Origin of the sequence: Clavibacter nebraskensis NCPPB 2581, assembly GCF_000355695.1 — a bacterium.
In the GTDB taxonomy this organism is placed as follows: Bacteria; Actinomycetota; Actinomycetes; order Actinomycetales; family Microbacteriaceae; genus Clavibacter; species Clavibacter nebraskensis.
Map to the genome: position 1 here is coordinate 2,777,199 of NC_020891.1, position 219,646 is coordinate 2,996,844.

The following is a 219,646-nucleotide window of genomic DNA, read 5'->3' on the forward strand; positions in this document are numbered from 1 at the left end:
GGCGTCGGCGAATGCGAGGTGCTCGCGGACTCGTGCGTCCTCCGCGGCGGCGGCGTTCTCTGCGTGCGCCACGACGAGGCCCTTCCGTTCGGTCGGATGAGAGTACCGAGCGGAGCGGGTCGGAGTCCGCGCGCTCCCCGCCGCCTCTGCCAGCATGACCCGCATGATCCCCTCCACGACCTCCCGGTTCCGCAAGTCCGTGCCCAAGGCGAAGGCGGGGGATCGGGTGGCGGTGCTGAGCCCCGCGTTCGCCGCGCCCGGCATGGCGCCCGAGGTGCACGAGCAGGCGATGCGGCGGCTGCAGGAGGCGACCGGGCTGATCCCCGTCGAGTACCCGACCACGCGGCGCCTCGGCGCGAGCGCCCGTGACCGCGCCGCCGACATCACGGCCGCGTTCGCCGACGACTCCATCCGCGCGATCGTCTCGACCATCGGCGGGGACGACCAGGTCACGGTGATCCCGCACGTCGACATCGAGGAGCTGGCCCGCAACCCGAAGCCGTTCCTCGGCTACAGCGACAACACGAACCTGCACAACCTGCTCGCCGGGCTCGGCATCCCCTCCTTCTACGGCGGATCCACGCAGGTGCACCTCGGCGCAGGGCCCGGCATCGACGACGTGCACCTGCGCTCGCTGCGGGCCGCGCTCATCGAGGGCGAGGAGCTCGAGATCACCGAGCCCGGGGAGTCGGAGGACTTCGGGATCGACTGGACGGATCCCCGCGCGCTCACCGAGCACGGCGAGCGTCACGCGACCGAGCCGTGGAAGTGGGCCGGCCCGGCGAAGACGGTGGAGGGGCCGACGTGGGGCGGCTGCATCGAGGTGATCGACCAGATCGCGATGGCCGGGCGCATGCCCGAGGTCGCGAAGCTCGAGGGCGGGATCCTGCTGCTCGAGACGAGCGAGGAGGTGCCGTCGGCCGACAGCGTGCGGCGGTGGGTGCGGGGGCTCGGCGAGCGCGGGATCCTCGACGTGGTCGCGGGCGTGCTCGTCGCCCGTCCGGTGACCATCGTGATGGGCGCGCCCGTGCCGTCGGCCGAGGAGCGCGCCCGGCTGCGCGCGGAGCAGCGCGACACCGTCATCGAGCAGATCGCCCGCTACAACCCGCGCGCCGTGGTGTGCGTGGGCGTGCCGTTCGGGCACACGCGGCCGCAGTGGATCCTGCCGCACGGCGGGACGGTGCGGCTCGACGGGGCGGCGCAGACCGTGCACGCGGACTACAGCTGAGGCAGAGGAACAGAGAAGCCCCCACTCCTGCTGGACTTCACGTCATGCGCGAGTCACCTCGCCGAGCAAGGGGTGAGGACAGCGTGTGGAAGGTCCCCTGACGGAGCTGCGGTCTCCCTTTAGATTTCCCGGGCACGCCACGTGACGCGCGATCCCGCAGAGAGTAGGAGACCCCAGTGCACATCCATGCCAGGATCCTCAGCACCATCGGCGCCAGCATCCTCATCGCAGGTTCGACCATGGCACCCCCAGCGGATGCCACGGAGAAGCACATTGCTCCGACGCACCACCACATCGTCACCACGGCGGCGATGCCCGGGAGCGTGGCCATGGCGGCGGAGGATGGCGATCCCCTCGTCGCTCCCCTCCAGGCCAGCCCTGTAGGTTCCCGATGGCAGGATCATCGGAATCGTCTCGTGGTGCTCAGGATCTCAGCGCAACAGCACATCTACAGCAAGCACGGCCTGAATCGGAAGGTACCTCGAGTGGCGACCGAGTATCCCGACTCTTCCCACGCGGAGCACGGCGACAGCTAGGAGTACTTCACCACATTCATCAAGAGCACGGACGGCAAGATCGAGGCGACGGAGCGCGTGCGTACGGTGGTCGACTTCCGCAACGTGGACGGTGACCCACAGGGGGTGGTCACGGAGTACTGCCTCACGACTCCCGGTCAGATCTGCCCGGCATGGATCAATGAAGTCGTGGGGTGAGTCTAGGTTGCCGACGGCGGTGACGTTCCGCGGCAATCTCCTCTCGAAGCTCACGCTCCTCGAGAGATCGCAGCCAGACGGGGACTTCGTCGTCGACGCCCTCGACTTCCACGACGACTCGACATCGATCCGCACGACCACGGGATCCGCGCTCGAGATCCCTGCCTGGACAGACGTCTCCGAGCTGCACCGGCGCCTCTCCGGGGTCATGGACCTCGCGCCACTGGACCCATGGAGCTGGGACTCGTACCCCGGGACCATGTCCGTGTGGGCAGCATGGCTGACGCTCCACTACGACATGGCGCTCCTCGAGCACCATCTCTCCGACAACGTGCCGCGGCTCCGCTACCTCGCGCTCCACCGGCACGGGGACTTCGCGATCGCCTCTACTGAGCTTGACGGCGAGCGATTCGACCATGAGGTCACGCTGCACGCACAGCCGCTAGGCGTCGCCGTCGACTTCGCTTTCGAGGTGGCTCGCCAGCTCCGTACTCGCTGACACGTTCGAAGCAGTTCAGAGGCGCTCCCGCGAGGGGGCGGATCACGCGGTGGCCGGCGAGCGAACGGGCCGCCTCGAGGACTCGGCCGGGGTGATCGCGACGACCGCTGGGTCGGGATCGCCGAGCCCCTGACTAGGCTCGCAGGGTGACGCTCCAGAACCATCCCGGCGATGTCGAGTTCCCCGTCCAAATGCGGAACCGGCACGCGCGCGCGGCCGACGCCGCCCGGCGCACGGCACCCGCGGCCCTGCGGCGGCGCGCGCTCCTCATCACCGCGTGGTCGGCGCCGTTCGCCATCGTCGCGCTCGTGATCGCGGTGCCCCTCGCCGACCGGCAGGACATGACCGGGCCGCCCGTGGTCGCCGTGCTCGCGTTCATGCTCGGCGTGACGATCGTGAGCGTGGCCTTCCACCTCCGCGACGCCCGCGCGCCGCTCGCCCACCAGCGGGCCTACGTGGCGGCCGCGGGTCGCGCCCCCGTCACGCTCGAGCAGCAGCAGCTCCTGGCGCTGGATGCGGTGAGCGACTTCTCCTACCGGCTCTGGAACTCGTCGCTCGCCTTCCAGCCGACGTTCGCGGAGCTGCCGGCGGGGATCCGCGAGCGCCACGCGGACGGCGCCACGGGCACGGGAGGATGGCCGGCCCTCCCCATCGCGTCCCTCGCCCAGCAGCGCGCGGCCCTCGACTCGCAGTTCCGCATCGCGTCGCGCACGGACCTCGAGCTGTTCGTGGCCGACGCGATGACCGATGGACTCGTCTCGGCCCGCTTCGCCGAGGTGGCGGCGGGCCCGGACGCCGAGCGGATGGTCGCGCGCATGGCCGCGCTCACCGGGCGCAGCGAGTTCGAGGTCATGGAGCGCACCCGGCCCCGGGGCGACCGGCCGCCCGTGCTGCTGCTCGCGGGCGACAGCGAGCGCACGATCGGCGCGATCCGCTACGCCTACGTCGCCGGGTACCTGCCCGCGGACGACGCGTGGGCGCTCATCCGCGAGGTCGGCGCGCGCGTGTTCGCGGCATACGACGGTTGGGACGCGTACTGGGCGGACGTCGCGCTCGCCCTCGCCTTCCGCACCGACAGCCTCGAGACCGTCCAGGCCGCGCAGCGCGTGCAGGAGGGGCTGCGCACGTCGGGCTGGCCCGCGGCGAAGGTGCCGTGGCCGGGAGAGGGCGCGCCTGTCGGCTGACCGGGCCGGATCAGTCGCGCGGCTCGCCCGTGAGGGGCCGGATCACGCGGTGGCCGTCGAGCGAGCGCGCCGCCTCGAGGACGTGGGCCGGCGTGATCGCGAGGAGCGCCGGATCCGGGATCGCCGAGAACGTGTCGCCGAGGCGCTGGGAGGCGTCGGTCAGCACGATGTGCGGGCCGGACGCGGGCGGGCCCCACTCCTCGGGCGGGGCCGGGCCGAAGATCACGACCGAGGGGATGCCGTAGGCGGTCGCGAGGTGGGCGGCACCGGTGTCGGCGGAGATCACGAGGTCGGCGGCGGCGATGATGCCGGCGAACGCGTCGAGGGCCAGCTCGCCCGCGAGCACGGTCTCCGTCGGCATTCCGGCGAGGGCCGCGACCTCGAGGGCGCGCTCGCGCTCCTTGTCGGATCCGGTGAAGACGACCGTGCGGCCCTCGTCGGCGAGCGCGCGGGCGACCTCGGCGAAACGGTCGACGGGCCACTGGCGGGAACCGTAGGCGGCGCCCACGTGGATCACGACGGCGTGCTCGGCGACGGGCGTCTCGGCGGGGACGAGGATGCCGACGTCCTCGGGATCCGCAGGCATGCCGTGCCACGACACGAGCCGGGCCCAGCGGTAGCGCTCGAGGACGTGGTCCTCCCAGGCGGGGCCGTCGGCGGCGGGCATCCCGTCGAGCTCGGGGGCGGCGTGGCCGAGGGTGCGGTGCGCGCGCAGCTCGTGGAGGAGGGTGCGGCTCTCGATCCCGGCGCCGTGCAGGTTGATCGCGAGGTTGACCGTGCCAGGCGCGCGCGCGATGGGGTGGTCGAAGCCCTGCTGCGGGAGGTGCTCGTCGATCATGCCGAGGAGCTCGACGACCGGCGCGAGCCAGCCGGTGGTGGCGAGCGAGATGCGGGCGTCGGGGTGCGCGCGGCGGATGGCGCGGAGCGCGGGGACGGCCACGAGGATGTCGCCGAGCTTGATGGCGCGGAGGACGAGGATCTCGGCGGGGGCGGAAGCGGGCACGGCGTCGGGAGCGGCGCTGGCGCCGGGGATCTGCATGGGTTCCAGCCTGGCAGAGGAGCGCGGCGGCGGTCGGGCCGCAGTGCCTCAGGCCGTCCGCACCCGCCGGATCAGCCGCGACACCACGAACCACACGACGAGCAGCGCGATGACGCCGACGGCCGCGTACGAGATCAGGCCGCTCCACTCCTCCAGCACCGGGCGGATTGCCGGGCCGAACGCGAAGCCGAGGCCCACCCAGATGGCGTTCCAGGCGCCGGATCCGATCACCGTGTAGAGCGAGAAGCGCCCGATCGGCATGCGCTCGATGCCCGCCGGGATGGAGATGAAGGAGCGCACGAGCGGCACGCACCGACCGAGGAGCACGGCGGTGCCGCCCCAGCGCGTGAAGAATGCCTCGGCCTTGTCGAAGTCGGCGTGGTCGAGCAGCGGGATCCGGCCGACGAGCCGGCGCGTGCGATCCCGGCCGAGCGCGGCGCCGATCGCGTACCAGATGAGCGCGCCCACGAGCGCGCCGGCGGTCGCCGCGGCCCACGCGCCCCACGCGCTCATCCGGCCCTCGTAGGCGAGGAAGCCGGCGACGGGGAGGATCGCCTCGGAGGGGATCGGCGGCACGAACGTCTCGATGAGCACGGCGAGGCCGACGCCCACCTCCCCCAGCGTCTCGATGAGCGAGAGGACCCAGCCGACGAAGCCGTCGTACCCCTCGCTCGGATGGATCTCGCCGGGGGTCACTGCCTGGATGGCGCTCATGCGGCCTCTCGTCTTCTCGGGGGGGGTCGGGCGTCGGGGTGGTCTCGCGATACGCGGGGCACAGCGCACGGCGGCGCCCCGATCCGCGAGCCTAGGGAACCCATTTCCACAACTGCTGAATCGGCGTGGTCCGGCCGCGGCGGGCGGCCCGGAGGATCAGCGCCCGCCGTCCTCCGCGAGTAGCGCCACCGCCCGGGACAGGTCGGCGACCGCGCGCTCGGCCGCCGCATCCGCGCCCGCATCCCGGCACGCGAGCCAGGCCCCGATGATCCCCTGCATGCCCGCCACCGCGAGCGCCGCGCACCGCCCGGCGCGCTCCTCGTCGAGGCCGGCCGCGGCGAACCGGCGGCGCGTCTCCTCCACGTAGCGGCCGTGCTCCCACGCGGGCAGGTCGGCGAGCGCCGGGATCCGCTGCACGGCCGAGGCGAGGTCGAGCAGCACGCGCTGGCGGTCGGGCTCGCGGCGCACCCGGTCGAGCTCGGCGCGGAGGGTCAGGGCGACGACCTCGCCGAGCGGTGCGCCCGCGGGATCCTCGGCGGCCGCCAGCTGCGCGACGACCGCCTCGACCTCCTGCCGCAGCAGCGCGCCGAGCAGCTCCTCCCGCACGCCGAAGCAGTAGTGGAAGGCGCCGTGCGCGAGGCCGGCCTCCGCGGTGATCGCCCGCGTGCTCGCCCCGGCGACGCCCGTGACGGCCATCACGCGCACCGCGGCGTCGAGGAGCTCGGCCCGCCGGGCGTCGCGTGATCCATACGCGCGGGTGCTCTCGGAGGCGGCCTTCATGGGAGAAAGCTACCAAGCGCGGCCAATTTGGCCAAGTGGCCGAATATGTCGTCCAGCGTCGGGGCCATGAGCACCGACAGCCCCACCGTCCCGACCATCCGACCCGCGGCCGCCTGGGAGGCGCCCGGCGGCATCCCCGCGCACCGGACCCTCCGGCAGGCGCCGACGTTCCTGCGCGCCCTCGGCGTCGGATCCGCGCTCCTCGCCCATGGGCTCGCCCGCGTCGACGCCGACGGATCCGCGGCCTACCTCGAGTCGTCGACCGCGCGGAACCGCGCGCTCTACCTCCGCGACGGCTTCGCCGAGCTGGGCGAGCTGACGAGCCTCGCCGGCGCGCGTCCGGTGGCGATGTGGCGGGCGGCGCGCGTGGAGGCGCCGACGGCCTGACGCCACGGCGCCCGAGCGCCTCGATCAGACGGGGCAGTGCACCTGCGTGCGCGCTCCCGACCGGTCGATGTCGTGGTCCGGCATGGGCTTGCCACACATGGGGCAGAGGCGCGACTGTGGCTCGGACACCGGGTCGTCGGTGTACGGGCCGAGCGGCGGTGCGCCGAGGTAGGGGCGGAGGCGCTCGTTGAACCGCTCGATGGCCGCCCCGAAGCCGCGCTCGCGCCGCGGGCCGTCCTCCCGATCTTTACCTCGTGTCATAGTATTCAGTGTACGCGGTATTTCGGCGGGCGGCGAGGAGCTGGCATGGCACACGAGGGCGCGATGCGCACGGATCCCCTGGCGCTCGAGAGCCAGCTCTGCTTCGCGACCGTGCTGGCGGCGAGATCCGTCGTCGCGCTGTACCGCCCGATCCTCGAGCCGCTCGGACTCACGCATCCGCAGTACCTCGTGATGCTCGCCCTCTGGGAGCGCGACGGACGCTCGATCTCCGACCTCGGCGGCGCGCTCGCCCTCGAGCCCGCGACCATCACGCCGCTGCTCAAGCGCCTCCAGGCGGCCGGCCTCCTCGAGCGCGCCCGCAGCGCCGAGGACGAGCGCGTGGTGCGCGTCACCCTCACCGACGCCGGCCGCGCGCTCCGCAGCGAAGCCGAGCGGGTGCCGGCCCAGGTGGCCGAGCGCACGGGCATGACCCCGTCGGAGCTCAGCCGGATCCGGGATGACCTGCACGCGTTCCTCGCGCGCATCGACGCGGCGCCGGATCCCGCGGGCGCCTAGCCCTGGCATCGATATCGACCGACGCAGACCAGCGGGCGACCGTTCGGCATCCGACTCCCTCACCGGGCAGAGCTCGCGCGATCCGTGCACCGCGACGCGTGCTGGGCTCTCGACAGGCCGCCGAAGGGCCAGTATCCTCGACTATGTAGCGCCCCAGGACTATTCGACTCCGGTCGGACTCCTGGGGCCATCGTCGTTAAAGGAGCGCGATGATCGATCCCGCCACGCTCACCGCGCTCCCCGCTCTGCTGAGCGCGCCGAGGTTCGCCCGCTACCGAGACCGCTATTCGGGCGACGACGGGCTCGGTCTCCGGCTGTACGCCTGGAACACGGAGCTAACGGCGGCATGCTGGGGTCCTGTCAGCGTGGTCGAGGTCGTGGTCCGGAACAGCATCCATGACGCGATGCGACGAGACAGGCGCGACGACTGGTGGGAGGAGCCGCATGTGCGGCTCCTGGACCGTGAGCGCTTCACCATCTCCGACACGATCGCGAAACTACGTCGACGGGGCATCGATGAACCGACACCGGGACAGGTCGTGGCGGCGACGAGCTTCGGTCTGTGGGTGGGCCTGACCGACGCCGGACTCCCTCGTGACCCGCTGCTCAGCTACGAGACCGCGCTCTGGCAGCCGCGCATCCAGCGGGCGTTCCCCCACCTCGGTCAGGTGAGGCGGAAGGAGCTGTACCGCAAGCTCGACGGCGTCCGCATCTTCCGCAACCGGCTCGCCCATCACGAGCCCGTCTATGCAGCCCCGATCACGCGCATCCTCGCGGACATGATCGACATCGCGGGGTACGTGCACCCGGATGCGGCTGCCCTCATCGTGGGCGCTGGACGCGTCGAGTCGACCATCGCGCGCATGCGGGCAGCCGTCGGCTCGGGTGAGTGCTGCATCTGACCCGCGGGCGTGACGGTTCCCCGCCAGCGGCGGTCGCCGCGGCAGAGCGGGGGGACGATGGATCCATGACCCTCCGCGCCGATGACACCCTCCAGGACGGACGGGCGCTCGTCGGCCCGGTCGACGCCCCCGAGCTGCACGTGATGACGTACAACCTCCGGCGCCTGTTCCGCCGGTACCGGCCGGGCAGCCCCGACCGCTGGGCGGATCGCGAGCCGCTCATCGCCGAGCTGCTCCGGCGCGAGCAGCCGGCGCTCCTCGGCACGCAGGAGGCGATGCCCACGCAGGGCCGCGCGCTGTCGCACGCGCTCGGGCGGCACTACCGGCGGATCGGGCACGGCCGCAACGCCGACGGCCACGGCGAGGGCTGCCCCACCTTCTACGACACGCGCCGCCTCGAGCTCACGAGCTGGCGCCAGGTCGCGCTCTCGGACACGCCCGCGGTCGCCGGCTCCCGCAGCTGGGGCAACATGGTGCCGCGGATCGCCGTGGTCGCCGACTTCACGGATCGCGCCACCGGTCTGCCGCTGCGCCACGTGAACACGCACTTCGACCACCTCTCCCGGCGGTCGCGCGAGGAGTCCGCGCGGATGATGCTCGGGATCGTCGCCGAGGTGCAGGTGCCCACGATCGTCGCGGGCGACACCAACGCGGGCGTCGACACGGAGCCGCACCGGCTGCTGATCGAGTCGGGCGCGCTCGTCGACGCCTGGCCCGCCGCGCGCGAGCGGCTCACGCCCGAGTGGGGCACGTGGTCGAACTACAAGGCGCCAAAGCGCACGACCCGCCGCATCGACTGGATGCTCGTCACGCCCGACGTCGAGGTGGAGCGCGTGGGCATCAACACCACGCGCATCGGCGGCCGCGCGCCGAGCGACCACGAGGCGCTGCAGGCGGTGGTGCGGTGCTGACGGATCCGACCGGGGCGACCCCGCCGGACGCGCCGGCCGCACCCGCGGACGTCGCGGCCTTCGCCGGGCTGGCCGGGCTCACCTTCCTGCAGCCGCCGCGCGGGATCACGGCGGTCCTCGCCGACGTCGTCCGCGTGATCGGGCTCCTCACGTTCCTCTTCTCCGTGTTCGCGTGGACGGGCACGACGTCGGCGATGTTCGCGCTCGCGCTGCTCGGGCTCGTGGCTCCGCGGGGTCTCGGGGCGCGGCCGGGGCTGGATCTCGGGATCGGGATCACCACGCTCGTCTCGGCCGCGAGCAACCGGCTCGACCTCTACGAGACGCTGCCGTGGTGGGACATCCCCGCGCACCTCATCACGACGGCGGCGCTCGCCGCGCTCGTGATCCTGCTCGCCGACCGCGCGGGCGTCGTGGTCGACCGGCGGCCGCTGCCCCTCGGGTTCCTCGCGCTCACGGTGGGCCTCGCGCTCTCGGCGCTGTGGGAGCTCGGCGAGTGGGCGGGGCAGGCGTGGCTGGATCCGGAGATCCTCACCGGGTACTCGGACACCATCGGCGACATGGCGGTCGGCGGGCTGGGGGCGCTGCTCATCGCGCCGCTCATGCCGATGCTGCTGGCGCGGTCGCGGTGGATCTCGGAGGCGCCCCGGCGCTGACGGCGCGCGCGGCGCCACCGCCGCGCCCCCGTGGTCGCGCCCCCGCCCGAGGGCGCTGCTCTCTCCGCGTCGGAGAAGTCTGACGGCCCGAGGAGAAGTGCTCCGGGCGGGGTTTGGCTCGAGGAGCAGCCGGGTACTGGCCGGTCATGCGCTCGCCCGGGAACGACCTCGAGGCCGTCCTGTTCGACCGGGACGGGACGCTCGTCGTCGACGTGCCGTACAACGGCGATCCCGCCCTCGTCGCGCTCATGCCCGGCGCCCGCGAGGCCGTCGACGCCGTGCGCGCCGCGGGCCTCCGCGTCGGGATGGTGACCAACCAGTCCGGCATCGCGCGCGGCCTCATCACGCGCGCGCAGGCCGACGCCGTCAACGCGCGCGTGCAGGAGCTGCTCGGCGCGTTCGACCTCGTGCTGCTGTGCCCGCACGGATCCGACGACGGCTGCGACTGCCGCAAGCCGCGGCCCGGCATGGTGCTCGAGGCCTGCCGGACGTGGGGCGTGGATCCGTCGCGCGTCGCCGTCGTGGGCGACATCGCCGCCGACATGGGCGCCGCCCGGGCCGCGGGCGCGCGCGGCGTGCTCGTGCCGACGCCCGTCACGCGCGAGGAGGAGGTGGCCGAGGCGGAGCTGGTGGCCCCGACGATCCTCGACGCGGTGCACCTCCTCATCCACGACCCGGCGCCCCGCCGCGTGCTCGTCGTGCGACTCGACTCGGTGGGCGACGTGCTGATCTCCGGCCCCGCCGTGCGCGCCGTCGCGGCCTCGTCGGCCGTCGAGGTCCACCTGCTCTGTGGCCCGCGCGGCGCGTCCGCCGGTCGACTGCTGCCCGGCGTCCACGCGGTGCACGTGTGGGAAGCGCCATGGATCTCCTCCCCCGCGCCCGCCGCCGACGCCGCCTCGGTCGACGCCCTGCACGCGATCCTCGCGGAGGTCGACGCGGACGAGGCCGTCATCCTCACGTCCTTCCACCAGTCGCCGCTCCCGCTCGCGCTGCTGCTGCGGCTCGCGGGCGTCGGCCGGATCACGGGCGCCAGCGTCGACTACGCCGGCTCCCTCCTCGACGTGCGCCTCAAGCCCGGCGAGGACCTCGACGAGGACCAGCCCGAGCCCGAGCGCGCCCGCGCGATCGCCGCCGCGGCCGGCCACGCGCTGCCCGCGGACGACGACGGTCGCCTCGCCGTCCTACCGGCCGAGCTGTCGTCCGACGTGGCGGCGCTCCTCCCCGACGGCCCGTTCGCGCTCGTCCACCCGGGCGCCGCGGTCGGCGCGCGCTCCTATCCGGCCGACCAGCACCGCGACGCCGTGGCGCTCCTGGCCGAGCGCGGGATCCCCGTGGTCGTCACGGGCGGCCCCGACGAGCGGGACCTCACGGCGCACGTCGCCGGATCCGCCGGCCTCGACCTCGGCGGCCGCACCGACCTCGCCGGCCTCGGCGCGCTCATGCGCCGCGCGGCCGTGCTCGTGAGCGGCAACACCGGCCCCGCGCACCTCGCCGCCGCCGTGGGGCTGCCCGTCGTCAGCCTGTTCTCGCCCGTCGTGCCGCCGATCCGCTGGGCGCCGTACCGCGTGCCCGTGATCCTCCTCGGCGACCAGGACGCGGCCTGCAAGCTGAGCCGCGCGCGTGACTGCCCGATCCCGGGCCACCCGTGCCTCGCGGGCGTCTCGCCGGCCGAGGTCGCCGACGCGGTGGAACGGCTGATGGCGACGAGCCGCACGGAGGTGCCCGCATGAGGATCCTGATGTGGCACGTCCACGGCGGCTGGACCGACTCGTTCGTGCTCGGATCCCACGAGATCCTGTTCCCCACCACGCCCGCCCGCGACGCGTGGGGCCTCGGCCGCGGCGGCCGCGCGTGGCCCGCGAGCGCCCGCGAGGTGGATCCGTCGTCCCTGCACGAGACGCACGTCGACCTCGTGCTCCTCCAGCGCGTCCCGGAGATCGAGGAGGCGGAGCGACTGCTCGGCCGCCGCCTCGGATCCGACGTGCCCGCCGTCTTCCTCGAGCACAACACCCCGCGCGGCGCCCCGACCGAGACCGTGCACGCGCTCGCCGGCCGTGACGACATCCCCGTGATCCACGTCACGCGCTTCAACGCGCTCATGTGGGACACCGGCATCGCGCCGACCACGGTCGTCGAGCACGGAGTGCCCGACCCGGGCGCGCTCTACACGGGCGAGTCCGCGTCGTTCGGCGCGGTGATCAACGAGCCCGTGCGCCGCGGCCGCATCACCGGCACCGACCTGCTGCCCGCGTTCGCGGAGGTCGCGCCCGTCGAGGTGTTCGGCATGGGCACGGACCTCCTGCCCGGCGCGTTCCCCGACCTCGGCGCGCGCCTCGTGCCGCGCGGCGACCTGCCGACCGCGCGCATGCACCCCGAGCTCGCGATGCTCCGCGCCTACGTCCACCCGCACCGCTGGACCTCGCTCGGCCTGTCGCTGCTCGAGGCGATGCACATGGCGATGCCCGTGCTGGTGCTCGACGCGACCGAGGCGTCGCGCGCGGTGCCGCCGGACGCGGGCGCGATCTCGTCCGACCCCGCCGACCTCGTGCGCGTCGCCCGCCTGCTCCTCGAGGATCCCGACGAGGCCGCCCGCCGCGGCCGCGTCGCCCGCGAGGCCGCGCTCGCCCGCTACTCGCTCGGCCGCTTCCTGCACGACATGGACGCCGTGCTGCACGACGCCGTGGACGCGACCGCCGGGCGTCGCGCCCGACGCGCGCCCGCCGGATCCACCCCCACGCACTCCCCGCACCACCCGCTCGACGAGAGGACGACACGATGAGGATCGCGATGATCTCGGAGCACGCCAGCCCGCTGGCGACGCTCGGCGGCGTGGACGCCGGCGGCCAGAACGTGCACGTCGCGGCGCTGTCCGCGGCGCTCGCGGAGGAGGGCCACACCGTCACCGTCTACACGCGCCGGGACGACGAGGCGCTGCCGGCCCGCGTCGCCTTCGCGCCCGGCGTGGAGGTCGTGCACCTCGACGCCGGACCCGCGCGCGCCGTCCCCAAGGACGAGCTGCTGCCGCACATGGGCGAGCTCGCCGACGGCCTCCTCGCCGACTGGCGCACCGCCCGGCCCGACGTGGTGCACAGCCACTTCTGGATGTCCGGGGTCGCCGCGCTCGACGCCGCCGCGCGCCTCGCGTCCTCCCCCGTGGGCGCCGCCGCGGCCCCGCCGGTGCTGCACACCTTCCACGCGCTCGGATCCGTGAAGCGCCGCCACCTCGGCGCCGAGGACACCAGCCCCGCCGCGCGCGCCGAGCTCGAGCCCGGGGTCGGCCGCCGCGCCGACGCCGTCATCGCCACCTGCTCCGACGAGGCCGCCGAGCTCGTGCGCGCGGGCGTCGACGCGGCCCGCATCACGGTGATCCCGTGCGGCGTCGACATCGAGCACTTCACGCCGCGCGCGGACGACGACGATGCCGCCGGCCCGATGCGCGTCATGGTCGTCGGCCGCCTGGTGCCGCGCAAGGGCGTCGACCTCGCGATCGAGGCCGTCGGGATCCTCGCCCGCCGCGGCCACCGCGACGTCGAGCTGGTCGTCGTCGGCGGATCCGGCGACGCCGCGAGCGGAGCCGACGACCCCGAGGCCCGCCGACTCATGGACGCCGCCCGCGCCGCCGGGGTCGCCGACCGCGTGCGCCTGCACGGCCGCGTCTCCCAGGCCGACATGCCCGCCGTGATGCGCACCGCCGACGTCGTGGTGTGCGCGCCCTGGTACGAGCCGTTCGGCATCGTCCCGCTCGAGGCGATGGCCTCCGGCGTGCCCGTCGTCGCGTCCGCGGTCGGCGGCCTCACCGACAGCGTGGTCGACGGCGTGACGGGGATCCTCGTACCGCCGCGCGACCCCGCCGCCATCGCCGACGCCCTCGGGGAGCTCCGCGCGGATCCCGCCCGCCGCCGCCGCCTCGGCCGCGCCGGCCGCGCCCGCATGGAGCACGGCTACGCGTGGTCGACGGTCGCCGCGCGCACCGCCGAGGCGTACCGGGCCGCGATCCAGGCCGCCGCCCCCGACGACCTCCCCGCCGACCCGACCGTGGTCGACGCCCACCTCGACGCGCTCGCCCCCGTGCTCGCCGACCTCCGCACGCACGCGCCGCGCCTCACCGCGTGGGGCCGCGAGATGGCCGACCGCCTCAGCCACGGCGCGCGCCTCATCGCAGCCGGCAACGGCGGATCCGCGGCCGAGGCCCAGCACCTCACGAGCGAGCTGGTGGGCCGCTTCGATGGCGACCGCCGCCCGTTCTCGGCCATCGCGCTGCACTCGGAGTCGTCCGCGGTCACGGCCATCGGCAACGACTACGGCTTCGACGAGGTCTTCGCCCGGCAGGTGCACGCGCACGCGAGATCCGGCGACATCGTCGTGCTGCTCTCCACGAGCGGCCGCAGCGAGAACCTCCTCCGGGCCGCGGCCGCCGCGCGCGCCGCCGGTGCGACGACCTGGGCGATGACGGGCCCCGGCCCGAACCCGCTCGTGGAGGCGTGCGACGAGTCCCTAGCGCTCGACGGGCCGTCGGCCAACGTGCAGGAGGCGCAGCTCGTCGCCGTGCACGCGATCTGCCGATCGTTCGAGAGCCGGCTGCAGGCGAACGACCGGGCCGCCGCCCGCGCGTCCGCGACGACGGCCGCCGCGACCCTGTCGGCCTCGGCCGCCGCATCCGCGTCCGTCCCCGTGACCGTCGCGCCCGCGTCCACCACGACCGCGCCCGCGGAGGTGCCGGCATGAGGATCGTCGTGGTCGGCGACGTGCTGCTCGACGTCGACATGACCGGTGCCGCGCACCGCCTCAGCCCCGACGCGCCCGTGCCGGTGATCGAGGTCGAGGAGTCGCTGCCCCGCGCGGGCGGCGCCGGCCTCGTCGCGACGATGCTCGCGCGCGACGGGCACGACGTGCGCCTCGTCACCGTGCTGTCCGACGACCGCCACTCCGCGACGCTGCGCGCCTGCCTCGACCGGATCGAGGTGGTCGCCGGCCCGTCCGGCGCGCCCACGCCCGTGAAGACCCGCGTCCGCGCCGACGGCCACGCCATCGCCCGCATCGACGAGGGCTGCGCCCCGCCGCCCATGCCCGCCGCGACCGACGAGATGCTCGACGCGATCGCCACGGCCGACGCCATCGTCGTCGCCGACTACGGCCGCGGCGTCACGCGCGACCCCCGTCTCCGCGCGGCCCTCGACGCGCGCGCCGCCCAGGTGCCGCTCGTGTGGGATCCGCACCCCGCGGGCGAGCCGCCCGTCCCGAACACCGCGCTCGCCACCCCGAACCTCGCCGAGGCGCGCGCGTTCTCCGGGCTAGCCGGGCGCGACGTGTCCGCGGCCGCCGACGCCGCCCGTCTGCTCCAGGAGCGGTGGGGCGTCACCACGGTCGCCGTCACCATGAGCGAGCGCGGCGCCCTGCTCGTCTCGGCGCCCGCGTCGGGCGCGGCCGGCGGATCCATGCCCGTCGTCGTCCCCGCCCCGCTCGTCGCGACCGGCGACCCGTGCGGGGCCGGCGACCGCCTGGCCGCCACGGCCCTCGCGGCGCTGGCCGCGGGATCCCCCGTCGAGGACGCCGTGCGCGACGCCGTCGCCTCCGCGGCCGAGTACGTGGATGCGGGCGGCGTCGCCACCCTCGTCGGCCCGCCCGCGGCGCGCCCCATCGGCGGCCACGCGGCGAGCGCCCTCCAGGTGGTCCGCGCGACCCGCGCCGCCGGCGGCACCGTCGTCGCGACGGGCGGCTGCTTCGACCTCGTGCACGCCGGCCACGCCCGCACGCTCGCCGCTGCCCGCGCGCTCGGCGACTGCCTCGTCGTGCTCCTCAACTCGGACGACTCGGTGCGCCGCCTCAAGGGACCCGAGCGCCCGATCATGACCGAGGAGGACCGCGTGGACCTCCTCATGTCGCTCGGGGTGGTGGATGCGGTCGTGCTCTTCTCCGAGGACACCCCCGAGGAGGCGCTGCGCTCCATCAAGCCCGACCTCTGGGTCAAGGGCGGCGACTACCGCGCCGAGGACCTCCCCGAGTCGGCGGTCATCGCCGAGTGGGGCGGCCAGGCCGTGACCGTGCCCTACCATCCGGGCCGCTCCACCACGAAGCTCGCCGGCGCCCTCGCGCGCGTCGGCTGAGCCCCCTGATCCGCACGACTCCCCCGCACCACCGCGCCCACCCGGCGCGATCCGCTCCACGGAAGGAACACCCATGACCGACTCCCCCCGCCCCAGCACCGGCCGCGTCCTCATCACCGGAGGCGCGTCCGGGCTCGGCGCCGCGGTCGCGCAGGCGGTCCTCGCTGCCGGCGGCGAGCCCATCGTGCTCGACCTCGACACCTCGAGCGTCACCGGCATGGAGGCGCACCGCATCGACGTCTCCGACACCCGCGCCACCGAGGCGCTCGTGACGGAGATCGCGCAGAAGCACGGCGGCCTCGACGCCGTCGTGACCGCCGCGGGCATCGACCGCTGCGGCCGCCTCGTCGACGTCGCCCCCACCGAGTGGGAGAAGGTCATCGGCGTGAACCTCATGGGCACCGTCGCCGTCGTCCGCGCGGCGCTGCCGTTCCTCACCGAGTCGCACGGCCGCGTCGTCACCGTCGCGTCGTCGCTCGCCATCAAGGCCGTCTCCGACGCCACCGCCTACTGCGCCTCGAAGTTCGGCGTGCTCGGCTTCACGCGAGCCCTCGCCGCCGAGACGAAGGGCGAGGTCGGCGTGACCACGCTGATCCCCTCCGGCATGAAGACGCACTTCTTCGACGACCGCAACCCGAAGTACAAGCCCGGCTCCGACGCGAACCTCAACGACCCGGCCGCCGTCGCCGACTCGGTGATGTTCATCCTCGGCCAGCCGCGCGGCTGCGAGATCCGCGAGCTCGTCATCACGCACGAGCTCGAGGACAGCTGGCCGTGAGTCGCGGCTGATCCGCGCCACGCGCGCACGAGACGAGCCCGGCCCCGCATCGCGCGGGGCCGGGCTCGTGTCATGCGCCCCGGGGTCAGCGGGTCGCGATGCCGGTCATGACCTGCACGGCGACGTTGATCACCACGATGAGCGCCATCCCCACGATGAGCGCCATCCCCGTGATCGGCGCCCACGCGGCCGGCACGCGCGGGTGCGGCAGACCACGGCGGCGACGGTCGACAGCACGAGCACCGCGATGGTCCCGACGACCCAGAGTCGTGAAGCCGCCTGATCGAGGGAGAAGTCGCACGCTCCCGAGACCCCGCAGCCGTCCGGCAGCCAGCTCACGAGCACCATGGCGACCAGCCCCGCGAAGCCGAGCACCCTTTCGACGACGATCATGGTGCCCTCCGTCGGGGTCGGGGCCCGCACGTCCGGGGGTGTGCGTGACGGTACCGACCCGCGGCCCGGCGCGGAGGGCCGTGCGGCGCAGGCGCCCCGACGCACCCGACCGTCCCCTGACCGTCCGGCCGTGAGCGGACATCGGCCACGGTGCCCGGGGGAGCGTCGGATAGCTTCCAGGGAGCGGACATCCGCAGAAACCTGGATACAATGCAGCACCACCGTCACCCCATCCGCACCGCGACCACCCTCGTCCTGGGTCTCGCCCTCACCGCCGGGATCCTCACCGCAGCATCCCCCGCCAGCGCCGCCACCACCGGCCCGGCCCCGACCGTCGCGAGCGGCGCTCCGACCGTCTCCGACGCGCGGCTCCGCTTCGGCGTCGCCACCCCCGGCGGCCCGACCGACACCGGCGAGCTCGACGCCGTAGCCCAGCAGGTCGGCGAGGACCCGAGCATCGTGCTCGCGTACGCCGACTTCACGCAGGCGCCGCCCATCGCGGCCCTCGACTCGGTCGCGGCGCGCGGTGCCGAGACGCTCCTCACGTGGGAGCCGTGGACGGCCGGCGCCGGCGTGGATCAGCCCACGTTCACGAACGCGAGCATCGCCGCGGGCGACCACGACGCCTACATCCGCGAGTGGGGCGCCGCCCTGGCGAAGTGGGGCGGACCCGTCTCCCTCCGCTACGCGCACGAGATGAACGGCGACTGGTACCCGTGGGCCGACGGCGTCAACGGCAACGCGCCGGGCTCCTACGCCGCCGCATTCCGGCACGTGCACGACGTCGTCGTGGGCGCCGGCGCGACCAACGTGCGCTGGGTGTGGACGCCGAACGTGCCGTACACCGGATCCACCGCCCTCGCGGGGCTCTACCCGGGCGCCGGCTACGTCGACGTCGTCGGCCTCGACGGCTACAACTGGGGCTCCGTCGCCGGCCAGAGCTGGACCGCGCCGAGCGACCTATTCGGCGCCGGTCTCGAGCAGCTGCGCGCCATCGCGCCGGGGAAGCCGATCGTCATCGCGGAGACCGCATCCTCCGAGGTCGGCGGATCCAAGGCCCAGTGGGACGGCGAGCTCGTCTCCTTCCTGCAGGCCCAGACCGACGTCGTCGCCTTCGTCTGGTTCGACATGGACAAGGAGGCGGACTGGCGCATCGGCAGCTCCGCGTCGTCCGCCACCGCCATCCACGACGCGCTCGCCGCCCGTCGCCTCCAGTAGCCGCTCAGCCCCCTCCATCGGATCCCGTCGCTCGGCGGACATCCGATGGACGGAGGGCCACGAAGAACATACGATCGCATACATCCATCGGGGGAAGGACCCTACAGCCATGCCCACTCGCCGCCGTCTCAAATGCGCCGTCGTCACCGCCGTCGCACCGGCAGTCGTGACAGCCACCGTGCTCGTCGCTCCCGCGGCCGGCGCCCGCGCCGCCTCGGCGCAGGCCGCACCCACGGCCCCCGCCGCGACCGTCCTCTCCGTCGCCTCCGGCCCGGTCGGCACGCCCGTCACCGTCACCGGCACGGGCTTCCCCGCGAAGAAGGCCGCGGTCGTCGCCGTCGGTTCGACCACGAAGCGCATCACGACCACCGCCACGGGCCGCTTCACGACCGCGATCACCATCCCCCGCACCTCGCTCTCCACCATCCGGATCACCGCGACGGCCGGCACCCGCTCGGCCGGGGCCCCCTTCACCGTCACCACGGCCAAGTCGAACGGATCCGCCCGCCTGGGCGCGTCCGCCCCGGCCCCCACCACGACCCCGGCGCCCGCTCCTACGGGCGCGCCCACCTCCACCGCCGCTCCCGCCCCGGCGACCTCCTCGCCCGCGCCCGCCGCATCCGCCGCCCCCGCCATCAGCTCCGCCCGCCTGCGCCTCGGCCTCTCGACCCCCGGCGGGCCGACGGCGAACGGCGAGCTCGACGCGGCGTCGACGACGCTCGGCGAGAGCCCCTCCATCGTGATGAGCCACGTCGACTTCACCCACCCGGCGCCCATCGCCGGGCTCCGGAGCGTGGCCGCGCGCGGCGCCGACAGCCTCATCACGTGGGAGCCGTGGCAGGGCGGCGCGGGCGTCGACCAGCCCGCCTACGCGAACGCGCGCATCGTCGCCGGCGACTACGACTCGTACATCCGCTCGTGGGGCGCCGACCTCGCGAAGTACGGCCAGCCCGTCTACCTGCGCTTCGGCCACGAGATGAACGGCAACTGGTACCCGTGGTCCGACGGCGTCAACGGCAACGCGTCCGGCTCCTACGTGCAGGCGTGGAAGCACGTGCACGACCTCGTCGCCGCGCAGGGGGCCACGAACGTGAAGTGGGTGTGGAGCCCGAACGTGCCGTACCCGGGATCCACCGACCTCGCCTCCCTCTACCCCGGCGCCGACCAGGTCGACGTCGTCGCGCTCGACGGCTACAACTGGGGCGCCGTGCCCGGCCAGCGCTGGACCGCGCCCGCCGACCTCTTCGGCCCCGGAATGGCGCAGCTGCGCGCCGTCGCACCCGGGAAGCCGCTCATCATCGGCGAGGTGGCGTCGGGCGAGACCGGCGGATCCAAGGCCGACTGGGACCGCGACCTCGTCGCGTACCTCCAGTCGCAGCCCGACGTGCTCGGCTTCGTGTGGTTCGACTTCAAGAAGGAGGAGGACTGGCGGATCGACAGCTCGGCCGCCTCCGCCACCGCCCTCCGCGACGCGCTCGCCCTGCGGCGCGGCTGATCCCGCGCGTCGGGGTCGCGCACAGTCGCCGTGTAGCTCGCGCAGGGGCGCCACGTGGAATGCACGACCTACGATCTGAGATGCGCCCTGGAGACCCGACGGCGGCGCGCACGATGAGGAGGCGCTGGTGACCCGAGCCCACCGGCGGCGCGAGACCGCGATCGCCCTCGCCGCCGTGCTCGTCGGCCTCGTGATCCTGCCTGCCCCGCCCGGATCCGGCGTCGAGGGGGGCTTCGCGCAGATCGACCGCTACGCCGCCCTCACCTCGTCGCAGGCCCAGCGGATGATCCAGGCGCACCCGGCCCTCGAGCTGCAGGTGATGGACGCGTCGCCCGAGCGCGTCGTGTCCTGGTGGGCCGCGAAGGACCGGAAGCACCAGCGCGCGCTGATCCGGAATTCGCCGGCGCTCGTCGGCAACCTCGACGGCGTCGACTACGCCTCGCGCGACGCCGCCAACCGGCGCCAGCTGCGCGCCGAGCTGCGGACGGAGCGGGAGGCCGTCGCCGCCCACCCGGACGACGCCGACGCGCGGGACCGCCTCACCGCGCTCACCGCGATCCGCGACGCGCTCAAGCCGGCGGCCCGCGCGGGCGGGCACGCCGAGCCGCGGCGCTGGCTCGTGTCGCTCAGCCACCGGGATCCGCCGCTCGCCGCCATCACGGTCGGCGACCTCGACACCGCCCGCCAGGTCACCTTCACGGTGCCGGGCATGGGCACCTACACCGACGACATGCAGCTCTGGACCGAGACCGCGCAGAACGTGTTCGACGCGCAGGCCGCGGTCGGCGCCCCGGCCGCGCACGCCGTCGTCGCCTGGATCGGCTACCGCACGCCGCCGCCCGGCGTCGACGCGACGCTCGGCGACTACGCGGAGCGCGGCGCCCCGCTGCTGGCGAGCGAGATCCAGGGTCTGCAGGCGGCCCGGCACGGCGGCGACCTCGCGAGCGTGAACGTCATCGCGCACTCGTACGGATCCACCATGGCCGCCGACGCCCTCGCCGCCCGCGACCTCGGCGTCGACTCCTTCGTCATGCTCGGCTCGGCGGGCGTCGAGGACGGCATCGCGAACGCCCGCCAGCTGCACGCCCGCCACGTCTACGCGGGCGAGGCGGCGGACGACGGCGAGGCGGTGTGGGGCCGTCTCTCCCGGCAGGATCCGCGCGCCCCCGGCTTCGGCGCCACGGTCATCTCCGTCGACGGGGATCCGGCGCGCGGCCTCCTGCCCGTCACCACGCACGCGCCCGTCCTGCACTCGAGGTGGAACGACGACCCGGACTCCCGCGCGTGGACCGCCATCCGCGATCCGGCCCAGCGCGCCGCCGAGTTCGCCGCGCACGAGAAGACGTACGGCTACCTCGACGCGGGCACGGAGTCGCTCCGGAACGCGGCCATCGCGACGACGCCGCACGCGACGGCGCGGCTCGACGCGGCGGGCTGACGCGCCGCCGGTACGCGGGCCTACTCCGGCACGCGCTCCGCGAGCGACGCCCGCCGCAGCTGGTCCACGTCCACGTGCACGTCGTCGACGCGCACCTCGGCGACGTGCGACGGGTCGTGCGCGCAGCGCTCGGCGGTCCAGCCGACCTGGGTCACGTCGACTCCGCAGACGGGGCAGCGCGTGGTCCAGCCGATGTGGATCCGGTGCCGCGTGCGTCCGAACGCCGCCGCGTTCACCACGTTGCCGAACCAGAACACCCCGACCGTGCGCGCGCCGACGGCCTGCGCGAGGTGGCGCGGGCCGCTGTCGTTGCCGAGCACGACGTCGGCGTGGGTGAAGAGGCCGGCGAGCTCGCCGAGGGTGAGGGAGTCGGCGAGCGAGGCGATCCGCTCGGCCTGCTCCGCGGGCAGCCCGTCGCGGCCGAGCGCGACGATGCGGTCGGCGTCGACGGCGTCCGTCGCGTCGCCCACGACGACCACCTGCGCGTCGTCCGCGGCGGCCCGCCGCGCCACCTCCGCGAACGACTCCACGGGCCAGCGCCGGCGCGGGTCGGTGGCGCCCGGGTGGATCACGACCAGCCCGCCCGGCGCGCCCGTCACGCGCTCCGCCGCCGCGGCCCGCTCGGCGTCGGTCACCTCGATGACCGGCTCCAGGTCGGCGACGGGCGCGCCCGCGAGCCCCGCGACCTCGAGTCCGCGCAGCACCTCGTGCTGGTAGTAGACGTACGGGATCACGCGCTCGAGCCGCTCGGCGTCGTCCGTCGCGGTGCCCACGGTGTGCCGGGCGCCGAGCCGCAGCAGGAACGGGTTGGAGTTGCGGCCGCCGCCGTGCACCTGCACCGCGAGGTCGAAGCGGCGCGCGCGCATGCGGGCCGCGAACGCCTCGATCTCCTCGGGGTCGGGATCCGCGCCCGGCACGTCCCGCACGCCGTGGGCGACCGGCAGCACCTCGATCTCGTCGGGCCCGCCGGGCCGACCGCCGAGGAGCGCGCGGTGCAGCGGCGTGCCGAGCAGCGTGATCCGCGCTCCCGGGTACGCGGCCCGCAGCGCCGCCATGGCGGGCAGCGCGAAGATCAGGTCGCCGAGCCCGCCGCCGCGCAGCACGGCGATGGAGCGGACGTCGGAGAAGATCTCGTGGAGCGGGGCGACGACGGGCACGGGGCGGCCTCCAGTTCGGGCGGGCGGGTCCCCCGTCCCGTTCCCCGCGACGGCCGCATCGAAACGCGGGCGGCGTGCGGCCCTGTGCGGAGGCAGCCCGACGCTCCCACACCCGCCGCTACGGTGACCCGGCAGACGATCGTCTGACACAGAGGTGGCTCGTCCCACGGGCGCCCGCCTCACGATCTCGCGTCGGCCTCCTCGGACGCCGACGCCCCTTCATGAGAGGCGCCCATGCGCATCCGCCTCCTCCCCGCCGCGCTCGCCGGCGCGCTCCTGCTCGTCGCGCTGACGGGCACCGGCCCGACCGCTCCCGCCAGCGCCGCGACCGCGAGCGGCACCTCCGCCACCGCGAGCGCGTCCGCCGACTCCGGCTCCGGCTCCGCGGCCACGGGCGCCGGCCCCACCGCCCGCGTCGCCAGCGTCGCCGCCCTGCGCGACGCCATCGCGCAGCACGTGCACCACATCGTCATCACCACCTCGCTCTACGGCGGCACCTCGCCCGTCTACGTCGACGTGCTCGACTCGGCATCGAGCGGCACCGTCATCGAGGGCGCCACCCCGACGGTGGAACTCGTGAACATCCAGCTGCGGATCTTCGACCTCACCTACGCGGGCGCCATCCACGACGTGACGGTGCGCGACCTCACCATGCACGGCCGCATCCAGGACCTCGTCGCGCTCACGGGAGCGGCGACGAAGCCCTACGGCGTCGGCGTCAACTACGAGGCCATCAGCGTGCGCGGGGCCGCGCACGTGACGATCGACCACATCGTCGCCTACGACACCACCGACGACCTTATGTCGGTGACGCGCGGGGCCGACGACGTCACCATCTCCAACAGCACGTTCTCGTACTCGCGCGCGTACGCGGACATCGACCCGAGCATCACGTGGGACTGGGGCTTCGGCCTGCAGCCGCTCGCGTCCGAGCGCCTCGGGATCCTCGTGGGCGCCAACGCGAAGGACAGCTACGCCGTCACCGGCCACCTCCACGTGAACCTCGTCGACGACCACATCGGCCCGCTCGTCCGGGGACGGCCGCTGCTGCGCGGCGACGTGGACGTGAAGGGCGTGACGTTCGACAACACGCAGGCAGGATCCGAGCAGTACGCGGCCATCGAGGTCGGCAGCGGCGGCCGGGTCGTCGTCGAGGGCTGCGAGTTCGACCACTCGAACAACCCCATCGCGATCCACCTCGACTCACCCTCGGACACCTACGCGCTGTTCGAGGGCGGCAACACCTTCATCGCGACGACGGGCACCATCGCCAAGGGCCAGCCGCTCCCGCCACGGGCAGGGGCCGCGCGGAGCTGATCCGGGCGCCTCACGCCCGCGGCGCCGCCGCGCTCTCGCGCACCACGAGGCTCGTCGGCACGATGCGGTCGCCGGACGGCTCGCGGCCGTCGAGCATCTCGAGCAGCACCTGCATCGAGCGGCGGCCGATCTCGGTGAAGTCCTGGTGCACGGTGGTGAGCGGCGGCCAGAACGAGCTCGACTCCTCGGTGTCGTCGAAGCCGACCACGCTGATGTCGCCCGGCACGTCGCGGCCGAGCTCGTGCAGCGCGTGCATGATCCCGAGGGCCATCTGGTCGTTCGCCGCGACGATGCCCGTGATGTCGGCGCGCTGCCCGAGCTCCTTGCCGATGCGGTAGCCGGACGCCGTGGTCCAGTCGCCCTGCGCGGGATCCTCGGGATCCAGCCCCGCGTCGAGCATGGTCGCGCGCCACTCGGCCGCGCGCCGGGCCGCCGAGTAGGAGGTGGACGGGCCGGCGACGTGCACGATCGCGGTGTGCCCGAGATCCAGCAGGTGCTGCGTGACGAGCCGCGTGCCCTGCTCCTGGTCGGTGTCGACGACCACGAACGGGTCGCCCGCGTCGGAGTCGATGATCACGACGGGCAGCCCCACGGGGATGATCACGTCGGCCCGGTCGAGCATGTGCGCCTCGATGATGATGACGACCCCGTCGACCGCCTCCTCCTGCAGCCGGCTGAACGCCCCGGCAACCTCGCCCTCGGTGGGGTGCGGCACCGGCATGAGCGTGATCGTGTACCCGGCGCCGGACGCGGCCGTGACGATCGCGTCGAGCGTGCGCATGTTCCCGAGGGTCGAGAGCGTGAACATGATGATGCCGATGCTGCGGAAGCGCCCCGTCTTCAGGGCCCGCGCGGCGCTGTTCGGCCGGTAGCCCAGCTCGGCCATCGCGTCCATCACCCGCTGCCGCGTCGAGGCCTCCACGTTCTGCGCCCCGTTGGACACGCGGGACACCGTCTGGGCGGACACGCCGGCGTGCGCCGCGACGTCCGCCATCGACACGGTGCGGCCGCCGGGCGTGCGCCGGCCACCCGACTTGACGGCCGACGGTGGAGATGTCATGGTTGCGAGCATCACAGATGTTTGCGCAAACACCCAATCCTGCCGAAGGGGGTGATGGCCCTCCCCCGGGGGGCCTGACTGCGCCGCGATCCCCCGACGAAGTGGAAGCACATGACGACGATGTCGACCTCGGCCGCCCGGCCGACGGCGCCCGACGCGGCCCGCCCCAGCGGTCCCCCGATGCGACGCGACCGGCGACGCTGGACCGGGCTGGGCTTCGTCGCCCCGTTCCTCGTGGTCTTCCTCGTCGTCCTCATCGCCCCCGTCGGCTACTCGATCTACCTCAGCCTGTTCCAGGAGCGGATGGTCGGCGGCAACTCGTTCGTCGGCATCGCCAACTACACGCGGGCCTTCCAGGACGCGCAGTTCTGGGAGGCACTCGGCCGCGTCGCCCTGTTCCTCGTCGTGCAGGTGCCGATCATGCTGTTCATCGCCCTGTTCGCGGCCCTCGCGCTCGACTCGGCCCGCCTGCACCTCACGGCGTTCTTCCGCATCTCGATCTTCCTGCCCTACGCCGTCCCCGCGGTCGTCGCGGCGCTCATGTGGGGCTTCATCTACGGCAACCGCTTCGGCCTCGTCGGCAACATCGAGAAGGCCACCGGCTGGGACCTCCCCGACCTGCTCTCGCAGAGCTGGATCCTCGCGTCGATCGGCAACGTCGTCACGTGGGAGTTCGTCGGCTACAACATGCTGCTGTTCTACGCGGCCCTCCGCGTCATCTCGCCCGACCTCTACGAGGCCGCCGAGCTCGACGGCGCCGGTCCCTTCCGCATCATCACCGGCATCAAGCTCCCCGCCATCCGCGGCGCGCTCGTCATCGGCGTGATCTTCTCCATCATCGGCAGCTTCCAGCTCTTCAACGAGCCGAACATCCTGCAGACGCTGGCGCCGAACGGGATCAGCTCGTACTTCACCCCGAACATGTACGCCTACAACCTGTCCTTCGCGGGACAGCAGTTCAACTACTCCGCCGCCATCGCGATCATCATGGGCGTCCTGACGATGGTGGTCGCCTACGTGGTGCAGCTCGTCGGCACCCGGAAGGACAGCTGACCGTGTCGACCCTCACCGGAACCCCCCTCGCCGCGCCCGACGCCGGCACGCCCACTCGCGACGCTCCCGCCGAGCGCACGCCCCAGCGCCGCCGGTCCGCCGGCGCCCCGCGCGAGCGCCGCAGCATCGTGCTCACGCTCGTCATGGCGCTGCTGCTCATCTACTCCGTGCTCCCCCTCTTCTGGCTGCTGGTCAACTCGACCAAGACGCAGGACGCGCTCTTCAGCTCGTTCGGCCTCTGGTTCTCGGGTGACTTCGCCCTGTGGGACAACATCCAGGGCGTGCTGACCTACGGCAACGGCGAGTTCGTCCGCTGGCTCGGCAACACGCTGATCTACGTGGTCGTCGGAGCGGGCGGCGCCACGCTGCTCGCGACCCTCGCGGGCTACGGCCTGGCGAAGTTCGACTTCCCCGGCAAGAAGATCGTGTTCGCGGTGGTGCTCGGCGCCGTCGCGATCCCCGGCACGGCCCTCGCGGTGCCGACCTTCCTGCTGTTCAGCCAGATGGGCCTCACGAACACCCCGTGGGCGATCATCCTGCCGTCGCTCATCAGCCCCTTCGGGCTGTACCTCATCTGGACCTACGCGGTCGACTCGGTGCCCGAGGAGATCCTCGAGGCGGCCCGGATCGACGGCTCGAGCGAGATCCGCACCTTCTTCACGATCAGCCTGCGGCTCCTGTCGCCGGGCCTCATCACGGTGCTGCTGTTCTCGATCGTCGCCACCTGGAACAACTACTTCCTGCCCCTGATCATGCTGAGCGACTCCCGCTGGTACCCCCTCACGGTGGGCCTCAACCAGTGGAACGCGCAGTCCACCACCGTGGGCGGCCAGCCGATCTACAACCTCGTCATCACGGGCTCGTTCCTCGCGATCATCCCGATCGTGATCGCGTTCCTCTTCCTCCAGCGCTACTGGCAGTCCGGCCTCTCGGCCGGCGGCGTCAAGGCGTAGTCCCCACGACCCACCTCCGCACCACCCCTCACCACCACGAAGAAGTGAAAGGCACCACCATGTCCATCTCGTTCCCCCGCAGGGCGAAGCGCGCCATCGCGCTCGGCCTCGGCATCGTCCTCGCGGGCTCCCTCGCGGCGTGCTCGTCCGGATCGGGCGGCGCCAGCGCCGACACCGCCTCCGCCGACGACCTCGCGAAGGCGCTCGACACGCAGTCCTCCATCACCGTCTGGGGCTGGGCCCCCGCGATCAAGCCGATCGCCGAGGCGTTCGAGAAGGAGCACCCGAAGATCACGGTCGACGTGCAGAACGTCGGCACCGGCGCCGACCAGTACACGAAGCTCCAGAACGCCATCAAGGCGGGCAAGGGCGCCCCCGACGTGGCGCAGATCGAGTACTTCGCGATCCCGCAGTTCGCGCTCGGCAAGTCCCTCGCCGACCTCTCGGGCTACGGCTACACGGACCTCAAGGACCAGTTCACGGCGTCCACCTGGAACGCGGTCACCGAGGGCGACGCCCTCTACGCGCTGCCGCAGGACTCGGGCCCCATGGCGATGTTCTACCGCCAGGACGTCTTCGACAAGTACGGCATCGCCGTCCCCACCACCTGGGACGAGTACGTGGCCGCCGCGGAGAAGATGCACGCCGCCGACCCGAACCAGTACATCACCAGCGACTCCGGCGACGCCGGCTTCACCACGAGCATGATCTGGCAGGCCGGCGGCCACCCCTACAAGGTCGACGGCGACAAGGTCACCATCGACATGCAGGACGCAGGCGCCAAGAAGTACACGGCCATGTGGAACCAGCTCGTCGCCAACGGCTCGCTCGCCCAGACCCCCGGCTGGACGGACGAGTGGTTCCGCGGCCTCGGCGACGGATCCATCGCCACGCTGCTCACCGGCGCCTGGATGCCCGGCAACCTCGAGGCGCAGGCCACCGAGGGCTCCGGCCAGTGGCGCGTCGCCCCCATGCCGCAGTACACCGCAGGTGACACCGCGACCGCGGAGAGCGGCGGATCCTCCATCGCCGTCATGCAGCAGTCCGAGAACAAGCTCGTCGCGGCGGAGTTCGCGAAGTTCACCACCGCGAACGAGGAGGGTCGCAAGATCTCCTTCGACGCCGGCGGATTCCCGTCCACCACGGCGGACCTCGACAGCGACGAGTTCCTCAACGAGACGCCGGCGTACTTCGGCGGCCAGAAGATCAACGAGGTGCTCAGCGCGGCCTCGAAGGAGGTCCTCCCGGACTGGCAGTACCTGCCCTTCCAGGTCTACACGAACAGCATCTTCAGCGACTCGGCCTCGGCCGCGTACACCGACGGCACGTCGCTCGACCCCGTCCTCGAGGCGTGGGGCAAGGCGGCCGCCGAGTACGGCCAGCAGCAGGGCTTCACCGTCGACGTGAAGTAGCACCACCGGATCGACCCGAGGGGAGGTGCGACGCGAGTCGCGCCTCCCCTCCCCCATGCCACCCCGTACCCCTGAGGACACGACCATGCCCGGCCTTCCCGCCACCAGCACCCGCTTCCGCATCGGCGCCGACGACTTCGAGCTCGACGGCCAGCCGCACCGCGTCATCGCGGGAGCCCTCCACTACTTCCGCGTGCACCCCGACCAGTGGGCCGACCGGATCCGCAAGGCCCGCCTCATGGGGCTCGACACCATCGAGACGTACGTCGCCTGGAACGCCCACTCGCCCGAGCGCGGCGCCTTCGACACGAGCGCCGGCCTCGACCTCGGCCGCTTCCTCGACCTGGTTCACGCGGAGGGCATGCACGCGATCGTGCGCCCGGGCCCCTACATCTGCGCGGAGTGGGACGGCGGGGGGCTGCCGGGCTGGCTGTTCGAGGATCCCGCCGTGGGCGTGCGCCGCAGCGAGCCGCTGTACCTCGCCGCGGTCGACGAGTTCCTCCGCCGCGTGTACGAGATCGTCGCGCCGCGGCAGATCGACCACGGCGGGCCCGTGATCCTCGTGCAGATCGAGAACGAGTACGGCGCGTACGGCGACGACGCCGACTACCTCCGTCACCTCGTCGACCTCACGCGCGAGAGCGGCATCATCGTGCCGCTGACGACCGTCGACCAGCCCACCGACGAGATGCTCTCGCGCGGCAGCCTCGACGAGCTGCACCGCACGGGATCCTTCGGCTCGCGCGCCACCGAGCGCCTCGCCACCCTGCGCCGCCACCAGCCCACCGGCCCGCTCATGTGCAGCGAGTTCTGGGACGGCTGGTTCGACCACTGGGGCGAGCACCACCACACGACCTCGGCCGCCGACGCCGCCGCAGAGCTCGACGCGCTGCTCGCCGCGGGGGCATCCGTGAACATCTACATGTTCCACGGCGGCACGAACTTCGGCTTCACGAACGGCGCCAACCACAAGGGCACGTACCAGTCGCATGTCACCTCGTACGACTACGACGCCCCGCTGGACGAGACCGGATCCCCCACGCCTAAGTTCTTCGCCTTCCGCGACGTGATCGCCCGCTACCGGTCGGTGCCCGACGAGATGCCCGCCGGCCGCGGGGACGCGCCCGCGTTCGAGGTCGCCTTCGACGCGGTCGCACCGCTCGCGGACCTCGTGACGGACCCCGCCGGGTGGCGCGCGACCTCGGCCGTGCCGTCGATGGACGCGCTCGGCGTCTTCCGCGGGTTCGCGCTGCACCGCGTGCAGCTGCCCGCGTCCGACCAGACGCGCGTGCTCGCGTTCGGCGAGGTGCGCGACCGGGCCGTCGTGTCGGTCGACGGCGTGCGGATCGGCGTGATCCAGCGCGACCAGCACGAGACCGCGATCGCCGTGCCGCCCGGCCGGACCCTCGAGGTGCTCGTGGAGGACCAGGGGCGCGTCAACTACGGCGTGCGGATCGGCGAGGCGAAGGGGCTCATCGGGCCGGCGACGCTCGACGGCGCCGAGCTCGCCGGCTGGGAGAGCCTGCCGCTCGACCTCGGCGCGATGGCGGCGTCGGTCGCCTCGGCGGCCGCGTTCGCCGCAGAGACCTCGCCGGTCGCGTTCCTCGACGGGCCGGTGCTCGCGCACGCGTCCTTCGAGATGGACGCGCCCGCCGACCTCTTCCTCGACACGCGCTCGTGGGGCAAGGGCGTCGCCTTCGTCAACGGCTTCGCGCTCGGCCGCTACTGGACCCGCGGGCCGCAGCACACGCTCTACGTGCCGGGCGCGCAGCTCCGCGCGGGCCGGAACGACCTCGTCGTGTTCGAGACCGGCGCGGCGGCGGATCCGGTCGTGGCGTTCCTGGCGCAGCCGGAGCTGGGGCACCTGGAGTCGTGATCCGCGCCTCCGTGTGAGCAGCGGGAGAAGTGGGTACGGGCCGGGTGGCGCGCGAGCGCCCCCGCCCGCGCACCCCCGCGGGCCGCCGACCCCGCGAGGAGACCCGTGACCACCGACACCGCACTCGACATCGACGGCCTGATCGACCCCGATGGCACCGAGGCAGGACCCGGGACGCTGCGGATCACGGATCCGCGCAACGGCTCGCTCGTGGGCGACATCGACGCGTCGACGCCCGACGAGGTCGACGCCGCCGTGCGCCGGTCGGTCGAGGCGTCCGCCGCGTGGGCCGCGATGCCGCCCGCCCAGCGCGGCCAGGCCGTGCGCCGCGCCGCCCACGCCCTCGCCGAGCGCGCGGAGGAGCTCGCCGAGCTCAACGAGCGCGAGACCGGCAAGCCGCGCGGCGACGCGCTCGGCGGCGTCGGCGCGGGCGTCGACACGCTGCTGCAGTACTCCGAGCTCGGGCCGGTCCACCGCGGCACGTCGCTGCTCGGCACGCTCCCCAACGTCGACTTCTCGGTGCCCCGGCCCCGCGGTGTCACGGTCGCGCTCACGCCGTGGAACGACCCGGTGGCCGTCGCCGCGGGGATCATCGGCGCGGCGCTCGTGATGGGCAACACCGTGATCCACAAGCCGAGCGAGCGCTGCCCGCACACCGGCGAGCTGCTCGGCCGGATCCTCGCCGAGGCCCTCCCCGACTTCGTGCTCGTCTCCGTGGTCGGCGGCGGCGACGTCGGCGACCAGCTCGTCGCGCACGAGGAGACGCGCGTGGTCGCGCACGTCGGATCCACCGCCGCCGGCGAGGCCATCGCCCGCCGCGCCGCCGGCACGCCCACCCACGTGATCCGCGAGAACGGCGGCAACGACCCGCTCCTCGTCGACGCCGGCGTCGATCCCGCGTGGGCCGCCGCGCAGGCCGCCCTCGGGTCCTTCGCCAACGCCGGCCAGATCTGCACCTCGGTCGAGCGGATCTACGTGCACCGCGACATCGCCGACCGGTTCACCGCCGCCCTCGTCGCGGAGGCCGAGCGCTGGAACTCCTCCGGCGACCTCGGCCCGCTGGTCGACGAGCGCATGCGCGACGCCGTGCACGAGCAGGTGTCCGAGGCGCTCACCGAGGGCGCCCGCGCGCTCGTCGGCGGCCACGTGCCCGACGGACCCGGATCCCGCTACCCCGCCACGGTGCTCGTCGACTGCACCGGCGACATGACCGTGATGACCGCCGAGACCTTCGGGCCGGTCGCGGCCGTGCAGGTCGTCGCGGACTTCGACGAGGCGCTCGCCCGCGCCGCCGACGACCGCTACGGGCTCGCCGCGAGCGTGCTCACGGCGTCGATGCAGCACGCGCAGCGCGCGGCCGCCGAGCTGCCCGTCGGCACGATCAAGGTCAACGGCGTCTTCGGCGGCGCGCCCGGCGGCGCCGCGCAGCCCCGCGGCCGCAGCGGATCCGGCTTCGGCTACGGCCCCGAGCTCCTCGACGAGATGAGCACGACGACGGTCGTGCACCTCGGGCTGCCGGTGCTCGATGCGGGCGACGCGCGATGACCAGCGAGCTGCGCGGGATCATCGGCCTCCTCGCGGAGCGCCGGCCCACGGTCACGGTCATCGGCGACGTCATCCTCGACGAGTGGTGGCGCGGCCACAGCGACCGGATGACCCGCGAGGCGCCGGCGCCCGTGGTGGACGTGACCGAGCGGATCCAGTCGCTCGGCGGCGCCGCCAACACCGCCGTGAACCTCGCGAGCCTCGGTGGCACCGTGCGCATGGTCGGCCTCGTCGGCCAGGACGCCGCGGGCGACCGCGTGCGCGACCTGCTCCTCGCGGCCGGCGTCAACGTCTCCGGGCTCGTGCACTCGCCGCGCCTGCGCACCACCACCAAGACGCGCATCGTGGGCGACGACCAGGTGATCGTGCGGGTCGACGACGTGCACCGCGGATCCGTCCACCGGGACGACGCGCGCGCCCTCGCCCGCGCCGCCCTCGAGGCGACCGCGGGCGTGGACGCCGAGATCGTCTCCGACTACGGCACCGGCACGCTGCACGGCGTGGTGCTCGAGTCGCTCGCCGCACGCGCGAGCCGCCCCGGCCTCACGGTCGTGGACGCGCACGATCCCGCCATCTGGGCTCCGCTCCGCCCCGACCTCATCACCCCGAACGCGGGCGAGGCCGGCCGCCTCGTCGACCGGCCGCTCGCGCGCGACGAGGACCGCGCGGCCGTGGTCGCGGGGCTCGCCGACGCCGTGCTCGCCGCCGCCGGATCCGCGACCGCCGTCGTCACGCTCGACCGCGACGGCACCGTCGTGCTCGGCGCGGGCGAGCCGTACCGGACGCGGGCGCATCCGGTGCCCGAGAAGCAGGCGTCCGGCGCCGGGGACACGTTCGTGGCCGCGCTCACGCTCGCGCGCGCCGTCGGCCTCCCGCTCGCGGTCGCCGCCGACTTCGCGCAGGCCGCCGCCGACGTGGTCGTGCGCCTCCCCGGCACGTCCGTGTGCTCGGCCGCGACCCTCGCGGACCACCTCGGCGAGACGCGCTCGCGCACCGTCTCGCAGGCCGAGCTCGTGGACCTCGTCGCGGGCGAGCGCGCCGCCGGCCGCCGGATCGTCTTCACCAACGGCTGCTTCGACGTGCTGCACCGCGGCCACACCACCTACCTCCGCCAGGCCAAGCGGCTCGGCGACGTACTCGTGGTGGCGCTCAACAGCGACGACTCGGTGCGGCGGCTGAAGGGATCCGACCGGCCGGTGAACACCGCCGAGGACCGCGCGGGCGTGCTCGCCGAGCTCTCCTGCGTCGACGTGATCACCGTGTTCGACACCGACACCCCCATCCCGCTGCTCGAGGCGGTGCAGCCCGACGTCTACGCGAAGGGCGGCGACTACACGCCCGAGATGCTCGACGAGACCGAGGTGGTGCGCGCGTACGGCGGCGAGGTGTCGATCCTCGGGTACGTGCCGTCGCAGTCGACGAGCTCGATGGTCGACCGGATCCGCGCCTCGGCGCCCGACCCCGGCTTCACCCGGCCGGCGGGGACGGCCACGTCGACGCCCGCGCAGCCCGCGGCCCCGGCGGCGACCGCGGATCCTGACGGCTCCCCGTAGATCGCCGTCCTCCCCATGGCCATCAACCCCATCGAGCTCCAGAAGCACCTCAGCGGCCTCGACTACCCGGCGACCAAGGACGCGATCGTGAAGAAGGCGGAGGACGCCGGCGCCGACTCCGACACCCTCGACGCGCTCCGCGGCATCGCCGACAAGGAGTACGACGCGCCCACCGCGATCAACTCCGCGGTCTCCGACGCGAGCTGATCCGGCTCCCACCAAGCGAACGGCCCCGGCCCTCCTCGGAGGGCCGGGGCCGTTCGGCTGTCTGCGGCCGCTACTTCTCGGTCCTGATGCCCTTGAAGCTCCCGCCGGTCTTCTTGGCCTCCAGGAACCTGCCGGTGGAGGTGTCGCGCTTGATCCAGGTCCCGGTCGCGCCCTTGACCTGGGAACGTCCCGTCACGGCTCCCTGGCGGGATCCCCGTCCGGTGTTCTTCGCCATCATGACTCCTTCGACATCGGTGCGTTCATCCTACGCACGCGGCAGCAGCCCGAGGTAGAGACCCACGGCGACTCCCAGTTGGGAAAGGAGCGCCAGGAACAGCAGCCCAGAGGACACGAACCTCAGCCGCGAACCCAGCGTCGAGGGCTCGCGTGCCAGGAGCACGGAGGCTGCCAAGGCTGACGGACCGACGATCAGCGCGAGGTCCTTGAGCTGCGTCGGCGCCTCGTGGATGAGAGCGAGGGTCAGAAGTGCGAGCAGGACGAAAGCGAGGTACGGAATGACCTGCAACCTCCGGAGGAACGCGAGACGGAACGTCAGTCGGATCCTGTAGTCCCGGTCAGGGTCATGCGCGTACACCGCTCGGCTCTGCCCGTCCTCGCGGGATTGGAATGCCCCGTATGCGTACGCGTTCGACGCGACCTGTCGTGCCGCGAAGTGGGAGATCCTCACGTTCGGGTCCGTGACCTTGAAGGTGAAGTGGTTCGTCTGGGCGTCCGCGATGACCAACTTCTGCGAACCCGATCCCCGCAGGAGGGAGAGGCGGAGATCGCGGCGCTCGGAGTACTTGATCAGGAAGGGCTCGTCGAGCGGGACGCGCATGCCGACGATCAAGTCGAAGTCATTCCCATAGTCGGCGAGGCTCACCAGGAGGTCGACTGCTTCGTCGGGCGTTTCGTCATCAGCGCGCTCCTCGGCATGCTCCAGCATCGCCCGGTACTCGCCGAGCACGGCCGTCGCGCCCGCCTCCGTGCTCACGACGCCATTCGCGAACAGCTCCGGGAGGACGATCGCCGGATTCTCCGGGGCCGAGTACCTGTCGAAGGCATCCAGGCGGGGGCGGAGGATCTCACGACAGGCGTCGCCGATGGCGCGCCACTGCGCGACGGACTCGCGCGAAGGACGGTTGTCCAGACCCACGTCGAGGTACTCCTCGAGGTCGGCGACCCGTCCCTCCGCGAACCATTCCCCGGTGAAGCCCAAGATGGCGGTGATCAATTCCAGGAGTCCGTCGGAGACCTCGTGGCCGCATGCCTGCGAGAGCGTCGCGATGTAGAGAGCCTGCCGGCGGCCGATCTCCACGCGCGGCAGCAGCCACGCCTCTCCGAGAGGCCCTTCGATGTCGAAGTCCACGAGGGGGCCGCGAGGGACAGGCGCGACGTTGATCGCCACGAGCGCGTGCGTGTCTCCCCCGTCGACGAATCCACCCAGCAGCGACCGTAGAGGCGCCACCTGCAGCGACCTGCGCCGCAGACAGGAGGTCGCCGAATCGACGACGATCTCCTCGACGACCCTCGTACGCCATTCCAACGGCCGCGAGAGGAGCACGACCGTGGCCTCCGGAACGTCGATGAGGTTTCGATCGACTGTCATCAGAGGCTCCACGTCGTCTCGTCGCGATGAATGTCCGTGAGGCTGGCCCGGATCTGCATGAGGTCGAGAAGTCACGCGATGAGCACGCGCTCCCGCGGCAGCTCGGCCGCGACCGCGTCGTCGAGGCTGCCGAACCAGTCGCAGAGGCCCGGCACCGGCCGCATCCGCATGAGCTCGACCCGGCCGCCCCTCCGCTGCGCGTACGCGATGATCCGGGTGGCGTCGGAGGCGGCGATGCGCGCGTCGCACACCCGCCACTCGGTCGGGCTGAGCGCGACCACCTCGAGCCGTGCGTCGATTCCTGCCATGGATCCCCCGTCCTCGCGGGGAGACCTCCCCCGCCCACACGACGCTAGGGGCGACCTCCGACAGGGCCGCGCGCCGGGGCGGCGACCGTGCAGAGTCCGACGGCAGCGCATCTCGGGAGGAGGGGCGTGGCCCGCGGCGGCGTCAGGGCCGGTACTGCTGCGGCTTCTCGAATCCCATCGGGTCGCCGTTCGCGGGGTTCTGCCCGTCGCCGACCATGCGGACCTTGCCGAGCACGTAGATGACCCGCATGAGGACGCGGCCGAGGAAGCGGAGGACCGTCATCTCCCGACCGTACCGGCGCCGGTCGGCGAGGCGGAGGGCGCCGGGCAGGATGGGGGCATGGGCCACATCGACCCGCGCCGCCTCGCCGCCGTGCTCGCCGACGCGGAGATGCGGGCCGCATACGCCCGCGTCGTGCTCGGATCCGGCCTCGACGACGCCCTCGCCCACCTCTCCCCGGCCCGCCGGACGTAGGCGCGCACGTCGCTCGTCGGGTCGGGCCTCGTCGCGGTGGAGGCCGACGGCACCGCGTCCGCGACCGACGACGTCTTCCGCGCGATCCTCGCCCAGCAGCCCGCGACGCCGCGCGCCCAGGGCGTCGAGCGCTTCCTCCGCGACGGCCGCATCGCGCAGTGGCCGGCCGGCCCCGCCGACCTCGACGTGCTGCTGCGGCACGTCGTCACTCAGGTGCTGGAGCCCGACGAGGTGCTCGACGAGAAGGCCCTCACCGAGCGCCTCCTCCGGCTCACCGACGACCACGCGCTCCTCCGCCGCCACCTCGTGGATGCGGGCCTCGTGCTGCGGACGCGCTCGGGATCCGAGTACGCGCGGGCGGCGACCGAGCCGGCCTAGCGCCCGCGGTCGACGCGCGCTGGTCCGACTCGCCCTGGCGTCGTCCGCCCCGCCCGCGTGACCCCCGGCAGCGCCCGCGCCTGCGGCACCTCGGCCGCCGACCCCGACCGCGTCGGCACCAGCGGCCCACCCCGCGTCGCCCGCGACATGTCCGTCTCCAGGACCGCCGGCGCACGAGGATCCGCCTGCTCCTGCTCCGCCGTCTTCCGATACACCCGATACCGCGACACCGCCGGCGACTCCTCCGCCACCATCCGCGCATTCACCTCCGACCGTGAACCGCCGTCGGGCTCCCCGTACACCCACGCCCCGAACTCGCTCGGCACCCACCGGCCGCCCAGGCCCTCGCCCTTCTCGGCGCGCGCATTGCCCTCGCGCCACCGCTTCTGGATCCGCTCCTCCGACACCTCCCGCGGCACCTCCACATCCACCACCTGCACGTCGTACCCGGTCCGCTCCAGCTCGCCCATGATCTGCCGCGCCTTCGTGTCCGAGCTCAAGACCGTGTCGATCACGATGTTCTTCCTCGCTGCGATCGCATCCTGCCGCAGCGCGTCCGCGAGATCCGAGGACTCCGCGTGGACCAAGGACGACAGCTCCATCGGATGGAAGCGCTCGCCCGCCGCCTCGCGCTCCCGCACGGCGGCGGGTTTTATCCACGACTCGTAGCTGCCATCCGTGATCGCCTCCCTCAGCAACCGCGCCTTGAACTCGTCCGCGTCGACGACCAGGAAGTCCTTGGAGACATCCCCCAGCGCACGCTCCCGCGTCGACGTCTTCCCCGCACCCGGAGGCCCCGCCAGCACGACCGCACGACGCTCAGCGCCCAGCTCCGGTACCTCCTGGACCGCATCGCTCAGCAGACGGTCGTGGAGGAGCTTGCGCGCTTCGGTGCGCTCGCCATCCACGTACCAGGCGGGGTTGCTCTTCGTGGCGGTCTCGGCGTCCAACCCCAGAGGCCCTCCGGCGACCGAAAGCCGACGGAGACTCTCGAGGTGTTCGGACGACGCTCTCTCAGACACGAGACTCGGGTTGCCCGTGACGCCGGTCGAACACCTCGCGATAGACGTCCATGTCGATGAGCTCGTTCCGACTCGCGCGCTCGACCTCCATCCACGTCCCCGGCGGATTCACCACGAGGTTGTCGTAGCCATCGGGCTCGTCCATGGGTACGTACGGGAACCGCACCAGCTCATCCACCAGCCGATCCCGATCCAGCATCCCCACCGAATACCGCTCGCAGATCTCGTAGGGCGTCACCCCGGAGAAGCCCTCTACCGGGACCGGCACCTCCCGGGCCGCGGCGATGCGATCCAGATCAGCAGGCTGGAACACCGCCAGATCCTGGGTCAACTTCGTCTCGTCGTACCCGGAATCCAGGAGCCGACGCACCTCCCGCAGGTAATCCAGCTCCACCAACCGCAGCACGCGCAACGCGCGCTCCGCGGAGCGCACCTCCGCCGGCACATCGAACAGACCCATCACGACCTCCTTGACCACATCACCGAAAAACCGTCATCACTGCCTGACCCGCCTCGCGAATCCGCTCGGCACCCGGAGGCGAAGCACGTGCGTGCGTACGACCGCGTCGTCGTCCGCCAGTCATCCATGGAGCCCGAACGGCGAAGGCTCCCGCAGCACGGGCGAGCGGCCGTCGGGCGGACCCGGATGCGGGAAGCAGCCAGGCTAGGGCAGGCGGCGACCCCTCGGCCGTTCCCGCGCACCCCGCGCGTCAGCTCGCGGCGCGGGCGCCCTTCGGCACGAAGTCCGCGCGCTGGTTGCTCGTCTCCTCGAGGAGCCGTCGGACGGCCGCCTTCTCGATCAGCCAGCGGCCGCCGGGGCGCATGGCCGGGATCACGCCGTCGCGCAGCCAGCCGAGGACCGCGGGCCGGCTCTTCTGGAACAGCTCCATGAGGTCGCGGTGCGTGAGGTCCGCGGGCCTGCCGCTCGGCCTGGTGCTGCCGCGGCACCTGGCGATCCCGCACGACATCCGGGACCAGCTGTGATCCGCCGCGCCGATGCCCGCCCGGCCACCGCCGCCCGCCACGAGAGGAGCGCCCGTGCCCGCGCTTGACCAGGGATCCCGCAAGGTCGCCACCCGCCGCACCCGGAAGCTGGCCGCCGAGGCGGCCCGCGCGGCATCCGAGGCCGAGGCACGTCCCGAGGCGCCGCGGCCCACCCGCGAGGAGCGCCGCGCCCTCCGCACCGCCGCCCGCTCCCACCGCCGCCCCTCCCCGCGCGGCTGGCTCGGCCGGGCCCGCGGCGAGACCGTGCTCGTGCAGCCCGCCCCGGAGTGGCGCGGCACCACCGTGCAGGTGTGCGGGCTGTGGCCCTACGCCGTGGGATCCAGCAGCCCCATCAGCGGCGTGCCGCTCGGCTTGCACCTCGACACGGGCGCCACCGTGTGCGCCGACCCGATCTCGTGGTTCCAGTCCGGGATCATCTCGAACCCGTCGATCTTCGCCCTCGGCCTCCCCGGCCTCGGCAAGTCGACGCTCATCCGCCGCATGTGCGTGGGCGGCGACGGCATGGGCTACCTGCCGCTCGTGCTCGGCGACCTCAAGCCCGACTACGTCGACATGGTGCACGCGCTCGACGGCCAGGTGATCACGCTCGGGCGCGGCCGCGGGCACCTCAACGTGCTGGATCCCGGCGGCGCGATCGAGGCCGCCGAGCAGCTGCGCGCCGCGGGCTTCGAGCAGGAGCGGCAGCGCCTCATCGCCGACGCGCACGGGCGCCGCAACACGATGGTCTCGTCGCTGCTCACGATCCTCCGCAAGCAGGCCCCCGACGACGTGGAGGAGTCGATCATCGACGCGGCCCTGCGCGTGCTCGACGACGAGTTCCCGGGCGTGCCCGTGCTCGCGGACCTGCTGCGCGTGATCCAGGACGCCCACCCCGCCGTGCGCGACGTGGCGGTCGACCGCGGCGACCTCGGGCGCTACCAGGAGATCACCCGCGGGCTCGAGGCCAGCCTCATCAGCCTCACGCGCGGCGGCCGGCTCGGCGAGATCTTCGCGCAGCAGACCGACGTGGCGATGCGGCACGACCGGCCGGTGGTCTACGACGTGTCGTCCATCGACGAGTCGGACACCGACCTCCAGGCCGCCGTGCTCCTCGCCTGCTGGTCGCAGGGCTTCGGCACGGTGAACGTCGCGACCGCCCTCGCCGACGCGGGCCTCCAGCCGCGTCGGCACTACCTGATCGTGATGGACGAGCTGTGGCGCGCGCTCCGCGTGGGCAAGGGCATCGTCGACCGCATCGACTCGCTCACGCGCCTCAACCGGCAGCGGGGCGTGGGGCTCGCGATGATCACGCACACCATGTCCGACCTGCTCGCGCTCGCCGACGAGCAGGACCGGATGAAGGCGCGCGGCTTCGTCGAGCGCGCCGGCATGGTCGTCGCGGGCGGCCTGCCGCGGGCGGAGATGTCGATGCTCACGCAGGCCGTCGCCCTGTCGTGCTCGGAGCAGGACCTCGTGATGTCGTGGCAGAACCCGCCCGGCTGGTCGCCCGACCAGGAGCCGCCGGGCCGCGGGCGGTTCCTCATCAAGGTCGGCGGGCACCCCGGGATCCCCGTGCACGTCGAGCTCACGGAGGAGGAGCGGCACATCAACGACACGAACAAGGCCTGGCACGCGACCGAGTCGTTCCCGGAGCCGGACGAGACGACGGGGCGGCCGCCGGAGCTGCCGCTGTCGGCCCTCGACGCCGCGGAGTCCGAGACCGTCGAGGTCGGCGCCGCATGAGCTCGACCCGGCCGCCGCGCCGAGCCGGGGCGCGCGAACCCGGGCACGATCATCGCGACGTGGGCGATCGGCATCGCCGCCGGCCTGCTCGCGTCCGCGTGGGCGGGGCTCGCCGCGGCGCACGCGCTCACGGGTGCGGGGGCGGCGCTGCCCGCGGATCCGCTCGCCGTCGCCATCGCGCTGAAGAAGGGCGAGGTCGCGTGGAAACCGCTCGCCGTCGTGCTCGCCGTCGCCGTCGCCGCCCTGCTCACGGCGCTCGTGGTCGCCGTCGCGCGCGCCCTCCGTCGGCTCGGCCGCGGCCGCACGCGCGTCGACCGCAGCGCGCGCTACCTCGCCTCGGTGTCCGACCTCGACGAGCTGCGCGAGCGCACGTCGCTCGCGAAGGCCGCGCGCCTCGGCGTGCCCGGACGGCCCGGGCTGCCGCTCGGCCGCGACCTCCGCTCCGGCGGCATGCTCTACGCCTCATGGGAGGACGTGGTCGTCGGCATCGCCGGGCCGCGCGTCGGCAAGACCACCTCGCTCGTGGTGCCCGCGATCCTCGCGGCGCCCGGCGCGCTCGTCACGACGTCGAACAAGCCCGACGTCGTGCGCGCCACGCGCGACCTGCGCGCCGGCGTCGGCACCGCGTGGGTGTTCGACCCGCAGCAGGTCGTCGATGAGGAGCCGACGTGGTGGTGGGATCCGCTCTCCTCCGTCACCGACGACACCTCCGCCGCCAAGCTCGCCGGGCACTTCGCCGCCGGATCCCGGGAGGCCGACGACCGCGGCGACGCCTTCTTCGACGCGGCCGGCAAGGACCTGCTCACCGGCCTCCTCCTCGCGGCGGCGCTCGACCGCCGGCCCATCACGGACGTGCTCGGCTGGCTCACGGATCCGGACGAGCGCGAGATGGTGGCGATCCTCCGCCGCGGCGGCTACCCGCTCATCGCGGACGACGTCGAGAGCGCGTCGCGCACCTCTCCCCGCCAGCGCGACGGCGTGTACGCGACGGCCCGCAAGATGGCGGCGTGCGTGCGCAGCAGCCGCATCAACCGGTGGATCACGCCGGCCGGCGGCGACGCGGCCGCGGATCCCCGCCCCCGGCTCGACCCCGACGCCTTCGTGCGCTCCACCGACACCCTCTATTCGCTGTCGGTGGAGGGCGAGGGCACGGCCGCCCCGCTCGTCACCGCGCTCACGGTCGCGATCGTCGAGGCCGCGAACGTGTGCCGGTGGAAGGAGCTGCCCGACCTGTACTCGCACCTGGGGTCGCGCGGGATCCCCGTCCTGTCGATCTTCCAGTCCTACGCGCAGGGCGTCGACGTGTTCGGCCACGAGGGCATGCGCAAGCTCTTCAGCGCCGCCAACGAGGTCGTGTACCTCGGCGGCGTGAAGGAGGCGGAGTGGCTGCGGGAGCTGTCCGAGCTCATCGGCGACTACGACCACGAGACGGTCTCCAGCTCGACGACGCGCGGCGTGCGGTCCGCGAGCGTGCAGAACGACCGGCGCCGGATCCTCGACACCTCCGAGCTCGCCGAGCTGCCCCGCGGCCGCGCCGTGCTGCTCGCGTCGGGCGTGCGCGCCTCGATGATCGCGACCGTGCCGTGGATGGACGGACCCGAGGCCGCCGTGATCCGCGCCTCGCTCGCGGCCGCCGACGCCCGGGCGGTCTCCGGCCCGGCGACGGCAACCGCACCGGCATCGGGGGCCGCATCGTGACGGACGCGTTCGGCTGGGGTGACGCGCCCGCCGCATCCGCCGCCGCGCAGGTCTTCCCCGACGTCGACGCGTTCGTGCGCGGGTTCCTCGCACCCGCTTACCGCCGCGAGGTGAGCCCACGCGGCGAGAGCCGGTGGGATCCCGAGTGGTGGCACCACCCCGAGGCCGTCGCGCGGCTCGAGGCGCTGCACCTCGCCTGGGAGGCGCTGCGCCTCGAGGGCGCGACCGGCATGAGCGTCTGGTGGCGGGATCACGCCGACTACCACCTGGCCGTCCTCATGGGCCCGACCGGCCCCTTCGCGCGCACCTCCGCCACCACCGAGTCCGGGGAGCCGCTGCCGTGCGCGCCGCGGCCGGCGACGACGACGACGACCGGAGCGGCCTCGTGAGGCGCGAGGTTCCCGGCTGGTTCCGCCTGCTGCTCTGCTGGCCGGCGCTGCTCGTGCTCGGGATGGGCCTGCTCGGGCTCCTCACCGCGATCGCGGACCCGTCGGTGCTCACGCGACCCGCGACGCTCATCCCCGGGATCGTGCTCCTCCTCCTGTGCGTCGCGGCGGTGCGGACCCTGATCCGCGGCGCGCGCGTGCTCACGGGCATGATCCGCGGCGCCCGGCACGAGCTCGCCCGACCGGCCCGCGAGGCGGCCGCCGCGCAGGACCTGGCGGCCCGGAGCGCCGCGGGCTGGGCGGAGGCGTGCCGTCTCCGCGCGTCGCTGCTGCGCGGGGAGCGCCCGCCCGGCTTCCCCGTCTGGGACGTCGTCGCCGAGCCCGGCGAGGTGTTCCTCTACGACGTGCAGGCGGACTACGAGCGGTACTACGGGCAGGACGTCACGTACACGCGATCCAGCGGGTTCCTCGTCGGGAGCCCCGCGTTCGTGCTCGGCGGGATGGCGGTCGCCGCCCTCGGCAACGCCTCCCGGCGGAACGCGGCCGAGGCGCAGGCCGCCGAGCAGTGGCGCGAGCTGCAGCCCGTCCGGCTCGTGATCTCCGACCGCCGCCTCCTCTGCCAGGTCGGCGGCCGGTGGCTCGCGTTCTGGTACGCGGGCATGACGGCGGTCTACCCCGAGGTGGCCGAGTGGGCGCTCGTCTGCCAGTTCCCGGACGTCGAGCCGCTGCGCCTCCGCGGCGTCGACGCGCCCATCGCCGCCGTGCTCACCGTGCTCGGCACCCAGGGCCTCGACGCGCTGCGCGACCACCCGAGCCTGCAGGCGCTGGGGGCGGCGGGATCCTGACGGCCGGGCCGCGGTCTGGTCAGGACGCGGCGCCGCCCGCGTAGCGGACGCACACCGCCGACACGTCGTCGCCGACCGTGCCGCGCGCGGCAGCCGCGGCCGCCGCGTCCGCGATGCGGCCGACCGTCTCGGCGGCGTCCGTCGCGGTGCGCACCAGGTCGACGAGCGGCGCGACCGAGTCGAGGGATCCGTCGAAGAGGTCGAGCGCGCCGTCGGTGAAGGCGAGGAGCCGGTCGCCGGGCCGCAGCGCGGCGGATCCCGCCGACCACTCGGCACCCGGCACGACGCCCAGCGGCAGGCCGAGCGCCGGCAGCATCTCGTGGGAGCCGTCCGCGCGGATCAGCACCGTGAGGCCGTGGCCGCCGTCGGCGTAGGAGAGGCGGCCGGTGGATCCGTCGACGCGGCAGTGCAGGAACGTCGCGAACGTCTCGGTCGCGTCGAGGTCGGCCTGGAGCTGCGCCTGCACCGCGGTCACGGTGCGCGCGGCGTCCGGCCCCCGGTGCGCCTGGAAGCCCGAGCGCACGGCCGACGCGAGGATCGCCGCGCCCGCGCCCTTGCCCATCACGTCGGCGATGGTCACGTGCAGCCCGTCGGGGTCCTCGCCCCAGGAGTAGAAGTCGCCGCCCACGCCGCGGGCCGGGCGGCTGATGCCGGCGAGGTCGAAGTCGGGCCAGAGCGGCCGGTCGACGGGCAGCAGCCGGCGCTGGACGTCGCCCGCGATCTCCTCGTCCCGGCTGTCGCGGAGCTCGCGCTCGACCCACGCGCCCATCTCGTCGAGCAGCTTCTCCTGCGCGGGCGCGAGGTCGCGCGGCTCGGTGTCGACGAGGCAGAGCGTGCCGACGGTCTGGCCGCCGGAGAGGAGCGGGCGGCCGGCGTAGAAGCGGATGTGGCGGGGTCCGGTGACCGTGGTGCGCTCGGCGAAGCGCGCGTCCGCGGTCGCGTCCGGCACCACGAGGATCTCCGTGCTCTGGATGGCGACGTCGCAGAACGACTGCGTGCGGTCCGACAGCAGCGAGACGCCCGCGGGCTGCGGCGACTTCGTGAACTGCTCGGCGTCGCCCACCAGGTTGATCTCGGCCACGGGCACGCCGAAGACCTCGCGCGCGACGCGGGTCACGCGGTCGAAGCGCTCCTCCGCGGTGGATCCGACGAGCCGCAGGTCCTGCACGGCCCGGAGGCGCGCCTCCTCGTCGGCGCCGTGCACGGAGGAGGCGTCGCGGCTGGCGCGACCCGCGGGATCCGAGCCGCCCGAGCGCGCGACGGTGTGCGGCATGGACATGAGCTCCCCCTGGTGGATCGGGCGCCGATCGCGCCGGACGGAGATCCGCCCGCCGCACGATCCCCCCGGATCGCGGCGCCTTCGTCGAGTGTATGCCGGGTTCTTCGGAGCCCTCCCCGATCAGGAGGGGGTCATTTCCCCGCCCGAGGCGACCGTCATGCCTCGCGGCGCAGCACCACCACGGTCACGTCGTCCGGGTTCGCCTGCCCGGCGGCGAGCGCCGTGATCCGCCGCACCAGCTCGTCCGCCGACGCGGACGCGCGCGCGAGCTCGGCCACCTGGTCGACCGCGCGGAGGGTGCCGTCGTAGAGGTCGAGCACGCCGTCGCTGAACGTGACGATGAGGTCGCCGGGGCCGAGCGCGACCTCGTGCGACCGCCAGCCGGCCGCCCCCGGCACGCCGACGGGCAGGTCCGTGGACTCCAGCCGCACGTGCGTGCCGTCCGCGCGCACGAGCGCGGACAGGCCGTGGCCCGCGTCGGCGTAGAGGACGGTGTTGTCCTCGGCGCGCACCCGGGCGTGGAACACGGTGGCGAAGGAGGCCGCCGCGCTCATCTCCGCGGTGAAGCAGTCGGCGGTGCGCTCGATGGCGGCGACGGGATCCGGCACGTTCTTGGCGCTGCGCACGACGGCGCGCGCGGTGGCCGCGATGATCCCCGCGCCCACGCCCTTGCCCATCACGTCGCCGAGCGTGAACGCGAGGCCCTCCTTCACCGGGTACCAGTCGAAGAAGTCGCCGCCCACGGCCTTGGACGGCAGGCACGCGCCCGCGACCTGGTAGCCGGCGAGCGGCGCGCTCGTCTTCGGCAGGAGCGCCCGCTGCACGATCGACGCCCGGGTCAGCTCCTCCTCGCTCAGCCGCTCCCGGGCGCGCGACTCCTCGAGGCTGACCCGCGTGCGGCGCGACAGCTCGTTGACCACGAGCGCCGCGACGGCGAAGGCGAGGGCGCTGAAGAACCCGCGCCACAGCTCGTTCGCGTTCTGCCCGCCGAGCCGGAGGAGGAGCGGCAGGCCGAGCGACACGTAGGTGCCGACGAACGCGACGAGCACGTTCCAGCGGCTCGGGTTCAGGCTGAACCAGACGACCGGGAGGATCACCAGGGATCCGAACACGGACGCGCTCTCGCCCGTCCCGATCCGCAGCAGGCCGACGGCGAGGAAGTCGAGGGCGGGCACGACGACGGCGAAGCGCGCGAGGTCGTAGCGCAGGGTGACGACGACGGCGAGCAGGGTGCCGACCACGAGGATCGCGCAGGACACGAGGAGCGCGCGCGGCGCCGTGATCCCGAGCGTGGGCACGGCCAGGCTGGTGAGCACCGCGAGCGCGAAGAGCACCAGCATCGGCAGCTGCTTGAGCGCGGGGGTGGGGCCGGACGTGCCGGCGGATCCCGACCGGGCGGCGGACTCGGGGATCCAGGCCGCGCGGCCGACCCACGCGGGCAGCGAGAGCGCGGCGAGCCGGGGGGCGCGCGCGGGCGAGACCATCAGGACGCCTCGGGCTCGATCCGGATCCGGCGCACGCTCCACACGTTCTCGCCGCCGACCCGCTCGTAGGTCAGCTCGTCGCAGAGCATCTGCACCATCGCGAGGCCGCGGCCCGACTCGGCGTCGGCGCCCGGCATCTCGCGCCTGGTGAGGCGGAAGTCCCCCGGCTCGGATCCGTCGCGCAGCCGCGCGCTCATCACGCCGTCGTCGACCGTGACGCTCACCACGCACGTGACGCCGTGGCCGTCGTCGGCGTGCTCGATCACGTTGGAGGCCAGCTCGATGAGCGCGGTCTCGAAGGCCATGCGGTCGAGCGCGCCCACGTCGGGGCGGTCGTCCCAGAGGCCGGCGACGAACTCGTGGACGGCGTCGACGTCGTCGGGCGGGGACTGGAGGGTGAGGCTGCGGGTGGTCTCAGTCACGGTAGGCCGCCTCGGCCGTCGGGGTGGAGATCAGCACCCGGTCGAGGTTGGAGAGCTGCAGCACCATCGCGACCTGCGGGCCCGGCGCCGAGATGCGGAGGTCGCCGCCGGCGTCGCGCGCGGCGCGGAGGCCCGCGATGAGGGCGCCGAGGCCGGAGGAGTCGATGAAGTCGACGCCCGCCAGGTCGACGACGATGCGCGCGGGCGAGGGATCCAACGCGTCGTGGATCGCCTGCCGGAGCTCGGGGGCCGCGGCCATGTTGAGCATCCCTGCTGCGGTGACGACGGTGACGTCGTCCTCGCGTCGTGCGGTGGCGGTCGTGAGCGCCATGTCTCCCCCTCGGATGGTGCGGTGCATCTGTGCCGTCATCCCCCGATGCGGCCGACGGGCGGTGCCGGTCCCGCGCGGTCCCCCGCCCGGATCCCCTGCCTCCGCCGCGATCATCCTCTCATCCATCGCGCGAGGAAATATGATGGGCCATCCGGCGTCCCGTCGCATGTCCGCGCGGCGCATCCGACTGGCGAGGTCGTCTGCTCCCCGTTACGGTGCGGCTGACCCCCCGCACGAGCACGGCCGCACCGGCCGCACGAGGAGAGACCGTGTCGACCGCACCCGAGCACCTCCCCGCCGAGCGCCGCATCACGCGGCTGGCGATCGAGACCTCCATCGGCCTGGCCTGGAACGCCGAGGGCGCCATCCGCGGTCTGCCGCCGCTGGCCTGGCAGCTCGGGAGCCCGTGGGAGGGCGTGCACTTCTCGGGTGACGCCGACGCGTACGCGCCCGAGGTGCGGCGCGAGGTCATCGAGTCGTGGATCGCGGGGCTCGGCCTCGCCGACGCCATCGACCTCACCGACGGCCCGCTCGCGCGCCGCGGCGACGACATGGTCTGGACGGGCGTGATCGACGAGGTCGTGTTCGAGCTCCGCTACCCGGCGGAGAGCGCGGATCCCGCGGGCGACGAGGGCTAGCCGGCCGCTCCCGCACCGCGCTCGCGCCACCCGGATCCGTCGCGCTCCAGCTCGATGAGCTGCCCGTTGGCCCACACCAGCGACCGCGTGAGCGCGGGCGACCGGCCGAGCGCCGAGAGGTAGAGCACGCGCAGCAGGTAGCCGTGCGCGACCACGAGGGTGGTGCGCGGATCCGCCGCCACGTCGTCGAGGACCGCCCGCGCCCGCACCGCCGCCGCCGCCCAGGTCTCGCCGCCGCCGGGCGCCGCGGGCTCGCCGTCGTCGCCCGTGAGCCAGGCCGCGAACGCCGCGCCGTGCACGGTCCCGCGCAGCTCGTCGCGCGTGATCCCCTCGAAGCCGCCGAAGCCGAGCTCCACCAGCTCCGCGCGCGGCTCGGGCACGACGCCCGGCGCGACGCCCTGCTCCTGCAGGATGCGCGCGGTGCTACGGGCGCGCGCGAGCGTGCTCACGAGGATCCGCTCCACGCCCTCCCCGCGCAGCCGCGCCGCGAGGGGCGCGAGCTGCTCGGCGGCGTCGTCGCCGACGTCCACGTCGGTGCGCGAGTTGTAGCGGTACTCCCGGTTCCAGGGCGTCTGCGCGTGCCGGGTGAGGAGCAGGCGCGCGGGTGCCGCCGGGGGTGTCTGCATGGGTCCATCCAACCCGGATCCCGTCGGCGGCGACGCGCTCCCGCCGCGGCCCGACCGACCCGTGCGTCGCCGGACTAGCGTCGAAGGGGATGACCGAGAGCCGGACCCGCGCCGCGACACCCGTGGTCCGCGCCGCCTTCGCCGCGGCGAGCGCCGCCTACCTCGTGAACTGCGCCATCGGGATCGCCGCGGCCACGCGGATCCTGCCGCCGCGCCCCGAGCTCCGCCTCCACCACCGCGCGTACGTGCTGACGAGCGCGCTCACCGCGGTCGCGCTCGCGTCGCCGCTCTGGTCGGGAGGCGCCGCCCGCCCCGCCGCGCTCCGCGCCGCCCGCGCGCTCGCGCCCGCCGTGATCCCGCTCGCCGCGCTCCCCCGCGTCGGCACCCGCACCCGCCGGCACCCCGCCGTCGCCCTGACCGCCGCCCCCTGGTTCGCCCGGGGCATCCTCGCCACCTGGAGTTGACCGTGGAGTTCCTCGACGTCCTGCGCGCCCGGAGGACCACCAACGGCGCCTTCCTGCCGGATCCCGTGACGGAGGAGCACCAGCGCCTCCTCATGGAGGTGGCCGGCCGCGCGCCCTCGCAGCTCAACAGCCAGCCGTGGCGGTTCGTGCTCGTGGAGGAGCGGGACACCATCGAGCGGATCGCCGACATCAGCGGCGAGAGCATGACCGAGACGATGTCGAACGGCACCTTCTTCGAGCGCTACAAGCACCACTTCCGCTTCACGCAGGAGGAGATGGACCGGCGCGGCGACGGCATGCTGTTCGACAAGCTGCCCGCGCCGCTGCGCCCCTTCACGAAGCAGGCGTTCACGAAGCGGGGCCAGCGGCTCATGAACTCGCTGCGGGTCCCGCAGACGCTCGGCCGCGAGAACCGCAAGCTCGTCGCGGGCAGCCCGCTGCTCATCGGCGTGATGCTCGACCGCGCCGAGGAGCGCCCCGAGTCGCTCGCGTCCTTCTACTCCACGTTCTCCATGGGCGCCGCGATGGAGAACGTGTGGCTGACCACGGGCGCCATCGGCATGGGGATCCAGTTCATCTCGTTCCCGATGGAGATCCGGGAGCAGTGGACCCGGGTCGAGGAGCTGCTGCGCGTGCCGCCGGAGCTCGAGCTCATGGCCGTGTACCGCCTCGGCTACCTGCCGCCGGAGGCGCGCCGCCCCGCGATCGACTGGTCGAGCCGCGAGCGCAAGCGCCCGTCGCAGTACGTGTTCCGCGGGACGTGCGACACCCCGCAGGAGGGGTGGGACGAGCCCGCGACGAGCTGATCGCGCGGCCTGCGCGCCGCGTTCTGGGGGCGCTGGCGCGCGCGATCGGGCCGGCGACGCGGATCCGCGCCCGTAGGGTCGGAGCATGGCCAGCGGCGCGTGGGTGCGCATCCCGTCCCCGAGCATGCGGCAGCGATGGCTCCTCACCGCGGCCTCGCTCGCGTTCGCCGGGGTCCTGCTCTGGTCGCCCGTCGGCGCCGTGAGCCGACTCGTCGACATCGCGATCGGACCGTCGCCGCTCATCCGGGTCGGCCTGCCGATCCTGCTGATCGTCGCCGTCGTCGGCATCGCGTACCTCGTCGTCGCCAAGCGCACCACGCCGCCGGCGATCGACGTCGCGCGTCAGCTCCTCCGCATCGGCCGGAAGGAGTGGGGCTTCTCCGAGATCACCGGCGCGCGCATCGAGCTGGCGGGCGGCCCGGGCGACGACACCCTGATCCTCCGCCTCACGACGACCGGCGACGGCAGCTGCACCGTCGTCGTCTCCACGCGCGCGGGCGTGCGCGTCGACGACGCGCAGCGCGACGCGCTCCTGGCCCTCGTCGCCGGATCCCGCATCGCGCCGCCCCGCTCGAAGGACGACCCGCACGGCAGGTTCGCGCACGTCGAGTTCCCCGGGCACCTCACGCTCGAGGACACCACGGCGCTCGTCGACGGCAGCGGGGTCGCGGAGCCGACGGCCGCGCGCGGGCAGCGCGGGCAGGGATCGGGCGGGCGGAACGTCCGCCCCGCGGGCACACCCAGCCGGAACCCCGTCTCGATGCGGACCCAGTACGTCATCGCTGGCATCGTCACGGCCATGGGCGCCTTCTTCGCGGTGGTCGCGGTGCGGAACCCGGCGGCGGTGTTCGGGCGCACGGAGATCCCGGTGATCGCGCTCGCCGTCTTCTTCCTCGCCGGCGGCATCGGCGTGATCCTCGTCACGCGCCGCGACTCGCGCCGCGCGGCCGAGCAGCGCGCCGCCGTCGACGCGGCCCGGGCAGAGGCCGAGCGCGACGCATCCGCCGAGGACGCCGAGCCGCGCGAGCCCGCCCGCCCCACCGACGGGCACTGACGCGTGGCCGACGACGGCTGGGTGCGGATCCCGCCGCCCACGTACCGGCAGCGGCTGCTGATCGGCGGCGTCCTCCGCCTGCGCGGGAGGGAGCGCCCCTTCACCGACCTGGTGGGAGCGCTCGTCGAGCTGGCGGTCGAGACGCCTCCGTCGCGCTACGACAAGCCCCGTAGGCGCCCCCTCCACTACCCCGTGACCCTCCACCTCGACCTCGCGGGCGGCGGGCGCTTCCGCGTCGTGCTCGCGATCGGCCCCACCACGACCATCACACCCGAACGCGCCGAGGCCCTCGTCGCGGCCGTCCGCGGCTCGCGCATCGAGGCCCCCACCGCCTCCTACGACCCCGACGGCCGCTTCACGCACCTCAACTTCCCGGGGTGCCTCGACATCCCGGACACGATCCGCCTCATCGAGCACCCGCAGCGCGCTCGCACGCAGCTCCGCTGACCCGGGCGACGCCCCCTTACACCCGCAGCGAGAACGCAGCGAGCCCCTGCTCCGCGTGCGGGGCGAAGCCGAGCGCGCGGTAGAAGGGGTGCGAGCGGTCGCCGTCCTCGGTGCCGCCCGCGTCGGTGGTGAGCACGAGGAGGACGCCCGGCGCCTGGCTCGCGCGCACGTGCTCGAGGAGGGCGCGGCCGACGCCCCCGCGCTGCCGGTCGGGCCGGACGAGGAGGTCCTGGACGTAGCAGATCGTCGCCCCGTCGCCCACGGTGCGGACGAGGCCGAGGAGCCGGCCGTCGGCGTCGCGCGCGATGGCCACGAGGTCGGATCCGGCGAGCGCCCGCTCGAGCCGCTCGGGGTCGCGCGTGTAGACGGTCCAGCCGACGGATCCGTAGAGGTCGAGCAGCTCGTCGCGGGCGGGGACCTCGTCGACGATGGTCATCACCCCGACACCGTACCGGCCTGTGGAATCAGCGCACGGCGGATCGCCGTCTCTCGATACGGTTGCGGTTCCGCCCGCCAACCCTTCCGACGAGAGCCGTCCATGCACCAGTCGCGCCATGCCGGCACGTCTTCCTCCCGTCGGAGCCGATCCGGATCCCTCGCCGTCGCTTCCCTGGCCGTCGCCGCCATCGCCGCGGGCGGCCTCGGCGCCGCCCTCCTCGCCCCGGCCAGCGCGTTCGCCGCCACGGCCACCGTCGGCCTCGGCACGGCCGCGTCCTACTCGGTGCTCGCCGGCCAGGGCGTCACCAACACCGGCCCCAGCACGCTGGCGGCGGATCTCGGCACCAGCCCGAACGCGGCTATCTCGGGCTTCCCGCCGGGCGTCGTCGGCGGCGCCACGCACGCGGCCGACGCCGCGGCGGGCCAGGCGCAGTCCGACCTCACCACCGCGTACGACGACGCTGCCGGTCGCCCCACCACGGCCGCCGTGCCCGCCGACCTCGTCGGATCCACCCTCACGCCCGGCGTCTACACGGCGGGCGGCCCGCTCGCCAACACCGGCACCGTCACGCTCGACGCGCAGGGCGACCCGTCTGCCGTCTTCGTCATCCAGGCCCCGTCGACGCTCACCACGGGCTCGAGCAGCCGGGTGTCGCTCGTCAACGGCGCCCAGGCCTGCAACGTCTTCTGGCAGGTGTCGAGCTCCGCCACCCTCGGCACGAACTCGGGCTTCGCCGGCACGATCCTCGCGCTCACCTCCATCTCCGTCGGCACGGGCGCCACGGTCGACGGCCGCGCGCTCGCCCGCAACGGCGCCGTCACCCTCGACGACGACGCGTTCGTCGCCTCCACCTGCGGCACCACCACCTCGCCCATCGGCTCAGGCAGCACGCCCGTGGTCACCCCGACGCCGGCGCCCTCGCCCACGCCGGCTCCGTCGCCCACCCCGGGCGGCGGATCCGCCGGCGGCGGCACGGGGGGCGGCACGGGCGGCTCGACCGGCGGATCCACCCCCACGCCGTCGCCCACGCCCACCCCCGGCGTGCCGACGTCCACCACCCCGCCCGGCGACGTGCCGCCCCCGTCCGGCCACCTCCCCCGCACCGGTGGCGACGGGGCGCGCCTCGCCCTCGAGCTCGGGCTCGGCGCCGCGGCCCTCACGGCCGGCGTCGTCGCGGTGATCGCGGTCCGCGCGCGCCGCCGCCGGCACTAGCCGCCGCACCACCGCACCACCGGACGCCCGTCCCCGCCTCGCGGGGGCGGGCGTCCGTCATGCGCACGGCCCGGACGCGGAGGAGGAGCCGGGCTAGGGTCGGCAGCAGGAGCGACGACGCTCCGATCCACCAGTCGACGAGGACCCCCATGACGACGACGAGCCGCCCCGCGCGACGAGCCCCCGCCGACCGGCCGCCCCGTCCCCGCCGCTCCCGCATGGCCCGCCGCGAGGCCGTCGTCGGCTACCTCTTCATCAGCCCGTGGATCATCGGCTTCCTCGTCTTCACTCTCGGCGCGATGGTCTACAGCCTCGTGGTGTCGTTCAGCGACTACAACCTCGCCACCGACATCGCGACCCCGGTCGGCACGGCGAACTACGAGCGCCTGTTCTCCGATCCGCGCGTCGCCCTGAGCCTCGGCAACACGCTCTTCTTCTGCGTCCTCGCGGTGCCGTTCGAGGTCTGCCTGGCGCTCCTGCTCGCGATCCTCCTCGCGCGCCTCGGCCGCGGCGCCGGCATCTTCCGCACCCTCTACTACCTGCCCAAGATGACCCCGACGGTCGCCACCGCGAGCGTCTTCCTGCTGCTGCTCAACGGCAACACGGGCGCGGTCAACAAGGGGCTCGAGGCGATCGGCATCGACGGACCGCAGTGGCTCATCGACCCCGCCTGGGTGAAGCCGTCGATCGTCCTCATGACGCTGTGGGGCGTGAGCGGCACCATGGTGATTTTCCTCGCCGCCCTCAAGGACGTGCCGCGCGAGCTCTACGAGGTCTCCGCCCTCGACGGCGCCGGTCCCGTGCGGCAGTTCTTCGCCATCACCGTGCCCATGATCTCCGGCGCCATCTTCTTCAACGTCGTCGTGCTCACCATCGCCGCGCTGCAGGTCTTCGATCAGGCCTACCTGCTGTTCTGGCGGGACCAGACGAACGCTTCCCCCGACTCGTCGCTGTTCTACGGCGTCTACCTGTTCCAGCAGGCGTTCCGCTCGTTCGACTTCGGCTTCGCGGCCGCGATGGCCTGGCTGCTGTTCGTGATCGTGCTGGTCATCACGCTGATCCAGGTGAAGCTGAGCAACCGGTTCGTCTACTACGAGGGGGACCGCTGATGGCCGTCACCGACCGCACGCCCGATGCGGCGGCGACGCCCGCCGCCGCCACCGGCGACCCGCGCCTCGCCGCAGCCCTCACGCCGCTGCCGTCGCGGGATACGCTCCCCCGCCGCGCCGACCCCGACCGCGGCCGCCGCGTTCGCTCCCGCATCGGCCGCGCCCTCATCACGACGCTGCTCGTGGCCTTCGCGCTCCTGTTCCTCTACCCGTTCGCGTGGCTGCTCGCCGCGAGCCTCAAGCCGCGCGGCGAGGTCTTCGACAACTCGCTCTGGCCGCGCACGTTCACGCCCGAGAACTACGTCGAGGTGTGGCAGCAGCTGCCGCTCCTCGGCTGGATGGGCAACAGCCTCGCCATCGCGCTGCTCTCCGCGGCGCTCGTGTCGATCTCGAGCGCGCTCGTGGCGTTCGGCTTCGCGTACTTCCGGTTCCCGGGGCGGAGGATCCTCTTCGGCCTGGTGCTCGCGACGATGATGCTGCCCGGCGCCGTCACGATGGTGCCGCAGTTCCTCATCTGGAAGAACCTCGGGCTCATCGGCACGTGGATCCCGCTGTTCGGCATGAACCTGTTCGGCTCGGCCTTCTACATCTTCCTGCAGCGCCAGTTCTTCCTCGGCCTGCCGCGGGAGCTGTTCGAGGCGGCGCGGCTCGACGGCGCCAGCTACTTCGGGATGTTCCGGCGGATCGCGCTGCCGCTGTCGATCCCGTCGTTCGTCATCATCTTCATCTTCGAGTTCCAGGCCAGCTGGAACAACCTGCAGGCGTCGCTCATCTACCTCAACGCCGGCAGCGTCGAGGGCTTCACGGTGCCGCTCGGCCTCTCCTACGCGATGACCGCGTTCAGCCCCACGAACGGCGGCCAGGGCGACTACCAGCTCGTCATGGTCGCGGCGCTCCTCGTCACCCTGCCGATGCTCCTGCTGTTCGCGTTCGGGCAGCGCTACTTCGTGGAGGGCATCGCGACGCAGGGGCGGAAGGGCTGATCCGCCGGGCCGTGCCGCGGGTCAGCTCCCGGTGTCGACGAGCTTGAGGCCGACGACGCAGCCGACGAGGCCGAGCAGCAGGAGGACCTTCACGATGCTCGCGGGCTCGGATCCCGTGACGATGGCGTAGGCGACGGTGAGCGAGGCGCCGATGCCGACCCACACGGCGTACGCGGTGCCCGTGCTGATCTCGCGCATCGCGTAGGCGAGCCCGACCATGCTCAGCACCACGGCGACGCCGAAGACGATCGACGGTCCGAGCTTCGTGAACCCGGCGGACTTCCCGAGGGCGGTGGCCCAGACGGCCTCGAGCACCCCGGAGACGATGAGGACGATCCACGACATGGCACTCCTCCTGGCCAGTCCTGTCGCGTTCCGGGTACTGATCCCTCGTCCGGGAGCGCGGAAGGGCGCCCGGTCCTCACGGTACCCGGGCGCCCTGGTCACGGCATGTGCAGGTCAGCGGCGGATCAGCGCGCCGCCTGCTCGTAGGCCCGCATGGCCGCGGTCTGCGCGTCGGCGAGCGCCTGCTCCGGCGTCTTGTCGCCGAGGAGCGTCGAGGCGACGGCGTTCTGCAGCTCGCCCTGGATCTGCTGCCCCGCCGGCGACCCGCCGATCGACCGGCCCTCCGCCACCACGTCGTAGAACGTCGCGATGGCCTGGTCGATCCCGTCGTCGCCGCTCGGCACCACGTGGGCGTCGCGGATGGCCTGGTCGGCGGCCGGGGATCCCGTGAAGAGGCCGGTGTTGATGCCGCCCTTCTCGGTCACGGTCGCGGCGCGCACGTCGCCCGCGGCCTCCCACGACTCCTGGCTGGTGAGGTCGAGCATCCACGCGCACGCGGCGTCCTTGTTCTCCGCCCCCGCGGGGATCACGAACGCGGATCCGCCGGCCACCGCGAACGGCTCGCCGTCGCTGTCGCGGAAGGGCACGGCCGAGATGTCGATGGCGTCCCGGTACGGCGCGACCACGTTGAGGTACCACTGGGCGTCGATCTGCGCGCCCACCTGGTCCTTCACGAACTGGTTGCCGTCGCCGAAGGTGTCGAACGCGTCGCTGAAGCTCTTCCCCTCGGCGTACCCGCCCTGCGCGTCGGACAGCCGCTTGAGGAACTCGAGGCCGGGGAGGTTCGCGTCGTCGTCGAGCGTGGGCTTCCCCTCGGCGTCGACGAGCTGGCCGCCGAAGCCGAGCATCCAGAGCGCGGCCTGGCTGGTGGGCACGGCGTCGAGGCCGAGCACGGCCGGATCCCCGCCGGACTCCCGGTAGACCTTGCCGACCGCGTCGAGCAGCTGGTCGGGCTTCGAGGTGTCGAACTGCTCGGCCGTGACGCCGGCCGCGGAGAGCACGCGCTCGTTGAGCAGGATCGCCGGCGGCTGGAAGAACTGCGGCACGGCCCAGATCTTGTCGTCGTAGCGGATGTCGTTCGTGACGGACTCGTAGAAGCGCTCCGCGGGATCCACGTCGTTCGCGGAGTAGCACTCGTCGAGCGGGAGGATGAGGTCCTGCGCCGCGTAGGTCGCCACGAACTGGCGGTCCATCTGCACGACGTCGGGGGTCTGACCGCTCGCGACGCGGGTCGTGAACTTCTGGGCGTCGAACGCGGTGGAGTCGAGGTCGATCGTCACGTCGGAGAGCGCGTCGGCCGCGTGCTGCAGGCGGGCCTTCCCCACGTCGTCCGCGCCGTCGAAGGCCCAGGCCTTGAGCGTCCCCGTGGCGTCCGTCGTGAAGGTGGCGTCGGCCGCGCCGGAGCCGCCGGATCCGCATCCCGCCAGCAGCGTGGCCGTGGCGGCCGCCGCGACGACCGCGAGCGTCCTGTGTGTCCTGGTCATGTGGATCCCTCCGAGAGCACCGGGCCTCGTCGCCCGCTCCTCGAACGTACGCCGCTTCTCCCGCGGCGATCCGGGCGGCCGGGGGCGGCGGCGGGCGGCCGCGGGCGGCCGCGCGCGTCAGGCGAGCAGCAGGTCGACCATCGCGTCACGCGCGCGGGCGCCCTCGGGGATGGGCATGAGCGCGTACACGTGCAGGAGGTTCGGCTCCACGTGGATCCGCACGGGGTGCCCCGCCGCGGCCGCCTTCCGCTCGAGGGCGCGCGCATCGGCGAAGAGGATGTCGTGCGTGCCCGTGAACACCGTGATGCGGCCGAGGCCGGCGAGCGATCCGCGCAGCGGGCTCACCCGCGGATCCTCCACCGGCAGGTCGCCGCGCCACGACTCCACGGCGGCGCGCATGCCGTCGACCGCGAGCCACGGGTCGGTCGGCTGGATGCGGGCGATGAGCGCATCCGTGAACGACAGGTCGAGCGCGGGCGAGAGGAGCACGACGTCGCGCGGCGCCGGCACGCCGCGGTCGCGGAGCGCCATGGCCGTCGACAGCGCGATCTGGCCGCCCGCCGAGTCGCCCATCAGCGTCACGTTCGCGGCGCCGACCTCCGTGACGAGCGCGGCCGCGAGGTCCGCCGTGCGCGCGACGACGTCGGCCGCCGTGCCGCTCGGGACCAGCGGGTAGATGGGCACCGTGAACCGCGTGCCGGTGCGGCGCGCGAGGCCGGCGACCAGCCACCAGTGGAACGGCGAGATCTCGTGGGTCCACCCGCCGCCGTGCGCGTACAGGGCGCGGCGGCGGGTGGCGGGGCCCGACGGCGCGACCTCGTAGACGTGCCAGCCGCCCTCCACCCGGGCGGTGACCCGCACCCCGCGGAGCAGCGGCGGCGGCGCGAATGCGCCCGGCCGGACCACGCGCCGGTGGGCGGCGCCCATGGTGCGCGCGGGCGACGCGAACTCGCCCTGCCCGCCGACGACCGCGATCACGGGCGGGGCGAGGCGGGACAGCAGGCTGCGGCGGGTGCGGGTGCGGGTCATGTCGGGGTCGGCACGGGTCGGCTCAGCTGGCGTCGCTGTACCACTTGGAGACCAGGTGGTCGGCCTCCACGCGGCGGATGGTGCCCGAATGGGAGCGGAGCACGATGCTCGAGGTGCGGATCATGCCGCGGTGCCGGGTGACGCCCGCGACGAGCGCGCCGTCGGTGACGCCCGTGGCGACGAAGTACGCATTGTCGCCCGTGACGAGGTCGTCCTGGTCGAGGATCCGGTTGAGGTCGTGGCCCGCGTCGACCGCGCGCTGCCGCTCGGCGTCGTCCTTGGGCGCGAGGCGCGAGAGGAGCACGCCGCCGAGCGCCTTGATCGCGCACGCCGTGATGATGCCCTCGGGGGTGCCGCCGATGCCGACGCACATGTCGATGCGCGAGTCGGGGCGTGCCGCGTTGATGCCGCCGGCGACGTCGCCGTCGAGCAGGAGTCGGGTGGAGGCGCCGGCCGCGCGGATCTGCGCGATGAGGTCCGCGTGCCGGGGCCGGTCGAGCACGGCGACCTGCATGTCCTCGACCGCGAGGCCCTTCGCATCGGCCAGCGCGCGGATGTTGTCGCCGATGGGGCGGTCGAGGTCGACGACGCCGCGACCCTCGGGGCCGGTGACGAGCTTGTCCATGTAGAAGACGGCCGACGGGTCGAACATGCTGCCGCGGTCGCTCACCGCGATGACGGAGAGGGCGTTCATGCGGCCGGCGGCGGTGAGGCTCGTGCCGTCGATGGGATCCACCGCGATGTCGCACGCGGGGCCGAAGCCGTTGCCGACGTGCTCGCCGTTGAAGAGCATCGGCGCCTCGTCCTTCTCGCCCTCGCCGATGACGACGAGGCCGTCGAAGGCGACGGTGCCGAGGAACTTGCGCATCGCGTCGACCGCGGCGCCGTCGGCGGCGTTCTTGTCGCCCTTGCCGATGAAGGGAGCGGAGCGGATGGCGGCGGCCTCGGTGGCTCGGACGAGCTCCATCCCGAGGTTGCGATCCGGATTCGAGTAGTTCTCCTCGGTCATGTGAGTTCCTCCCGTAGAGACGTGCGCGGGCGGCTCCGTCGACTCCGCAGGTGCGTCCCTACGATCCTACGGCGGGGGTGCGGTCCTTCCCGCTGCCGCCCGCGATGTACCGGACCATCACGTTGAGCGTCGCGACGAACGGCACCGCGAAGAGGGCGCCCGCGACGCCGCCGACGTAGGATCCCGCGGCCACGGCCAGCACGACGGCGAGCGGGTGCACGTGCACGGCCCCGCCCATCACGAGCGGCTGGAGCACGTGCGACTCGAGCAGGTGCACGCCGATGACGGCGGCCAGCATGATCACGGCCTGGAGCGGGCCCACGAACACGAGCGCGATGACCACCGCGAACGCGCCCGACACGATGGCGCCCACGACCGGGATGAACGAGGCGAGGAACACGAGCACCGCGATGGGGATCGCGAGCGGGAGGCCGAGCAGCCACGCGGCGATGCCGATGCCGACCGCGTTGCCGGCCGCCACGAAGATCTGCACGCGCGTGAACGCGGAGAGCGTGCCCCAGCCCGCGCGGCCCGCGCCGTCGATGGCGGAGCGGGCGCGACGGGGGAAGACGGAGACGACGAAGCGCCAGATCCCGCGGCCGTCGATGAGCACGATGACGATGGTGAAGAACGCGAGGAGCGCGCCCGTGACGAGGTGGCCGACGCCCAGCCCCGCGTCGAGCGCGCCGGTGAGGAGGGCCTCGCGGCTGTTCTCGAGGGCCTTGCCCGCGGACGCGAGCAGCGCGTCGTAGTCGGACGGCACCACGTTGAAGGGCGGCTGCGCGAGGAGGTCGCGGACGGACTCGAACCGGTCCATCGCCTCGCGCTGCAGGGTGGGGATGCCCGTGCGGATCTGCGTGACGAGCAGGAGCACGAGCCCGGAGATGACGACCGCGGTGCCGAGCAGCGTCGACGTGATGGCGAGCCAGGCGGGCCAGCGGCGCTTCCTCAGCGCGCCCACGAGCGGCTCCAGCAGCGCGCAGATGAGGAGGCCGACGAGGAACGGGATCACCACCTCCTTGACCGCGACGAGGATCCACACGGCGGCCGCCACCGCGATGCCGATGACGAGCAGGCGCCACGACCACTCGGCCGCGAGCAGGACGCCCGGGGTGACGCCGCGCTCGGCGGCGCGGCCGGCGTGCGGGGCGGCGGGCGCGGCGGGGTCGGGCGCGCCCGGCGAGGGCTCGACGTCGTGGGACATGGCGGTGCTCCGATCTCGATGCGCAGGAGGCGGGCCCTCGCTCGGAGGAGTGCCCGGCGCCCATCATGGCGGGGCGCGCGGGTCGGCGACCCGCGATGTCCCGCATGCGTGCGCATGAGGATCCTCCGCGCCGCTGTGCGGGATCCGAGCGTGGCGCCGGGAGCCGCCGTGCCGGTCAGCGCGCCCCGGCCGCCGCGCGGGTCAGCGCGTCGCCGCGACCCGCCCCGCCGGCGGCGCGCCGGCGGCATCATCGACACCCGCGATCCGCCCGTCCACCACCGTGACGAGCCGGTCGAGCGCCCCGCGGTGCACGAGGTCGTGGGTCACGAGCAGGGTCGCGGTGCCCTGGCCGTGGGTCAGCTGCGCGATGAGGTCCATGATCTCGGCGCCGCGCTCCTGGTCGAGCGCGCTCGTGGGCTCGTCGACGAGGAGCACGGACGGGTCGTTCACGAGCGCGCGGGCGATGGCGACGCGCTGCCGCTGCCCGCCGGAGAGCTGCGCGGGGCGCTTGCCGGCGTGCGCCATCAGGCCCACCGCGTCGAGCAGGGCGTCGGCGCGGCGGCGGACGGCGGCGCGCCGACCGCGCCCGCCGCCGCCGAGCTCCGCCATCACGAGCAGCTGCTCGCGCGCCGTGAGCGACGGCACGAGGTTCGACTGCTGGAACACGATCCCGATGCCTTCCCGGCGCAGCGCCGTCGCCTCCTTCCTGCTGAGGGTCGCGGCGTCGACGTCGCCGATCAGCACGCGGCCGGAGTCGGGCCGGATCAGGGTGGCGGCGACCGCGAGGATCGAGGACTTGCCGGATCCGGACGGCCCGGTGATCCCGGTGACGACGCCCGCGGGCGCCGTGAGCGAGACGTGGTCGACCGCGGTGATGCGGGAGTCCCCGTCGGGGAAGGTGAGGGTGACGTCGTCGAGGTGGATCATCGGTTGCTCCCGAGTGCGGTGAGGGGGTCGGCGTGGGTGACGGTGCGGAGCGCGACGGCGGCGCCGGCGAGCCCGAGGACGGCCATGGCGGCCGCCGGGAGGAGGGTGGTGAGCGGGCTCAGCAGGAACGGGAGGGCGCCGCCGGCGAGCGATCCGAGGCCGACGACCGCGGCCATCCCGACGCCGATGCCCAGCACCAGGACGACGAGCGCCTGTCCGAGCGCGTCGCGTATCAGCGACGCGTCGGACGCGCCGAGCGCCTTCAGCACGGCGACGTCGCCCGCCCGCTGCATGGTCCACACGGTGAAGAACGCGCCGACGACGAGGGCGGAGACGCCGAACAGCATCGCGATCATGAGGGCGAGGGATCCGATCTCCGACTTGAAGGTCTCGAGCGCGCCGAGGCTCGCGAGGGCCGGCGAGGCGGAGGTGCGGGTGGCGCTCGCGGCGGCGGCCCAGTCCGGGGATCCGGAGACGGCGAGCACGGTCGCGTCGCCGTCGCCGCCGAGCCGCCGGTCGGCGTCTGCCCAGGCGGCCGGCGTCAGCGCGACGACGGGGGTGTGGCTGTAGGAGGCGTCGCCGCCGACCGACGCGACGTCGTAGGCGGCGCCCGCGATCGTGATCCGGTCGCCGACCGCCGCGTGCAGCGCGTGCGCCGCCTCCGACGACAGGCCGACCTCGTCGTCCGCGGTGGGAGCCAGGGCCGTGACCGTGGAGGCGGGCGCGCCGTGCGGGACCCCGAACAGGGCGACGGCGACCGCATCCGCATCCGCTCCCGACACGGTCGCCCGACCCTGCGCGATGCCGACGGGCGTGACGGCCGTGACGCCCGCGGTGCCGCGCCACGCGGCGACCGTGGCGTCGTCGAGCGAGGACTGCGCGAACGACGGCTGGCCGGAATCCGGCTGCGCGAGCACGAGGCGGTCGCCGGGGAGAGCGAGCACGGCCGACACGTCCTGCGCGGCGAGCCCGCCGGTGAGGCCCGCGAGGAACCCCACGAGCAGGGTGATGAGGGCGACGACCGCGCCGATGAGCACGAACCTGCCCCGGGCGAATCGGAGATCACGCCAGGCGACGAACACGATGGATCCTTCCGGCGCCGGGGTCCCTCCCCGCCGCCGTCATCAGCCTCACCGTCGGGCTCCGCGCATCCATCGGGGAGAGGTCTGCTCCCTCCTTCCCACTTTCGATTGATCCGCTCCCGCGCTCGCCGCCGTACGCTCCAGGGGACATGGCCCACAGCACCCTCTCCCCCGTGTTCGTGGGGCTCCGCACCGGACTGCACGTGCTCGTCGCGGCGCTCGTCGCGCTCGTGGTGGTGCGCGTGCTCGTCGCGGATTCGCCGCGCACCGGGCCCGCGCTCGCGCTGACGTCCGCGTTCGCCGTGCTCTACCTGCTCGGCGCGCGGGTGCGGCTCGTGCGCGCGTCGCGCCGGGCGGCCGTCGGCGCCGTGTGGATCACCGCGCTCACCGTGGCGTGGATCGCGCTCCTCGTGCTCGTGCCGGACGCGGCCTACCTCGTCTTCCCGCTCTTCTTCCTCTACCTGCACACGCTGCCGCGCGCCGCCGGGCCGATCGCCGTGGTCGTCGCGACGCTCGTCGCGGTCGTGGCGCTCGGGCTGCACGGCGGCTTCACCATCGGCGGCGTGATCGGCCCGCTCGTCGGCGCGGGCGTCGCGCTGCTCATCGGCCTCGGCTACCGGGCGCTCGCGCGGGAGTCGGCCGAGCGGGAGGCGCTCCTCGCGGAGCTCATCGCCACGCGCGACCTGCTCGCCGCGACGGAGCGGGAGCAGGGGGTGCTGACGGAGCGCGCGCGGCTCGCACGGGAGATCCACGACACCGTCGCGCAGGGCCTCAGCAGCATCCAGATGCTGCTGCACGCGGCCGAGGCGGCCGACGGCGACCGGCCGGGCCTCGACCACATCCGCCTGGCCCGCGCGACCGCGGCCGACGGGCTCGCCGACACGCGCCGCTTCATCCGGGAGCTCGCACCGCCTTCGCTCGACGCGGGGCTCGGCGCGGCGCTCGTCCGGCTGAGCGCGCAGTGGCGCCGGGAGGGGCTCCGCATCGACGTCGCCGTCCCGCCGCTCGAGCAGCCGCTGCCGATGGACGTGCAGACGGCCCTGCTGCGGATCGCCCAGGGCGCCGTGGCCAACGTCGCGCAGCACGCCGACGCGAGCGTCGTGGAGATCGGCCTCGCGGTCACGGCGACGCACGCGACCCTCACGGTGCGCGACGACGGCGCGGGCTTCGACCCGGCCCGGGCGGCCGCGGACGCCGGCGCCTCCGACTCGTTCGGCCTCCGCGCGATGGCGCAGCGCGTGGAGCAGCTCGGCGGCGCGCTCGACGTCGACAGCGCTCCCGGCCGGGGCACCACCATCACCGCGATCCTGGAGGTCGGGCAGTCGTGATCCGCATCGTCATCGCCGACGACCACCCCGTCGTCCGCGCCGGGCTCCACGCCGTGCTCGACGCCGCGGCCGACATCGACGTCATCGGGGAGGCGGCGACGCCCGAGGAGGCCGTCGCGCTCGCCGCGTCCGAGGATCCGGACCTCGTGCTGATGGACCTCCAGTTCGGCCAGGAGCGCACGGGCGCCGACGCGACCCGGCAGATCCGGGCGGCCGAGGCGGCGCCGTACGTGCTGATCCTCACCAACTACGACAGCGACGGCGACATCCTCAGCGCGGTCGAGGCGGGCGCCAGCGGCTACCTCCTCAAGGACGCGCCGCCCGCGGAGCTGCTCGCGGCGGTGCGCGCGGCCGCCGCCGGCGAGAGCGCGCTGGCGCCCGCGGTCGCGAGCCGCCTCCTCGCCCGGATGCGCGCCCCGCGCGTGAGCCTGTCGTCGCGCGAGATCGAGGTGCTCCGGCTCGTCGCCGACGGCGCGTCGAACACCGACGTGGCCGCGCGCCTCCACATCACCGACGCGACCGTGAAGTCGCACCTCGTGCACGTCTTCTCGAAGCTCGGCGTGAGCTCGCGCACTGCTGCGGTCGCGGCGGCGCGGGAGCTGGGGGTGCTGCGCTGACGCGCAATTTCGGCCGATCTACCGTACGCCGGTCAAGGAGAGGTGCACTCACGTACAAGCACCGAGTGGATTCGCCACCCCAGAGCAGGGCCGTTTACTTCGTCAGCCGTTTCGGCCCCATCGAAGCGCACTGGCACAAGGGAGCACATCGAGGCAGTGAGAGCGGTTGCCGGAGCCAGATGGCATCACCAGCACCATCTGCGCTTCTTCTCTTTCGTCCCAGCTGGAATCGCCTGCGGAAGGGCCTTCAGCCAAGTCGCCGCTCTCGCGCGCATCCGATCTTCGCCGGTTGCACGTTCGTTCTGCCGACGCCAGAACGTGATCAGGATGGCCGCTGAGGCGGCCACGCCGACCAGAGCGATGACCGCCCGCAAGTCCGCCCAGATGTTGTCGCCCATCGCGGAGTAGTAATCCTTGCCTGCCGCAGAAGCAGACTCATAGAGCTCCCTCAGCTGCTGTTCTGAGACCGCGAACTTCGGATTCGCCTGTCGTTCCAATTGCGCCGTCCTCGCAAATTCCGTCAGCTGCCGATCCGTGGCATCCATTTCGCGTTCTAGCTGGAGGATCCTCGCCGAGCTCACGCCGGGATCAATGAGCATCTCGAGCGCCGGCGGTACCAAAAGTGCAGAAATCGCGACGAGGACCGATATCAACGTGATCAACGTAGATCGAAACGCCGCCACCTGCTTGCTTTCATGCACTTCCGCGATCTCCTGAAGAGTGAACAAGAGAAGCGTTCGATGGGCCGGGGGCGCTGCTTCATACTTGCCGATCTCGACAAGTACCTCGTCGGCCGAGAAGGCCTTCGAACACAGCCGCTTTGCCTCCGCGCTACCTGTCCCAGCCGCTGAGAGTGGAACAGCAGTCGTGAGACTCGGGCTACTTTTCATCTTCTTTGGTCGCGCCATTTGCCCGGATCTCCCAGTCCTTCATCACGCTCGCACGCATAGTGCGAGTCGACGAATGGTAAACGCGACAGCGACCACAGACAAGGGTCGCGAGAACCCCCCAAAAGGGAATTGCTGTTTGACAGACGAGAAGCGTGGCGCGCGTCGGGCATGAGACCAGTCCAGACCGGTCAGCGCACGACGAAGGGCCCCGGTCTCCCGGGGCCCTTCACGCGGATGCCGGGCTGCGCGCGAGGCGCGGTGCCGGATCCATCTGGCGGTGGCGGTGGGATTTGAACCCACGGTGGAGTCTCCCCCACACACGCTTTCGAGGCGTGCTCCTTAGGCCGCTCGGACACGCCACCGGGATCGAGTGTAGTACAGGGCGGCGCCGCGGCCGCACGGGGCGGGCGGCGACGGATCAGCGCGCGGGCGCCAAGGCGCGCACGCGGACGGGCGCCTCGACGCGCACCGGGACGGACGCGATGCGGGCCGCGCGCGGGAGCGTCACCGGCGTCGCCGCGTCGACCACGCGGATCCCCCGCACCTCGACCGCGGCCGGCACGGGCACCGCGATGAGGTCGCCGGCCGCGAGGTCGGCGGGGAGCCGCACGGCCTGGCCGCCGACCTCCGCGGGGCGGGCCGCGGCGGTGGACGCGCGGCCGATGAGCCGCGCCTCGGCCCACGCGCAGGCGAGGCCGGCGACGTCCGCGTCGACGAGGAGGGCGCGCGGGGAGACATCGGTCGCGGGGGCGACGGCGAGGACCCGCAGCACGACCGCCGAGGCCGATGCCGTCCGCGACGCACGCGCGCCGCTGCCCCGCTCGACGGCGGCGGCCGTGGTCGTGCACGGCGTGCCGCGCTCCGCGACGAGCGCGACGAGGGACACGTCGCCGACGCGCAGGTCGGTCGTGGTGGCGACGGTGCCCGACGGCCAGAGGGCGGCGGCGAGCGGATCCGGGATGCTGCGGCGGAGCGACGGGAGGATCGCGGTGAGGGTCATGGCAGCAGGTCTACCGCCGCGGACCTCGACGGGAGCCGACCCTGACGGAAGCCATGCGCCGGGCACGGCGACCCTCACGGGATCCGCACGGCCGGGGACGACGCGGGCGCCCCGCCGCCGGAGCGGGCATGCTCGAGGGATCCCATCCGCTCGCCCCGAAGGAGACCCGTGCCCGAGAACCGCGACCCCTCTCTGCCCTGGCTCCTCTTCGACATCGGCGGGGTCCTCATCACGCGGCCCGACGACATTGGGGCGATCAGCCGCGCGCTCGATCCCGATGCCCCCGGTGGCGAGGACGCCGAGTCCCGCGTCCGCGACGCGTTCGACGCGCACCGCGAGCCGTACGACCGCGGCGGCAGCGCGCGGGAGTTCTGGGAGGCCGTCGCCCGCGACCTCGACCTGCCCGCGCCCGGCGAGGACGACCTGGCGGAGCTCGTCGCGATCGAGCAGCGCCGCTGGGGAGCGCCGGACGACGAGACGCTCGCCGCCCTGGATCGCGCCGTCGCCGCGGGGTACCCGCTCGCCATCCTCTCCAACGCGCCGCACGAGCTCGCCGACGTGCTCGAGGATCCCGCGGGCTGGGGCGCCCGGTTCGAGGTCGTGCTGGTCAGCGCGCGCATCGGCATGGCCAAGCCCGACGCCGACGTCTGGCCGCACGCCGTGGAGCGCCTCGGCAGCCCGGCCGAGCGGATCGTGTTCGTGGACGACAAGCCGGCGAACGTCGACGCCGCCCGCGCGGCCGGCATCCACGCCCACGTCTGGGAGGGGCTCGGCACGCTCGACCGGATCCTCGACGGCACGCTCGCCTGACGCCCGCGCGCCGCGCGCCGCGCGCCGGGCGCCGGGCGCCGGGCGGAACGCTAGCGCGCGCTCGCCCGGAGCGTCACGCGCCCCTCCACGATCTCCGCCGCGACCGCCGGCATCGCGGTGCTCGTGCTGCGGGCCTCGCGGCGGATCAGCCGGAACGCCTCGTCCATGTCGACGCCGAGGGTGTGCGAGATGACGCCCTTGGCCTGCTCGATGAGCACCCGGCTGTCGAGCGCGTGGCGGAGCTGGTCGTGCACGACGCTGCTGTCGCGGATCGTCCGCTCCTGGAGCACGCTGATGGTCGCGACGTCGGCGAGCGCCTGCGCGGCCGTCGCGTCGGCTTCGTTGAGCGCGCCCTCGTGCTCCCGGAAGAGGTTGAGCGAGCCGATGATCTGCCCGCGCAGCCGCAGCGGGATCGCGTGCACCGACACGTACCCGGCGCCCTGGGCCTCCGCCGCGAAGGCCGGCCAGCGGTCGGCGATCTCGCGCACGTCGGATACGGACACGACACGGCCCGTGCTCACGGCCTCGACGCACGGGCCCTCGCCGGCCTCGAGCTGCATCAGCCCGACGAGCCGGCTCTTCTCGCTCGTGGACGCGACGACCTCGAGGTGCTGGGCGTCGGGCCCGATGATGATGCCGGACGCGCTCGCGTCGAACAGCAGCGTCGCCTGGTCGACGAGCGTCTGCAGCAGGTCGAGCACGTCGTATCCGCTCACGAGCGAGTCGGCGAGGGTCACGAAGGTGTGGACGAGCAGCGCTTCCCGGGTCTCCGGCATCGTCGTGGTTCCTCTGGGTCGATCGGGCGGTGGTGGTGGTGCGGGTCAGCGGTCGGGGCTGAAGTCGAGCGTGCGGCCCACGACGTCCTCGGCGACGTCGCGCAGGGGGCGGCCGGTGGCGAAGGCGTGCCCGCGGAGGACGAGGAGCGCGTCGGTCGGCGGGATCCCCATCTGCGCGACCACCATCCCGGTGGCCTGGTGCACCTCGCGGCGCGAGTACCGGCCTCCCCAGGCTCCAGTGTCCTCCTGCGGGCCCTCGGCGGCCAGGAGGGCGCGGCGGAGGACCTGGCGCGCGACGATCCGGCTCAGGGTCGTGGCGTCGGCCATCTCCCGGTCGGAGATGTCGCGCGCGGTGCGGGAGTAGAGGTCCACCGCGCCGAGGTCGAGCCCCGCGACGACGAGCGGGAAGGCGAAGACGGCGCCGAGGCCCGTCGCGTGCATGGCCTGGCGGGCGAGCGGCCAGGTCGTGTCGGCGGATCCCTGCACGTCGGGCTCGAGCACGGGACGGCGCGTGGCGATCGCCTCCCAGCACGGGCCCTCGCCGAGGTCGAGCTGGATCTCGTCGAGCCGGGCCGCCCGCTCGTCCGACGCGCAGACGGTCTCGCTGCCGAGCGGTTCCCCGAGGGTGGAGACCGCGGCGCCGTCCACGCCGAGCGCCGCGACGAGGGGGCCGCACAGGTCGGATCCGGTCGCCGTCGCGTGCTCGAGGGCGAGGACGGCGCCGGAGTAGCGGGCGCGGTCAGGCACGGGGATCAGCGCCGAGCGGGATCGTGCGCATGTCGCTCCCTCGGACCGACGGGCCGCATCGGGGTGCGAGCCGCGTGTCGACGGGCGTCGACGCATGGCCACCCTAGCGTCGCCCCGCGCCCGTCGACCGGGCCCGGGCGTGCGACGCCGCGTCCGGCATCGCCCCGTTCGGCGAGGATGATGGAGGCATGACGCAGTCCCCCGACGCCCCCGCCCGCCGCGACGCCGCCGAGGGGGCGCCGGCCACCGTCGGGATCCTCGGCGCCGGCAAGGTCGGCACCGTGCTCGCCCGCCGCGCGATCGCCGCCGGGCACCCGGTGCTCATCTCGGGATCCGGGGATCCGTCGCGCATCGCCCTCATCGTCGACGTGCTCGCGCCGGGCGCCGTCGCCACCACCTCGGCGGATGCGGCGGCCCGCGCCGACGTCGTGATCCTCGCGCTCCCCCTCGGCAAGCTGCCCTCCGTGCCCGTGGCGGAGCTCGCCGGGAAGCTCGTGGTCGACTCCATGAACTACTGGTGGGAGGTGGACGGCCACCGCGACGACCTCGCGAACCCCGCCTCCTCCACGAGCGAGCTCGTGCAGGACTTCCTCCCGGACTCGACGGTCGTCAAGGCCTTCAACCACATGGGGTACCACGACCTCGACGAGGGACCCCGCCCCGCGGGCGAGCCCGGACGCAAGGGCATCGCGGTCGCGGGCGACGACGACGCCGCCCGCGCTACGGTCGCGGCGCTCGTGGACGCGTTCGGCTTCGACCCCGTCGACATCGGCCCGCTCGCGGCCGGCCGCGTGCTCAAGCCGGGCCGCTCGCTCTTCGGCGTGAACGTCGACGCGGACGAGATCCGCCGCCTGGTGGCGCTCGAGTCGGCGGACGCGTCGCGCTCCGCCTCCCGCTCCACCGAGTAGCGCGCGCATGGACATCGGCGGCTCCCTCGGCGAGATCACCGTCACGGTCGCGCTGCTCATGATCCTGGCGGCGCTCGCGGCCGGCTGGATCGACGCGGTCGTGGGCGGCGGAGGCCTCCTGCAGCTGCCGGCGCTGCTGCTCGTGCCGGGGATCACGCCGGTGGAGGCGCTCGCGACCAACAAGCTCGCGTCGCTGTTCGGCACGTCGACGAGCGCGGTCACCTGGTACCGGCGCACGCACCCGGACCTCCGCACAGCGCTGCCCATGGCCGCCGTCGCGCTCGCCGGGAGCTACGGCGGGGCGAGCCTCGCGGCGCTGCTGCCGGCGGCGGTGTTCAAGCCGCTCGTGGTGGTCGCGCTGATCATCGTGGCCGTCGTCACGATCGCCCGGCCGCAGCTCGGCGACGTCGCCGCCCTCCGCCACACCGGCCGGAAGCACCACGGGATCGCGGCGCTGCTCGGCGTGGTGATCGGCTTCTACGACGGGCTCATCGGGCCCGGCACGGGCACGTTCCTGATCATCGCGCTCATCACCGCCCTCGGCTACGACTTCGTGCTCGCGAGCGCCAAGGCGAAGATCGTCAACGTCGCGACGAACCTCGGCGCGCTCGCCTTCTTCATCCCGCAGGGCCACGTGCTCTGGGCGCTCGCGCTCGGCATGGGCGTCGCGAACATGGTCGGCGGCTACGCGGGATCCCGCATGGCCGTCGCCCGCGGCAGCCGCTTCATCCGCGTCGCGTTCATCGTGGTGGTCGCGGTGCTCATCGTGAAGGTGGGGTCGGACGTGGTGACGGAGTGGGGCGCGTGATCGATCGATCACCCTTGACTCGGTGATCGATCGATCACATACTCGAAGGTGATCGATCGATCACCCGAGGAGGCGGCATGGCCAGGACCACGCGGACGCTCGCCGCGGAGCTGCGCCATCGGCGTGAGGAGCTGGGCCTCACCCAGGCGGGCGTCGCGGAGCTGGCTGGGGTCTCGCGGGAGTACATCGTGCGACTCGAGAGCGGGAAGCCCGGGTCGGAGATCGGATCGATGATGCGCGTCGTCCGCGCGCTGAGCTGCGAGCTGAGCCTCACGATCGACCCGCGAGCCGCGGATCCCGACATGCCCTCGCCGTTCGACCAGCCATGGGAGGACGACGATGAGTGAGGCCCTGAGCGTCTACCTCGACGGCCGGTTCGCCGGACGATACGAACGGACGACCTCCGGTCGCGTCGGCTTCACCTACGACGCCGCCTACGCCGAGAGGCACGGAGCGACGCCGCTGTCCATGTCCCTCCCCTTCGGCGCGCGCCTGCCGGCGCGGGCGGTGGATGCCTACTTCTCGGGGCTCATCCCCGAGGGCGCCGATGCGCTGGAGCAGATCCGACGGACGCACGGGCTGCGGACGACCGCCGACGCGTTCTCCGTCCTCCGCCACATCGGGCGCGACGCCCCGGGGGCCGTGCAGATCCTGCCCGAGTCGGAGGAGGCCGACGACGATGCCCGCGCGCAGGGCGACGTGACGGAGCTCTCGCCCGATGAGCTCCGCGGCCTCATGTCCGATCTCGCATCCGGCACCGGCACCACGCCCGCGACCCTGCAGGGGAGGTGGTCGCTGCCGGGCGCGCAGCGGAAGGTGGCGCTGCACCGGCTCGCCTCCGGCGCCTGGGGGATCCCGCGCGACTCCACGCCCACGACGCACATCCTGAAGCCGGCCATCCCCGGCTTCGCGCACCACGACGTGAACGAGTTCCTGACGATGCGGGCGGCCGCAGGGCTGGGGCTCGACACGGCGCGGACCGACGTGCTCGATCTGGGCGACGGGCTCTCCGTGCTCGTGTCGCACCGCTACGACCGGATCGAGGTCGACGGCCGATGGCGCCGGCTCCACCAGGAGGACCTCTGCCAGGCGCTCTCCGTGATGCCCGGTCGCAAGTACCAGGACCAGGGCGGTCCGGGGATCGCGCAGGCCGCCGACCTCTTCAGCGAGTTCGAGTACCCGGCCGAGGCCGCATCCGCTCGAGCGCGCTTCTTCGACGCCGTCGTCTTCAACGTGGCGGCATGGGCGACGGACGCGCACGCCAAGAACTTCTCCGTCATGCTGCGCGGGAACGGCCAGCAGCTCGCGCCGCTCTACGACCTCGCCTCCTACGCGCCCTACGACGGAGGGCCCCAGGCGGAGCGCTCCGCGATGAAGGTCGGGGACGAGTACCGGCTGGCGGCCATCGGGCGGCATCATCTGCAGAAGGCGGCGCGGCGGCTGCAGGTCGACGCGGATCTCGCGGATGCCCGGATCGACGCCATCCGCGACGGCATCACGGACGCGTACGCGGAGGCGGTCTCCGCGCTCGCGGACCACCCGACGCTCCTCGCACCGGCGCGCGCGATCGTGGACGCGGTGCACACCAAGGCGGTCGAGCGGGGGTGGGCGTCCGCGAGGACGTCGATCGACCTCGGCGAGGCGGGCGACGGGCCGACCTGACGCCGGGCCTCAGCGCACGGGCGTCAGATGCCCTCGCGGGCGTGCACCCGGTAGCTGGCGTAGTGGGCGACGGCGAGCACCGCGAAGGCGACCGCGGCGAGCGCCTCGCAGATGCGGCCGATGACCGGGATGTCGACGAGCACGACCGCGATCACGGCGGCGAGCAGGGCGAGCACGCCCCACACCGCGGCCAGCCGCGCGCAGCGCTTCGCGGGGCCGGGTTGGAGCCAGGGGGATCGGTTTGTCATTTCTCGAACCCAGGGGCGACCGGCGGCAAGGTGGATTTCGGATGCAGCGCCGCGTAGAGCACGACCCAAACGCGCCTCAGTCGCAGCGCTGAATCCACAGACGGCAATCTTATGTCACCTCTCGTAACGAGCCGGCTACGGCATCTCATCGAGGATGCGTGCCCACATTGCCAGATGGTGATAAATGTCTTCTGCGCGCTTGCGAATCTTTGTTGGTGCGGATAAACGCTCGACACCCTCACGAAATGCAATAAAGTCCTCGCGCAGACGCGCTACCGCCGAAGAGGTCGGCATCGTAGACCACTCACCAATTTCCACACCACGCACGCGCACCGAATGACGCATTAGCGAGTGGTAGTCGAGAGTCAGCGGCGACGCACCATCGCATTCCTCACATTCGCAGGCCACGAGGGGCCTATTTTGGGTCCATAGCACGTTTGCGAGTTCTACCGATATATACTTATGCAAGCGCGGCACATAATATCGCGCCTGCGGCGCGCCCGAAGAAGGCAACTCTATGTAGTCACGATGCTCCCCAAAGCCAATTCCATGCGAGGAACCCACGAGTCCATATCGAGCAAGTAAGACGGAGAAGAATCCACCATATAGCGCGAATACACGTTGCCCGCGCTCCCTTGCGCTTTTAATAGCTCGCGCATACGCCGCGAGCTCGGATACCGACTCCGGCCGAAACTCCTCCAAATCATTAACCCACGCAACGATGTCAATAGTGTTTACGCTATTCGCTAACGCACCCCACTTGTCCGCTGTAGTCGCAGCAAGGACCCGACGCAAAGGAATGCCCACCCGGCGCGACGTCGCATATTGCACGGAAGCCTCCCACAGTCGGTTCGATACCTCGAACCAACCGTCGTCGGCACTCTCCACCATCATATATGGGGGCAGAATAGCATTTGGGCCTTGGCGATTTTCGGGGAAGACTGCCTCTTGAAGTCTTGAGGCATACTTGTCGAAGGTCTTCGTGGTTACATTGTCGAAACCAACATTAAAGTCAATCCAGCGCGCTGCAACCTCGTTGACCACTTCGTCCGTAAAGTCTTCTGGCGTCGGCTGCCGATCCGTTTGAATTAGACCAGGTTGCCCCAAAACCTCAGCAAGCATCGCGTGAGACTTCTTGGCGCTCGTAAGACGATTCTGAAACAATGGAAATCGGGAGTCAATGATGTACGGTTTTGCTGATCGCGCCGAGAGACTTAGTACAAAGCCCTTGGTGCCCTCAGCCTGGAAGGCAGCAATCGTTCCTGGCACAAGGAGACCGTCAAACACTCCTGAGAGATCGCGAACCGTTTGCTGATCGGTAGATCCGTAGCTTAAGTAATGCTCAAACATACCAAGCCTCGCATTTCTTTAGGTTCGTAACGATACGAAGTCGAGCGGATTTATTTGCGACCGAAGCTTGGGGTCGGCGTACGACTTCGCCCCCCTGAGGGCCTATAACAATTATGCCGACTCCAAAAGATTCAGCTTCTTCTATATTCCGCTGACGCGGCGTGGCAGGTAAAACCATCCATGACCTGTCAAATCCCGTACGGTTGTAGGTAGCCTGCTCAAGTGCACGTCCGAATCCGTTGAGTTTCAGTTCAAAGGCCGAGAGGACGCCACTTCGAGTGTGGGTAACTAGGTCGACACGCCTGCCGTGCACGGGAAGCTCTCGGACTATCGTTGTGTCTGTACGAATCCAGTTAAGGCGTCGGAGGTACTCCACGAGAGGCGGCATCATTCTCGCCTCTCCGGTCGTATTGAAAGCGTCGTCCATTTCCGCGTAAGCAATCATGAGCTGACTCCTTGCGATGTTGAGCCGGAGTGTTCGTACGACTGCTGTAAGCGTGATTGGAAAAAGATGTATATAGCAAACACTACGACACCGAAAGCAAGCAGGACTGCCACACAATAAAGCGCCCCGTGCCACAAAGTTGTCATGCTAAAGGTAAAAGTGTAGAGCAATATTGCTACGAGCACCCCTACGGCAAATGCAACGGATGCCCACTTTGCGACAGAACACGTTATCAAGAACGCTTGGAATTGACGCCGAATGCGCATACGCTCGCGCAATACCCGGACAGCGCGCTTGGCGATGCGTCCTACTGGAGCGGGATCCTCGACTACCGACCCAGGGTCAAATGGCGCTCCGGGTGGAGGTATGACCGCGTCAATGGCTGCACGCAATTCTTGGAACAAGTCCGTGGCCTTGCCATGCAGGCCCGCGTATGCAAAATTGACTTTCAATACCCAATCATCGTGCGCTTTTTGCCGTAAGTGCACAGTTTGCCACACCATGCCTATTGCGGCGATGAGCACCACCACGCCCACGCCAGTGATCCAGTCAATATTTGGGGCACTGGCCGGGACCGCCGACATCACGCGTCGGGCCCGAGTATGTCCTCACGAATTACAGACTTCGTCGTAAAGGAGTCGTACCTCTGATATACGTATCGAACGAGTTGCCTAAGCGGAATCGAGGCGAATCTCGACTTAAATTCTTCAAGCTCTCGGATGGCGTTCTGAGGCAACTCTTTTGACAGAGCATCGAAGTACTTCCATCCGCGCTCTGTTAATTTAAAGTCACGTGAGACGTAGGAATTGGTGGCAACGTCGTCAATGCCGTGTCGCTTTTCCCATGAATCGGATTCGTCTTGAGACAGAAGCGCCGAATCTGTCACCAAGCCCGCGGCGCTCAGCGTGTCAACTGCTTGGTAAACTCTTTGTGAGAACGGCCCGAAGTTATAGGGTTCAAATTTGGCATCCTCGTCGAGCCAGTCTTTGCTATTTGTCTCTCGCTCTATCAAAAAAATCAACTTCTCGAGGCGAGTCACCCCTTGAATTTCTCCAGGTTGACTGTTTGCCGCTTTGACGCCTAGCAGCAGCACCACTAGGTCGTCAATCTCAACCGGGTTGCTCATAATTTTTCCTCACATGCACTGCCCCTTGGGGCCTGACGGCACAAAGCGCCGTGCAGCTAGGGGCTCAGAGGTACTTGGTTCGCCGACTTGGGGTGTCTAACAGCGTACGAGGTTGCAAGCATGCACCCCACCCCCACGTTAGGGCGCATGACCCTCGCTCACCTGTCCGAGTCCATGCCCCCTTGCGTAGGAGTGTCGTGAGGTTCCCCCCGCCCCCGTGAGGGAACCGTATGGATGCGTGAGGACGCCCGCGGGCGAGGTGTCTACTCGTCCTCCGTGCCCCCGACGGGCACCCGCGTCCGACCGGCCGCGGCATCCCTCAACGGAGGATCCCCCAGTGCTCGACCTCGTGTACATCGCAGGCGCCATCGTCCTGTTCGCCCTCGTCGCCGTCGTCGGCCGAGGAGTGGAGAAGCTGTGATCACCTCGTTCGCCGACGCCGCCGGCCTCGCCGCCGCCGCGCTCGGCATCGCCTCCGTGGTGTACCTCGTGTACGCCCTCGTCCGGCCCGAGAAGTTCTGATGGACACGCTCGCCGGCATCCTCCAGGTCGCGTCCGTCGTCCTGGTCCTCGTCCTCGTCCACCGCCCCCTCGGCGACCTCATGGCGCGCATGTACGAGTCGCGCCACGACTCCCGCGTGGAGCGCTTCCTCTACCGTCTCATCGGCGTGGATCCCCGCTCCGAGCAGACCTGGCCCGCCTACCTCCGCGCGGTGCTCGCGTTCTCGCTCGTCGGCGTCCTCGTCGTCTACGGGATGCAGCGCCTCCAGGGCTTCCTCCCGTACGCGCTCGGCCTCCCCGCCGTGCCCGAGGGCCTCTCCTTCAACACGGCCGTCTCGTTCGTCACCAACACGAACTGGCAGTCGTACTCGCCCGAGGCGACCATGGGCTACACGGTCCAGCTCGCCGGGCTCGCCGTGCAGAACTTCGTCTCGGCGGCGGTCGGCATGGCGGTCGCCATCGCGCTCGTCCGCGGCTTCGCCCGCACGCGCAGCGGCACCATCGGCAACATGTGGGTCGACCTGCTGCGCGGATCGCTCCGCCTGCTCCTCCCGCTCTCGCTCGTCACCGCGGTGGTCCTCATCGCGGGCGGCGTGATCCAGAACTTCGCGGGCTTCCAGGACGTGGCGACGCTCGCGGGCGGCTCGCAGACCATCCCGGGCGGGCCGGTGGCCTCGCAGGAGGCCATCAAGATGCTCGGCACGAACGGCGGCGGGTTCTTCAACGCGAACTCGGCCCACCCGTTCGAGGACCCGACCGCGTGGACCAGCGCGTTCCAGGTGCTGCTGATGCTCGTGATCCCGTTCTCGCTCCCCCGCACCTTCGGGAAGATGGTCGGCGACACCCGCCAGGGCACCGCGATCGCGGCCGTGATGGCGACGATCTTCCTGGTCTCCCTCACCGCCCTCACGCTCTTCGAGCTGAACGGCGCAGGCTCCGCCCCGATGGCGGCCGGCGGCGCGATGGAGGGCAAGGAGCAGCGCTTCGGCATCATCGGCTCGACGCTGTTCGGCACCGCATCCACGCTCACCTCGACGGGCGCGGTCAACTCGATGCACGACTCGTACACGGCGCTCGGCGGCATGATGCCGATGCTCAACATGATGCTCGGCGAGGTCGCCCCCGGCGGCGTCGGATCCGGCCTCTACGGCATGCTCATCCTCGCCGTGATCTCGGTGTTCGTCGCGGGCCTGCTCGTCGGCCGGACGCCCGAGTACCTCGGCAAGAAGATCGGGCCGCGCGAGATCAAGCTCGCGAGCCTCTACATCCTCATCACGCCGACGCTCGTGCTCGTCGGCACCGCGCTGAGCTTCGCGATCCCCGCCGTCCGGGAGGACGTCGAGGGCACCTCGATCCTCAACAGCGGGCTGCACGGCCTCTCCGAGGTGGTCTACGCGTTCACCTCGGCGGCCAACAACAACGGATCCGCGTTCGCCGGCCTCACCGCCTCGACGCCGTGGTTCAACACGGCGCTCGGCGTCGCGATGCTGCTCGGGCGGTTCCTCCCGATCGTGTTCGTGCTGGCGCTCGCCGGATCCCTCGCGGCGCAGGACCGCATCCCCACCACCTCGGGGACCCTGCCCACCCACCGGCCGCAGTTCGTCGGCCTCCTCATCGGGGTGACGGTCATCGTGACCGCTCTCACCTACTTCCCCGTTCTCGCGCTGGGTCCCCTGGCGGAAGGGCTCGCATCATGACCGCCATGACCACCCCCGAGGCGCCGGCCGCTCCGGCTCCCGCGTCGCGCGCCCGGGCCATCGACGCCCGGCAGCTCGCCGAGGCGCTCCCCGGCGCGTTCCGGAAGCTGGATCCGCGCCTCATGTGGCGGAACCCGGTGATGCTGATCGTCGAGGTCGGCGCCGCGTTCACCACCGTCCTCGCCATCGCCGAGCCCTTCACGGGCGGCGCGGGATCCTCCGGCGGCAGCGCCGTGCCCGCGACCTTCACGGCCGGCATCGCCCTGTGGCTCTGGCTCACGGTCGTCTTCGCGAACCTCGCGGAGTCGGTGGCCGAGGGCCGCGGCAAGGCGCAGGCCGACAGCCTCCGCAAGACCCGCACGAGCACGATGGCGCACGTCGTCGCCTCCTACGACCAGGCTCGGGATCCCGGCGCCGAGCGCGCCGAGCTCCGTGAGGTCTCGAGCGCCGACCTCACGCTCGGTGACACGGTCGTCGTGGTCGCCGGGGAGTTGATCCCGGGCGACGGCGACGTCGTGTGGGGCATCGCCTCCATCGACGAGTCGGCCATCACGGGCGAGTCCGCGCCCGTGGTCCGCGAGTCCGGCGGCGACCGCAGCGCCGTCACCGGCGGCACGCGGGTGCTGAGCGACCGGATCGTCGTGCGCATCACCTCGAAGCCCGGCGAGACCTTCGTCGACCGCATGATCGGCCTCGTCGAGGGCGCGTCGCGCCAGCGCACGCCGAACGAGATCGCGCTGAACATCCTGCTGGCGAGCCTCACGATCGTCTTCGTGGTCGTGGCGCTCACGCTCAACCCGATCGCCTCCTACTCCGCAGCGACCGTGAGCGTGCCCGTGCTGATCGCGCTGCTCGTCTGCCTGATCCCCACCACCATCGGGGCGCTGCTCTCCGCCATCGGCATCGCCGGCATGGACCGGCTCGTGCAGCGCAACGTGCTCGCGATGTCGGGCCGCGCGGTCGAGGCGGCCGGCGACGTCACCACGCTGCTCCTCGACAAGACCGGCACCATCACCTACGGCAACCGCCGCGCCAGCGAGCTCGTGGCCGTCGACGGCACGGGCGCCGAGGAGCTCGCCCGTGCCGCGGCCATGTCGTCGCTCGCGGACCCGACGCCGGAGGGATCCAGCGTCGTCGACCTCGCGGTCGCCCAGGGCCTCGACACCTCGACGCTGCCCCGCGGCGTCGACGTGCCGTTCACCGCGCAGACCCGCATGTCGGGCGTCGACCTGCCCGACGGCACGGTCGTCCGCAAGGGCGCGTCGTCCGCGGTCATCGCGTGGCTCGAGGAGGGCGGGCGCCCGCTGCCCTCGACGCTGCACGCCGAGCTGACCGCGGCCGTCGAGGCCATCTCGAACGGCGGCGGCACCCCGCTCGTCGTCGCGATGAAGGACCCGGCGGGCGCCGGCCGCGTGCTCGGCGTCGTGCACCTCAAGGACGTCGTGAAGGACGGCCTGAAGGAGCGCTTCGCGGAGCTGCGGGCCATGGGGATCCGCACGGTGATGATCACGGGCGACAACCCGCTCACCGCCCGCGCCATCGCCGCCGAGGCCGGGGTGGACGACCACCTCGCCGAGGCCACGCCCGAGGACAAGCTCGCGCTCATCCGCAAGGAGCAGGAGGGCGGCCGCCTGGTCGCCATGACCGGCGACGGCACCAACGACGCGCCCGCGCTCGCGCAGGCCGACGTCGGCGTCGCGATGAACACGGGCACGTCGGCCGCGAAGGAGGCCGGCAACATGGTCGACCTCGACTCGGACCCGACGAAGCTCATCGACATCGTGCGGATCGGCAAGCAGCTGCTCATCACCCGCGGCGCGCTCACCACGTTCTCCATCGCGAACGACGTGGCGAAGTACTTCGCGATCATCCCCGCGATGTTCACGGGCGTCTTCCCGCAGCTCGCGGTGATCAACGTGATGCAGCTGCACTCGCCGGCGTCCGCGATCCTCTCGGCGATCATCTTCAACGCGCTGATCATCGTGGCGCTCATCCCGCTGGCCCTGAAGGGCGTCGCGTACCGGCCCCTCAGCGCCTCCAAGGTGCTCAGCCGGAACCTGCTCGTCTACGGGGTCGGCGGCGTGATCGCGCCGTTCATCGGCATCAAGCTCGTCGACCTCGTCGTCAGCCTGATCCCCGGCTTCTGATCCCCTCTTCACCGAACAGCAGATAGAAGGAAGCGCATGTCCTCCCCCCGCCAGTCCCTCCGCACCGCCGGCGTCGCCGTCCGCGCGATGGCCGTCCTCACCGTCGTCCTCGGCGTCGGCTACACGGCCGTCGTCACGGGCATCGGCCAGCTCGCGCTCCCCGCGCAGGCGGACGGCTCGCTCGTCTCCGCCGACGGGCAGGTCGTCGGCTCGTCGCTGATCGGCCAGTCCTTCCAGGACTCCGACGGCGCCGCCCTCCCGGAGTGGTTCCAGTCCCGGCCCTCGGCCGCGGGCGACGGCTACGACGCGTCCGCGTCCAGCGGCAGCAACCTCGGCCCCGAGAACGACGACCTGGTCTCCTCCATCGAGGACCGCAAGGCCGCCATCGCGGAGTCCGACGGCGTGGATCCCGCCACCATCCCGGCCGATGCGCTCACCGCATCCGCGTCGGGGCTCGATCCTCACATCAGCCCGGAATACGCTCGGGAGCAGGTGGCGCGCGTCGCCGAGGCCCGGGGCATCCCCGAGCAGCAGGTCGAGCGCCTCGTCGACGAGCACGTGCAGGGCCGCGACCTCGGCTACCTCGGGGAGCCGACCGTGAACGTGCTCGAGCTGAACATCGCGCTCGCCGGCCTCGGCGGCTGACGCCCGCACCACGCGGGCAAGGAAGAGAACACCATGAAGCGCGGTCGACTGCGGGTGCTGCTGGGAGCGGCACCGGGCGTGGGCAAGACCTACGCGATGCTCGAGGAGGGCAAGCGGCTGCGCGACGAGGGCGCCGACGTGGTGGTCGCGGTCGTGGAGACCCACGGCCGCGCCGCCACGGCCGCGATGCTCGAGGGGCTGGAGATCCTGCCGCGGCGCGAGGTCTCGCACCGCGGCGTGGAGATCACCGACCTCGACGTGGACGCGGTCATCGCCCGCCGGCCCACCATCGCGCTGGTCGACGAGCTCGCCCACACGAACGCACCGGGCGGCCGATCCGAGAAGCGCTGGCAGGACGTGGACCTCATCCGCGACGCCGGCATCGACGTGATCTCCACCGTCAACATCCAGCACATCGCCTCGCTCAACGACGTGGTCGAGAAGATCACCGGGGTGCCGCAGCGCGAGACGATCCCCGACCGCGTGCTCCGCGAGGCGCACCAGATCGAGGTCATCGACCTGGCGCCCGAGGCCCTGCGCGACCGGCTCGCCGGCGGACGCGTGTACCCGGCCGAGCGGATCGACGCGGCCCTCTCCCACTACTTCCGGCTCGGCAACCTCACCGCCCTCCGCGAGCTCGCGCTCCTCTGGCTCGCCGACGAGGTCGACACGGCGCTCGCCGCCTACCGCGACGAGAAGGGGATCGACGCCCGGTGGGAGGCCCGCGAGCGCGTGGTCGTGGCGCTCACCGGCGGCCCTGAGGGCGAGACGCTGCTCCGCCGCGGCGCCCGCATCGCCGCCCGCTCGGCCGGCGGCGAGCTGATGGCCGTCCACGTCTCCAGCCAGGACGGCCTCCGCTCCGGCAGCCCCGAGGCGCTCGCCAGCCAGCGCGCGCTCGTCGACTCGCTCGGCGGCAGCTACCACCAGGTCGTCGGCGACGACATCCCGCGCGCGCTCGTCGAGTTCGCCCGCGCCTCCAACGCCACGCAGCTCGTGCTCGGCGTCAGCCGCCGGAGCCGCCTGGCCGCCGCGGCGACCGGGCCCGGCATCGGCGCCACGGTGATCCGCGAGTCCGGCGACATCGACGTGCACATCGTCACGCACGCGGCCGCGGGCGGGCGGTTCCGGCTGCCGCGCATCCGGGGCGGCGCGCTCAGCATGCGGCGCCGGATCCTCGGCGGGCTGCTCGCGCTCGGCGGCGGCCCCCTGCTCACCTGGCTGCTCTCCGCCACGCGCTCGGACGACTCCATCACGAGCGACGTGCTCTCGTACCAGCTGCTCGTGGTGCTCGTCGCGCTCGTCGGCGGGATCTGGCCGGCCTTGTTCGCGGCCGTGCTCTCCGGGTTCACGCTCGACTACTTCTTCATCGACCCGCTCTACACGATCACCGTCGACGAGCCGCTGCACATGCTCGCGCTCATCCTCTACGTGGTCATCGCGCTGCTCGTCAGCTGGATCGTCGACCAGGCCGCCCGCCGCACCCGCCTCGCCCGCCGCGCGGTCGCCGAGGCCGAGCTGCTGGCGACCGTGTCGGGATCCGTGCTCCGCGGCGAGGGCGCCGTGCACGCGCTCGTGAGCCGCACCCGCGAGGCGTTCGGCCTGCAGGGCGTGAAGCTCACGGATCGCGACGAGACCATCGCGTGGGACGGCGTCGTCACCGGCGCCGCCGCGACCGACGTGCCCGTGGGATCCCGCGGCGTGCTCACCCTCTACGGCGACGACCTCGAGGCGTCCGGCCGCCGGCTGCTCCGGGTCATCGCCGCGCAGCTCGACGCCGCGCTCGAGCACCGCGACCTCTCCGACACCGCCCGCGAGGTCGGCCCGCTCGCCCAGACCGACCGCGTGCGCACGGCCCTCCTCTCGGCCGTCAGCCACGATCTGCGCCGCCCGCTGAGCGCCGCGACCGCCGCCGTCTCCGCGCTCCGCTCCCCCGGCATGACCTGGGCCGACGGCGACCGCGAGGAGCTGCTCGCGACCGCCGAGGAGAGCCTCGGCACGCTCGCCGACCTCGTCACCGACCTCCTCGACGTCAGCCGCGTGCAGGCCGGCGTGCTCGGCGTGCGGCTCATGGACGTCGACCTCGACGACGTCGTGCTCGCGGCCCTCGACGAGCTCGACCTCGGCCCCGCCGACGCCGTGCTCGACCTCGCGCCCGACCTGCCCGGCGCGGTCGCGGATCCGGGCCTCCTCCAGCGCGTCGTCGTCAACCTGCTGAGCAACGCCGTGCGGCACGCGCCCGACGGCGTGCCCGTGCGCCTCAGCACGAGCGCGTTCGCCGAGTCCGTCGAGATCCGCGTGGTGGACCACGGCCCCGGCGTCGCCCCCGAGCGCCGCGACGACATGTTCGTGCCGTTCCAGCGCCTCGGCGACACCGACAACGCGTCCGGCCTCGGCCTCGGGCTCGCGCTCTCGAAGGGCTTCACCGAGGGGATGGGCGGCACGCTCACCGCCGAGGACACCCCGGGCGGCGGCCTCACGATGGTGGTCGCGCTGCCCGTGTGCCGGGCGGGCGCCGAGCCCGTCGCGGATCAGCCGCCTCCCGCCGACCTCCCCACGACCGCCTCGGAGGTGTCCGCATGAAGATCCTCATCGCCGACGACGACCAGCAGATCCTGCGCGCCCTCCGCATCACCCTCACGAGCCTCGGCTACGACATCGTCACCGCGGAGGACGGCGCGGCCGCCATCCGCGCGGCCGTCGCCGAGAAGCCCGACCTCTACATGATCGACCTCGGCATGCCGCGGCTCGACGGCGTCGAGGTGATCCAGGCGCTCCGGCTCTGGTCGACCGCGCCGATCCTCGTGGTCTCCGGCCGCTCGGGCGCGGCCGACAAGGTCGAGGCGCTCGACGCGGGCGCCGACGACTACGTGACCAAGCCGTTCTCCATCGACGAGCTGCTCGCCCGGATCCGCGCCCTCGGCCGCCGCGCCGCCGCCGACGAGGACCGCTCGGCCACCGTCTCCTTCGCCGACGTGACGGTCGACCTCGCCGCCCGCGTCGTCACGCGTGGCGACCAGCGCGTGCGCCTCACCCCCACCGAGTGGCAGGTGCTCGAGCTGCTCGTGCGGAACCCCGACCGGCTCGTCTCCCGCCAGACGCTCCTCACCGAGATCTGGGGCCCGACCCACGTGAACGACAGCGGCTACCTCCGCCTCTACGTGGCGCAGCTGCGCAAGAAGCTCGAGCCGGATCCGTCCCACCCGCGGCACCTGCTCACCGACCCCGGGATGGGGTACCGATTCGTGCCGGCGGGGGCGGGGCGGGCGCCGGAGGACGCATAGCGCGCGGCCAGCCGGCACCCGGATCCACGAGCGTAGGCTCCCGTGGTGCCCCAGAGATCCACCCGCTCCGCCCGTCCCGCCGCCCTCCTCGCCTCCGCCGCCGCCGCGCTCGGCGGCCTCGCCGCCGCCGCCCTCGTGGTGCCGCGCCGGTTCGAGGCCGGTCGCCGCGAGCGGGCCGCCGTCCTCAACGAGACGCTGCCCGTGAACTCCGCCTGGTGGCGCGAGCACGCGCAGCTCGAGGGCGACCTCCTCTACGTGGCGCTCGGCGACTCGACCGCGCAGGGCATCGGCGCGAGCCGGCCCGTCAACGGGTACGTCGGGATCCTCGCCGACCGGATCCGCGCCCTCAGCGGCCGCTCGGTCCGCACCGTCAACCTCAGCGTCTCGGGCGCCCGCGTGTCCGACCTGGTGGAGTACCAGCTCCCCCGCCTCGCGAAGCTGCAGCCGGATGTGGTGACCCTCGCGATCGGCGCCAACGACATCGCCGCGTTCGAGCCGGTCGCGTTCGAGGACGCCCTCGGCCGGATCCTCGACGCCGTCCCGCCGACCACCGTCGTCGCCGACCTGCCGTGCTTCCACTTCCCGACGAGCGAGCGCAAGGTGCGGGTCGCCAACGAGATCGTCCGCCGCCTCGCCACCGACCGCGGCCTCCGCCTCGCGCCTCTGCACCGCATCACGCGCCGCCAGACCGCCGTGCTCGCGATCACCCAGGCCGCCGGCGACCTCTTCCACCCGAACGACCGCGGCTACCGCGTCTGGGCGAGCGCGTTCCTGCCGTTCCTCCCGGCGACGGTGCGGGCGCTGGAGGTCTCGGGGCGCTGACGCGCTCGCGTCCGGGCTGGCGTCCCGGGCGGGCGCGGCGCGGTCGATAGGGTCGCGACCATGACCCGGCACCCCGGCGACCGCGTCCTCGCCGTCCTCATCGACTGGCTCTTCATGTGCGTGTGGTTCGCGCTGATCGCGGCCGTCGCGCTGCCCCTGTTCGTCGTCGGTGCCAGCGCATCGCTCCCGCCCGTCGCGCAGAACGCGCTGGCCGCGTTGGTGACGGTGGTGCCGATCACGATCGCACTGGCCGTGCTGGAGTCCGGGCCGCGCCAGGCGACCCCCGGCAAGCGCGCGCGGCGGCTGGTCGTGCAGGATGCGCGCACCGGCGACGCGCTCCCCTTCCGCCGCGCGCTCCTCCGCAACGCCCTGAAGATCGCGCCGCCCTGGATCGTCGGGCACGCGGCCGTGTACGCGATCGTCGGCGCGAGCGGCGCGGTCGTGGGCGCGAACGGCGCAGCCAGCGGTACGCGCGCCTCCGTCCCGCCCGGTGTGGAGGCCCTCACGGCTGTCGCCTACGTGCTCCCGGCCGTGTGGCTCGTGACGCTCCTCCTCGGCTCGGGTCGCACACCGTACGACAGGATCGCGGGGGCGGTCGTCGCCCGAGCGGCCCCTCGCGTCTGACCGGACCCCGTCCGTAGGGTGAATCCATGGCCGACGAGACCCCCGACGCCCGCCCCACCGGCACGCTCTGGCTGGTGATCGGGCTCGTCTCGGGCGCACTGCTCGTCACCGGCGCAGGACTCTCGCCCTGGATCTCCGCGGCCGTCTTCGCCATGTCCGTCTTCATGTACGTGCGCGTCCGCGGCCGGGACCGGGCCCTCGCGCCCCCGCCGACCGGCACGCTGTGGTTCATGGTCGCGCTGGTTATCGGCGCCCTGCTCGTGACGGGCCGCTTCGAGCCGCCGTGGGTCGGCGCCGCGGCGCTCGCGGCCGCCGTGCTCCTCTACATCCGGGCGATGATCCGCCTCACGGCCCGCCGCGCATCGGACACGATGCGCGGCGATTGATTGAGCGCGCCTGCGGACGCACCGCCCCAGCTCGATGCATCCGTGGTATTCATTGGACCGTCGTAGCAGATACACAAATGGCATATATCGGAAAGGTAGGACAGTTCAAACTTGGCGCTCACTGGTCATCAATGAGAATGGTGCTCATCGTCGCATTTTTGAGCATCACGTATAGGCCAGAAGACCTTAAAACCCTTGGCGCTTGGGTCGCCTGCTGAGGTAGTGAGAGAGCTGCTGTTCCGTCAGTGGAAGAAAAGCGATCTGCTTGCTACTCCTATATGCACCTAGAACATCTACACCCCTATCTCTGAAGATTCGCTCTGTCTCCACTGTGTTTGTTTTACGGCCGCGCGCATACTTAGAGATGGTTTTTAGCTGCTTTTTTGAGTAACGAGGGCGTACGACGTTCTCTTTTCCGCGTTTGACGACAATTTTATCTTCAGATTGAATCTCACTGAGCAGTGGAACTTGAAGATACTGACCAAAAGACATCTCTATCTTGAAATTGACAAAATCTTTTGGCACGAGAAGCAGAGGCTTTCCGTCCGCCTCAGGCAAGTCGACCTCAGTACTGACCCAAGCGGCTCTCGAAGTGTCCCATCGGTCGGTACGCAGTTTCGCAACTGGCCTCTTCGCCTCTAGCTCCGGGTGGGCGCGCATCATGTCTTGGGTGAAGTTAACGAGTGTGTCAAATACGATGCGGGCTGTAATGTCGGATGTGATGTCCTTGTCAATGTCATCTACAAATACAGGAATGTCTTCTACGAATTTGAGGACGGCGACCGCCTGCTGGCACAGGGGATTACTAAAAAGTTCTGCCCAAATGACAGTTCCTAGCTTCTCTGCGGCACCGTGACCGTCGGTACCCGCTGCAGACATACCGAGTCTTGTGTTACCAATTTCATGAAAGTGCTGCAGGGATTCTTCTCCGACTGCGTGGTCGGCAGCGTGAGGCGACCGCAGTTTCGCTAGAATAAAGTCAAAGAACGTAATGAGTTCAGCAGATGCCTGTCTCCCGTAGCGACTGCCAGCACTTTCGGCGGCGCGGATTGCACTCGGGTCAATGAAGAGCAGATTGTCGCGTTCCACATGCACATCTACGAAAGAAACGGGAGCACTTATACCAAAATCTGCCGTGATTTGTGTCATTGAGCGTGACTCCTAATATCCGAGCAACACTGCGCGCGCCGCCATATGATTTTTCCCGAGAATCAACATCGCATGCGATCCCGACCGTCTCAGCAATAAACTTTTACAAATCGCTGTAATTTACTGCCGTAAGGAAGCTCCCGCGTAGCCCTCGTTGTAGGCACACGCTTCCACCCACGTCGGTGCCCGCCGGTAGAGTCCCCCGCATGGCCCGCATCCACTCCACGTACCGTTGCTCGGAGTGCGGGTGGACCACCCCGAAGTGGGTCGGGCGCTGCGCCGAGTGCCAGAGCTGGAACACCGTCGCCGAGGTGTCGCAGACGCCCGCGGCGGCCGGCCGGGTCACCACGCTCACGCCCGCGGGATCCAGCCAGGCGCGCTCGATCATGCACGTCGGCACCGCGTCCGCCAGCCACATGCCGAGCGGCGTGGGCGAGCTCGATCGCGTGCTCGGCGGCGGCATCGTGCCGGGAGCCGCCATCCTCATGAGCGGCGAGCCCGGCGTCGGCAAGTCCACGCTGCTGCTCGAGGTCGCGGCGCGCGCCGCCGCGAAGGGCGCGAAGGTTCTCTACGTCACCGCCGAGGAGTCGGTCGCGCAGGTGCGCATGCGCGCCGAGCGCACGGGCGGGCTGCAGGAGTCGCTCATGATCGCGGCCGAGACCGACCTCGGCACGATCCTCGGCCACATCGAGCAGGTCGCGCCCGACCTCCTCATCGTCGACTCCGTGCAGACCGTCTCCAGCAGCACCTCCGACGGCCTGCCCGGCCACCCGGGCCAGGTGCGCGAGGTCGCCGTCACGCTCATCCGGGTCTGCAAGGAGCGCGACCTGCCGCTCCTGCTCGTCGGCCACGTCACGAAGGACGGATCCATCGCCGGCCCGCGGCTCCTCGAGCACCTGGTCGACGTGGTGTGCCAGTTCGAGGGCGACCGGCAGACCTCGCTGCGCTTCATCCGCGCGCTCAAGAACCGATTCGGCCCCACCGACGAGGTCGGCTGCTTCGAGATGGCGGGCGACGGCATCGTCGAGGTGCCGGATCCGAGCGGCATGTTCCTCTCGCGCGGCGTCCACTCGGTGAGCGGCACGTGCGTCACCGTCGCGATGGAGGGCCGCCGCGCGCTCCCCGTGGAGGTGCAGGCGCTCGTCGTCGACACGAAGGCGCCGCAGCCGCGCCGGGTCGTCAACGGCGTGGACGCGTCGCGCGTCGCCATGCTGCTGGCCGTGCTCGAGAAGCGCGCCAACGTGCGGCTCTCGGATCGCGACGTCTACGTCTCCACGGTGGGCGGCGTGCGCCTCACCGAGCCCGCGGCGGATCTCGCCATCGCCGTCGCGCTCGTCTCCGCCGTGAACGGCAAGGCCATGCCGCACGACCTCGCGGCGTTCGGCGAGATCAGCCTCGCGGGCGAGATCCGCGGCGTCACGTCGGCGCCGCAGCGCGCGGCGGAGGCCCGGCGGCTCGGCTTCACGCAGATCGTCGACGCCGAGTGGGGACCGCTGTTCTCCGCGCTCGGCCGCGCGTTCTCCCTCGCGAAGAGCGAGCGGGAGAAGGAGCTCGACGAGGCGTTCTGATCCGCGGGCCGCGGGCCGCGGGCCACGAGCCGGGCCGCCTCGCAGCGCGGGCTACGGGCTCAGCCCGCGTCGACGGATCCGACCGTGTGCTCCCGCACGTGCGCCACGGCGTCGTCCACCACGTGGGTCACGTGCGTGTCCGCCACCTCGTAGCGGGCGATGCGGCCGTCGCGCTCCACGCTCACGAGCCCGGACGACCGCAGCACGCGCAGGTGCTGCGAGACGAGCGGCTGCGAGAGCCCCGACTCCTCGACGAGCTCCGACACGCTCATCTTCCGCGATGCCAGCAGGCCGATGAGGCCGAGGCGCGACGGCGAGGACAGCGCCTTGAAGAGGTCGGCTGCCTGCTCGAAGCCGGCGGGTGGGTAGGTCATCAGGTCGATCCTATGGGGACGGGGACGGACGCCCCGGCGGGAGACGACGACGGGGACCGGGCCTCATGGCCCGGTCCCCGTCTCGATCCTCGCGCGTCGTCGCGCGTGGGATCAGTGCTCGTCGTAGTGGTCGCCGTGCTCGGCGTGCTTGTGTCCGTCGTGGACGTAGTCGACGTGGTCCTCGTGCGTGACGGTCTCGTGGCCGCAGTCGGTGCCGTGCTGGTGCTCGGCGACGGTGTGCTCGGCGTGGGTCTCGGTGGTGTCGGTCATGATGCGTCCTTCGGTCGGTGGAAGATCAGGATGACAGACACATGCATGGATTGCAATGGATGCATCCAATCAGGAATCGTCCTCATGTACGCACCTGGCAGGGCAACGCTCCGGCGCCGATCAGTAGAGCAGGAACGACTTCGGCGCGGCGCTCTTCACCCCGGCCACCTCGACCGACAGCGTGTAGGTCGCGCCGCCCGCGGGCACGGTCGGGCGCTGCTTCTCCTGGCACGTGGTGGTGGACGACCGCTGGCGCGACCACTCGAACGGCGACGACGTCTGCGGCGTGCGGGCGGCGAGCTCGACCTCGGCGTCCTCCGCGCCCGTCTGGCAGTCGGTCGACTTCCAGTACACGTCGGATCCGCTCGAGATCGTGAACACCTGCGTGGTCGTCCCGAGGTTCGCGGTGCAGGGCTCCATCCCTGTGTTCGTCACGGTGAACGACAGCTTGGGCAGGACGCCCGCCTTGTAGGAGGCGGCGTCGGTGACGGGCGTGACGGTCAGCTGGCCCGCGGCGCAGGATCCGTCGGCGTTCGTCTCCGTGCCGGCGCTCGCGGTCGCGCTCGGGGTGGGATCGGGGGTGGTCTCCGCGGCGGCGTCGCCCGAGTCGCCGTCGGGGGCAGCATCGGAGCTGGGCGTCGCACCGGGAGCCGCGGTATCGGCCGAGCCGCGACCGAGGTTCGAGACGATGATCACGACGACGGCGATCACGGCCACCACGACGAGCAGCGCGAGCAGGCGGCGACGGCGGTACACGGCCGCGGACGGGCGGCCTCCGGGCGAGGTCGAGGACATGACCACAGGCTATTCGCGGGCCCGGCGCGCACCCGGTCGGCGCGCCCGGGCGTGCGGCGGCGCGTCAGGTGGATCCGGCGGATCCGGTCAGAGCGCCTTGAGCATGCGCGTGTTGCCGAGGGTGTTCGGCTTCACGCGCGAGAGGTCGAGGAACTCGGCGATGCCCTCGTCGTGCGAGCGGAGCATCTCGTAGTAGATCTCCTGCGCGATGATCGACTCCGCGACCTCGTGGTACCCGTGGCGGGAGAAGAAGCCGACCTCGAAGGTCAGGCAGAACAGGCGGCTGAGGCCGAGCTCGCGGGCGTCGTCCTCGAGGCGCTCGAGGATCGCGTGGCCGACGCCGGTGCCGCGCGTGTGCGGGGCAGCCGCCAGGGTGCGGACCTCGCCGAGGTCCTCCCACATCACGTGCAGAGCGCCGCAGCCGACGACCTCGCCGGACGCGTCGACCGCGACCCGGAACTCCTGCACGTTCTCGTAGAGCACCACGAGGTCCTTGCCGAGGAGGATCCCCTCCATCACGAGCGGCTCGACGAGCTGCTGGATGCGCGGCACGTCGCCGGTGCGCGCGCGTCGCACGGTGACGCCGCCTGCGGGCTCCGCGGACTCGACGACGACTGGCTCTGCGCTCACGGTGATGACCCTCTCGATCCGCGGCACGGGCGCCCGGATCAGGTGTCCAGCCTAGCGACGGGCGTCCCCCGCGTCCGGGGCGGTCGGCTCGGCGCCGGGGCTGAGCCGCGCGATCATCCGCGGCGCGATCCACACGATCGCGACCACGCCCACCACCGCGCGCAGCCCGGCGAACACGAGCACCCACCAGCCGACCCCATCGCCGCCGACGAGGAGCGCGATCCCGATGACGACGAGCGCCGCGTCCGCGACGAACGGCACGCGCAGCCAGAACGTGAGGCGGCGGACGGGATCCATGGGTCAGCCGGCCGCGGGCGGACCCGGACGGTCCGCGACGGGCGCGCCCGAGGGCGGCGCCCAGCGGTCGGATGCGGGGCCGGCCGGGGCATGCGCCTCCGCGCCGCGCCGCGCCACCGGCAGCCGCACCCCGAAGACCGTGCGGCCCGGCTCCGACTCCACCCACACGGCGCCGTGGTGCGCCGACACGATGGCCTGCGCGATGGCGAGGCCGAGGCCCGTGCCGCCGGTGGAGCGTGCGCGGGATCCGTCGCCGCGCACGAAGCGCTCGAACAGGGACTCCTGCAAGGCGGCCGGGATGCCGGGTCCGTCGTCGGTCACGCGGATGACGGCGTGCGCATCCGACCCCGCGCCCTCCACCGCGAGCGACGCGACGACGCGCGTCCCCGCCGGCGTGTGCGTGCGGGCGTTCGCGAGCAGGTTGACGACCACCTGGCGGAGCCGCGCGTCGTCGCCGGGGACGCTCACGGAGTCCTCGGGCAGGTCGAGGTCCCAGTCGTGGTCCGGGCCCGCGGCGCTCGCGTCGCCGACCGTGTCGAGGAGGATGCGCGTGAGGTCGACCGGATCCGACTCCAGCTCGCGCCCCTCGTCGAGGCGCGCGAGGAGGAGCAGGTCCTCGACGATCGTGGTCATGCGCACCGACTCCGACTCGATGCGCGACAGCGAGTGCGTCACGTCCTCGGGCAGCTGGTGCGGACCACGACGGGTGAGCTCGGCGTAGCCGCGGATGGAGGCGAGCGGCGTGCGCAGCTCGTGGCTCGCGTCCGACACGAACCGCCGCACCTTCGCCTCGCTCGCCTGCCGCGACGACAGCGCGGCGGAGACGTGCCCGAGCAGGCCGTTGAGCGCGGCACCCACGCGGCCGACCTCGGTGCGCTCGTCGGTGTCGGATGCGGGCACGCGCGCCTCGAGCGCGACGTCGCCGCGGTCGAGCTCCAGCGCCGCCACGTGGGTCGCCGTGTCGACGACGCGGTCGAGCGGCCGCAGCGCGCGCCGCACGATGACGGTGCCGAGGATCGCGGCGAGCGCCAGCGTGATGGCGGCGACCACCGTGATCACGAGGATGAGCTGCTCGACCACGTCGTCGGCGGGCTTCGTCGGCAGTCCGGTGACGATGGTCGCGCCCGACGACGAGGTCTCGCCGATGAGCCGGTAGCTGCCGAGCGCGCCGCCGAGGTCGACCGTGCGCGGGACGCCGTCCGTGGGCACGCTCTGCAGCTTCTGGCTCTGCACCTGCGTGAGCTCCACGGTGCCAGCGCCACCCGGCTCGCCCTCGGCGGCGTCGCGGTCGGCGATGTACCCGCCCGAGACGACGACGCCGTCGACGATGGTCGCGCTGATCGTGCCGACCTGCTGCCCGAACGCGCCGAGCCCACCGGGCGCCCCGGGGAAGCTGCCGTAGCCGCCCGGGTCGCGGTCGACGAAGTCCTGCGAGCGTGCCGCCGTGGCCTGCAGCTGCTGGTCGACCTGCTGCATCAGCGACGTCCGCAGCGCCAGGATGCTGACGCTGCCGATGAGGATGCTCGCGAGCGCCAGCAGCCCCACGACGCTGAGGACGAGGCGGCGACGCAGGGTCATGCCGCGCGCCGCGCTAGCGAGCCGATCGCGCAGCGGCGGAGTGCTCCGCGTCGGGGCGCCCGGCTGGGTCACTCCGCGGCCTTGAGCATGTAGCCGCTGCCGCGCACCGTGTGGATCATCGGATTCCGCCCGGCGTCGATCTTGCGGCGCAGGTAGGAGATGTAGATCTCGACCACGCTCGACTTGCCGCCGAAGTCGTAGCTCCACACCCGGTCGAGGATCTGCAGCTTGCTCAGCACGCGGCGCGGGTTCCGCATCAGGTAGCGCAGCAGCTCGAACTCGGTGGCGGTGAGCTCGATGGGGTCGCCGGCGCGGGCCACCTCGTGGCTGTCCTCGTCGAGGGTGAGGTCGCCGACGCGGATCACGGGGTCGACGGTATCGCTGACCACCAGCGTCGAGCGGCGGATGAGTCCGCGCAGCCGGGCCACGACCTCCTCGAGGCTGAACGGCTTGGTGACGTAGTCGTCGCCGCCCGCGGTGAGGCCGGCGAGCCGGTCGTCGAGCGAGTCCTTGGCCGTGAGGAACAGCACGGGGATGTCCTCGGCGTCGGCGCGCAGGCGCGACAGCACCTGGAGGCCGTCGAGGTCGGGCAGCATGATGTCGAGCACCACGGCGTCCGGCTTGAACTCGCGCGCGGCGGCGAGCGCCTGGTGCCCGTTCTCGGCCGTGCGGATCTGCCAGCCCTCGTAGCGGAGCGCCATCTGCAGCAGGTCGGTGAGGGACGCCTCGTCGTCGACGACGAGCACCCGGATGGGCGACCCGTCGGCGCGGGTGAGGCGGGGCTGCGGGGCGGCGGCGGGCTGGAAGCCGGAGGGCGTTGCGGTGGTCACGGGATCCATCATCCGCGTGTTCCTATGAACGAGCCATGAGGCGGCCATGCGCGTGCTTCGTCGGCCGGGTCAGAACGGGAAGGGATCGCCGCTCCGCACGCCCTCGCTGACGAGCGCCGCCACGACGAGGCCGAGCAGGATCGCGCCGCTGATCCACGGGATGACGTCGACGTCGACAGGAGCGGTGTCCGGTTCGCGTTTGCGCCGGACCAGCTCCTCTGTCCGCATCGTGTAGGCGCGCGCGAGGCAGACGAGCGCCGTCGTCGCGAGCGTGGCGGTGCCCGTCCAGCGGGCGAGCGCCGTGACCGGCTGACCGCACAGCGCCGCCACCCACACGAGCAGGGCGCCCAGGGCGCCCAGGGCGCCCAGGGCGAAGACGATCCCGATGACCCACCACGCGAGGTCTGCCGCGACATCCGCCACCTCGTAGGCGAAGGAGGACGGGGTGCTCGCGTAGCGCGCCGCCTTCCTCTCGCGCTTGGTCATGCGGGTCGGCTCGGCGAAGTCGGCGCGGTGCATCTCGATCGCGGGCATCAGCGCCGCCACCTCCGCGTGCAGTTCGGCCTCCGCGGGCAGCGCCAGGAATGCCGGGATCTCGTGGTCGGCGACCCCGGAGTGCGCGATCATGCGCGCGAGGCGGTCGCGCTCGACCTCCGTCGTCCAGCCCGGCACGGCGATGCCCCAGCGGCCGGCCTGGTCGGGCGCGATGAGCTCGCGGTACAGCTCCGCGAGCGCGAGCCGCGCGGCCCCGTCCGTGGGATCCGCGCGCACGTGCTCCTTGAGGAGGGCCAGGGCCTCGGCCCGGTCGCCCTCGTCCCAGAGCAGGCGGGCACGGGTCGGGGCTTCGGGATCGTCGGGCACCGGGTGATGCTGGCAGGTCGGCGCACCCCGCGAGCGCGCAGCGCACGGACGCCCGCGGATGAGCCGCCGCGGACGACGACGGGCCCGGCGCGTGGTGCGCCGGGCCCGGGTCGTGCGGTGGGGCGGAGGTGCGGAGGTGCGGAGGTGCGGAAGTGCGAGGAGCTAGTGCTTGTCCTCCGTCGCGCGCGTGACGGTCTCGCCGTCCACGCTCGCGCGGTCCTTCTTCTGCTTGTCGCCGCGGGTCTTCGCGAGGCTCGCGACGGTCGCGACCGTGATGGTCGCGCCGATGAAGAGGAGCGAGAACCAGATGGGGATCTCAGGGGCCCACAGCATCGGCTCGCCGCCGTTGATGAAGGGCAGCTCGTTGACGTGCATCGCGTGCAGCACCAGCTTCAGGCCGATGAACGCGAGGATCACGGCGAGGCCCTGCGACAGGTAGACCAGGCGTTCGAGCAGGCCGCCGATGAGGAAGTACAGCTGGCGGAGGCCCATCAGCGCGAAGGCGTTCGCGGTGAAGACGATGTACGCCTCGTTCGTGAGGCCGTAGATGGCGGGGATCGAGTCGAGCGCGAACACCAGGTCGACGAAGCCGATCGCGATGACGCAGAGCAGCAGCGGGGTGACGAAGCGCTTGCCGTCGATCTTCGTGGTGAAGCGGTCGCCGACGAAGTCGTCGTGGACGGGGAGGATCCGGCGGGCGATGCGCACGAAGAGGTTGTCCGCCGCGTTGCCGCCGTGGTCGCCCTTGATCTGCTGGTACGCGAGCACGAACAGCAGCGCGCCGAAGATGTAGAAGACCCAGGAGAAGTTCTCGATGAGGGCGGCGCCGAGCGCGATGAAGCCGGCCCGCATGATCAGCGCGATGACGATGCCGATCATCAGCACCTTCTGCTGGTACTTCCGCGGCACCGCGAACCCGGTCATGATCAGCAGGAACACGAACAGGTTGTCGATCGACAGGGCCTTCTCGGTGAGGTAGCCGGCGAAGTACTCGCCGCCGTAGCCCCAGCCGCTGGTGAAGCCGATGCCGACGCCGAAGATCAGCGCGAGGCCGATGTAGAAGGCCGACCAGCGGGCGGACTCGCCGATGCTGGGCTCGTGCGGCTTGCGCACGTGGGTGAAGAACTCGTAGACGAAGAACGCGATGGTGACCGCGATCGTGATGAGCCAGGTGGTCGTGGTGATGTTCACGGGGGTCTCCGGTGATGAGGCCGACGGGAATCGGAACGGCTAGGTGGCGCGCGGACGCCCCCATGATCCCATGCAGGATCTCCCCATTCCGGGGAAATACCTGCGCCTACGCTCCGCGGATCGTGCGCCCGGTCAGGTCAGGCTCGGCGCCGCGAACGGGTAGGCGACGTACGCGAATCGGCGCGAGTCGGGCGCCCAGCTGGTGACGTTGATGGTGCCCTGGCCGCCGGGGAACGCCGCGAGGTCGCGCGTGCGGTGGCTCTGCCGGTCGATGACGCGGAGGATCACGTCGCGGTCGGCCGGGTGGCCGAGCGTGCCGGGCGGGAAGGACAGGTAGACGATGTGCTCGCCGTCGGGCGACGGGTGCGGGAACCAGTTGACGCGCTCGTCGGAGGTGAACTGGTGCGTGTCGGTGCCGTCGGTGCGCATCGTGAACAGCTGCGCGTGGCCCGGCAGGTCGGATCCCCGCTCGGAGTTGAAGTAGAGCCAGCCGCCGTCGGGCGAGAACTCGGCGCCGTCGTCCGGGAAGCCGTCGTCGGTGAGCTGCGTGGTGGGGCCGCCGTCGACGGGCACGAGGTGGATGTTCGTGGTCCACTCGCCGCGCGCGTCGAGCTGTCCGCCGATGACGCTGAGCGTCGAGCCGTCGGGCGAGACGCCGTGCAGGTAGTTCTTGAAGCCGAGCGCCGGATCCCGGTCGGCCGTGATGCGCCGGCCCTCGCCGCCCGCGCCGTCGTTCCAGAGCACGCTGTAGAGGTGGCCGTCGCGGCCGGAGACGTAGACGTGCGCGCCGTCGGGCGAGAAGACGTGGTCGTTGTTGATGGGCGGCACGCCGCCGAGGTCGACCGCATGGAAGTCGACCGCGGGTTCGGGGAGGTCCGGATCCGGCTCCTCGGCCGACGGCGCGGGGAGCCGCCACAGCCCGCCCTCGGCGTTCACGACGAGCCAGCGGCCGTCGGGCGTCCAGTTCGGCGCCTCGATGTGCAGCACGGCCGACTCGGCGACAATCCGCTCGGCGCCCGTCTCCACGTCGACGACGAGGAGACGGGCCAGCTGGCCGTCGCGCAGCGTCACGCGGTGGAGCCCTCGGGGCCGGCGGGCACGTCGTCGCGGTCGTCGCGGTTCTTCGCGAAGGCCGAGTCGAACAGGTTGTCCGGCGTCGGCCAGAGGAGGGAGCGCACCTGCGCGAGGGCGTCGGGGGCTCCGTGCAGGCGGTCCATCCCCGCATCCTCCCACTCCACCGAGACGGGTCCGTCGTAGCCGATGCTCCGGAGCGCCCGGAAGGCGCGCTCGAAGGGCACGTCGCCGTGGCCGACCGAGACGAAGTCCCAGCCGCGGCGCGGGTGGCCCCAGGGGAGGTGGGAGCCGAGCCGGCCGCCGCGGCCGTTCGAGGTGCTCACCTTCGTGTCCTTCGCGTGCACGTGGTAGATCCGGTCGGCGAAGTCGAGGAGGAAGTCGACGGGGTCGATGTCCTGCCACATCATGTGGCTCGGGTCCCAGTTGAGGCCGAAGCCGGGGCGGTGCCCGATGGCCTCGAGCGTGCGACGGGTGGTCCAGTGGTCGTAGGCGATCTCGCTCGGGTGCACCTCGAGCGCGTACCGCACGCCCTCGTCGTCGAACACGTCGATGATCGGGTTCCAGCGGTCGGCGAAGTCCTGGTAGCCGGCGTCGATGACCGACGCGGGCACGGGCGGGAACATCGCGACGTACGGCCAGATGCGGGATCCGGTGAAACCCGTCACGCGCGTGACCCCGAGCCCCGCGGCCGCCTTCGCGGTGAGCTTCAGCTCCTCCGCCGCGCGCTGCCGCACGCCCTCGGCCTGGCCGTCGCCCCACACCTTGGAGCGCAGGATCGCCTGGTGCCGGAAGTCGATGGGGTCGTCGCACACGGCCTGGCCGGTGAGGTGCTGCGACAGCGCGGACACCTGCAGGCCGTGGCGGTCGAGGATCTCGAGGCGGCCGCGGAGGTAGGCCGGGTCCTCAGCCGCGCGCCACACGTCGAGGTGCTCCGCGGAGCAGGCGATCTCGAGGGCGTCGAAGCCCCAGCCGCTCGCGAGCCGGGCGACCTCCTCCAGCGGCAGGTCGGCCCACTGGCCGGTGAAGAGCGCTACGGGCGTGGTGATCTGGGGCATGGTTCCCTCTCGTCGACGGTGACGGTGACGGTGCGGTGCCGGTGCGGCGGTGCGGCCCGGTGACGGCGCGCGGGATCCACGCTACACACCGGGCCGCGCCCGCCCCCAGCGCGCCGTCAGCGAAAGTTCGCCGACTGGGTGCGCTGGTAGCCCGCGAGCGTGATGCCGCCGAGGAGCACCGCCCACGACGCGAGGAGGATGAGCGGGATCCCCATCGCCGCCGTGTCCTGCCGGGCGGCGGCGCTCGTCAGCGTGCTCCACGCGCCCGTCGGCAGCAGCACCGTGAGCGACGCCCACGGCGTGCCGCTCGTGTCGCCGCCCGTGAACAGGCCGCCCGCGAACGACAGCGGCAGGTACACGAGGTTGGCGAGGCCGAGCGCGCCGCGGGCCGGGAACCAGTAGCCCATGGCGAGGCCGAGCAGCGCCATCGGCACGGCGCCGGCCAGCACGGCGAGCGCGACGGCGCCGAGGGTGGGCGCATCCACCCGGACGCCGCCCACGAGGATCCCGACCGCGACCACCGGGACCACGAACACGACGCCGAAGACGCACGCGACCGTGAGCTTGGCGGCGAGCCGGATCCACGCGGGCACCGGCGCCGTGAACAGCCACCGCTCCCACGGCGACTCCCGCGCCGAGGCGACGCCGACGCCGAACTGGAACGTCACCGTGCCGAGCACCGAGAACAGCACGTAGCCGAGCAGGACGCTGAGCCGCGCGCTCGGCGGGCCGCCCTGCGGCAGGCCGACGACCGCGTAGATGAGCACGGGGTAGGCGAGGAGCGGCAGCACGAACGCGGGCATGCGCGCGTTCTGCGCGAGCTCGCTCACGACGTGGGCGCGGTAGATCGCCCGGCGGCGGCGGGCCGACGAGGGCGCCGGCGAGGCGGCAGGCGGCGCGGCGTGCGGCGCGGTGCGGGTCATCGGCGGGGCTCCTCGGGTGCGGCGGGGGATGTCGGGCCGGTCGGGTCGGGGACGCCCGGGGCGGAGGCGGCGGATCCCGGGCCGCCCGCGAGCACGCGCTCGACGATCTCGCCGAGGCCGGGCTCGGTCACGGTGAGCCCGGGCTCGGGGACGCCGGCGAGCACCAGGCCCGCGACGGCGTCGGAGCGGTCGGTGTCGACGATCCAGCGCACCCGCTCGCCGGGCAGCGGCTCGGCGACCTGCTCGGGCCGGGCGCCGCAGGGCAGGAACGCGCGCGCCTCGTGAGGGGTCGCGTCGAAGGCGACGCGGCGGACGCCGGCCAGCCCGCGGAAGTCGGCTGCCGTCCAGTGGCCGACGACGCGTCCGTGGTCGAGGCAGACGACGGTGTCGGCGAGCGCCGCGACCTCCTCCATGTCGTGCGAGGCGAGGAGCACGGTGCGCCCGGAGTCGCGGACGGCGGCGATGGCGTCGCGCACGGCCGCCCGGCCGGGGATGTCGAGCGCCGCGGAGGGCTCGTCGAGCACCACGACGGGCGTCCCGGCGCCGACCACGCACGCGAGCGCGACCCGCCGCCGCTCGCCGCCGCTGAGCCCGCCGGTCTGGCGCGACGCGAGGCGGTCGAGGTCGAAGCGGTCGACGGCCGCGGCCGGCGTGAGCGCGGCGGCGTGCGGCACGAGGGCGAGCGCCAGCACCTCGCGGACCGTGAGGTACTCGGGGAACGCGAGCGCCTGCGGCATCACGGCCACGAGCGACGCCGTGGGCCCGCCGCGCCGCACGTCGTGGCCGAGCACGCGCGCCCGGCCCGCGTCGGGGCGGCGGGTCGCGGTGAGCACGTCGATGGCCGTGGTCTTGCCGGATCCGTTCGGCCCGAGCAGCGCGTGCACGAGCCCGGGCGCGAGGGAGAACGTGGCGGCGTCGAGCGCGCGCGTGCGGCCGAAGGTGCGGGTGATCCCCTCCAGCTCGATCGCCTCAGTCATGGGATGCCTCCTCCGCGGCGAACCGCCGGGCGCCCGGATCCGTGCCGCCGAACGAGATCGCGTACAGAGAGGACTGCGTCACCCCGTCGAGCCCGAGCACCGCGTCGAGCTCGTGGTCGACGAAGCCGACCCAGCCCAGCACCGGCAGCCCCAGGGCGGTCGCGACGAGCAGCGCGTTCTGCCCCACGTGCCCCGCCTCGAGCAGCGTGAGCCGGTAGCCGCGGAGCCCGTACTTGCAGCGCGAGCGCTCGAAGCTGCCCGTGATGACGACGGTGACGGCGGCCGTCTCCGGGATCGGCGCCATGAGCGACGGCGCGGCACGGCGGAAGCGCGCGAGCCGCCCGTCGCGGTCGAGCCCGGACACGTCGACGAGCGTCTCCTCCAACGGGTCGAGCTGGTGGATCCCCGGCTCGAGCCCCACCACCGACCGCGCGACCACGTGCAGGTCGAGCGGGTACAGCCCGCCGCCCGAGGGCACGAAGCGCCCCGGCGTGCCGTCGCCGCGCGGGCCGTAGGCGAGGCGCAGCACCGTGGCGAGCTCGGCCAGGTCGACCGGCCGCCCGAGCGTGCGCGGCTCCGCCGACCGACGCGCCGCCAGCGTCGCGCCCAGCTCGTGCCGCAGCGGGAGCGCGCGCGGGAGGGGCCGGGCCGGGAGCAGCCGCGGCGCGGAGGTGGCGCCGCCCGGACCGGCGTCCGCGACGCCCTGCGCCTCCTGCGCCATCTGGTGCGCGTACCGCACGTCGGTCCAGCCCGGGTGAGTGATCCGCGTGATCTTCGACGCCTCATGGAAGTCCTCCGCGGGGTCGCCCGCGGGACGGTCGACGGCGCCCCCGACGCTGAAGATGGGCCCCACGCTCCCGAGGGAACGCGCGGGCGCGGGTGCGCCGGGATCCGCCGCCGCGGACGGGCCCGAGAGGGCATCCGCCCGGTCGGGGGCGGCGTCGGTCTCGATGGTGCTCATGGGATCCTCCTGGTGCGGCGGGCGGTGGGACGGCGGCGGGGCCGGGCGGGGCCGGCCGTCACGGGAACGGGTGCGGGACGGGGACGAGGTCGGCCGGCCCGTCGATCGCGGGCCCGTCGCGCCACCGACGGTAGAGGCGCGGGTGCCCGAGGAACCGCGCGGAGTGCACCACGTCGAGCGCCACCAGGTCGGGGCTGAGCGCGCGCACCACGTGGAAGCCGGCCGCGCGCACCTCGGGTGCCGTGATGTCCGCGAGCAGCACCTCGATGCCCTCGCGGTCGAGCCCGGCGACGACCTCCGCCCAGCTGGCCGGGCCGCCGACGGCCGCGACGCGCTCGTCCGACGCGTCGAGCGCCGCCGTGAGCGGGCGCGCCGACGGGCGGCAGTGCAGCCGGATGTGGTCCTCGAACTCGACCACGTCCTCCGGCTCGATCGTCGGCTCCGGGAGCAGCCGCAGGCACCAGTTGTGCGTGTGCAGCGCCTCGCGGACCGCGTTGAGGATCGCCCGGTCGAGCCGGAAGTCGGCCGCGCAGCCCACCGCGACGCCGATGCGGTCGCTGCGCATGACCGCGAGGAGCACGGGCACGTCGGCCGCCGCGTCCAGCACGCGCACCGTGAAGGACGCACCGAACCGGCCGCACAGCTCCTCCAGGCGCTCGAGCTCGCGGAGCGTCGCGTCGGTCAGCCGCGGGCTGCCGCGCCAGTCGAAGGCCGGGGGCGTGGATCCGCGCAGCCACGTGCGCTGGAACGCGTCGCGCTCGATGAGCTCCAGCACCGCGCGGCCCGCCGCGAACCCGAAGTGCGGGCCCGCCGCGACGCCGGACGAGGTGGCCGGCTCCACGTGCGGCTCCCGGTGCCCGTCCGCCCGGTGCGGGTCGTCGAACACCACGAGCTGCGCCGGCACGTGCACGGTCTCGCCCCGGTGCAGCGACCGCGCCGGCATCCAGGTGAGGAGGTCGCCCGGCTGGGCGCGCTCGTAGTGGAAGGCCGGATCCTCGCGCTGCGTCGGGTGGAAGCGCTGGAACGCGTCCGGCCCCACCTGGCGGGCGTCGGCGCCGAGGGGCGCGCGGAACCCGCCGGGCGCGCCCGCGAGCGACATGCGCTCGACCGCCTCGCCGATGCAGGAGCGGCGGGCCTCCCGCCGCGAACCGCCCGGCCCCATGCTGAACCGCTCAGACGCCGTGCCGGTGAGGAACGCCGTGTCCGCCGAGCGGCCCGAGTAGAGGGCGTCCGGGATGGCGTCGGGCGTGAAGGCCATGGGGTGCGCGTGCTCCACGAGCCCCGTGTACGGGCTGACGACGCCCGGGCCGCCGCGGCTCATGCCCGCCACGGGGAGACGATCCCGGCGTAGGGACGGGGGCCGCACGTGCCACAGCGGGCGACCCGGAACACGGCGTGCGCCTCCGCCTCCATGACCTTGGGCTCGACGACGAGCACGGTGCTGGCGACGAGCCAGTCGTGGGCGTGGATCCACCGAGCGGCGTAGCGGGCCGCGAATCCGGCCGTGATGGCGTCGAGGCTCGGGTCGCGCGGCACGACGGCGACCGCGTCGGCCGCCGCGGCGTGATCCGCGGCGAACGGCGTGGTCGACGCCCAGCGCAGCGCGACGCACTCCAGGCACGGCCCCTCCCCGGGCACGACGACCGGGCCGACGAGCTGGAACCGCCCGTCGAAGGGGTGCACGGGGAGCCACGCGCGCCCGGCGGCGTGCATGCGCGCGCCCACGTCGCGGAGGGCGGGCCGGGATCCTGCCGCGATGACCAGGTCGGCGTCGGCCTCGTCGCCGAGCTCGGCCGAGGGCAGGGCCTCCGCGAGGCCCGTGAGGAGCGACGGGATCATGTCGCCCACGAGCGCGACGCGGGCGGGCGTCGCGGGGTCGAGGGCGGGGCCCAGCCCGGTGCGGTCGCCGCCGTTGCGTCGCGCCTCGTCGAGGACGTGCGCGAGCTCGTCGGGCACGGATCCCGCGGGGGCGTCGGCGCGCGCGCCGACCACGACGTCGCGCAGCACGAGCTCGTCGACCAGGCGGGACACGGCGTCGGCGTGCGCGGGGAACGCCTGGTCGACGTCGGCGCGTCGGAAGGGACGGGAGAGGAGCCGCGACACCGCGGAGACGGCGTCGCCCGAGGGCAGCTGCAGGGAGACCAGCTCACGGCCCCCGAGGAGGTGGAGGGTGTCCTCCACCTCCCCGACGGCGTAGCGGGGACTCACCGAGTACGTGGTCGACGAATCCATGCGCGGGTGATCAGCGAGGCTGCTGACGGCCGCTGCCGCTCGACGAGCACGTCGTGCTACAGCACAGGGTGACGTCGCCCATCACGAGTTCCTCCTCCGCGCCGCGGTGCGTGATGGTGAAGCCGAAGGCCTTCGCCAGCAGCGCGTCGGACGCGTCGTCGCCTCCGGGCGCGAGCCCGGGCGCGGAGGTGGGCAGCGGGGCCTGGGCCGCCGTCTCCATGAGCAGTGACATTGCCGTTCCTTCCTCTGGGTGGGTGGGACGACGTCTTTCTAGCACGATCTTCCGTGCCCTGGGCGGATGCGCATCACCTGTTGACAACGTCCCCTCGGGACGGCACGATCCGCCCGCGTCGGGGCGGCCCGCGCCGGATCCGGCGCGTACCCTGGAGCCCGTGACGGACGAGATGCTGGCCTTCCCCTGGGAGGACGACCTCGCCCCGGCCGCCCCCGCGCCGCCTCCTCCCCCGCCGCACCTGACGCGCATCGTCGCCCACTCGTCGGATCGCGTCGCCTGGCTGCGCGCCCGCAGCTTCGGCATCACCGCCACCGACGTCGCGCGCCTCGCGACCGACGCGTCGCTGCAGGCCGTCGCGCTCGAGAAGCTCTACGGATCCGGCTTCGGCGGCAACCGCTACACCGACCACGGCCGGGAGCGCGAGCCCGAGATCGCCCGCTGGGTCGAGGCCGAGCACGGCATCGTCCCGAGCGCGCACCTGTTCCACGCGGAGGGCCAGCGCCGCCACCTGGCGACCCCCGACGGCGTGGGCCTGCGGGCCGACGGACGGCTCGAGCTCGCGGAGATCAAGACGACCGCCAAGCCGTGGCGGAGCATCCCGCGCAACTACCTCCGGCAGATCTTGTGGCAGCAGTACGTGCTCGGCGCGGAGCGCTCGCTCATCGTCTGGGAGCAGCACGTGGACTTCGTGCCCGTGCACGACATCCCGAAGTGGAAGTGGATCGACCGCGACGAGGCCGAGATCGCCGCGCTCGTGGCGCGCGCGAACGACCTCATCGCGCTCATCGTGCGGATGGCGAACGCGCCGGCCGGAGCCCGCGGCCTGGCCTGAGCCGCGCTGCCGCACAGCCCGGCCCGGGCCGTCGCCGTCGGCGAGTGCCCTCGGCATTCTTCTCGCCCGGGGAACACCGCGGAAACACGCTCGACTCACGCGGCGACTTCACTGGATGAGCGGGGGCCGGGTGGGATCCACCACGCCGCCGCGTTCCGAGGAGGGGTCGCACGATGAGCCAGGTCATCCAGTCCAGAGCCGGCGTCGCCGCCGAGGCCGAGCGGGATCGGGCGGCCGCCACCATCGCCCTCGCGCCCCACGGGGAGACCATGCGCGCGGTCGTCGTCACGGATACCGGCGGACCCGACGTCCTGCACGTCGCCGACGTGCCGGTGCCGCACCGCCTCGACTCGGAGGTGCTCGTGAAGGTCGTCGCCGCGGGCGTGAACCCCATCGACCTGCGGCTGCGCGCGGGCGATCCCGGCGGCCCGACGCTCGGCAGCCTGCCCGCGATCCTCGGCCGCGACTTCAGCGGCGTCGTCGTCGAGTCGCCCTACGAGGACCACGCGCTGCACCCGGGCGACGAGGTGTTCGGCCTCGCGATGGTGCCGCGGATGCCCGGCAGCTACGCCCCTACATCGCCGCCCCCAGCGTCAGCCTCGCCCGGAAGCCCGCCCGGCTCTCCCACGTGGAGGCCGCGGCGACGCCCGTCAGCGCCCTCACCGCGTGGGGTATGGTCGTCGACATCGGCCGGGCGCACGAGGGCCAGGTCGTCCTGGTGCACGCGGGCGCCGGCGGCGTCGGCCACTTCGCGGTGCAGTTCGCGCGGCACTTCGGCGCGCGGGTCGTCGCGACGGGCTCGCCCCGCAACGTCGACTGGCTGGCGGAGCTCGGCGCCGACGAGGTCATCGACCGCTCGCAGGTGCGCTTCGAGGACGTGCTCGCCGACGTGGACGTCGTGATCGACCTGGTCGGCAACTGCACCGATGACACCGGCACCCGCTCCCTGCAGGTCCTCCGGCGGGGCGGGCTCCTGGTCAGCGCGCCCGTGCGCGGCTGGCCGACGCTCGTGCAGGACGCGGCCGCGGTCGGCGTGCGCGCCACCCACTACGAGGTCGCGCCCGACGGGCAGAAGCTCGCGGTGATCTCGCGGCTGCTGGAGTCGGGCGACATCAAGGTCTACGTCGACGAGGTCTTCGACCTGGAGGACGCCGCCGAGGCGCACCGCCACATGGAGAGCGGGCACGCGCGCGGCAAGGTCGTGCTCAACGTGGCGCGGGGCTGACCCCGCTCAGTGCCCCGCGGTCGCCGCCAGCCCCTGCTCCATCACGTGGTCCGTCTCGACCGCGTCCGAGAGCCGGAACGACCGCGTGCCCACGATGCGGAAGCCGCTGCGCTCGTAGAAGCGGATGGCGCGCGCGTTGTGCTCGTTCACGCCGAGCCAGATCCCGGCCTCGGCGTCCCGTCCCCGCTCCCCCGCCAGCTCGCGCGCGACCCGCAGCGTCTCGGCCATGAGCGGCCGAGCCAGCCCCGCCCCGTGCGATCCCCGCTCGACGTAGACCTTGCTCAGCTCGACCTCGGGCCGCAGCCGGAGCGCTCCCGCCACGTCGGCGTCCGCGGGCGGCGCCGCGACGACCATCGTGTAGCCGACCGGCCGACCCCCGACCTCCGCGAGCACCACCCGGTGCGCCGGATCCGCGAGGTGCGCCCGGAAGCGCGCCGGCGACAGGACGGTGCGGACGTGCTCCGCGATCGCCTCGGCCGTCGTGGTCGGCGGGCACGCGAGCGCGAAGGTGCGGGCAGCGAGGGCGGCCGCCTCGTCCGCGTCGGCGGGCGAGGCGACGCGGAAGGACGGGACGGCGTGGACGGGGCGACGGCGGGATCCGGGATGCTCACCCTGTCAAGCCTAGGCAGCCGCGCGCCCCCGGGGACGACGGAAGGGCCCGCCGGAGCGGGCCCTTCCTGTGCTGCATGTCGTGCGTGCGCTTGCGCGCGGTGGTGCTAGATGGAGTTGACGTCCACCGGGATGCCGGGGCCGAAGGTCGTGGAGACCGTGGCCTTCTGAACGTAGCGGCCCTTCGAGGAGGACGGCTTGAGGCGGACGATCTCCTCGAGCGCGGCGCCGACGTTCTCCGAGAGCTGCTCGGGTGAGAAGCTCGCCTTGCCGACCACGAAGTGGACGTTCGCGTGCTTGTCGACGCGGAACTCGATCTTGCCGCCCTTGATGTCGGACACCGCGCGCGCGACGTCCGGGGTGACCGTGCCGGTCTTCGGGTTGGGCATGAGGCCACGCGGGCCGAGCACCTTGCCGAGACGACCGACCTTGCCCATGAGCTCGGGCGTCGAGACGGCGGAGTCGAACGACGTGTAGCCGCCCGCCACCTTCTCGATGAGCTCGTCGCCGCCGACCTCGTCGGCGCCGGCGGCGATGGCCGCCTCGGCCGCGGGGCCCGTCGCGAAGACGATGACGCGAGCGGTCTTGCCGGTACCGTGAGGAAGGATGACGGTGCCGCGGACCATCTGGTCTGCCTTGCGGGGGTCGACGCCGAGCTTGAGCGCGACCTCGACGGTGCTGTCGAACTTGCTGGAACCGGTCTCGCGCGCGAGCTCGACGGCCTCCGCGGCGGTGTACGCCTTGGCGGGATCGATCTTCTCGGCTGCGGCCCGGTAGGCCTTTGACTTCGCCATTCGTGTCTCCTGATTCGAGAGTGCGGTTGATGTGAGCCTGGCCGGCTCTCCCGCGTGATGCTGGAGCGGATCCCGGACGGGACCCGCGGGGTGGTGGAGGCTAGGCCTCGACCGTGATGCCCATGGAGCGGGCGGTGCCGGCGATGATCTTCGCCGCGGCGTCGATGTCGTTGGCGTTGAGGTCGGCCTGCTTCTGCTCGGCGATCTCGCGGACCTGGTCCATCGTGAGCTTCGCGACCTTGACCGTGTGCGGCGTGCCCGAGCCCTTGGCGACTCCGGCGGCCTTCTTGATGAGCTCCGCGGCCGGGGGCGTCTTGAGGATGAACGTGAACGTCCGGTCCTCGTAGACGGTGATCTCGACGGGGATGACGTTCCCGCGCTGAGCCTCGGTCTGGGCGTTGTACGCCTTGCAGAACTCCATGATGTTGACGCCGTGCTGTCCCAGCGCCGGCCCGATGGGCGGTGCGGGGTTGGCGGCGCCGGCCTTGATCTGCAGCTTGATCAGACCCGTGACCTTCTTCTTCGGTGCCATTTCTCTTCCTTCTTCTTGATTGCTAGATCGAGCGGGCCGCGCGGCCCGACCGCCTAGAGCTTGGTGACCTGGTCGAAGCTGAGCTCGACCGGGGTCTCGCGCTCGAACAGGGAGACGAGCACCGTGAGCTTGCCGCTCTCGGGCTTGATCTCGCTGATGGAGCCGGGGAGGCCCGCGAACGAGCCCTCCTTGATCGTGATGGTCTCGCCGATCTCGAAGTCGACCTCGGCGGCGACGACGCGCTGCGCCTGGCCGCCCTTGGTGGGCTGGCCCTTGACCTGCGCCACCTCCTTGATCTCGACGAGGCTCTTCAGCATGGAGAAGGCCTCCTCGACGCGGAGGGGCGTGGGGTTGTGGGCGTTGCCCACGAAGCCCGTGACGCCGGGGGTGTGGCGGACGACCGACCAGCTGTCCTCGTTGAGGCTCATGCGCACGAGCACGTAGCCCGGGATGCGCACGCGGTTGACCATCTTGCGCTGGCCGTTCTTGATCTCGACGACGTCCTCCATCGGGACCTCGATCTGGTAGATGTCGTCCTCCATGTTGAGCGACACCATGCGGTTCTCGATGTTGCTCTTCACGCGGCGCTCGAAGCCCGCGTAGGAGTGGATGACGTACCACTTGCCCGGCTTGGAGCGGAGCTCCTTGCGGAAGTCCTCGTAGGGGTCGACGTCGGCGTCGTCCTCGTCGGGCACGAGGGCGGCCTCGGCCTGGGCGACGTCCTCCGCGGTGGCGGGCGCGACGTCGGCGGGCTCGAGGGCCTCCTCGGCCGCCTCCTCCTCCGCCTCGTCGTCGGTCGCCTCGACGGCGGCCTCGGCCTCGTCGGCGGAGTCGATGTCGAGCGCGTCCTCGACGATGGCGTCGGCCTCGGGATCCTCGACGGACTCCATCGCGTCGAGCGCGGCCGTCAGGTCGGTCTCGACCGAGTCGCCCTCGACGTGCAGGGCGGTGTGCTCCGCCGCGTCCGAGCTCTCCTCGGAGGACTCGATGGCGTGGCCCTCCTGGACCTCGTCCACCTCGGAGGACTGCTCCGCCGCGGGGGCGAGGTCGACGTCGTCGCGCTTGCTCTCAGCCAATGGATCTACTTCCCTCGTTCTTCGTCGTGCGTTGCCGTTCTGTGCCGTGCTGACCCGGGCGCCGGGCCGCGCGGATGCGGGACCCGCAGGCGTCCGCGCCGCTGTCGTTCCCCGCGCGCGTGGATCCGTGGTCCGCGTGCCGCTCGCCGTCCGGTCCGTGCCGCCTCCGCGTGGAGGCCCTGGTGCTAGGCGCCGTTGCCGAACACCACGATGGCGAGGTACCCGAACAGCTGGTCGAGGAGAGAGACGATCACCATCATGACGATGACGAAGGCCAGCACCACTCCCGTGAACGTCAGCAGCTCCTTGCGGGTGGGGGTGACCACCTTCTTGAGTTCCTGCACGACCTGCTTGATGAAGAGCACCAGCCGGGCGAAGGGGTTGCGTCGCGCATCCCGCTGCTCGCGAGCCTGCGCGACGATTTCCTCGCTCGGCTCGTCGACGATCTTCCGCGCCACGCGTGGGTCCCTTCCTGCATTGCTCGGCTTCCGCCCGGAGTTCGGGCGAGCCGCGATGTCACGCGCCCGGGGACCCGTTCCATCTAGCAGGGCGGACAGGACTCGAACCTGCAACCTGCGGTTTTGGAGACCGCTGCTCTACCAATTGAGCCACCACCCTCTGCGTCGACACCCGCCTGCCCTCATGCGCCACGACCGTGCGAGCACGGACGGAAGAAGGCGCGGAAGAGCATGGCGGAGATACTGACCCGGACGAGTGTACCAGCATCCGCGGGCCCACGGTCGGGCGGCGGCCAGGCGGGCGTCGGCACCCGCGTGGCGGCGGGCGCGGATCCCTATGCTCACATGCATGGCCGAACCGCAGAGCACCGTCCCCCTCAGCCGCGTCTCCACCCGCATCGGATCCATCGCCGAGTCCGCGACTCTCAAGGTCGACGGCAAGGCCAAGGCCCTGCAGGCCGCCGGACGCCCCGTCATCAGCTTCGCGGCGGGCGAGCCCGACTTCCCGACGCCCGACTACGTGGTCGAGGCCGCGGTCGAGGCCGCGCGGGATCCCCGCAACCACCGCTACACCGCCGCCGCCGGCCTCCCCGACCTCCGCGAGGCGATCGCCGACAAGACACGCGCCTCCTCGGGCCTCGACGTGGGCATCGACCGGATCATCGTCACCAACGGCGGCAAGCAGGCCGTCTACCAGGCGTTCCAGACGCTGCTCGACCAGGGCGACGAGGTCCTCGTGCCCACGCCGTACTGGACCACCTACCCCGAGGCCATCCGCCTCGCGGGCGGCGTGCCCGTCGACGTCTTCGCGGGCGCCGACCAGGGCTACCTCGTCACCGTCGAGCAGCTCGAGGCGGCGTGGACGCCGCGCACCAAGGTGCTGCTGTTCGTCTCGCCGTCGAACCCCACGGGCGCCGTCTACTCGCGGGAGCAGACCCGCGAGATCGGCGAGTGGGCGGAGTCGAAGGGCCTCTGGGTCATCAGCGACGAGATCTACCAGGACCTCGTCTACGACGGCGCCGAGGCCGCGAGCATCGTCGACGTGGTGCCGGCGCTTGCCGACCGCACGATCCTCGTCAACGGCGTCGCCAAGACGTACGCCATGACCGGCTGGCGCGTCGGGTGGATGGTGGGCCCCGCCGACGCCATCAGGGCCGCGGGCAACCTGCAGTCGCACCTCTCCTCCAACGTCTCGAACGTCTCGCAGCGTGCGGCCATCGCGGCGCTCCGCGGACCCCACGACACCGTCGACCGGATGCGCGAGGCCTTCGACCGCCGCCGCCGCACGATCGTCGCCGAGCTCGACGCCATCCCCGGCTTCGTCACGCCCACGCCGCAGGGCGCGTTCTACGTCTACCCCGACGTGACGGGCCTCTTCGGCCGCGACATCGACGGCGTGACGCCGACCACCTCGCTCGAGGTCGCCGACGTGCTGCTCGAGAAGGCCGAGATCGCCGCCGTCCCCGGCGAGGCGTTCGGCCCGAGCGGGTTCCTGCGCTTCAGCTACGCGCTGGGCGACGAGGCGCTGCTCGAGGGCGTGCGCCGGATCCGCGACCTGCTGGCCTGATCCGTCGCCCGGCCCGCGCGGGTCGGCACTCCCCTAGAGGGTGAGGCCGACCAGCACGGGCTCGGGCTGCAGGATCACGCCGTGCTCGCTCATCACGCGGCCCTGCACGTAGCGCGCGAGGGCGGCGACGTCCTCGGCGGTCGCGGTGCCGCGGTTGGTGAGCGCGAGCGTGTGCTTGGAGGAGACGGCCGCACCGGAGCCCGGCAGCCGGAACCCGCGCTGCACACCCGAGCGCTCGATCAGCCACGCGGCGCTGAGCTTCACGCCGGCCGGCTCGCGACGACGGCGCGCGGCGGCCTCGCGCTCGATGGCCTCGGCCACCTCCCACTGGTCGCCGAGCGGCACGACGAGGTCCTGGGGCGGATCCTCCTGCGGCCAGCGCGGGGCGTCGGCCGGCAGCGTGCGGGCGAACGCGGCGCTGACGATGGGGTTCGTGAAGAACGACCCCGCGCTCCACGTGTCGTGGTCGGCGTCGTCGAGCACCATGCCCTTGGACGCGCGCAGCGCCAGCACGGTCTCACGGACGCGGGCGACGGGCATGCGGTCGCCGAGCTCCACGCCGAGCGCGCCGGCGAGCTGCGGGTACGCGACGGGGAGACCGAGCGCGTCGGGGCCCTCGCCGTGGGTGAGCGCGAAGTCCACCGCGAGCACGACGCCGGCGCGGCCGCGCTTGAGCGCGGAGGTGCGGTAGCCGAGGCCGAGGTCGGCGGCGCTGAGCCGCTCCACCTCACCGGTCTCGTAGTCGAGGAAGTCGATCCCCTCCAGGACGTCGGCCACCTCCTGGCCGTAGGCGCCGATGTTCTGCACGGGCGAGGCGCCCGTGGATCCGGGGATGCCCGAGAGCGCCTCGAGCCCCGCGAGCCCGTCGGCCACGGTCCGCGCGACGAGCGCGTCCCACGGCTCGCCGGCCTGCACACGCACGAGCACGGTGCCGTCGGCCCGCTCCTCGCCGACCTCGACGCCGCGGGTCGCGATGCGGATGACGGTGCCCTCCACGCCCTCGTCGGAGATGAGGGAGTTGGACCCGCCGCCGAGGACCATCCAGTCCTCGCCCACGGCCCAGAGCCCGAGGAGGGTGTCGACGAGCTCGTCGCGCTCGCTCACGGTCACGAGCTCCTCGGCCGGACCGCCGACGCGCAGCGTGGTGAGGTCGGCGAGCGGGGCGTCGCGGTGGGTCTGGATCGTCACGGGGGCCCTACGCCAGCCGGACCTGCGCCTGGGCGCGGCCGAGGACGGTCTTCCCGTCGACGGAGACGGCGATGTCGATGCGCGCGGTGCCGGCATCGGCGTCGATCGCGCCCACCTTGGCGACGATCGAGAGGTCCTGGCCGTCGGCGGGATCCACGACCACGGGCCGCGTGAACCGCACGCCGTAGGACACGATGCGCGAGGGATCGCCCGCCCAGTCGGCCACGGGCTGCACGGCCTGGCCCATCGTCAGCATGCCGTGGGCGAGGACGCCCGGCAGCCCGACCGACGCCGCCACGTCGTCGCGGTAGTGGATGGGGTTGAAGTCGCCCGACGCGCCCGCGTAGCGGACGAGGGAGTCGCGGGTGAGGTGCAGCGAGCGCTCCGCCACGACGTCGCCCACGGCGAGGTCGGCGAGCACGGGCACGGCCACGGCGCTCACGCGTCGTCCCCGCGGACCACGAGGGTGGAGACGGCCGTGACGACGTGCGCGCCGGATCCGTCGACCATGGCCGACTCGGCGGTCACCATCGCGTTGCCGCCGAGGGTCGCCACCTTCGTGACGGTGAGCGTCGCGGTCAGCTCGTCGCCCGCGACCACCGGCCGGGAGTACGTGAAGGCCTGCTCGCCGTGGACCACGCGGCTGAAGTCGATGCCCGCGTCGGGCTCGGCGAGCAGCTGCGCGAGCGTCGCCTCCTGGACGACGACGGGGAACGTGCTCGGGGCGATGACGTCGGCGTGGCCGGCGGCACGCGCGGCCTCGGGGTCGAGGTGGACGGGGTGGGTGGCGCCGACGGCGCGGGCGAACTCGCGCACCTTCTCGCGTCCCACCAGGTACGGGGCGGCGGCGGGGAGCACGCGACCCTGGAGCTCTGGATTCACTGGCACCGGACGATCCTACGCGGCGGGCGTCCGCGCGCCCGGGGCGGGCCTCTCCCCTGCCGGGTACGCGAGAGCCCCGGCCCCCACTTCTCGTGGGGACCGGGGCCCGGGTCGCGATGCCGCTCGTGCGGCGTCAGCTGCCTACTGGCAGGAGTCGCACTGCAGGAGCTCCATGGGGTCGACGGGGATCGCGTAGCCGCCGACGGTGTCGTTGTTGTCGTAGTCCATGGGTGCCTCCCGTTGTGTCTGGTCGGGAACCGCCGGTGCGGTTCCTCAGGTCTCGTGGCTCTCGCCCCGATGGCCTCCGGATCCGCGTCTTCGCGAGGATCCGGGTTGCTCGGCCACCCGGTGGGGCGGTGAGGTTCTCCACTATATAACCCGAACTACAGACCTGTCATTCCACTACATCTAGTGTTTCGGCGTGTCGCGGCGCCGTCCGCGTCGTCATGCGGATCCGGACAGCCGGAGCGGATCCGACGGCCGTGCTGGCCCGGCGTGTCGCGCCGCCGAGGGCCCCCGCCGACCCTCCGGCGAGCGGCGCCCGCACGCGCGAGGGCCGCCGCGAACGCGTCGCGGCGGCCCTCGTGCGCTCGGTGCGCGGGATGCGGATCAGGCGCCGCCCTCGCGCGCCTCCTTCTCCTCCTCCGACTCGCTGGCGGTGTAGTCGCCGCCGGCGGGCGCCTCGCGGCGCTCCTCGTCGTGCGCGTCGGGGACGGGGTTGCCCTGGGTCTTGTAGAGCACGTCGTCGTGCTCGGCGCCCGTGGCGTGGTCGGGGTGGTCGGGGGATTCGTGGTGGGTCATGCCCGGAGGCTACGCCGCGCGCGCGAGCACGGGAAGCGCGGCGACGGCGAGAGGCCGGGTCGGCGCGGGCGCGGGCGCGGGCGCGGGCAGAGGAAAGGCCCCGGAACCTGGCGAGAGGTGTCCGGGGCCTATCGAGGAGGACGGACCCCGAGGGATCCGCGCTTCCGTAGCGGGAGCGGGACTTGAACCCGCGACACCACGATTATGAGCCGTGTGCTCTAACCACCTGAGCTACCCCGCCACGATCCCCATGGCCGCCGCGATGGGAGACCCGGGATCGAGCCCCCAGTGAGGATTGAACTCACTACCTCTTCCTTACCAAGGAAGTGCTCTACCAATGAGCTATGGGGGCGTGCTCGGGCGCGTCGGAGACGCGCTCGAACCCTACGACGATAGCAGGTCCCGGACCGCCCACGAGACGCGGGACGGCCCGGACCGGGCACGGCCGGCCGGGCTCCCGGGGATCAGACCGCGGAGAGGTCTCGGATCTCGTCGGCCGTCAGCTCGAGCTCGACGGAGGCGAGGAGGTCGGGCAGCTGCGTGAGGTCGCGCGCGCTGGCGATCGGCGCGGTGACCGACGGCTGCGCCCGCAGCCACGCGAGCGAGACCGTCGTGACGGAGACGCCGTGGGCCTCGGCGACCCGGTCGAGGACCTCGAGCAGGGCGCGGCCGTGGTCGTCCAGGTACTTGGACGCGGCTCCCGAGCGGGGGCTGTCCACCTCGGCGCCGCGGTACTTGCCCGTGAGGAAGCCGCTGGCGAGGCTCGAGTAGGGGGCGGACGCGATGCCCTCGCGGACGAGCAGGTCGGCGAGCGCACCCTCGTAGTCGTCGCGGGCGACCAGGTTGTAGCGGTTCTGGAGCACCTCGAAGCGGGCGATGCCCTCGCGCGCGGACACGTCGAGCGCGGCCTGCAGGCGCTCGGCCGTGAAGTTGGAGGCGCCGATCGCGCGGACCTTGCCCTCGGCCACGAGCTCGGCGAGCGCGGTGACGGTCTCCTCGATCGGGGTGTCCTGGTCGTCGACGTGCGCGTAGTAGAGGTCGATCGCGTCGACGCCGAGCCGGCGGAGGCTGGCCTCGACGCCGCGGCGGACGCTGTCGCGCGACGTGCCCTTCGCGGCCTCGTGCGCGCCGACCTTGGTGGCGATGACGAGGTCGTCGGGGCGGCCGCGCGCGGCGAGCCAGCGGCCGATGATCTCCTCGGACTCACCGCCGGAGTTGCCGGGCTTCCACGCGGAGTAGACGTCGGCGGTGTCGACGAAGTTGCCGCCCGCCGCGACGTAGGCGTCGAGGAGCTGGAACGAGGTGGCCTCGTCGGCGGTCCAGCCGAAGACGTTGCCGCCGAAGGACAGGGGCAGCACCTCCAGGCCGCTGGATCCGAGGGGCACGCGTGCGGGGTTCGACATGGCTGATCTCCTTCGTCCGGTGATGAGGGCGGTGGCCGCCCCCATCGTCAAGGCGGTCCGCGCCCCCGGGTATTCCGCCGCTCCGAGGCGTCGGGAGCGCTCCCTGCCCGTCGCCTAGGCTCGTCGCATGACTTCGCCTGCCCCCACAGCCCTGTCCACGGCTGCCCGGGACGACACCTCGGCCCACCCCGACAGCGCACCGCAGCACGGCACCGGATCCGAGTGGTGGCGCACCGCCGTCATCTACCAGATCTACCCGCGCTCCTTCGCCGACTCCGACGGCGACGGCATCGGCGACCTCCCCGGGATCACCGAGCGGCTCCCCGCGCTCCGCGAGCTCGGGGTCGACGCCGTCTGGCTCTCCCCCTTCTTCCTGTCGCCGCAGAACGACGCGGGCTACGACGTCGCCGACTACTGCGCGGTGGATCCGCTGTTCGGCACCCTCGACGACTTCGAGCGGATGCAGCGCCGCGCGCACGAGCTCGGCCTCCGCGTGATCGTCGACATCGTCCCGAACCACACCTCCTCCGCGCACCGGTGGTTCCAGGAGGCGCTCGCCGCCCCCGCCGGCAGCGAGGAGCGTGCCCGCTACATGTTCCGCGACGGGAAGGGCGCCGACGGCGAGCTGCCCCCGAACAACTGGGAGTCGATCTTCGGCGGCCCGGCGTGGACCCGGCTCACCGAGCCCGACGGCACGCCCGGCCAGTGGTACCTCCACCTGTTCGACTCGTCGCAGCCCGACCTCGACTGGACGAACCCGTGGGTGCGCGAGCGCTTCCGCGAGATCCTCCGCTTCTGGCTCGACCGCGGCGTCGACGGCTTCCGCGTGGACGTCGCGCACGGCATGGTCAAGGCGGCCGGCCTCCCCGACTACACGCCGCCCGAGGGCCAGGGCAGCATGGGCGGCGCCGGCGGCGTCGACGACGAGCCCGCTCCCCCGCCGCCGTACTTCGCGCAGGAGGGCGTGCACGAGATCTACCGCGAGTGGCGCGAGATCTTCGACTCGTACGACGGCGACCGCGCGATGGTCGCCGAGGCGTGGGTCGAGCCGCTCGCGAAGCTGGCCGACTGGGTGCGCCCCGACGAGATGCACCAGGCCTTCAACTTCAGCTACCTGGAGACGCCGTGGGACGCCGCGGCGCTCCGCCGGACGATCGACGCGTCGCTCGCCACCTTCTCCTCCGTCGGCGCGCCGAGCACGTGGGTGCTCTCGAACCACGACGTGGTGCGGCACGCGAGCCGCCTCGCGCTCTCGGGCGAGAACCCGCAGGGCGTGGGCATCGGGCCGCGGTCGACCGTGACGGTCGACGAAGAGCTCGGCCTCCGTCGCGCCCGCGCCGCGAGCGCGCTCATGCTGGCGCTGCCCGGCAGCGCCTACGTCTACCAGGGCGAGGAGCTCGGGCTGCCCGAGGACATCCGCCTGCCCGACGAGGCGCGCCAGGATCCGACGTTCCACCGCACCGCGGGCGAGCGCTACGGCCGCGACGGCTGCCGCGTGCCGATCCCGTGGGAGGCCGGGACGCCGTCCTACGGCTTCAGCACGGGCGACGCGAGCTGGCTGCCGCAGCCCGACGACTGGGACCGGTTCGCGCGCGACGTCGAGCAGGCGGATCCCGCGTCGACCCTCTCCCTCTACACGGAGGCGCTGCTGCTGCGTCGGGAGCACGGGCTCGCGCTGGGCGCGCTGGAGTGGATCGACGCGGCGGGCGACGACGTGATCGCGTTCGAGAGCGCGGGCGTCACGGTCATCGCCAACCTCGGCGACGCCGCCGTGCCGCTGCCCGAGGGCCGCGTGCTGCTCGCGAGCCGGCCGCTCGACGGCGACGCCGTGCCGTCCGACACCACCGTGTGGCTGATCCGGGACTGACCCGTCCCGGCACGACGACGCCCCCTCGCCTTCGGGCGAGGGGGCGTCGTCGTGTGTGGTGCGTGCGCTAGTTCGCGTGCTCCTGGAGCCAGGCGAAGGGATCCACCGCGGTGCCGTCGGCGACGCGGATCTCGAAGTGGAGGTGCGGGCCGGTGGACGCGCCCGTGTTGCCGACCTGGCCGATCTGCTGGCCGACCTTGACGGGGTCCCCGGCCTTCACGCGCAGGGATCCGGGCAGCTGGTGGCCGTAGACGCTCGTGATGAGCTGCCCGTCGATCACGTGGTCGATGACGAGGTGGACGCCGAGGCCGGTGTCGCTGTCGACGGCCTCGCGCACGACGCCGTCGGCGATGGCCTGGATGGGCGCGCCGAGTCCGGGAGCGAAGTCGACGCCCTGGTGGTTGCTCGAGCAGCCATGGGAGCAGGGCGCGATGCGCTTGCCGAAGACGCCGCTGATGGGCACGCCCGAGGCGAACGGCCACTGGATGGTGCCGTTGATGTCGTTCGTGAACGCGCCGGCGCCCTTCGACGTCTGCGCCAGCATGATCTGCTGCGGCGTCGTGGAGGTGAAGGCGTCGTCCGTGCCGCCGACGACGGTCGCCTCGGGCGCCGCGGAGAGCGCGACGCTCTGGCTGGGGACGGAGGTGGCCGGGGCGTCCGTGACGACGTTCGCCTCCGCCATGTCCTGGCCGGTGAGGAACGCGGAGGACGGCAGCGAGGTCGCGATGGTGACCGTCGCGACGAACGCCATGGTGAGGAGCGTGAGCCCGCGCGACGCGTTCGCGCGACGGCGGCCGGCGGCGGCCTCGGGCGCCGGGGCGAGCGCGGGCCGCGAGGAGGCGGGGACGCGGCGTCCGCGGACGCGGGCGTGCGGGGCGGCCGCGGCGACGCTCGCGCGCTTCGCGGGCACGTACGAGGAGCGGCGCGACTCGGACGCGGCGCGGAGGCGACGGGCGCGGGTCGCGAGGGGGACGGTCTCCGCGGCGTTCTGGGCCGCGGGCTCGGCCTGCTCGGAGAGGTGCGTGCGGGGGGCGGCGGGGGCCTCGACCGGGATGTGGACGACCCGGGGCGCGGGGGCAGCAGGCGCGTCGGGGGCGATCTGCGCGGGCAGCGCCGACGCGGCGGCGGGCTCCTCGACCAGCTGCTCGACCGCCGGAGCGGCGGGAGCGGCGGTCTCGATGGCCTGCGCGTCCTCCCGGGGCGCGGATCCGCCCGATGCCGCCTCGGCAGCCCGGCGCTCGGCCTCGCGTCGCTCGCGTCGCGTCGGGTACACGGTCCCTGCGGTCTCGTCGGGGGTCAGCACGAGGGCCGCCGGTCGGAGGTCTGGGAGGCACGCGAGGCGTGGAGGACGGACAGGATCGTGGGACTCCTAGTGCGAGGGACAGGTGCTGCGCGGTGCCGGCCGAACGGTGTCGGGGCGTGCGCGAGCGACCGGTTCCAGCCCGGTCGCGATGTAACGGATCGGTAAAGACTAACCGGAGGAAGGGATTCGCGCCACCCGGGGGATGCGGACGAGGGCCCTGAGGAGCTATGCGCGCGGGCGCTCCAGCCGCTCCTCGAGGGCGCGCGCGAGCTCGGGATCCGCCGCGATGAGCAGCTCGTCGGAGGCCGGCCCGCCGCCGATCCCGGTCACGCGCGCACCCGCCTCGGCGGCGATGAGCGCGCCGGCCGCGTGGTCCCAGGGCTTCAGGCCGCGCTCGAAGTAGGCGTCGGTGCGGCCCGCGGCCACGTTGCAGAGTTCGAGCGACGCGGCGCCGATGCGGCGGATGTCGCGCACCTCGCCGACCAGGTCGGTGATCACGCGCCCCTGCCGCACCCGCGTCTCGGCGCCGTAGGAGAAGCCCGTGCCGACGAGGGCGAGGGAGAGCGGCACTCCGACGTTGACGGCGAGCGGGCGGCCGTCGAGCGCGGATCCCCCGCCCGCCGTGGCCGTGTACACCTCGCCCAGGGTGGGGTTCACGACGCAGCCGACGCGCGCGGTCCAGGTGAGCGGATCCGCCTCGCCCTCGACCACGGCGACGCTCACGGCCCACGCGGGGATGCCGTAGAGGAAGTTGACGGTGCCGTCGATGGGGTCGACCACCCAGGTGAGGCCCGAGCTGCCCGCCGTGCCCTCGGACTCCTCGCCGAGGAAGCCGTCGTCGGGGCGGACGTCCTGCAGAGCCCGGCGGATGAGGTCCTCGGTCTCGCGGTCGGTGTGCGTGACGATGTCCTCGGGGCTCGACTTCGACGCGGCGACCTCGACGCCCTCCCGACGACGGCGGAGCGCGAGCTCCCCGGCACGGACGGCGATGTCGCAGGCGATGGTCAGGAGCGCGGAGTCACCGGAAGTCGTCATGCGACTACCCTGCCAGAGTCGTCGGGGACGCCGCGGCGAGACGGCTCAGGCCGGCGCGACGCCCATGCGCTCGTCGACCGTCGGGATCTCCGTCGCGGCCTCGCGGCGGCGCCCGCGCTCGATCCGGCGCGCGTTCCACAGCAGGCCGACGCCCACCACCATCAGGCCGCCCGCGGCGAGCAGCGCCCACGCGCCGCCGACGTGCGTCGTGATGAGCGCGGCGACGAGCGCGCCGAGCCCCATGCACACGATCGCGCCGATGCGGCGGGTCCACGCGGCGCCCGTCCCGCCCGCGACGCGGCTGTCGGAGGAGAGGTTCACCATCGTCATGGTCACGACCACGGTGGAGAGGTCCCGCAGGCCGACGCTCTTCACGGCCGCGGCCTGCGCGCCGAGCAGCAGCGCGAGGAAGCCCGTGATGCCGATCATGACCCCGGTCTCGAGCGTGCCGACCGCGAGCCACACGACGGCGAGCGCGAGGGTGAGCAGGGTGCCCGTGACGAGGATCCAGACGGACGAGCGCGGCAGGTGCACGTCGGTGGGCGCACGCCGGGTGATGCGCGACGCGATGACCGCGCCGAGCATGAAGGCCACGAGCGCCACGAGGTTGTTGAGCACGGGGATGTCGGCGACGCCCACCAGGCCGAAGCCGATGAAGAGCACGTTGCCGGTCATGTTGCCGGTGAAGACGCGGTCGAGGGCGAGGTAGCTGACGCCGTCGATGGCGCCGGTGGCCGTGGTCATCACGAGCAGGGCGGCGATGTAGGACCCCTCGGGCCAGGGACGGGACACGGGCGCTCCTCGACGGTCGGGCGACGGACCCTCTCACCCTAGGGCGGGTCGGTCGCCGGCGAGGTCAGGCCGGGAGCCCGTCGGCACCGCACGCCGCCCGGTCGGTCGCCTCCTGCCGGACGCGCGTCCGCTCGATGCGACGCGCGTTCGCCAGCAGCCCGACCCCGACGGCCATCAGCGTCCCCGCGACGAGCAGCGCCGACGGGGCGCCGATGCGCGTGGTGATGAGCGCCGAGACCAGCGCGCCGGTCGCCATCGCCGCGATGGCGCCGAAGCGGCGGCGCCACGCGGCGCCCGTGCCGCCGGCGACGCGGCTGCCCGAGGAGAGGCTCACCGCGGTCATCGTCACGACCACGGTGGAGAGGTCGGAGAGGCCGATGCTCCGCACGGCGGCCGCCTGCGCGCCGAGCAGGAGGGAGAAGAGCCCGGTGATCGCGATCATCACGCCCTTCTCGAGCGTGCCGACCGCGGACCAGATGCCCGCGAGCGCGAAGGTGAGCAGGGTGTTGACGACGAGGATCCACACGGCCGACCGCGGCAGGCGCAGGTCGGTGGGCGCCCGGCAGGTGATGCGGGACGCGATGACCGCACCGGCCATGAACGCGAGCAGCGCGACGGCGTTGTTGAGCACGGGGACGCCGGCGACGCCCACCAGGCCGAAGCCGATGAAGATGACGTTCCCGGTCATGTTGCCGGTGAAGACGCGGTCGAGGGCGAGGTAGCTGACGCCGTCGATCGCGCCGGTGGCGGTCGTCAGGACGAGCAGGGCGACGACGTACGCGCCTTCGGGCCAGTGTCGGGGCATGGGAGATCTCCTCGAGGACGGGACGGATGGCGCCCCAATTTAGGGGCGCCTCTCGGTACCCTGTGGGATCAGGCGCTCTCGTCCCGCGTCGCCCGGGCGGCCGCGGAAGCCAGCCGCGACACCTCGTCGTCGTCGAGCACGAGCTGCGCGGCGGGCATCAGCTGCCGGATCTGCCGGGCCGTGCGCGCGCCGACGAGCGCGCTCGCGATCCCGGGCCGGCCGAGCACCCACGCGATGGCGACCTCGGCGACCGTGACCCCGCGCATTCGGGCGATCTCCTCGGCGGCGCGCACCGTCGCGTGCCCGCCCGCCGACATGTACTGCTCGGCGTCGAGCGCCCGGGCCGACGGCACGGCCGGCGCGCCCGGCAGGTACTTGCCCGTGAGGAAGCCCTTGGCGAGCACGCTGTGCGCGACGAGGCCGAGGCCCTCGCGCCGGACGAGCGCCTGCAGGCGCCCCTCCGCGTGATCCCGCGCCAGCAGGCTGTACTCCTCCTGCACCACGCCGACGGGGACCGCGCCGGATCCGTGCGCCAGCGCGAGCGCCTGCTCGATCCGCTCGGGCCGGAACCCGGAGACCCCGACGAGCCGCGCCTTGCCCTCCTTCACCAGGTCGGACAGCGCGGCGACGGTCTCCTCGAGCGGGGTGCGGGTGTCGTCGAGGTGGGCGTGCACGACGTCGACGTGCGTCGTGCCGAGCCGGCGGAGCGAGGCCTCCACGCCGCGGCGGATCGACTCCGCCGACGTGCCGGGGGCGTCGCGGCTCTTGCCGACCTTCGTGCCGACGACCACTTCGTCGCGGCAGCCGCGCGCGGCCAGCCACCCGCCGATGATCGCCTCGGACTCGCCGCCCGCGTGGCCCGGCACCCACTGGGAGTACGAGGACGCGGTGTCGACGAAGGTGCCGCCCTCCTCGCGGTAGGCGTCGAGGATCGCCCACGCGGCCTCGCGGTCGGCGGTCCAGCCGAAGCCGCTCGTGCCGAGGCCGAGCGTGGAGACGACGACGCCCGAGGTGCCGAGGGCGCGCGTGCGGGGGCCGGGTGCGGCGGGGAACATCGGTGGTGGATCCAGGTCGTCGGGCGCGCGGGCGACTCTGCCTGCGCGGGCGGGCCCCGACGGATGCGTCGAGGCAGACGAACGGCCCCGCGCGAGCGGGGCCGTCCAGTGCGGTGGCGAGTGAGGGATTCGAACCCCCGAAGGCTGAGCCGTCTGATTTACAGTCAGATCCCTTTGGCCGCTAGGGTAACTCGCCATGCGCACCCGACCTGTGTGATCACGGACCGGAGACGCTCGTCGATGATAGCGGGAGCCGGGCCGCGAACCGAAATCGTCGGATCCCCTCGCCGCGGGCCCGCAGTCGGCCGTCCCTTAACATGGTCGGCATGGCAGATTCCTCGTTCGACGTCGTCAGCAAGGTCGACCGCATGGAGGCGGACAACGCCGTCCACCAGACCAAGAAGGAGGTGGAGCAGCGCTACGACTTCAAGAACGTGGGCGCCTCCATCGAGTGGAGCGGCGACACCATCCTCATGAAGGCCTCGAGCGAGGAGCGCGTGAAGGCGATCCTCGACGTGCTCCAGACGAAGATGATCAAGCGCGGCATCGGCCTCAAGAGCCTCGAGGAGGGCGAGCCCTTCGCCTCAGGCAAGGAGCACCGGATCGAGGTCACCCTCAAGCAGGGCATCGACCAGGCCAACGCGAAGAAGCTCGGCAAGATCATCCGCGACGAGGGCCCCAAGAGTATCAAGAGCCGCGTCGAGGGCGACGAGCTCCGCGTCTCGAGCAAGAGCCGCGACGACCTGCAGCAGACCATCGCGCTGCTCAAGGGCGCCGACGTGGATCTCGACCTGCAGTTCGTCAACTTCCGCTGATCCACCGGGTGCGCGTGCCCCGCCTGTCCGGCGGGCACCGCGTCCCCCGGGCGGCCCGGTCGCGGCGGATAGACTCCGCCTGATGGACCCCTCGATGACCACCCTCGTCCTCGCGGGGCTCGCGGTCGTCGTCGACTTCGTCGTGCGCATCACGGCGCTGCTGGTCATCCCCCGCAATCGCCGGCCGTCCACCGCCATGGCGTGGCTCATGGCGATCTTCTTCCTGCCGTACCTCGGCATCCTGCTGTTCCTGCTCATCGGCTCGACCCGGCTGCCGAAGCGGCGCCGCGAGAAGCAGCAGGAGATCAACCGGTTCATCATCGAGTCGACCGAGGGCATCGAGCGCGTCACGCGCGAGCACTCCTGGCCGTCGTGGCTCGACTCGGTCGTGGAGCTCAACCGCACGCTCGGCTCCATGCCGCTCGTGGGCGGCAACCGGGCGAAGCTCTACAGCCACTACGACGAGTCGATCGCGGCGATGACCGCGGAGGTCGAGAAGGCGACGCGCTACGTGCACGTCGAGTTCTACATCCTCGCGTGGGACGTCACGAGCGCCCCCTTCTTCGACGCGCTCGAGCGGGCCGTCCAGCGCGGCGTGACGGTGCGCGTGCTGCTCGACCACATCGCGTCGCTGCGGGCGCCCGGCTACCGGCGCACGACGCGCAAGCTCACGGCGATCGGCGCGGACTGGCAGCTCATGCTCCCCGTGCAGCCGCTGCGCGGTCGCTACCAGCGGCCGGACCTCCGCAACCACCGCAAGGTGCTCGTGGTCGACGGCCGCGTCGGCTTCATGGGATCCCAGAACATGGTGCACCGCAGCTACAACAAGGTCGTCAACCGCAAGCGCGGCCTCAAGTGGCAGGACCTCATGACCCGGCTCGAGGGCCCCATCGTAAGCGGCCTCAACGCGATCTTCATCACCGACTGGTACGCGGAGACCGACCAGCTGCTCGTGCGCGAGACCGAGCCCATCGAGATCGCGGCGTCCGACGACGACGAGGAGCTCGACTGCCAGGTCGTGCCGTCCGGCCCCGGGTTCCCCGGCGAGAACAACCTGCGGCTGTTCAACGCGCTGCTCTACTACGCGCAGGAGCGGATCGTGATCACGTCGCCGTACTTCGTGCCCGACGACTCGATGCGCTACGCGATCACGACGGCCGTGCAACGCGGGCTCTCGGTGGAGCTGTTCGTGAGCGAGATCGGCGACCAGCCCGTGGTCTACCACGCGCAGCGCTCCTACTACGAGGAGCTGCTCAAGGCGGGCGTGCGGATCTGGATGTACCGGGCCCCGTACATCCTGCACAGCAAGCACTTCACGATCGACGACGACGTGGCCGTCATCGGGTCGAGCAACATGGACATGCGGTCGTTCAGCCTCAACATGGAGGTCTCGCTGATGGTGCGCGGCCCCGGCTTCGTGCGCGAGATGCGCCGGATCGAGGACGGGTACCGGCAGCGCAGCCGCGAGCTGACCCTCGAGGAGTGGAGCCGGCGCACCCGCACCAGCACGGTGCTCGACAACCTCGCGCGCCTGACCTCGGGCGTGCAGTAGCCGCGCGGACCCCGCGCGGGACGCGGATCAGTCGCGGTCGTCGGCCGGGTCCTGCTCCTGCTCCTGGGCGGTGGCGCGGTCGAGCACGTCCTGCAGCAGGTCGCGGAGCGGCGAGTCGCCCTCGTCCTCGCCCGCGATGTCGCGGCGGACCTGGTCGCCGACGCGCCAGATGACCGGGAGCATGTCGCGCCCGGCATCCGTGAGCCCGACGGAGAGGCGCCGCTCGTCCGTGGTGTCGCGGAAGCGCGTGACGTAGCCGAACACCTCGAGGCGCTTGAGCAGCGGCGAGAGCGTGCCGGGGGTCAGGTGCAGCTTCTCCGCGAGGTCGACGACGGCCTGCGGCTCCTCCTCGTCGAGGGCGAGCAGCACGAGGTACTGCGGGTGCGTCAGATTGAGCGGCTGCAGTAGCGGCCGGTAGAGCGAGACCACCGCGCGCGAGGCGGCGGCCAGGAGCACGCCGGTCTCGTCCTGCAGCAGTGTGAGCGATCTCTGTGCCATTTCGTTTCCTCTGGCTCGTCAGTACGTCGATGCCGGGGTCCTGGACACTGCGTCCACCGTACGCCTGTCGTGACGCGGGGGCCCTCCGCGCACAGGCAACCATCGGCCGGGGTCGTCCGCACGCTCAGGTGAGCGTACTGGGAGCGGACGCCACGAGGAGCGCGCCCAGCACGAGCCACGGGCCGAAGGGGACGGCGGTCGACGCCCGCGCACGGCCTCCCACGAGGAGCGCCGTCGCCGCGACGCCGCCGAGGAGCGTGCCCGCGGCGAGGGCCAGGGCGAGCTGCGCGGGCCCCAGCTGCCCGAGGGCGAGGCCGATGACGCCCGCGAGCTTGACGTCGCCGGTGCCGAGGCCGCCGCCGGTCGCGGCCTGGAGGAGCGCGAGCACGGCGCCGGCGCCGGCACCGCACGCCGCGGCCTGCAGCAGCAGGGGGGATCCGCCGGAGGCCAGCGCGAGGGCCGCGGCCGCGACGGCCGCGGGAGCGGTGGCGCGGTCGGGCAGGCGGTGCGCGGCGAGGTCGGCGAGCACGAGCACGGGGCCGACGGCCACGAGGAGGAGCGCCACGGGGATCCGCGTGGGCGGCGTCTCAGCGACGACCACGGCCGCGAGGATCCCCGCGACCAGCGCGGCCACGACCGCGGCGGCGCGGCCGAGGCCGAGGAGCGGATGCGGCGGGCGCGCGTCGAGGCCGTCGGGGCGGCGGCCCCCGGCGAGGGCGAGGCGGGCGGGCGCGGGGGACCAGCCGCCGACGGCGGCGCCGGCCAGCCCGGCCGCGACGACGAGGGCGGGCGAGGCGGCGGGGAGCACGCGGCGACCCTAGGGGCTGCGATGCGCCGACCGGGCGGACGGGCGCGCGGCTGGGGACGGACGACGGACGGGCGCCCGCGGGAGGACCGCGGGCGCCCGTCGGCGTCGATCAGGGGGTGCGGATCAGACGGACTCGCGCGGGCGCGACGCCTTCAGCATCTCGTCGCGCTCGACCACCTTGATCCGCGCCCGGCCGTGCGGCCGGCCCAGGGCGATCTCGTGCTCGTCCAGCGCGTGCCAGCCGGCGAGGTCCGTGTACTCGACGCCGCGCTCGGCGAGGAGGTCGACGATCGCCTGCTCCTCGGGCGCCTCGGGCGTCCACCAGTCGCCCTGGTCGTTGAGCACGTGCGAGACGGTCTCCATGGCGTCGGACTTGGTGTGCCCGATGAGGCCGATGGGCCCGCGCTTGATCCAGCCCGTGGCGTAGACGCCGGGGATGCGCGTGTTGTCCAGGTCGAGGACCTGTCCCTCGTGGTTCGGGATGACGCCGCGGACCTCGTCGAAGGGGATCCCGTCGACGGGCGAGCCGAAGTAGCCGACCGCGCGGTAGATCGCCTGCACGGGGAAGTCGCGGTACTCGCCCGTGCCCTCGACGCCGCCGAGGCCGTCCGGACGCGTGCGCTCGATGCGCAGGCCCGCGACGCGGGGCTCGGCGTCGTCGGACGCGAGCACCTCCGCGGGGCGCGAGTAGAAGTGCAGGTGCAGGCGGCGGGACGCGGATCCGGTCTCGCGCGTGCGCCACTTCTCCAGCACGCGGCTGATGACCATGACCTGCTTGTTGGTCTTCGCAGCCTCCTCGGCGGCCGGATCCACGCCGAAATCCTCGTCGTAGACGATGACGTCGACGTCGGGCACCTCGCCGAGCTCGCGGAGCTCGAGCGGCGTGAACTTCACCTGCGCGGGGCCGCGGCGGCCGAAGACGTGGACGTCGGTGACGGGCGAGTGCTTGAGCCCCGTGTAGACGTTGTCCGGGATCTCGGTGGGGAGCAGGTCGTCCGCGTGCTTGGCGAGCATGCGCGCCACGTCGAGCGCCACGTTGCCGTTGCCGATGACGGCGACCTCGCGGGCGTCGAGCGGCCAGTCGCGCGGGAAGTCGGGGTGGCCGTCGAACCAGTTGACGAATTCGGCCGCGCCGTAGGAGCCCGGCAGGTCGATGCCGGGGATGTCGAGCTCGGCGTCGCGGATCGCGCCCGTGGAGAAGATGACCGCGTTGTAGTGCCTCTGCAGGTCCTCCAGCGTGATGTCGCGGCCGTAGTCGACGTTGCCGAAGATGCGGATGTCGCCGCGGTCGAGCACGTCGCGCAGCGCGCCGATGATGCCCTTGATGCGCGGGTGGTCGGGCGCGACGCCGTAGCGGACGAGGCCGTACGGCGCGGGGAGGCGCTCGAACAGGTCGATGGAAACGTCGAACTGCTTCTCGGCCTTCAGGATGATGTCGGCCGCGTAGATGCCCGCGGGCCCTGCGCCCACGATGGCCAGCCTGAGCTTGGTCACTGGTGTCTCCGGTTCGTCGTCGTCCCCGTGCCGGCCGTCGGGGGCGTTGTGGTGCGGATCCCCGCGAGAGCCGGCGGGGACGAGCGGCAGCTAGCGCGTGCGCTCGACGATGGTGTCGGCGAAGCGCGTGAGCGCCTTCTTGACCGGGCCCTCGGGGAGGGGCGCGAGCGCGTCGACCGCCTCGGCGGCCCAGAGGTGGGCCTCCGCGATGGTGCGGACCGTGACCTCGTGGTCGCGGAGCTCGGCGATGGCCGCGGTGAGGTCGGCCTCCGACTCGGGCGTCTCCTCGTGCTCGACGTCGCGCTGGATCCGCGCGAGCAGCGACGCCGCGGTGACATCCGTCTCCGCGAGGCGGCGCAGGTAGAGGAGGGGGAGAGTGGCGACGCCCGCGCGGAGGTCGGTGCCGGCGAGCTTGCCCGTCTCCTCGGGCTGGTCGGCGAGGTCGAGCACGTCGTCGACGAGCTGGAAGGCCACGCCCGTGCGCTCGCCGAAGGCCAGCACGGCCGACTCGAGCTCAGGATCCGCGCCGGAGTAGATGACGCCCATCTGGGCGGCGCACGCGATGAGGGAACCGGTCTTGTCGGCGAGGACGTCGAGGTAGTGCTCGATGGGATCCTGGCTCTCGCGCGGGCCGATGGTCTCGTGCAGCTGGCCGAGCACGAGGCGCTCGAAGGTCGCGGCCTGCAGGCGGATGGCGCGCGGGCCGAGGTCGGCGACGATCTTGCTGGCGCGGGCGAAGAGGAGGTCGCCCGCGAGGATCGCGATGGAGTTGCCCCACACGGCCTGCGCGCTCGGGACGCCGCGGCGCATGTCCGCCTCGTCCATGACGTCGTCGTGGTACAGCGACGCGAGGTGCGTGATCTCGATGGCGACGGCCGCGTCGACCACCTGCTGCGTGTTGCCCTCGCCGAGCTGCGCGATGAGGAGCGCGAGCATCGGGCGCACGCGCTTGCCGCCCGCGTCGAGCAGGTAGCGCGTGGTGACGTCGGCCACGTCGTCGGCGAACCGCACCTCGCGGAGCAGCTGCTCCTCGACGAGCGCGAGGCCGTCGTCGATGCTGCGCGCCATGCGGCGGTCGCCGGAGGACGAGAAGAGGCGCTCGGTGAGGCTGGCGTGCGAGGCGACGGAGCTGCCGCGGCGGACGAGCGGGATGCTCGGACTCATGTTCGGCGTCCTTGTCTGTGGGTTCACGCGCGGTCAGGACGCGACGGGACGGGGAGCGGCGTGGCGGCCGGCGGGCTTGACGCCGCGGTGCAGCGCCACGATCCCCGCGGTGAGGTCGCGGTGCTCGACCGACGCGAATCCCGCCTCGCGGAGCCAGGAGCTCAGCGTCGCCTGGTCGGGCCAGGCCTGGATCGACTCGTTGAGGTACTCGTACGCGCTGGCGTTGGAGCTCACGAGCCTCACGAGCGACGGCGCGACGGCCTTCATGTAGAGGTCGTAGCCGCGGCGCACGAGCGGCACGGGCGGGGTGCTGAACTCGCAGATGACGATGCGACCGCCGAGCTTGAGCACGCGCAGCAGCTCGTCGAGGCCCTTCCGCGGTTCGACGACGTTGCGCAGGCCGAAGGAGATGGTGACGGCATCGAAGGAGTCGTCGTCGAAGGGGAGGTCGGTGGCGTCGGCGTGCACGAACTCGATGCGCGGGTTCCCGGCGTGACGGCGGCGGCCGACCTCGAGCATGCCCTCGGAGAAGTCGGCGGCGACCACGTGGGCGCCGGACGCGGCGAGCGCGGCGCTCGAGGTGCCCGTGCCCGCGGCGAGGTCGAGGATCCGCTCCCCGGCGACGGGGGCGACGGCGCGCGTGGTGGCGACGCGCCACAGCTGGTCGTTCCCCACCGAGAGGACGGTGTTCGTGCGGTCGTAGGCGCTCGAGACCTCGTCGAACATGGCCGACACCTGGCCGGGCTTCTTGCTGAGGTCTGCTCGCATCACGACGTCAGTCTATTCGGGCGCGCTGGGCACGCGGTGGGCGGCGGCCGGATGCCCAGGGGCCCATCAGAGGACGGGGGCGGCGGGTGCCGGCGGGGTGCGCGTCGGGGGCGCCGGGGCTCCCGGGGAGGCCCGGATCCCCGGCGGTAGGCTGGCATCCGTGACCGCATCCCGCGTCCGAGCGCTCCTCGTCGACACCACCCCCGTCGACTCCATCGCCCGGCTCGTCCCCCTCCTCGACGCCCGGCACCCGCTCGTGTGGCTGCGACACGGATCCGGGATGGGCGGCATCGGCGAGGCCCTCCGGCTCGAGTTCCGCGGGCCCGACCGCGTGCGCGAGGCCGCCGTCGCGTGGCGCGAGGTGGCCGACGCGGCGACCGTGACCGATCCGCTCGGGATCCCCGGCACCGGCCTCATCGCGTTCGGCGCCTTCGCCTTCGCCGACGACTCGGACGCCGCGAGCGTGCTCGTCGTGCCGCGCGTCGTCGTGGGGCGGCGGGACGGGGTCTCGTGGGTCACGCGGATCCGGCTCGCCGACCAGGAGGACGGCGACGTCGCCTCCCCGCTCGACGCCCTGACGGCGGGCGCGATCCCCGTGCCCGAGCGCCCCGGCGCCGAGTACCGCCTGCACCTGCGCCCCGGATCCATGGGCCCCGACGACTACGAGCGGGCCGTCGCGAGCGCCGTCGCGACCATCGGCACGGGCGAGGTGCAGAAGGTCGTGCTCGCGCGCGACCTCGTAGGCCGCCTCCCTCTCGGCGGCGACCTCCGCCTCGCCCTCAGCCGCTTCGCGCTCGGCTACCCCGACTGCTGGACCTACGCGGTCGACGGCCTCATCGGCGCGAGCCCCGAGACGCTCGTGCACGTCGGCGGCGGCACGGTCGGTGCCCGCGTGCTCGCCGGCACCGTCTCGCGCGGCGCGGACGCCCGCGCCGACGCCGCCGCGGCCGCCGGCCTCGCCGCGAGCCCCAAGGACAACGAGGAGCACGCGTTCGCGCGCGACAGCGTGCTCGACGCGCTCCGCCCGCACAGCCGCGACCTCGCCACGACCGACGCGCCCTTCACGCTCAAGCTGCCGAACCTGTGGCACCTGGCGAGCGACGTCACGGGCACGCTGGGCGACGGATCCTCGTCGCTCGACCTCGTGGGCGCGCTCCACCCGACGGCCGCGGTCGCCGGGCACCCGACTGCCGCCGCGCTGGAGCTCATCGCCGAGCTCGAGCCCTTCGACCGCGGGCGCTACGCCGGCCCGGTCGGCTGGGTCGCGGCCGACGGGGACGGCGAGTGGGCCATCGCGCTGCGGGGCGCCCAGGTGGATCCGTCGGGCGCCATCGTCGCGCACGCGGGCGCCGGCATCGTGGCGGGATCCGACCCCGAGCGCGAGCGCGCCGAGACGGCGATGAAGTTCCGGCCCGTCGTGGAGGCGCTGGGCTAGGAGCGTCGGAGGACGAGGATCACTCCCTCGTCGGACGCGTGCTCGAGCACCGGCGTGGTCGACTCAGGCGATGACCGCATCCGACCGGACCCTCCCGATCGACGGCCTCGTCAACGCCCGCGACCTCGGCGGCATCCGGCTCCGGGGCGGCGGCACGACGCCGACGGGGGCGCTCGCCCGCTGCGAGGACGCCGACCTCATCACCGACGCCGGATGGGAGCGGCTGCGCGAGCTCGGCTTCCGCACGGTGCTCGACCTCCGTCAGCCGGCGGAGCGTGCCCGGGACACGCACCCGCGGCCCGAGTGGATCCACGTCGCGCACGTCGACCTCGACGGCCTCGACGACCACCCGGACTTCTGGGTGCCCTACTGGGACACGGGCCTCGTCGGCACGCCGCTCTACTACCTGCCGCACCTCGCCGAGCTGCCGGACCGGGCCGGAGCCGCGCTGCGGACGATCGCCCACGCCCCCGCGGGCGGCGTCCTCTTCCACTGCGGCGCCGGACGCGACCGCACGGGCCTCGTCGCGCTGCTCCTGCTCCTCGCGGTGGGCGCGGAGCCGGACGACATCGTCGACGACTACCTGGAGTCGATCCGCCGGGGCCCGGAGCGATCCGCGAACTCCGGCCAGCCCGACATGGAGCCGGCCATCGAGGCGTTCCTCGCCGAGCGCGGCACCACGAGCGAGGCGGCGTTCCGGGAGGCCATGGCGGGGATCGACCTCGACGCGCTCTTCGACGCGGCCGACCTCACCGGCTCCGAGCGCGAGCTGCTGCGCACGTGGCGTGGCACGATCCCGGCGGAGTAGCCCTCCGCCCGCCGGGGCGGATCGGCTACCGGGCCAGCGGCACCTCGATGAGGAGCGGCACCTCGGACGCGGTCGTGAGCGCCGCCTCCAGTTCGCCGTGGGTCGCGGCGCGCAGGTGCGTCCAGCCGTAGGCCTGCGCGAGGCTCGCGATGTCCACGCGCTGGGGCGTGAACATGACGCGGTCGATGGCGGCGGGCGCGGCCGTGTCCGCGACCTCGAGGCCGTCGAAGATGGTGCCGCCGCCGTCGTTGCCCACGATGACCTGGATCCGGGGGACGCGCTCGCCCGTGCCGATGAGCAGCGAGCCGACGTCGTGCAGGAGCGTGAGGTCGCCGACGAGCACGCGCGTGATCCCCGCGGCCGCGCTCCCGGAACCGGCCTGCGACGCCAGCGCGATGCCGAGGCCGGTGGAGATCGTGCCGTCGATGCCGGCGAGCCCGCGGTTGGCGTGCACGCGCACGCGCTTGCCGGGGAGCGCGCGGTCGGCCTCGCGGATGAGGCGCGACGCCCCGAGCACGAGGCGGTCGTGCGGCCAGGTGGCCTGCCAGAGCGCGCGCACGAGGTGGCGGCGCGTGACGTCGGCGCGCACCGCGGCGAGCTCGGCGCGCGCGAAGTCGCGACGCTCGGCGGGCGTGGTGCCGGAGGGCAGGAGCGGGGCGGACTCCGCGGCGGTCGCCTCGTCGAGGATCGCGCGGCTCGCCTGCACCCACGTGCCGAGCCAGCGGCGGGCGTCGGCGGGATCCGCGGGCTCGCCCACGACGCGCACGGCGGCCGGGTGGGCCGTGACGCGGTGGCGCGGGTCGTAGTCCTCGCCGCCGGTGGATCCGACGACGATCGCCTCCACGTCCTCGCGCCCGACGAGCAGCGGGACCTCGCGGGTGAGAGTGGGGTGGCCGAACACGATGACGCGCTCGACGCGGTCGCCGAAGCCGGGGCGGGCGAGCAGCTCGCGGAAGGAGACGACGAGGTTCGGGCCGAAGTGGGATCCGCTGGAGATCTCGGCGGCGAGCGGCCAGCCGCCGGCGCGCGCGAGCTCCTCGGCGGCCTCGCCCGCGGCGTGCCCGGCGACGACGAGGGTGCGCGGGCCGTGCGGGAGGTCGAGGACGTCGGCGGGCGCAGGCGCGGCGGGAGCGGCGGCGACCACGTCGGCGGCGGCGCGCGCCTCCGCGGCGCCCTCCGTGAGATCCGGCACCGCGACGGACAGCGGATCCCGGAACGCCACGTTCACGTGCACGGGCGTCCGCTCGTCGCGGGCGCGGCGGTACGCGTCGCGGGCGATCACCGCGTCCCGCGCCAGATCGTCGTCCGTCTCCTCGGGCGCGGGCACGTCGATGCACGCGACCCGGTCGCCGAACATGCCGGGCTGGCGCGTGGTCTGGTTGCTCGCGATGCCGCGGAGCTCAGCCGGGCGGTCGCCCGTGAGGAGCAGCATCGGGACGCCCGAGTGCCAGCCCTCGAGCACGGCGGGGTGGAGGTTCGCGACGGCCGTGCCGGAGGTCGTGATGACGGGAGCGGGGCGGCCGGACTCGACGCCGAGGCCGAGCGCGAGGAAGCCGGCGGCGCGCTCGTCGATGCGGACGTGCAGGCGCACGCCCTCGACGCGCTCCAGCTCGGCGGCGACGAGCGCGAGGGCCTGGGAGCGGGATCCGGGGCAGAGCACCACGTCGGTGACGCCCTCGGCGACGAGCGCGAGCAGCATCGCGATGGCGCGATCCGTGGACGGGTTGCCGGTGCGGGGAGCGGCGGCGGACGGCGTGGGGAGGGAGTCGGTGGCGGTCACCGGGTCAGGCGTCCCGGCGACCGGGGGTGCCGCGATCGTCATCGGCATCGGGGCTCGGCCGCGGGGCGGTGCCCGTGCCGCCCGGGGTCGCCGGCCCGTCGCCGTCCGGGCCCGTGCCGTCGCTGTCGAGGTCGGCGAGCTCCTGCTCGAGGCGGCGGATGCGCTCCTCCTCCGACCGGGTGCGGCCGAGGCCGGAGAGGAAGTCGGGGTCGTCGTCCGGGCCGAGGCGGCGGCCGGATGCGCGGGCGAGATCGGTGCGGTCCTTGCCGATGGCGAGCCACAGGATGCCGCCGATGACAGGGACCAGGACGACCACCGCGATCCACGCGGGCTTCGGGAGGCCGCGCATGCGGGTCCGCGGCGTCAGGGAGGTGTCCACGATGACGAAGACCGTGAAGAACACGATCACGACGGCGAGACCGATCAACAGGCGGGGCATCTCCCGATGGTAGCTCCGCAACCGGGGAGGACGCCGGGCGTCGCACGGGCGGGACGAGGGCGCCGGCCGCATCCCGGCTGGGTGGCGGCGCCTGCACAGGCGACCGGCCCGTCCAGGCGACCGGCCTATGCTGACCCGGTGAGTTCCCGTCGCTACTGGCTCGTCTACACCGTCGTCCGCATCCTCCTGTTCGCCGTCCCGTTCGGGCTGGTCGTCGCCGTGAGCCCGGACTTCTGGCCGCTGGCCGCCGTCATCGGCGCGGTGGTGTCGTTCTGCGGCTCCTACATCTTCCTGAGCAAGCAGCGCCAGGCCATGGCCGCGGACCTCGCGGCCGTCGCCGCCGGGCGCCGCAAGCCCGTGGAGGACGACGACTCCGAGGACGCCGCGGTCGACGCGGCCGAGCGCCGGGCCCGCGCGGCCGGATCCGCCGACGTCGCCACGGCCGCCACGGGCACGCCGGGCGTCGGCGCCCCGGACACCGCCGCGGCCGCCCCGCGCGCCGACGGCGAGGCCGAGCGCAGCTGAGCCGCGCGCGTCAGGCCGGGTCCGCGGGCCCGTCGCGCTCGATCGGCACGTAGGCGACCCACCGGCCCGTGGTCGGAGGAGCCTGGTCGCGCACCGCGGGAGGCGTGGTGCGCGTGGACGAGGTGAGGCGTCCGTGGTCCATGACCAGGTACCGCTCCCCCGGCCCCGCCTCCGCGGACGCCCGCGCGACCTGGGCCGCGAGGGCCGCGGCCGCCCGCTCGGGATCCGTCGCCCGGCGCTCCGTCCACCACGCCTCGAGCGCTGCGTCGACCACGAGCACCGCGCGCCGCCCGCCGCCCGAGCGCTGCCGCAGCGCGAGGAGCCGCGGGTCGTCGGTCGCCCACGTCTCGTGGTCCGGGGCGAGCGCCCGGACGAGGTCGGGATCCATCGCGCTCAGAACGCGAACGCCGCCCCGAGGCCCAGGCCGAACGTGAGCGCCGCCATGCTCGTGAGCTGCAGCGACAGGATCAACTCCTTGGGGGTGCGGCCGGTGCACGCGATGATCGCGGCCGGCAGCGCCAGCGCCAGCGTGAACAGCACGAGCAGCGCCTTCGGGTAGAAGAGGAAGAAGAACACCACGACCGCGTAGGCGATCGCGACCTCGATGCAGTAGACGATCCGCGAGCCGCGCGGGCCGAGCCGCACCGCGAGGGTGCGCTTGCCGACCTTGCCGTCCTGCTCGATGTCGCGGATGTTGTTGACCATCAGCACGGCGGACGCGAAGCCGCCCGCCGCGACGCCGCCCAGCCAGCCCTCGCCCGTGATCATGCCGATGAGGATGAACTGCGTGCCCGCCGTGGCGACCAGGCCGAAGAACACGAAGACGACCACGTCGCCGAGGCCGGCGTAGCCGTAGGGCCGCTTGCCGCCGGTGTAGAAGTAGGCCGCGACGATGGCGACGGCGCCGACCGCGAGCAGCCACCAGTGGCCGGTGATCAGCACGATCACGAGGCCCGCGACGGCGGCGAGGCCGAAGAACGTCAGCGCCACGGTGAGCACGGTGCGCGGCTTGGCGGCGCCGGATCCGGTGAGGCGGGCGGGGCCGACGCGCACGTCGTCGGTGCCGCGGACGCCGTCGGAGTAGTCGTTGGCGTAGTTCACGCCGATCTGCAGCAGCACCGCGACGGCGAGGCAGAGGAGCGCGAGGCCGAGGGAGACGCCCTCGTCGGGGCCCATCGCGCGGGCCGCTCCCGCGCCGATCGCGACGGGGGCGACGGCGAGCGGGAGGGTGCGGATGCGGGCGCCGGAGATCCAGTCGCGCGCGGTGGCCTTGCGCGCCTTCGCCGGGTTGCCGGAGCGCGCCTTGGCGGGCGATCCCGGACGGGTGCGGGCGGAGGACGAGGGGGCCTGCCGGGTGCGCTTCTTCTTCTGTGCCACGAGGGGCGATCCTACGCGCGGACGCGCGGACGCGCGGGCGCCGCGACCCACTACCCACGACCCGAGCTCCTCGGCCAACATGAGCCGAGCGGACGCGCTCGGATCCGCCTGGTGCCCGACGGCGGCGGTCGCGCGCAGCGCGACCCAGAGGAACGGGCCGCCGGGCCGGGAGACGTGCACGCCCGCGAGGGCGACGGTCAAGGCACCGGCGAGTGCGACGAGCGCGTAGCCGCCGCCCACCACGAGCGCGGACACGGCAGCGATCGTGGTCCGGTCGTCGCGGTCCGCGGCGATGCTGCCGAGCGGGCGGAGCACGAACGACGTCGCGAGACCCGCGGCCAGAAGGGCGCCGGTCTGCGCGGCAGTGAGCCCGAGCACGGCGCGCGAACAGGGGCAGGGCGGAGTTCACGACCTGGCCGGCGCCGCTCGCGACCGTGACGCTCGACAGGGACCGCAGGGGGAACAGCGGCTCGGAGGGCTGCGTGCTTGTCGCGCTTATCGTCATGCTCCGGCTCTGTCCCGCCGCCGCGCAGAGACGACCTCGGCCCAAGAATGGCTTGCGCCTCGGCGACCGGGCCTGTTGACGACTGATGGCGGGCGCCCCAAGGGGCACCCGCCATCCTGGCGCTGGTGTCAGCGCGCGGCGCCGCTTGACCGCCGGCTCCGCGCCTCGTGCGCGCCGGTGGCGATCACGAAGAGCAGCGCGCCGAGACCGAGGATGACGCCAGAGGAGCTGACGAATCCTGCTGCGATGACGGCCACCATGGCGATGGATACCCACGGGACGGTGTGCCATCCACGCATGCGCGGTAGGAGACCGAGGACGAGAGCGATGACGACAAAAGTCAGCACGAACGACAGCCACGGGCGGGCAGTAGCGGAATCGATGATTCCGACCAGTGCCGCGACAACGGCGATGATTGCCGTTCCCGCGAGCCCAATTAGAGCAACCCGATTCCGATTCGTCGTGCCGAATTCATCCTGTCCGTTTTGGTTCGTCATACTCATCCCCCTTGCGCATCCGGTATCACGGTTACTCGTCGACGCTACCAGGGCTGATCTGCCTCACCTCTAGCAGGGGATGGGGGGGCGCGATCTGCCAGACGGGAGCGTAGACGCGGAGGCAGATCGCCTCGGTCCCGCTGAAGTCCTGCGCCTGGATGTACTCGTTCACCTTCTGGATCGCGACGGCACACGCTGCAGCTCCGACCGAGGCAGTGATGAAGGCGCACGCGACCGTCGCCGGCGTGGCGGCGCCGTCGATGGCCGCCTGCCACTTGGGCAGCGTGCCCTGGATGTACGGGCCGCCGAGGCCGATCCCCCCGGACCACTGCGGCGAGACGACGTCCTTCCGGGGCTCCTCTGCCAGCGTGGTTCCGATCGTGAACCCGCCCTCGGTGGACTCGTAGGTGGTGCCACCGGTGTTGACGAAGCCGTTGCTCTCCAAGATCGCCTTCTTCTCGGCTAGCGTGGGTGCCTTCTCGACCTCGGCGAACACGCCCCCCGAGACGGGCAGTTCGACGGCGGGCGCCGGCGCGGCCGCTGTCGTCATGGGCGCTGCGGCCGTCGTCGCGGGCGCCGCGACCGCGACGCCTACAGCCCCGCTAACGAAGCGATTGGTGAATGCGTTTTTGGACATAGCAATTCCCCCAATGAAATTGGTATCCGCCTTCGATGACGAATGCATCCTGTCTACGCCTGCGCCTCGGGGGAGGTCAACCACCGCGTCTCTGTGATAGGCCTCCCGCCGCGACCCTTGCATCCGCACCGGCATGGGATCGGCTCGATCTCGCCATTCCCGCATGCCCCACGTTTGGGGCGAAAATATGCACGTTTTCGTAGAAGCAGCATGTCGAGGGGTTGACACCGGACATATCTCGGGGTATTCGTCCGGGCGTCGGAATGTCGGCGCTGACTCGTACGCTCGTCGACGAGCGTGGCCGGATTCTCCTACAGCGACTCGATCGACGAAGGAGACCACCCGGAGAACAAGGTGAAGGGCGGCATCGAGCGCCTGGTGCGCGGCGTCGAGACCCACCCATGGGCGCACCAGGAGGCCGGCTACTGGCCCTTCCAGGTCGAGGACTCCCCCGTGCTCGGCTACGTGCTGCGTAGTCTGTGCCGAGCCCGAAGACCCGTTCATGTGCGAGGTTTACGCGGACACCCGCAACGAGCGGGGACAGCGGAATTGGGTCCACCGGGAAGCGTCCTCGAACGCGGCCGCGGCGCGCATGATGCCACGCTCGGATCGGCCGGTGCCGTTCGCTTCGCGGCACGCGACGGCGCCAGCGGATGTCCCCTGTGACCCGTAGGCCGGCGTCTGGTTGAGACGCCCGACGTATACGACCACGTGACCGGCCGGGATCCGCGGGCCGAGCTGTTCGACGGCCGCCCAGCCCGAGGTGGCGTCGACGGTGGCGAGCTCAGCACCGCTCTCCGCGCGGGGCCGACGCGCTACCGGCTGCGGCTAGCGGCTGCCGCCCACCGGCGACGGCGCCCAGCCGTCCGCCGGGCAGTTCCAGCGCATGATCGCGTGGCGCCCGTGCTCGAAGCCGAGCTCGCTGAGCGTGGAGGTGGAGAGCGTGAGGATCCCGCCGGCCTCCGCGGGCAGGCCGACCCACGCGACGGCGAGCGCGCGGATCACGTGCGCGTGCGCGACGAGCAGCACGTCCTGGCCGGACTCGAGCACGGGCAGCACGCGCTCGAGCACCTGGAGCACGCGGGCGCGGACCTGCTGGGACGTCTCGCCCGGGGTGTCGCCCGCGGGCACGCCGTCGGTCCAGAGGTCCCAGTGGCCGCGCTCGGACTGGATGTCGGCGGTGGTGCGGCCCTCGTACGCGCCGTAGTCGAACTCGACCAGACGGTCGTCGACCTCGGCCTGGTCGCCATAGCCGATGAGCTTGGCGGTCCGCTGCGCACGGGAGCGGGGGCTGGCGAGCACGAGGCCGAACTCGGTGCCCGAGAGCACGCCGCCGACCGCGCGCGCCTGCTCCTCGCCGGTGGCCGTGAGGGGGATGTCGGTCGTGCCGGTGTGGCGCCCGTTGACGCTCCACTCGGTCTGCCCGTGGCGCACCATCACGATGCGGCCGCGAACCTTCTCCTGCCACTCCGGGGTGCCGGGGATCTCCGCGCGGGCGATGGCCGCGTCCACCTCCGCGTACATCGGCGCCACGTCGTCGCGGGCGAGGCGCTTGGCGGTGGCGGGGTTCATGCCGGTCATAGCGGGGGTCTCCTCCGTCGCCCGGGAGGGGTGGCGGGCGACATCCGACTCTACGCCCGGGCGGATCCACGACCGGTGGGCGGCCGGATCCGCGGGGCTCAATGCACGTGCTCCAGCAGGTCGAGGCCGACCACGCCCAGGGCGTCGCGGACGGCGAGGCGGGCGCGGAGGTCGGCGTCGTCGAAGTGCGCCATGACGGCGTACGCGACCGCGCCGCGCGGCCCGCGGAGCACGCCCGCCTCGGCGCGCACGCCCGCGTCCACTCCCGTGCAGTCGACGAGCGCCATGCCGTGCTCGCCGCCGCGGCCCACCGGTGCATCGAGCCCGAAGGAGGCGGCCACCATCGACCGGTCGGTGTTGAGCGCGAGCCAGCCGACCACGCGCGTGCTCGTCTCCTCGTCGACCACCTCGCCGTGCACGAGCGAGGCGAAGAGCGACGCGAGCTCGCGGGCGGATCCGACGGAGAGCTGCGGGGCGTCGTCCGGCCCGCGGGTGCCGCGCGCCACGTCGAGGAGCGCCGTGCGGCGGAGGCCGAGCGACTCGGCGCGCGTGCGAACAGCGTCGAGGCCGACGAGCCCGAGGAGCGCGTTGGTGGCGGCCGCGTCACCTGTGGCGCCGACGAGCGACGCGAGATCCGTGACGGGCAGCGACGGCACCACGAGGTGGCGCCAGAGGCCCGCGGTGCCGCCCTCGTCGCCAGGCCGGCGGTCCACGAGGTGCAGCGGGGACAAGTTGCCGCACGTCATGCGCGCCGAGAGCTCGACGAGGAGGAGCACGCGGCCGAGGCCGGCGGCGGGCAGGGCGACGTGGTCGTCGACCGCGAGCACCACGTCGCCCGAGTCGAGGTCGGTAGCGCGGGCCGCGACGCGCATGCCGTCGAGGGCGAGGCCGCCGAGCGCGCGGAACGCGGAGCGGAAGCCGTCGGTCGGCTCCTGCCCCGCGTGGCGCGCGGCACCGCCCCCGGTGTGCCGGGGGCGACGCTGCGGATCCTCGCCGGCGGCGGCCATCGCGCGACGCGTCACCAGATGGTGACGCGGGCCTCCTCGTCGAGCCAAAGGCCGTCGCCCGGCTTCACGTCGAACGTGTCGTAGAACGCATCGATGTTGCGGACGATCTGGTTGCAGCGGAACTCGTTCGGTGCGTGCGGGTCGATGGCAAGCAGCCGCATCACCTCGGCGTCGCGGCCCTTCTGCTGCCAGGCCTGCGCCCAGGAGAGGAAGAAGCGCTCGGCGCCCGTGAGCCCGTCGATGACCGGCGGCTCCGCGCCCTCGAGCGAGAGCAGGTACGCCTTCCACGCGATGGAGAGGCCGCCGAGGTCGCCGATGTTCTCGCCGATGGTGAGCGCGCCGTTCACGTGCGGGGCGTCGTCACCCGTGAGCTGCGCGGGCACGAGCGCGTCGTACTGCTGGATCAGCGACGCCGTGCGCTCCTCGAACGCCGCACGGTCGGCCGGGGTCCACCAGTCGGTGAGGCAGCCGTCGCCGTCGTAGCGCGAGCCCTGGTCGTCGAAGCCGTGGCCGATCTCGTGGCCGATGACGGCGCCGATCGCGCCGTAGTTCGCGGCCGGGTCGCGCGACTCGTCGAAGAACGGGAACTGCAGGATGGCGGCCGGGAACACGATCTCGTTGAAGCCCGGGTTGTAGTACGCATTGATGGTCTGCGGCGTCATGAGCCACTCGTCGCGATCGAGCGGCGCGCCGATCTTCGCGAGCTCGCGGCGCGTGTCGAACCGGGCGGTCGCGCGGACGTTGCCCACGAGGTCCGTCGGGTCGATCTCGAGCGCCGAGTAGTCGCGCCACTTGTCGGGGAAGCCGATCTTCGGGGTAAACTTCTCGAGCTTCTCCAGCGCCCGGCCGCGCGTCTCCGCGGTCATCCAGTCGAGGCCGGAGATGGACTGCCGGTACGCCTCGACGAGGTGGCCGACGAGCACGTCCATCTCGGCCTTCGCGGTGGGCGAGAAGTGGCGCTCGACGTAGATGCGGCCGATGGCCTCGCCCATGGATCCCTCCACCAGCGAGACGCCGCGCTTCCAGCGCACGCGCTGCTCGGGCGCGCCCGTGAGCGTGCGGCCGTAGAAGTCGAAGCTCGCCTCGGAGAAGGCGTGAGGGAGCAGCGCCGCGTTCGCGCGGACGACCTGCCAGGTGAGCCAGTCGCGGAGCGCGGGGACCTCGGCCTCGGCCAGCAGCGCGCCGAGGCCCTCGGCGAAGCTCGGCTCGCGCAGCACGACCTCGTCGAGCGCGGCGGCGGGCGCCTCGAGGGCGTCGCGCCAGACGTCGAGGTCGGCGCCGGCGGCCTTCGCCACCAGCTCGCGGAGCTCGGCCCACGTGACGAGGTTGTAGGTGGCCTGGCTGTCGCGCGTGCGGACGTTGTCCCAGTGGGCGGCGGCGATGCGGGTCTCGAGGTCGAGGATCCGGTCGGCGCGGCCCGCGGGGTCGTCGAGCTCCGCGAGGCCGAGCATCCTCTCGACGAAGGCGCGGTAGGCGTCGCGGATGGCGGCGTGGCCCTCCTCGCGGTAGTAGCCCTCGTCGGGGAGGCCGATGCCGCCCTGCTCGATCTGCACGACGTAGCGCTCGGGGTCGCCCGGGTCGTTGTCGACGAAGAGGCCGAGGAGGCCCGGGACGTTCGTCTGCTCGAGCGCGCCGAGCGTGCGGAGGAAGGACGGCACGTCGGTGACGGCGGCGGCCGCGTCGAGGTGGTCGCGGATCGGCTCGACGCCGAGGCACTCGACGCGCTCGGAGTCCATGAAGCTCGTGAAGAGGTCGCCGGTCTTGCGCTCCTCGGTGCCGGGCTCGGCGTCGACGGCCTCCTCGATGATCACCCGCACGGCGTCCTCGGCCGCCTCGGCGAGCTGGTGGAACGAGCCCCAGCGGGCCTTGTCGTCGGGGATCTCGGTGCGGTCGAGCCAGCGCCCGTTCACGTGGAGGTAGAGGTCGTCCTGCGGTCGGACCCCCTCGTCCAGCTCGTCGGTGCGGATCCCGGTCGGAGGTGTCTCGGCGCTCATGGGCACGAGCCTAGGGGCGTCGGCCGGATCCGCGCCGGGAGAGATGACAAGCACGCTTGACACCCCCGAGATGGAAAGCTAGCTTGTCATCCATGCGCAGCGAGGTGAGGGGACTCCGGACGGCGGCCGGGCTCTCGCAGCAGTCCCTCGCCGACGCGCTCGGGGTCTCCCGTCAGACGATCAACGCCATCGAGACGGGCCGCTACGACCCGTCGCTCGCCCTGGCCGTGAAGGCGGCCCGCTTCTTCCACCGATCCGTCGAGGAGGTCTTCCATGTCGAAGACGACTGAACGCCGCGGGATCTCCCGCGTGAACGCGCTGCTCGTGGGGGTGCTCGCCGCCGGCGCCGTCGTCGCCCTGATCGCGGGCAACCCGTACAACGCGATCACGCTCGCGCTCATGGCGGCCATCCTGCTGGGCGGCGCGCTCCACGCAGCCCGGCCCACGGCATCCGACGTCACCCGCATCGACGGGCTCGAGTACCGCGACGAGCGCGACGGGCTGCTCGCGCAGAAGGGCTTCGCCGCCGTGGGCGTCGCGGCGCTCGTCATGACCGTGGGCACGTTCTTCGTCACCACGCTGATGGGCCGGGTGCACTGGTACGTCCTGGCGCAGATGCTCGTGCTCGCCGCGGTCTGGGCAGTCGCGAACCGGCTGGCGGCCCGGCGGGGCTGAGCGGCGCGGCGCACCGGATCCGCTCCCGGAAACGCCACCGCAACACGGCGTCGGTACGCTCGCGGATCGGGGCGTCTCCCCACACACCCGCGCGGAAGCAGGCGATCATGGCCCGACCGATCTGGACCCTCCACGGCGACGGCAAGGCGGTGGACGCCTCCGCGGTCGTCGGCCCCGGCGAGCGCCTCACCTGGCCGCGCACGATCGGGCTCGGGATGCAGCACGTCGTCGCGATGTTCGGCGCGACCTTCCTCGTGCCCGTGCTCACGGGCTTCCCGCCCACGACCACGCTGTTCTTCTCCGGGATCGGGACGCTCCTGTTCTTGGCTCTCACGCGGAACCGGCTGCCCAGCTACCTCGGCTCGTCCTTCGCGTTCATCGCGCCGATCACGGCGGCGAACGCGGCCACCGCGGCGGGCGGCGGCGGCATCGGGGCGGCGCTCGCGGGCATCGTCGCGGTCGGCGTGATGCTGGCGGTCATCGGCGGCATCGTGCAGCTCACCGGCACCGGCTGGATCGACGCGCTGCTGCCGCCCGTGGTGGCCGGCGCGATCGTGGCGCTCATCGGCTTCAACCTCGCCTCCGCGGCGCGCGACAACTTCGTGCTGGCGCCCGTGACGGCGACCATCACGCTCGCCGCGGTGATCCTCTCGACCGTGCTGTTCCGCGGGATCCTCGGTCGGCTCTCCATCGTGCTCGGCGTGGTCGTCGGCTACGTGGTGGCCGCGATCCGCCAGGAGATCGACTACTCGAAGCTCGAGGCCGCCGCGTGGATCGGCCTGCCCGAGTTCCACACGCCCGAGATCACGCCGCAGTTCTGGGCCCTGCTGCCCGCGTTCCTGCCCGTCGTGCTCGTGCTCGTCGCGGAGAACGTGGGCCACATCCGCGGCGTCGCGCAGATGACCGACGGGAGCGTGAACAAGCTGACCGGGCGCGCGCTCCTCGCCGACGGCCTGGCGACCGTGCTCGCGGGCCTCGGCGGCGGATCCGGCACCACGACCTACGGCGAGAACATCGGCGTCATGGCCGCCACCCGCGTCTACTCGACCGCCGCCTACTGGGTGGCCGGCGGGTTCGCGGTGCTGCTCGGGCTCTCGCCCAAGGTCGGCGCGGTCATCAACACGATCCCGGCGGGCGTGCTCGGCGGCGTGACGACCGCGCTCTACGGCCTCATCGGGATCATCGGCGTGAAGATCTGGCTCGACAACAAGGTCGACTTCTCCAAGCCCGTCAACCAGCTCACGGCCGCCACCGCGCTCATCGTCGCCATCGCGCCGTTCACCTTCACGCTCGGCACCGTCTCGTTCAACGGCATCGCGCTCGGCACCGTCGCGGCCATCGTGATCTACCACGTGATGCACACGGTCGCGCGGCTCCGCGGCACCGACTGACCCGACGGGCGTCCGCGGGCGGAGGATCCGCTCACGGCCAGGCGCCGTCCCCGTGGCCTACCATCGCGGGGAGCGCCGCCCGCCGGCCGGGCGTCCGCGAGCCGGGCCCCCGCCATCGCGGGAGCGTCCCCGTCCGCATCGACCGCAGGAGAACCACCCGCCATGCACACGCCTGCGCGCCGAGAGGGCGCCTCCCGGTGACCGCGGACGAGTCGCTCGCCGCGCATGCCGTCCGCCCACCGGCCCGCGGCATCATGGCGCGCCCGTGGCTGGCCTTCGCGCTCTGCCACCTCTGGCTCATCACGCTTAACCTGATCGGCCCCACCTCCGCGCTCACCGACGTGACGGACGTCTACCGCGTCTGGATGCAGGAGGGCATGGCCGGCGGCGGCTGGGTGGGCATCGACCTGCCGTGGGTGTACCCGATCCTCGCGGCCGTGCCCATGCTCGTCTCCCTCGTCGGCGGCACCGTGCTCTACGGCACGGTGTGGCTCGCGCTGGTCACGCTGCTCGACGCCGGGGCCTTCGCGCTGCTCCTCCGCATCCGGCGCGGACGCGGCCTCGGACCGGCCGCGTGGTGGCTCGGCTTCCTCGTGGCGCTCGGGCCGGTCTCGCTCGGCCGGATCGACGCGGTCACCGTGCCGCTCGCCCTCGCCGGCCTGCTCGTGCTCGCGACCCGGCCTGGCCTCGCCTCCGCGCTCCTCACCGTCGGCGCCTGGGTGAAGGTGTGGCCGGCCGCCCTGCTGCTCACCGCCGTGATCGCCCGCCGCGGGCTCGCGCGCGGCAGGGTCGTCGTCACCGCGCTCGGCACGACGGCCGTGGTCGTGGCCGGATCCCTCCTCATCGGCAGCGGCGCGAACGTGCTGGGCTTCGTGGGCCAGCAGACCGGCCGCGGGCTCCAGGTCGAGTCGACCGCAGCGCTGTACCACCTGTGGCGCATCGTCGCGGGCGACGACCGGTACCGCGTGTACGACGACCTGCGCATCATCACGTTCCAGGTGTCGGGCCCCGGGGTGGACGCGGTCGCGGCCGCGCTGACGCCGATCATGGTGGGCGTCGTGCTCGTCGTGACGCTGCTCGGGATCCGCGCGCACCTCCGCGGCGCGTCCCCCGCCGCGCTGATGGGGCCGCTGTCGCTCGCGCTCGTCGCGGCCCTCATCGTCACGAACAAGGTCGGCTCGCCGCAGTACGTGTCGTGGTTCGCCGTGCCGATCATCGTGATGCTCGTGCACGACCGCCACGCCCCCGGCACGGCCGTCGTGGCGCGCCTCGGGCTCGTCGTGGCCGCGCTCACGCAGCTCGTCTTCCCGTACGCGTACACGCTGCTCACCTCCGCGGTGCCGGTGATGGTCGCGGTGATCACGCTGCGCGACCTCGCGGAGATCGCGCTCCTGGCGGTCGCCGTCGCGCAGCTGGTCCGGCTGGGCGCCGCGGAGGTCGACGGGATCCCCGGGGCCAGGATCACCCGTGCACGGCGGGACATGTCGCGGCCGGTGCGCCCCGCGCTGGGCGCGCGCGTGCTCGGCCCGCAGGCGGCGGCGCCCGCCCGTCAGGAGAGCGGCACCGCCTGAGCGAGGGCGGCGAGCACGGCGTCCGACGTGGCGACGGCGCCGAACACGCCGCCCTGCATCGTGACCATCCGGAGCGCCGCCTCGTGGTTCGCCGGATCCGTGGCGCCCGTGCAGTCCGACAGCACCAGGCACTCGTAGCCGCGGTCGTTGGCCTCGCGCATGGTCGTGGAGACGCACACGTCGGTCGTGATGCCCGTGAGGATCAGCCGGTCGATGCCGCGCGAGCGCAGCAGCAGGTCGAGGTCGGTCGCGTAGAAGGCGCCCTTGCCGGGCTTGTCGATCACGGGCTCGCCCGGGAGCGGGGCCACCTCGGGCACGATCTCCCAGCCGGGCTCGCCGCGCACGAGGATCCGCCCGCACGGCCCGACGCTGCCGATCTCGGCGCCCGCGCGCTCCGACCGCCACCGCTTGTTCGCGGGCAGGTCGGAGAGGTCGGGGCGGTGGCCCTCACGGGTGTGGATCACGGTCATGCCGAGCTCGCGCCCGCGCTCGAGCAGCCGGGCGGTGGGTGCGAGGCCCGCGCGGGTGAGCGCGAGGTCGTAGCCCATGCGGTCGATGTAGCCGCCGACGCCGCAGAAGTCGACCTGCCAGTCGATGCAGACCACGGCGGTGCGGGCGACGTCGACGGCGCCGTCGTAGGGCCAGGCGTAGGGATCCGCCGCGACGGACGTGGTGCCGGTCACGGTCGCGGGCACGGTGACCGCGCTCACGAGCGGGCCTCCCCCGCCTCGACGGCCGCGCCGAGCGGGGCGCGCACGCGTCCCGCGGCGTCCACGGCGACGAGCACGACCGCGCCGACGACCATGCCGACGACGGCCGTCGAGAGGAAGTCGGCGTACGCGTGGGCCACGAGCGCGACGACGGCGCCGACCGCCCAGCCGACGAAGGCGGGGGCGCGCCATGCGCCGCGGGCGCCGACGGGTCCAGCCGCCGCACGTCGCGGGGCGAGCAGCAGCTGGTCGACGATGAGCACGGCGCCGATGGGCGGCACGATCACCCCGAGCAGGTTGAGCCACACCTCGAAGTAGGTCCAGATGCCCGCGACCGCGAGCACCACGCCGACCGCGCCGAGCACCAGCGTCGTGCGGCGCATGCGCATCCCGGTGAGCTGGCTCCAGCCGACGGCGCCGTTGTAGAGGCAGTGGGCGCACACGGATCCGAGGTTCACCACCACGAACAGCACGGCGAGCGGCACGAGCGCGCCGCCCTGCGCGACGAGGATCCCGAGGAAGTCGCCGCCCGCCGTGCCCGGGTCGGTCGCGCCGCCCAGCGCGACGACGAGGCCGCCGACCACGAGCGCGACGGCGTTGCCGAACGGGAACGCGGCGAGGGTCGCGAGCACGGCCTGCCGGCCCGAGCGCGCCCAGCGCGTGAAGTCGGCGGTCATGGTGCCCGAGTCGGCGAACAGCGCGACGACGAGGGTCACGGCCGCGCCGAAGCTGAGCGCGCCGGCTCCCGCCGCGGGCGCCGTCTGCAGCTCCGCGCCGCCCGACCGGGTCGCGACGATGACGACGGCGACCACGCCGAGCACTAGGTAGAGAGGAGCGGCGACCACGCCGATCCAGGAGAGCGCGCGGATGCCGAGCAGCGTGACCGCGACGAAGAGGAGGCCCGCCGCGAGCGTGGTGCCCGTCTGGTCCCAGCCGAGGCTGCCGTGGAGGGTCGATCCGGTGAGCCCGGTCTGGAACGCGAACCAGCCGATGACCACGGTGGCGAGGAAGGCAGCCGGCACCACGTAGCCCGTGGCGCCGAACGTGCGCATGGCCATGAGCGCGAAGCTCTCGCCGCTGCGCCCGGCCAGGTAGCTGAGCGCGCCGACGTAGACCATGAGGACGAGCGTGCCGACCGCGATGGCGCCCATGCCCGGCCAGAAGCCGACCGAGTGGACCACCAGGCCGCCGAAGACCGCGCACGTGAGGATCATCGGGAAGCCCAGCCACACGGCGGCGACCGACGAGGTGCGGCGGCGCGCGTGTGCGGGGACCGGCTCCGATTCGTACTCGGAGAAGGCGGCCCGCGCGGCGGGGTCGGGCTGGGGCTCGACGGCGGGGCGCGTGGCCGGCGGGGTGCGACATGGGATCTCCTCGGGAGGCTCGATCAGGACGCCGGTCACGGGTGCCGGGCGCGTCCTATAGGACCAGCCGAGGCGATCACCGGCGTTTCACCCGTGTTTCGCGGATGTGAAACACGTCTGGGTGATGGCCTGGCGGCGGATCCTAATAATCGGGGGATGCCGGCTCCCGCTCTCGTCCCCGCCCGTCTCGGCGCCGCGGAGCGCGTGCGGGTGATGCTCGAGGAGGAGATCCTCGGCGGCGTCATCGCCCCCGGATCCCGCGTGAAGGCCGACGAGGTCGCCCAGCGGATGGGCACGAGCCACATCCCCGTGCGCGAGGCGCTGCGAGCGCTCGAGGCCGACGGCTGGGTCGTGCACCGCGCACACGAGGGCATGTCGGTGCGGCCGCGCGTGCTGTCCGAGCTGGTGGACCTGTTCGAGGCGCGCGCGCTCGTCGAGCCGCGGACCGTCGAGCTCGCCGCGGGGCGCCGCACGGCCGACGACCTGCGCGAGCTGGAGCGGGTCATCCGCCTGCAGGAGCGCACCGCGGATCCCGCCGACCTCGCCCGCCTCAACTACGACTTCCACGTGGCCCTCGCCGCGGCCGCGCACAACAGCACGCTGGCGTCCGTCGTCGAGTCGATGTCGAATCGCGTGCGCTTCCACTACCTGCCCGCCGCCAGCGCCCGCCGACCCGACTCGCTCGCCGACCACCGCGAGCTGCTGGCGCTGGTGGAGCGGCGCGAGGGCGAGCGCGCGGCGGATCTCGCGCGCCGGCACATCGAGGCCACGCGCGTCGACGCGTGCGCGGCGCTCGAGGCGCTCGAGCGCGAGGAGGCCGCGGCCGCGGGCTAGGCCTCAGAGCCCGAGCAGCCGTTCCAGCGCCGGGTCCTCGAGGGAGTCGAGCACGAGGTCGGCGCCCGCGTCGCGCAGCTCGTCGGCCGAGTAGTGGCCGCTCGCGACGCCCACCGCGGTCGCGCCCGCGTCGTGCGCGGAGGTGATGTCGTTCGGGGTGTCGCCGACGACGAGCACCTCGTCGCGCGCGGGCTCGGCGCCGCGCAGGGTGCCGGCCGTGGCGATCGCGCGGCGGACGACGTCGACGCGGTCGGGCGAGTCGGATCCGTACGCGCCGAAGACGAAGAACCGGCCGAGCCGGGCGGGCTCCATCTTCGTGCGGGCCGCGCCCTCCATCGCGCCCGAGACGACGCCCAGCACGACGCCCGCGTCGGCGAGCCGGTCGAGCAGCGCCTCGGCGCCGTCGAGCACGCGGTAGCCCCCGGAGACGAGGATGTCGTCGGCGAGGTGGCGGAGGTACGAGGCGTAGAGGCGGGCGAGCTCGGCGGGCTCCGGATCCCGGCCCATCACGGCGCGGAATGTCGCGGTGCCGACCTGCGGATCCGTCTCCCCCGCCGACGAGTGCTCGCCGATGTCGGCCTCCACGTCGTGCAGGTCGCGGAAGGCCATCGCCCAGCTGCGGGCACCGGACCCGCCCGTGTGGATGAGGGTCTCGTCGATGTCGAAGAGGACGGCGGGCGGGGTGGATGCGGTGTCGGCCATCCGTCCATCGTGCTCCGGCGCACCTCCGCGCGACCTGCCCGAGGTCACGACCGGCGCGCGCGCATCCGCTCGGTCGTGCGCGCGATCACGCGCAGGCTGTCGATGAGGGTCGCGATCTGCTCGCGGCTGAGGTCGGCGAGCACCTCGTCCTCGTCGGCGACGAGGCGGCGCATGGCCCGGTCGACGCGCTCGATGCCGAACGGCGTGAGCACCACGAGCCGGCTGCGGCCGCCCGCAGGATCCTCCTCGCGCGTGATGAAGGAGCGCGCGGTCAGCCGGTTGACCCGGTGCACGAGGCTGCCCGTGTCGGTGCCGAGGCGCTCGGCGAGCCCGGCGCGCGTGAGGCCCGCGTCGCCCTGCTGGCGGAGCACGGAGAGGAACTCGAACTCGCTCGTCGTGAGGCCCTCGGCGGCGAACGCGCCCTCGCGGATCCGCTGCATCTGCGGCAGCAGGCGCCGGAGCCTCGACACCACGTCGAGCGGCGCGAAGTCGACGTCGGGCATGGCCGCGCCCCACGCGTCGATCACCAGGTCGACGTCGTCGTCATCCTTCATCGGGACTCCCACCGTCGCGTCCACGGTACCCGGGACGACGGCGGGTCGCGGCCCGGTGGGGACTCGGCGGAGGCGGACGCCGATGTCGCCGGGCGTCGCGGACCGCGGATCCGCCACCCGGCTCCGGCAGGATGTGCGCATGACCCGGCCGCTCCCGCTCCCCGACCGCCCGCTGGTGCTCGACGGGGGCCTCGGCACGCTGCTGGAGGCGCGCGGGCACGACCTGTCGGATCCGCTGTGGAGCGCGCGCGTGCTCGCCGACGAGCCCGACGCGGTGCGGGCGGCGCACGCCGAGTTCTTCCGCGCCGGGGCGGACGTCGCGATCACGGCGTCGTACCAGGTGGGGTTCGCGGCCTTCGCGGCGCGCGGGCTGAGCACCGCGGAGACCGAGGCGCTGCTGCGGGCGAGCGTGCGGCTCGCGGCCGAGGCGCGGGACGAGGTCGCCCGCGAGGATCCGCCCGGCGCACCCCGCGACCGCTGGATCGCCGCCTCCGTCGGCCCGTACGGCGCGACGCTCGGCGACGGCTCCGAGTACGCGGCATCCAGCGGCCTCACGCGCGCCGGGCTCCGCCGCTGGCACGCCCCGCGGTTCGCCGTGCTCGCCGACGCGGGCGCCGACCTCCTCGCCTGCGAGACGATCCCGAGCCTCGACGAGGGACGCGCGCTCGTGGACCTCGCGCGCGGCTCGGGCGCGTCCGCCTGGCTCGCGTTCACGGTCGAGGGCGGCCGGCTGCGCTCCGGCGAGCCCATGGCCGAGGGGTTCCGGCTCGCGGAGGAGGCCGACGAGATCGCGGCCGTGGGGATCAACTGTGCGCACCCCGACGAGGTGCCGGCCGCGATCGCCGCGGCCCGGAACGTCACCGACCGGCCGGTGGTCGTCTACCCGAACTCCGGCGAGCGCTGGGACGCCGTCGCGCGCGGCTGGGGCGGCGACCCGGCGCTGCCGTCCGTCGACGCGTGGATCCAGGCGGGCGCGTCGCTCGTCGGCGGGTGCTGCCGCGTCGGCCCCGACGAGATCCGGCGGATGCGGGACGCGCTGGGCTGAGGTCGCGCGCACGACGACGGCCCGCCCCCGCGAGGGGACGGGCCGTCGTGGCGTGCGGATGCGCGTCGGGTGCGGATCCGGGCGGATCAGGCGCCCGCGACCGCCTGGCGGAGGCCCTCGGCGAGCGATGTGGTGGGGCGGCCGAGGAGGCGCGCGAGATCGCCCGTCTCGTCGTCGAGCTGGCCGGCGCGCGTGGCGGCGTCGAGGCCCACGACGAAGCCGACGGTGCCCTCGTCGAGGCCGGCGCCGCCGAGGATCCGCGCGTGCTCCTCCGCGGAGACCTGCGAGACGGGGACGGGCTGGCCGAGGATGCCGGAGATCGCCTGCGCGAGGTCGTCCTGGGTCCAGCGCTCGTCGCCCGCGAGCTCGAACGTCTGGCCGGCGAGCGAGTCGTCGAGGGCCGCGACCGCGGTGGCCTCGGCGAACTCGGCGATGGTGGCGCTCGCGACGCGGCCGTCGCCCGCGCTCGTGAGGAGCGCGCCGGTCTGCTTCACGGTGTCGACCGTGCCCGCGTAGTTCTCGGTGTACCAGCCGTTGCGGAGGAGGGTGACGGGGACGCCGGAGGCGGCGAGCACCTCCTCGGTGGCCTTGTGCTCGCCCGCGATGAAGAGCTCGGTGGTGGAGGCGCGGAGGACGCTCGTGTAGAGGATCCGGCCGACGCCCGCGGCCTTCGCGGCCTCGATGACGGTGGTGTGCTGCGGCACGCGCTGGCCGACCTCGCTGCCGGAGACGAGCACGAGGGTGTCGCCGGGCTGGATGGCGGCGGCGACGCTGTCGGCGTCGGTGTACTCGAGGCGCGCGGTGCGGACACCCTGGGCGGCGAGGTCGGCGAGGGCCTCGGGGCGGCGCGCGGTGGCGAGCACGTCGGAGGCGGCGGCGCCGCGGGCGAGGAGGGACGCGACGATGCGCGATCCGAGGCGGCCGGTGGCGGCGGTGACGACGATGGTCATGGTGTGCCTTTCGAGTCGAGAGGAGGAGCGGTACGTCGGGGTCAACGACTCCGTCGCCGAGTACCTTCCCACAGGGAGGTACCCACCTTCTGGTAAGTTGTGGGATGTGACGCAGATGAGCTTCCGGGTGACCCGCGACCGACCCGGCGTGACCGAGGGCCGCTACCCCGCGAACTGCCCGTCGCGCACCCTGCTCGACCACATCACGAGCAAGTGGGGCGTGCTCGTGCTCCTCGCGCTCGGCGAGCGGTCGCGCCGCTGGGGCGAGCTGCGCCGGGAGGTCGAGGGCATCAGCGAGAAGATGCTCGCCTCCACGCTACGCACGCTCGCCGACGACGGGCTCGTCCTCCGCGAGGCGCAGCCCACCATCCCGCCGCGGGTCGACTACCGGCTCACCGAGACCGGCCACGAGGTGAGCGCGCGGCTCGTGCCGCTCATGGACCTGGTGATGGACATCACCGAGGACACGTCGCCCCTGGCGTCCCGCCGACCCTAGGCTGGATCCGGCAGCCGGGATCCGGCGCCTCCCGCCTCGCGCCACGGCGCCACCCGGCCAGAGAGAGATCACGACGATGCCCTCCCCGTCCGCGCCGACGCTGTCGCGCACGCCCGCCCCGACCCGCGACGTCCGCCGCGCGCGCGTCGCCGTCGGGATCCTCTTCTTCACCAACGGCGCGATCTTCGCGAACCTGCTGCCGCGCTACCCGTCGATCAAGGCCGAGCTCGGGCTCGCCAACGTCGAGTTCGGAGCCGCGGTCGCCGCGTCGCCGCTGGGCGCGCTCATCGCCGGGCTCGCCGCGGGCGTGCTCATCCGCCGGTACCGGTCGGCGCGCGTGGCGGTCGCCGCGACCGTGGTGGCCTCCGTCGGGATCCTGCTGGCCGGCCTCGCGCCCGCCTGGATCGTGCTCGCGGGCGCCCTGTTCCTCGCGGGCGCCATGGACTCCATCACCGACGTCGCGCAGAACTCCCACGCGCTGCGGGTGCAGCGGCTGTACGGGCGCTCGATCATCAACTCGTTCCACGCGGTCTGGTCGATCGGCGCGGTCGCGGGCGGGATCATGGGCGCGGCCGCCGCGCAGATCCGGATGCCGCTCCTCGTGCACCTCTCCAGCTCGGCCGTGCTGTTCAGCGCGCTGGCCGTGCTGTCGCTGCTGTGGCTGCTGAAGGGGCCGGAGCCGGAGCCCGGCGAGGGCGGCGCCGCGCACGCGCACGCGCCGGATCCCGAGGGCGACGTCGCCCGCGCCGCCTCCCCGCGCGCCCTCGGCCTCGTCGCGAAGTACGGCGTGCTGCTCGCGCTCGTGATCATCGCGTCCGGCGGGGCCATCGTCGAGGACGCCGGCAGCTCCTGGTCGGCGATCTACCTCTCGGGCGACCTCGGCGCGAGCGCGTTCGTCGCGGGCCTCGGCTTCATCTCCCTCCAGGGCATGCAGTTCGTCGGCCGGATGCTCGGCGACCGCATGGTCGACCGCTTCGGCCAGCGGGCCGTCGCCCGCCTCGGCGGCGTGCTCGTGCTCGTCGGCATGGGCGCCGCGCTCGCGTTCCCGAGCATCGTCGGCACGATCGTCGGGTTCGGCGTCGCGGGCTTCGGCGTCGCGACCCTCATCCCGGCCGCCATGCAGGCCGCGGACGAGCTGCCCGGCTTCCGGCCCGGCACCGGCCTCACGATCGTCGGCTGGCTGCTGCGCGTCGGCTTCCTCGTGTCGCCGCCCGTGGTCGGTGCGATCGCCGACGCGTCGTCGCTCCGCTTCGGCCTGATCTTCATCCCGGCCGCCGGCCTCCTCGTGCTCGTGTTCTCGCGCGTGCTGGCGACGCGACAGGCGCACCCGGCGGCGCAGGCGGCGCCCGGCGCGTCCGTCCCCTCCTCCTAGGGGCGACGCGGGCGGATCCGCTCACGGGCTGCTGCGAGTGCGGGCGCACCGCGCGACGGCCGCGGGAGAGTGGGCGCACACCCGCCACCCGCCGCGCCACCCGAGAGGATCGCCATGACCACCGACCTGCCCGGAGGGCTCTTCCCGCTCGCCCACGACCTCACCGTCACGCGCTTCGGCTACGGCGCCATGCAGCTCGCGGGGCCGCGCGTGTTCGGGCCGCCCGCGGATCCGGACGCCGCCCGGGCCGTGCTGCGCGAGGCCGTCGCTCTCGGGATCACGCACATCGACACGGCCGACTTCTACGGCCCCGGCCACACGAACGCGCTCATCGAGGAGGCGCTCTTCCCGTACCCGGAGCGCCTGCACATCGTGACCAAGGTCGGATCCCTGCGCGACGAGAAGGGCCGTTGGCCGCAGGCGCTCTCCGCGGCCGAGCTCCGCCAGGCCGTCTACGACAACCTCACGCACCTGACGCTCGACGTGCTCGACGTCGTGAACCTCCGCGTCGGCGCGTTCGACAGCCCGACCGACGGATCCATCGAGGAGCCGTTCACGGCGCTGGCCGAGCTGCAGCGGGAGGGGCTGATCCGGCACCTCGGCGTGAGCAACGTGACCGCCGCGCAGGTGGCCGAGGCCCGCCGGATCGCGCCGATCGTGAGCGTGCAGAACCACTACAACCTCGCGCGCCGCGACGACGACGCGCTCATCGACGACCTGGCCGCCGACGGCATCGCCTACGTGCCGTACTTCCCGCTCGGCGGGTTCTCGCCGCTGCAGTCGGAGGTGCTGGCGCGCGTGGCGGCGTCGCTCGGATCCGCGCCGCTGCCGGTCGCGCTGGCTTGGCTCCTGCAGCGGTCGCCGAACGTGCTCGTCATCGCGGGCACGTCGTCGGTGGAGCACCTGCGCGAGAACGTGGCGGGCGCGCGGAGCCGGCTGCCCGAGGACGCGCTCGCGGAGCTGGAGGGGATCGGGGGCTGACGGTCGGCGCCGCCGGATCCCGGCGCCCGGCAGGATGGCCGCATGCCCGTGATCCGCCCGGCGTCCCCGCACCCCGCCGCATGACCGCCCCCGACCCCGGCTCACCGCCTGGCGACCGCCGCTTCCCGCGGAGCGTCTACCGCGCGGGCGCCGAGCCCGACGTGCGGTTCACGCTCGCGAACGAGCGCCCGTTCCTCGCCTGGATCCGCACCTCGCTCGCCCTCATCGCCGGCGGCGTCGCGCTCGAGGCGCTGGGGCTCGGGCTGCAGCCGGGGTTCCGGCTCGCGGCCTCCATCGTGCTGATCGTCACCGGGATCGCCGCGCCCGCGCAGGCATGGGTCGGCTGGATGCGCACCGAGCGCGCCCTGCGCCGAGACCGCCCGCTGCCGTCCGCCGCGCTGTCACTGCCGCTCGGGATCGCCGTGGTCGCCGCCGGCGCACTCGTGCTGCTGGGCGTGCTGACGGCGTGAGCGCCCCGGATCCGGCCGCGCGCCCCTTCGACCCCGGCCTCCAGCCCGAGCGCACGGCCCTCGCCTGGCGGCGCACGGCTCTCGCGCTCGTCGCCGGATCCCTGCTCGGACTGCGCGTGCTCCCGACGCTCCTCGGCACGGCCGGCCTGGTCGTCGCCGCAGCCGGCGTGATCGCGGCCCTGACCGTGCTCGCGACCGCGCACCGCCGCTACCGCCGGGTGCACCGGATCCTCACCGCGGGATCCGCCGGGCCCGCCAGCGCACCCGGCGCCGCGGGGCTCCCCGGCGGCGCGCTCCCCGCGCTCGTCGCCGCACTCACCGCATGCGCCGGCATCGCCGCGCTGGCCCTCGCGCTCGCCCGCTGAGTCGCCGGCGGATCCGGGCGCACCGCCCTAGAAGGCGGGCACCAGCACCTCGCGCACGTAGTCCTCGTAGGAGCGGGGCGCATGCCCGAGGATCGCGGTGAGACGCGCGATGGCCTCGGGGCTCGCGATGAGCCCGTCCCGCTGGAAGCCGGAGTACATGCGCTCGTAGTCGTACACGAGCCACGAGGGCATGGCGGCGAGGGACGACTCGCGCCAGGCCACCAGGTCGTCTCCCCCGTACGTCACCGTCTTCCCGAGGGCGGCGGACAGCGCGGCGGCCGTGGCCTCGCCGGTCCACGCGGTCGGGCCGGCCACGTCGATCGGCCCGGCGACCTCCGATCCCGCGGTCAGGGCGCTCACCGCGACCTCGGCGATGTCGCGCACATCCACTCGCGAGACGCCCGTCCCGCCGAGGGGCTGCGGGTACACGCCGTCGCGGATCGCGTCGAGGTACCAGACGTCGTTCTGGAAGAAGTTGTTGACCCGGAGGAAGCAGACCTCGACGCCGCTGTGCTCGAGCAGCGACTCCACCGCGAGCTTCGCGGAGTTGTGCGGAACCTGCGGCGCCCGGTCGAGGTCCTGGACGGAGAGGTAGACGATCCGGCGGACCCCCGCCGCCACCGCGTGGTTCACCGCGACGGTCGTCTCGTACAGCTCGGTGGGCGTTCCCGTCAGAGCCAGGAACACCTGCTGGACGCCGTCGAAGGCCGGCGTCGCGGCGAAGGGATCGCCCAGATCGCCCACCACGCCCTCGACGCCGTCGGGGAGGCCGGTGAGCCGCTGCGCGTCGCGGCTCATCACCCGCAGTCCGGTCATGCCCCGGCGGAGGGCCTCGGTGAGGACGGCCGAGCCGACCGTCCCGGTCCCGCCGATGATCAGGGTTCGTGCGTCGTCCATGATGATCCTACTCGTCTGCTCCATCGGTGCGCGGCGCAGGGACCGCAGGCGTCTGCCGCGTCTGCCGCGTCTGCCGCGGAAGGGTGCCGCCGGCGGACGCATCACGGAGGACTGCGCTGACCTGCTCGAGCACCGCCGCCGAGGGGATGTCCGCCCGGCGGGTCGATCGATTCGTGCGCGTCGACGCTACGCCGCGTGCGGGAGCCGGATCGCACGGCCCCGCGCAGCGGTACCCTGCGCCCTGCGCCCGCCTCAGGCCGACGGCATCCGCAGCAGCGCGCCGTGCTCGCGGCAGGTGGCCGCGGCGATCGCCATGCAGGTGCGGAGCATCGCCTCGCCCTCCGCGGGCGTGCGCGGCGCACCCCGGCGCGCGATGGCGTCGGCCGCGGCGGCGAGGCACGCGTCCCCGGCGCCCATGGTGTCGACCACGGGCCGCGGATCCGGCGTGATGCCCGCCGTGACCACCGACCCGTCCTCGAGCTGCACGGATGCGCCCCGCGCGCCCTCGGTCGCGAGGACGAGGCGGCTGCCCTCCTCGTGGAGCGCCGCCCGCGCGTCCGTGAGCGCGCCCAGGCCGAGCAGCGCGGTGTCGTCGTCGCCGATCTTCACGAGCAGCGACTCCGCGGCCGCGCGCGCGAACCCGGCGCGGAACCGGCCCGCGTCGTGGAGCGTCCCGGCGCGGGGGTTCGGGTCGACGAGGAGGCGCTCGCGCGGATCCCGCACGGCTGCCAGCAGCTCGTCGGCCTGCTCCTCGTCGTCATAGGGGAAGCAGCTGACGACCACGAGCGACGCCGCATCCAGCGCCGCGCGCTCCGCCGACCCGACGCGCACGCGCCGGTTCCACGCGGCCTCGTTGAACGCGTAGCGCGGCTCGCCGTCGACGCGCTCGCTTACCGCGACGGAGGTGCCGGACGGGCCGACGGTGGCGATGAGCTCGACCCCGTGCGCGTCGAGCTCGGCGCGGATGCGGTCGCCGTGCGCGTCGTCGCCGACCATGGCGATCAGCTGCACGCGATGCCCGAGGATCGCGAGGCCGACGGCGACGTTGAGCGCGGCCCCGCCGACGAAGGCGGTCTCCTCGCCGTCCTCGCGGATGAGGTCGATGAGGGCGTCGCCGACGACGACGATGGGCTGGTCATGCATGGCGGGGGACCTCTCCGGAGCCTCGGACGATGAGCGTGGTGGGGACGACGACGGTCTGTGCGGGGCCGGCGTCGCCGTCGAGCCGCGCGAAGACGCGCTCGGCGGCGGCGTGGCCGATGCCCGAGGGATCCTGCGCGATGACCGTGACGGCAGGATCCAGCAACGCCGCCATCGGCAGGTCGTCGAACCCGACGAGCGCGATGCGCCGATGGGCGTCGTGCCGCCGGAGGGCCGTGATGACGCCGATGGTGATGAGGTTCTGCCCGCTGACGATCGCGGTCGGCGGCTCGGGCAGGGCGAGGAGTCGCTCAGCGAGCGCCTCGGCCACGCGCTCGTCGTAGGCGCCCTCGAGGACGAGCTCGGGCGCCACGGGCAGCCCGCGCCGCGTCATCTCCTCGACGAACCCGCGCTCGCGCTCGCGGGCCGTGAAGATCTCCGGCCGGTCGCCGAGGAACGCGATGCGGCGGTGACCCTGGTCGGCCAGGTGCGCGACCGCGCGGGAGATGCCGTCCGCGTTGTCGACGATGACCGAGTCGGCCTCCAGCCCCGCGGGCACGCGGTCGACGAAGACGAGCGGCGTGCCGCGCGAGGCCGCGACGCCGAGGTAGGCCTGGCTGGGCGCGATGGTGGTGAGGATGAGCCCGTCGACCCGGCGGGCGAGGAAGGCGTCGACGGAGGAGCGCTCGCGCTCGGGGTCGTCGTCGAGGCTCGAGGCGAAGACGGCGACCCGGCGCTCCTTCGCGACCTCCTCCACGGCCCGGTGCACGGCTCCCGAGAACGGGTTGGCGACGCTGCCCACGAGGAGGCCGAGCGTGTTGGTGCGGCGGTCGCTGCGGCGGAGGTTGCCGGCGTGGAGATCCGGCTGGTACTGCAGCTGCTCGACCGCCGCGCGCACCCGTTCGGTGAGCTCCGCGGAGACGTTCGCCTCGCCGTTGACGACCCGGGACACGGTCTTGAGGCCAACGCCCGCGAGCCGGGCCACGTGCTTCATCGTGGGGCGGCGTGCGGCCGGGGACGGACCGGGCGGGGATGACAACGGTGTCACGAATGGGTCTCGCTCTCTGCGCAATGGCTTGACCATATCGGGTCGCACCCGATAGACCTCTCCCTGACAACGTTGTCGGGAGCGCGCTCCCACCCGAAGGACAGGATCCATCAATGACGAACCGATCCCCGCGCCTCGTGCGCTCCATCGCCCTCGGCTCGGCTGCCCTCATCGCCGCGGGCGGGCTCGCCGGCTGCTCCAGCTCGAGCGGCGGCTCCGGATCCGGCGGCAGCGGCGGCTCCGGCGACGTCGGCGTCTCGCTCATCGTGAAGACCACCACGAACCCGTTCTTCGTCGCGATGGAGGACGGCGCGAAGGAGGCCGCGGCGAAGGACGGCATCGACCTCACGCTCGCCGCCGGCAAGGCGGACGGCGACGAGGACACCCAGATCCAGGCCATCGAGAACGCCATCTCCAAGGGCGACAAGGGCATCCTCATCACGATCAACGGCCCGTCGGTCCTCGACGCGATCCAGAAGGCCCGCGACGCCGGCCTCTTCGTCATCGCCCTCGACACGGCGCCCGACCCGGCCGACTCCGTCGACATCACGTTCGCCACCGACAACTTCGCGGCGGGCGAGTCCATCGGCAAGTGGGCGGCCGCACAACTCGGCGGCAAGAAGGCGACCATCGCCCTCCTCGACCTGTACGACGACAAGGCCATCTCGGTCGACTACGACCGCGACCAGGGCTTCCTCACCGGCATGGGCATCGACGTCGCCGACAAGACGAAGAACGGCGACGAGGCGAAGACCGGCGACTACAGCGGCGGCGACTACGAGATCGTCGGCAACGAGGCCACGCAGGGCGCCGAGGACGGCGGCCGCACGGCGATGGAGACGCTGCTGTCGAAGGACCCGGACATCAACGTCGTCTACACGATCAACGAGCCCGCCGCGTTCGGCGCGTACCAGGCGCTCCAGGCCGCCGGCAAGGAGAAGGACGTGCTCCTCGTGTCGATCGACGGCGGCTGCGCGGGCGTGAAGAACGTCAAGGAGGGCGTCATCGGCGCCACCGCCCAGCAGTACCCGCTGAAGATGGCGCAGCTCGGCGTCGAGGCCATCGCCCAGCTCGCGAAGGACGGCACGAAGCCCGCCACGAGCGCCGGGCTCGACTTCTTCGACACCGGATCCGCGCTCGTCACCGACACCCCCGTCGACGGCCTCGACAGCATCACGGCCGACGACGCCGCGACGAAGTGCTGGGGCGAGTGACCGTGAGCCGGACCACCGCCGACCCGAATCCGCCCACCTCCGCGCTCGACCTCGCGAACGAGTTCCTCGACCGCCGCTCCCCCGTCGACCGGATCCGCGGGGTGCTCCACCGCTACCCCGCCGTCAGCCCCGCCGTCGTGCTGGTCCTCGCGATCATCGTGTTCGGCCTGCTCAACGACCGCTTCCTGGATCCCGCCAACCTGTCGCTCGTGACGCAGCAGGTCGCCGTGGTCGGCACGCTCGCCGTGGCGCAGACGCTGATCATCCTCACCGCGGGCATCGACCTGTCGGTGGGCGCGGTCATGGTGCTCACGTCGATGGTGATCGCGCAGACCGCCAGCCAGAACGGCCTGCCCGCGCCCGCCGCGCTAATCGCCGGGCTCGTCGTGGGCCTCGCGGCCGGCGCATTCAACGGCCTGCTCGTCACGCGGCTGCGGCTCCCCCCGTTCATCGTCACGCTCGGGACGCTGAACATCTTCGTGGCGCTCACGCTGCTCTACTCCAACGGCGCGACCGTGCGCGGCGTGGACATGCCGGCCGCCCTCTCGTGGACCGGGCGCACGTTCGACCTGGCCGGCGTGAAGATCAGCTTCGGCGTGGTCCTCATGCTCGTGCTCTATGTCGTGGTCGCCTTCATCCTCGGCAAGACGGCGTGGGGACGGCACGTGTACGCGGTCGGCGACGACAAGGAGGCCGCGCGCCTCGCCGGCATCAGCGTCAACCGGGTGCTCATGAGCGTGTACCTCGCGGCCGGGGCGATCCTCGCGGTCGGGGCGTGGATCGCGATCGGCCGCAGCAACGCCGCGAGCCCGAACGCCGGCGCCGACCTCAACCTCGACTCCATCACCGCGGTGGTCATCGGCGGCACGAGCCTCTTCGGCGGGCGCGGCACCGTCTGGGGCACGCTCCTCGGCGCGCTCATCGTCGGCGTCTTCCGCAACGGGCTCTCGCTCGCGGGACTGGACGTGCTGTACCAGACCCTCGCGGTGGGCGTCCTCATCATCGTGGCGGTCTCCGTCGACCAGTGGATCCGAAAGGTGCGCAAGTGACCCTCACCGACCCCGCGGGGAGCGCCCCCGCCCCGACCCGCACGCCCGTGCTCGAGGCGAAGCGGCTCGTGAAGACCTTCGGCCGCGTGGTCGGCCTCGACGGCGTCAGCCTCGAGCTCTTCCCCGGCGAGGTGCTCGCGATCATCGGCGACAACGGCGCCGGGAAGTCGACGCTCATCAAGTGCCTCACAGGGGCGGAGACGCCCGACGAGGGCGAGCTGTTCCTCGACGGCAAGCCGGTGTCGTTCAAGCGGCCGCAGGACGCCCGGGCCGCCGGGATCGAGACGGTGTACCAGAACCTCGCCGTCTCGCCCGCGCTCGACGTGGCGTCGAACCTCTACCTCGGGCGCGAGAAGCGGAAGAAGGGGATCCTCGGATCCGTGTTCCGCATGCTCGACACGGCCGGCATGCGCCGCGACGCGAAGGCGGAGCTGACCGAGCTCGGCATCTCGACGCTGCAGGACGTGACCGTGCCCGTCGAGAACCTGTCCGGCGGGCAGCGGCAGGCGGTCGCGGTGGCACGCGCCGCAGCGTTCGGATCCAAGGTCGTGGTGCTCGACGAGCCCACCGCGGCGCTCGGCGTGCGCGAGTCGAACCAGGTGCTGGAGCTCGTGCGGAACCTGCGCGACCGTGGCATCCCGGTGATCCTCATCAGCCACAACATGCCGCAGGTGTTCGAGGTGGCCGACCGGATCCACATCCAGCGCCTCGGGAAGAAGGCCGCCACCATCACGCCGCAGTCGCACTCGATGACCGACGCCGTCGCGATCATGACGGGCGCGGCGACGGCATGACGGCGGCCGTGCTGTACGCGGAGTTCACGGCGCTGCCCGGGAACGAGGAGCAGGTCGCGCGCATGATCGCGGAGCTCGCCGAGCTGGTGCGCGCCGAGCCCGGCAACGTGGTGTTCGAGCCGTACCGGCGGGTGGAGGATCCGGCGCGCTTCGTCGTGCACGAGGTCTACCTCGACGAGGCCGCGTTCCAGGCGCACATCGGGGCGTCGTACGGCGCCGAGTTCAACGCGGCGCTCGGGCCGCTCATCGTCGAGGACGGATCGCAGCTGACGTTCCTCGCGCCCGTCTGACGGGCGCGGCACCGGCCCCGCGGCCGCCCGGCGTCTCGACGCGCCGGGCGGCCGCGGTCGTGCGGGGCGGCGTGGGTGCCGGTGCGGCTGTCGACGACCGGGTCGGCCGCCAGCGTCCGCGGATCAGCGCGCCGAGTACCCGCCGTCGACCAGGTGGTAGCTGCCCGAGATGAAGGACGCGTCGTCGCTGAGGAGGAACAGCACGAGGGCCGCGACCTCCGTGTCGGTGCCGAGGCGGCCGGTCGCGTGCTGGCTCTCGAGGTACGCGAGGGCGTCGGGCGAGAGGGACGAGCGCACGAGCGGGGTGTCGATGAAGCCGGGGCCGACCGCGTTGGTGCGCACGCCGCGGGCCGTGTACTCGAGCGCGGCGACCTTGGTGAGGCCGACGAGGGCGTGCTTGCTCGCGACGTAGGCCGCGTTCTGGGCGAACCCCACGGATCCGAGCACCGAGCTCATGTTGACGATCGCGCCGCCGCCCGCGTCCACCATCGCGGGCAGCTCGTAGCGGAGGCCGTAGAAGACGCCGTCGAGGTCGATGGCGCGCGTGCGGTCCCACGCGGAGATCTCGTAGTCGCCGATGTCGGCCGGCGGCGCGCTGACGCCTGCGTTGTTCACCGCGAGGTGGAGGGCGCCGTAGGTGGCGACCGCGTGCGCGACGGCGGCCTGGGAGTCCGCCGCCTGCGCGGTGTCCTGGCGGAACGCGGTCGCGGTGCCGCCGGCCGCCTGGATCTCGGCGACGACGCGCTCGGCGGCCTCCAGCTGGATGTCCGTGACGACGACCGAGGCGCCCTCCGCGGCGAGCGCGCGGGAGATCGCGGCGCCGATGCCGCTGCCTCCGCCTGTCACGAGAGCGGTCTTCGTGTCGAACCTGGCCATGGGGATCCTCCTCGGGTCTACGGCGGCGCGGACCCGCGCCGCTCCTCGACGGTACGCCCGCGTGAACCGTCCATCCGGGGTTCACCCGGCGTCCACCCGGGCGTCGGGGGCGTGCCCGGGGGCGCCAATACCTTTCGAGCGTGATGCGTCCGCCGTGCCCGGAGGGGACGCCCGAGATCGATGGAGACCCCACATGACCCTCACCCGTGAGACCCACCACCGGCTGCTGCCGATCCTGTCCCGGGATCCCCACGCCCGCGGCAAGCGCAGCACCGTCACCTGCCACCTCAAGTGCGACGACGCGTGCACGAAGCCCGTGCCGAACGTCACCGACAACTCCTACTTCCGCGACATCGCCGGCCGCGCCCTCTCGCGCCGCACGCTGCTCGGCGGCGCGGGCGCCGGTGCCCTCGCGATCCTCGTGGCGCAGAACGCCGCCGCTCCCGGCGCCGAGGCCGCCGCCGCGCAGGCCGCGTCGAAGCTCCCGTTCCAGGCGATCGCGCCCGTCGACGCCGCCGTCGACCAGTTCACCGTGCCGACCGGGTACCGCTGGCAGCCGATCATCCGCTGGGGCGACCCGCTCTTCAGCTACGCCGACGACTTCGACGCGGAGAACCAGACCGCGAAGCTCGCCGCGCGCCAGTTCGGCTACAACAACGACTACCTCGACATCATCCCGATCAACTCGCGGAACAAAGAGGCGCTCCTCGTCGCCAACCACGAGTACACGAACGAGAACATCATGTTCCCGCCCGCGGCCGACGACGCCGAGCTCGCCGAGCAGCGCCGCATCGGGAAGGCGTCGCACGGCATGTCCGTCGTCGCGCTCCGCCGGAAGACCGTCGGCCAGCCGTGGACGTACACGGTCGGCCACCACCGCAACCGCCGCATCACCGCGGACACGCCCTTCAGCGTGAGCGGCCCCGCCGCCGGATCCGCGTCGCTGCGCACCAAGGACGACCCGAAGGGCACGCGCATCCTCGGCACCCTCGGCAACTGCGCCGGCGGCACCACCCCCTGGGGCACCGTGCTCTCCGGCGAGGAGAACTTCAACGGCTACTTCCGCACGCCGGGCACGAGCGCCTCCGACAAGCGCTACGGCCTCGCCGACAAGGCGACGACCCGCGGCTGGGAGGCCATCGACCCCCGCTTCGACGCCCGCACCGCCGGCTACGAGAACGAGCCGAACCGCTTCGGCTGGATCGTCGAGGTCGACCCGTTCGAGCCGGGCGAGGCGCCCGTGAAGCACACCGCGCTCGGCCGCTTCAAGCACGAGGGCGCGAACGTGATCCTCGGGAAGAGCGGCCACGTCGCCGCCTACATGGGCGACGACGAGCGCTTCGACTACCTCTACAAGTTCGTCTCGCACGACACGATGGTCGTGGGCACCTCACGCCAGGACCGCCGCAAGAACAAGCAGCTGCTCACGCGCGGCGCGCTCTACGTGGCGCGCTTCACGGGCGACTCGCCCGTCGCGGAGATCACGGGCACCGGCCAGGTCCCGTCCGACGGCTCGTTCGACGGCATCGGCCAGTGGATCCCGCTGGTGGTCGACGGCGTCTGCCAGGTCCCCGGCTTCACGACCGAGGAGGCGCTCGTGCACACGCGCCTCGTCGCCGACGCCGCCGGCGCCACGAAGATGGACCGCTGCGAGGACGTCCAGCCCAGCCCCGTCACCGGCAAGGTCTACGTCGCCTGCACCAACAACACCGACCGCGGCAAGGCCGGCAAGGAGGGCGCCACGGAGATGAACCCGCGGACGACCAACCGCGACGGCCACATCGTGGAGATCACCGAGGACGGCGGCGACGCCCGCTCCACCACCTTCACCTGGAACCTGCTGCTCGTCGCGGGCGACCCGGCGAAGAACGAGTCGACCTACTTCTCCGGCTTCCCGAAGGAGAAGGTCTCGCCCATCAGCTGCCCGGACAACGTCGCGTTCGACTCCGAGGGCAACCTCTGGATCTCCACCGACGGCGCCCCGAGCACCATCGGCCTCAACGACGGCCTGTTCAAGGTGCCGGTGGAGGGATCCGAGCGCGGCCACGTGCAGCAGTTCCTCTCCGTGCCCACCGAGGCGGAGACCTGCGGGCCGGTCGTGCACGACACCGAGGGCATGGTGTTCGTCGCGGTGCAGCACCCGGGCGAGGACGGCTCGTTCGCCGAGCAGCACTCGTACTTCCCCGACTACGTGCCCGCCGGCGTCACCCCGCCGAAGGGCGCCTGGCGCGGACCGCGCCCGTCGGTGATCCAGGTGTGGCGGGGCTGACCCGCCGAGAGCTGCTCGCGGGGTGACCCGCTGAGCTGATCGGGGGGCCGATCCCGGGGCCGGGGCGTGCGTGCGTCCCGGCCCTCGTGCGTGCGGCGGCAGCCCTGCATATCCGGTTGCCGCGCGTGCCCGGTCGCCGATCGCGGCCGGGGCTAGCGTCGGATCATGACCGAGCGTCCCCCGGATCCCGACGCCGCCGCAGCATCCGAGGCCGCGGCCGCGATCGAGGCGAAGCGCTGGCTGGTCGTGAACGGGCGGCGCTGGCCCCGCACGGATCCGTCGCTGCCGGCCGAACTGGTCGACGCCCTGACCGCCCACCTCGGACGCGGGCGGTCGGGGGTCCGCACGGCGAGGCGCGCGGGTGACGACGCCGGGGTCGCGGCGTCCCGGGAGCGCGTGAGCCTCGCGAAGCACGGCCTCGGCGAGCGCGGCCCGCGCTGGTGGGACGAGCCGGAGGACGCGCGCCTCGAGCGGGCCCACGCGGCGCTGCGGTCGCTGGACGCGCTCGACGACCCCGTGACCTGACCCGCGCGTCGCCCCACCCGCGGGCCAGGCTGGACGCATGCAGCTCTACTCCGCGCTCCCCCTCGTCCGCGCCCGGCAAATCGCGGCAGACACCGCGGCGCTCGCGGGCATCGTCGTGTCGGTGCTGGTGGGGATCGCGGTGGCCGCGCTCATCCGCCCGCTCGGCGACCTCGGCCGCAGCATCGAGGAGTCGGGCACGGGGCTCAGCGGATCCATGACCGACGCCGCCGACGCCCTCGGCCGCCTGCCGCTCGTGGGCGACGCCGCGCGCGGACCGTTCGAGGACGCGAGCGGCATCGGATCCCGCCTCGTGCAGGCCGGGCGCGACCAGCAGTCGCTCGTCGGGACCATCGCGCTCGTGCTCGGGCTGCTCGTGGCGCTCGTGCCGATCGCGTTCATCGTGCGGCACTGGCTGCTGCGGCGCGTCTCGTTCGTGCGCCGCGCGGCCGCCGCCCGCGCGCTCGCCGCGACGCCCGGCGGCACCGAGCTGCTCGCGCTGCGGGCGCTGTCGTCGCGGAAGCCGGCGGCGCTGCTGAAGGCGCACCCGGATCCGGTCGCCGCCTGGCGCGCGGGCGACCCGCGCGTGGTGCGCCAGCTCGCCGACCTGGCGCTCCGCGACGCGGGGGTGTCGTCGGGGCGCTGATCGCGAGGGAGATCGCGCCGCGAACTGGGGGTGGGCGCGTGGCCGAGATGGCGTGGGCTCTCGCGCACCTCGTGCATACACTCCGACCATGCCGCTCAGCTTCGTCGCCATCGACTTCGAGACAGCCAACTTCGACCGCGACTCCGCATGTGCCGTCGGCGTCACCAAGGTCATGGATGGACACGTGGGAGCGACCCGGACCTGGTTCGTCCAGCCCCCTGGAGATGCCTCATTCACCAACACGTACCTGCACGGGATCGGACCGGAGCACGTCGTGGGTGCACCTACCTGGATCGAGACGCTCCGACGTCTGGCCGACATCGCCGACGGGCTGCCATTGGTTGCCTACAGCCCCTTCGACAAGGGCGTCTACAACGCAGCCAACCGGGTCTCCAGGATCGCGGATCCCGGGTTCGTCTTCCTCGACGCACTCGCCATCGCGCGACGCCATTGCCAGCTGCCCAGCCATCGTCTCCCGCTCGTCGTCGAGCACCTCGGGCTGCCGTCCTTCGATCACCACGAAGCGGGAGCGGACTCCCGTGCGTGCGCACTGGTCGCCCTCCGCATCGCTGAGGAGAGGGGTCTGGAGACGCTCGAGGAGCTGTGGGCCAAGGAGCCGAAGCCTCGTACGCGGTCGCCTCGTGACTACGTGCGCAAGGCGGATCTGCCTCAGCCCAGCGAGGAGGCGGATCCCAGCCACCCGCTCTTCGGCGAGGTCGTCTGCTTCTCCGGGGACCTGGAGTCCTACACGAGAGCGCGCGCGCAGGAGGTCGTCGCATCCTTCGGCGCTTCCGTCTCCAGCAACATCACGAAGAAGACGACGCTCGTGGTCACGGGTGGATTCGATCCGGCGAGCTTGCGACCCGGCGCGACCCTCAGCTCGAAGGTGATGCGCGCCAAGGAGCTGGCTTCCACGGGACAGTCCATCGAGATCGTGACGGAGAAGACGTTCCTGGAGATCCTGTCGGTGGTCTGATCTCGGGTGCCTCGCGTGCTGGACGACGCTCTCGCCGCCGTACCCCTAGACCGGCAGCGCGACGATCCGGAACGCGACTCCCTCCGGCACCTCCACGGTGACGAGCAGCGTGCCGTCGCGCTGCGGGATCGGGATCGCGGCGCTGTTCGCGGCGTCCGGCGCGCAGCCCGAGGAGTAGACGCCGCCCATCGTGACCGTGTACTCGCCGGACGCGCACGTGACGAAGAACTGCAGGGATCCGACCGTGGGATCCGGCTGCGGCACCTCGTAGGTCGTCGGCCCTGTGCCGGTCTCGTGCAGCGCCGGCTGCAGGTCCTCCGAGAGGAACGCGCTCGTGCCGGGGGTGGTCAGCGCCACGAGCGGATCGACGAGGCCGTCAGCCGAGGGGGACGTCGGCGGGGACGACGTCGCCGCGTCCGGGCCGGGCGATCCCGCGGTGCAGCCCGCGAGCAGGAGCGCAGCGAGCGCCGCGGCCGCGAGCGCGCTCCGTCGACGGCCGGCCGTGGTCCCCCGTGTCATCCGCATCCACCCCATCAGATCGGCTCCGGCCCCGTCCCGCAACCGGTCGACGTGACGCCGACCGCCCCCGAGGAGCATCCTCGGAGTCATGTCGCCTCTCCTCCTGGCCGGGCTCGCCGGTCTGCTCTCCGGCCTGTCGCTCGTCGTCGGATCCCTCGTCGCCTGGTTCGTGAAGGTGCCACGCGAGGTCGTGGCGCTCGTCATGGCGTTCGGCGCCGGGGTGCTCATCTCGGCGCTGTCGTTCGACCTGGTCGACGAGGCCTCGGCGAGCGGCGGCGTGATCCCCACGCTCGGCGGCTTCGTCGCGGGCGCGCTGGTCTACGTCGTGCTCGACCAGATCCTCGAGCACGGCGGCTTCCGCAAGAAGCACCACGGGAAGTCGGGCGGCGGGGGCGGCACCGGCGTGGGGATCGCGCTCGGCGCCCTGCTCGACGGCGTGCCCGAGACGGCCGTGCAGGGCCTCAGCCTCACGGGCGGCGGCGCGCTGAGCATCGGCGTGCTGGTCGCCGTCGTCATCTCGAACTTCCCCGAGGGCATGTCGAGCACGGCCGACCTCAAGCAGTCGGGCCGGAGCGCCCGCTACGTCTTCGGCCTCTGGACCACCATCGCCGTCGTCTGCGCCCTCTCGTCCCTCGGCGGCTACGCGCTGCTCGGCGGCCTGCCGGAGAGCGGGCAGTCGGTCGTGATGGCGTTCGCGGCGGGCGCGATCCTCGCGATGATCTGCGACACGATGATCCCCGAGGCCTTCCGCAAGGCGCAGGCGCTCACCGGCCTCGTCACGGTGCTCGGCTTCGTGGCGAGCTACGCGGTGCACCAGGCGGGCTGAGCCGCCGGGGTCGGACCGAGCCGCCGCGTCGGCTCAGGCGTCGGCGGGCTTGTCGCGCGGCGACACGTTGAAGCGGTGCAACAGGCCGGCGAGCTGCTCGACCTCCGCGGTGTCCCACGCGGAGAGGCGGTTCTGCAGGCGCTCGCGCGTGCCCGCCCGCACCTGCTCGAGGCGCTCCTCGGCGAGCGGCGTGAGGGTGAGGATCGTGGAGCGGCGGTCCTCGGGATCCGGCTCGTCCTGCACGTAGCCGGCCTCGCGCAGCACGCGGAGGTGGCGGCTGACGGAGCTCTTGTCCATGAGGAGGCCCGCCGCGACGGCGCCGGCGGAGGCGGGTCCGTCGGTGCGGATCCAGCGCGCGACCGCGAAGGCGCCCGGCTGGAGGCCGGGGTGGAAGACGGCCGCCTCCTCGATGCGCAGCGAGCGGATCGACATGAGGAGCGCGCCGAGCTCGCTCGCGACGGAGGACACGGCGGCCGAGCGGTCGTCGGCGGGCGCGGGCACGTCGGCGGTTCCGGGGATCACGGGGAGACCCTAACCGACCCCGATCCGGATTCCTGCCACCAGGCCGTCTGCAACTAGGCAGGCAGCACCTTCGAGACTCCAGGCCTCCGACGCTCCGCTCGCGTGATTCGAGCTCAGTATGCAGATGACTTGAATCGCGCAAGCAAGATCAGCAACCGGGTTTCATATCAAGACCCAGCTCTAGGGCCGCTTCGACCCCACGGCACGCCGATCAACGTGAGAACATAGGGCCTGATAGCCCCCTACCCGCAGAGGACACAGTGGCAAAACTACAAGCTTTCGTGCTTATGGCCTTTAGTGGAAACTTTGAAGCTGTATACAGCGAGCTAATAGTGCCGGGGCTTGAAGAAAACGGTTTCGAGGTGAGTCGCGCAGACCTCTCGGATAATCAGCGCCAGATTCTAAGGACATTGTCACTAGTCTGCATGCCGCAGATTTAGTTATAGTCGACGTTACGGGGCTCAATGGTAACGTTATGTACGAACTTGGTTTGGCTCACGGCATGGGCAAGCGAACAATGATGATCACTCAGGACATCAGTGAATTACCGTTCGATCTTCGGTCTTATCGCGCAACAGAGTATACAGAAAACTTCACAAGCGCTGTAGAACTCCGAGAAGCTATCGCCAGTGTCGCTAGCGGAGTCAGGGACGGAACAGCCGAATTTGGTAACCCCATCCAGGACTTCGCTCCCGATTCATTAGCCGCATCTACACAAGTAGCCCAGACCCCCAATCCCAGCCGCCGCGAAACCGCCCAAAAGAAAGAAAAAGGTGGCCTTTCCGCCGAGGGCGGCGATGACTCCGATCCTGCGACCGCGTCGGAGAGCCTCAACGAGCACCCCCCGGTCGCCGCTCCGAATCTTGATGACGAGGAGCACCTAGGCTTTCTAGACCACGCAATCGCTTTAACCGAAAGCAGCGAGAAAATTGCGTCGATTGCCACTTCCCTGACCGACGCCACGAAGGCAATCGGAAGTAAAATCGAGAGCAGAACTGCGCAGATTAACAGCGCTTCCCATAATCTGGGAGTCAAAGCCGCGCCCGTACTCCGAAGCCTGATGCGCGAAATCGCCGGCGACTTTGATGAATACTCGTCAGATATGGAAGAACTAAATCCTGCCCTAAGAGATGCACTTAAGGAGCTAGCCGATAGCACAAACGGCGTATCTCGAACGCGTCTCATGAATGACGAACAAGCACGAACTCAAGTGAAGGCCGAGATCGCCAGCTTAACCCAAGCAGAAACTACATTTGGCGAAGCGCACGACGGTGTCCGAGGTTTTGCCGACGCAATTACCAATATGCCGGATATGGAGAAAAACCTGACCCAGTCTGGTCGGCGGGCTTATCGGGCTGTCGCAGAGGCGGCAGACATCATCGATCTAGGTCGGTCGGAATTCCATCGAGCGAGATTGCTCCTTGAAGAGCGCCTTTCGGAAAGCGCATCGGAGGGGTTGCCCGAGCAAAACTAAGAGGAGCAGAGTTAAAGGTTCTGGCAGATCCCTCAACAGGTCAAGCGCGTGACTCGACCTACGCAGCGATGCGCGCGATCCGGGGTCGGCACCGCCCCCCTGGTAGCCTCGTCCGCGCAGGCGGGGACGATGAAGGCGAGCCACATGACCGACGACACGCACGACACCGGCCACCGAGAGGGTGGGGCGTCGGAGCCTCCCCTCCTCAGCCGCCGCGAGCTGCGCCGCCGCCAGCAGGAGATGGAGCAGGGCCGCTCGACCGACGCGTCGGGCGACGCGCACCGGTGGGTGGATCCGTTCCCCGCCGTCCCGCGCGCCTCCGAGGGCGGCCTGTTCGGACCCGACCGCGTGCGGCCCGGATCCGCCGCCGAGCCCGCCGACGGCACGACGTCCGTCGACGGCACGACGCCCGTCGACGACGAGGCCGACGGCATCGATGACCTGGCGCCCGACTCCCCGGAGGACGCCGTGTCCTCGGACGCGCGCTCCGACGATCCGCGCACCGATGAGGTCGAGGTGGTCGGCACGCACGCGTTCGACGAGCTGTTCGTCGACGACGAGCGCGAGGCCGAGGTGGACGCCGCGGAGGACGCCGACGACGCCGCGGGAGCGCCCGCGCAGGACGAGCCGGCCGCCCCCTCCCCCTTCGACGCGGTCGTCGCCCCGGCCGTCGGATCCGCGTGGAGCGTCCCCGCTCCGCACGTCGTGAACGCGCACCCCTTCCGCATGCCGCTCCGGCCGTCGACCGAGGTCGAGCCGAGGGACGCGGCGGGCACGGACGACGACGCCGCCGCCGAGCAGGCCGAGGCGCCGCACGCCCCGATCACCCCCGCGGGCCCCGAGCACGTCGACGCGCCCGAGCCCGCCGCCGCGCCGCAGCCGACCCCGGTCGCCTCGCTCCCCACGGCGCCCGACGACGTCGAGGAGCCCGCCGACGACCGTCGCCCCGGCACCGACCTCACGGCGTTCCCCGACGCGGATCCGCAGCGCTACGTCATGCGCACCCCGCGCGCCGACGCCGCCACGAGCGCCCTCACCCTCTTCCCCGAGCAGACCGGCCATCGCCCGTCGCGTGGTCCCGCGATCGCCCGCACGGGCTTCCGCGGCTTCATGAACACCGTCACGGGCGGCGTCTTCAAGATCGGCCCCGGCGCCGAGGAGGCCGCCGCGAACGCGGAGGTCGCCCGCCGCGAGGGCGACGAGCGCATCATCCGCCAGGCCACGTGGTCGCGCGCGGTCAGCGTGCTGGTCGCGAACCGCAAGGGCGGCGTCGGCAAGACGCCCACCTCCCTCATCCTCGGTGGCGTGCTCGGCTCCATCCGCGGCGGATCCGTCGCCGTGGTCGAGGTCACCGACGATCCGGGCGCGCTCGGCTACCGCGCCGAGGGCCAGCCGACCCGCGGGCTCGGCGAGCTCGTGCGCGACCGCGACGAGATCCACAGCGCCGGCCAGCTCGCCGGCTACACGGCGCCGCAGACGAGCTTCGCCTCGGTCGTCGCGTCCGTCGGCCCGCGCCGCGAGCTCACCGGCGAGGACGTGATCGGCGTCGCGCGCCTCATCGACGAGTACTACGCGGTGCGCGTGATGGACTCCGGCAACCAGCCGTCGTCGTCCGCCTTCCGCGGCGCCATCGAGGTCACCGACGTGCTCGTGGTCCCCGTGCTCAACGCGGGCGACGCGGTGCTCGAGGCCGTGGCGCTGCTCGACTTCCTGCGCGAGCTCGGCGGCCACGCCGCGATGCTCGCCGACAACGCCGTCATCATCCGCCTGCACGACGGGCGCCCGGAGGACCCGGCGGTCGTCGCGCGCATCGACCGGATCCTCGATGACGCCCGCCCGGCGCAGATCTTCACGGTGCCGTACGACGCGCACATCGCGGAGCGCGGCCCGATCTCGCTCGCCTCGCTCGACCCCGAGGTCGCGCGCGCCTTCACGGCCGCGACCGCCGGCGTCGTCCAGCGGCTCGCGCACGCGGTCCGCTGACGGACGCGTCCGCGGGCGGATCCACCGGGCGCCGCCCGCGGATCCGCCGCCCGCTCGACCGCGAGATCCTCGCCTTGGCGGTGCCGGCGCTCGGCGCGCTCGTGGCCGAGCCGCTGTTCCTGCTCACCGACACCGCGCTCGTCGGGCATCTCGGCAGCGCGCCGCTCGCGGGCCTCGGCATCGCGAGCGTGATCCGGCAGACGATCGTCGGCCTCCTCGTCTTCCTGGCGTACGCGACCACGCCCACGGTCGCGCGGCGGCTCGGCGCGGGCGACCGGCCGGGCGCGATCCGCGCGGGCATCGACGGCCTGTGGCTCGCGCTCGCGCTCGGCGCGGTGGTGCTGGTTGTGGGGCTCGTGGTCGCGGATCCGCTCGTGCGCGCCCTCGCGGACACCGGTGGCACCGAGGCGGACCCGGCCGCGACCGCCGCCGTGGTCGACGCCGCGCGCACCTACCTCGGAATCTCGCTGGCCGGCATCCCCGCGATGCTCCTCGTCATCGCCGCGACCGGCCTCCTCCGCGGCCTGCAGGACACGCGCACGCCGCTCGTCGTCGCCGTCTCCGGCTTCGCGGCGAACGCTGCCCTCAACGCGTTCCTCATCTACGGGCTCGGGTTCGGGATCGCCGGATCCGCGTGGGGCACCGTCCTCGCGCAGTGGGGCATGGCGTCGGTGTTCGTCCTGATCGCCGTGCGCGCCGCCCGCGAGACCGGCACGACGCTGCGGCCCGGCCTCCGCGGGGTCGCGCGCTCGGCGGCGTCCGGCGGCTGGCTGCTCGTGCGCACGGCGTCGCTCCGGGCGGCGATCCTCGCGACGGTCGCGGTGGGCGCGGGCCTCGGGGTCACCGGGCTCGCGACCCTGCAGATCGCGCTCAGCCTGTTCTCGACCGTCGCGTTCGTGCTCGACGCGCTCGCGATCGCCGGGCAGGCGCTCGTCGGCCACGGGCTCGGCGCCGACGACGTGCCGCGCGTCCAGGCTGTCGCCCGCCGGCTGGTGCAGTGGGGCGTGGGCCTCGGCGCGATCCTCGGCCTCGTGCTCGCGGCCCTGTCGCCGCTGCTCGGGCCGGTCTTCACGGGCGATCCGGGGATCCACCGCATGCTCACCGCCGTGACGCTCGTGCTCGCGGTGGGCCTGCCGGTCGCCGGGTACGTGTTCGTGCTCGACGGCGTGCTCATCGGCGCGGGCGACGCCCGCTACCTCGCGCTCGCGGGCCTCGTGAACCTCGCGATCTACGCGCCCGCGCTGATCCTCGTGGCGTGGCTCACCGGGACCGGCCGCGTCGCCGGCACCCCCGCGCTCCTCGCGCTGTGGGCCGCCTTCGGCCTCGTCTACATCGGGGCGCGGGCGCTGACGCTGGGCCTGCGGGCGCGCGGCGACCGGTGGATCGTGACGGGGGTCGCGCGGGCCTGAGCCGGCGGCGGCTCGCGCGTCAGTACATCGCGAGCGGACCCGCGCCGCGCGGCCCCGGGAACGCGCGGTCGAGCTCCGCGAGCGTCTCCTCCGGGATCACGAGGTCCAGCGCCGCGCGGTTGTCGGCGACGTGCGCGGCCGTGGCGGCCTTGGCGGTCGCGAAGACGTGCGGCGCCTGGCGGACGACCCACGCGAGCGCGAGCTGGCCCGCGCTGACGCCCAGCGGCTCGGCGAGGGCGGCGAGCGTCGGATCCGTCGCGAGCCGGCCCTGGTCGAGCGGCGAGTACGCCATGACGAGCATGCGGCGGGAGCGCGCCCACGGGATCACGTCGTGCTCGGGCCCGCGCTGGGCGAGGTTGTAGAGCACCTGGTCGGTCTGCGCGGCGGCGCCGCCGGGGATCGCCGCCAGCTCGTCGAGGTCGTCGGCGTCGAGGTTGCTGACGCCCCACGCGCGGATCAGCCCCTCCTCGACGAGCTCCTGCATGGCGGCGACCGTGTCGGCGAGGGGGTGGGATCCGCGCCAGTGCAGCAGGTAGAGGTCCAGCCGGTCGGTGCCGAGGCGCGCGAGGCTGCGGCGGGCGGCCTCGCCCGTGCCGCGGCGGGAGGCGTTCGACGGCAGGACCTTGCTGATGAGGAAGACTTCGTCACGGCGGCCGGCGATGGCCTCGCCGACCAGCTCCTCGGATAGCCCGCTGCCGTACATCTCGGCGGTGTCGATCGCGGTCAGGCCCGCGTCGATCCCGGCGCGCAGGGCGTCGAGCTCGGTCGCCCGGGCGGCACGGTCGTCGCCCATGTTCCAGGTGCCCTGCGCGAGGGCGACGGCGGTGCGGCCGTCGGGGAAGGTGGTCGTGGGGGTGTCGGTGTCAGCCATCGCGTCCATCCTCGTCCGTCCGGCCGGTCGCCGCGTCAGCGTCCGCGCGGTGTCGCCGCGACGCCCGGGAACGTCGGCACCCAGCAACGCACGGCAGCGCGGTAGCGACGGAAGGGATCCCCGAAGCGGGCCTCGAGGTCCGCCTCCTCGCCCGGCCGCACGACATGGTTCCAGAGTGACGAGCCGATGACGGCGTATGCGACCACGAGCCAGGATCCGAGCATCAGCCCGACCGCCGCCGCCTGCGTCACGCCCGCGAGCGCCATCGGGTTGCGGACGAAGCGGTACGGGCCCGCGATCACGAGGCGCGTGGCGGTCGCCGCCGGGAGCGGGGTGCCGCCGCCGCGGGTCGACATGGCGGCGGCCGACCAGATCCCGAGCGCGCTCGCGATCACCAGCACGGCGATCCCCACGGGCAGTGTCCACGACGGCAGCGGCACGGCCACCCGCCAGCGCAGCTCGAGCCAGCGGATCCTGAGCGGCGCGACGACGAGGAAGGAGCCCCAGAAGACGACGATCTGCAGGGCCGTCGCCGTCACGTGCCGCGAGGTGGGGGCGCTCGCATCGGCGGGGCGCGCGGCGAGCGGGCCGATCAACGCCCACCGGGTCGGTAGCCGACCGACGAGCAGGAGGGCGCAGGCGACGAGGGATCCGAGGGCCGCCGCGGCCATGATCACGACGCCGATCCCGGCCTCGGTCGTGACCGTCGCGTACACGGCGAGCGCGACGGCGACCAGGAGCGTCCACGCGGACGCGACGACGGCCGCCCACCGGGTCCCCGTCGCGGCCAGCGCCGACCCCACCACGAACAGCGGGATGTCGAGCAGGGCGACGGGCAGCGGATCCAGGGACCCGAGCGTCGCGATGCGCACCGCCGGGACGAGCGGGACGGCGATCCACCAGGCGGCCCCGCCGAGCGCCTGCGCGGCGAACCAGAGGCGCGCCCATGCGCGCGCGGGGAAGAGGCGCGACGCGCGACTCACCGCGGGTCCGCGTGCTCCGGCGGCCACACCACGGCGAAGCGCTCGAAGACGATCTCGTCGCCCTCCGACCACACGGCGCCGCGGGCCGCGCTCACGCGCTCCCAGTAGATGCGGTGCTGCGTGCGCCAGCTCTCGAGGGAGAGGTCGTCCTCGCCCTCGTCGCGCGCGAAGGCAGCGTCGGCGCTGGCGAACGGGCCGACGCGGAGCTCGGTGCTGCGGATCACGATGCGCGGCGCCCCGGTGCTGTCGCACGCGATCCAGTGCGAGCCGATGCGCGGCACCTCGTCGCCACGCGCGAGGAAGTCGGCGACCAGCTCGGCGGTGGCGCGCTTCCGGCCGGAGAGCACGATGCCGAGCAGCTCGTCCGCGAGCCGGGCGTGATCCCCGAAGTGCTCGACCGTGTGCTCGGGCCCGGCCCCGACGGCCTGCGGGTGCGCCTCGGCGTACGCCGCCCACATCCGCGCGGCGGCCGCACGGTCGGGCGGGGAGACGGGCGCGGGCGCATCGGGCATGGATCCGATGCTCCCACGCAGTCGGACGGCCGCAGGATCCCTCAGACCGCCCGCGCCACGAACACCATCACCCGGGACGCCTCCGTGAGCGGGACCCGCGCGAAGTCGCCGTGCACCGCGTCCACGTCGAAGCCGGCCGCGTCGAGCTGGGCCGTGATCGTCGCGCGGTCGCGGAAAGCGAACTCCTGCACGTCGGAGACCAGCTCGCCCGTCGCGACGAACCGGCTGCGGAAGACGACCGTGACGCGACCCGGACCGGTCTCCTCGACGTCCAGCCACTCCTCGAGCGGGCCGTGCGCGGTGTCGCGGGTCGTCGCGGGACCCGCCCACCGCTCCCACGCGCGATCCGCCGGGTTGCGGCTCTCGAAGGTGAGGGTGCCGCCCGCGCGGAGGGACCGGCGCAGGTCGGCGAGGGTGCGCATCCACTCGGCATCCGGGATGTGCTGCGCGACGTTGCCGGTGAGGAACGCGAGGTCGAACGGGCCGGGCGGCAGCGCGCGGCTGTCGCCGTGGATCCACTCGACCGCGTCGCCGCCGGGCCGGTTCCGGGCGACGTCGAGCATCGCGGCTGACGGATCCACGCCCACGACCCGGCGCCCGGGCGTCGCGAGCGAGACGGTGAGCATGCCCGTGCCGCAGCCGAGGTCGAGCACGGACCGCGCGCCCACCTCCTCGGTGAGCGCCCGGTCGAAGTCGTGGTCGGGTCCGTCGGGATTGTCGCCGTCGTACAGCGCGACGAGGCGGTGATCGAGGTCGGGCACGCTCCGACGGTATCGGGCGGTGCGCCTAGCCTGATCACGTGACCGACCCGAACCAGCACCCCGCCCGCGGACGCCGCGCCCCCGACGCCGCGCAGCGCTCCGAGGCGCTCAAGGAGCGGATCTACGTCACGTTCACGGCGCTCGCGGTGACCATCGCGACCGTGCGCGACGCGGAGCACGCGACCGTCGGCGGCGCCGCGCTCACCCTCCTGCTGACGGTGGTCGGCACGCTGCTCGCGGTGTCGGTGGCCGAGTGCATCGCGCAGATGGTGCGCGACGGCGAGGTGCCGGATCGCCGGGACGTCGGCCACATCCTCTACGTCGGCATCAGCTCCCTCGGCGTGCTGCCCGCGCCGCTCGCCATCCTCGGGCTCTCCGCGCTCGGCGCTCTCGATCTGACGGCGGCCCTGCGGATCATCTCCATCGTGCTCGTGGGGACGCTCGTGCTCGTGACGCTGATCGCCGTCCGCCGCCTGCGCGTGGGGTTCGGCGTGAAGCTCCTGGTGCTCGCGGGCGTGGCCGTGCTCGGCGTCGCGGTGCTCGCGGTGGAGCTGGCCGTCCACTGATCCGCTCCGGATCCGATCCCGGCCGTCCCCGAGGCGACCGACGTAGCGTATGGGGATGCCCGCCTCCCCGCTCGCGCCGCTCCTCGAGACCGCCCGCCTCCGCACGCGGCCGCTCGGCCCGGCGGACGTCGACGTGGTGCACCGCCTGTGGGCGGAGCGCGACCCGCGGCATTCCGCGCACCGCCGCGTCGACGACGAGGGGCACCCGTCGCGCGACCAGGTGCTCGACCGCCTGACGGTGCAGGCGGAGGAGTCGCTCCGCACGGGGATCGGGCTGCTCGCGATCGAGCGGCGGGACGAGCCGGGCGTCATCGGCTACTGCGGCCTCGTCGTGGGCAGCGCCTCCGTCGAGGAGCCCGAGATGGCCTTCGAGCTGCTGCGCGAGGTGCACGGCTCGGGGTTCGCGACGGAGGCGGCGCGCGCCGTCGTCGACGCCGCCCGCGCGACCGGCCGCACCCGGCTGTGGTCGACGGTCCGCCGCTGGAACTCCGCGTCCGTGCGCGTGCTGGAGAAGGCCGGCTTCGCGGACAGCGGCCGCGTCACGCCGGATCCCGAGGACGGCGACACCGTGTGGATGGTGTGCGAGCTCGGCGATCCGTCGCCCGCCGGCGCCTAGCGCGCCGGCGACTCCCAGCGGATCTCTCCGTCGACGCGCTCGTCGGTGGGCGCGAGCCCGAGCCGCCGGGCCACAGCCGCGGACGCCGCATGATCCGGGTGGATGTGCGCCCGCACGATCGCGACGCCGCCCTCCCGCAGCCACGCGACCATCGCGGCCGCGCACTCGGCCGCCGCGCCGGATCCCTGCGCCGCGGTCCCGACGAGCCACGCCACCTCGGCCATGCGCACCCCGTCGCCGTCGCCGTCGCGGTCGCCGATCACGGTCGCCTGCACGAACCCGGCCGCGCGGCCCGACGCGCGCTCGCGGAGAATTCACACGAGCCACCGCGCGGTTCCGTCCGGCGAGCGCCCCACCGCCTGCCGCGCGAACCGGGCCTCGAGCGCGGCGGGCGACGGCGGCTCGCCCCCGGTGAAGCGGTACAGCGCCGGATCCGCGAGCACCCCGACCATCTCCCGCGCGTGCCCGACCACCAGCGGCTCGAGCGCGAACCGCGCCGTGACGAGCACGGGGGCGGGAACCGGCGACGTCGTCATCGCCCGAGCCTCCCACGCCGGACGCGTCGCACCCCGCCGATACAGTGACGACGTGACACCCCGCGGCGCACCGGCGCCCTCCGCATCCCCCGCCTCCGCCTCGCCGCTCGCGCTCCCCGGCGGACGCCGCGTCGCCGTCCAGTTCGCCGCCATGGGCACCGTGTGGGGCGCGAGCTTCCTCTTCATGAAGGTCGCGCTCGAGGGCGTCTCGTTCGGGCAGGTCTCGTGGACGCGGCTCGTGCTCGGCGCCATCGCGCTCGGCCTCATCGTCGCCGCGCGCCGGCTGCCGCTGCCGAAGGAGCGCGTCGTGTGGCTGCACTTCGCGGTCGTCGGCGTCGTCGGATCCGCCATCCCGTACTCGCTGTTCGCGTGGGCCGAGCAGCATGTCACGTCGGGCGTCGCGAGCATCTACAACGCGACGACGCCGATTATGACGGCGCTCCTCGCGACCCTCGCCTTCCGGGTCGAGAAGCTGGGCCGCCGGCAGCTCGCGGGCATCGCGTTGGGCATCGTCGGCGTCGTCGTGATCATCGGCCCGTGGCGCCTGGCCCCGAGCGCGGAGGCCGCCGCGTCCGGCGAGCCGCTGCTCCAGCTCGCCGGCCAGCTCGCGTGCCTCGGCGCGGCCCTCTGCTACGGGATCACCTTCGGCTACCTCCGCCGCTTCCTCACGCACCGCGGCATCCCCGGCGTCGTCACCGCGTTCATGCAGATCGGCATGGGCGCCGCCGCGATGGTCGTCGCCACCCCGTTCCTCGCGACCGGCCCGGTCTCGCTCGACCTCCCCGTCGTGCTCAGCCTCGTGGTGCTCGGCGTGGTGGGCACGGGCCTCGCGTACCTCTGGAACATGAACGTGCTCCTCGCCTGGGGCCCCACCGCCACCTCGACCGTCACGTACATCACGCCCGTGGTGGGCGTCGCGCTCGGGATCCTCGTGCTCGGCGAGACCCTCCACTGGAACGAGCCCGCCGGCGCCGTCCTCGTGCTCCTCGGCGTGCTCCTCTCCCAGGGCCGCCGCCGTGCCGCACGCGGATCCGCCGAAGGGTAGAGCGTCGAACCCTTCCGTAATACGATGAGCGCATGGCGCGCATCATCAACGACAGGGAAGTCGACGAATCGCAGGTCGACGAGTGGGTCGACGAGGCGGAGGCGGGATACGACGTCGGCGCGCTCCGCGCCCGCTGGGGCCGCGCTCCCCGTGGGGAGGCGGCGGCCAAGGTCATCCCCGTGCGGCTCACCGAGGCGGAGCTCGAGGCCGTCATGGCTCGTGCCGAACGCGAGGGGCTGAACCGCTCCGAGGCCATCCGCGCGGCGCTCGACGCCTGGTCGCACGCCGCGTGATCGTCCGCGCGTCCGCGCGGAAGCACGGCGTGGCCGACGAGGACGCCATGGCAGCCGCGTCGACGCCGCTCGTCTCCGGTCCCCTCGACGACGAGGAGCCGCAGCGTCAGCTCCGCGTGGGATTCGACACCGCAGCTCGTCTCCTCGAGACCGTCGTGCTCGTGTGGGACGACGGGACCGAGGAGGTCATCCACGCCGTGAGGTGCCGGCCGCAGTACCTCGATCTCCTGGGATGACGAGCACCGCCGCCGCCCCCGCCGCGACGCGCACCCCTCCGACGCCCGGCTAGGCTCGCCGGGTGCGTCTCGTCATCGCCCGCTGCTCCGTCGACTACGCCGGCCGCCTCAGCGCGCATCTCCCCCTCGCCACCCGCCTCCTCATGGTCAAGGCCGACGGGAGCCTCCTCGTCCACTCGGACGGCGGCTCCTACAAGCCGCTCAACTGGATGAGCCCGCCCTGCACCATCGTCGAGGTCGAGCCCGACGACGACCAGGCGCTCGCGGGCGTCCGCGAGATCTGGCGCGTCGTGCAGCCGAAGACGGCCGACATGCTCGTCGTCTCGATCCACGAGGTGCTGCACGACTCCGCGCACGACCTCGGCGTCGACCCGGGCCTCGTGAAGGACGGCGTGGAGGCGCACCTGCAGAAGCTGCTGGCGGAGCAGATCCACCTGCTCGGCGACGGCCACGAGCTGGTGCGCCGCGAGTACATGACCGCCATCGGGCCGGTCGACATCCTCGCGCGCGACGCGGCGGGCAAGTCGGTCGCCGTCGAGCTGAAGCGCCGCGGCGACATCGACGGCGTCGAGCAGCTCACCCGGTACCTCGAGCTGATGAACCGGGATCCGCACCTCGCGCCGGTCACGGGCGTCTACGCCGCGCAGGAGATCAAGCCCCAGGCCCGCACGCTCGCCGAGTATCGCGGCATCCGCTGCCTCCTCCTCGACTACGACGCCATGCGCGGCATGGACGACGGGCACGCGCGCCTGTTCTGACCCGATCCGCCCGCGGCCCGCCCGCTCGCTCGCGAGCGCGCGCCTGTCCACCTGGCGACGTACCCCCGTTCGGGGGCTGTGCACTGCCCGGACCCCTGCCTAGCGTCGAACGGGCGACGGCTCACCGCCGCATCTACGGGGGTGGACGTGAGGCGTGCCGATGCGGTCGTCGGGACGACGCCGTGACCACGATCCACGCCACCGCCTCCCGCGCCGCCGCCCGGGCCGAGGGCGCCGGCGCGGGGGCGACCGCCGCGCGCGTGCGCATCGACCCGTACCCGCGCAGCTCGAGGAACCGCTGGCTGATGCGCCTGCTGCTCTCCCTCCCCTACCTCGTGGTCGCGATCCTCGGCGACCGGGCGGCGGGCGAGGCGCCGATGGCCACGACGACGGTGAACGCCGACCTCCTCGCGCGGGTCGCCCGGATCGACTGGACCCGCGCCGACGCCGCCTGGGTGGGCGACCTCTACCCGCCCGTGGGGACGATCATCGCGGCCATCACCCCCGGCGGGACGCTCGGCCTGGGGATCGTCGGCGCCCTCATCGCGGGTCCGTTCCTCCAGCAGATGCTCCAGGCGATGCAGCAGCGCCGCTTCCCGCCCGTCGAGTCCGCCATGTTCATGGCGGCCCTCGGCGCCAACCCGCTCTTCGCCCACATGGTGACGACCAACCTCGAGGCGTTCCTCGGCGTCGCGGCGTTCGGCGTGGGCGCCACCAACATGGTCCGCTTCGTGGCGTACCGGAACACGCAGGCCGGCTTCCGCGCGGGCCTGCTGTTCTCGCTCGCTGCGCTGTCGAGCGCGAGCGGCATCGTCTACATCGTCGTCATCGGGCTGGCCGCGCCGCTGATCTCGCTCGCCCGCCGCGGCGAGCGCGGGGCCCGGGCGTCGAACATCCTCGTGCTGCTGTTCCCGACCCTCTCGGCCTTCCTCACCGTGGCGTTCCTGCAGCTCGTGTTCCTGCACCGGCCGTTCGCGTTCCTCACGGACCAGTTCGGCTACGACCCGGCCCTCTGGGACACCGTCCCGCAGCTCGTCACGACCCTCAACGGCTTCCTGCTGCTCGCACCGATGATCTCCGGCTGGATCCTCGCGCTCCTGGTCCGCCGCCCCGGCGCCGTGCTTATCTCCACGCTGCTGTTCCTCGGCCTGCTGGTCGGCTACATCCTCGGCCTCATCCCCGCCAACTCCGCCGGCAACACCTTCTTCATCATGACGATGATGGGCATGGCGATCCTCCCGGCCGCCACGACGCGACGGGCCGACGTGCTGATCACGATCGTCGCCGGGGTCCAGATCGTGATCGCGTGGGCGGCCGCGTACAACCGGCCCGTCGTCCTCGACTGGATGGGGTCCATCGCCCGCGTCATGGAATGGGCCTGAGATGACGATCGCGCAGCCGACGTGGCAGGACGACATCGACCCGGAGCCCGTGCGGCGGGGACCCCGGGAGCGCTACCTCGCCGAGGGCTGGCTGCCGATCCGCCGCCTCGATGACGGACGGCACCTCGTCGCCACGGACGGTCGCCACCGCGAGCCAGCGTTCGCCGACGCCCTGGCCGCTGGCCTCGGCGGCCCGGTCTCCTTCACCGAGGTGGATCCGTGGGACCTCAAGGACGCGGTGCTCCTCATCTGCGGCGAGGCCGTCGCCGACGACGCCGCCAACCGGCTCTTCCGCCGGAACCCCGAGCTGTCCGGCCGCTACGTCTTCTCCCGCGGCCAGAAGACGGGCGCCCTGGTGGCCGCCGTCGTCATCGTCGCCCTCGCCGTGGTGTGGCCGCGGCAGACCGCCGTCGGCGCGCTCTCCGTGGTGAGCCTCGCGTTCCTCGCGGCGACGACGTTCAAGTTCCTGGTGGCGCTGCAGGGCGCGCGCTTCGACGTGGTGGAGCGCGTCACCGAGTCGGAGGTCGCGCGGCTCGACGACGCCGACCTGCCGGTCTACACGGTCCTCGTGCCGGTGTTCCGGGAGGCCAACATCGTCGCGCAGCTCATCGAGAACCTCGGCGGGCTCGACTACCCGGCGCACAAGCTCGAGGTGCTGATCCTCATCGAGGAGGAGGACTCCGAGACGCGGGACGCGATCGTGCACGCGGACCCGCCCGCCCACTTCCACATCGTCACCGTGCCGGCGGGCCAGCCGCAGACGAAGCCGCGCGCGTGCAACGTGGGCCTCACCCTCGCGTCGGGCGAGTTCCTCGTCATCTACGACGCCGAGGACACCCCGGATCCCGACCAGCTGAAGAAGTCCCTCATCGCCTTCGAGCGCGGCGGCCCCGAGATGGTGTGCGTTCAGGCCGCCCTCAACTACTTCAACGCGACCGAGAACGCCCTCACGCGCATGTTCACGCTCGAGTACTCGTACTGGTTCGACTACATGCTCGCGGGCCTCGACCACTCGGAGCTGCCGATCCCGCTCGGCGGCACCTCGAACCACTTCCGCACGGGCGCGCTCATGGAGCTCGGCGGCTGGGATCCGTACAACGTCACGGAGGACGCCGACCTCGGCATCCGCGCCTCGGCCGTCGGCTACCGCGTGGGCGTCATCAACTCCACCACCATGGAGGAGGCGAACACCTCCATCCCCAACTTCATCCGCCAGCGCTCCCGGTGGATCAAGGGGTACATGCAGACGACGCTCGTGCACGCCCGCCGTCCGGTCGCCCTGATCCGCGAGGTCGGGATCGTGCGCTTCCTGTCGTTCGCGCTGCTCATCGGCGGGACGCCGGCCACGTTCCTCGGCGTGATCCCCTTCTACCTCGTGACGATCGCGTCGCTGGCGATCCCGACCACGGCCCTCTCCTCCGTCTTCCCGGCCTGGGCGCTCTGGACGAGCCTGTTCAACTTCCTCATCGGCAACGGGGTCATGGTCTACGTCTCGATGATGGGGCCGTTCAAGCGCGGCACGTTCCACCTGATCCTGTGGTCGCTCCTCAACCCCGTCTACTGGATCCTCCATTCCATCGCCGCGTACAAGGGCCTCTGGCAGCTGCTCACCCGGCCGCACTACTGGGAGAAGACGGAGCACGGCCTCACCCAGCAGTGACGGGGAGGGTCCCGGCGGACACCCCACGGACCCTCGTAGGGTGGGCCCGTGACCGCACCCGACACGTCCCCGCCGTCCCCCGCCGCGGGCTCCGCGCCCTGGAGCTGCATCCTCTTCGACCTCGACGGCACCATCACCGACTCGGCCCCCGGCATCACCGCGCAGCTCGCGAAGACCCTCGTGTTCATGGGCCTGCCCGTGCCCGGCCCGGCCCAGCTGCTCGAGTACGTGGGCCCGCCCATCCTCGACTCGTTCCGCGACCTCGCCGGCATGGACGACGACGCCCAGCAGCGCGCGCTCGCCCACTACCGCGAGGGCTACGCGGGCGGCGGCGTCTTCGACAGCTCGGTGTACGCCGGCGTGCCCGAGGTGCTGCGCGCGATCCACGCGGCCGGCATCCCGCTCTCCCTCGCCACGAGCAAGCCCGAGTCGCAGGCCCGCCGCGTGCTCGACCACTACGGCATCGCCGGCCTCTTCACCGAGATCTGCGGCGCGAGCGAGGACGAGGTGCGGTCCGCGAAGGCCGACGTCATCGAGGAGGCCCTCCGCCGGCTGCGCGCGGACGGGATCGACCTCGGCAACGTCGTGATGGTGGGCGACCGCGAGCACGACGTGCTCGGGGCGGCCGCCCACGGGATCCCGACGGTGATGGTCGGCTGGGGCTACGGCGCCCCGGCTGAGGCCGCGGGCACCATCGCCGTGGTCGAGACGGCCGCCGAGCTCGAGGCCCGGCTGCTCCCGGCGGTCGACCGACCCGCCGCCTGACGGCCCGGCTCCGAATCCCTCACAAGCAGGAGCCTTTCCACAGATCCGGCTGCCGGAGCCCCATCGCCCCGGGGTTAGCAACACGGAGTGACAGAATGACCCGCGGAGGAACCATGTCAACACCGCAGGACCTGCAGGACCCGCTCGCGCTCGACAGGCAGGTCAGCTACTCGCTCGTCGTCGCCGCCCGCAGCGTGACCGCCCTCTACCGACCCATCCTCGACCCGCTGGGGCTCACCCACCCCCAGTACCTCGTGCTCCTCGCGCTCTGGGCCCGCGGGCCGCGCTCGGTCAAGGACCTGAGCCACGAGCTCCAGCTCGACAGCGCCACGCTCTCCCCGCTCCTCAAGCGGCTGGAGGCCATGGGCCACGTGTGGCGCGTGCGCCGGGCCACGGACGAGCGCGTGCTGGAGATCGGCCTCACCGACCAGGGCCGCGAGCTCCGCGAGAAGGCCGTCGCCATCCCGCAGCAGATCCGCGACCGCCTCTCCATGACGGAGGAGCAGCTCGAGGGCCTCAAGACCGTGCTGAGCCAGGTCATCGACAACGCGAAGGCGCTCCCCGAGACCATCTAGACCCGCCGTCCCCGCACCCCGCGCCACCGGCTCCCCTGCATCACCACACCACCCGATCGGAGCGCGACCAGTGAGCGACACGGTCCGCGCGGTGCTGCTGCTCGAGTGCTACGTCACCGTCACGCTCCTGGCGCCGCTCCTCCTCGGCCGCCTGCCGCTCGTCGCCCAGCGGCCCGTGGCCATGCTCGCCGCGTGGCACGGGTTCCTCGTCACCGCGGTGCTGAGCCTCGGATCCGGGCTCGGGCTCCTCATCCACCAGGGCATGGCGATGCAGGCGGGAGCCGGCCCGCAGCAGGACGCGGACACGGCGCCCCTCGCCGCCATCCCCCTGGCCTACGTGGCCGCGGGCGTGCTCGGCGTGCTGCTCTTCCGGATCGTGGAGGAGGGCGGACGGGTGGTGCGCGCGGCCCGGGAGCGCGCGGGCGAGGTGGCGACGCTGCTGCTCGCGTCGCGGCCGTACCGGGTGGCGGGGCGCGACGCGCGGATCGTGGAGTCCGACGTGCCGCTCGCCGCGCTCTCCCCCGCCACCGGCGTGATCCTCCTCACCACCGAGGCGCGCGCCCGCCTCGACGACGACGAGCTCGCGGCCGTGCTCGAGCACGAGACCGCGCACCTGGAACAGCGGCACGCGCTCGCGGTGCGGATCGCCCAGGTCTCGCGCGCGATCCTCCCGGCCCTCCCCGCGAGCCAGCGCCTCGCGCTCTCCACCACCATCGCCATCGAGTTCATCGCCGACGACCACGCCGCCCGCGTCACCGGGCCGGACACGGTCGCCGCGGCGCTCCGCAAGCTGGATCCGGACGGCGGCCTCTCCACCCTCCGCGTCGACCGCATGCGCCACCCCCGCGGCGGGCACCGGGTCGCGCTGCGCCTGCTGTGCGCGGTGGCGTGCGCGCTCCCCGTGCTGCCGCTGGTCATCGTGCTGCTGCCGCCGGCCTGAGCCGGCCCGGGGCGCCCGGGGCCGTGCGCTAGGGTCTCCTCTCGAAGGGGAGTAGTCCCCCCGGCCTTCGAGCCGGACGGCGATGCGTCGACATGCTGGCCCCCGGGCCCGGTGCATCACCCGCCACGGAGCACGAGCGAGGCGGGCGGACGAGACCTTCGGCCAGACGAACGACAGGCGCGCGACGCGCCGTCGCGTCGGCCGGAGACCCCTGGGGTTCCCGGCCGTCGCCCGACCGGAGGACCCATGACCGCCATGCCCCCTGCCCGCACGCCCGATCCGACGCCCGCCCAGGTGCGCCGCTGGCGGCAGTACCTCGCCGACGAGCGCGCCGAGGCCGCCGTCTACCGCGACCTCGCCGGCCGCCGCACGGGCGAGGAGCGCGAGATCCTGCTCGCCCTCGCCGAGGCCGAGGGTCGCCACGCCGACCACTGGATCGAGCTGCTCGGCGACCGCGTCGGCAAGCCCGTGCGCGGCGACATCCGCACCCGGATCCTCGGCCTGCTCGCCCGCCGCTTCGGATCCGTCTTCGTGCTCGCGCTCGCCCAGCGCGCCGAGAGCCGCTCGCCGTACGCGGACGACGCGGACGCCACCAACGCGATGGCCGCCGACGAGCGCGTGCACGAGGAGGTCGTCCGCGGCCTCGCCACCCGCGGCCGCATGCGCCTCTCGGGCACCTTCCGCGCCGCCGTCTTCGGCGCGAACGACGGGCTGGTCAGCAACCTCGCGCTCGTGCTCGGCATCACGGCCACGGGCGTGCCGAACGCGGTGATCCTCGCCACGGGCCTCGCGGGCCTCCTCGCCGGCGCGCTCTCCATGGGCGCGGGCGAGTTCGTGTCGGTGCGCTCCCAGCGCGAGCTGCTCGAGGCCTCGGCCCCGGATCCGGGCACGCACGACGCGCTCCCCCACCTCGACGTCGACGCCAACGAGCTCGCCCTCGTCTACCGCGCCCGCGGCATGACCGAGGAGGAGGCGCTCGCGCACGCCGACGAGGTGCTGCGCGACCTCGCGGCCGAGACCCGGCCGATCCCGGTCACCATCGCGGGCGTCGCCGCGTCGGAGGACGACCACGAGAGCGTCGGCACCGCGTGGGGCGCGGCCATCTCCAGCTTCTGCTTCTTCGCGTCCGGCGCCGTGATCCCCGTGCTCCCGTACCTCGTCGGCCTCCAGGGCCTCGCGGCGCTCGCGGTCGCGTGCGTGCTCGTCGCGATCGCGCTGTCGATCACGGGCGCGGTCACCGGCCTCCTCTCCGGCGGCCCGCCGCTGCGCCGCGCGGGACGCCAGCTGCTCATCGGGTTCGGCGCGGCCGGGGCCACCTACCTGCTGGGGCTGCTCTTCAACACGCAGGCCGGGTGATCCACCACCCGCCTCTGCAGGGCGGTGGGCGGCGGGCCGCGCCGGCCGCAGCCGATACGGTTGTCCGCATGGCTGACGGAGATGACCCCCGCCGTCGCGAGGACTCCCTCGCGACGCGCATGAGCGACGCGGTGTCGCGCACGAGCGAGCGGGAGGTCGCCCTGCGGGCGATGGGCCTGCTGGACGGGCTGTACGAGGGCGACGACTTCCTGCTGCTGGTCGGCGGACGGCACGCCCGCGGGATCCTCAACGGCGCCCCTCCCCTCTACTGGCCCGAGGCGTGGGGCGCCCGCGCGCTCCTCTACGCCTGGACCCCCGAGGCCGCGAAGGTCGTCGAGAAGAACCTCACGAACCGCGCCTGGCGCGTGCGCGAGGCGTGCGCGAAGGTCGTCGCAACCCGGCAGCTGCCGCTCGTGCGCGCGCTCACGGTGCTCGTCACCGACGAGAACGCCCGCGTCCGCGGCGCCGCCCTCCGCGCGCTCGGCGCCGTCGGGGGACCTGCCGACGAGGAGGTCATCCGCCGCGCGCTGACGGATCCCGACACCTCCGTCCGCGTCGCCGCGCACGACGGCCTCGAGGCCCTCGCCGCCCGCCACGAGCAGGTGCTCTCCCCGGCCGGCCGGCACGCGGCCGCGGCGGCCGAGGCGAGCGCTCCCGCCACCGACGCGGATGACGCCGACGACGCCGAGGACGACGCCCGCTCGTAGGCCTCGCCAGGCGCGTCCCGTCAGAGGTCCGGGAAAGCCGGGAACGCGCACGTCGGCGGATCCCCGGCATCCGGCCCCGCGGTCACCCGCACGTCCGACGCGGTGGATGCGAGCGGCACGCCCCCGAAGGCCGCGCCCGCGGTCGTGATGTCGGCGGCGGCCATCTCGACCGGCGCCGCGTCGACCGCGGTCCGGCGGAGCGCGAGGCCCAGCGGGTGCGCCGCGTCGTACCCGTCGAGCTCGGACGACGCGAGGTGCAGCGACCGGGTCGCGCGGAAGCCGTCCACCACGATGCCCGTCATGGTCGGGATCGAGGTGCCGACCGCCGTCGCGTAGCGGGGATCGAACGCCAGGGGGTTCTTCACCTCGTCGACGCACACGTCGCGGTACTCGACGTCCCGCACGAGGCCGCCGGATGTGGCGGAGCCCTTGATGCGGATCCCCCCGGCCGCGACGCTCAGCGTCCCGAAGGCGTCCCGTCCGCTCACGGTGACGCGGGCCACGAGCACGTCGCTCACCCCGGCCTGCGTCTCGCTGCCGATCGCGACGCCGTGCGTGCCGAAGAGGTGGTCGTCGAGGACGCTGATGTGCGCCGACGCCGCGGTGCCCGCCTTGACGGCGATCCCGTCGTCACCGGCGCTGATCCACGACCGAGCGATGGTCACGTCGGTGGCGCCGGCCGGGTCGATGCCGTCCGTGTTGCGGGCACCCGCCGGCGTCCGGATCACGACGCCCCAGACGGTGAGGCCGTCGCCGTGGTCGAAGGACACGTGCGTGCCGGGCGAGTCGACGAGGTCCACGTCGTGCAGCGTCACGTCGTCGGCCCGCGTCGCCGCCACGAGCCGGGGCACGTTCTGGTGGCCGCCCTGCTTGGCGTCCGCGGCGACCTGCCACCAGCTCCGGGTCCCGCCGAAGATCGGGAGGTCGCCCCGGCCGTCGACCCGCCCCTGGCCGAGGCCGGTCGCCGTGCTCGACTCGAGCCCGGAGTGCGACGACAGGGTGATGAAGGGCCGGCAGCCGTCGCCCGCGCCGGCGACGGTGCCGCACGTCGCGCGCCCCGCCACCTGGTAGTCCGCGGCCGCGCGGGAGGCGTGCAGCACGACGGAGGGATCGAGGACCAGCACCTCGCCCGCGCGCACGGTGATCGGCGCGCTGAGGAACGCGGCCGTGGTGGCCGACGCCGCGAGGACGACGGCGCCGCCGGATCCCGCGCACCCGTCGAGGGCGGCCTGGATGCGCGCGGTGTCGGGGGCGTGCGCCTCGTCGGCCGCCGACCCCTGCCGCTCGGCCATCGCGACCGCGGCCGGGACGGTGGCGCACGTGGTCGCCGGTGCGACCGGCTCCGCGACGGTGAGCCGGTCGCCGTGCACGACGGATCCCGCGTCGCCCGCCGACGAGACGGATGCGGCACCCGGGGGCGCCGCGGCGAGGGTGACCACGGACGCGAGGACCGCCGCGACGAGCAGGCCGTCGACCAGCAGCGTGCGGATGCGGTGCGAGGACAAGCCCATGGGACGCCCTTCCGAGGATCGGGGCGAGGAGGTCCCGCGCGATGGGGCCACGATAGGTCGCCCGCCGGCGCCCCGCGCGGACGCTCCCCAGCGCGGGGCGGCCGGATCAGAGGCCCGCGAGGAAGTCCTCGACCAGGCCCGCGAAGAGGTCGGGCCGCTCGATCTGCGGCATGTGGCCGCAGTCCGGGATGAGGCGCGTGCGCGCGTCGGGCAGCTCGCGCGCGACGGCTGCGAGGTGCGCGGGCGGGAGGATCCGGTCGCGGTCGCCCCACACGGCGAGCACCGGCAGGCCCGACTCCCGGACACCCTCCACGAGCGGGCGGCGCCAGCGGGAGCTCACGCCGCGGACCGTGCCGAGGTCGCGCGCGATGTCGAGCATCGTGGCCGCGTGGGCCGGCCGGGCCGAGAGCTCCTGCGCGTGCCGCACGCGCGCGTCGGTCGTGAGCGCGGGGTCGTGGAAGATGGCGCGGGTCGATCGCCGGGAGTTGCCGGGCGTCGGGCGCATGAGGAGCGTCGCGAGCGGGTCGAAGGCGAGCATCCGCAGGCCCGCCGTGACCTGCCGGCCGAAGCCCGCGCTGTCCGCGAGCACGAGGGCGCGCACGCGATCCGGGTGCCGGATCGCGAGGGTCATCGCGACCGCGCCGCCGAGCGAGTTGCCGACCACGGTCACGGGTCCCGCGACGCCCGCCGCGTCGAGGTACGCGGGCAGCGCGTCGGCGAGCGACTCGAGCGTGGTGGGGCCGGGGACGGGATCCGACCAGCCGAACCCCGGCAGGTCGACGCTGTGCAGCGCGTGGCCCGCGGAGAGACGGGCGTGCTGCTCGTCCCAGTCCTCGAGGCTGCGTCCGATGCCGTGCAGGAGGAGGAGCGGATCCCCGGATCCGGTGACGCGGTGCCGCATGGTCCGGCCGTCGACCTCGAGGGTCGCGGTGCCCGGGGCCCGGAGCGGGTCGACGTCCCCGGATGCGGCCATGCCGCGACCCTACAGAGTTCCCCCGCGCGGGGGATTCCGGCGATGTCGGGAGGAGGTGCGACGATGGAGGGGCTGCGCATCGCAGCGCCCTTCCCCGTCGCCCGGAGCCACGAGCCCCGCCCGACGTGCGGCGATCGACCGAGGTCGCCGATGAGCATCAAGGAGCGACACGGCATGACGATCTTCGAGCAGATGGAGTCCGAGGTCCGGAGCTACAGCCGCGGCTGGCCGGTCGTGTTCGACCGCGCGGTGGGCAGCGAGATGTTCACGGCCGACGGCGACCGCTACCTGGACTTCTTCGCGGGCGCCGGCGCGCTCAACTACGGGCACAACAACGCCGGGCTCAAGCAGAAGCTCGTCGACTACATCCTCCGCGACGGTGTCACGCACTCCCTCGACATGTTCACGGAGGCCCGCCGCGACTTCCTGCAGACGTTCCAGGACGTCATCCTCCAGCCGCGTGGGCTCGACTACCGCATCATGTTCCCCGGCCCGGGCGGCGCCAACGCGGTCGAGGCCGCGCTGAAGCTCGCGCGCAAGGTCACCGGCCGCACCACGATCGTGCACTTCACCAACTCGTTCCACGGCATGACCGAGGGCGCGCTCGCGGTCACCGGCAACGCGCTCAAGCGCGGCGGCGCCGGCCACCCGCTGCACCACGCGGTCGCGGTGCCGTTCGACGACTACCTCGGCGGCGAGACCGACAGCCTCGCGTACTTCGAGAAGCTGCTCGACGACTCCGGCTCGGGCTTCGACACGCCGGCGGGCGTCATCGTCGAGACCGTGCAGGGCGAGGGCGGCATCAACGTCGCGACGCCCGAGTGGCTCCGGAAGCTGCGCGACCTGACCGCGCGCCACGGCATCGTGCTCATCGTCGACGACGTGCAGATGGGCTGCGGCCGCACGGGCGGGTTCTTCAGCTTCGAGGAGTCGGGCATCGTCCCCGACATCGTCACGCTCTCCAAGTCCATCGGCGGCTACGGCCTGCCCATGGCGCTCACGCTGCTCAAGCCCGAGCTCGACCAGTGGAAGCCGGGCGAGCACAACGGCACCTTCCGCGGCATCGCGCCCGCGTTCCTCACGGGTGCCGAGGCGCTGCGGCTCTACTGGGCCGACGGCGAGCTCGAGGCGTCCACGCTGCGCAAGGGCGAGCGGATCCACGAGGTCTTCACCGAGATCGCCGCGGAGGCCGCGCCCGAGATGACGCTCAAGGTGCGCGGCCGCGGCCTCGCGCGCGGCATCGAGTTCCCCTCGGGCGACCTGGCCGGCGCGGTCTGCCGGGCGGCGTTCGAGCGCGGCATGCTCATGGAGACGAGCGGCGCCGGCGGCACCGTCATGAAGGTGCTGCCCGCGCTCACCATCACCGACGAGCAGGTCGAGGAGGGGCTCGCGATCATCCGCGCATCCGTCGCCGAGGTCCTCGGGTCCACGAGCGAGGAGCTCGCGGCCGACGAGGTGCCGCTGCCGGTGGCCGTCGGGAGCTGATCCGCGCTCCCGATCCCCGACGGCCCGGCCCGGCCCCGCACGCGCGGGCACCGGACCGTCGTGCGTCTACCGCGGCCGCAGGATCCGGTAGCGGTGCTCCGGGCGGCCCGTGGATCCGTAGTTGAGCTGCACGTCGACCACGCGGTCGCGGGCGAGCGCACCGAGGTAGCGCTGCGCGGTGGCGCGGGAGATGCCGACGCGCTCGGCGATCTCGGGGGCGCTGAGCTCCTCGTCGGATGCGGACAGGGCGTCGAGCACGGCCTGCTCGGTCGCCGGGCGCTCGCGCGCGGAGACGCGGCCGGGCCGGAGGGCGTGGATGGCGCGGTCGATGCCGGCCTGGTCGAGCGGGCGATCGCTCGCGAGCCCGGCGCGGAAGGCCGCGTAGGCCGCGAGGCGCGCGGTGAGCAGCTCGGGCGCGAACGGCTTCACGAGGTAGGAGACGGCGCCGCCGCGGAGGGCACGGCGGACGGTGGCGGGGTCGTCGGCGGCCGTGATGAGGATCACGTCGGGCTCGATGCGCCGCACGAGGTCGACGCCGCTGCCGTCGGGCAGGTACGCGTCGAGGAGCACGAGGTCGGGGCGGGACGTGTCGAGCACGGCGAGCGCCGCCCGCACGCTGCCCGCGGTGCCGACGGCGCGGAACCCGGGCGCCTGCTCCACGATGCCCTCGTGCAGGCGGGCGATGCGGAAGTCGTCGTCGACGACGAGGACCGTGAGGTCGTCGGTCATGCGGGGGCTCCGTCGGGGTCGGGGTGGTCGTGGTCGCGGGGGTCGTCGGCGGGTGGATCCGCGTCGGGCGGCTCGACCACGCCCGCGAGGCGCGCGCAGAGCACCGCGCCGCTCTCAGCACGAGGCGGCGGCCCGCCGGGGTCGGCGACCCACACGTCGCCGCCGTCGCGCCGGGCGATGTCGCGCACGAGCGGGAGGCCGAAGCCGAGGCCGTGCGCGGGATCCGCTCCCCCGCCCGCCGCGACGGCCTCCGCGGCCCCGCCCACGTCGTCGGGCCGGCGCTGGAACACGCGGCCGGCGTCGGACGCGGCGAGCCCGTCACCCGAGTCGGACACCGCGAGGTGCAGGTCCGCGCCGTCGTCGAGCGCCTCCACCTCCACCCACCTGTCGGCGCGGGATCCGCGGACGGCCGCCTGCACCGCGTTGTCGACGAGGTTGCCGAGGACCGTCGTGACCTCCTCGGGCCGCACCAGGAACCCACGGACGAGCGTGCCGGGCCCGACCCGTAGGGCCACGCCCCGCTCCTCCGCCTCCATCGCCTTCGCGCCGAGGAACGCCTGCAGGTAGGGCTCGTCGACGAGCCCCGCGTCCACCGTCGGGAACGCGACGGGACCCTGCTCGAGCACGCCCGCTAGGTAGCCGTCGGCCTCGTCCACCCGGCCGGTCGCGACGAGGCCGCGCACGACGTGGAGGCGGTTCGCGAACTCGTGCCGCTGCACGCGGAGCGCGGTGGACATCGCGGTGACGGCCGTCAGGCGGCGGCTCATCGCCTCGATGTCCGTCTCGTCGCGCAGCACCATCACCGTGCCGAGGTCGCGCCCGTCGCGGTCGACGCGGGCGACGTCGACGAAGAGCAGTCGGTCGTCGACCACCGCGCGCAGCGACGCGGATCCGGCGGCGGCACCGGCCTGCGCGCCGGCGACCGCGTCCCGCAGCACGGGCGCGACGCCGAGGTCCGCGAGCGTGCGGCCGACCGGATCCACGAGGCCGAGCAGCTCGGCGGCCCGCGGGTTGCAGACGGTCACCCGCCCGTCGGGACCGAGGCCGAGCACGCCCTCGCCGACGCCGGAGAGCACGGCCGCCTGGTCCTGCACGAGGCCGGCGAGCTCCGACGGCTGGAGGCCGAGGGTGAGGCGCGCGAGCCGCCGGGAGAGGATCCCGCTGGCCACCGCCCCGACGCCGAGCGCGAGCAGGGCGACGACCCCGATGGCCGCGACGTCGACGCCGATGGAGTCGCGCACGGTCGCCGCCGCGAAGCCGACGCTGACCTCGCCGACGACGCGGCCCGATCCGCCTCCCGCGTCGTCGTCGCCGCCCGCGGACGCATCCGCCAGCGCCCGCACCGGCACCTTCGCCCGCGCGGACTCCCCGAGCGTGCCGGTGGCCCACGTCACCTCCTCGCGCCCCGCGAGCGCGACCGTCGGATCCGTGCTCACGCGCTCCCCGAGCTCGGCCGGGTCGGGGTGCGCGAGCCGCAGCCCGCGGTCGTCGGTGACCACGACGAACAGCGCGCCGGTCCGCGCGCGCACCGCCTCAGCCGTCCGCTGCACCGGCCCGTCGGCGAGGTCGGACGCGGTGGCGACCCCGGGATCCGCGGTCTCGGCCGTCACGGCGGCCCGGAGCGCGGGATCCTCGGCGGCCGTCCGGGCGATCGCGAGCGCCGTCGCCTGCGCCTCCTCGCGGTTCTCGGAGGAGCTCAGCACCCCGTACGCGACCGTCGCGATCCCCACCACCACGAGCACGACGAGCAGCTGGAGGACGAGCGTGCGACGCGCGAAGTCGAGCCCCGTCCGCCGTCGCCCCGTCGCTCGATCCACCTGGTGAGCATAATGCGCAGAACGTCGTCTACGTGCACTATCGCGATCAAGCGGCACAAGCGCGACGGACCGCGGACGCCCACCTAGCGTTTGGTGTTCAGCCGGGCGTTCCGCCCACCGACGAAGGAGTCACGCGTGCTGGTATTCCTGGGCTTCGCCATGGTCCTCACCTTCATGGCGCTCATCATGACCAAGCGGCTGACGCCCATGGTCGCCCTCATCCTCGTGCCGACGATCTTCGCCCTCTTCGCGGGCGCCGGCCTTGGGCTAGGCGACATGGTCATCGAGGCGCTCGGCGACCTGGCTCCCACGGCCGCGCTGCTGATGTTCGCCATCATCTACTTCGGCATCATGATCGACGTCGGCCTGTTCGACCCGCTGGTGCGCCTCATCCTCCGGCTCGCGGGCGGCGACCCGGCGAAGATCGTGCTCGGCACGGCGATCCTCGCGGCCGCGGTCTCCCTCGACGGCGACGGATCCACGACCTTCATCGTCACCACCGCGGCCATGCTGCCCATCTACCGCAAGCTCGGGATGAGCCCGGTGGTCCTCACCTGCACGGCCGGCCTCGCCAACGGCACGCTCAACATCGTCCCGTGGGGCGGCCCGACCGTCCGCGCGGCGGCGGCCCTCAAGGTCTCGCCGACCGACATCTTCGTGCCGATGATCCCGTCGCTCCTCGTGGGCATCGCGCTCGTCATGATCTTCGCCTGGACCATGGGCCTCCGCGAGCGCAGCCGCCTGGCCGCGCTCGGCGAGGCGCGCGCCGAGGGCGGGCTCGACGCCGTCGGCGGCACGGGCGACTCCGGCTCCGGCGGGTCCACGGGCGGCTCGGGTTGGTGGCGCGCCGGTCGCGGCGCCCCCGCGACCCCGCGCGGCGGCCTCATCACCATGGCCCCGGCCCTCGTCCGCGCCGAGACGGCCCCCGTCTCCACGCTCGGCACGACGATGCTCGACCCCGACCGCGAGACCCTGCGCCCGCGCATGATCTGGTTCAACCTCGGCCTCACGATCGTGGTGCTCGCGCTGCTGATCCTCGACCAGCTGCCCCTCGCCTACGTCTTCATGGTCGGCGCGGCCATCGCGCTGATCGCCAACTTCCGCGACCTCAAGCGCCAGGGCGAGCGCATCGCGGCGCACGCGCCCAGCGTGGTCGGCGTGGTCTCGATGGTGCTCGCGGCGGGCGTCCTCATCGGCGTGCTGAACGGCACGGGCATGGTCACGGCGATGTCCGCGTGGCTCGTCACGATCATCCCGGACGCCCTCGGCCCCGGCCTCGCGGTGATCACCGGCGTGCTCAGCATCCCGATGACCTTCTTCATGAGCAACGACGCGTTCTACTACGGCATGCTCCCGGTGCTCGCGGAGAGCGCGGCGAACTACGGCATCGACCCCGTCGAGATGGCGCGCGCGTCCATCACCGGGCAGCCCGTGCACCTGCAGAGCCCGCTGGTACCGGCGATCCTGCTGCTCGTGTCGCTCGCGGACGTGAACCTCGGCGACCACCACCGCAAGGTCCTGTGGCGCGCGGTGCTCGTGTCGCTCACGATGCTCGCCGTGGGAGTGCTCACGGCGGTGATCCCGATCTGATCGGGAGCGCTCCTCCGGGAGCACGCGCACGCGGAGACCGGGCGGCTCGGGGGAGCGCCCGGCCTTCGCGCGTGCGGGGCGTGTGCGGGGTCCGTCGGATCCGGCGAGCGGGCTACGAGACCCGCCGCGCCACCTGGTACCCGGCGTCGGCGTAGACGATCTCGTACGTCGTGCCCGCCTGCGTCGCCTCGCCGTACTGGTCGGCGTTGAGGGCGCCCTGGCCGAGGCCGCCGCCGAGGGTGTCGATCACGACGTACTGCGGCGCCGGATTGCCCGGGTTGCCGAGCCAGAAGACCTCGTGGTCGTCGACGAGGTACGACATGAGGCCGATGTCGCTGAGCACGCTCGCGCCCGCGGGCACCTGGTCGAGCGCGGCCTGCGCCTGCGCGGCCCGCGGCGACGGCTGCCAGATGGCCGGCTTCGTCAGCTCCGCCATGGGCGAGCGGAGGAAGAGGGCGATCGCCGCGATCGCGAGCACCGGCACGGTCGCGCGCGACGCCATGGCGAGCCAGCGCTGCCGGCCCCGGCGAGCGCGCACGACGCCGTCGATGGCGGCGGCGAACACGATCGGCATGAGCACGGCGTCGTAGTGGTAGCCGGGCCCCCAGTACGCCTCGGTGGGCGAGAGGAAGCGCCAGGCGAGCGTCGGCACCACGAGGAGGAGAAGCGGCGAGCGCAGCGCGATGAGCGCGCCCGCGAGGATCAGGAAGGCGACCGTCTCGAGCTTCGGCGCGACGAAGAGCCCCGCGATGGTGCCGAAGGGATCCGCGAGAGCGCCGCCCGCGTCGAGCTTGGACGCGTAGTCCCAGCGGGCCTCGCGGTTGAACGCCGGGAGGATCACCGTGGTCGCGAGCACGAACCAGGCGACGCCCCAGCCGGCGAGCGCGACGCCGACGCGGCGGTCCATCGTGAGGGCGATGATCGCGCCGAGCACCGCGACCGTGAGGCCGAGGTCCTCCTTCACGAACACGAGCGGCACGGCCCACGCGGCGGCCGCCATCGCGCGGCGGGCGATCACGGCGTCGAGCGCGAAGGCCAGCAGCGGCAGGGCGAACGCGATCTCGTGGAACTGGAACGCGACCGCGCCCTGGATGCCCCAGCTCAGCCCGTACGCGGCCGCCACGACGATCGCGCCCCACCGGCCCGCCACGCGGCCGGCCAGGCGGCCGACGCCGACCACCGAGATCCCGATGAGGACGGCCTGCACCACGAGCAGCGCGAACGCGTGCGGGAAGACGGCGTACACCGGGCCGAGCAGCACGAGGATCGGGTGGAAGTGGTCGCCCATGAGGTTGAAGCCGTCGCCCTTGATGGAGACGAGAGGCGCCTGGAGGCGCGAGTAGTCCTGCGCGAGCTGCGTGAAGATGCCGAGGTCCCACGACTTCACGGTGAAGCGACGCCACTCGAGCGCCGAGTAGAGCACGTAGACGGCGGTGACGAGTGCGGCGACGACGACGGCGCCGACCGTGCCGGGCACGCGGGATCCGGTGATCGGCGCGGGGAGCGCGGTCGAGGACGGGGCGCCCGCGGGATCCGGCTCGGCGGATCCGGCATCGGCGGCGTGGCGGCGGTGGGCCGGTTCGTTCGTGCGGGTCACCGCATCAGGGTCTCACGCGGGGCCGGGATCGCGGGGGCGGGATCCCCGGGACCATCCGCTCAGGGCCGACGGGTGAGGTCGGGTCGGGTCAGCGGCGCTCGCCGCCGGCGCCCTCCTGACGCTCGCGCTCGGCGGCCATGGCGGCGCGGCCGGCGTCGCGGTTCTTCACGCGGATCTGCTCCTCGCGCACCTCGGCCTGCGTCGCGCGCTCCTGCACGAGCCACTGGGGCGGGGCCTGCAGCAGCTCCTTGATCTGGGCGGTGGTGAGCGCCTCGTCGACGCCGCCGCGGGCGAGACCGGCGATGGAGACGCCGAGCTTGCCGGCGATGACCTGCCGCGGGTGCGGGCCGTCGCGCAGCAGGGTGGCGAGCCACTCGGGCGGGTTGGCGGTCATCTCGGCGAGCTCGGCGCGGGACGGGGTCGACTCCTGGAACTCCACGGGGGTCGCCGGCAGGTGCACGCCCAGCTTCTTCGCCGCGGTCGCGGCCTTCATCGTCTGGCTGGATCCGGGGCTCGTCATGAGCCCAGGGTACCGTCGGGGCCCCGGGCGCCCTGCACTAGCCTGGATCGGACCCGCCGCCGCTCCGCGCGCCACCACCGAGCGGGCCATCGAGGGGACTCCCGTGGACGCCGACCCGACCGCCCTCCGGCGCTTCGCCGCCGTCGCCGACGAGCTGCACTTCGCCCGCGCCGCGAAGGCCCTCAACGTCTCGCGCATCGCCGTCAGCCGGTCGATCCTCGACCTCGAGGCGCTCTGGGGCGTCGAGCTGTTCGTGCGCGACGACGGCCCCACGCGCCTCAGCCCCGCGGGTGAGGAGCGGCTCGTCGAGGCCCGGGCCGCCATCGCCGCCGAGGACGCCCGCCTCGCCGAGGAGGCCGCCGCGCCGCCGCGGGGACTCGTGGTCGCGATCGTGCCCGGCGTCACCGTCGCCAAGTGGACCCGCGCCTGGGACGAGCGCGTGGCCGACGTGCCGCTGCGGGTCGTGCCGCTCGCGGAGCCCGACGCAGCCCCCGCCCTGGTCGACGGATCCGCGGACGTCGCGTTCCTCCGCCTCCCCGTCGACGGGCGCGGCCTCACGATCGTGCCGCTCTACGGCGAGGTGCAGGTCGCGATCCTGCCGAAGGAGCACGCGCACGCCACGGCCGACGCGATCGCGATCGCCGACCTCGCCGACGACCTGCTCCTGCAGCCGGCCGACCAGGTGCCGAGCTGGTCCGGGCGCACGGCGGGCGCGGATCCCGTCCCGATGCCCGACGACGTGGCCGCGGCCGTCGAGCTGGTCGCCGCGGGCGTCGGCTTCGTGGTCGTGCCGCACGCGCTCGGCCGGCTGCACGCGCGCAAGGACGTCGTCGCGGTGCCCGTGCACGACCTGCCCGAGACGCGGATCGCCGTGGCCTGGCGCGAGGGCGACGCCTCCCCCGACATCGAGGAGCTCGTGGGCATCGTCCGCGGGCGCACCGCCGCAAGCTCCCGATCGCAGCGCGACGACGACGAGCGCGACCGCCGGAAGCCGACCGCGGCGCAGAAGACCGCCCGCAAGGCGGCGGGCAAGCCGGGCGCCGCGGGCGCGAAGTGCGGGTCGAAGCCGGCGCAGAAGGGCGGCGGCAAGCGCACTCCCCCGCCGCGCGGCCAGCGGCGCGGGCGCTAGGACGCGAGCGGGCGGATCCGCCGCCGGCTCAGGCCGACCCGCGCCCCGCCTGCAGGTCGGCGATGACGCGCCCCACGTGCTCGCCCCAGCGGCGGTACATGGAGGCGTAGCGGAACTCGCCGCCCTCGAAGTCGACGGGACCCGCATCCGGCAGCTTCACCGACGTGACCTGCGGGAAGCGCTCGCAGACCTCGGCCTTGCGCTGCGAGAGGTACATGGCGTGGTCGCGGAAGAGGCCCCGCACGAACGCGCCCGCCTGCACGTACTGCGACACTTGCGGCACGTCCGAGACGAGCACGATCGAGTTGTCGGCGGTCTGCTCCACGAGGTGGTCGAGCAGGTCCTCGAGGCGGTGGACCCACGGGGTGATGCGCGCGAGCTCGAGCGCGTCGGCGACCCCGGGCATCACGAGCACGACGTCGTAGCGGTGCAGCTCGGTGATCTGCCGCACGGCCTCCTGCGTGGCGGTGAGGTGCTGGTCGGCGAGCGGGACGGTGCGCCACTCGACGCCGCGGCCCGTGATCGCGGCGAGCGCCTGCGCCGACTGCGCCGCGACGCCCTCCGCGTGCGTGCGGAGGCCCACGCCGGATCCGCCGATGCCGCCGAGCGCGAGGACGCGGTCGGGATCCGGACCCGGCACCACGCCGACGGGCGCGTCCGTGGGCACGGCCGCGGTCAGCGGGGTCGGGATGCCGCCGCGCAGGCCGGCCGCCACGAAGGGACGGACCGTCTGGTGAAGGAGGCGGATCGGCGGTGACATGGGCTCCCGTGGTTCGTGGGGCGTCCGTCCATCATGCGCTGACCATGCGCCGACCACCCCCGTGTCGGACGCACAGCCTATCGTCGTCCACGAGCGCGGCCGGGTGCTCGCGCCCCCGTCCCATCACCAGGAGCACCGATGACCCGCGAGCCCGAGCCCCTCGTCCACCACCCGCACGCCCGCTTCCACCAGGGCGCCTGGCGCGTGCAGGTCGCGTCGCAGCCCGTCCTCGGCTACGTCGTGCCCACCGTGCGCGCGGCCGGCGCGGATCCCGTCTTCGAGGTCTACGCCGACGCGGTCGACGACTCCGGCCGCCGGGTGTGGGTGTCCACCACGGTCACGCTGGAGGCCGCCGTCGCGTGGATGCGCGAGCACGACATGGAGCTGCTCTCCTTCGCGGGCGAGCACGCCCGACGCCGCCGCGAGCTCGCCACCGGCATGATGCCGACGCACTACTGAGGGCGCGGCGTCAGGCGTTCGTGAGCCAGTACGCGATGAGGAGCATCGTCACCACGAAGCCGGACAGGAAGTTGAGGCCGAGGAAGCGGCGCCAGCCGCGGTTCGCCGCTCCCGCGTCCTCGTCGCGGATCGACCAGAACGGCGCGGTGCTGAGGATGTACGGGATCACGAGCAGGGCCGCGAACACGCCGGGGAACCCCGTGACGAGCATCGCGACCCCGGCCGCGGCGTACGCGAGCACGGCGATCCGCACGGTGACGGCCCCGCCGAGCACGGTCGCGATGGAGGAGATGCCGCCCTCGCGGTCGGCGAAGATGTCCTGCACGGCGCCGAACGCGTGCGAGGCGACGCCCCACAGGAAGAAGGCCGCGAGGATCGCCCCCAGCGCGGGCGTGAACGCGCCGCCCGCGAGCACGATCCCGTAGACCGCGGGGGACGTGAAGTGCGTGCTCGAGGTGAGCGAGTCGAGCACCGGGCGCTCCTTGAAGCGCAGGCCCTTCAGCGAGTACGCGACCACGGCGAAGACGCTCACGGCGAGCACGGCGACGCTGGCCGCGGATCCCACGGCCACGAGGTAGACGAGGAACGGCACGTTCGTGACGAGCACCGCGATCAGCACCGGCCGGTGCATGGCCCGCGCGAGCACCGCGCCCTCCACGCCGCCCTTCCGCGGGTTCCGCATGTCGGACTCGTAGTCGAAGACGTCGTTGATGCCGTACATCGCGAGGTTGTAGGGGATGAGGAAGTAGAGGGTGCCGAGGATCGCCGTGAGGTCGAGCTCGCGCGTGACCGTGAGGTACGCGGCCGCGAACGGGAACGCCGTGTTCACCCACGAGAGCGGGCGGGACGACAGCGCGATGGTGCGCAGCATCTCCGCGGCGCCCGGTCGCGCGCGCACGTCACTCATGCGCTTCGATGCCGGAGACGCTGCGGCGGCGGCGCAGCAGGTACCAGACCGCCGGCAGCAGCACGAGCGCGGCGACCGCGTAGGCGAAGTCCTCGATGGGCGCGACGCCGAGGATGAGGCCGACGAGCTTGTCGCGGTCGTACCCGACGAGGCCGACCTGGATCATGATGTTGTCGAAGATCAGCGTCATCACGAGCAGGATCGCGACGGGCATCCGCCGGTACCAGTAGTACTCGGGGTAGTCGAAGCGGCTGGATCCGTACGGGACCGCGTTCGCCTCGCGCAGCAGCAGCCGGCGGAACAGGAAGCCGACGACGGCGACGGGGATCAGGAACAGCAGGTCGAGCAGGAGGTAGCTCATCGGTTCGCGCGCTCCCTCGCCCGGGCGACATGGTGGTCGGCGAGCCGGCTGAACCCGTTCACGAGGTTCATCGTGAGGTAGCAGAGCAGCGTGAGGAAGAAGACCTCCTCGACGGGCAGCTCGGGGCCCACGAGGATCCCCGTCATGAACGACGTCTCGCCGCGGAAGAAGATGCCCTGCGAGATGCCCGCGACGTCCCACGCGAGGAAGAAGGCGACGCCGATGAGGGTCGTGAGCGCCGCTGCCGTGCGGTCGCGCCAGAAGAACAGGCGCCAGCGACGGTCGACGAGCATCATGCAGCCGATCGAGACGAGCAGCAGCACGAGGTAGACGAGGCCCATCAGACCACCGGGCGGCCGACCGTGCGCACGAGCGGCACGGCGCCCGGGCCGGTCGACGTGTCGCCGCGGAGGCGCTTCACGAGGATCTCCGCGCTGATCAGGCACATGGGCAGGCCGATGCCGGGGATGGTGGATCCGCCGGCGTAGTGCAGCCCGTCGACCTTCTTGCTCGTGTTCCCGGCGCGGAACATGGCCGACTGGCTGAGCGTGTGGGCGGGACCGAGGATGGTGCCCTTCCACGAGTGCAGGTCGGCGGCGAAGTCGCCGGGGCCCGAGGTGCGGCGGAGGACGATGCGCTCGGCGAGGTCGGGGATGCCGGCCCAGTCGCTGATCTGCTGGATGGCGCGGTCGGCGATCTCCTCGACCCGCGCGTCCCCGGCGCCGCCGATGCCGCCGCGACCGATGGTCGGGTCGGCGGGGATCGGGACGAGGATGAAGACGTTCTCGTGGCCCTCGGGCGCGACCGACGGGTCGGTGGCGCTGGGCTTGCAGACGTAGATGCTCGCGGGATCCGGCACCGAGGTCGTGCCGCCCTTCGGCGGGAAGATGCGGGAGAAGTTCTCGTCCCAGTCCTCCGTGAACAGCAGCGTGTGGTGGTGCAGCTCGGGCAGGCCACCCTTCACGCCGAGGTAGACGAGCACGGCGCCGGGTCCGGCGGTGGCCTTGTCCCAGTACGCCTGCGGGTAGGTGCGGAACGCCTCGGGGATGAGCTCGGTCTCCGTGTGGTGGAGATCGGCGGTGGAGACGACCACGTCGGCCTCGAGGGTCTCGGTGCCGGCGTCGGTGGTGACCTGCACGCCGCGCGCCCGCGCCTTCCCGGCCTTCGTCGGCTTGGTGAGGATGCGCGAGACGGGCGCACCCGTGCGGATCTCGACGCCCTCGGCCCGCGCGACCCGCTCGATCGCGTCGATGACCGTGATGAGGCCGCCCTGCGGGTACAGCACGCCGTCCTCGAGGTCGAGGTGGCTCATCAGGTGGTACATGCTCGGCGCGAGCTTCGGCGAGGAGCCGAGGAAGACGGCCGGGTAGCCGAGGATCTGGCGGAGGCGGCGGTCCTTCACGTAGCGGGCCACGTGCGTCTCGAGCGGCGTGAGCAGCAGCTTCCCGAGCGTGCCGGTGCGGGTGACGACGTCGCGCTTCAGCAGCGGCCGGTAGTCGGCGAAGGTCGTGTAGAGGAAGCGCTTCTTGGCCATCTCGTAGACGTCCTTGGCGGAGTCGAGGTAGCGGGTCATCGCGGGACGGGATCCGGGCTCGACGCTCTCGAACAGGTCGAGGTTGGCCTCGCGCGAGTCGCGGATGACGATGGGCTCGCTCTCGCCCTCGAAGAGCACGCGGTAGCCGGGCAGGCGCACGAGGTCGAGCTGCTCGGCGGCGCTCGTGCCCAACAGACGGAAGAAGTGATCGAACACCTCGGGCATGAGGTACCAGCTGGGGCCGAGGTCGAAGCGGAAGCCGTCCTCCTCCCAGGAGCCGGCACGGCCGCCGACCTCGTCGTGGGCCTCGACGAGGGTGACGCGGTAGCCGTCGCGGGCGAGGAGCGACGCGGAGGCGAGGCCGGCGATCCCGCCGCCGATCACGATGGCGGTGGGTGCGGTCATGGCGCTCTCCTGCTGCTCGGGGTCGGACGGGGCAGGCTGGGTGGGGACGGGACGGGACGAGGGGGTGGGGCGGACGCCGTCGGCGCGGGGTCCGCGGGAGCGGCGCACGAGGCGGCCGTCGACTCCGGACGGCTCGGCGCCCGCGGCGGCGGCGAGAGCGATGCGGGCCTTGACGGGATCCGGCACCCGCACGCGCGTGCGCACGAGCTCGGACGCGGGGGTGTCGCGGAGGCGCACGGCGAGCTCGGCGAACAGACCCTGCGCGAGCGCGACGGCGCGGCGGCTGGAGGCCGGGAGGTCCGGGATCACGGCGCCGGACATGCGGAGGTCGTGGTCGATGTCGTCGAGGATGCGCTCCTTGTCGGCCTCCGAGAAGGACGCGACGTCGACGCCGGGGAAGTAGCTGCGGCCGAGCGCGCCGTGGTCGGCGGCGAGGTCGCGCAGGAAGTTGACCTTCTGGAACGCGGCGCCGAGGCGCTTGGCGCCCTCCTCGAAGCGGATCCGCTCGGGGCGCGTGGTCGCGTGGCCGACCAGGAACGCGCGCAGGCACATGAGGCCGACGACCTCGGCGGATCCGTAGACGTACTCGGTGAAGGAGGCGGGCGTGTGCTCCATGCGCCGCAGGTCCATGCGCATCGAGGCGAAGAACGGCGCGGTGAGCTCGGCGCCGAAGCCGGCGCGGCGGGCGGTGATCGCGAAGGCGTGCACGACGAGGTTGGTGCTGTAGCCGCGGAGCATGGCGTCCTCGGTCTCCTGCTCCAGCGCATCCAGCAGGGCCTCGACGTGCGCGGGATCCACTCCGGCACCGGCCGCGGCGCCGTCGACGATCTCGTCGGCCACGCGCACGAGCGCGTACACGTTCTCGATGTGCTGGCGGACGTCGGCGCCGAGCAGGCGCGACGCGAGCCCGAAGGAGGTGGAGTAGCGGCGGATGACGACGGAGGCCGTCTCCTGCGCGACGCGGTCGTACTTCTCGAGGCCCGTGGGCGCCTCGGGGGCGGCGGGCCGGCGGCCGGGCAGGCGACGCGTCATCGGATGCGCCCGAGCACGGACTCCGCGACGGGCGCGAGCTCCCGGCGGAGCGCCTCCGGCACGACCGGGTCGTCGAGGCGCGCGACGGCGGCGACCGCGAGATCCCGCGCGACGCCCTCGGCGTAGGCCCGGGCGCCCGAGCTCTCCAGCACCGAGCGGACGAGCGCCGCCTCGCCGCGGGAGAGGTCGTCCTTGCCGACGAGCGCGCTGATCTCGCCCCACTCCGACGAGCGGACGGCGTGCGCGATGAGCACGGTGCGCTTCCCCTCGCGCAGGTCGCCGAGGTTGGTCTTGCCGGTCTCCTGCTCGTCGCCGAAGACGCCGAGCACGTCGTCGACCACCTGGTAGGCGATGCCGATGTCGCGGCCGAAGTCGCCGAGCGCCGCGACCACCTCGGGTCGCGCGCCCGCGAGCACGGCGCCCGCCTGCAGCGGCGCCTCGAACGAGTACACGGCGGTCTTGAGCCGCTCCATGCGGAGGATCTCTTCCACGCTCGGCACGTCGGCGGTGAGCGAGAACTCGACGTCGATGAGCTCGCCCGCGGCCGACGCGAACACGGCGTCGTCGAGGATCTCCAGGAGGTGCGACCGGGTGAGGTCGCGCACGCCGCTCGCGTCGATGAGGCGGTACGCGTTCACGAGCGCGAGATCACCCGCGATGACGGCGGCCGACATGCCGCGATGCTCGGCGAGCGGCTGCGGCAGACCCTGCGTGGTGGCGATGTCGCGGTAGGCGCCGGAGACGTTGGGGCCGCCGCGCCGGGTGAAGTCGCGGTCGATGACGTCGTCGTGGACGATGAGCGCGGTGTGGAGCATCTCGAACGCGGCGCCGACGTGGGCCGCGGCCTGCACGTCCTGGCCGCCGAGGCCGTCGTACGCGGCCATGACCATGCGGGGCCGGAAGCGCTTGCCGCCGGCGGTGTTCGACTCGAGCGTGCGCCACAGCTTCACGTACTCGGAACCCATGACCTCGGCCCGCACGAGCGACCGCGCGAAGAACGCGTCCAGCACGCCGTTCACATGGGCCTGCCTCGTCGTGGAGACGGCAGCGAGGTTGGTGGCGTCCACGGATGAAACCTAACATCGTGGGGGTAACGGAAAGCAGGGAGCGCATGCCACAGCACACCGAGCTCGTCGTCCTCCTGGACGACGACGGCGAGACCATCGGGACGGCGCCCAAGGCGACGGTCCACACCCGCGACACCGCGCTGCACCTCGCGTTCTCGTGCCACGTCTTCGATGCGGAGGGGCGGATCCTCGTCACGCGCCGCGCGATCGGCAAGCTCACCTGGCCGGGGGTCTGGACGAACTCGTTCTGCGGCCACCCCGCGCCCGACGAGGACATGGTCGAGGCCGTGCACCGCCGCGCCGAGCAGGAGCTGGGCCTCACGCTCGCGTCCGTCGAGCTCGTGCTGCCCGACTTCCGCTACCGCGCGACCGACGCCGCGGGCATCGTCGAGAACGAGATCTGCCCCGTGTTCCGCGCCGTCGCGGCCACGCCGGTGAATCCGCGGCCCGAGGAGGTCGGCGAGTACCAGTGGGTGGATCCCGAGGAGCTCATCCCCGCGGTCGCCCACACGCCGTGGGCCTTCAGCCCGTGGCTCACGCTCCAGCTGCCGCTGCTGTACCCGGAGCACGCGGCCCACGTCGGGCTCGCGGAGGCGGCGGCGGTGCCCGCCGTCTGATCCGCACCCCGCACGACGTCGAGGGGCCCGGCAGCGCGAACGCTGCCGGGCCCCTCGACGTGGTGCGGCGGGGATCAGCCCCAGAACGCGCGGACCTCGTCGGCGACGCGCTCGGCCTGCGCACGGCCCGCCTCGGCGGAGGCCTTCCGGGTCGAGAGCAGGAGCGAGTTCTCGCCGAAGGCGGCCGTGCTCTCGGCGTCGGCCTGGATCACGAGCACGTCGGCCCGGCCGCGCAGCTGCTGCACGACGCCGGACAGCGTCGGGCCCATGCCGCTCTGCGGGGCCTCGGGGCCGCACGCGATGACGAGGATCCGCTCGTAATCGGCGACGACGTCGGCGTTCGTGCCGGAGCGCATGCCGCCGTCCATGTAGGGGCGGCCGTCGATGGTGACGGGCGGGAAGACGCCGGGCACGGCGCAGCTCGCGGCGGACGCCCGCACGAGGTCGGCGCCGGAGTCCTTGTCGAAGACGGTGAAGCGGCCCGTGCCGGCGTCGACCGCGGTGATGCGGAGGTCCTGCTCGGGCCAGTCGCGGATGGGCAGCAGCTGGCCGATGCGCTCGACGCTCGCCGCGTCGTCCACCTCGGGGTCGTACTCCTCGAGCGCGAACTCGCCGATCCTCTGGCGGGTGGGGATCTCGCCCGCGGTGCTCACGACGCCCTCGCCGATGACCTCGACCGTGCGCGCGAGGTCGCGGCTGCCGGTCGGCTCGGCCATGCCCGCCACGTCGACGAAGTGCTCGTCATAGGCGGCATCGATGGCGCCCGCGCGCAGGTTGATCGCGACGACGGATCCGGCCGAGGTGCCGACGACCGTGTCGGCCGCGCCCAGGTCGACGCCCGCCGCGATGAGGCCCGAGAGGAGGCCCGTCTCCCAGGCGATGCCGGCGACGCCTCCGCCGCCGAGGACGAGTCCCCGCGTCGTGCCCTGCTCGTCCGATGCCAGCGCTGCGCTCACGGCTGCTCCTCTCCCGGCCCGCCCCGTGCGGATCCTCGACCATCATCCACGAGCGCGGTGACCGCCAGGCGGACGGGAGCTGGACGCGGGCTCCGGCACCTCGACGACGATCCTCACGGACGCGCGACGTGCCGTCGGATGAGGACAGCCAGCCGACGTGGATCGATCGCGAGCTGGCGCGCCGAACGGCCCGCGAGGCGGTCCGCGAGGGCATGCAGGTGCTGCGCGGCGTCTCGGCGGGCGCCGATGAGGCCCGGCTGCCCGAGCGCCCATGGACCGGCGGCGTCCCCATGCCGTTCGCGGACGTGGAGGAGGTTCGACAGGTCGGTGACGTCCTTCACCGTCTGCCCACCCCGGCCACGCCACGCATACGCTTTGAGCACCACGGCCGCCTCCAGTCCGGGGACGACCACCGACGTCGACAGCTCCGTCCCGTCCTGGAGCAGGAGCGACGCGTCGAGATGCAGCGGGGACGCGACGGCGAGATGGAGACCGGGCATCGCATCGAGCCGGCGGCCGCCGTGGAGCGCATCGGAGAACCGACCGGTCAGGGTGGGGACGAGGAGATCGATCGTCGGCATCGGTTCGTCCTGTCCGAGCACGTATCTGTTCCCCGCGACATCCCGATAGCCGGCTGCGATGAGCGCCGCGTGCACGGAGCCGTCATCCGCGAGCTCGACGGGGATGCCCGCATCCGCATCACCTGTCCTCCGCTCGACGAAGCCCGGGCTCGGGAAGGCGGCGGTGATGAGTCCCACCATGTGGCCGCCGACCACGCGTGCATCGGGATGCGCCTCCAGCACCTTCGCGAGGTCGCGGAGCGCGATGAAGGCCGCGTCGTCCTCCGGCCCGCCTGCGACGAGGTGGGCGGTCGGCACGCTCACGCGTCCCCGTGCCAGCCGGCGCCTCCGGGGTGCCATGCCCCGCGGAGGATCAGGGCGCGGATCCGCTCTGCCGCCTCCTGCTGGTCGCCGGTGCTTCCGGTGCGCTCGACATCATGCGCGGTGATGACGGGGTCGGCGAACCCCGGCTCGACGCCGAAGGCGCGCGCTGTCGCGAAGAGGGTCCTGTCCGCAGGGACGGTGATGGAGAGCGTGTGGTCGGCGGCGTCCGCGAGCGCGAAGCCGACTCTCGCCGCGTCGAGGCCGGTCGGGGCATATGCGGTGACCCGCTCGGGCTTCCTCCATGCGCTGATGCGTCGCGCGGCGAGATCACCGGACAGCACGACGCCGTCCTGCCCCTGCACCATCCGCGCCTGGGTCTCGAGGTCGCCGTCGTGCCACCAGTGGGTCGTGATGCCACCGGCTCCCGGGTATTCCTCGTCAGCGAGGCGGAGTAGCAGCGCCCGGTCGCCCGCCTCGAAGCCCCTCGCCGTCCGGATGACGCCGTCATCTAGACGTGTGAGCGACTGGGACACAGCGGATTGCGTGAGACCGAGCAATTCCGCGAGGTCCTGCTGCCGCCGGAAGCGCCCCCCGAGGAGGAGCGCGCGGGCCACGGCGAGCTGCCCGAAGGGGCGGCGGCCGCGCTTCGGCGCCGGACGGCGATCGGGTCGATCCGCGTGCGGCTCACGCGCGTCCATCCACGCGGCACCGGTCGAGAGGTCCAGGAAGATGAGTCGGGGATCCCGCATCGCGGCAGCCTGGAGTGACGGGGTGAGGCGGTCGACGACGTACAGGACACGCTCGTCGGGATGCAGCTGCTCGAGGTCGTCGCGGATGTCGGACGGGGTCGGGACGCGTCGAGTCGTTCCCCGGAGGACTCGGCGCCCGTCTGCCGAGCGGAATGCGATCGCGCTCTCCGGCACGAGGGACAACCCCGCTGCTTCCAGCTCGCCCAATGCCGTGCTCACATCCATCGCTTCCTCCGGCATCAGTTTATGCAGATTCGACGCATTTTCTTATATGAGACCGATGCCGCCCCCGGCGAGGGTTGCCGCGCAGGCCGCGGGCACCCGCCTGGAGCGCAGGTCGGGAGCGCTCGGCGGACGGGAGCTGGACGCGGGCTCCACCCGGCGTCGAGAGCCATGAGACGGTGGATCCATGAGACTCGCCGAGGCGCTGATGGAACGGTCCGACCTGCAGAGGGGCATCGAGTCGCTGCGGAGCAGGATCCAGGCGACGGCGCGGTACCAGGAGGGCGAGGATCCCGCGGAGGACGCCGCCGCGCTCCTCGCGGAGGCGGGCGAGACGGTGGACCGGCTCGCGGCGCTCGTCACGCGGATCAACCTCACGAACACGGCCGCCGGCCTCGACGACGGCACGCCCCTCACGGCAGCGCTCGCCCGGCGTGATGCGCTGCGGACGCGGCACGGGATCCTCACGGCCGCGGCCGATGCCGCCTCCGGGCGGGCAGACGGGAGCAGCGTCGGCTACGCGCCGCGGCAGATGCGGAGCGAGCTGCGGCAGATCTCGGCGCTGCCGATCCGCGAGGTGCGCGACCGGGCAGACGACACGGGGCGCGAGCTCCGGGAGCTCGACGCCAGGATCCAGCGCGCGAACTGGGAGGTGGAGCTGGTCGAGGAGGCGTAGGGGCGAGTCGGTAGTCGTCCGGAGCGGGCACACCCCGGCGGATCAGCGGGCAACCTGATCCCCTGTGGCGCGGAGGGCAGCGCACCCGGCGAGAGCCGAGCACACGTCAGCCCCGCACCTCGCACCGGGAACGGTGCACGGGTACAGCTCACCACCACGTGCCGGTCGGACGACGAGGGAGGGTTCGGGGACCTCGCCCCTGCGTGACGCGGGCCCGGCGCGATGCGCGCCGGGCCCGTCTCTAGCCCGCGGCCGCGCGAACCTCGGCGGCCGTCACGACGCAGGCCGCGCGCGCGTCCGCGCCGCTCGACGTCTGCTCGGTGACGACGGTGCCGTCGTCGGCGTCCGGCGTCTCGACGCCCTGCGGCTCGGGCAGGGGCACCGGGCTCGTTGACGAGCGGGACTCCTCGACGGCGTCGCCGATGATCGTGGCGATGCCCACCGTGTAGACGATCGCGAGCACGATCGAGAGGATCAGCGCGATCGTGCTCAGGATCAGGCCGCCGAGCGCCATGCCCTTGGGCCGATCCTTGAGGATCAGGCCGATGATCCCGAGCACGATGCCGACCACCGCGAGGAATCCCGACGCGTAGTCGACGAGCGGGATGACCGCGCCGACGAGCGACACCACCCCGACGATGAGGGCCGCGAGCCCGACGCCGTTCGACGTCTTCCGGTCGCGGGGCGCGGTCGGCTCGGGGGCGTAGCGGAAGGTCATGCCCCGACCCTGCCAGGGATGCGGGCGGATCCGGCCGCAGCGGGGCCACGATCCCGCGACGGCCGGCCGGGTGGGGTCAGACCAGGACGTCCGCGACCGGCGTCAGCGGCATGTCGAGCGCCGCGGCCACGTGCGAGTTCGTGACGTGCCCGTCGTGCACGTTGAGGCCGAGCGCGAGCGCGGGATCCTCCGCGAGGGCCTTCCTCCACCCCTTCTCGGCGAGCGCGATCACGTACGGCAGCGTCGCGTTCGTGAGCGCGCGCGTAGAGGTCTCCGGCACCGCGCCCGGCATGTTGGCGACGCAGTAGTAGACGCTGTCGTGCACGTCGAAGGTGGGGTCGTCGTGCGTGGTGGGGCGGGATCCCTCGAAGCAGCCGCCCTGGTCGATGGCGATGTCGACGAGCACGGATCCCTTCTTCATGGTCGCGACCATCGCGTCGGTCACGAGCTTCGGGGCCTGCGCGCCGGGGATGAGGACCGAGCCGATCACGAGGTCGGCGTCCTTCAGCTGCGCCGCGATCTCGTACGCGGAGGAGACGCGCGTCTGCACCTGCCCGCCGAAGCGGGCCTCGAGCTCGCGGAGGCGGGGGATGGAGAGGTCGATGATCGTGACGTCGGCGCCCATGCCGAGCGCGTTCGCCGCCGCGTGCTCACCCGCGACGCCGCCGCCGATCACGACGACGCGCGCCTTCGGGGTGCCGGGCACGCCGCCGAGGAGGATCCCGCGCCCGCCGGCCGCGCGCATCAGGTGGTACGCGCCGACCTGGGTGGAGAGCCGGCCGGCGACCTCGCTCATCGGCTGCAGCAGCGGCAGCTGCCGGTTCGGGAGCTGCACCGTCTCGTAGGCGATGGCCGTGGTGCCGGAGGCGACGAGCGCATCCGTGCAGGGCCGGGACGCCGCGAGGTGCAGGTAGGTGAAGAGGGTCTGGCCCGGGCGCATGCGGGGGTACTCCTCCGCGACGGGCTCCTTGACCTTGAGCAGCAGATCCGCCGCGGCCCACACCTCGTCGGCCGTGGCGACGATGGTCGCGCCCGCCTCGACGTAGTCGGCGTCGGTGATGCTGGATCCGAGCCCCGCGCCCTCCTGCACGAGCACCTCGTGGCCGCGGCGCACGAGCTCGTGCACGCCCGCGGGCGTGGCGGCGACCCGGTTCTCGTTGTTCTTGACCTCGGTGGGGATCCCGACCTTCATGCGCGTGCTCCGTCTCGTCTCCCCGCGAGGTGCGGCCGGCGGCAGCGATGCGGGAGGGCGGGTCCCATGCTGGCCATCGTGCGTTTCGAACGCGTGAACTCCGTAGGATCGTCGGCATGGTCGCCTCATCCGGCGCGATCCTGCGGTGCGGAGAGGCGGTCGGGCGATGCCGACGAAGGAAATGCGGACACCTGAGCCGCTCGACGCGGTCGACCGGAAGCTCGTTGCCCTCCTCCGGGCCGACGCGCGCACCCCGAACAGCCGTCTCGCCGAGCAGGCGGGCATCGCGCCGTCGACGTGCGTGACCCGGGTGCGCGGCCTCGTGGAGCGCGGCGTGATCACGGGCTTCACCGCCACGATCGACGCCGACGCGGTGGGCGTGGGGCTCCAGGCGCTCATCAGCATCGCGATCCGCGCGGGCGCCCGCCACGAGATGGCCCGCTTCGCCGACGAGATGCGCGAGCTCGCCGACGTGGTGCAGCTCTTCTTCCTCGGCGGATCCGAGGACTTCATCGTGCACATCGCCGTCCGCGACAGCGACCACCTCCGCGACTTCGTCCTGAAGCACCTCTCGGCGCACCCGGCCGTCGCGTCGACCCGCACGAGCGTCGTGTTCGACCACCACTACTCGGGGCCGGCGGTGGGGGATCCGAGCGCCTAGCTGTCTAACGCGCGAGACGCTCAGCGGATCGCGTGCCCGGGGTGCTCCGCGTCGTACCGCTCGCGCGACTCCGCGATGCCCGCGCGCTCCGCGAGCGCCCAGTCGGCGAGGGCCTTCACGAGGTGCGTGAGCCGGCTGCCCGACGGCGTGAGCGCGTAGGAGACCTGCGCGGGCACGGTCGGGAAGACCGTGCGGGTCACGAGGCCGTCGCGCTCCAGCCGCCGGAGGGTGAGCGTCAGCATGCGCTGCGAGATCCCGTCGACGGCGCGCTGCAGCTCGCGGAACCGCCGCTCCCCCGACGCCAGCTCGACGACGACCATCACCGACCAGGTGTCGCCGACGCGGTCGAGCACGTCGCGGATCCCGCAGTCGGGGTGGTCCTCGCGGCCGCACGGCTCGAGGTCGGCGGTCACCGCGGTGTGCGTGAGTGACACGGGAGTGCCTCCTTGTGAGGGGTCGGGGGGTCGCAGCACGCTCGGAGACATCACCGACACGACCACGAGAGGTGGATCCATGATCCTCGTCACCGGCGCCACGGGCCAGCTCGGCTCCGCCATCCTCCAGCACCTCCGCGCGACGGGGGCCGACGCGATCGGCAGCAGCCGCTCCGGCGCCGACGGGATGCGGCGCATCGACCTCGACGACCCGACGACCATCTCCTTCGCCGGCGTCGGCACGCTGGTGCTCGTCTCAGCGGGCGAGGCCGAGGACGACGTGGTGACCGCGCGGCACGACGCCGCGATCACGGCGGCCGAGCGCGACGGCGTGGGGCACGTGATCTACACGAGCGTGGCGGCGGACGGGGATCACCTCGCCTTCGCGCTCGCGCACCGCTGGACCGAGCGGCGACTCGCCCGGAGCGGCGTGCCGTCGACCGTGCTGCGGAACGGCCTGTACGCGGAGCTGTTCGGGGCGCTGCTGACCTGGCGCGGACCCCGCCTGGAGTGGGCGTTCGGGGACGGCGCGCTCGCGGCCGTGGCACGCGGGGACCTCGCGGAGGCGGCGGCCGTGATCGCCCGCGCTCCGGAGGCGCATGCGGGCCGGCAGTACGACCTGGTGGGTCCGGCGATCACGGCCGCGGAGGTGGCCGATCGCGTCGGAGTGCCGCTCGACCGCCTCGACCTCGCCGCCCGGCGCGCGTCCTACGCGGACGCAGGGCTCAAGCCGTTCCAGCCCGCGATGCTCATGTCGATCCACACGGCCGTGCGGCACGGGTTCCTCGCCGGGACGAGCGAGGATCTGGCGACGCTGCTCGGGCGGGCGCCGACGCATGCGGTGCGGGTGGCGGCCGATGCAGCCGCCGCGGCCCGTCCGCGCTGACCGCCGCCGGATGCAGCGGCCGGGCTACTCCCCCGGCTGCCCCGCGTCGGTCACCGTCACGTCGGTGTGCACGAAGTTGAGGTAGGAGCGGGAGGCCGTGGGGCCGCGCTGGCCCTGGTAGCGGGAGGCGTACTCGCCGGATCCGTAGGGCTTCTCGGCGGGCGACGACAGGCGGAAGAAGCAGAGCTGGCCGATCTTCATCCCGGGCCAGAGCTTGATGGGCAGCGTGGCCACGTTCGACAGCTCGAGCGTGACGTGGCCGGAGAACCCGGGGTCGATGAAGCCCGCGGTGGAGTGAGTGAGGAGGCCGAGGCGCCCGAGCGAGCTCTTGCCCTCGAGGCGCGCGGCGACGTCGTCGGGCAGCGTGACCAGCTCGAACGTGGATCCGAGGACGAACTCGCCCGGGTGCAGGATGAACGGCTCCCCCGGCTTCGACTCGATGAGGCGCGTCAGCTCGGGCTGGTCCTCGGCGGGGTCGATGTAGGGGTACTTGTGGTTGTCGAACAGCCGGAAGAAGCGGTCGATGCGCACGTCGATGCTCGCGGGCTGCAGCATCCCGGGGTCGTACGGATCGAGGGCCACTCGTCCGGCGTCGAGCTCGGCGGTGATGTCACGGTCGGAGAGGAGCACGGCAGGAGCATACCGGCGCGGGGTGGCGTCCGGCCGGACTCTTGCTAGGCTGTGGTCTCGACCCGGCTCCTGGCCGGGCGCGCGAGTGTAGTTCAATGGTAGAACTTCAGCTTCCCAAGCTGATAGCGCGGGTTCGATTCCCGTCACTCGCTCCATTTCCGCGGACAGGATCCCCTCGGGACTACACCTGTTTGACTTACCGATACAACTTATTGCCGACATGATTGACGACAATACGCTTCCCCTTGTTATCGAAGTCGAAGTGTATGCGAGCGACACGTGGCCACGGAACTGAATCCGTAACCTTGACATGAGGGACATTGCTGAATTCGTCATCTTCAAAAACAAAAAAGGCGTCGGCCTTATTGTGCGTCTCTATCGCCCCGTCGTGAAAAGCGACTGTTAATCCAAAATTCGATTGAATCCAATCATCAAGGCGCGCATCCAGTTTTGGGGTCGGCCCTACGCTACCAAAACGAGTGATCGCAAGACGACTTAGTGCAACAAGGGCCTGAGTCATCTGCTCGTAGTTCTCTAGCGCACACTTCGCCCAACTAGTCCTCGCGTTCGGGGTGAAGACGATCTTACCCGACGACACTCGCTCCAAGAAATCAAAACTAGCACTCGCATCGCCCGGACTAAGCACAGGCGCATCTTCAAGACTTTCAGCTACGGACGACTCCCCACCAGCGCTCATTGCTAAGATCTGGCCTTGAAGTGCGTCGGCTTTATACCTGAAGGAATTGACTTCGCGTTCGCGGACAGCAAGTTCATCCTGTGCAGCCTTGGCGTCATCTGCATAAGATTGCGCAAGCGACTCTAGTTCAGCTGCCTTAGCTTGAAGTCCCGCTACCTGACTCTGAAGAGCCTGCGTCAACTCCCCGGAATCTCCTTTGGCCTTCGCAACAGACACACGCTCTTCAGCATCTGCAACCTGCCTGTTTGCATCTATTTGCCGCATTGTCGACCACAAGCGGTCCGAACCCCTCGAGCGCACTGAGAGGTCGGCTAGGTGACGCATAAGCTGCGCCCGCAAGCCCTCATCTCCGAGACTCGCGAGGTCGCCAGATGTAAATAGAAGCGGCGGGCTCTCGATGCGAGACCAGACAAGGGCGGCTCCGCCAAAGGGCACTTGCACAAGAGGTACTTCGTTAGAGATAGCACGTGTATAGCGATAACCGGCTACTACAACTCGAACCAAGCCGACGAGTCGCTTGGCAGCAGTGCGCGCCGCATCCCAGTCCGCTTGAACCCGGGGGTGAATTAAAAGAACAGGGATTCTCTTCACGTTCCTTATCGCCTGAGAAACCGCCTGGGCGTCATCTTCGCTTTTAATTATGAGGTAGCGCCCATCTTGCGACGCTCCCTCCACCGTGATAGATAGCGACTTTTCAGAGGCTACGCTAAGAATAAGCGTTGGCTGCTTTATCGCCGGTGCTGCCGCGGGAGTGAGACCAGGCCCGAGCGCCTCACGTCCCAGTGATACCCGAATACTGGTCCTCCCTTCAATTTCAGCAACGGTCACACGAGTCTCGAAAATGACATTCGGTTGATCGGCTTGCCTGACCGTAACTCTCAGTGCACGAGCTCCTTCGTGATTGAAAGCCTCCCAACTGGCTAAGCCGAGATTCCATCGCTGGAAATCTCCTTCGCGCTTGAGATCGAGCAACACTTCCGCTTGGGCAGTCTTTTCGGTGATCCACCGATTCACATGAAGCAGGAGGATGTCATAGGCCGAGTCATCTGCCTCGCCAGCTTTGAGCGTAGCATCGAGCTGAACCACATACAGAATTTCCATCAGTTCTTCCCAGTCCAGATATATTCGAAACGAAACACTCTTCAGAATGGCTAAGCGCTGTCGCTAGAACAGCGCCACTTCGCATCGCTAAGCCTAAGTTCTAAGCGCATTGCGGCAAGTTGCCCCTGTCGTTACATTATGCCTTTGCAGGTACTTCAAATGATCACGTGTGGTAGAGCGTGGTAAACAGCTTCGCGACCATACGCACCAACCTGACGGCCCCAAAAGCAGTGACATTACGGTAGTGAATCAAGCACGCGGCGGTAGCTCCAACTCGCCCATCATCATCGAGTAGTGCCCCTCTTGCTCGAGTACCGTGAAAATTTTCTTGAAAATGCCCATGTACGTGGTTGCAGACGACGCCGAGGTTTCGTACTCAATGTCGTCAAATATGGCATGAGAACCAGCATTCGCCCAGGACAGAAGCGCTCGACACGCGGCTTGTTCCTCTCCACTGAACGCCCCGACAACTCTCGAGTAATCGACACCACCAAGGATCTTGAAGTATGTTTCGAGAATCCGCCGCAGGTAGTTCTGAAGCCCTGTTGCAGATTCCACTCCGTCTGCGCTCAGGCGCTTCACCTCGTCCCAGAGTGCCGCGTAAGCCGTCTTAATGGGATTTTTGTCCATAAACTCAATTATACTGGGACCGGTTGCGTTTTTACGCACGATTCCAAATTGCCGACTTCCAGCCGTATCAGAAGAACCAACATAAGTCACTTCTTTATGAAAGTGTGCATTGTGGGTGAGCAGGATGACCTGCTTCACCCGAGCTTTCCTATTGTTCACATTATTTAGCAGACGCCTAACTAGCGTTGAGACTGCATATAACACGTCGCTATCCAGGCTTGAAATGGGATCGTCTATTACCGCTACGACCTCTCTTCGCTCGCCTGCGCCTAAGGCAGCGCCTTCGAGGGAGTGTACGTAGTACAAAAAGGTGACAAATGTTCTCTCGCCTTCGCTAAGCGTGTCTACAACAACCTCGCCAGATTCGCGTGCTAACGAATAACCATTTTTGAGGCCGGGAGCTTCAATTAGGTGAAAGTTGTTAAAACCGGCGGACGTAAGCAGGCGATTAATCTTTGCAATTATTGGTTTACTAGACGTCTCATGACTCTGCAGCTCTACTACAAGCTTCTCGTCGGCGGCCAGCGACGATGCGGCGTCGGCGATCTTTTCGCTGAGCGTTCGTATCGCGACAGTCAGACTAGGTGCTAGGGCCTCGTAACGTGCCGACTCAGCGGCAAGCGTAGTGCGGGCGAACGTAATCCAGCAACGTCTTAATAGTTCACGACGCGTAAGTGCTGCGTTCTTTAGGCGTGCGTTATGCTCGCCGATTTTGGTATTTGTAGCGTCAAGTTCCCACTCCAGGCCCTCAGAAGCGTCTCCAGGCTCCTGAATCTGTATAACCGCGGAAGGGTTACGTAGCTTCATCTCAATGTCACTTACGAGCGCCTTAACGATTCGCGTGAAGTTGACATGAGCCTTGGCGAGCGCCTCAGGATCAATATATTTCCAACCTTCCGCACTCTGAGAGAGGCGGGACAGCGAATCGTTCCAAACGGATTCCCACGCTTGGACTTGCGCATCCAGTGACTTTATGTCCGCTAGTTGAGACGTATAGCGACGATTGAAGTAGTTCTCGATGTCATCGATAAATCCTTGAGGCAGTTGCTGCTGGCAGAACGGGCAGCGGTCGCTCGAGTGCTCAACGAATTGGATGCCCTGCTGGACCCAGTCGGCGTTTTTAAGATGACCGATTAGTCCCGACAAGTTAACATCTTGACTTCCGACTACGGGAGAGGACAAAAGACCATATCCCGGCATGGCCTCAAAGGCGGGACGCATTGGATAAGCCAACGGTGTGATTGGCGTGGCCTCGGCGTCTAGTACGGCGGCGGCTTCCACGGCTAACATATCGTAGGTGTCTATGTCATCATATGATTCCGATAAGGCCAATAATAGGCGATCGAAGAACTTATCTTTACTGTTGTTTAGTCCTACGAACATCTTAGACAGCTCGGGTGGCACGGCGGACCGAAGTGACCAAGCTTTATCCCGCAAAGCCTCACGCTGAGAACGCAATTCTGAGGCTTTAGCTTCATGAGTTGTATTAAAGGCTAGAAGTGATGCCCTTTTTCTCTGGATCGAACCAACGGCGTCTCCAGCACCAAGAAGGGCGTCAATTTGCTCTTGTGCTTGCGCGTTCGACTCGCCAAGGACGAACACTCCCGGCAAGTTTCGAGATTGTCGGAGCGTGTCTGCGACATAGTCGCGATTATAGACAGACACTTGTCGTTCGTTAGCTGTCGAGCTCCACGTTAGCGTGGTCCCCGGAAAGCTTGCCGGGGAAGCGAGTGCACGACTGATAGTTGTTTTCCCCGAGCCATTACCGCCAAATAGAAACGTTAATTCTCGTAGGGGACCAATCACCACCTCCCCGGACAGGCCAAACGCGTGCGCGTTACGGATAGTTATTGACGTAAGCATGCATGACCCGATCTGTACGTCAAGGCCCGATGGCCACCAAGCTTTAAGATTGAGCACCTACCGGTACGGCTGAGCCGACAAGTAGATGTACTGCGAGACTATTTGCTTAGCACACCTCGTGCCCGCCCCCAGTTCAGGGTACGTAATTTATTGTTTCGGCGGTAATAGCAATCGCTTAATTTAGTGGGAAATAACGCCGCTGGCGGGCGGCCTTGCGGATTGCCCTCATCGTTTGACCATGTGTCTAGAAGTATCGGGAGAGCGCTGGCTCGGGCAGCTACGAGCAGGGTGTCTGAATCGAGCCGGCCGCTGCTTGTGATGCTCATTGAGCTTCTGGTCAGCGGATCGCACTGCTGACCTCCGCCAACAACGACGCCATCCCCGCCTCCGCCGTCGCCGCATCCCCATCCCGGATCGCGTGCGCCACCTGCTCGTGGGTGTCCAGCGCATGCGGCCTCGGCGTCCGGGGCATCAGCCCCTGGTGCGTGCGGCCGCTGAGGACCTCCGTGATCACCTCGCGGAGGGCGCAGAACATGTCGTTGCCGCTGGCCTCGAGGATCAGGTGGTGGAACTCGATGTCGGCGGCGAGGAAGTCGACGAGGGCGCCGGCCTCGCCGAGGCGGCGGAGATCCACCGCGAGCTCGGCGATGCGCGTGCGCTGAGCAGCCGTCGCATTGCGAGCAGCGAGCGACGCCGCGACCGGCTCGACCGCGCGGCGCAGCTGGGTGAGGGAGCGGAACTGGTCCGAGCGGCCGGGGCCGGTGAGGCGCCAGCGGATGATGCGCGGGTCGTAGACGTTCCAGCGGTCCGGGCCCTGCACCACGAGGCCCACGCGGCGCTTCGGAACGATCAACGCCATCGCCTCGAGCACGCGCACGCAGTCGCGCACCACCGTGCGGGAGACGCCGAAGCGCTGCTGGAGGTCCTCGATGGTGAGGCGGGTGCCCTCGGCGAGACGGCCGTCGACGATGTCGCGGCCAAGCTCCTCGATGATCCGCGTGGCCATCACCGTAGCGGCGGGGACCGCGCCGGCGGGCGCCGAGGGTGGGACTGACCGCGTCGTCATGGTCCTCTCCGGGTGCGCGTCGGCCGGCCGGCCGCCTCGATGAGCATAGGTCGCCGTCCGCGGCGCGGTCGTCGGCACTCTCCGCAATGGTGTTACCTTTGGCCGGACGGCGGCCGACGACACGGCACCGCCCGCGTCGACGAAGGAGTCAGCATGGCCGCACAGCCCCGCCACGTCGTGGTGATGGGGATCTCCGGATCCGGCAAGACCACGATCGCCACCGCCCTCGCCGAGCGGCTCGGCTGGACCTTCGCGGAGGCGGACGAGTTCCACCCCGAGGCGAACATCGCGAAGATGTCCGCCGGCACGCCGCTCACCGACGACGACCGCTGGCCCTGGCTCGAGGCCATGCGCGACTGGATGGGCGGCGAGGCCCTCGCCGGCCGCAGCACCGTCGTCACCTGCTCGGCGCTCAAGCGCACCTACCGCGACCTGCTCGACGGCGCGGAGGGCGACGTGCGCTTCGTGCACCTGTCCGCCGACACCGGCCTGATCCTCGAGCGCATGGAGACCCGCAGCGGCCACTTCATGCCGGCCTCGCTGCTGCCGTCGCAGATCAGCACGCTCGAACCCCTCGAGGCCGACGAGCGCGGCTTCGCGCTCGAGAACACGGGCACGCCCGACGAGGTCACGACCCGCATCGTCGACGAGCTCGGCCTCGTCGCCAGCTAGCGCCCGCATCCCACCCCGCACCACACCGCACACCGCACGTTCGTCAACGGAGAGAACATGACCATCGAAGACTGGACGCAGACCCTCACCGCGGGTCCGCTCCTCCTGATCGCCGCGGGCGCCATCGCCGTCCTGCTGCTCCTGATCATCACGCTGCGCATCCACGCGTTCGTCGCCCTGATCCTCGTGAGCCTCGCCACCGCCTTCGCCACCGGGATCCCGACCTCGCAGATCGTGACCGTGCTCGTCGGCAGCTTCGGCTCCACGCTCGGCACGGTCGCGCTGCTCGTGGGCCTCGGCGCGATGCTCGGCCGCCTGGTCGAGACCAGCGGCGGCGCGAAGACGCTCGCCGACACCCTGATCCGCGTCTTCGGCGAGAAGCGCGCCCCGTTCGCGCTCGGGGTCGCGTCGCTAATCTTCGGCTTCCCGATCTTCTTCGACGCCGGCCTCGTCGTGATGCTGCCCATCGTCTTCTCGGTGGCGCGTCGCCTCGGCGGCGGCGTGCTCCGCTACGGCCTCCCCGCCGCCGGCGCCTTCTCGGTCATGCACATCTTCGTGCCGCCGCACCCCGGCCCCGTCGCGGCATCCGAGTTCTTCGGCGCGAACGTCGGCATCGTGATCATCGTCGGCCTCATCGCGGCGATCCCCACCTGGTACGTCACCGCGTACCTCTTCGGACTGTGGGTGGGCAAGAAGTACGTGCTGCCGATCCCGTCGCTCATGGGCGAGGCGGACGTGCACGCCGAGTCGAATCCGCCGAGGTTCGGCACCGTCGTCGGCGTGCTGCTGCTGCCGCTCGTCCTCATCTTCCTGAACACGGGCCTCAACGCGGCCTCCACCGGCGGGATCCTGCCCGAGGGCACGAGCGACCAGGCCTGGTACCAGGTGCTCCGCACCCTCGGCGAGACGCCCGTCGCGCTCCTCATCGCGCTGCTGTTCGCGGCGTTCGTGCTCGGCCGCCGCCGAGGGATCGACAAGACCGCGCTCGAGAAGACGCTCGAGTCGGCGCTCGGCCCGGTCTGCTCCGTGATCCTCATCACCGGCGCCGGCGGCATGTTCGGCGGCGTCCTCCGCACCAGCGGCATCGGCGACGCCCTCGCCGACGTGCTCGGCGACCTCGGCATCCCGATCATCCTGGCGGGGTTCCTCATCGCGGCGATCCTCCGCATCGCGCAGGGATCCGCGACCGTCGCGCTCACCACGGCCGCGGGCCTCGTCTCCCCGGCGATCCTCGCGGGCGACTTCAACGCGTTCCAGGTCGCGGCGCTCGTCGTGGCGGTGGCCGGCGGATCCGTGGTCGCGAGCCACGTGAACGACTCCGGCTTCTGGCTCGTCGGCCGCTTCTTCGAGATGGACGTGAAGACGACCCTGAAGACCTGGACCGTGATGGAGACCACCATCGGCGTCATGGGCTTCGCGATCGCGACGGCGGTGTTCGGGGTTGCGTCGCTGGCCTAGGCCGCGCCCTCGCCGGCGGCCCCGCGCCGGGTCCACGTCTAGCCGACGCGGTCGAACAGGATCCGCGCATGCCGCCGGTCGGGCGAGCCCTGCCAGAACTCCACGTGCACGGGACGGATGCGCCACAGCGCCCAGTCGCCGGGGTCCACGTCGACGCGAGCGCCGCCGCCGGTGCCGCCGCGAGCTGCGCGCCCTTGGCCGAGGAGCGCGTGCTGGCGAAGGCCCACCCGCGCGGCGAGACGTCCTTGAGGATCAGCGGGCGAAGTCG

At 72.6% G+C, this 219,646-nt stretch carries 232 protein-coding genes, 6 tRNA genes, 2 pseudogenes and 1 riboswitch (1 of these 241 running past the window's edge); of the genes and pseudogenes, 114 read left to right on the forward strand and 126 right to left on the reverse strand.

Annotated elements, in window-relative coordinates; translation table 11 throughout:
• A protein-coding gene (locus CMN_RS13005) for an antitoxin VbhA family protein (RefSeq protein ID WP_227077692.1) crosses the window boundary here: on the reverse strand, nucleotides 1-165 show its 5' portion. It extends 156 nt beyond the left edge of the window; the window shows 165 of its 321 coding nt (coding positions 1-165); it begins with the start codon at nucleotides 163-165; the stop codon falls past the left edge of the window.
• On the opposite strand from CMN_RS13005, the gene CMN_RS13010 reads away from it, so the two are divergent.
• The 4 genes from CMN_RS13010 to CMN_RS13025 all read left to right on the forward strand — a co-directional run bounded on the left by CMN_RS13010 (nucleotide 164) and on the right by CMN_RS13025 (nucleotide 3,624).
• Entirely contained in the window at nucleotides 164-1,228 is a 1,065-nt protein-coding gene (locus tag CMN_RS13010; RefSeq protein ID WP_015491240.1) for a S66 family peptidase, read from the forward strand. The two genes, CMN_RS13005 and CMN_RS13010, sit on opposite strands and share 2 nt — an antisense overlap.
• A 176-nt stretch (nucleotides 1,229-1,404) precedes the next feature.
• Entirely contained in the window at nucleotides 1,405-1,764 is a 360-nt protein-coding gene (locus tag CMN_RS13015; protein WP_015491241.1) for a hypothetical protein, read from the forward strand.
• 160 nt (nucleotides 1,765-1,924) lie between these two features.
• Entirely contained in the window at nucleotides 1,925-2,440 is a 516-nt protein-coding gene (locus CMN_RS13020) for a hypothetical protein (RefSeq protein ID WP_041465311.1), read from the forward strand.
• Between the two features lie 146 nt (nucleotides 2,441-2,586).
• Nucleotides 2,587-3,624, forward strand: a complete 1,038-nt coding sequence (locus CMN_RS13025; RefSeq protein ID WP_015491244.1) for a DUF1266 domain-containing protein — start codon at nucleotides 2,587-2,589, stop codon at nucleotides 3,622-3,624.
• A gap of 10 nt (nucleotides 3,625-3,634) precedes the next feature.
• Here the strand turns inward: CMN_RS13025 and CMN_RS13030 are convergent, their stop codons facing one another.
• From CMN_RS13030 to CMN_RS13040, 3 genes are all read right to left on the reverse strand, one after another.
• A complete protein-coding gene (locus CMN_RS13030) occupies nucleotides 3,635-4,663 on the reverse strand; it encodes a glycosyltransferase family 9 protein (protein WP_015491245.1) in 1,029 nt (342 codons plus the stop codon).
• A 48-nt stretch (nucleotides 4,664-4,711) separates the two neighbouring features.
• Entirely contained in the window at nucleotides 4,712-5,377 is a 666-nt protein-coding gene (locus tag CMN_RS13035) for a DedA family protein (protein WP_015491246.1), read from the reverse strand.
• Nucleotides 5,378-5,533: 156 nt separating this feature from the next.
• Entirely contained in the window at nucleotides 5,534-6,157 is a 624-nt protein-coding gene (locus CMN_RS13040; RefSeq protein WP_015491247.1) for a TetR/AcrR family transcriptional regulator, read from the reverse strand.
• 66 nt (nucleotides 6,158-6,223) lie between these two features.
• Between CMN_RS13040 and CMN_RS14685 the strand changes: the two genes are divergently transcribed.
• Nucleotides 6,224-6,544: an N-acetyltransferase gene (locus CMN_RS14685; protein WP_052689669.1), complete on the forward strand. Its 321-nt coding sequence runs from the start codon at nucleotides 6,224-6,226 to the stop codon at nucleotides 6,542-6,544.
• A 24-nt stretch (nucleotides 6,545-6,568) separates the two neighbouring features.
• Here the strand turns inward: CMN_RS14685 and CMN_RS13050 are convergent, their stop codons facing one another.
• Complete coding sequence (locus CMN_RS13050) at nucleotides 6,569-6,805, reverse strand: hypothetical protein (protein WP_015491248.1); 237 nt, start codon at nucleotides 6,803-6,805, stop codon at nucleotides 6,569-6,571.
• A 45-nt stretch (nucleotides 6,806-6,850) separates the two neighbouring features.
• On the opposite strand from CMN_RS13050, the gene CMN_RS13055 reads away from it, so the two are divergent.
• The 13 genes and pseudogenes from CMN_RS13055 to CMN_RS13110 all read left to right on the forward strand — a co-directional run bounded on the left by CMN_RS13055 (nucleotide 6,851) and on the right by CMN_RS13110 (nucleotide 21,213).
• Nucleotides 6,851-7,321, forward strand: a complete 471-nt coding sequence (locus CMN_RS13055) for a MarR family winged helix-turn-helix transcriptional regulator (protein ID WP_015491249.1) — start codon at nucleotides 6,851-6,853, stop codon at nucleotides 7,319-7,321.
• 209 nt (nucleotides 7,322-7,530) lie between these two features.
• Nucleotides 7,531-8,223: a hypothetical protein gene (locus tag CMN_RS13060; protein WP_015491250.1), complete on the forward strand. Its 693-nt coding sequence runs from the start codon at nucleotides 7,531-7,533 to the stop codon at nucleotides 8,221-8,223.
• Nucleotides 8,224-8,288: 65 nt separating this feature from the next.
• Nucleotides 8,289-9,134: an endonuclease/exonuclease/phosphatase family protein gene (locus tag CMN_RS13065; RefSeq protein WP_015491251.1), complete on the forward strand. Its 846-nt coding sequence runs from the start codon at nucleotides 8,289-8,291 to the stop codon at nucleotides 9,132-9,134.
• On the forward strand, nucleotides 9,128-9,787 hold the full coding sequence (locus CMN_RS13070; RefSeq protein ID WP_015491252.1) for a DUF2238 domain-containing protein: 660 nt from the start codon (nucleotides 9,128-9,130) through the stop codon (nucleotides 9,785-9,787). The genes CMN_RS13065 and CMN_RS13070 overlap by 7 nt, the downstream gene beginning before the upstream one ends.
• A 146-nt stretch (nucleotides 9,788-9,933) precedes the next feature.
• Nucleotides 9,934-10,422, forward strand: a pseudogene (locus tag CMN_RS15370) (D-glycero-alpha-D-manno-heptose-1,7-bisphosphate 7-phosphatase); the annotation flags it as partial.
• A gap of 30 nt (nucleotides 10,423-10,452) precedes the next feature.
• On the forward strand, nucleotides 10,453-11,517 hold the full coding sequence (locus CMN_RS13075; RefSeq protein ID WP_227077788.1) for a glycosyltransferase family 9 protein: 1,065 nt from the start codon (nucleotides 10,453-10,455) through the stop codon (nucleotides 11,515-11,517).
• A complete protein-coding gene (locus CMN_RS13080; protein ID WP_015491254.1) occupies nucleotides 11,514-12,566 on the forward strand; it encodes a glycosyltransferase in 1,053 nt (350 codons plus the stop codon). Before CMN_RS13075 ends, CMN_RS13080 begins: the two co-directional genes overlap by 4 nt.
• A complete protein-coding gene (locus tag CMN_RS15505; RefSeq protein ID WP_015491255.1) occupies nucleotides 12,563-14,512 on the forward strand; it encodes a glycosyltransferase in 1,950 nt (649 codons plus the stop codon). The genes CMN_RS13080 and CMN_RS15505 overlap by 4 nt, the downstream gene beginning before the upstream one ends.
• A complete protein-coding gene (locus CMN_RS13090; protein WP_015491256.1) occupies nucleotides 14,509-15,891 on the forward strand; it encodes a PfkB family carbohydrate kinase in 1,383 nt (460 codons plus the stop codon). The genes CMN_RS15505 and CMN_RS13090 overlap by 4 nt, the downstream gene beginning before the upstream one ends.
• Before the next feature lie 73 nt (nucleotides 15,892-15,964).
• A complete protein-coding gene (locus CMN_RS13095) occupies nucleotides 15,965-16,669 on the forward strand; it encodes an SDR family oxidoreductase (protein ID WP_015491257.1) in 705 nt (234 codons plus the stop codon).
• Between the two features lie 603 nt (nucleotides 16,670-17,272).
• A complete protein-coding gene (locus tag CMN_RS13100) occupies nucleotides 17,273-18,280 on the forward strand; it encodes a glycoside hydrolase family 26 protein (RefSeq protein ID WP_015491258.1) in 1,008 nt (335 codons plus the stop codon).
• Between the two features lie 109 nt (nucleotides 18,281-18,389).
• Nucleotides 18,390-19,775 carry a glycoside hydrolase family 26 protein gene (locus CMN_RS13105; protein WP_015491259.1) on the forward strand — a complete coding sequence of 462 codons (1,386 nt, stop codon included), beginning with the start codon at nucleotides 18,390-18,392 and terminating at the stop codon, nucleotides 19,773-19,775.
• A 127-nt stretch (nucleotides 19,776-19,902) separates the two neighbouring features.
• Nucleotides 19,903-21,213 (forward strand): alpha/beta hydrolase, encoded by a 1,311-nt coding sequence (locus CMN_RS13110; RefSeq protein WP_015491260.1) that lies wholly within the window; start codon nucleotides 19,903-19,905, stop codon nucleotides 21,211-21,213.
• A 20-nt stretch (nucleotides 21,214-21,233) separates the two neighbouring features.
• Here CMN_RS13110 and CMN_RS13115 read toward each other — a convergent pair whose 3' ends face one another.
• Nucleotides 21,234-22,370: a glycosyltransferase family 9 protein gene (locus tag CMN_RS13115; protein WP_015491261.1), complete on the reverse strand. Its 1,137-nt coding sequence runs from the start codon at nucleotides 22,368-22,370 to the stop codon at nucleotides 21,234-21,236.
• Nucleotides 22,371-22,604: 234 nt separating this feature from the next.
• Between CMN_RS13115 and CMN_RS13120 the strand changes: the two genes are divergently transcribed.
• The gene (locus CMN_RS13120; RefSeq protein WP_015491262.1) at nucleotides 22,605-23,687 is read left to right on the forward strand and encodes a pectate lyase; all 1,083 of its coding nucleotides are present in this window, start codon (nucleotides 22,605-22,607) and stop codon (nucleotides 23,685-23,687) included.
• Between the two features lie 10 nt (nucleotides 23,688-23,697).
• Here the strand turns inward: CMN_RS13120 and CMN_RS13125 are convergent, their stop codons facing one another.
• Nucleotides 23,698-24,747: a LacI family DNA-binding transcriptional regulator gene (locus CMN_RS13125; protein ID WP_015491263.1), complete on the reverse strand. Its 1,050-nt coding sequence runs from the start codon at nucleotides 24,745-24,747 to the stop codon at nucleotides 23,698-23,700.
• 111 nt (nucleotides 24,748-24,858) lie between these two features.
• On the opposite strand from CMN_RS13125, the gene CMN_RS13130 reads away from it, so the two are divergent.
• From CMN_RS13130 to CMN_RS13160, 7 genes are all read left to right on the forward strand, one after another.
• Nucleotides 24,859-25,800 (forward strand): carbohydrate ABC transporter permease, encoded by a 942-nt coding sequence (locus tag CMN_RS13130; RefSeq protein WP_015491264.1) that lies wholly within the window; start codon nucleotides 24,859-24,861, stop codon nucleotides 25,798-25,800.
• Nucleotides 25,801-25,802: 2 nt separating this feature from the next.
• Entirely contained in the window at nucleotides 25,803-26,753 is a 951-nt protein-coding gene (locus tag CMN_RS13135; protein WP_015491265.1) for a carbohydrate ABC transporter permease, read from the forward strand.
• A gap of 59 nt (nucleotides 26,754-26,812) precedes the next feature.
• The gene (locus CMN_RS13140; RefSeq protein WP_015491266.1) at nucleotides 26,813-28,165 is read left to right on the forward strand and encodes an ABC transporter substrate-binding protein; all 1,353 of its coding nucleotides are present in this window, start codon (nucleotides 26,813-26,815) and stop codon (nucleotides 28,163-28,165) included.
• Nucleotides 28,166-28,250: 85 nt separating this feature from the next.
• Complete coding sequence (locus CMN_RS13145; protein ID WP_015491267.1) at nucleotides 28,251-30,041, forward strand: glycoside hydrolase family 35 protein; 1,791 nt, start codon at nucleotides 28,251-28,253, stop codon at nucleotides 30,039-30,041.
• Nucleotides 30,042-30,146: 105 nt separating this feature from the next.
• Nucleotides 30,147-31,586, forward strand: coding sequence for an aldehyde dehydrogenase family protein (locus CMN_RS13150; protein ID WP_015491268.1), 1,440 nt, complete (start codon nucleotides 30,147-30,149; stop codon nucleotides 31,584-31,586).
• Complete coding sequence (rfaE2, locus tag CMN_RS13155; protein WP_015491269.1) at nucleotides 31,583-33,139, forward strand: D-glycero-beta-D-manno-heptose 1-phosphate adenylyltransferase; 1,557 nt, start codon at nucleotides 31,583-31,585, stop codon at nucleotides 33,137-33,139. The genes CMN_RS13150 and rfaE2 overlap by 4 nt, the downstream gene beginning before the upstream one ends.
• A 15-nt stretch (nucleotides 33,140-33,154) precedes the next feature.
• Nucleotides 33,155-33,346: a DUF2795 domain-containing protein gene (locus CMN_RS13160; RefSeq protein ID WP_015491270.1), complete on the forward strand. Its 192-nt coding sequence runs from the start codon at nucleotides 33,155-33,157 to the stop codon at nucleotides 33,344-33,346.
• A 70-nt stretch (nucleotides 33,347-33,416) separates the two neighbouring features.
• Here the strand turns inward: CMN_RS13160 and CMN_RS15155 are convergent, their stop codons facing one another.
• From CMN_RS15155 to CMN_RS13175, 4 genes are all read right to left on the reverse strand, one after another.
• The gene (locus tag CMN_RS15155) at nucleotides 33,417-33,581 is read right to left on the reverse strand and encodes a hypothetical protein (protein ID WP_015491271.1); all 165 of its coding nucleotides are present in this window, start codon (nucleotides 33,579-33,581) and stop codon (nucleotides 33,417-33,419) included.
• Nucleotides 33,582-33,611: 30 nt separating this feature from the next.
• On the reverse strand, nucleotides 33,612-34,955 hold the full coding sequence (locus CMN_RS13165) for a hypothetical protein (protein ID WP_015491272.1): 1,344 nt from the start codon (nucleotides 34,953-34,955) through the stop codon (nucleotides 33,612-33,614).
• 71 nt (nucleotides 34,956-35,026) lie between these two features.
• Nucleotides 35,027-35,263 (reverse strand): hypothetical protein, encoded by a 237-nt coding sequence (locus CMN_RS13170; RefSeq protein WP_015491273.1) that lies wholly within the window; start codon nucleotides 35,261-35,263, stop codon nucleotides 35,027-35,029.
• 142 nt (nucleotides 35,264-35,405) lie between these two features.
• Nucleotides 35,406-35,546: a hypothetical protein gene (locus CMN_RS13175; RefSeq protein ID WP_015491274.1), complete on the reverse strand. Its 141-nt coding sequence runs from the start codon at nucleotides 35,544-35,546 to the stop codon at nucleotides 35,406-35,408.
• Nucleotides 35,547-35,603: 57 nt separating this feature from the next.
• Between CMN_RS13175 and CMN_RS15455 the strand changes: the two genes are divergently transcribed.
• Together CMN_RS15455 and CMN_RS13180 are read left to right on the forward strand one after the other, a co-directional pair.
• A complete protein-coding gene (locus tag CMN_RS15455) occupies nucleotides 35,604-35,738 on the forward strand; it encodes a hypothetical protein (protein WP_258560771.1) in 135 nt (44 codons plus the stop codon).
• Between the two features lie 36 nt (nucleotides 35,739-35,774).
• Nucleotides 35,775-36,116, forward strand: a complete 342-nt coding sequence (locus CMN_RS13180; protein WP_227077693.1) for a DUF2087 domain-containing protein — start codon at nucleotides 35,775-35,777, stop codon at nucleotides 36,114-36,116.
• Here CMN_RS13180 and CMN_RS15460 read toward each other — a convergent pair.
• From CMN_RS15460 to CMN_RS13195, 3 genes are all read right to left on the reverse strand, one after another.
• Complete coding sequence (locus tag CMN_RS15460; RefSeq protein ID WP_264464444.1) at nucleotides 36,113-37,066, reverse strand: zeta toxin family protein; 954 nt, start codon at nucleotides 37,064-37,066, stop codon at nucleotides 36,113-36,115. The two genes, CMN_RS13180 and CMN_RS15460, sit on opposite strands and share 4 nt — an antisense overlap.
• A 64-nt stretch (nucleotides 37,067-37,130) precedes the next feature.
• Nucleotides 37,131-37,598: a hypothetical protein gene (locus CMN_RS13190; RefSeq protein WP_015491276.1), complete on the reverse strand. Its 468-nt coding sequence runs from the start codon at nucleotides 37,596-37,598 to the stop codon at nucleotides 37,131-37,133.
• Between the two features lie 250 nt (nucleotides 37,599-37,848).
• Nucleotides 37,849-38,028, reverse strand: coding sequence for a helix-turn-helix domain-containing protein (locus CMN_RS13195; RefSeq protein WP_227077694.1), 180 nt, complete (start codon nucleotides 38,026-38,028; stop codon nucleotides 37,849-37,851).
• Nucleotides 38,029-38,176: 148 nt separating this feature from the next.
• Here CMN_RS13195 and CMN_RS13200 point away from each other — a divergent pair, with 148 nt between their 5' ends.
• From CMN_RS13200 to CMN_RS13215, 4 genes are all read left to right on the forward strand, one after another.
• A complete protein-coding gene (locus CMN_RS13200; RefSeq protein ID WP_015491278.1) occupies nucleotides 38,177-39,865 on the forward strand; it encodes a putative type IV secretion/conjugal transfer ATPase in 1,689 nt (562 codons plus the stop codon).
• A gap of 219 nt (nucleotides 39,866-40,084) precedes the next feature.
• Entirely contained in the window at nucleotides 40,085-41,563 is a 1,479-nt protein-coding gene (locus tag CMN_RS13205) for a type IV secretory system conjugative DNA transfer family protein (protein ID WP_015491279.1), read from the forward strand.
• Nucleotides 41,560-41,952 carry a DUF4913 domain-containing protein gene (locus CMN_RS13210; protein ID WP_015491280.1) on the forward strand — a complete coding sequence of 131 codons (393 nt, stop codon included), beginning with the start codon at nucleotides 41,560-41,562 and terminating at the stop codon, nucleotides 41,950-41,952. The genes CMN_RS13205 and CMN_RS13210 overlap by 4 nt, the downstream gene beginning before the upstream one ends.
• Nucleotides 41,904-42,794 (forward strand): hypothetical protein, encoded by an 891-nt coding sequence (locus tag CMN_RS13215; RefSeq protein ID WP_227077695.1) that lies wholly within the window; start codon nucleotides 41,904-41,906, stop codon nucleotides 42,792-42,794. Before CMN_RS13210 ends, CMN_RS13215 begins: the two co-directional genes overlap by 49 nt.
• A gap of 19 nt (nucleotides 42,795-42,813) precedes the next feature.
• On the opposite strand, the gene CMN_RS13220 is transcribed toward CMN_RS13215, so the two are convergent.
• The 4 genes from CMN_RS13220 to CMN_RS13235 all read right to left on the reverse strand — a co-directional run bounded on the left by CMN_RS13220 (nucleotide 42,814) and on the right by CMN_RS13235 (nucleotide 46,310).
• Nucleotides 42,814-44,073, reverse strand: a complete 1,260-nt coding sequence (locus CMN_RS13220; RefSeq protein ID WP_015491282.1) for a PP2C family protein-serine/threonine phosphatase — start codon at nucleotides 44,071-44,073, stop codon at nucleotides 42,814-42,816.
• 155 nt (nucleotides 44,074-44,228) lie between these two features.
• The gene (locus CMN_RS13225) at nucleotides 44,229-45,557 is read right to left on the reverse strand and encodes a PP2C family protein-serine/threonine phosphatase (RefSeq protein WP_015491283.1); all 1,329 of its coding nucleotides are present in this window, start codon (nucleotides 45,555-45,557) and stop codon (nucleotides 44,229-44,231) included.
• Complete coding sequence (locus tag CMN_RS13230) at nucleotides 45,557-45,979, reverse strand: ATP-binding protein (protein WP_015491284.1); 423 nt, start codon at nucleotides 45,977-45,979, stop codon at nucleotides 45,557-45,559. Before CMN_RS13230 ends, CMN_RS13225 begins: the two co-directional genes overlap by 1 nt.
• Complete coding sequence (locus CMN_RS13235; RefSeq protein ID WP_015491285.1) at nucleotides 45,972-46,310, reverse strand: STAS domain-containing protein; 339 nt, start codon at nucleotides 46,308-46,310, stop codon at nucleotides 45,972-45,974. The genes CMN_RS13230 and CMN_RS13235 overlap by 8 nt, the downstream gene beginning before the upstream one ends.
• Before the next feature lie 269 nt (nucleotides 46,311-46,579).
• On the opposite strand from CMN_RS13235, the gene CMN_RS13240 reads away from it, so the two are divergent.
• Nucleotides 46,580-46,948, forward strand: coding sequence for a hypothetical protein (locus tag CMN_RS13240; RefSeq protein WP_015491286.1), 369 nt, complete (start codon nucleotides 46,580-46,582; stop codon nucleotides 46,946-46,948).
• Here the strand turns inward: CMN_RS13240 and CMN_RS13245 are convergent.
• Nucleotides 46,945-47,574 carry a histidine phosphatase family protein gene (locus tag CMN_RS13245; RefSeq protein ID WP_015491287.1) on the reverse strand — a complete coding sequence of 210 codons (630 nt, stop codon included), beginning with the start codon at nucleotides 47,572-47,574 and terminating at the stop codon, nucleotides 46,945-46,947. The genes CMN_RS13240 and CMN_RS13245 overlap by 4 nt on opposite strands.
• Before the next feature lie 89 nt (nucleotides 47,575-47,663).
• Between CMN_RS13245 and CMN_RS13250 the strand changes: the two genes are divergently transcribed.
• From CMN_RS13250 to CMN_RS13265, 4 genes are all read left to right on the forward strand, one after another.
• Entirely contained in the window at nucleotides 47,664-48,038 is a 375-nt protein-coding gene (locus CMN_RS13250; RefSeq protein ID WP_015491288.1) for a hypothetical protein, read from the forward strand.
• 2 nt (nucleotides 48,039-48,040) lie between these two features.
• Nucleotides 48,041-48,844: a nitroreductase family protein gene (locus CMN_RS13255; RefSeq protein ID WP_015491289.1), complete on the forward strand. Its 804-nt coding sequence runs from the start codon at nucleotides 48,041-48,043 to the stop codon at nucleotides 48,842-48,844.
• Nucleotides 48,845-48,929: 85 nt separating this feature from the next.
• Nucleotides 48,930-49,898, forward strand: a complete 969-nt coding sequence (locus CMN_RS13260; protein WP_015491290.1) for a hypothetical protein — start codon at nucleotides 48,930-48,932, stop codon at nucleotides 49,896-49,898.
• Nucleotides 49,899-49,901: 3 nt separating this feature from the next.
• Nucleotides 49,902-50,345, forward strand: coding sequence for a hypothetical protein (locus CMN_RS13265; protein WP_015491291.1), 444 nt, complete (start codon nucleotides 49,902-49,904; stop codon nucleotides 50,343-50,345).
• Between the two features lie 16 nt (nucleotides 50,346-50,361).
• On the opposite strand, the gene CMN_RS13270 is transcribed toward CMN_RS13265, so the two are convergent.
• A complete protein-coding gene (locus CMN_RS13270) occupies nucleotides 50,362-50,781 on the reverse strand; it encodes a GNAT family N-acetyltransferase (protein WP_015491292.1) in 420 nt (139 codons plus the stop codon).
• Between the two features lie 102 nt (nucleotides 50,782-50,883).
• On the opposite strand from CMN_RS13270, the gene CMN_RS13275 reads away from it, so the two are divergent.
• From CMN_RS13275 to CMN_RS13285, 3 genes are all read left to right on the forward strand, one after another.
• Nucleotides 50,884-51,996, forward strand: a complete 1,113-nt coding sequence (locus CMN_RS13275) for an ice-binding family protein (protein ID WP_015491293.1) — start codon at nucleotides 50,884-50,886, stop codon at nucleotides 51,994-51,996.
• A 149-nt stretch (nucleotides 51,997-52,145) separates the two neighbouring features.
• Nucleotides 52,146-53,105 carry a carbohydrate ABC transporter permease gene (locus CMN_RS13280; RefSeq protein WP_015491294.1) on the forward strand — a complete coding sequence of 320 codons (960 nt, stop codon included), beginning with the start codon at nucleotides 52,146-52,148 and terminating at the stop codon, nucleotides 53,103-53,105.
• The gene (locus CMN_RS13285; protein ID WP_015491295.1) at nucleotides 53,105-54,088 is read left to right on the forward strand and encodes a carbohydrate ABC transporter permease; all 984 of its coding nucleotides are present in this window, start codon (nucleotides 53,105-53,107) and stop codon (nucleotides 54,086-54,088) included. The genes CMN_RS13280 and CMN_RS13285 overlap by 1 nt, the downstream gene beginning before the upstream one ends.
• Before the next feature lie 21 nt (nucleotides 54,089-54,109).
• Here CMN_RS13285 and CMN_RS13290 read toward each other — a convergent pair whose 3' ends face one another.
• The 7 genes from CMN_RS13290 to CMN_RS13320 form a co-directional block, all read right to left on the reverse strand.
• Nucleotides 54,110-54,433: a DMT family transporter gene (locus CMN_RS13290; RefSeq protein ID WP_015491296.1), complete on the reverse strand. Its 324-nt coding sequence runs from the start codon at nucleotides 54,431-54,433 to the stop codon at nucleotides 54,110-54,112.
• Nucleotides 54,434-54,442: 9 nt separating this feature from the next.
• Nucleotides 54,443-54,507, reverse strand: a riboswitch (guanidine-III (ykkC-III) riboswitch).
• Between the two features lie 51 nt (nucleotides 54,508-54,558).
• Complete coding sequence (locus tag CMN_RS13295) at nucleotides 54,559-55,917, reverse strand: ABC transporter substrate-binding protein (RefSeq protein ID WP_015491297.1); 1,359 nt, start codon at nucleotides 55,915-55,917, stop codon at nucleotides 54,559-54,561.
• Nucleotides 55,918-56,034: 117 nt separating this feature from the next.
• Nucleotides 56,035-56,946, reverse strand: coding sequence for an alpha/beta hydrolase fold domain-containing protein (locus tag CMN_RS13300; RefSeq protein ID WP_015491298.1), 912 nt, complete (start codon nucleotides 56,944-56,946; stop codon nucleotides 56,035-56,037).
• A 22-nt stretch (nucleotides 56,947-56,968) separates the two neighbouring features.
• Complete coding sequence (glpX, locus tag CMN_RS13305; RefSeq protein ID WP_015491299.1) at nucleotides 56,969-57,955, reverse strand: class II fructose-bisphosphatase; 987 nt, start codon at nucleotides 57,953-57,955, stop codon at nucleotides 56,969-56,971.
• A gap of 58 nt (nucleotides 57,956-58,013) precedes the next feature.
• Entirely contained in the window at nucleotides 58,014-59,159 is a 1,146-nt protein-coding gene (locus CMN_RS13310) for an AI-2E family transporter (RefSeq protein ID WP_015491300.1), read from the reverse strand.
• A 201-nt stretch (nucleotides 59,160-59,360) separates the two neighbouring features.
• Nucleotides 59,361-60,086 carry an ABC transporter ATP-binding protein gene (locus CMN_RS13315; RefSeq protein ID WP_015491301.1) on the reverse strand — a complete coding sequence of 242 codons (726 nt, stop codon included), beginning with the start codon at nucleotides 60,084-60,086 and terminating at the stop codon, nucleotides 59,361-59,363.
• Nucleotides 60,083-61,168, reverse strand: coding sequence for an ABC transporter permease (locus CMN_RS13320; protein WP_015491302.1), 1,086 nt, complete (start codon nucleotides 61,166-61,168; stop codon nucleotides 60,083-60,085). Before CMN_RS13320 ends, CMN_RS13315 begins: the two co-directional genes overlap by 4 nt.
• A gap of 149 nt (nucleotides 61,169-61,317) precedes the next feature.
• Between CMN_RS13320 and CMN_RS13325 the strand changes: the two genes are divergently transcribed.
• Nucleotides 61,318-62,496: a sensor histidine kinase gene (locus tag CMN_RS13325; protein ID WP_015491303.1), complete on the forward strand. Its 1,179-nt coding sequence runs from the start codon at nucleotides 61,318-61,320 to the stop codon at nucleotides 62,494-62,496.
• The gene (locus CMN_RS13330; protein WP_015491304.1) at nucleotides 62,493-63,113 is read left to right on the forward strand and encodes a response regulator; all 621 of its coding nucleotides are present in this window, start codon (nucleotides 62,493-62,495) and stop codon (nucleotides 63,111-63,113) included. The genes CMN_RS13325 and CMN_RS13330 overlap by 4 nt, the downstream gene beginning before the upstream one ends.
• A 185-nt stretch (nucleotides 63,114-63,298) precedes the next feature.
• Here the strand turns inward: CMN_RS13330 and CMN_RS13335 are convergent, their stop codons facing one another.
• From CMN_RS13335 to CMN_RS13345, 3 genes are all read right to left on the reverse strand, one after another.
• The gene (locus CMN_RS13335; protein WP_041465316.1) at nucleotides 63,299-63,814 is read right to left on the reverse strand and encodes a hypothetical protein; all 516 of its coding nucleotides are present in this window, start codon (nucleotides 63,812-63,814) and stop codon (nucleotides 63,299-63,301) included.
• Nucleotides 63,815-64,275: 461 nt separating this feature from the next.
• Nucleotides 64,276-64,365: transfer RNA gene (locus CMN_RS13340), tRNA-Ser, on the reverse strand.
• Nucleotides 64,366-64,421: 56 nt separating this feature from the next.
• Nucleotides 64,422-65,003: a hypothetical protein gene (locus CMN_RS13345; protein WP_015491306.1), complete on the reverse strand. Its 582-nt coding sequence runs from the start codon at nucleotides 65,001-65,003 to the stop codon at nucleotides 64,422-64,424.
• A gap of 168 nt (nucleotides 65,004-65,171) precedes the next feature.
• Between CMN_RS13345 and CMN_RS13350 the strand changes: the two genes are divergently transcribed.
• The gene (locus CMN_RS13350; RefSeq protein WP_015491307.1) at nucleotides 65,172-65,813 is read left to right on the forward strand and encodes an HAD family hydrolase; all 642 of its coding nucleotides are present in this window, start codon (nucleotides 65,172-65,174) and stop codon (nucleotides 65,811-65,813) included.
• Nucleotides 65,814-65,863: 50 nt separating this feature from the next.
• Here the strand turns inward: CMN_RS13350 and CMN_RS13355 are convergent, their stop codons facing one another.
• Entirely contained in the window at nucleotides 65,864-66,589 is a 726-nt protein-coding gene (locus tag CMN_RS13355) for a GAF and ANTAR domain-containing protein (protein WP_015491308.1), read from the reverse strand.
• Nucleotides 66,590-66,634: 45 nt separating this feature from the next.
• Complete coding sequence (locus CMN_RS13360; RefSeq protein ID WP_015491309.1) at nucleotides 66,635-67,336, reverse strand: GAF and ANTAR domain-containing protein; 702 nt, start codon at nucleotides 67,334-67,336, stop codon at nucleotides 66,635-66,637.
• 188 nt (nucleotides 67,337-67,524) lie between these two features.
• On the opposite strand from CMN_RS13360, the gene CMN_RS13365 reads away from it, so the two are divergent.
• The 4 genes from CMN_RS13365 (at nucleotide 67,525) to CMN_RS13380 (ending at nucleotide 70,714) form a co-directional block, all read left to right on the forward strand.
• Nucleotides 67,525-68,244 (forward strand): NADPH-dependent F420 reductase, encoded by a 720-nt coding sequence (locus CMN_RS13365; protein ID WP_015491310.1) that lies wholly within the window; start codon nucleotides 67,525-67,527, stop codon nucleotides 68,242-68,244.
• A gap of 7 nt (nucleotides 68,245-68,251) precedes the next feature.
• Nucleotides 68,252-69,052, forward strand: a complete 801-nt coding sequence (locus tag CMN_RS13370; RefSeq protein WP_015491311.1) for a sulfite exporter TauE/SafE family protein — start codon at nucleotides 68,252-68,254, stop codon at nucleotides 69,050-69,052.
• Between the two features lie 77 nt (nucleotides 69,053-69,129).
• Entirely contained in the window at nucleotides 69,130-69,399 is a 270-nt protein-coding gene (locus CMN_RS13375; RefSeq protein ID WP_015491312.1) for a helix-turn-helix domain-containing protein, read from the forward strand.
• Nucleotides 69,392-70,714 carry a HipA domain-containing protein gene (locus CMN_RS13380; protein WP_015491313.1) on the forward strand — a complete coding sequence of 441 codons (1,323 nt, stop codon included), beginning with the start codon at nucleotides 69,392-69,394 and terminating at the stop codon, nucleotides 70,712-70,714. The genes CMN_RS13375 and CMN_RS13380 overlap by 8 nt, the downstream gene beginning before the upstream one ends.
• Before the next feature lie 23 nt (nucleotides 70,715-70,737).
• Here CMN_RS13380 and CMN_RS15010 read toward each other — a convergent pair whose 3' ends face one another.
• The 3 genes from CMN_RS15010 to CMN_RS15020 form a co-directional block, all read right to left on the reverse strand.
• Nucleotides 70,738-70,962, reverse strand: coding sequence for a hypothetical protein (locus CMN_RS15010; RefSeq protein WP_063986772.1), 225 nt, complete (start codon nucleotides 70,960-70,962; stop codon nucleotides 70,738-70,740).
• 135 nt (nucleotides 70,963-71,097) lie between these two features.
• Nucleotides 71,098-72,312, reverse strand: coding sequence for a hypothetical protein (locus CMN_RS15015; protein ID WP_015491314.1), 1,215 nt, complete (start codon nucleotides 72,310-72,312; stop codon nucleotides 71,098-71,100).
• 1,028 nt (nucleotides 72,313-73,340) lie between these two features.
• The gene (locus CMN_RS15020; RefSeq protein WP_015491317.1) at nucleotides 73,341-73,883 is read right to left on the reverse strand and encodes a hypothetical protein; all 543 of its coding nucleotides are present in this window, start codon (nucleotides 73,881-73,883) and stop codon (nucleotides 73,341-73,343) included.
• A gap of 417 nt (nucleotides 73,884-74,300) precedes the next feature.
• On the opposite strand from CMN_RS15020, the gene CMN_RS13390 reads away from it, so the two are divergent.
• From CMN_RS13390 to CMN_RS13430, 9 genes are read left to right on the forward strand one after another with little or no spacing between them, the layout of a single operon-like run.
• Entirely contained in the window at nucleotides 74,301-74,405 is a 105-nt protein-coding gene (locus CMN_RS13390; RefSeq protein WP_015491319.1) for a potassium-transporting ATPase subunit F, read from the forward strand.
• On the forward strand, nucleotides 74,405-76,081 hold the full coding sequence (gene kdpA / locus CMN_RS13395; protein WP_015491320.1) for a potassium-transporting ATPase subunit KdpA: 1,677 nt from the start codon (nucleotides 74,405-74,407) through the stop codon (nucleotides 76,079-76,081). The genes CMN_RS13390 and kdpA overlap by 1 nt, the downstream gene beginning before the upstream one ends.
• On the forward strand, nucleotides 76,078-78,228 hold the full coding sequence (gene kdpB, locus CMN_RS13400; protein WP_015491321.1) for a potassium-transporting ATPase subunit KdpB: 2,151 nt from the start codon (nucleotides 76,078-76,080) through the stop codon (nucleotides 78,226-78,228). The genes kdpA and kdpB overlap by 4 nt, the downstream gene beginning before the upstream one ends.
• 36 nt (nucleotides 78,229-78,264) lie before the next feature.
• On the forward strand, nucleotides 78,265-78,873 hold the full coding sequence (kdpC, locus tag CMN_RS13405; RefSeq protein ID WP_015491322.1) for a potassium-transporting ATPase subunit KdpC: 609 nt from the start codon (nucleotides 78,265-78,267) through the stop codon (nucleotides 78,871-78,873).
• 33 nt (nucleotides 78,874-78,906) lie between these two features.
• Nucleotides 78,907-81,453 carry a DUF4118 domain-containing protein gene (locus CMN_RS13410; RefSeq protein ID WP_015491323.1) on the forward strand — a complete coding sequence of 849 codons (2,547 nt, stop codon included), beginning with the start codon at nucleotides 78,907-78,909 and terminating at the stop codon, nucleotides 81,451-81,453.
• Nucleotides 81,450-82,154 (forward strand): response regulator, encoded by a 705-nt coding sequence (locus CMN_RS13415; protein ID WP_015491324.1) that lies wholly within the window; start codon nucleotides 81,450-81,452, stop codon nucleotides 82,152-82,154. Before CMN_RS13410 ends, CMN_RS13415 begins: the two co-directional genes overlap by 4 nt.
• A gap of 45 nt (nucleotides 82,155-82,199) precedes the next feature.
• A complete protein-coding gene (locus CMN_RS13420) occupies nucleotides 82,200-82,976 on the forward strand; it encodes an SGNH/GDSL hydrolase family protein (protein WP_231853756.1) in 777 nt (258 codons plus the stop codon).
• A 60-nt stretch (nucleotides 82,977-83,036) separates the two neighbouring features.
• Nucleotides 83,037-83,600, forward strand: coding sequence for an RDD family protein (locus tag CMN_RS13425; RefSeq protein ID WP_015491326.1), 564 nt, complete (start codon nucleotides 83,037-83,039; stop codon nucleotides 83,598-83,600).
• Nucleotides 83,601-83,626: 26 nt separating this feature from the next.
• A complete protein-coding gene (locus CMN_RS13430; protein ID WP_015491327.1) occupies nucleotides 83,627-83,986 on the forward strand; it encodes a hypothetical protein in 360 nt (119 codons plus the stop codon).
• Nucleotides 83,987-84,172: 186 nt separating this feature from the next.
• Here the strand turns inward: CMN_RS13430 and CMN_RS15025 are convergent, their stop codons facing one another.
• Entirely contained in the window at nucleotides 84,173-85,135 is a 963-nt protein-coding gene (locus tag CMN_RS15025; RefSeq protein WP_015491328.1) for a DUF8370 family protein, read from the reverse strand.
• A 206-nt stretch (nucleotides 85,136-85,341) separates the two neighbouring features.
• Between CMN_RS15025 and radA the strand changes: the two genes are divergently transcribed.
• Nucleotides 85,342-86,703, forward strand: a complete 1,362-nt coding sequence (radA, locus tag CMN_RS13435) for a DNA repair protein RadA (protein ID WP_041464337.1) — start codon at nucleotides 85,342-85,344, stop codon at nucleotides 86,701-86,703.
• Between the two features lie 59 nt (nucleotides 86,704-86,762).
• Here radA and CMN_RS13440 read toward each other — a convergent pair whose 3' ends face one another.
• The 17 genes from CMN_RS13440 to CMN_RS13520 form a co-directional block, all read right to left on the reverse strand.
• On the reverse strand, nucleotides 86,763-87,077 hold the full coding sequence (locus tag CMN_RS13440; protein WP_015491330.1) for an ArsR/SmtB family transcription factor: 315 nt from the start codon (nucleotides 87,075-87,077) through the stop codon (nucleotides 86,763-86,765).
• Between the two features lie 111 nt (nucleotides 87,078-87,188).
• Nucleotides 87,189-87,347, reverse strand: a complete 159-nt coding sequence (locus tag CMN_RS13445; protein WP_012039450.1) for a hypothetical protein — start codon at nucleotides 87,345-87,347, stop codon at nucleotides 87,189-87,191.
• Nucleotides 87,348-87,467: 120 nt separating this feature from the next.
• A complete protein-coding gene (locus CMN_RS13450) occupies nucleotides 87,468-88,142 on the reverse strand; it encodes a hypothetical protein (protein WP_015491331.1) in 675 nt (224 codons plus the stop codon).
• An 87-nt stretch (nucleotides 88,143-88,229) separates the two neighbouring features.
• Nucleotides 88,230-88,772: an amino-acid N-acetyltransferase gene (locus tag CMN_RS13455; RefSeq protein WP_015491332.1), complete on the reverse strand. Its 543-nt coding sequence runs from the start codon at nucleotides 88,770-88,772 to the stop codon at nucleotides 88,230-88,232.
• A gap of 51 nt (nucleotides 88,773-88,823) precedes the next feature.
• Nucleotides 88,824-89,069 (reverse strand): hypothetical protein, encoded by a 246-nt coding sequence (locus CMN_RS13460; RefSeq protein WP_015491333.1) that lies wholly within the window; start codon nucleotides 89,067-89,069, stop codon nucleotides 88,824-88,826.
• Nucleotides 89,070-89,072: 3 nt separating this feature from the next.
• The gene (locus CMN_RS13465) at nucleotides 89,073-90,647 is read right to left on the reverse strand and encodes a sensor histidine kinase (protein ID WP_051057936.1); all 1,575 of its coding nucleotides are present in this window, start codon (nucleotides 90,645-90,647) and stop codon (nucleotides 89,073-89,075) included.
• 68 nt (nucleotides 90,648-90,715) lie between these two features.
• Entirely contained in the window at nucleotides 90,716-91,489 is a 774-nt protein-coding gene (locus tag CMN_RS13470) for a response regulator transcription factor (RefSeq protein WP_015491335.1), read from the reverse strand.
• Between the two features lie 57 nt (nucleotides 91,490-91,546).
• Nucleotides 91,547-92,338 carry a tetratricopeptide repeat protein gene (locus CMN_RS13475; protein ID WP_015491336.1) on the reverse strand — a complete coding sequence of 264 codons (792 nt, stop codon included), beginning with the start codon at nucleotides 92,336-92,338 and terminating at the stop codon, nucleotides 91,547-91,549.
• 162 nt (nucleotides 92,339-92,500) lie between these two features.
• Nucleotides 92,501-93,529 (reverse strand): TerC family protein, encoded by a 1,029-nt coding sequence (locus tag CMN_RS13480; RefSeq protein ID WP_015491337.1) that lies wholly within the window; start codon nucleotides 93,527-93,529, stop codon nucleotides 92,501-92,503.
• A 132-nt stretch (nucleotides 93,530-93,661) separates the two neighbouring features.
• The gene (locus CMN_RS13485) at nucleotides 93,662-94,600 is read right to left on the reverse strand and encodes a TolB-like translocation protein (protein WP_015491338.1); all 939 of its coding nucleotides are present in this window, start codon (nucleotides 94,598-94,600) and stop codon (nucleotides 93,662-93,664) included.
• The gene (locus tag CMN_RS13490) at nucleotides 94,597-95,658 is read right to left on the reverse strand and encodes a sugar phosphate isomerase/epimerase family protein (RefSeq protein WP_015491339.1); all 1,062 of its coding nucleotides are present in this window, start codon (nucleotides 95,656-95,658) and stop codon (nucleotides 94,597-94,599) included. The genes CMN_RS13485 and CMN_RS13490 overlap by 4 nt, the downstream gene beginning before the upstream one ends.
• A gap of 116 nt (nucleotides 95,659-95,774) precedes the next feature.
• Nucleotides 95,775-96,581 carry an ABC transporter permease gene (locus CMN_RS13495; RefSeq protein WP_015491340.1) on the reverse strand — a complete coding sequence of 269 codons (807 nt, stop codon included), beginning with the start codon at nucleotides 96,579-96,581 and terminating at the stop codon, nucleotides 95,775-95,777.
• Nucleotides 96,578-97,558, reverse strand: coding sequence for an ABC transporter ATP-binding protein (locus tag CMN_RS13500; RefSeq protein ID WP_015491341.1), 981 nt, complete (start codon nucleotides 97,556-97,558; stop codon nucleotides 96,578-96,580). The genes CMN_RS13495 and CMN_RS13500 overlap by 4 nt, the downstream gene beginning before the upstream one ends.
• Nucleotides 97,551-98,519, reverse strand: a complete 969-nt coding sequence (locus CMN_RS13505; protein WP_015491342.1) for a SagB/ThcOx family dehydrogenase — start codon at nucleotides 98,517-98,519, stop codon at nucleotides 97,551-97,553. Before CMN_RS13505 ends, CMN_RS13500 begins: the two co-directional genes overlap by 8 nt.
• Before the next feature lie 58 nt (nucleotides 98,520-98,577).
• Nucleotides 98,578-99,840, reverse strand: coding sequence for a YcaO-like family protein (locus CMN_RS13510; protein WP_015491343.1), 1,263 nt, complete (start codon nucleotides 99,838-99,840; stop codon nucleotides 98,578-98,580).
• Nucleotides 99,837-100,751, reverse strand: a complete 915-nt coding sequence (locus CMN_RS13515; RefSeq protein ID WP_015491344.1) for a TOMM precursor leader peptide-binding protein — start codon at nucleotides 100,749-100,751, stop codon at nucleotides 99,837-99,839. The genes CMN_RS13510 and CMN_RS13515 overlap by 4 nt, the downstream gene beginning before the upstream one ends.
• 10 nt (nucleotides 100,752-100,761) lie before the next feature.
• Nucleotides 100,762-100,983 carry a hypothetical protein gene (locus CMN_RS13520; RefSeq protein ID WP_015491345.1) on the reverse strand — a complete coding sequence of 74 codons (222 nt, stop codon included), beginning with the start codon at nucleotides 100,981-100,983 and terminating at the stop codon, nucleotides 100,762-100,764.
• A gap of 172 nt (nucleotides 100,984-101,155) precedes the next feature.
• On the opposite strand from CMN_RS13520, the gene CMN_RS13525 reads away from it, so the two are divergent.
• Complete coding sequence (locus CMN_RS13525) at nucleotides 101,156-101,818, forward strand: YqaJ viral recombinase family protein (RefSeq protein ID WP_041465584.1); 663 nt, start codon at nucleotides 101,156-101,158, stop codon at nucleotides 101,816-101,818.
• 269 nt (nucleotides 101,819-102,087) lie between these two features.
• Nucleotides 102,088-103,043 (forward strand): annotated as a pseudogene (locus tag CMN_RS13530) (NADP-dependent oxidoreductase).
• Nucleotides 103,044-103,049: 6 nt separating this feature from the next.
• Here CMN_RS13530 and CMN_RS13535 read toward each other — a convergent pair.
• The 6 genes from CMN_RS13535 to CMN_RS13560 all read right to left on the reverse strand — a co-directional run bounded on the left by CMN_RS13535 (nucleotide 103,050) and on the right by CMN_RS13560 (nucleotide 106,672).
• Nucleotides 103,050-103,511 (reverse strand): GNAT family N-acetyltransferase, encoded by a 462-nt coding sequence (locus tag CMN_RS13535; RefSeq protein WP_309485197.1) that lies wholly within the window; start codon nucleotides 103,509-103,511, stop codon nucleotides 103,050-103,052.
• Between the two features lie 248 nt (nucleotides 103,512-103,759).
• Complete coding sequence (gene rplA, locus CMN_RS13540) at nucleotides 103,760-104,446, reverse strand: 50S ribosomal protein L1 (RefSeq protein ID WP_015491347.1); 687 nt, start codon at nucleotides 104,444-104,446, stop codon at nucleotides 103,760-103,762.
• Between the two features lie 100 nt (nucleotides 104,447-104,546).
• Complete coding sequence (rplK, locus tag CMN_RS13545; protein ID WP_012039476.1) at nucleotides 104,547-104,978, reverse strand: 50S ribosomal protein L11; 432 nt, start codon at nucleotides 104,976-104,978, stop codon at nucleotides 104,547-104,549.
• A gap of 53 nt (nucleotides 104,979-105,031) precedes the next feature.
• The gene (gene nusG / locus CMN_RS13550) at nucleotides 105,032-106,054 is read right to left on the reverse strand and encodes a transcription termination/antitermination protein NusG (protein WP_015491348.1); all 1,023 of its coding nucleotides are present in this window, start codon (nucleotides 106,052-106,054) and stop codon (nucleotides 105,032-105,034) included.
• A 185-nt stretch (nucleotides 106,055-106,239) separates the two neighbouring features.
• Nucleotides 106,240-106,512, reverse strand: coding sequence for a preprotein translocase subunit SecE (gene secE, locus CMN_RS13555; RefSeq protein ID WP_012039478.1), 273 nt, complete (start codon nucleotides 106,510-106,512; stop codon nucleotides 106,240-106,242).
• 87 nt (nucleotides 106,513-106,599) lie between these two features.
• A tRNA-Trp gene (locus CMN_RS13560) sits at nucleotides 106,600-106,672 on the reverse strand.
• 177 nt (nucleotides 106,673-106,849) lie between these two features.
• On the opposite strand from CMN_RS13560, the gene CMN_RS13565 reads away from it, so the two are divergent.
• Nucleotides 106,850-108,079 carry a pyridoxal phosphate-dependent aminotransferase gene (locus tag CMN_RS13565; protein WP_015491349.1) on the forward strand — a complete coding sequence of 410 codons (1,230 nt, stop codon included), beginning with the start codon at nucleotides 106,850-106,852 and terminating at the stop codon, nucleotides 108,077-108,079.
• A gap of 33 nt (nucleotides 108,080-108,112) precedes the next feature.
• Here CMN_RS13565 and CMN_RS13570 read toward each other — a convergent pair whose 3' ends face one another.
• The 7 genes from CMN_RS13570 to CMN_RS13605 form a co-directional block, all read right to left on the reverse strand.
• Nucleotides 108,113-109,267 (reverse strand): UDP-N-acetylmuramate dehydrogenase, encoded by a 1,155-nt coding sequence (locus tag CMN_RS13570; protein WP_015491350.1) that lies wholly within the window; start codon nucleotides 109,265-109,267, stop codon nucleotides 108,113-108,115.
• Between the two features lie 7 nt (nucleotides 109,268-109,274).
• Nucleotides 109,275-109,709, reverse strand: coding sequence for a MaoC/PaaZ C-terminal domain-containing protein (locus CMN_RS13575; protein WP_015491351.1), 435 nt, complete (start codon nucleotides 109,707-109,709; stop codon nucleotides 109,275-109,277).
• Nucleotides 109,706-110,155, reverse strand: a complete 450-nt coding sequence (locus tag CMN_RS13580; RefSeq protein WP_015491352.1) for an FAS1-like dehydratase domain-containing protein — start codon at nucleotides 110,153-110,155, stop codon at nucleotides 109,706-109,708. The genes CMN_RS13575 and CMN_RS13580 overlap by 4 nt, the downstream gene beginning before the upstream one ends.
• A 603-nt stretch (nucleotides 110,156-110,758) precedes the next feature.
• The gene (locus CMN_RS13590; RefSeq protein WP_015491354.1) at nucleotides 110,759-110,950 is read right to left on the reverse strand and encodes a hypothetical protein; all 192 of its coding nucleotides are present in this window, start codon (nucleotides 110,948-110,950) and stop codon (nucleotides 110,759-110,761) included.
• A gap of 167 nt (nucleotides 110,951-111,117) precedes the next feature.
• A tRNA-Met gene (locus CMN_RS13595) sits at nucleotides 111,118-111,191 on the reverse strand.
• A gap of 39 nt (nucleotides 111,192-111,230) precedes the next feature.
• Nucleotides 111,231-111,302: transfer RNA gene (locus tag CMN_RS13600), tRNA-Thr, on the reverse strand.
• Between the two features lie 112 nt (nucleotides 111,303-111,414).
• The gene (locus tag CMN_RS13605; RefSeq protein ID WP_015491355.1) at nucleotides 111,415-112,353 is read right to left on the reverse strand and encodes an aldo/keto reductase; all 939 of its coding nucleotides are present in this window, start codon (nucleotides 112,351-112,353) and stop codon (nucleotides 111,415-111,417) included.
• 127 nt (nucleotides 112,354-112,480) lie between these two features.
• On the opposite strand from CMN_RS13605, the gene CMN_RS13610 reads away from it, so the two are divergent.
• Entirely contained in the window at nucleotides 112,481-114,220 is a 1,740-nt protein-coding gene (locus CMN_RS13610; protein WP_015491356.1) for a glycoside hydrolase family 13 protein, read from the forward strand.
• 67 nt (nucleotides 114,221-114,287) lie between these two features.
• On the opposite strand, the gene CMN_RS13615 is transcribed toward CMN_RS13610, so the two are convergent.
• The 6 genes from CMN_RS13615 to CMN_RS13640 form a co-directional block, all read right to left on the reverse strand.
• A complete protein-coding gene (locus tag CMN_RS13615) occupies nucleotides 114,288-115,523 on the reverse strand; it encodes a M23 family metallopeptidase (RefSeq protein ID WP_015491357.1) in 1,236 nt (411 codons plus the stop codon).
• 225 nt (nucleotides 115,524-115,748) lie between these two features.
• A complete protein-coding gene (locus tag CMN_RS13620; protein ID WP_015491358.1) occupies nucleotides 115,749-116,558 on the reverse strand; it encodes an inositol monophosphatase family protein in 810 nt (269 codons plus the stop codon).
• A 45-nt stretch (nucleotides 116,559-116,603) separates the two neighbouring features.
• On the reverse strand, nucleotides 116,604-117,350 hold the full coding sequence (locus CMN_RS13625; RefSeq protein ID WP_015491359.1) for a YoaK family protein: 747 nt from the start codon (nucleotides 117,348-117,350) through the stop codon (nucleotides 116,604-116,606).
• A gap of 64 nt (nucleotides 117,351-117,414) precedes the next feature.
• Nucleotides 117,415-118,155 carry a YoaK family protein gene (locus CMN_RS13630; protein WP_015491360.1) on the reverse strand — a complete coding sequence of 247 codons (741 nt, stop codon included), beginning with the start codon at nucleotides 118,153-118,155 and terminating at the stop codon, nucleotides 117,415-117,417.
• A 68-nt stretch (nucleotides 118,156-118,223) separates the two neighbouring features.
• A complete protein-coding gene (locus tag CMN_RS13635; protein WP_015491361.1) occupies nucleotides 118,224-119,210 on the reverse strand; it encodes an aldo/keto reductase in 987 nt (328 codons plus the stop codon).
• A 114-nt stretch (nucleotides 119,211-119,324) separates the two neighbouring features.
• A tRNA-Tyr gene (locus CMN_RS13640) sits at nucleotides 119,325-119,406 on the reverse strand.
• 130 nt (nucleotides 119,407-119,536) lie between these two features.
• Here CMN_RS13640 and CMN_RS13645 point away from each other — a divergent pair.
• Nucleotides 119,537-120,025 carry a YajQ family cyclic di-GMP-binding protein gene (locus tag CMN_RS13645; protein ID WP_041465318.1) on the forward strand — a complete coding sequence of 163 codons (489 nt, stop codon included), beginning with the start codon at nucleotides 119,537-119,539 and terminating at the stop codon, nucleotides 120,023-120,025.
• Between the two features lie 82 nt (nucleotides 120,026-120,107).
• Nucleotides 120,108-121,577: a cardiolipin synthase gene (gene cls, locus CMN_RS13650; protein WP_015491363.1), complete on the forward strand. Its 1,470-nt coding sequence runs from the start codon at nucleotides 120,108-120,110 to the stop codon at nucleotides 121,575-121,577.
• A gap of 27 nt (nucleotides 121,578-121,604) precedes the next feature.
• Here cls and CMN_RS13655 read toward each other — a convergent pair whose 3' ends face one another.
• The 5 genes from CMN_RS13655 to ubiE form a co-directional block, all read right to left on the reverse strand.
• On the reverse strand, nucleotides 121,605-122,075 hold the full coding sequence (locus CMN_RS13655) for a MarR family winged helix-turn-helix transcriptional regulator (RefSeq protein WP_015491364.1): 471 nt from the start codon (nucleotides 122,073-122,075) through the stop codon (nucleotides 121,605-121,607).
• Nucleotides 122,076-122,199: 124 nt separating this feature from the next.
• Nucleotides 122,200-122,883: a prepilin peptidase gene (locus CMN_RS13660; protein ID WP_015491365.1), complete on the reverse strand. Its 684-nt coding sequence runs from the start codon at nucleotides 122,881-122,883 to the stop codon at nucleotides 122,200-122,202.
• Nucleotides 122,884-123,006: 123 nt separating this feature from the next.
• Nucleotides 123,007-124,377: an FAD-dependent oxidoreductase gene (locus CMN_RS13665; protein WP_015491366.1), complete on the reverse strand. Its 1,371-nt coding sequence runs from the start codon at nucleotides 124,375-124,377 to the stop codon at nucleotides 123,007-123,009.
• Between the two features lie 90 nt (nucleotides 124,378-124,467).
• Nucleotides 124,468-125,541 carry a polyprenyl synthetase family protein gene (locus CMN_RS13670; protein WP_015491367.1) on the reverse strand — a complete coding sequence of 358 codons (1,074 nt, stop codon included), beginning with the start codon at nucleotides 125,539-125,541 and terminating at the stop codon, nucleotides 124,468-124,470.
• 33 nt (nucleotides 125,542-125,574) lie between these two features.
• Entirely contained in the window at nucleotides 125,575-126,309 is a 735-nt protein-coding gene (gene ubiE / locus CMN_RS13675; RefSeq protein ID WP_015491368.1) for a bifunctional demethylmenaquinone methyltransferase/2-methoxy-6-polyprenyl-1,4-benzoquinol methylase UbiE, read from the reverse strand.
• Between the two features lie 160 nt (nucleotides 126,310-126,469).
• Here ubiE and CMN_RS13680 point away from each other — a divergent pair, with 160 nt between their 5' ends.
• Both CMN_RS13680 and CMN_RS13685 read left to right on the forward strand, forming a co-directional pair.
• Entirely contained in the window at nucleotides 126,470-127,744 is a 1,275-nt protein-coding gene (locus CMN_RS13680; RefSeq protein WP_015491369.1) for an isochorismate synthase, read from the forward strand.
• 70 nt (nucleotides 127,745-127,814) lie between these two features.
• The gene (locus CMN_RS13685; RefSeq protein WP_015491370.1) at nucleotides 127,815-128,552 is read left to right on the forward strand and encodes a tyrosine-protein phosphatase; all 738 of its coding nucleotides are present in this window, start codon (nucleotides 127,815-127,817) and stop codon (nucleotides 128,550-128,552) included.
• A 25-nt stretch (nucleotides 128,553-128,577) separates the two neighbouring features.
• On the opposite strand, the gene menD is transcribed toward CMN_RS13685, so the two are convergent.
• Both menD and CMN_RS13695 read right to left on the reverse strand, forming a co-directional pair.
• Entirely contained in the window at nucleotides 128,578-130,332 is a 1,755-nt protein-coding gene (menD, locus tag CMN_RS13690) for a 2-succinyl-5-enolpyruvyl-6-hydroxy-3-cyclohexene-1-carboxylic-acid synthase (RefSeq protein ID WP_015491371.1), read from the reverse strand.
• A gap of 4 nt (nucleotides 130,333-130,336) precedes the next feature.
• Nucleotides 130,337-130,771: a PLD nuclease N-terminal domain-containing protein gene (locus CMN_RS13695; RefSeq protein WP_015491372.1), complete on the reverse strand. Its 435-nt coding sequence runs from the start codon at nucleotides 130,769-130,771 to the stop codon at nucleotides 130,337-130,339.
• A 138-nt stretch (nucleotides 130,772-130,909) separates the two neighbouring features.
• On the opposite strand from CMN_RS13695, the gene CMN_RS13700 reads away from it, so the two are divergent.
• The gene (locus CMN_RS13700) at nucleotides 130,910-131,296 is read left to right on the forward strand and encodes a DUF4229 domain-containing protein (RefSeq protein WP_015491373.1); all 387 of its coding nucleotides are present in this window, start codon (nucleotides 130,910-130,912) and stop codon (nucleotides 131,294-131,296) included.
• A gap of 10 nt (nucleotides 131,297-131,306) precedes the next feature.
• On the opposite strand, the gene CMN_RS13705 is transcribed toward CMN_RS13700, so the two are convergent.
• From CMN_RS13705 to CMN_RS13720, 4 genes are all read right to left on the reverse strand, one after another.
• Nucleotides 131,307-131,684, reverse strand: coding sequence for a hypothetical protein (locus CMN_RS13705; RefSeq protein ID WP_015491374.1), 378 nt, complete (start codon nucleotides 131,682-131,684; stop codon nucleotides 131,307-131,309).
• Nucleotides 131,685-131,689: 5 nt separating this feature from the next.
• The gene (locus CMN_RS13710) at nucleotides 131,690-132,673 is read right to left on the reverse strand and encodes a 1,4-dihydroxy-2-naphthoate polyprenyltransferase (RefSeq protein WP_015491375.1); all 984 of its coding nucleotides are present in this window, start codon (nucleotides 132,671-132,673) and stop codon (nucleotides 131,690-131,692) included.
• Between the two features lie 633 nt (nucleotides 132,674-133,306).
• Nucleotides 133,307-133,675 carry a hypothetical protein gene (locus CMN_RS13715; RefSeq protein WP_131666510.1) on the reverse strand — a complete coding sequence of 123 codons (369 nt, stop codon included), beginning with the start codon at nucleotides 133,673-133,675 and terminating at the stop codon, nucleotides 133,307-133,309.
• 31 nt (nucleotides 133,676-133,706) lie between these two features.
• Nucleotides 133,707-134,312: a hypothetical protein gene (locus CMN_RS13720; protein WP_015491377.1), complete on the reverse strand. Its 606-nt coding sequence runs from the start codon at nucleotides 134,310-134,312 to the stop codon at nucleotides 133,707-133,709.
• Nucleotides 134,313-134,609: 297 nt separating this feature from the next.
• Here CMN_RS13720 and CMN_RS14880 point away from each other — a divergent pair, with 297 nt between their 5' ends.
• Nucleotides 134,610-134,978: a hypothetical protein gene (locus tag CMN_RS14880; RefSeq protein ID WP_227077697.1), complete on the forward strand. Its 369-nt coding sequence runs from the start codon at nucleotides 134,610-134,612 to the stop codon at nucleotides 134,976-134,978.
• A 162-nt stretch (nucleotides 134,979-135,140) separates the two neighbouring features.
• Here CMN_RS14880 and CMN_RS13725 read toward each other — a convergent pair whose 3' ends face one another.
• The 3 genes from CMN_RS13725 to CMN_RS13735 form a co-directional block, all read right to left on the reverse strand.
• Entirely contained in the window at nucleotides 135,141-135,893 is a 753-nt protein-coding gene (locus CMN_RS13725) for a histidine phosphatase family protein (RefSeq protein WP_015491378.1), read from the reverse strand.
• 98 nt (nucleotides 135,894-135,991) lie between these two features.
• Entirely contained in the window at nucleotides 135,992-136,900 is a 909-nt protein-coding gene (locus tag CMN_RS13730; RefSeq protein ID WP_015491379.1) for a serine hydrolase, read from the reverse strand.
• An 11-nt stretch (nucleotides 136,901-136,911) separates the two neighbouring features.
• Nucleotides 136,912-138,894, reverse strand: a complete 1,983-nt coding sequence (locus CMN_RS13735; protein ID WP_015491380.1) for a M13 family metallopeptidase — start codon at nucleotides 138,892-138,894, stop codon at nucleotides 136,912-136,914.
• 92 nt (nucleotides 138,895-138,986) lie between these two features.
• On the opposite strand from CMN_RS13735, the gene CMN_RS13740 reads away from it, so the two are divergent.
• The 4 genes from CMN_RS13740 (at nucleotide 138,987) to CMN_RS13755 (ending at nucleotide 142,531) form a co-directional block, all read left to right on the forward strand.
• Entirely contained in the window at nucleotides 138,987-139,184 is a 198-nt protein-coding gene (locus CMN_RS13740) for a helix-turn-helix transcriptional regulator (RefSeq protein ID WP_015491381.1), read from the forward strand.
• Nucleotides 139,168-139,569 carry a hypothetical protein gene (locus tag CMN_RS13745; protein WP_015491382.1) on the forward strand — a complete coding sequence of 134 codons (402 nt, stop codon included), beginning with the start codon at nucleotides 139,168-139,170 and terminating at the stop codon, nucleotides 139,567-139,569. Before CMN_RS13740 ends, CMN_RS13745 begins: the two co-directional genes overlap by 17 nt.
• A 107-nt stretch (nucleotides 139,570-139,676) precedes the next feature.
• Nucleotides 139,677-140,960: a uracil-xanthine permease family protein gene (locus CMN_RS13750; RefSeq protein WP_015491383.1), complete on the forward strand. Its 1,284-nt coding sequence runs from the start codon at nucleotides 139,677-139,679 to the stop codon at nucleotides 140,958-140,960.
• 197 nt (nucleotides 140,961-141,157) lie between these two features.
• Nucleotides 141,158-142,531 carry a glycosyltransferase 87 family protein gene (locus CMN_RS13755; RefSeq protein ID WP_015491384.1) on the forward strand — a complete coding sequence of 458 codons (1,374 nt, stop codon included), beginning with the start codon at nucleotides 141,158-141,160 and terminating at the stop codon, nucleotides 142,529-142,531.
• Here CMN_RS13755 and biuH read toward each other — a convergent pair.
• Complete coding sequence (gene biuH / locus CMN_RS13760) at nucleotides 142,510-143,241, reverse strand: biuret amidohydrolase (protein WP_015491385.1); 732 nt, start codon at nucleotides 143,239-143,241, stop codon at nucleotides 142,510-142,512. The genes CMN_RS13755 and biuH overlap by 22 nt on opposite strands.
• Complete coding sequence (locus CMN_RS13765) at nucleotides 143,238-144,644, reverse strand: cytosine permease (protein ID WP_015491386.1); 1,407 nt, start codon at nucleotides 144,642-144,644, stop codon at nucleotides 143,238-143,240. The genes biuH and CMN_RS13765 overlap by 4 nt, the downstream gene beginning before the upstream one ends.
• A gap of 117 nt (nucleotides 144,645-144,761) precedes the next feature.
• On the opposite strand from CMN_RS13765, the gene CMN_RS13770 reads away from it, so the two are divergent.
• Nucleotides 144,762-145,439, forward strand: a complete 678-nt coding sequence (locus tag CMN_RS13770) for a GntR family transcriptional regulator (RefSeq protein ID WP_015491387.1) — start codon at nucleotides 144,762-144,764, stop codon at nucleotides 145,437-145,439.
• Nucleotides 145,440-145,442: 3 nt separating this feature from the next.
• On the opposite strand, the gene CMN_RS13775 is transcribed toward CMN_RS13770, so the two are convergent.
• On the reverse strand, nucleotides 145,443-146,141 hold the full coding sequence (locus CMN_RS13775) for an HAD family hydrolase (RefSeq protein ID WP_015491388.1): 699 nt from the start codon (nucleotides 146,139-146,141) through the stop codon (nucleotides 145,443-145,445).
• Nucleotides 146,142-146,185: 44 nt separating this feature from the next.
• The gene (locus CMN_RS13780) at nucleotides 146,186-146,695 is read right to left on the reverse strand and encodes a MarR family winged helix-turn-helix transcriptional regulator (protein ID WP_015491389.1); all 510 of its coding nucleotides are present in this window, start codon (nucleotides 146,693-146,695) and stop codon (nucleotides 146,186-146,188) included.
• Nucleotides 146,696-146,834: 139 nt separating this feature from the next.
• Here CMN_RS13780 and mmuM point away from each other — a divergent pair, with 139 nt between their 5' ends.
• Nucleotides 146,835-147,740, forward strand: coding sequence for a homocysteine S-methyltransferase (gene mmuM, locus CMN_RS13785; protein WP_015491390.1), 906 nt, complete (start codon nucleotides 146,835-146,837; stop codon nucleotides 147,738-147,740).
• A gap of 86 nt (nucleotides 147,741-147,826) precedes the next feature.
• Here the strand turns inward: mmuM and CMN_RS13790 are convergent, their stop codons facing one another.
• Nucleotides 147,827-148,690 (reverse strand): SDR family oxidoreductase, encoded by an 864-nt coding sequence (locus CMN_RS13790; RefSeq protein WP_015491391.1) that lies wholly within the window; start codon nucleotides 148,688-148,690, stop codon nucleotides 147,827-147,829.
• Between the two features lie 115 nt (nucleotides 148,691-148,805).
• On the opposite strand from CMN_RS13790, the gene CMN_RS13795 reads away from it, so the two are divergent.
• The 5 genes from CMN_RS13795 (at nucleotide 148,806) to CMN_RS13815 (ending at nucleotide 152,374) form a co-directional block, all read left to right on the forward strand.
• On the forward strand, nucleotides 148,806-149,186 hold the full coding sequence (locus tag CMN_RS13795; RefSeq protein ID WP_041465321.1) for a winged helix-turn-helix transcriptional regulator: 381 nt from the start codon (nucleotides 148,806-148,808) through the stop codon (nucleotides 149,184-149,186).
• Between the two features lie 76 nt (nucleotides 149,187-149,262).
• Nucleotides 149,263-150,558: an MFS transporter gene (locus tag CMN_RS13800; RefSeq protein WP_015491393.1), complete on the forward strand. Its 1,296-nt coding sequence runs from the start codon at nucleotides 149,263-149,265 to the stop codon at nucleotides 150,556-150,558.
• Between the two features lie 114 nt (nucleotides 150,559-150,672).
• Complete coding sequence (locus tag CMN_RS13805) at nucleotides 150,673-151,539, forward strand: oxidoreductase (RefSeq protein ID WP_015491394.1); 867 nt, start codon at nucleotides 150,673-150,675, stop codon at nucleotides 151,537-151,539.
• 80 nt (nucleotides 151,540-151,619) lie between these two features.
• Nucleotides 151,620-152,009, forward strand: coding sequence for a YidH family protein (locus CMN_RS13810; protein WP_015491395.1), 390 nt, complete (start codon nucleotides 151,620-151,622; stop codon nucleotides 152,007-152,009).
• Nucleotides 152,006-152,374, forward strand: a complete 369-nt coding sequence (locus CMN_RS13815; protein ID WP_015491396.1) for a DUF202 domain-containing protein — start codon at nucleotides 152,006-152,008, stop codon at nucleotides 152,372-152,374. Before CMN_RS13810 ends, CMN_RS13815 begins: the two co-directional genes overlap by 4 nt.
• Nucleotides 152,375-152,401: 27 nt before the next feature.
• On the opposite strand, the gene CMN_RS13820 is transcribed toward CMN_RS13815, so the two are convergent.
• From CMN_RS13820 to CMN_RS13830, 3 genes are all read right to left on the reverse strand, one after another.
• Nucleotides 152,402-153,271 (reverse strand): SDR family oxidoreductase, encoded by an 870-nt coding sequence (locus tag CMN_RS13820; protein WP_015491397.1) that lies wholly within the window; start codon nucleotides 153,269-153,271, stop codon nucleotides 152,402-152,404.
• 252 nt (nucleotides 153,272-153,523) lie between these two features.
• A complete protein-coding gene (locus CMN_RS13825; RefSeq protein WP_015491398.1) occupies nucleotides 153,524-154,414 on the reverse strand; it encodes a carbohydrate kinase family protein in 891 nt (296 codons plus the stop codon).
• A complete protein-coding gene (locus CMN_RS13830) occupies nucleotides 154,407-155,459 on the reverse strand; it encodes a LacI family DNA-binding transcriptional regulator (protein WP_015491399.1) in 1,053 nt (350 codons plus the stop codon). The genes CMN_RS13825 and CMN_RS13830 overlap by 8 nt, the downstream gene beginning before the upstream one ends.
• Before the next feature lie 113 nt (nucleotides 155,460-155,572).
• On the opposite strand from CMN_RS13830, the gene CMN_RS13835 reads away from it, so the two are divergent.
• Genes CMN_RS13835 through CMN_RS13850 form a run of 4 tightly spaced genes read left to right on the forward strand, consistent with a single transcriptional unit; the run spans nucleotide 155,573 to nucleotide 158,806 of the window.
• The gene (locus CMN_RS13835; protein ID WP_015491400.1) at nucleotides 155,573-156,673 is read left to right on the forward strand and encodes a substrate-binding domain-containing protein; all 1,101 of its coding nucleotides are present in this window, start codon (nucleotides 155,573-155,575) and stop codon (nucleotides 156,671-156,673) included.
• A 2-nt stretch (nucleotides 156,674-156,675) separates the two neighbouring features.
• Entirely contained in the window at nucleotides 156,676-157,722 is a 1,047-nt protein-coding gene (locus tag CMN_RS13840) for an ABC transporter permease (protein ID WP_015491401.1), read from the forward strand.
• Nucleotides 157,719-158,516 carry an ATP-binding cassette domain-containing protein gene (locus CMN_RS13845; RefSeq protein ID WP_015491402.1) on the forward strand — a complete coding sequence of 266 codons (798 nt, stop codon included), beginning with the start codon at nucleotides 157,719-157,721 and terminating at the stop codon, nucleotides 158,514-158,516. Before CMN_RS13840 ends, CMN_RS13845 begins: the two co-directional genes overlap by 4 nt.
• Complete coding sequence (locus CMN_RS13850; RefSeq protein WP_015491403.1) at nucleotides 158,513-158,806, forward strand: putative quinol monooxygenase; 294 nt, start codon at nucleotides 158,513-158,515, stop codon at nucleotides 158,804-158,806. The genes CMN_RS13845 and CMN_RS13850 overlap by 4 nt, the downstream gene beginning before the upstream one ends.
• Nucleotides 158,807-158,929: 123 nt before the next feature.
• On the opposite strand, the gene CMN_RS13855 is transcribed toward CMN_RS13850, so the two are convergent.
• Nucleotides 158,930-159,682: an SDR family NAD(P)-dependent oxidoreductase gene (locus CMN_RS13855; RefSeq protein ID WP_015491404.1), complete on the reverse strand. Its 753-nt coding sequence runs from the start codon at nucleotides 159,680-159,682 to the stop codon at nucleotides 158,930-158,932.
• 193 nt (nucleotides 159,683-159,875) lie between these two features.
• Here CMN_RS13855 and CMN_RS13860 point away from each other — a divergent pair, with 193 nt between their 5' ends.
• The 4 genes from CMN_RS13860 (at nucleotide 159,876) to CMN_RS13875 (ending at nucleotide 164,095) form a co-directional block, all read left to right on the forward strand.
• Nucleotides 159,876-161,951, forward strand: a complete 2,076-nt coding sequence (locus CMN_RS13860; protein ID WP_015491405.1) for a PhoX family protein — start codon at nucleotides 159,876-159,878, stop codon at nucleotides 161,949-161,951.
• 165 nt (nucleotides 161,952-162,116) lie between these two features.
• Entirely contained in the window at nucleotides 162,117-162,476 is a 360-nt protein-coding gene (locus CMN_RS13865) for a hypothetical protein (protein WP_015491406.1), read from the forward strand.
• Between the two features lie 37 nt (nucleotides 162,477-162,513).
• A complete protein-coding gene (locus tag CMN_RS13870) occupies nucleotides 162,514-163,119 on the forward strand; it encodes a hypothetical protein (RefSeq protein ID WP_015491407.1) in 606 nt (201 codons plus the stop codon).
• Between the two features lie 88 nt (nucleotides 163,120-163,207).
• Entirely contained in the window at nucleotides 163,208-164,095 is an 888-nt protein-coding gene (locus CMN_RS13875; RefSeq protein WP_015491408.1) for an exonuclease domain-containing protein, read from the forward strand.
• A 45-nt stretch (nucleotides 164,096-164,140) separates the two neighbouring features.
• Here the strand turns inward: CMN_RS13875 and CMN_RS13880 are convergent, their stop codons facing one another.
• Complete coding sequence (locus CMN_RS13880; protein ID WP_015491409.1) at nucleotides 164,141-164,614, reverse strand: hypothetical protein; 474 nt, start codon at nucleotides 164,612-164,614, stop codon at nucleotides 164,141-164,143.
• A gap of 88 nt (nucleotides 164,615-164,702) precedes the next feature.
• Here CMN_RS13880 and CMN_RS13885 point away from each other — a divergent pair, with 88 nt between their 5' ends.
• On the forward strand, nucleotides 164,703-165,440 hold the full coding sequence (locus CMN_RS13885) for a ZIP family metal transporter (protein WP_015491410.1): 738 nt from the start codon (nucleotides 164,703-164,705) through the stop codon (nucleotides 165,438-165,440).
• Nucleotides 165,441-165,473: 33 nt separating this feature from the next.
• Here CMN_RS13885 and CMN_RS13890 read toward each other — a convergent pair whose 3' ends face one another.
• Nucleotides 165,474-165,962 (reverse strand): MarR family winged helix-turn-helix transcriptional regulator, encoded by a 489-nt coding sequence (locus CMN_RS13890; RefSeq protein WP_015491411.1) that lies wholly within the window; start codon nucleotides 165,960-165,962, stop codon nucleotides 165,474-165,476.
• Between the two features lie 475 nt (nucleotides 165,963-166,437).
• Between CMN_RS13890 and CMN_RS15030 the strand changes: the two genes are divergently transcribed.
• The 3 genes from CMN_RS15030 to CMN_RS13900 all read left to right on the forward strand — a co-directional run bounded on the left by CMN_RS15030 (nucleotide 166,438) and on the right by CMN_RS13900 (nucleotide 170,828).
• The gene (locus CMN_RS15030) at nucleotides 166,438-167,436 is read left to right on the forward strand and encodes a hypothetical protein (protein WP_015491412.1); all 999 of its coding nucleotides are present in this window, start codon (nucleotides 166,438-166,440) and stop codon (nucleotides 167,434-167,436) included.
• Between the two features lie 144 nt (nucleotides 167,437-167,580).
• The gene (locus CMN_RS13895) at nucleotides 167,581-169,419 is read left to right on the forward strand and encodes a MinD/ParA family ATP-binding protein (protein ID WP_015491413.1); all 1,839 of its coding nucleotides are present in this window, start codon (nucleotides 167,581-167,583) and stop codon (nucleotides 169,417-169,419) included.
• Nucleotides 169,420-169,493: 74 nt separating this feature from the next.
• Nucleotides 169,494-170,828: an MATE family efflux transporter gene (locus CMN_RS13900; RefSeq protein WP_015491414.1), complete on the forward strand. Its 1,335-nt coding sequence runs from the start codon at nucleotides 169,494-169,496 to the stop codon at nucleotides 170,826-170,828.
• A gap of 19 nt (nucleotides 170,829-170,847) precedes the next feature.
• Here CMN_RS13900 and CMN_RS13905 read toward each other — a convergent pair whose 3' ends face one another.
• Genes CMN_RS13905 through CMN_RS13920 form a run of 4 tightly spaced genes read right to left on the reverse strand, consistent with a single transcriptional unit; the run spans nucleotide 170,848 to nucleotide 173,955 of the window.
• The gene (locus tag CMN_RS13905) at nucleotides 170,848-171,708 is read right to left on the reverse strand and encodes an aldo/keto reductase (RefSeq protein WP_015491415.1); all 861 of its coding nucleotides are present in this window, start codon (nucleotides 171,706-171,708) and stop codon (nucleotides 170,848-170,850) included.
• A 26-nt stretch (nucleotides 171,709-171,734) separates the two neighbouring features.
• On the reverse strand, nucleotides 171,735-172,682 hold the full coding sequence (locus CMN_RS13910) for a methyltransferase family protein (RefSeq protein ID WP_015491416.1): 948 nt from the start codon (nucleotides 172,680-172,682) through the stop codon (nucleotides 171,735-171,737).
• Entirely contained in the window at nucleotides 172,679-173,194 is a 516-nt protein-coding gene (locus CMN_RS13915; RefSeq protein WP_015491417.1) for an ASCH domain-containing protein, read from the reverse strand. The genes CMN_RS13910 and CMN_RS13915 overlap by 4 nt, the downstream gene beginning before the upstream one ends.
• 41 nt (nucleotides 173,195-173,235) lie before the next feature.
• Nucleotides 173,236-173,955, reverse strand: coding sequence for a class I SAM-dependent methyltransferase (locus CMN_RS13920; RefSeq protein ID WP_015491418.1), 720 nt, complete (start codon nucleotides 173,953-173,955; stop codon nucleotides 173,236-173,238).
• A 38-nt stretch (nucleotides 173,956-173,993) separates the two neighbouring features.
• On the opposite strand from CMN_RS13920, the gene CMN_RS13925 reads away from it, so the two are divergent.
• Nucleotides 173,994-174,521 carry a hypothetical protein gene (locus CMN_RS13925; protein WP_015491419.1) on the forward strand — a complete coding sequence of 176 codons (528 nt, stop codon included), beginning with the start codon at nucleotides 173,994-173,996 and terminating at the stop codon, nucleotides 174,519-174,521.
• 55 nt (nucleotides 174,522-174,576) lie between these two features.
• Nucleotides 174,577-175,137: a GNAT family N-acetyltransferase gene (locus CMN_RS13930; protein ID WP_041465589.1), complete on the forward strand. Its 561-nt coding sequence runs from the start codon at nucleotides 174,577-174,579 to the stop codon at nucleotides 175,135-175,137.
• Here the strand turns inward: CMN_RS13930 and CMN_RS15390 are convergent.
• Together CMN_RS15390 and CMN_RS15395 are read right to left on the reverse strand one after the other, a co-directional pair.
• Nucleotides 175,134-175,451, reverse strand: a complete 318-nt coding sequence (locus CMN_RS15390) for a GNAT family N-acetyltransferase (RefSeq protein ID WP_269446370.1) — start codon at nucleotides 175,449-175,451, stop codon at nucleotides 175,134-175,136. The genes CMN_RS13930 and CMN_RS15390 overlap by 4 nt on opposite strands.
• Nucleotides 175,452-175,673, reverse strand: a complete 222-nt coding sequence (locus tag CMN_RS15395) for a GNAT family N-acetyltransferase (RefSeq protein WP_231853758.1) — start codon at nucleotides 175,671-175,673, stop codon at nucleotides 175,452-175,454.
• 151 nt (nucleotides 175,674-175,824) lie between these two features.
• On the opposite strand from CMN_RS15395, the gene CMN_RS13940 reads away from it, so the two are divergent.
• From CMN_RS13940 to CMN_RS13990, 11 genes are all read left to right on the forward strand, one after another.
• Nucleotides 175,825-176,718, forward strand: coding sequence for a DMT family transporter (locus CMN_RS13940; protein ID WP_015491421.1), 894 nt, complete (start codon nucleotides 175,825-175,827; stop codon nucleotides 176,716-176,718).
• A gap of 32 nt (nucleotides 176,719-176,750) precedes the next feature.
• Nucleotides 176,751-177,011 (forward strand): ribbon-helix-helix protein, CopG family, encoded by a 261-nt coding sequence (locus tag CMN_RS13945; RefSeq protein WP_015491422.1) that lies wholly within the window; start codon nucleotides 176,751-176,753, stop codon nucleotides 177,009-177,011.
• Between the two features lie 29 nt (nucleotides 177,012-177,040).
• On the forward strand, nucleotides 177,041-177,247 hold the full coding sequence (locus tag CMN_RS13950) for a hypothetical protein (RefSeq protein ID WP_309485192.1): 207 nt from the start codon (nucleotides 177,041-177,043) through the stop codon (nucleotides 177,245-177,247).
• A 62-nt stretch (nucleotides 177,248-177,309) separates the two neighbouring features.
• Complete coding sequence (gene nucS, locus CMN_RS13955) at nucleotides 177,310-178,005, forward strand: endonuclease NucS (RefSeq protein ID WP_015491424.1); 696 nt, start codon at nucleotides 177,310-177,312, stop codon at nucleotides 178,003-178,005.
• Between the two features lie 182 nt (nucleotides 178,006-178,187).
• The gene (locus CMN_RS13960) at nucleotides 178,188-179,387 is read left to right on the forward strand and encodes a hypothetical protein (RefSeq protein ID WP_015491425.1); all 1,200 of its coding nucleotides are present in this window, start codon (nucleotides 178,188-178,190) and stop codon (nucleotides 179,385-179,387) included.
• Between the two features lies 1 nt (nucleotide 179,388).
• Nucleotides 179,389-181,047: a glycosyltransferase family 2 protein gene (locus CMN_RS13965; RefSeq protein WP_015491426.1), complete on the forward strand. Its 1,659-nt coding sequence runs from the start codon at nucleotides 179,389-179,391 to the stop codon at nucleotides 181,045-181,047.
• A gap of 48 nt (nucleotides 181,048-181,095) precedes the next feature.
• Nucleotides 181,096-181,812 (forward strand): HAD family hydrolase, encoded by a 717-nt coding sequence (locus tag CMN_RS13970; RefSeq protein ID WP_015491427.1) that lies wholly within the window; start codon nucleotides 181,096-181,098, stop codon nucleotides 181,810-181,812.
• Between the two features lie 113 nt (nucleotides 181,813-181,925).
• Nucleotides 181,926-182,387: a MarR family winged helix-turn-helix transcriptional regulator gene (locus CMN_RS13975; protein WP_012039555.1), complete on the forward strand. Its 462-nt coding sequence runs from the start codon at nucleotides 181,926-181,928 to the stop codon at nucleotides 182,385-182,387.
• A 70-nt stretch (nucleotides 182,388-182,457) separates the two neighbouring features.
• Nucleotides 182,458-183,327 carry a M56 family metallopeptidase gene (locus CMN_RS13980; protein WP_015491428.1) on the forward strand — a complete coding sequence of 290 codons (870 nt, stop codon included), beginning with the start codon at nucleotides 182,458-182,460 and terminating at the stop codon, nucleotides 183,325-183,327.
• 246 nt (nucleotides 183,328-183,573) lie between these two features.
• Nucleotides 183,574-184,683, forward strand: coding sequence for a VIT1/CCC1 transporter family protein (locus tag CMN_RS13985; protein ID WP_015491429.1), 1,110 nt, complete (start codon nucleotides 183,574-183,576; stop codon nucleotides 184,681-184,683).
• A gap of 68 nt (nucleotides 184,684-184,751) precedes the next feature.
• A complete protein-coding gene (locus CMN_RS13990; RefSeq protein ID WP_015491430.1) occupies nucleotides 184,752-185,390 on the forward strand; it encodes a HEAT repeat domain-containing protein in 639 nt (212 codons plus the stop codon).
• A 20-nt stretch (nucleotides 185,391-185,410) separates the two neighbouring features.
• Here the strand turns inward: CMN_RS13990 and CMN_RS13995 are convergent, their stop codons facing one another.
• Complete coding sequence (locus tag CMN_RS13995; RefSeq protein ID WP_015491431.1) at nucleotides 185,411-186,901, reverse strand: glycoside hydrolase family 28 protein; 1,491 nt, start codon at nucleotides 186,899-186,901, stop codon at nucleotides 185,411-185,413.
• Nucleotides 186,902-187,007: 106 nt separating this feature from the next.
• The gene (locus CMN_RS14000; protein WP_015491432.1) at nucleotides 187,008-187,874 is read right to left on the reverse strand and encodes an alpha/beta fold hydrolase; all 867 of its coding nucleotides are present in this window, start codon (nucleotides 187,872-187,874) and stop codon (nucleotides 187,008-187,010) included.
• Between the two features lie 150 nt (nucleotides 187,875-188,024).
• Between CMN_RS14000 and ectB the strand changes: the two genes are divergently transcribed.
• Complete coding sequence (gene ectB, locus CMN_RS14005) at nucleotides 188,025-189,359, forward strand: diaminobutyrate--2-oxoglutarate transaminase (protein WP_015491433.1); 1,335 nt, start codon at nucleotides 188,025-188,027, stop codon at nucleotides 189,357-189,359.
• 66 nt (nucleotides 189,360-189,425) lie between these two features.
• Here ectB and CMN_RS14010 read toward each other — a convergent pair whose 3' ends face one another.
• Together CMN_RS14010 and CMN_RS14015 are read right to left on the reverse strand one after the other, a co-directional pair.
• Nucleotides 189,426-190,088, reverse strand: coding sequence for a response regulator transcription factor (locus CMN_RS14010; RefSeq protein ID WP_015491434.1), 663 nt, complete (start codon nucleotides 190,086-190,088; stop codon nucleotides 189,426-189,428).
• Nucleotides 190,085-191,905 (reverse strand): sensor histidine kinase, encoded by a 1,821-nt coding sequence (locus tag CMN_RS14015; protein ID WP_015491435.1) that lies wholly within the window; start codon nucleotides 191,903-191,905, stop codon nucleotides 190,085-190,087. The genes CMN_RS14010 and CMN_RS14015 overlap by 4 nt, the downstream gene beginning before the upstream one ends.
• Nucleotides 191,906-192,064: 159 nt before the next feature.
• Here CMN_RS14015 and CMN_RS14020 point away from each other — a divergent pair, with 159 nt between their 5' ends.
• Nucleotides 192,065-193,495, forward strand: coding sequence for a CitMHS family transporter (locus CMN_RS14020; RefSeq protein ID WP_227077790.1), 1,431 nt, complete (start codon nucleotides 192,065-192,067; stop codon nucleotides 193,493-193,495).
• A gap of 112 nt (nucleotides 193,496-193,607) precedes the next feature.
• Here CMN_RS14020 and CMN_RS14025 read toward each other — a convergent pair whose 3' ends face one another.
• Together CMN_RS14025 and CMN_RS14030 are read right to left on the reverse strand one after the other, a co-directional pair.
• Entirely contained in the window at nucleotides 193,608-195,092 is a 1,485-nt protein-coding gene (locus CMN_RS14025; protein WP_015491437.1) for a DUF2079 domain-containing protein, read from the reverse strand.
• Between the two features lie 88 nt (nucleotides 195,093-195,180).
• Complete coding sequence (locus tag CMN_RS14030) at nucleotides 195,181-195,612, reverse strand: DUF5997 family protein (protein ID WP_015491438.1); 432 nt, start codon at nucleotides 195,610-195,612, stop codon at nucleotides 195,181-195,183.
• Between the two features lie 103 nt (nucleotides 195,613-195,715).
• Here CMN_RS14030 and CMN_RS14035 point away from each other — a divergent pair, with 103 nt between their 5' ends.
• Nucleotides 195,716-196,741, forward strand: coding sequence for a LysR family transcriptional regulator (locus CMN_RS14035; RefSeq protein WP_015491439.1), 1,026 nt, complete (start codon nucleotides 195,716-195,718; stop codon nucleotides 196,739-196,741).
• A gap of 28 nt (nucleotides 196,742-196,769) precedes the next feature.
• On the opposite strand, the gene CMN_RS14040 is transcribed toward CMN_RS14035, so the two are convergent.
• Nucleotides 196,770-197,456, reverse strand: a complete 687-nt coding sequence (locus CMN_RS14040) for an SGNH/GDSL hydrolase family protein (RefSeq protein ID WP_231853760.1) — start codon at nucleotides 197,454-197,456, stop codon at nucleotides 196,770-196,772.
• 183 nt (nucleotides 197,457-197,639) lie between these two features.
• Between CMN_RS14040 and CMN_RS14045 the strand changes: the two genes are divergently transcribed.
• Nucleotides 197,640-197,960, forward strand: coding sequence for a hypothetical protein (locus tag CMN_RS14045; protein ID WP_015491441.1), 321 nt, complete (start codon nucleotides 197,640-197,642; stop codon nucleotides 197,958-197,960).
• 10 nt (nucleotides 197,961-197,970) lie between these two features.
• Here CMN_RS14045 and CMN_RS14050 read toward each other — a convergent pair whose 3' ends face one another.
• The 5 genes from CMN_RS14050 to CMN_RS14070 are packed head-to-tail and all read right to left on the reverse strand — an operon-like array spanning nucleotide 197,971 to nucleotide 203,266.
• The gene (locus CMN_RS14050) at nucleotides 197,971-198,867 is read right to left on the reverse strand and encodes a prenyltransferase (protein WP_015491442.1); all 897 of its coding nucleotides are present in this window, start codon (nucleotides 198,865-198,867) and stop codon (nucleotides 197,971-197,973) included.
• Complete coding sequence (locus tag CMN_RS14055; RefSeq protein WP_015491443.1) at nucleotides 198,860-199,228, reverse strand: lycopene cyclase domain-containing protein; 369 nt, start codon at nucleotides 199,226-199,228, stop codon at nucleotides 198,860-198,862. Before CMN_RS14055 ends, CMN_RS14050 begins: the two co-directional genes overlap by 8 nt.
• Nucleotides 199,225-199,569 carry a lycopene cyclase domain-containing protein gene (locus tag CMN_RS14060; protein WP_015491444.1) on the reverse strand — a complete coding sequence of 115 codons (345 nt, stop codon included), beginning with the start codon at nucleotides 199,567-199,569 and terminating at the stop codon, nucleotides 199,225-199,227. Before CMN_RS14060 ends, CMN_RS14055 begins: the two co-directional genes overlap by 4 nt.
• The gene (gene crtI / locus CMN_RS15510) at nucleotides 199,569-202,199 is read right to left on the reverse strand and encodes a phytoene desaturase family protein (protein WP_015491445.1); all 2,631 of its coding nucleotides are present in this window, start codon (nucleotides 202,197-202,199) and stop codon (nucleotides 199,569-199,571) included. The genes CMN_RS14060 and crtI overlap by 1 nt, the downstream gene beginning before the upstream one ends.
• Entirely contained in the window at nucleotides 202,196-203,266 is a 1,071-nt protein-coding gene (locus CMN_RS14070) for a polyprenyl synthetase family protein (RefSeq protein ID WP_227077701.1), read from the reverse strand. Before CMN_RS14070 ends, crtI begins: the two co-directional genes overlap by 4 nt.
• A 44-nt stretch (nucleotides 203,267-203,310) precedes the next feature.
• Between CMN_RS14070 and idi the strand changes: the two genes are divergently transcribed.
• Nucleotides 203,311-203,883, forward strand: coding sequence for an isopentenyl-diphosphate Delta-isomerase (idi, locus tag CMN_RS14075; RefSeq protein WP_015491447.1), 573 nt, complete (start codon nucleotides 203,311-203,313; stop codon nucleotides 203,881-203,883).
• Between the two features lie 74 nt (nucleotides 203,884-203,957).
• Here the strand turns inward: idi and CMN_RS14080 are convergent, their stop codons facing one another.
• The 3 genes from CMN_RS14080 to CMN_RS14090 form a co-directional block, all read right to left on the reverse strand.
• Entirely contained in the window at nucleotides 203,958-204,839 is an 882-nt protein-coding gene (locus tag CMN_RS14080) for a patatin-like phospholipase family protein (protein ID WP_015491448.1), read from the reverse strand.
• A gap of 113 nt (nucleotides 204,840-204,952) precedes the next feature.
• On the reverse strand, nucleotides 204,953-205,615 hold the full coding sequence (locus CMN_RS14085; RefSeq protein ID WP_131666512.1) for a hypothetical protein: 663 nt from the start codon (nucleotides 205,613-205,615) through the stop codon (nucleotides 204,953-204,955).
• Between the two features lie 104 nt (nucleotides 205,616-205,719).
• Nucleotides 205,720-206,472 carry a cyclic nucleotide-binding domain-containing protein gene (locus tag CMN_RS14090; protein WP_131666515.1) on the reverse strand — a complete coding sequence of 251 codons (753 nt, stop codon included), beginning with the start codon at nucleotides 206,470-206,472 and terminating at the stop codon, nucleotides 205,720-205,722.
• A 409-nt stretch (nucleotides 206,473-206,881) separates the two neighbouring features.
• Between CMN_RS14090 and CMN_RS14095 the strand changes: the two genes are divergently transcribed.
• Entirely contained in the window at nucleotides 206,882-207,370 is a 489-nt protein-coding gene (locus CMN_RS14095) for a DIP1984 family protein (RefSeq protein WP_015491451.1), read from the forward strand.
• Nucleotides 207,371-207,611: 241 nt separating this feature from the next.
• On the opposite strand, the gene CMN_RS14100 is transcribed toward CMN_RS14095, so the two are convergent.
• Together CMN_RS14100 and ald are read right to left on the reverse strand one after the other, a co-directional pair.
• Nucleotides 207,612-208,088 carry a hypothetical protein gene (locus CMN_RS14100; RefSeq protein WP_041465324.1) on the reverse strand — a complete coding sequence of 159 codons (477 nt, stop codon included), beginning with the start codon at nucleotides 208,086-208,088 and terminating at the stop codon, nucleotides 207,612-207,614.
• A 76-nt stretch (nucleotides 208,089-208,164) separates the two neighbouring features.
• A complete protein-coding gene (ald, locus tag CMN_RS14105) occupies nucleotides 208,165-209,280 on the reverse strand; it encodes an alanine dehydrogenase (protein ID WP_015491452.1) in 1,116 nt (371 codons plus the stop codon).
• A gap of 166 nt (nucleotides 209,281-209,446) precedes the next feature.
• Here ald and CMN_RS14110 point away from each other — a divergent pair, with 166 nt between their 5' ends.
• Nucleotides 209,447-209,941, forward strand: coding sequence for an Lrp/AsnC family transcriptional regulator (locus CMN_RS14110; RefSeq protein WP_015491453.1), 495 nt, complete (start codon nucleotides 209,447-209,449; stop codon nucleotides 209,939-209,941).
• A gap of 20 nt (nucleotides 209,942-209,961) precedes the next feature.
• Here CMN_RS14110 and CMN_RS14115 read toward each other — a convergent pair whose 3' ends face one another.
• Nucleotides 209,962-210,375, reverse strand: coding sequence for a winged helix-turn-helix transcriptional regulator (locus CMN_RS14115; protein ID WP_015491454.1), 414 nt, complete (start codon nucleotides 210,373-210,375; stop codon nucleotides 209,962-209,964).
• A gap of 79 nt (nucleotides 210,376-210,454) precedes the next feature.
• Between CMN_RS14115 and CMN_RS14120 the strand changes: the two genes are divergently transcribed.
• Nucleotides 210,455-211,261 (forward strand): NAD-dependent epimerase/dehydratase family protein, encoded by an 807-nt coding sequence (locus tag CMN_RS14120; protein WP_015491455.1) that lies wholly within the window; start codon nucleotides 210,455-210,457, stop codon nucleotides 211,259-211,261.
• 24 nt (nucleotides 211,262-211,285) lie between these two features.
• Here CMN_RS14120 and dcd read toward each other — a convergent pair whose 3' ends face one another.
• Entirely contained in the window at nucleotides 211,286-211,891 is a 606-nt protein-coding gene (gene dcd / locus CMN_RS14125) for a dCTP deaminase (protein WP_015491456.1), read from the reverse strand.
• Nucleotides 211,892-211,972: 81 nt separating this feature from the next.
• Here dcd and CMN_RS14130 point away from each other — a divergent pair.
• Nucleotides 211,973-212,046, forward strand: a tRNA-Gly gene (locus CMN_RS14130).
• Nucleotides 212,047-212,087: 41 nt separating this feature from the next.
• Here the strand turns inward: CMN_RS14130 and CMN_RS15035 are convergent.
• From CMN_RS15035 to CMN_RS14135, 3 genes are all read right to left on the reverse strand, one after another.
• Nucleotides 212,088-213,689 carry a hypothetical protein gene (locus CMN_RS15035; protein ID WP_015491457.1) on the reverse strand — a complete coding sequence of 534 codons (1,602 nt, stop codon included), beginning with the start codon at nucleotides 213,687-213,689 and terminating at the stop codon, nucleotides 212,088-212,090.
• 249 nt (nucleotides 213,690-213,938) lie between these two features.
• On the reverse strand, nucleotides 213,939-216,182 hold the full coding sequence (locus CMN_RS14885) for an AAA family ATPase (protein WP_015491458.1): 2,244 nt from the start codon (nucleotides 216,180-216,182) through the stop codon (nucleotides 213,939-213,941).
• Between the two features lie 337 nt (nucleotides 216,183-216,519).
• Nucleotides 216,520-217,188 carry a FadR/GntR family transcriptional regulator gene (locus CMN_RS14135; protein WP_041465326.1) on the reverse strand — a complete coding sequence of 223 codons (669 nt, stop codon included), beginning with the start codon at nucleotides 217,186-217,188 and terminating at the stop codon, nucleotides 216,520-216,522.
• 213 nt (nucleotides 217,189-217,401) lie between these two features.
• On the opposite strand from CMN_RS14135, the gene CMN_RS14140 reads away from it, so the two are divergent.
• Together CMN_RS14140 and CMN_RS14145 are read left to right on the forward strand one after the other, a co-directional pair.
• Nucleotides 217,402-217,920 carry a gluconokinase gene (locus CMN_RS14140; RefSeq protein ID WP_015491460.1) on the forward strand — a complete coding sequence of 173 codons (519 nt, stop codon included), beginning with the start codon at nucleotides 217,402-217,404 and terminating at the stop codon, nucleotides 217,918-217,920.
• 57 nt (nucleotides 217,921-217,977) lie between these two features.
• Nucleotides 217,978-219,378, forward strand: a complete 1,401-nt coding sequence (locus CMN_RS14145; RefSeq protein WP_015491461.1) for a GntP family permease — start codon at nucleotides 217,978-217,980, stop codon at nucleotides 219,376-219,378.
• A 38-nt stretch (nucleotides 219,379-219,416) separates the two neighbouring features.
• Here the strand turns inward: CMN_RS14145 and CMN_RS15515 are convergent, their stop codons facing one another.
• Nucleotides 219,417-219,527 (reverse strand): pyridoxine 5'-phosphate oxidase C-terminal domain-containing protein, encoded by a 111-nt coding sequence (locus CMN_RS15515; RefSeq protein WP_283105368.1) that lies wholly within the window; start codon nucleotides 219,525-219,527, stop codon nucleotides 219,417-219,419.
• Nucleotides 219,528-219,646: the final 119 nt, after the last annotated feature.

What these genes read in the sequence shown, in the direction of transcription:
- CMN_RS13375 (WP_015491312.1), top strand. Translation starts at nt 69,130, where the DNA reads ATGGCCAGGACCACGCGGACGCTCGCCGCGGAGCTGCGCCATCGGCGT.
- CMN_RS13280 (WP_015491294.1), top strand. Translation starts at nt 52,146, where the DNA reads ATGACGACGACGAGCCGCCCCGCGCGACGAGCCCCCGCCGACCGGCCG.
- CMN_RS13905 (WP_015491415.1), bottom strand. Translation starts at nt 171,708, where the DNA reads ATGGACGCGATGGCTGACACCGACACCCCCACGACCACCTTCCCCGAC.
- CMN_RS13685 (WP_015491370.1), top strand. Translation starts at nt 127,815, where the DNA reads ATGACCGCATCCGACCGGACCCTCCCGATCGACGGCCTCGTCAACGCC.
- CMN_RS14045 (WP_015491441.1), top strand. Translation starts at nt 197,640, where the DNA reads ATGACCCGCGAGCCCGAGCCCCTCGTCCACCACCCGCACGCCCGCTTC.
- CMN_RS13885 (WP_015491410.1), top strand. Translation starts at nt 164,703, where the DNA reads ATGTCGCCTCTCCTCCTGGCCGGGCTCGCCGGTCTGCTCTCCGGCCTG.
- CMN_RS13800 (WP_015491393.1), top strand. Translation starts at nt 149,263, where the DNA reads ATGCCCTCCCCGTCCGCGCCGACGCTGTCGCGCACGCCCGCCCCGACC.
- CMN_RS13190 (WP_015491276.1), bottom strand. Translation starts at nt 37,598, where the DNA reads ATGGGTCTGTTCGATGTGCCGGCGGAGGTGCGCTCCGCGGAGCGCGCG.
- CMN_RS13415 (WP_015491324.1), top strand. Translation starts at nt 81,450, where the DNA reads ATGAAGATCCTCATCGCCGACGACGACCAGCAGATCCTGCGCGCCCTC.
- CMN_RS13860 (WP_015491405.1), top strand. Translation starts at nt 159,876, where the DNA reads ATGACCCTCACCCGTGAGACCCACCACCGGCTGCTGCCGATCCTGTCC.
- CMN_RS14140 (WP_015491460.1), top strand. Translation starts at nt 217,402, where the DNA reads ATGGCCGCACAGCCCCGCCACGTCGTGGTGATGGGGATCTCCGGATCC.
- CMN_RS13245 (WP_015491287.1), bottom strand. Translation starts at nt 47,574, where the DNA reads ATGCAGACACCCCCGGCGGCACCCGCGCGCCTGCTCCTCACCCGGCAC.
- CMN_RS13865 (WP_015491406.1), top strand. Translation starts at nt 162,117, where the DNA reads ATGACCGAGCGTCCCCCGGATCCCGACGCCGCCGCAGCATCCGAGGCC.
- CMN_RS13325 (WP_015491303.1), top strand. Translation starts at nt 61,318, where the DNA reads ATGGCCCACAGCACCCTCTCCCCCGTGTTCGTGGGGCTCCGCACCGGA.
- CMN_RS15395 (WP_231853758.1), bottom strand. Translation starts at nt 175,673, where the DNA reads ATGACGACGTCGCCGGTTCCCGCCCCCGTGCTCGTCACGGCGCGGTTC.
- CMN_RS13030 (WP_015491245.1), bottom strand. Translation starts at nt 4,663, where the DNA reads ATGCAGATCCCCGGCGCCAGCGCCGCTCCCGACGCCGTGCCCGCTTCC.
- CMN_RS14095 (WP_015491451.1), top strand. Translation starts at nt 206,882, where the DNA reads ATGAGACTCGCCGAGGCGCTGATGGAACGGTCCGACCTGCAGAGGGGC.
- CMN_RS13990 (WP_015491430.1), top strand. Translation starts at nt 184,752, where the DNA reads ATGGCTGACGGAGATGACCCCCGCCGTCGCGAGGACTCCCTCGCGACG.
- CMN_RS13290 (WP_015491296.1), bottom strand. Translation starts at nt 54,433, where the DNA reads ATGTCGTGGATCGTCCTCATCGTCTCCGGGGTGCTCGAGGCCGTCTGG.
- CMN_RS14050 (WP_015491442.1), bottom strand. Translation starts at nt 198,867, where the DNA reads ATGAGTGACGTGCGCGCGCGACCGGGCGCCGCGGAGATGCTGCGCACC.
- CMN_RS13770 (WP_015491387.1), top strand. Translation starts at nt 144,762, where the DNA reads ATGCCGGCTCCCGCTCTCGTCCCCGCCCGTCTCGGCGCCGCGGAGCGC.
- CMN_RS13345 (WP_015491306.1), bottom strand. Translation starts at nt 65,003, where the DNA reads ATGACCCTCACCGCGATCCTCCCGTCGCTCCGCCGCAGCATCCCGGAT.
- CMN_RS13835 (WP_015491400.1), top strand. Translation starts at nt 155,573, where the DNA reads ATGACGAACCGATCCCCGCGCCTCGTGCGCTCCATCGCCCTCGGCTCG.
- CMN_RS13995 (WP_015491431.1), bottom strand. Translation starts at nt 186,901, where the DNA reads ATGGGCTTGTCCTCGCACCGCATCCGCACGCTGCTGGTCGACGGCCTG.
- CMN_RS13500 (WP_015491341.1), bottom strand. Translation starts at nt 97,558, where the DNA reads ATGACTGAGGCGATCGAGCTGGAGGGGATCACCCGCACCTTCGGCCGC.
- CMN_RS14090 (WP_131666515.1), bottom strand. Translation starts at nt 206,472, where the DNA reads ATGCGGGATCCCCGACTCATCTTCCTGGACCTCTCGACCGGTGCCGCG.
- glpX (WP_015491299.1), bottom strand. Translation starts at nt 57,955, where the DNA reads ATGACCGAGGAGAACTACTCGAATCCGGATCGCAACCTCGGGATGGAG.
- CMN_RS13080 (WP_015491254.1), top strand. Translation starts at nt 11,514, where the DNA reads ATGAGGATCCTGATGTGGCACGTCCACGGCGGCTGGACCGACTCGTTC.
- CMN_RS13140 (WP_015491266.1), top strand. Translation starts at nt 26,813, where the DNA reads ATGTCCATCTCGTTCCCCCGCAGGGCGAAGCGCGCCATCGCGCTCGGC.
- CMN_RS13170 (WP_015491273.1), bottom strand. Translation starts at nt 35,263, where the DNA reads ATGGCAGGAATCGACGCACGGCTCGAGGTGGTCGCGCTCAGCCCGACC.
- mmuM (WP_015491390.1), top strand. Translation starts at nt 146,835, where the DNA reads ATGACCCGGCCGCTCCCGCTCCCCGACCGCCCGCTGGTGCTCGACGGG.
- CMN_RS13670 (WP_015491367.1), bottom strand. Translation starts at nt 125,541, where the DNA reads ATGAGTCCGAGCATCCCGCTCGTCCGCCGCGGCAGCTCCGTCGCCTCG.
- CMN_RS13090 (WP_015491256.1), top strand. Translation starts at nt 14,509, where the DNA reads ATGAGGATCGTCGTGGTCGGCGACGTGCTGCTCGACGTCGACATGACC.
- CMN_RS13780 (WP_015491389.1), bottom strand. Translation starts at nt 146,695, where the DNA reads ATGAAGGATGACGACGACGTCGACCTGGTGATCGACGCGTGGGGCGCG.
- CMN_RS13195 (WP_227077694.1), bottom strand. Translation starts at nt 38,028, where the DNA reads ATGGAGCTGTTCCAGAAGAGCCGGCCCGCGGTCCTCGGCTGGCTGCGC.
- CMN_RS13105 (WP_015491259.1), top strand. Translation starts at nt 18,390, where the DNA reads ATGCCCACTCGCCGCCGTCTCAAATGCGCCGTCGTCACCGCCGTCGCA.
- rfaE2 (WP_015491269.1), top strand. Translation starts at nt 31,583, where the DNA reads ATGACCAGCGAGCTGCGCGGGATCATCGGCCTCCTCGCGGAGCGCCGG.
- kdpA (WP_015491320.1), top strand. Translation starts at nt 74,405, where the DNA reads ATGGACACGCTCGCCGGCATCCTCCAGGTCGCGTCCGTCGTCCTGGTC.
- CMN_RS13525 (WP_041465584.1), top strand. Translation starts at nt 101,156, where the DNA reads ATGCTGGCCTTCCCCTGGGAGGACGACCTCGCCCCGGCCGCCCCCGCG.
- CMN_RS14110 (WP_015491453.1), top strand. Translation starts at nt 209,447, where the DNA reads ATGCCGACGAAGGAAATGCGGACACCTGAGCCGCTCGACGCGGTCGAC.
- CMN_RS13470 (WP_015491335.1), bottom strand. Translation starts at nt 91,489, where the DNA reads ATGATGGATCCCGTGACCACCGCAACGCCCTCCGGCTTCCAGCCCGCC.
- CMN_RS13365 (WP_015491310.1), top strand. Translation starts at nt 67,525, where the DNA reads ATGACGCAGTCCCCCGACGCCCCCGCCCGCCGCGACGCCGCCGAGGGG.
- CMN_RS15155 (WP_015491271.1), bottom strand. Translation starts at nt 33,581, where the DNA reads ATGGCGAAGAACACCGGACGGGGATCCCGCCAGGGAGCCGTGACGGGA.
- CMN_RS13310 (WP_015491300.1), bottom strand. Translation starts at nt 59,159, where the DNA reads ATGTCCCACGACGTCGAGCCCTCGCCGGGCGCGCCCGACCCCGCCGCG.
- CMN_RS13870 (WP_015491407.1), top strand. Translation starts at nt 162,514, where the DNA reads ATGCAGCTCTACTCCGCGCTCCCCCTCGTCCGCGCCCGGCAAATCGCG.
- CMN_RS13505 (WP_015491342.1), bottom strand. Translation starts at nt 98,519, where the DNA reads ATGAGCACCATCGAGACCGACGCCGCCCCCGACCGGGCGGATGCCCTC.
- CMN_RS13805 (WP_015491394.1), top strand. Translation starts at nt 150,673, where the DNA reads ATGACCACCGACCTGCCCGGAGGGCTCTTCCCGCTCGCCCACGACCTC.
- CMN_RS13440 (WP_015491330.1), bottom strand. Translation starts at nt 87,077, where the DNA reads ATGACCTACCCACCCGCCGGCTTCGAGCAGGCAGCCGACCTCTTCAAG.
- CMN_RS13850 (WP_015491403.1), top strand. Translation starts at nt 158,513, where the DNA reads ATGACGGCGGCCGTGCTGTACGCGGAGTTCACGGCGCTGCCCGGGAAC.
- CMN_RS13915 (WP_015491417.1), bottom strand. Translation starts at nt 173,194, where the DNA reads ATGCCCGATGCGCCCGCGCCCGTCTCCCCGCCCGACCGTGCGGCCGCC.
- CMN_RS15015 (WP_015491314.1), bottom strand. Translation starts at nt 72,312, where the DNA reads ATGTTTGAGCATTACTTAAGCTACGGATCTACCGATCAGCAAACGGTT.
- CMN_RS14020 (WP_227077790.1), top strand. Translation starts at nt 192,065, where the DNA reads ATGGTCCTCACCTTCATGGCGCTCATCATGACCAAGCGGCTGACGCCC.
- CMN_RS13220 (WP_015491282.1), bottom strand. Translation starts at nt 44,073, where the DNA reads ATGTCCATGCCGCACACCGTCGCGCGCTCGGGCGGCTCGGATCCCGCG.
- CMN_RS13020 (WP_041465311.1), top strand. Translation starts at nt 1,925, where the DNA reads ATGAAGTCGTGGGGTGAGTCTAGGTTGCCGACGGCGGTGACGTTCCGC.
- CMN_RS13270 (WP_015491292.1), bottom strand. Translation starts at nt 50,781, where the DNA reads ATGACCATCGTCGACGAGGTCCCCGCCCGCGACGAGCTGCTCGACCTC.
- CMN_RS13630 (WP_015491360.1), bottom strand. Translation starts at nt 118,155, where the DNA reads ATGCCCCGACACTGGCCCGAAGGCGCGTACGTCGTCGCCCTGCTCGTC.
- CMN_RS13510 (WP_015491343.1), bottom strand. Translation starts at nt 99,840, where the DNA reads ATGAGCCGCGGCGGCCCGGGCGTCGTCAGCCCGTACACGGGGCTCGTG.
- radA (WP_041464337.1), top strand. Translation starts at nt 85,342, where the DNA reads ATGGCCCGCATCCACTCCACGTACCGTTGCTCGGAGTGCGGGTGGACC.
- CMN_RS14120 (WP_015491455.1), top strand. Translation starts at nt 210,455, where the DNA reads ATGATCCTCGTCACCGGCGCCACGGGCCAGCTCGGCTCCGCCATCCTC.
- CMN_RS13565 (WP_015491349.1), top strand. Translation starts at nt 106,850, where the DNA reads ATGCTCACATGCATGGCCGAACCGCAGAGCACCGTCCCCCTCAGCCGC.
- CMN_RS13715 (WP_131666510.1), bottom strand. Translation starts at nt 133,675, where the DNA reads ATGACGAACCAAAACGGACAGGATGAATTCGGCACGACGAATCGGAAT.
- CMN_RS13425 (WP_015491326.1), top strand. Translation starts at nt 83,037, where the DNA reads ATGACCCGGCACCCCGGCGACCGCGTCCTCGCCGTCCTCATCGACTGG.
- CMN_RS13315 (WP_015491301.1), bottom strand. Translation starts at nt 60,086, where the DNA reads ATGATCCACCTCGACGACGTCACCCTCACCTTCCCCGACGGGGACTCC.
- CMN_RS14030 (WP_015491438.1), bottom strand. Translation starts at nt 195,612, where the DNA reads ATGACGAGCCCCGGATCCAGCCAGACGATGAAGGCCGCGACCGCGGCG.
- CMN_RS13965 (WP_015491426.1), top strand. Translation starts at nt 179,389, where the DNA reads ATGACGATCGCGCAGCCGACGTGGCAGGACGACATCGACCCGGAGCCC.
- kdpB (WP_015491321.1), top strand. Translation starts at nt 76,078, where the DNA reads ATGACCGCCATGACCACCCCCGAGGCGCCGGCCGCTCCGGCTCCCGCG.
- CMN_RS13725 (WP_015491378.1), bottom strand. Translation starts at nt 135,893, where the DNA reads ATGACCGGCATGAACCCCGCCACCGCCAAGCGCCTCGCCCGCGACGAC.
- CMN_RS13490 (WP_015491339.1), bottom strand. Translation starts at nt 95,658, where the DNA reads ATGCCCCAGATCACCACGCCCGTAGCGCTCTTCACCGGCCAGTGGGCC.
- CMN_RS15505 (WP_015491255.1), top strand. Translation starts at nt 12,563, where the DNA reads ATGAGGATCGCGATGATCTCGGAGCACGCCAGCCCGCTGGCGACGCTC.
- CMN_RS13095 (WP_015491257.1), top strand. Translation starts at nt 15,965, where the DNA reads ATGACCGACTCCCCCCGCCCCAGCACCGGCCGCGTCCTCATCACCGGA.
- CMN_RS13495 (WP_015491340.1), bottom strand. Translation starts at nt 96,581, where the DNA reads ATGACCCGCACCGCGCCGCACGCCGCGCCGCCTGCCGCCTCGCCGGCG.
- CMN_RS13235 (WP_015491285.1), bottom strand. Translation starts at nt 46,310, where the DNA reads ATGGCGCTCACGACCGCCACCGCACGACGCGAGGACGACGTCACCGTC.
- CMN_RS15020 (WP_015491317.1), bottom strand. Translation starts at nt 73,883, where the DNA reads ATGAGCAACCCGGTTGAGATTGACGACCTAGTGGTGCTGCTGCTAGGC.
- CMN_RS14885 (WP_015491458.1), bottom strand. Translation starts at nt 216,182, where the DNA reads ATGCTTACGTCAATAACTATCCGTAACGCGCACGCGTTTGGCCTGTCC.
- CMN_RS15035 (WP_015491457.1), bottom strand. Translation starts at nt 213,689, where the DNA reads ATGGAAATTCTGTATGTGGTTCAGCTCGATGCTACGCTCAAAGCTGGC.
- CMN_RS13645 (WP_041465318.1), top strand. Translation starts at nt 119,537, where the DNA reads ATGGCAGATTCCTCGTTCGACGTCGTCAGCAAGGTCGACCGCATGGAG.
- CMN_RS13620 (WP_015491358.1), bottom strand. Translation starts at nt 116,558, where the DNA reads ATGACGACTTCCGGTGACTCCGCGCTCCTGACCATCGCCTGCGACATC.
- CMN_RS13655 (WP_015491364.1), bottom strand. Translation starts at nt 122,075, where the DNA reads ATGGCACAGAGATCGCTCACACTGCTGCAGGACGAGACCGGCGTGCTC.
- CMN_RS13590 (WP_015491354.1), bottom strand. Translation starts at nt 110,950, where the DNA reads ATGACCCACCACGAATCCCCCGACCACCCCGACCACGCCACGGGCGCC.
- CMN_RS13285 (WP_015491295.1), top strand. Translation starts at nt 53,105, where the DNA reads ATGGCCGTCACCGACCGCACGCCCGATGCGGCGGCGACGCCCGCCGCC.
- ectB (WP_015491433.1), top strand. Translation starts at nt 188,025, where the DNA reads ATGAGCATCAAGGAGCGACACGGCATGACGATCTTCGAGCAGATGGAG.
- idi (WP_015491447.1), top strand. Translation starts at nt 203,311, where the DNA reads ATGCCACAGCACACCGAGCTCGTCGTCCTCCTGGACGACGACGGCGAG.
- CMN_RS13820 (WP_015491397.1), bottom strand. Translation starts at nt 153,271, where the DNA reads ATGGACGACGCACGAACCCTGATCATCGGCGGGACCGGGACGGTCGGC.
- CMN_RS13040 (WP_015491247.1), bottom strand. Translation starts at nt 6,157, where the DNA reads ATGAAGGCCGCCTCCGAGAGCACCCGCGCGTATGGATCACGCGACGCC.
- CMN_RS13855 (WP_015491404.1), bottom strand. Translation starts at nt 159,682, where the DNA reads ATGGCCAGGTTCGACACGAAGACCGCTCTCGTGACAGGCGGAGGCAGC.
- CMN_RS13010 (WP_015491240.1), top strand. Translation starts at nt 164, where the DNA reads ATGATCCCCTCCACGACCTCCCGGTTCCGCAAGTCCGTGCCCAAGGCG.
- CMN_RS15010 (WP_063986772.1), bottom strand. Translation starts at nt 70,962, where the DNA reads ATGACAAACCGATCCCCCTGGCTCCAACCCGGCCCCGCGAAGCGCTGC.
- CMN_RS13430 (WP_015491327.1), top strand. Translation starts at nt 83,627, where the DNA reads ATGGCCGACGAGACCCCCGACGCCCGCCCCACCGGCACGCTCTGGCTG.
- CMN_RS14135 (WP_041465326.1), bottom strand. Translation starts at nt 217,188, where the DNA reads ATGGCCACGCGGATCATCGAGGAGCTTGGCCGCGACATCGTCGACGGC.
- CMN_RS13735 (WP_015491380.1), bottom strand. Translation starts at nt 138,894, where the DNA reads ATGAGCGCCGAGACACCTCCGACCGGGATCCGCACCGACGAGCTGGAC.
- CMN_RS15025 (WP_015491328.1), bottom strand. Translation starts at nt 85,135, where the DNA reads ATGACACAAATCACGGCAGATTTTGGTATAAGTGCTCCCGTTTCTTTC.
- CMN_RS13355 (WP_015491308.1), bottom strand. Translation starts at nt 66,589, where the DNA reads ATGCCGGAGACCCGGGAAGCGCTGCTCGTCCACACCTTCGTGACCCTC.
- CMN_RS13300 (WP_015491298.1), bottom strand. Translation starts at nt 56,946, where the DNA reads ATGACCCGCACCCGCACCCGCCGCAGCCTGCTGTCCCGCCTCGCCCCG.
- CMN_RS13745 (WP_015491382.1), top strand. Translation starts at nt 139,168, where the DNA reads ATGTCGAAGACGACTGAACGCCGCGGGATCTCCCGCGTGAACGCGCTG.
- CMN_RS13250 (WP_015491288.1), top strand. Translation starts at nt 47,664, where the DNA reads ATGACCGAGAGCCGGACCCGCGCCGCGACACCCGTGGTCCGCGCCGCC.
- CMN_RS13930 (WP_041465589.1), top strand. Translation starts at nt 174,577, where the DNA reads ATGCCCGCCTCCCCGCTCGCGCCGCTCCTCGAGACCGCCCGCCTCCGC.
- CMN_RS13790 (WP_015491391.1), bottom strand. Translation starts at nt 148,690, where the DNA reads ATGACCATCGTCGTCACCGCCGCCACCGGCCGCCTCGGATCGCGCATC.
- crtI (WP_015491445.1), bottom strand. Translation starts at nt 202,199, where the DNA reads ATGACGCGTCGCCTGCCCGGCCGCCGGCCCGCCGCCCCCGAGGCGCCC.
- CMN_RS14685 (WP_052689669.1), top strand. Translation starts at nt 6,224, where the DNA reads ATGAGCACCGACAGCCCCACCGTCCCGACCATCCGACCCGCGGCCGCC.
- CMN_RS15030 (WP_015491412.1), top strand. Translation starts at nt 166,438, where the DNA reads ATGTACGAACTTGGTTTGGCTCACGGCATGGGCAAGCGAACAATGATG.
- rplK (WP_012039476.1), bottom strand. Translation starts at nt 104,978, where the DNA reads ATGGCACCGAAGAAGAAGGTCACGGGTCTGATCAAGCTGCAGATCAAG.
- CMN_RS13695 (WP_015491372.1), bottom strand. Translation starts at nt 130,771, where the DNA reads ATGCCCCGCCTGTTGATCGGTCTCGCCGTCGTGATCGTGTTCTTCACG.
- CMN_RS13445 (WP_012039450.1), bottom strand. Translation starts at nt 87,347, where the DNA reads ATGACCGACACCACCGAGACCCACGCCGAGCACACCGTCGCCGAGCAC.
- CMN_RS14055 (WP_015491443.1), bottom strand. Translation starts at nt 199,228, where the DNA reads ATGAGCTACCTCCTGCTCGACCTGCTGTTCCTGATCCCCGTCGCCGTC.
- CMN_RS13750 (WP_015491383.1), top strand. Translation starts at nt 139,677, where the DNA reads ATGGCCCGACCGATCTGGACCCTCCACGGCGACGGCAAGGCGGTGGAC.
- CMN_RS13705 (WP_015491374.1), bottom strand. Translation starts at nt 131,684, where the DNA reads ATGGATCCCGACCTCGTCCGGGCGCTCGCCCCGGACCACGAGACGTGG.
- CMN_RS13515 (WP_015491344.1), bottom strand. Translation starts at nt 100,751, where the DNA reads ATGGATTCGTCGACCACGTACTCGGTGAGTCCCCGCTACGCCGTCGGG.
- CMN_RS15455 (WP_258560771.1), top strand. Translation starts at nt 35,604, where the DNA reads ATGGGCCACATCGACCCGCGCCGCCTCGCCGCCGTGCTCGCCGACGCG.
- CMN_RS13635 (WP_015491361.1), bottom strand. Translation starts at nt 119,210, where the DNA reads ATGTTCCCCGCCGCACCCGGCCCCCGCACGCGCGCCCTCGGCACCTCG.
- CMN_RS13065 (WP_015491251.1), top strand. Translation starts at nt 8,289, where the DNA reads ATGACCCTCCGCGCCGATGACACCCTCCAGGACGGACGGGCGCTCGTC.
- CMN_RS14145 (WP_015491461.1), top strand. Translation starts at nt 217,978, where the DNA reads ATGACCATCGAAGACTGGACGCAGACCCTCACCGCGGGTCCGCTCCTC.
- CMN_RS13985 (WP_015491429.1), top strand. Translation starts at nt 183,574, where the DNA reads ATGACCGCCATGCCCCCTGCCCGCACGCCCGATCCGACGCCCGCCCAG.
- CMN_RS13875 (WP_015491408.1), top strand. Translation starts at nt 163,208, where the DNA reads ATGCCGCTCAGCTTCGTCGCCATCGACTTCGAGACAGCCAACTTCGAC.
- CMN_RS13175 (WP_015491274.1), bottom strand. Translation starts at nt 35,546, where the DNA reads ATGACGGTCCTCCGCTTCCTCGGCCGCGTCCTCATGCGGGTCATCTAC.
- CMN_RS13260 (WP_015491290.1), top strand. Translation starts at nt 48,930, where the DNA reads ATGGCCAGCGGCGCGTGGGTGCGCATCCCGTCCCCGAGCATGCGGCAG.
- CMN_RS13380 (WP_015491313.1), top strand. Translation starts at nt 69,392, where the DNA reads ATGAGTGAGGCCCTGAGCGTCTACCTCGACGGCCGGTTCGCCGGACGA.
- CMN_RS14100 (WP_041465324.1), bottom strand. Translation starts at nt 208,088, where the DNA reads ATGACCTTCCGCTACGCCCCCGAGCCGACCGCGCCCCGCGACCGGAAG.
- CMN_RS13610 (WP_015491356.1), top strand. Translation starts at nt 112,481, where the DNA reads ATGACTTCGCCTGCCCCCACAGCCCTGTCCACGGCTGCCCGGGACGAC.
- CMN_RS13460 (WP_015491333.1), bottom strand. Translation starts at nt 89,069, where the DNA reads ATGGATCCCGTCCGCCGCCTCACGTTCTGGCTGCGCGTGCCGTTCGTC.
- cls (WP_015491363.1), top strand. Translation starts at nt 120,108, where the DNA reads ATGGACCCCTCGATGACCACCCTCGTCCTCGCGGGGCTCGCGGTCGTC.
- CMN_RS13295 (WP_015491297.1), bottom strand. Translation starts at nt 55,917, where the DNA reads ATGACCAGGACACACAGGACGCTCGCGGTCGTCGCGGCGGCCGCCACG.
- CMN_RS14000 (WP_015491432.1), bottom strand. Translation starts at nt 187,874, where the DNA reads ATGGCCGCATCCGGGGACGTCGACCCGCTCCGGGCCCCGGGCACCGCG.
- CMN_RS13520 (WP_015491345.1), bottom strand. Translation starts at nt 100,983, where the DNA reads ATGTCACTGCTCATGGAGACGGCGGCCCAGGCCCCGCTGCCCACCTCC.
- CMN_RS13060 (WP_015491250.1), top strand. Translation starts at nt 7,531, where the DNA reads ATGATCGATCCCGCCACGCTCACCGCGCTCCCCGCTCTGCTGAGCGCG.
- CMN_RS13775 (WP_015491388.1), bottom strand. Translation starts at nt 146,141, where the DNA reads ATGGCCGACACCGCATCCACCCCGCCCGCCGTCCTCTTCGACATCGAC.
- CMN_RS13050 (WP_015491248.1), bottom strand. Translation starts at nt 6,805, where the DNA reads ATGACACGAGGTAAAGATCGGGAGGACGGCCCGCGGCGCGAGCGCGGC.
- CMN_RS13605 (WP_015491355.1), bottom strand. Translation starts at nt 112,353, where the DNA reads ATGTCGAACCCCGCACGCGTGCCCCTCGGATCCAGCGGCCTGGAGGTG.
- CMN_RS13035 (WP_015491246.1), bottom strand. Translation starts at nt 5,377, where the DNA reads ATGAGCGCCATCCAGGCAGTGACCCCCGGCGAGATCCATCCGAGCGAG.
- CMN_RS13160 (WP_015491270.1), top strand. Translation starts at nt 33,155, where the DNA reads ATGGCCATCAACCCCATCGAGCTCCAGAAGCACCTCAGCGGCCTCGAC.
- CMN_RS13450 (WP_015491331.1), bottom strand. Translation starts at nt 88,142, where the DNA reads ATGTCCTCGACCTCGCCCGGAGGCCGCCCGTCCGCGGCCGTGTACCGC.
- CMN_RS13730 (WP_015491379.1), bottom strand. Translation starts at nt 136,900, where the DNA reads ATGGCCGCCGCCGGCGAGGATCCGCAGCGTCGCCCCCGGCACACCGGG.
- CMN_RS13165 (WP_015491272.1), bottom strand. Translation starts at nt 34,955, where the DNA reads ATGACAGTCGATCGAAACCTCATCGACGTTCCGGAGGCCACGGTCGTG.
- CMN_RS13100 (WP_015491258.1), top strand. Translation starts at nt 17,273, where the DNA reads ATGCAGCACCACCGTCACCCCATCCGCACCGCGACCACCCTCGTCCTG.
- CMN_RS13795 (WP_041465321.1), top strand. Translation starts at nt 148,806, where the DNA reads ATGAGCTTCCGGGTGACCCGCGACCGACCCGGCGTGACCGAGGGCCGC.
- CMN_RS13895 (WP_015491413.1), top strand. Translation starts at nt 167,581, where the DNA reads ATGACCGACGACACGCACGACACCGGCCACCGAGAGGGTGGGGCGTCG.
- CMN_RS13880 (WP_015491409.1), bottom strand. Translation starts at nt 164,614, where the DNA reads ATGACACGGGGGACCACGGCCGGCCGTCGACGGAGCGCGCTCGCGGCC.
- CMN_RS13740 (WP_015491381.1), top strand. Translation starts at nt 138,987, where the DNA reads ATGCGCAGCGAGGTGAGGGGACTCCGGACGGCGGCCGGGCTCTCGCAG.
- CMN_RS13940 (WP_015491421.1), top strand. Translation starts at nt 175,825, where the DNA reads ATGGGCACCGTGTGGGGCGCGAGCTTCCTCTTCATGAAGGTCGCGCTC.
- CMN_RS13810 (WP_015491395.1), top strand. Translation starts at nt 151,620, where the DNA reads ATGACCGCCCCCGACCCCGGCTCACCGCCTGGCGACCGCCGCTTCCCG.
- CMN_RS13055 (WP_015491249.1), top strand. Translation starts at nt 6,851, where the DNA reads ATGGCACACGAGGGCGCGATGCGCACGGATCCCCTGGCGCTCGAGAGC.
- CMN_RS13465 (WP_051057936.1), bottom strand. Translation starts at nt 90,647, where the DNA reads ATGACCCTGCGTCGCCGCCTCGTCCTCAGCGTCGTGGGGCTGCTGGCG.
- CMN_RS13125 (WP_015491263.1), bottom strand. Translation starts at nt 24,747, where the DNA reads ATGACATCTCCACCGTCGGCCGTCAAGTCGGGTGGCCGGCGCACGCCC.
- CMN_RS13145 (WP_015491267.1), top strand. Translation starts at nt 28,251, where the DNA reads ATGCCCGGCCTTCCCGCCACCAGCACCCGCTTCCGCATCGGCGCCGAC.
- CMN_RS13975 (WP_012039555.1), top strand. Translation starts at nt 181,926, where the DNA reads ATGTCAACACCGCAGGACCTGCAGGACCCGCTCGCGCTCGACAGGCAG.
- CMN_RS13410 (WP_015491323.1), top strand. Translation starts at nt 78,907, where the DNA reads ATGAAGCGCGGTCGACTGCGGGTGCTGCTGGGAGCGGCACCGGGCGTG.
- ubiE (WP_015491368.1), bottom strand. Translation starts at nt 126,309, where the DNA reads ATGCGAGCAGACCTCAGCAAGAAGCCCGGCCAGGTGTCGGCCATGTTC.
- CMN_RS13120 (WP_015491262.1), top strand. Translation starts at nt 22,605, where the DNA reads ATGCGCATCCGCCTCCTCCCCGCCGCGCTCGCCGGCGCGCTCCTGCTC.
- rplA (WP_015491347.1), bottom strand. Translation starts at nt 104,446, where the DNA reads ATGGCGAAGTCAAAGGCCTACCGGGCCGCAGCCGAGAAGATCGATCCC.
- CMN_RS14010 (WP_015491434.1), bottom strand. Translation starts at nt 190,088, where the DNA reads ATGACCGACGACCTCACGGTCCTCGTCGTCGACGACGACTTCCGCATC.
- CMN_RS13720 (WP_015491377.1), bottom strand. Translation starts at nt 134,312, where the DNA reads ATGTCCAAAAACGCATTCACCAATCGCTTCGTTAGCGGGGCTGTAGGC.
- CMN_RS13275 (WP_015491293.1), top strand. Translation starts at nt 50,884, where the DNA reads ATGCACCAGTCGCGCCATGCCGGCACGTCTTCCTCCCGTCGGAGCCGA.
- CMN_RS14060 (WP_015491444.1), bottom strand. Translation starts at nt 199,569, where the DNA reads ATGGGCCTCGTCTACCTCGTGCTGCTGCTCGTCTCGATCGGCTGCATG.
- CMN_RS13945 (WP_015491422.1), top strand. Translation starts at nt 176,751, where the DNA reads ATGGCGCGCATCATCAACGACAGGGAAGTCGACGAATCGCAGGTCGAC.
- CMN_RS13130 (WP_015491264.1), top strand. Translation starts at nt 24,859, where the DNA reads ATGACGACGATGTCGACCTCGGCCGCCCGGCCGACGGCGCCCGACGCG.
- ald (WP_015491452.1), bottom strand. Translation starts at nt 209,280, where the DNA reads ATGAAGGTCGGGATCCCCACCGAGGTCAAGAACAACGAGAACCGGGTC.
- CMN_RS13370 (WP_015491311.1), top strand. Translation starts at nt 68,252, where the DNA reads ATGGACATCGGCGGCTCCCTCGGCGAGATCACCGTCACGGTCGCGCTG.
- CMN_RS13825 (WP_015491398.1), bottom strand. Translation starts at nt 154,414, where the DNA reads ATGCATGACCAGCCCATCGTCGTCGTCGGCGACGCCCTCATCGACCTC.
- kdpC (WP_015491322.1), top strand. Translation starts at nt 78,265, where the DNA reads ATGTCCTCCCCCCGCCAGTCCCTCCGCACCGCCGGCGTCGCCGTCCGC.
- CMN_RS13225 (WP_015491283.1), bottom strand. Translation starts at nt 45,557, where the DNA reads ATGGTCTCGCCCGCGCGCGCCCCCCGGCTCGCCGCGCTCTCGCTGCCC.